Here is a 223,969-nt window from a genome sequence, read left to right as displayed (position 1 = left end):
TCCTGCCGCAGCCGATCTTTTCCGACGACCAGGTGGCGTCGATCCACGACACGGCGCTGCGCGTGCTGGAAGAATTGGGCATCAAGGTGCTGTTGCCCGAGGCGCGCGAGATGCTCGCCCGCGCCGGCGCCCTGGTCGACCCCGACACCGACATGGTGCGCATCGGCCGCGACATGGTGGCGGCAGCCTTAGCCTCGGCGCCGCGATCGATCCACGCTTATGCCGGAGCGCGCAATCGCGACCTGTCGCTTGAACTGGGCTCGATGACGTTCCTGGCGGGCTCCGGCGCGCCCAACGTCACTGATCTCGAGCGCGGCCGGCGGCCCGGAACGCTGGTCGCCTTCGAGGAGTTGATCAAGCTGGTGCAGCATTTCGACGTCTTGCACATGCTGGGGCCATGCATCGAACCGCAGGACATCGACAATCGTTTCCGCCACTATGCCGTCAACCGGGCGCAGCTGACCCTGTCGGACAAATTTCCGTTCGTGTTCGCGCGCGGCACGCCGCAGGTCGATGACAGTTTCGAGATGATCAGGCTGGCGCGCGGGCTGTCCGAGGACGAGTTCCGCTCGGGCGCGCATTGCTACACCGTCATCAACACCAACTCGCCGCGCCAGCTCGACATTCCGATGGCGCAAGGCATCATCGATTTCGCCAAGGCGGGCCAGGTCCTGATCATCACGCCGTTCTGCCTGGCCGGTGCGATGGCGCCGATCACCGTGGCCGGCGCGCTGACCTTGCAGCATGCCGAAGCGCTGGCCGGGCTGACGCTGGCGCAGATCGTGCGGCCGGGCGCGCCGGTGGTCTACGGTTCCTTCTCCTCCAATGTCGACATGAAATCGGGCGCACCGGCCTTCGGCACGCCGGAGCACGTCAAAGCCACGCTGGGCGCAGGCCAATTGGCGCGCTTCACCGGTCTGCCCTGGCGCTCGGGCGGCGGCAGCGCGGCCAACATTTCGGACGCGCAGGCCGCGCACGAGACGCAGTTCGCGCTATGGGGCTCGGTGCTGTCGGGCGCCACCGTCTGCATCCACGCGGCCGGCTGGCTGGAAGGGGGCTTGAGCGTTTCCCTGGAAAAGCTGGTCACCGACATCGAGGCGCTGCAGACGCTCGCGGAACTTTGTGCGGCGACCCCCGGCGACGACGACGCAATAGGCTTCGAGGCGATCGCCGAAGTGCAGCCGGGCGGCCACTTCTTCTCGGCCGGCCACACCATGGCGCGCTACCGCACCGCCTTCTACGAGCCGCTGGTGGCCGACTGGTCGAATTTCGGCAACTGGACGCAAAGCGGCTCGAAGACCGCCACCGAACGCGCCACCGGCATCTGGAAGCGCACCCTTGCCGATTTTGAGCCGCCGGCCGCGGCGGCCGCCACGTCAGGCGTGCTCGACGCGTTCATCGCGCGGCGCACGGAAGAGGGCGGCGCTGCGCCAGTGTCGTGAGATAGTTCGCGGATCCATCATCCCGAATTGTGGCCGTGATCCCGGAACCCGCGGCGCGTCCCGCGCATTCATGGATGCGGGCCAATGCCTGGCTCCATCCGTGAGCCGTTGAGGGAGGACGACATGGGTTTCGACCAGTACCACGAACCGCCGGAAGAATTGTCGCAGGAAGTGCGGACCTTTGCCCGCATGATCACCTCGCTGATCGAGGAGGCGGAAGCGATCAGCTGGTACGAACAGCGCATGTCGGTCGAGAAGAACCCGCAGGCCAAGGCGATCATGAAGAACGCGCAGAGCGAGGAGTTCAAGCATTTCGGCATGGACCTCGAATTCCTGCTGCGCCAGAAGACGGACTGGCGCGTGGAACTGAAGGAAATCCTGTTTACGACGGGCGATATCGTGAAGGCCGGGGAGCGGGGCGAGAAGAAGGTGGATTGAGGCGGGACGTCAGCCTTCGAGGCTGGCAGCCTCACACTGGCAGCACAAACCCGTCCAGCACGCGCTTCTGGCCGGCCTTGTCGAAGTCGATGGTCAGCTTGTTGCCCTCGATGGCTGAAATGTTGCCGTTGCCGAATTTCTGGTGGAAGACGCGGTCGCCGACGCTGAAGGCGGACGGCGTGTCGGAGACGGATTTGGCGACCAGCTCGCCATCGATGGTGCGGCCCTTGACGCTGGTACGGCCGGCGCCGTAGCCAGAGTCTGTTTCACCATAGCCGATGCGTTCGACCTGATGGCCCGAGCGCGTGCCCCAGTTGCGGTCGGTCGCCTCGGTGCGGTTGGCCTGCGCACGCTGCCAGCCCGGCGTCGAATAGGTGTTGGAGAAGGCGCCGGATTTTTCCCCGCCGCCCGAATTGCCGCCGATATTGTCGAAGCGCGAGGCGCCATAGGGGTTCTGTCTTCCCGCCCCCTGGCCGCCGCCACGGCCGGATGCGAACGAGCCGCCGCCATAGGGATTGCCGTAGCCGCCATAGGAGTTGCCGGCTTCGGCGACCTCGACATGGGCTTCCGGCAGTTCCTCGAGGAAGCGCGACGGGATGGTCGATTGCCAGAGCCCGTGGATGAGGCGGTTGGAGACGAACCAGATATGCAGGTTCTTCTTGGCCCGCGTCAGCCCGACATAGGCGAGACGCCGCTCTTCCTCGAGCCCCGAGCGGCCGCCTTCGTCGAGCGCGCGCTGATGGGGAAAGAGGCCTTCCTCCCAACCGGGCAGGAAGACGGTCTCGAATTCGAGGCCCTTGGCCGAATGCAGCGTCATGATGGAGACGGCATCGAGCCCGGCATTCTGCTCGGCATCCATGACCAGCGCGACATGTTCGAGGAAGGAGCGCAGTGATTCGTACTCCTCCATCGAACGGATCAGTTCCTTCAGGTTCTCAAGCCGCCCGGGGGCTTCCGCCGAGCGGTCGTTCTTCCACATGTCGGTGTAGCCGCTCTCCTCGAGAATGGTCTCGGCGAGTTCGGTGTGCGGCGTGGTTTCCAGCGCCTTTTGCCAGCGTTCGAAATTGGCCGCGACCTCGCGCAGCGCGGCGCGCGGTTTCGGCTTCAGCTCGTCGCTTTCCGCCAGTGTACCCGCCGCCTCCAGCATCGGGATGCGCAAGGCGCGCGCGGTGTCGTGGATCTGGCGGATGGTCGCTTCGCCCAAGCCGCGCTTGGGCACATTGACGATGCGCTCGAAGGCGAGGTCGTCGGTGCTGTTGGCGACGACGCGGAAGAAGGCCAGCGCGTCGCGGATTTCCATGCGCTCGTAAAAACGCGGACCGCCGATGACGCGATAGTTAAGGCCGAGCGTGATGAAGCGGTCCTCGAAGGCGCGCATCTGGAAGGACGCGCGGACCAGGATCGCCATGTCGTTCAAATTATGCTTCTGGCGCTGGTAGGCCTCGATGGTCTCGCCGATGGCGCGGGCCTCCTCCTCCGAATCCCAGGCGGCGTGGACGTTGACCTTGCCGTCCTCCGGATCGTTGCGGTCGGTGAACAGCGTTTTGCCGAAACGGCCCTCATTGTAGGCGATGAGATGGGAGGCGGCGCCCAGTATGTGCGCGGTCGAGCGGTAGTTGCGCTCCAGCCGGATGATGGTTGCGCCCGGAAAATCCTTGTCGAAGCGCAGGATGTTGTCGACCTCGGCGCCGCGCCAGCCATAGATCGACTGGTCGTCATCGCCGACGCAGCAGATATTGACTTTGTTTTCGCTCACGGGCTGTTCCGCGCCTGCCGGCGCGGGCCCTCCGCGGGGGCCTCGCAACGGCTCGGACGCCCGGTCGGGCTTGCGGCCTTCGGCCGAAACTGTTGATTCGTCCTCTGGAGTTGCGGGTCTATAGCTAGCCGCTTCCGTTCTATCCGAAACACCGGAAAAACTTGGAACGCGCCCACCCGGAGAACCACTTCGCGCTGGTTGTGGTCCGCTCGGCCTCTGCGCCAGAAGCCGCAGCCACATGTATTGGGCGGTGTTGGTGTCCTGGTACTCGTCGACGAGGATGTATTTGAACCGCCGGTGATAGTCCTTCAGCACATCGGGATTGGCGCGGAGGATGCGGATCGGGTGGCAGAGCAAATCGCCGAAATCGCAGGCGTTCAGCGTCTGCAGCCGCTCCTGATAGGCCTTGTAGAGCTCGCGGCCTTTGCCGTTGGCGAAGCTGCGCGCATCGCCCTCGGCGATATCGGCCGGACCCTGGCCCTTGTTCTTCCAGCCGTCGATCATCTGGGCGAACTGTTTCGCGGGCCAGCGTTTGTCGTCCAGGCCCTCGGCCTGGATCAGCTGCTTGATCAAGCGCACGACGTCGTCGGTGTCGAGGATGGTGAAGTCGGACCTCAGGCCGGCAAGCTCGGCGTGGCGGCGCAGCAGCTTCACGCCGATCGAGTGGAAGGTGCCGAGCCACGGCATGCCCTCGACATTGCCTTCGCCGATCAGGATGCCGATGCGCTGCTTCATCTCGCGCGCGGCCTTGTTGGTGAAAGTGACGGCCAGGATCTGCGAGGGGAAGGCCCTGCCGGTGGCAAGGATGTGGGCGATGCGGGTGGTCAGCACGCGGGTCTTGCCGGTGCCGGCGCCGGCCAGCACCAGAACAGGGCCTTCGGTGGTCTCCACCGCCAGCCGCTGCTCGGGATTCAAGCCCCTGAGATAGTCGGGCGCATTGTTTTGGCCGCCGCGGGCAGCCATGGCGCGCGCGGCAATGCCCGACGGGGCCGTGGGCCGCGCATCGGGTTCGTCGAAAAAGGGCATGTCTTCGGAAAAGCCGGACATCTCCCCCGAATGTAGTGATTCGGGAGGGAAAGACCAGAACTGTCTACGTTTTGTTCCGGCAAAGTGCCCGATACGGCGGCTTCACCGATATGGGAACCGCCGTTGTGGAACAATCCCCGGCGGAACGAGGTTGCTGCCCGCGGGTCCGCGACCTACGCTTGACAGGCGCCGCCGTCGGGAGAAAGTTGCACGGGCAACACGCAATGCCGGGTTGCCCTAGCCCGCCCCATGCGCGCAACAGTCGAAGGAGTATCATCTTGGCTGTCACCATCACCTCCCTCATTCTCTTCCTCATAGGCCTGGCGCTTGGCGCCGGCGGCATCTGGTTGGCTTCGCTGGGAGGCAGTTGGTACTACATCATCGTCGGTCTCGCCTTCCTGGTCGCCGCCTGGCTGCTCTACCGGCGCCGTTCCACGGCGCTCTGGCTCTACGCGGCGATCGTGCTCGGCACGCTGGCCTGGGCGGTCTGGGAAACCGGCTTCGACTGGTGGGAACTCGGTCCCCGCGGCGGCATCATCGTGCTGGTGGCGTTGTGGCTGCTGACGCCGTGGGCGCGGCGCGGCCTTGCCGGTCCGGACGGGCGAGCCCCTTTGATCCTTGCCGTGCTGGCATCGCTGGCGGTGGCCGGCTATTCGATGACCACGGACCCGAAGGACATCGGCGGCGCGCTGGACACCGACAAGGTGATCCCCAACGCCAATCTCGGCGGCGATGTGCCGGCGGGCGAATGGCACTATTACGGGCGCACGCAGTTCGGCCAGCGCTATTCGCCGCTCGACCAGATCACGCCGGAAAACGTCGCCAACCTGAAGCCGGCCTGGACCTATCGCACCGGCGACGTCAAGGGCCCCGACGATGTCGGCGAGACCACCTATCAGGTGACACCGCTCAAGGTGGGCGACACGCTCTATATCTGCACGCCGCACAACTTCGCCATCGCCGTCAATGCGGCGACCGGCAAGGAGAAGTGGCGCTACGATCCCAAGATTAAGCTCGACAAGGACCGCCAGCACCAGACCTGCCGGGGCGTTTCCTATTATGCCGATGCGGCGGGCGCCGCCGGCCAGCCCTGCGCGGCGCGCGTCTACCTGCCGACCTCGGATGCGCGGCTGATCGCGCTCGACGCCGCCAACGGGCAGGTTTGCCCGGCCTTCGCCGAGGGCGGCACGCTCAATCTGTTGACGGGCATGCCGTATCCGAAGTCGGGCTATTACTACTCGACCTCGGCGCCGCTGATTGCCGGCGGCAAGATCATCGTCGGCGGGGCGGTCAATGACAATTATTCGACGCAGGAGCCGTCCGGCGTCATCCGCGCCTATGATGCGAGCAGCGGCAAATTGCTGTGGAACTGGGATTCCGGCAATCCGGACCAGACGACGCCGCTGCCGGCCGGCCAGACCTACACCGCCAACTCGCCCAACATGTGGTCGACGCCGAGCGCCGACGAGAAGCTCGGCCTGCTCTACGTGCCGCTCGGCAACCAGACGCCGGACCAGCTCGGCATGGGCCGCAGTGCCAATGTGGAGAAATTCTCCTCCTCGATCACCGCGCTGGACCTCAACACCGGGCAGTTGAAATGGGTGCGCCAGACCGTGCACCATGACCTCTGGGACATGGACGTGCCGGCGCAGCCGAGCCTGATCGACATCACCAAGGCCGACGGCTCCGTGGTGCCCGCGCTGGTCGGGCCGACCAAGCAAGGGGACCTCTATGTGCTCGACCGGCGCACCGGCGAGCCGGTGATTGCGGTCAAGGAAGTGCCGGCGCCCGGCGGCGCCATCGAGGGCGACCACACATCGCCGACGCAGCCCGCGTCCGATCTTTCCTTCAACCCGCCGCCGCTGACCGAGCACGATATGTGGGGCATCACCATGTTCGACCAGCTGGCGTGCCGCATCGCGCTTCACAAATTGCGCTATGAAGGCCGCTACACGCCGCCTTCGCTGCAGGGATCGCTGGTTTATCCCGGCAATTTCGGCACGTTCAACTGGGGTGGCGTGGCGGTCGATCCGGTGCGGCAAGTGATGTTCGGGATGCCAACCTATCTTGCCTTCACGTCGCGGCTGGTGCCGCGCGCCGACGTGCCGCCCCCAGGCGACACCAAGGGCAGCGAGCAGGGGCTGAACCGCAATGACGGAGCGCCCTATGCGGTGGTGATGGGACCGTTCCTGTCGCCACTCGGCATTCCGTGCCAGGCGCCGCCCTGGGGCTATGTCGCGGGCGTCGATCTTCGCACCGGCACGATTGCCTACAAGCACCGCAACGGCACCGTCTACGACATGACGCCGCTGCCGTTGCCGTTCAAAGTCGGGGTGCCCGGCATTGGCGGGCCGATGATCACCGCCGGCGGTGTCGCCTTCCTGGGTGCCGCGGTCGACGACTATCTGCGCGCCTACGAGCTGACGTCAGGCAAGCAGCTCTGGCAGGCGCGGCTGCCGGCCGGAGGGCAATCGACGCCGATGACCTACACCGTCGCGGACGGACGCCAGTTCGTGGTCATCGTCGCCGGCGGCCACGGCTCGGTGGGCACCAAGCCGGGCGATTATGTGATGGCCTACGCGCTGCCGAAGTAGGCAGGCGGGGTTACCGGGTCGGGCGAGCCGACGATCAGCCGAGCCCCAGATGGCTCTTTAGGCTCGGCACCGAGCCAAGCACTTGGTTGGTCAGATCGGGGCCCGCGGCCGCCTCGGCCTGCTGGACAAGCGTCTCGCCAGCCTTCTGGATCTGCGCCAAGTCGAGGCCGGAGGCCTTGAGCGCCGCGAGGCCGTTGACCAGCGCGCCGGCCTTTTCGCCGAGAACGCCGCCAAGCGCGCCCTGCAGCGACGACAGGAAGCCGCCACCGCCGCCGGCCGGGGCGGCCATGACGTCATATTTCTGCGCCAGCGCATCGGCGCCCGGAATCTTGGCGAAGAAGGAGGAGGCGCTGGTGCCTTCGGCCTCGTGCTCGAGCACCGAGAAAATGGTGCCGACGACCTTTTCGGTCGTGGCCTGGTCGAGACCGGCCTTCTGCGAGACGGTGTTCACGATGTCCTGAACGTCCATGACTTCACCTCAACTTTGGGTTTTCAAGTTCGCGCGCTGGCGCTTGCGGCTGCGGACCCTGACCATGGACTTGCGGCTTGCCGCGACAACGGCCGCGCGCATCGCCAGAACGGCCGCCACTGCTGCCACGAAGGCGGTTGCCAGGATCGGCGAGGGCATGGTCATCGGCATTGTTCCTTTCAGATCGGGCCTATAGGACCGAGGGCGGCCGGCCAGCCAGTTTCCCCACTATTGTGGCAGCGCCATCAAGATTTGTCACCGATGACAAAAACGTGATGATCCTCGGCCGACCGACGGCCGCGAGGCAGCGAGATGTCACGCTCCGGTGACTGGACGATGAGAGGCTCGCCCCTATCTTGCGACCGGCAAGGACACCGCAGTCGCGGCGAGATCGGGGAAGCCCATGGCCGACGTCACCACCAAACCCGTCATCACCCAGGCGATGATCGATGCCTATGACGAATACACGCATCTGACGCTGGATCGCCGCCGCTTCATGGAGCAACTGACCAGGCTTGCCGGATCGGGCGCGGCGGCCGCCGCGATCGCGCCGATGCTGGCGGCGAACTCGGCCCAGGCGGCGATCGTCGCCGACAACGATGCCCGCGTGAAGGGCGAGGACATCACCTATCCCGGCAGCGGCGGCGAGATGAAGGGCTATCTGGTCAGGCCCGCGAACCAGGCCGGCAAGCTCGGCACAGTCATCGTCATCCATGAAAACAGGGGACTCAACCCGCATATCCGCGACGTCGCCCGGCGCGTGGCGCTGGAAGGGTTCGTGGCGCTCGCGCCGGATTTCCTGTCGCCGCTCGGCGGCACGCCCACTGACGAGGACAAGGCGCGCGACATGTTCGGGAAACTCGACCCGGCGCAGACCGTGGCCAATGGCGTGGCGACGGTCGCCTTCCTCAAGGGCGACAGGGACGGCAACGGCAAGGTCGGCGCCATCGGCTTCTGCTGGGGCGGCGGCGCGGCCAACATGCTGGCCGTCAATGCGCCCGACCTTGCCGCGAGCGTCGCCTATTACGGCATGCAGCCGAAGGCCGCCGACGTCTCGAAGATCAAGGCCGCGTTGCTGCTGCACTATGCCGGCCTCGACGAGCGCACCAATGCCGGCATCGATGCGTTCAAGAAGGAACTCGATGCCGCGCATGTCGAATACACGGTCTATGTCTATGAAGGCGCCAACCATGCCTTCAACAACGACACCTCGGCGGCGCGCTACGACAAGAAGGCGGCCGACCTCGCCTGGGGCAGGACGATCGCCTTCCTCAGGCAGAAGCTGGCATGACCATCGCCTTCAGGCCGCCGGCGCCCAGATCGTCTTGAAGGCCGGCGACAGGGTGAAGCCCGCCGGGCGCTCCGATTTCGGCGGCGGGCGCCGCACGCCTTCCTGCAAATAGCGCAGGGCAGAGGTCAGCCCGTTCATCGTGTAGGGCTTGGCGATGACGCCGATCGCACCGGCGAAGTGGTCGGGGATGCGCTTCGGGTTGGCGGTCATGAAAATGACCATCGAGTTCTTCCTGTCGCCAATATATTCGGCAACGTCGATGCCGGTCGGGCCGTCGGTGAGATGGATGTCGACAAAGGCGATATCGGCCTGCGTGGTATCGACCATGTCCTTTGCTTCGGCGAGCGATGTTGCCCAGCCGACGACGCTGTGCCCGGCGTCCTCGACCAGGCTCTCCAACTCCATGGCCAGCAGCGCCTCGTCCTCGACGATCAGGACCTTGAGCGGTTCAATCATGACAGGTTCCCTTTGTGCTGTGGTCCATTGGGCATCGAGATGACAACGCGAGTGCCGGGACCGGCATCGCGCCACTCGATGTCGGCACGCAATTGGCGGGCAAGCGACTTGATCAGCCGCATGCCGAAGGAGGCGTCGCCATTGGCGCCCGCCATGCCGACGCCGTCATCCGAGACCTCGATGTTCAAATGGCCGTCCGGCTGGCTCATCTTGATGCCGATGCTGCCCGATCTCGTGCCGTCGGGCCTTTCCTTGAAGGCATGCTTGAGCGCGTTGGTGACGAGTTCGTTGACCATCAGCGCCACCGGCGTCGCCTTCTCGGCCGGGACGACGACGGGCTCGAGATCGAGTGTCGGGTTGATTTCCGAACGTCCCGAAGCAGTCAGCAGGTCGGAGATGAGATCCTTGGCGAAGTCGGAAACATCGAACTTGCTGACATCCTTGGACTGGTAGAGCCGGCGGTGCACGGTGCTGAGCGCCTCTATGCGCTCCAACATCGTGCCAAGCGAGCGCTTGAGGTTCGCGTCGGAGACGGTGCGGCTCTGCATGAGGATAAGCGAGGAGATCATCTGCAGATTGTTCTTCACCCGATGATCGACCTCATGCAGCAGCGTGGTCTGCGCCTCAAGCGCCGCTTCGAGCTCAGCCGTGCGTTCCTTGACGGCCTTTTCGAAACGCTCCTTGTCCGCGGTGATGCGATTTTCCCAGAGCTTCCGGTCGGAAACATCGAGTTGCGAAGCGAAGAAGAACTGCATTTCGCCTTTGTCGTTGGAGACAGGGCTTATGTAGAGCGCGTTCCAGAAGGTCGACCCGTCCTTGCGGTAATTCAGGATATCGACACTGATGTCGGTTTCATCGGCGATCGCGGCGCGTATCTGAGCGATCGCTTCCTTGTCGCTCTCCGGCCCCTGCAGGAAGCGGCAGTTCCTGCCGAGAACCTCGTCGCGCTCATAACCCGTCAGGCGCAGGAAGGCGTCGTTTGCAAAGACGATCGGATTGTCCTGCCGGCGCGGATCGGTAATGATCATCGACATGCGCGTGGCGCGGATGGCCGCCGCGAAGGGGTCGCCCTTGCCGTGCTCGACATGAAGGTCGTCGGTCATGTGCCATGCGTCCGCCGGCTCCCTGGTCCGTTTCCGTTCCATAGCGTCGCTCCAAGCCATTTTTCGCGGGAGACAACGGCTCAAAGTAGAATTTGGTTTCAATCTCGGCTGGCCTGTCGCAGTTCGTCGCAGGCGGGAACCGATGGAGGCTTTCCGCAACCGACCGCGAGGAAGGGGCTTCCCGGCTAGCCAGCCGAGGCCGGCCTGTGAAGCGCGACGCCGGCCACGACCAGCGCGATGCCGAGGCAATCGGACGGACCGGGTACCTGGCGCAGCACGACGACGCCGATCAGCGTTGCGGTGACCGGCAGCAGCGACAGCATCAGCGCGAAACTCGCGCGCGGCAACCGCGCCATGGCGAGCTGGTCGCATACGTATGGAATGACCGACGAGCAGATGCCGACGCCGATGGCGGCGACGAGCAGCGGCGGCGACAAAAAGGCGGGCAGGGCGTCGGCGAAGCCAACGGGCAGCACGACGACGAAAGCGACCGCCATGGCCGCACCCAGGCCGGCGATGCCGTCGCCGGCGCCCGCGCGGGCGACACGGTGGCCAAGCACGATGTAGCCGACAAAGAGCGCGCCGTTGAGGAAAGCCCAGACCAGCCCGACCGGGTCGGTTGACCATTTGACGTGGATCAGCAGCAAGGTGCCGGTCACAGCGACGGCAAGAGCGGCCAGGTTGCGGGCCGTCCTGAGGCCGGCGAGCGCGACGCCGATGGTGCCGACGAATTCGATCGCCGCAACCAGCGAGATCGGCAGGCGGTCGAGCGCCAGGTAGAACGAACAGTTCATCACCGCCAGGCAAGCACCGAAGGCAACGAGCAGGAGCCGCGTCGGAGGATCGGCGCTGGCGAAGGTTCGCCATGGGCGGGTCAATGGCGCGAAGACCAGCGCCGCGGTGGCTATGCGCAGCCAGGCCATGCCGAGCACGCCGACTTGCGCAAAAAGCAGCACGGCGAAGGCCGGGCCGAGATAATGAAAGACAGCGCTGACAGCGAACCAGATATGAGGCGGCAATCTTGTCGCGAGCCCGGCGAGCGCGGGGCCGGCAAAGGCCGGGGTGGCAGCGGCAGGGCTGGTATGCGGGGCTTGCCTCTGGTCATCCATGGGATCAGTATCGTAGCCGATCCTCCCTATTCATATGGATGATGACCAGCTTGACCCATCATTCCTTTCCCGGAAGCAAGGAGTTTTCCATGAAACGCCTTCGAAACGAAAATGCCGACATCGACGCGGCCGACATGAAGATCCTGCGCCTGCTGGAAGAGGACGCGCGCATCAGCACCGCGGAGCTGGCCCGTTCCGTCGGCCTGTCTGCGCCGAGCGTGGCGGAGCGCATCAAGCGGCTGCAGGAGAACGGCGTGATCGAGGCCTATTGCGTCAGGATCAACCCGGCGGCGCTTGGCCTGAAACTGTCGGCGTGGCTGCGCATCCGGCCGGTGCCTGGGCAATTGTCAGTCGTGGCCGAGATCATCCGTGAGTTGCCGGAGATCGCACAATGCGACCGGGTGACCGGAGAGGACTGTTTCATCGCGCTGGCGCATGTCGGCTCGGTCGCCGAACTCGAACGGGTGATCGACCGCATCATCCCCTATGCGATGACCAACACGGCGATCATCCAGTCGTCGCCGGTGATCGCGCGCTCGCCGCTGGCGGCGATCAGGCAACGGCGCTAAGCGTGGCCGCGCTTCAGGCGGGCGCGCTTCAGGATGCTGCGCCAGCGGATCATGTCGAACGGGATCGGTTCGTTGTTGTTGGCGATGTGAAAGATCTCGTTGTCGACATTCTTGAGCGAACGCCAGAAATCGTAGTCCGATATGCGCGGATCGGCCGCCAGCCTGTCCACCTCGACCTTGATGTCGGTTTTCATGCACGTTCCTCGAACCGGCTTCGCCGCGCCGCCCGCTAAAACAACCCTGTGCGGACGTTTTCGACCGCTCCGCTGAGTCGTTCAACGGCTCAGATGGCTTGTTCCCGTTAAATCCTCAGTAAGGTTAATGCGGGTGCGAGGTGGCTTCAAGCACGCGTGCCAGCCGATTTGAGGAACCCGGCGATTTTGGATCGCGGGTGTGGCTTTGAGGCCAGACCCGGTCGCCTGGGCTTCGCCCTATTTGCGCTTGAGGCCGATCGAACGGCCGGCGCGCTCGGGCATCGGGAGCACGGAGTGGGCGGCGCGCATGGCTTCGATCCTGGCCAGTACATCGGCCGGAAAGGGCGCCACCTTCGGCCCCGACATGTCGACATGCAGCGACAGGGTCTCGGACGTGGCGGCGAGCCAGCCGTCGACATGGCGGATTTCCTGATAGGCCCGCAGCCGCTTCTCGTCATGGTCGATGAGCTGGAAGGAGACCGTGACCTTGTGGTCGAGATGCAGTTCCCTGACGTAGCAGACATGGACTTCGGCGGTGTAGATGGTGAGCCGCCGCTCTTTCACATAGTCCAGCCCCATGCCCATCGCCTCGAAGGCCTCGTCCGAGCAGCGGTCGAACAGCACGTTGTAATAGGCCATGTTGAGATGGCCGTTATAGTCGATCCAGTCCTTCTCGATGCCCATGGGCCTGGAGACGAAGGGGGCGGGAATGGACATCGAAACTTCCTTGTTCTGGTGCTGGACAGAGTAGCCGGTGAGTGTCTTTACATTCTGACGCAATTTCGGATGGAAACCGCTTCACACTTTTCCTGAAATTGCTTTAGGCATCCATACTCGCATAACAAGCGTGGGCGCTGGTCCATTCGCGGAGGAATTCATGGCTCTGAGCGACCTCAATCCGGTCGAACGCAACGAGGAAGGCATCGCAGCGGTGCTCGGCATCCTCAAGCAGCGGCTGGGCGAGCGCTTCCAGACCGGACAGGCCATCCGCTCGCAGCACGCGCATACGACCACCTATATTCCGACGCAGGCGCCCGACGGCGTCGCTTTCCCGGAGACGACGGCCGAGGTGCAGGAAATCGTGCGTGCCTGTGCCGCACACCGTGTGCCGGTGATCGCGTTCGGCGTCGGCTCGTCGCTCGAAGGCCACACCAATGCGCCGGGTGGAGGCATTTCGGTCGATACGTCGCGGATGAACCGCATTCTTTCGGTCAATCCGCAGGATCTCGACTGCACGGTGGAGCCCGGCGTCACGCGCGAGGATTTGAACCGGCATCTGCGCGACACCGGCCTGTTCTTTCCGATCGATCCGGGCGCCAATGCCTCGCTCGGCGGCATGGCGGCGACGCGGGCGTCCGGCACCAACGCGGTGCGCTACGGCACGATGCGCGAGAACGTGCTGTCGCTGACCGCCGTCATGGCCGACGGCGAGACGGTGACGACCGGCAAGCGGGCGAAGAAGAGTTCGGCCGGCTACGACCTGACCCGGCTGCTGGTCGGCTCCGAGGGCACGCTCGGCATCATCACCGCGCTGACCTTGAAGCTGCAAGGCATTCCGCAGGCGATCTCGGGCGGCGTCTGCCCGTTCCCGAGCGTCGAAGCTGCCTGCAACGCCGTCATCGCGACGATCCAGATGGGCATTCCGGTGGCGCGCATCGAACTGGTCAACGCGCTGCAGATGCGGGCGATGAAGACCTATTCCAAGCTCGATTATCCCGAGGGCCCGTGCCTGTTCGTCGAGTTTCATGGCAGCGACGCCGGCGTTGCCGAACAGGCCGAGACCTTCGGGGCGATCGCGGAAGACAATGGCGGCGGGCCGTTCCTGTGGACCAGCGTTGCCGAGGAACGCACCAAATTGTGGAAGGCCAGGCACGACGCCTACTGGGCGTCGCTGACCTTGCGCCCGGGCGCCAAGGGCCTGTCGACCGATGTCTGCGTACCGATCTCGCGCTTTGCCGAATGCGTCATGGAAACCGAGGCCGACATTGCCGAGATGGGACTTATCGCGCCCATCGTCGGCCATGCCGGAGACGGCAATTTCCACGTGCTGGTGCTGATGGATGTCAACGATCCCAAGGAAATCGCGCTGTCGGAAAAATTCGTGGCACGGCTCAACATGCGGGCGATCGCCATGGAGGGTACCTGCACCGGCGAGCACGGCATCGGGCAAGGCAAGATCGGGTTCCTGCGCCACGAACTCGGCCATGGCGTCGACATCATGCGCACGATCAAGCAGGCGCTCGATCCGCAAAACATCATGAATCCGGGCAAGATCCTGCCTGACGCGGGCTAAGGGCATCGCGAACAGCGCGTCTTGACCGCGCCGCCATTCGGGCGAGGCTCCTCAAGTGGCAAACCTGGAAAGACAGGCGTGCCGGCTGAGGAGAATTTTTATGGCCATTTCACGCAAGGAAGAAGCACGCGCGCTGAACGCCGATGAAAAGGAATTGGTGGAGAAATCGCACCATCCGGCGGTGCAGGAGCTTTCCGATTCCGACCTTTCCGGTCTGGTCAAGCTGTTGCGGGAACGGCGTGACAAGGCGCAGACCGAAGCACATCGCCGGCGGCGCGAAATACGCGGCAAGGGCGCGGCGAAAGGTACGGCACCCTCGAAGGCCGACGGAGGTTCACAAGTGAAGCTCGCGGTGCTGGCCATGGCGATGCGGCGGCTGAACGGCGAGGCCGAACGGCGGCGCCAACTGGCGGCCCGCACTTCGCTGGTCGACAATGCGCGCAAGGCGCTGGCCTTGAAGCAGAAAGCTCCGGAGGGTCCCACGCACAATTCGCGCACCGCCCACAAGGGCATGCGGGCCGTGGCCAACCAGAAGGTTCCAAATCTTGTTCGGCCGGCCGAATTCGGCCGCCAGCGCAAGGCGGCCAAGGTGGCGCAGGCGAAACGCGACGCACGCTAAGGGAGCGGTTAGGCCCGCCAACCGCCGCTCTATCCTACAGTGGGAAGCTGCTCCCGGGCGTCCTGCGCAAGCGTCTGCAGCATGGGGCGGGTCGGGGCGAAGAAGGTCGTGCCGGTGTGCGGCGTGGAGACATCGAGCAGCCGGTCGTATGCACCCGGCGGGTCGCCGACATACATGCGCTGCAGCATTTTCTCGGTGACCCAGAGATATCTGCTGTAGCCGATGAAGTAGGTGCCGAATTCGTTCTGCCCGGGCCTGCCGAACGGCATGTTGTCGCGCAATATGTCGTGTTCGTTGCCGTCGGCATCGACCACGGTGGCCAGCGACTTGTGCGATTTGCGCGGCGCGTCGTCATCATCGATTTCGATGTTGTCGATCTTGGTGCGCCCGATGATCGCCTCCTGCTCGGGCGTGGGAATGCGCGCCCAGGCCTGCATGTCGTGCAGATATTTCTGGACCACGACATAGCTGCCGCCGGCGAAATCGGCGTCCTCGTCACCGACCAGCGCCGAGGCGGGCAAATCGAGGCCGGCCGGGTTGGCGGTGCCGTCGACGAAGCCGAGCAGGTCGCGGGCGTCGAAATAGCGAAAGCCGATCACTTCGTCGACGACGGTCACGTCAGGACCAAGCCTGTCGAGCAGGATACGCTCGAATTCGAAGCACATGTCGGGCCGCTCGGCGCGGATGTGAAAGAGCAGGTCGCCCGGTGTCGTTGGCGCCGAATGGACCGCGCCCTTGATCGGCGCGAACGGCTTCAGTTCCAGCGGCCGCCGGCCGGGGCTGAGCCGGTCCCAGAGATCGCGGCCGATGCCGGCGATGCAGGACAGGCGCCCGCCGAGATCGCGGAATCCGACAGTCTTGACCAGATCGTCGAGTTCGCCGAGCACGGAACAAACCCTGGCCAGAGCCGGCTGATCGCCGGCGACGATGCCGACAAGGAAAATCGCCGACTGCGATAGCGGGGCATCGACACTCTGCGCATCGATCGGCACGCGATCCCAGTTCTTGCCCGACATCCGAGAATCTCCGCTTTTCCCGGATTTGTTTCAGATCGTCCGACATGACGCAACACGGGATGAATTGCCTCTTTATCGACACGCGGATGCGGGTAGAGTGCGGCGGAATTGCAATCAACCTGTTCGGAGCTGATGCTCGCACGCCTGTTCGTGATCTTCGGTGGCCTGTTCGTGCTGGTGCTGCTTGCGGCGCTGGTGGTGCCGCATTTTATCGACTGGACCGGCTACCGCGCCGAGTTCGAGCGCGAGGCAAGCGCCATCCTCGGCCGCAAGGTAACCGTGCAGGGCGACGCCACGGCAAGGCTGCTGCCGTTTCCCTCGGTGACCTTTTCCAAAGTCGCCGTCGCCGGTGGCCCCGACGGTCAGCCGGCCATGACCGTCGAGACGTTTTCGATGGACGCGGAACTGGCACCCTTCCTGCGCGGCGAGGTGCTGATCTTCGACATGCGGCTGGTGCGGCCGAAGGCGACCATCGACATCGCCGCCGACGGAACCGTCGATTGGGCCATGCGCCCGTCCTCGCCCTTCGACCCCGGCCAGGTCTCGATCGAGAAACTGACTGTGACGGAAGGGCAGATTGAACTGCGCCATGCCGCCGGCGGCCGCAGCCACATCTTTTCGGAGATCAACTCGACCATTTCGGCCAAGTCGCTGGCCGGTCCGTGGCGCATGGATGGCACGTTGCGGCTGGACGGGTTGCGGACCACGGTCGCGGCGTCGACCGGCAAGGCCGAACCCTCCGGGCAGATGCGGTTACGGGTGAAGGCGGATCCCGACGCGTATCCGCTGGTCATCGAGACCGACGGCAATGCCGGCATCGTCAACGGTGCCGCCGTCTATTCCGGCCAGTTCAAGATTTCGGGCGCGGACAAGGATAGCGCGGGCAAGAATTCAGCCGAGTTGCGCGGCACGGACGGCGAGACGGTGAAGGTCAGCACCGGCAAGTCCGATCCAGGCTTCCGGCTGAACGGCAAGTTCTCGCTCGACCACCAGAAGCTTGGCGTGGACGAATTCCGTTTCGAGACCGGTCCGCTCGACAATCCCTACACCGCCGATGGCAAGGCCTCGGTCGATCTCGGCCAGAAACCGAGTTTCGCCATCGAGGCGAATGGCGCGCAGGTTCAGTTCGACGAGGCGGTGGGTGCCCAGGCGGGTACGGGCCTGACGCTGGATCAGCGCATCGCCGGGTTGGAACAGGCGCTGCTCGATCTGCCGAAGCCGACCATTCCCGGCACGGTCGAGGTCAAGTTGCCGGCGGTGGTGGCCGGCGACACGACGGTGCGCGATGTTCATCTTTCGGCCGAGCCGGTCGGTGACGGTTGGTCGGTGAAATCGCTGGCCGCGACCTTGCCCGGCCGCACCAAGCTGGAAGCCGATGGCAATGTCATGCTCAACGTACAGGGCCATTTCGGCTTTACCGGCTCGTTGCTGCTGGCCGTGGCGCAGCCTTCGGGTTTTGCCGCCTGGCTGTCGAAGGATGTCGACGAGGCGATCCGCCGTCTGCCTGCCGCCGGTTTCAAGGCCAAGGTCGATCTCTCGGAAAATCATCAATCCTTCAGCGATCTCGAACTGATCCTCGGCAAGGCGAAGTTTTCCGGCCGCATCGATTCCAGCCAGCCCGAAGACGCAAAGCCATCTGTGCTGATGCGGCTCGAGGGCGGCGATCTCGATGTCGATGGGCTGGCGGCCTTCGCCTCGATCTTCGTCAGCGACAAGGGCGCCAACCGTTTTGCCGACAGCGACCTCGATTTCCAGATCAAGGCCGGCCCTGTCAGCGCCGGCGGCTTGACCGCCGACACGGTCGACACCGCGCTCAGGCTGCGCGACGGGCTGCTCGAAATCGACCGGCTGTCTGTCGGCGGACTGGCCGGTTCCTCGATCAGCGCCACCGGCCGCATCAAGGATTTTCCGGCGAGCCCGACCGGCAAGCTGGACGCCTCGGTGGTCGCGGTCGACCTCAAACCGCTGATCGATGTCGCAGCACGGCACTATCCGGACAATGCCGTGCTGAAGGGGCTCGCAGACCGCGCCGCAGCCTATCCCGACTTGTTCCAGGACGCGCGCGTCGACCTCGTGGCCAGTGCCGCCGACAATGGCGACGGCACCACGGGCCTGGCGGTGAGCGGGCAAGGCAAGGCCGGTGGCTCGTCCTTTTCGGCGTCGCTGTCGGGGAAGGGCGCGGTGGACAGGCTTGCCGACGCGCCGGTGACACTGACTTTCAATGCCAGGAACCCGGACGCAACCGCCTTGCTCGCGCTCTACGGCCTGCCGGCGCTGCCGCTCGGCATGTTGGGTGAAGCAAGCACCGACATCCAGGCCAAGGGCACGCTTTCCGGCGGCCTGGCGACGAGCTTCAGCCTTGCCGGCAATGACTTCAAAGCCGGCTTCGAGGGCATGGTCGCCGACACGCCGCAAGGCCCGACGGCCAAGGGCAAGATCAATCTCGATGCCTCCGACATCGAGCCGTGGCTGATGACGACGGGCATCGGCCTGCCCGGCATGGGCGCCGGCATGTCGACGTCGCTGGCCGCGCAGGCCGATTACGGCAATGGCCTGCTGGTGCTCTCCGGGCTCAGCGGCGCCATCAACGAGGCGGCTGTGTCCGGCGACATCAACCTCGATGTCAAGGAAGGAGCCGACGGCAAGGTCGGCGTGCCGCACCTGGCCGGGGCGCTGGCGCTCGACGAACTCGACCTCGATCCGATGGCGGTGGCGCTGTTTGGCGATTCCGCTTTTCTCGTGGACAAGAACGGGTCCGGCAAGAGCGACAATGCCGACAAGAACGACAGGGCCGACAAGAATGACAGTGCCGACAAGAATGACAAATCCGGCGCTTGGCCGTCGGCGCCGTTCAGCCAGAAGTCCAGCCTGCCGTTCACGGCCGATCTCGACCTGACCACGGCTTCGCTGACCGTCGGCCCGCTCGCCACCGCCTATGACGCGGCCCTCTCGCTCAAGCTCGACCCGGAAGGCATTCGGGTCACCGATCTCAAGGCCAAATTCCTCGGCGGGGCGCTCTCCGGCCTGTTCGAGCTGAAGAACAATGATGGTACCGGGCTTTTCACCGGTCAGATGAAACTGGCGGGTGCCGATCTGGCTGATGTCTTGCCGGATGCGGGCATCGGCGGCATCGGCGATTTCTCGACGACGCTGTCGACCAGCGGCAAATCCGTCGACGCGATGATTGCCGCTCTATCGGGATCCGGCACGGCGACGCTGAAGGGCTTGCGGATCGCCGGCGTCAATCCTGACGCGTTCGGGGCTTTCCTGGCCAAGGCGGATGCGATCGGACGCGATATCGACGCCGCCAAGACGGCTGGTTTCGCGCCTGACATCGCCGCCGACGGCAGCTTCGCCGCCGGGAATGCCGAGGTCGCCTTCACGATTGCCGGCGGCACGCTCAGGGCGCCGCCGATCAGTTTTGAAAACCCGGCGGCGACCTTGTCGGCCGACATCACGGCGGATCTCAACACCGGCACGGTTTCCGCCAAGGGCGCGGTCACCTATCGGCCCGGCGACGAAGCGCTGGTCGGCTCCGAGCCGGCCGTGAATTTCACCGCCGAGGGGCCGTTCGGTGCCGTGAAACGGCAGTTCGACAGCGAGCCGCTGGCGCAATTCCTGACCCAGCGTGCGCTGGAAAAAGAACAGCAGCGCGTCGAGGCGATGCAGGCCGCGCTGCTGGAGAAACAGCGGCTGCGACGCGAAGTGCGCTATTACGCGGCCCTTCAGGATGCCCGCGACAAGGCCGCCGAGGAGCTGCGCCAGCAAGAGGAAGCGGCGCGCCTGAAAGCCGAGGCCGACGCCAAGGCGAAAGCGGAGGCCGACGCTCAGGCCCAGGCCGAAGCGGATGCCAAGGCAAAGGCCGACGCGGAAGCAAAAGCCAAGGCGGATGCCGAGGCCAAGGCGGCGGCGGAACAGCAGGCAGCGGACGAGGCGGCCAAGGCGCAGGCCGAGCAGGAGCGCCAGAAGGCGGAGGAGGCGATGCGCATTGCCTCCCAGGAAAAAGCCAGGCTCGAAGCCGAGCGCAAGGCGGCGCAACAGGCACCCAAGGCCGAGCAGGTGCCCGCCAACGACAATCCGCCTCCAGCCAAGCCGAAAGCCAATCCGTTCACGGTCGACAATCTGCTCAAGTCACTGCAGTAGGCAGCAGGGCTAGGCTTTCCGGTTGCTCGCCCGCCAGGCAATCGTCTCAAGAACGAATGCTTCGGCGCCGTCGGCCACGTATCTGGCGTGGCGGAAATCGCGGATGGCGGCAAGCTTGCCGCCCTGCCAACCCAGCAGGATGAAGTATGCAGGTGCTGCCGCAGGGTCGTTGGGATCGCGCACGAGGATTGCCGGACGGTCCTCGACAAAACCGGACTGGAAATGCCAGTCCCGCACCCGGGAATAATTGCCGAAATAGGTGGCCACCTCCTTGCGGCCGTTGAGCCTTGCCCTGGCCACCAGTTCCAGCCGCACTTCGTCGGCCAGCATGTCTCGCACGGCATCGAAATCGCGGGCGTTGAAGCGATCGACATAGGCGTCGAGCAACAGGCGCTCCGATGCACTCAGCCTGGGAACAGGACGATCGTCCTGTTCGTCGGCGAGCTCACGCAACCGGCCACGGCCACGATGCAGCGCTGCCTTGATCGCGGGGACACTGACGTCGAGCATGTTGCTGATTTCCCGCAGCGAATAGCCCAGCACATCCATCATGATGACGCTGCTTCGCTGCGCGACGGGAAGGCGCATGAAACTGTGCAATCCGGCTGCCGCGGCCTGCCGGTCGGCGATGGAATTTGCCGGGTCGGCGATCATGTCCGGCTCCTCCTCGGAGAAAGTCTTCTCACGGGCGCGGCGGCGCAAAAAGTCGAGCGCCGCATTGTGGGCGATGCGAAACAGCCAGCCTTCGGGATTGGCGATCGGGACGGTGCCGGCCAAGGCCTCGAATGCCTTGGCCAGCGCCTCCTGCACGACGTCCTCGCCATCGACGACCGAGCCGGTCATCCGGGCGCAGTAGCGATGCAGTTTGGGGCGCAATTCGCCGAACAAGCGGTCGAAAGGCTCTGGGATCTCGCCTGGATTGTTCATGCACCGGCCGTTCTTGACATGGTTCTATTCAGGCTACTCGTCCAGCATCCGATAATGGCCCACCACTGTCATCACGTCACGATGCGGAGGGTCGACGCAGCGATCCCTGATGCCACTCTGAAAAGCCTGGAAGGCGGCAAGCCCTGTGATGAGGTCGGCATGCCCGTCGGTTTCGGTCTCGACGAGATGGACGAAAGTGCCATCGGCGGAGCGCCAGGTCATGTAGCGAACGCCTTCCGGCGATTTGCCGCGCAGTTCCTCGAACACTGCCTTGACCAGGCGCTCGTTCTCGTCGGCCCGGTCCGGCTTCGTCTTGTAGCGTATCAAATGGCGTTTCATCGCATCGGCTCCCTTGGCTGTCGCGTGTCCAAGACGCCGCGGCCAGCCCAGAGGATTCGGATTCCGGAAAAAATAGTTCGTTATCGGCCCGCACGGATGCTGGACGTCAGTCCTGGCTCCGGTCGAGCAGGCGCCGCAGCATGGGTTCGATGCGCGAGAGCTCGTCGAGATGCGCGGCCGACAGTTCGGCCAGGCAATCGTCGGCCCGCTCGGTCAGCCGCAGCAGGACGCGGCGGTGGTCATCCTTGTCCTGGTCGCGTGCGACCAGTCCTGCCTCGCCGAGGCGGTTGACCAGTTCGACGGCGCTGTGGTGGCGGATGCGCAAGCGTTCCGCCAGGTCGCCGACCGTCACCGGCCCGCCGCCGGGATATCCCTTGATCGCCAGCAGCGCCTGGTGCTGGCGCGGTGTCAGGCCGGCGTCCTCGGCCTGCACCTGGCTGAATTCGAGGAAGCGGCGGATGAGGTAGCGGAACTCGGACAGCCGCTGGTAGTCCGACTGCCTGATGGCGGGGCGTGGTGTCTTGGGCTGCGTCATATCGGAGATGTCTTCGTTTTCCGGTGAAAGCTCAAACGAAATTTCGAGCGAAAGCCGCTTGAACAGATATATCGTGTTACGATACATACCCGGCCGACAACCGGCTGGCCACTTCGACCGTGCCGCAGAACCCAGACACGGCCGCCGGCAGGAAGCAAAGCCACCATGAAGACCCATAACTCCAATCCCGATCATCTCCGGGATTTCACCACGGATGCCCGAGTGCTGCTCGTCGCCGCGATAGCGGTGGTGGTGGCGACCGCCGGGCTGTTTGCCGGCATCGCGCTTCTGAAGCTGATCCGGCTCGCCACCAACATCGCCTATTTCGGCCAGTTCTCGCTTGCCGAGCTGAAGCTGCAGGATACGCCGCTCGGGCTTGCCGCCGTCATCGTTCCGGTCATCGGCGCGCTGATCATCGGCCTGATGGCGCGCTACGGCAGCGAGAAGATCCGCGGCCACGGCATTCCCGAGGCCATCGAGGCGATCCTGCTTGGGCGCTCCAAGCTCGACGCCAAGGTGGCGATCCTGAAGCCGCTGTCGTCGGCGATCTCGATCGGCTCGGGCGGGCCGTTCGGCGCCGAGGGTCCGATCATCATGACCGGCGGCGCCATCGGCTCGTTGATCGCGCAGATGCTGCCGGTCTCGGACAACGAGCGCAAGACATTGCTGGTGGCGGGAGCGGCGGCCGGCATGACCACCGTGTTCGGCACGCCGATCGCAGCCATCATGCTGGCGGTCGAATTGTTGCTGTTCGAATGGACGCCACGCAGCTTCATCCCCGTCGCGGTGGCGGCCATCGTGGCCGAGGTGGAGCGCACCATGCTGCACATGCCAGGGCCGATCTTTCCGTTCGCGGGCAACATGGCGGTTTCCTTCGTCGGCCTTGGCGGCTGGGTGCTGGTCGGCATCTGCGCCGGCCTGTTATCCGGGCTGCTGACGCAGATGGTCTATGCCTGCGAGGACGGCTTCCAGAAGCTGCCGATCCACTGGATGTGGTGGCCGATGCTCGGCGGTCTGGTGGTCGGCATAGGCGGCTTGATCGACCCACGAGCGCTCGGCGTCGGCTATGACAACATTGCCGGCATGCTGGACGGCCGCACGATCGCCACCGCGGCGCTGCTGCTGCTGGTGGTCAAGGCCATCATTTGGTCGGTTGCGCTCGGCTCGGGAACTTCGGGCGGCGTGCTGGCGCCGCTGTTGATCATGGGTGGCGCGATGGGGGCGGTGCTTGCCGGCATCCTGCCGGCGGCGGACCCGGGCTTCTGGGCACTGCTGGCGATGGCCGCCACCATGGGCGGCACGATGCGCGCGCCGCTGACAGCCACTTTCTTCGCCGTCGAGCTGACCGGCAACACGCATGTGCTGGTGCCGCTGATCGCGGCTTGTGCCGCGGCGCACGCGGTCACCGTGCTGCTGATGAAGCGTTCGATCCTGACCGAGAAGATCGCCAGGCGGGGGCACCATCTGGTTCGCGAATATCGCGTCGACCCCTTCGCGCTGACCAGGGTGCGCGAGGTGATGACGGCGCAGGTCGAGAGCGTGCCGGCGACGATGACGCTGCATGGTGCGGCCGCCTTCCTGACCGCGCCGGAAACCCGGCATCCGAGTTTTCCCGTGGTCGATGAAAACAGGCAGGTGCTCGGCCTCATCGATCCGCCGGCGATCCTGCGCTGGCGCCGTGCCGGCAAGCACCGGACAACGACGCTCGGCGAGCTGCTGGCCGGAAGCAAGGTGACGCTGGCCCATCCCGACGAATATCTGGAAGGCTTGTCGGACAAGCTGCTGACCGCCAATGTCTCGCATCTGCCGGTCGTGGCGCGTGAGGATGGAAGGTTGGTCGGCTATGTCGGCTGGAAGGATCTGATGCGCGTGCGCTCGCGCAAGCAGGCCGAGGAACGTGAGCGCTCCACCTTGCTCGGCTTCGGACGCGGGAAAAAGGCGGACCCGGTTGAGGGTGCGTAAGTTCAGGCGCTCGTCGCGCGCTTCGCCCACTCCAGGACATGCAGCCTGAGCGCCGAGGACAGGTTGGTGTCACGGGGCCGGGTCTCGTCGATTTCGGCGACAAGGGCGGCGAGCGTCAGCTTCCTGGTCGCCGCGATGGCGACGAGATCGTCATAGAAGGGCTTTTCGAGGGAATAGCTGGTGCGATGGCCGCGAATGGTCACCGAGCGTTTTTCGACGGCGCTCATCGATCGTCAGGCTGGGCGGGCTTTTCGCGATGATGGCCCGCGACAAACCTTTCGCTCTTGTCGGCGATCAGGCGGTCGCGTTCCTTTTCGGCCTTGGTGCGACCGTGCAAGGCGCGATTCCGGCTAGCGGTTTGTGCCTTGTCGTCCCGCGCCTTCTGCTTGCGAGCCTGGCGGAGATTGACGATGTCGGCCACGGACCGCGAGCCTACTTCTTGCGGAAGGCGTCGAGCGAGACCACTTCGGCGCCCTTGGCGCCGGCATCCGCGGCGGTTGCCTTCTTCTCCGCTTCGGCGGCGGCCTTCTTCTCGGCCTTCGGCTTCTTCTCGGAGACGATGGTCAGCGGCTCGGGCACCGGTGCTGCCGGTTCCTCGTCGGGCTGCGCATCGGCCTTGACGTCGAATTCGAGCTCGAAATTGACCGAGGGGTCGTAGAAGCCGCGCACGGCCGAGAACGGGATTTCCAGTTTCTCCGGCACGTCGGAGAAGGAGAGACCGACCTCGAAACCGGTGTCGGTCACCTTCAGGTCCCAATACTGGAACTGGATGACGATGGTCATCTGCTCGGGATAGCGCTCGCGCAGCCGCGACGAGACGCGCACGCCCGGCGCGCCGGTCAGGAAGGTGATGAAGAAATGATGGTTGCCGGGGAGGCCGGTGCGCGCGACCTCTGCCAGGACCTTGCGCATGACGCCGCGCAACGCCTCCTGGGCCAGAATGTCGTAGCGGATATGGTCGTCGGCCATGAGGTGGTCGGGTTCCGTTGAATCGTCCGCATAGCTGTAATCAAGCTTGGGCGCGGCGTAAACCTGATATAGACCGCCGCCGCGCCGAAGCGAGGACTATTGCAAACGATTTGATCGGCAAGGCGGCTTGGCGGCAACGCCAAATGTTATGCGTTAGCCAGCGCAGCGTGTCTTTTGAGGCTGGTCGGGGAAGGGCGCTTGCCGAAAGCGCGCAGGAAGGTGCGCACGCCTGATGTCGCCGATTGCACCACCTCGTCCTCGCCTGGCGTGCCGCCAAGCATGAAGGTGGTCTGCAATTCGGCATTGACGAGGCCGAGGAACTGGCGCGCCGCGACGTCGGGATCGTCGATCGTGAGATAGCCGCCATAGGCGAGGCGGGCGAAGCGGGCGGCGATCGCCGGCCACGTCCTGCCGGGTCCCTGTTGGCGCCATTCGGCAAAGAGCTCGGGATAGCGCTCGCCCTCGGTCTGGATCAGCTTGCGCAGGAATTTTCCGTCCCGGTTGCAGATGCAGTTCTGGTTCAGGCGCACGGCAAAACCGATCAGGTCGGCCTCGAGATCCCCAGGCTGATCGGGGAAGGTGGCGATGGTGGCGAAAATGCCGGCGTTGCAGCGCTCGGTCAGGTCGCGCACCACCGCGATGAACAGTTTTTCCTTGTCGCCATGGTGGTTGTAGACCGTCTGGCGCGACACCCCGGCCTCAACCGCGATCAGGTCGATATTGGCGCCGGAGAAGCCTTCGCGGCAGAACACGCCGGCAGCGGCGTCGACGATCGACAGGCGCTTGGCCTCGTGGCCGCGTGGCGGGAAAGTGTCAGGAGAAACGCCCAGTCTCATGAAAATCTATATAGAGGTGATTGACGATTTAGACAAGACTGTCTAAATTTGTGGACACGATATAAGGGGATTTCGCTCCGGAGACGAATAAATTTGCTCCAGGAGTAGGAAACCCACGGGATGGAACGTCCTAGGGTCAGACGTCGCCGGCGGCGGCAACCAGATTCGAAAGAAGCCAATATCATGAGCCCCAAATTCCTCCGCATCGCGGTCGTGCTCGGCCTGTTGTCCGCCATCGGCCCGTTCGCCATCGACATGTATCTGCCCGCTTTGCCGTCGATCGGCACCGATCTGCATGCTGGCACCGCCGCCGTGCAGATGAGCCTTTTGATCTTCTTCCTGTCGATGGGCTTCGGCCAGATCGTCGTCGGGCCGATCTCCGACATGGTCGGCCGCAAGCTGCCGCTCTATGGCGGCTTGGCGCTGTTCATGGCCGGCGGCATCGGCTCGGCAATGGCGCCGACCATCGAGTGGCTGATCGCCTTCCGCTTCCTGCAGGGGCTTGGCGCCAGTGCCGGAATGGCCATTCCGCGCGCCATCGTGCGCGACCTGCACACCGGCAATGAGGCCGCCAAGCTGATGTCGCTGCTGATGCTGGTGTTTTCGGTGTCACCGATCCTGGCGCCGCTGACCGGCAGCCAGATCATCGAGAATTTCGGCTGGCGCGCCGTGTTCTGGACCGTGACCGGCGCGGCGGTGCTTGCCACCATCCTGCTCGCGACCTCGCTCAAGGAGACACGGCCGGCGGAAGAACGCGTCGGGTCCTCCTTCGGTACCGCCCTTGCCGGCTACCGCTTCCTGATGGGCGACCGTAATTTCCTCGGCCTGGTGGCGATCGCCGGCTTCGGCATTGCGAGCTTCTTCGTCTATCTGTCGAGTTCGTCCTTCATCCTGATCGACCATTACGGGCTGTCGCCTTCGGTCTACAGCGTCTTCTTCTCGATCAACGCGGTTGCCTTCATCGGCATGTCGCAGTTGACGGGCCTGCTTTCCGAACGGTTCGGACTGAAGCGCGTGGTGTGGGTGGCGGTGACCGGCTACGCGACGACGATGGTTGTGCTATTCGCGATCATGGCGACTGGCGTCGATCGGCTTGACGTGATGGCGGCCCTGCTGTTCGTCGGCTACGGCTTCCTCGGCTTGGTCATCCCGACCACATCGGTGCTGGCCATGGAAGAGCATGGCGAGATCGCCGGCACGGCGTCGGCGCTGATGGGCACGCTGCACTTCGCCATCGGCGCGCTCGCCATGGGCGTCGCCGGTGTGTTCTTCGACGGCACGCCGCTGCCGATGGTCGCTGGCATCACGCTCTGCGCGGTGATCTCGTTCGCACTGGCGAAGGTCACTCTTGGCCGTTCGCGCGAAGCGGTCGAAGCGCCGGCGGAATAGGAAATCCTCAATGAACCAGGAGAGGCCGGGTCGATCCCGGCCTCTTTGTGTCGAAGCCGGCGTTTGCCCCGGGTTGACGACCGCGCTCTGGCTGCTGACGCTCAGCTGAGTTCCTGGGCGAGGCCGATGAGAAGCCCTTCAGGCCCACGGATGTAGCAGAGCCGATACACGTCCTTGTACTCGACCACTTCGCCTACGAGTTGCGCTCCGCGCGTGCGGAGCCTTTCAAGCGTGTCGTCGATGTCGTCCACGGTGAACATGACGCGGAGGTAGCCCAGGGCGTTGACCGGGGCGGTCCGGTGATCCGCGACGACAGGCGGCGCGAGGAAGCGGGAGAGCTCCAGCCGGCTGTGGCCGTCCGGCGTGCGCATCATGGCAATCTCGACATGCTGGTCGCCCAGTCCGGTGACACGTCCGGCCCATTCTCCTTCGACCGTGGCCCGCCCTTCGAGCTCGAGGCCGAGTTCGCGAAAGAAATCGATCGTCACTCCGAGGTCTTCGACGACGATTCCTACATTGTCCATCCGCTTGAGCGCCATGTTTCCGATCTCCAGGGGGTGTGGTTTCAGTTTACAAGGTATCGCCTGGTCCAACAACGCACAGGAAAGGCCGGACCCGTCCGACCTCTTTATGTCCGCGATATCAGCGGCAATCCAGCAGCGTCGAGGAGGAAGCGTACACGCTCTTCGACTGGCGCAGGCGGCAAGGTCACCAATTCGTAGCCGAGTTCGGCATAGACGCCGGCCACGGACTGGCAAGTGCGCTCGGCCTCGTCCAGCGTTTGCTTGCGTTCTTCGTCCTGGGTGAAGATCTCCGGCCAAGGCGGGGCGATGAAGACGCGACGCGCATAGCGGAATTTCGTGGCGGCATTGGTGAGGTGATCCGGCACCGGGAGGCCGCAGAGCCTGAGATAGCCGATCGTGTCCGGCACGCCGCGATCGAAGAAGACCGGACCGGCCAGCTCGCGGACCGCACGGTACGAGCGCATTTCCCACGACAGCATCAGTTCGGCGAACAATGCGCGATCGCTCCAGGGCAGGGCGGTTCCACCAATGGCGGATTGGTCGCGGATGATGCCGCGCCCGGCCTCGGCGGATGTCGCAAAGCCCGCCTGCCGCAAGGCTTCGATCAAGGTGGTCTTGCCGGAGCCGGAGCCGCCGGTCAGCACGAAGAATCGATCGGAATTGTTTTGCATTTTGTCCATGGAGAAAGGGCACGCAACGCAGCGGCTTCGCAGCCGTGGACGTGCGAAGTCTTGACGGCAGGAACCGTTGTGCGTCACGCAAAATGAAAGGGGGAGAAGTGGAGGTTTCTGTTGCCAGGTACCTCCGAACCCCGCCTAGAAGTGCGAACCCCTAGGGCTTGATTTGAAGCTATCGCACTGCATTAAGCAGCGAGACGTGCTTCCGCATAGTTGTCGTTGGCAACTATAAGTTTAGCCCGATGACGGTGGTACAATGCCGGGCAAAAGTACGATCTTTACACCTTCGTCGATCCTATTTCGCCCCCAGCAAAAACCGCTCTGTCCTCAACAGCGGCTTTTGGTGGAGGCGCCGGGTACCGCCCCCGGGTCCGAACGGCTTATTTCATCGCCCATTTATCGCCATAGTCGGTCAAGCCGACAAAACGAATATAGGGGGGCTTGCGCGGAAATGAAAGGCCGCAATGGTGCTTTGTCCCTGTGTCAAATCGCGACGCCAAGGGTTGACTTGGGCGCGGTCTCAACCGAAGCTTTGCGGGCGGTGAGGAGTTACCGACCTAGCGCACAAGTTGCGAAGCGCGCCACAGCCCTCATCGATCGGATCCGTGGCGCCGACGAGGGGAATTCTGATGGCCGATTATCTTGCGGATGTGAAGAAATATGACGCCGCGGCAAGCGCCGATGCGGTCGAAAAAATCGTCAAGCACCTGGGCATTGCGCTGAGGAACCGCGATTCCTCGCTGGTGTCCTGCACGGATCCGAAGGAGTTGGCGCGGGTCAAGGAGAGCTGGGTGGCCAAGAAGCTCGGCGTCAGCGACGGGGCGAAAGCCGACGCCGCAATCGAGAAGACCTGCAAGGCGATGCACGCCGACAACACCAAGAACCGCGTGACCTTCTACTATCTGGTGGCCAAGGACCTGGGCAAGCTCGGCTCTCTTTGAGACCTTTGGTTACTCATTCTGGCGGCCGGCTGGCGATTTCCGCGCTTCCGGTTCGCCGGGGAGGATTCTGGGCAGGCTTCGTTCCCTGCTGAATGGGGATGATCTCAGACAAGCGTGGCGTCGGCGCCTATATGCGCTATGATCGACGAATTCCCGAATCGAGCCCGGAACCGATGCGCCAGTATCTCGACCTCCTGCAGCACGTGCTGGACAACGGCGCCGATCGCGGCGACCGCACCGGCACCGGCACGCGCTCCGTCTTCGGCTACCAGATGCGCTTCGATCTGGCTCGCGGCTTTCCGGTCACCACCACCAAGAAGCTGCATCTGAAGTCGATCATCCATGAACTCCTGTGGTTCCTGGCCGGCGACACCAACATCAAGTACCTGACCGACCACGGCGTTTCGATCTGGGATGAATGGGCCGACGAGAATGGCGATCTCGGCCCGGTCTACGGCAGGCAGTGGCGATCCTGGCCAGACGGCCATGGCGGCTCGATCGACCAGATCGCCAATCTTCTCAAGGAGATCCGCCGCAATCCTCAATCGCGGCGGCTGATCGTCTCGGCCTGGAATCCCGCCGAGGTGGAAGCCATGGCGCTGCCGCCTTGCCACTGCCTTTTCCAGTTCTACGTGTCCGAGGGCCGGCTTTCCTGCCAGCTCTACCAGCGCTCCGCCGACATCTTCCTCGGCGTGCCGTTCAACATCGCGTCCTACGCGCTGCTGACGTTGATGGTGGCGCAGGTGACAGGGCTGAAGCCGGGCGATTTCGTGCACACGCTTGGCGACGCGCATCTCTACTCGAACCATTTCGAGCAGGCGCGCGAACAGTTGCGGCGCACGCCAAGGACCCTGCCGACGATGTGGATCAATCCTGAGGTGAAGGACCTTTTCGCCTTCCGCTTCGAGGATTTCCGGCTGGAAAACTATGTCGCCGACGCGTCGATCAAGGCGCCCATCGCGGTCTGAGCCGCGGCTTTTCAGTCGATGCCGACCATCACGTCCGAGGCCTTGACCACGTCGTAGGCCTGCTTGCCCTTTTCGAGCTTGAGGTCGGCGACAGCTTCATTGGTGATCGAGGCGGTGACGATGATGCCGCCGCCAATGTCGATGCGGACATGCGAGGTGGTGGCTCCCTTGACGATTTCGGTGATCGTTCCCTCGAGCACGTTGCGGGCGCTGATCTTCATTGCAGTTCCTTTCGCGGCGGCGGTTTTATCAGAACAATCATGCAGCGCCGGATCGAGTTTCAGCCGGCCGGGCCTTCCCTTGTTATATCCATGCGGATATATCGGTCTACAGGCTTCGAGCCAACCGGAGTTTGAACCCAGGGAGAGTTTTCGATGACACGCAAAGGTTTCGGGTTGAGGATGATCGCCATTGGCGGCTTTGCGGCGACATTGATGGCGGCAATGCCGGCAGCGCACGCGGAAGACAAGGTCGTGGTGTTCGCGGCGGCCAGTCTCAAGGATGCGCTCGATGCGGTGAACAAGGCCTGCGAAGCCGATGTCGGCGAGGCCGCGACCGTTTCCTATGCCGCGAGTTCGGCATTGGCCAAGCAGATCGAGGGTGGGGCGCCGGCCGACGTCTTCATCTCCGCCGATCTCGACTGGATGAAATATCTCTCCGACAGGAAGCTGACCAAGCCCGACACGGAAGTGAAGCTGCTGGGCAACGAGATCGTGCTGGTGGCGCCGAAGGATTCGACGGTCGAAACCAAGATCGAGAAAGGCTTTGACCTCGCCAAGCTCGTCGGCGACGGCAAGCTTGCCATGGGCGATTTCAAGGCCGTGCCGGCCGGCAAATACGGCAAGGCGGCGCTTGAATCGCTCGGCGTCTGGTCCTCGGTCGAGGGCAAGGTGGCGCAGGCCGAGAATGTCCGTGCGGCGCTGAAGCTGGTTTCAACAGGTGAGGCCGCCCTCGGCATCGTCTATGCCACCGACGCGCACGCCGAAAAGGGCGTCAAGGTGGTCGGCACCTTCCCCGTGGATTCATATCCGCCGATCATCTATCCGGTTGCCCAGACCGCCGATTCGAAGGACAAGGATACGCCGGCCTTCCTGAAGTGCCTGCAGTCCGCCAAGGCCGGCGCGCTCTTTAGGGAACAGGGTTTTACCGCGCTCACGCCCAGCAACTGAGTCGGCGAGCAACTGAGTTCGAAAAGGCCCGATACCGCACTATGAGCTGGCTGCTGGACCTCACTCCCGACGAATGGAATGCGGTCCGGCTGTCCATCAAGGTGGCGACGGTGGCGATGCTCGCCAGCCTGCCGCCGGGCATAGCGATCGCGCTGCTGCTTGCCCGGGGGCAATTCTGGGGCAAGACGCTGCTCAACGGGGTGGTGCACCTGCCGCTGATCCTGCCGCCCGTGGTGACCGGCTATCTCTTGCTTTTGACGTTCGGCAAACGCGGCCCGGCCGGGGCCTTCCTCGCCGAACAATTCGGCATCGTCTTCTCGTTTCGCTGGACGGGTGCCGCCCTTGCCTGCGGTGTCATGGGCTTTCCCCTGATGGTGCGGGCGATCCGGCTGTCGATCGAGGCGGTGGATCGCAAGATGGAGGCGGCGGCGGGAACGCTCGGCGCCAACCCGCTGTGGGTGTTCGGCACCATCACGCTGCCGCTGATCCTGCCCGGGCTGATCGCCGGCGCCATCCTGTCCTTCGCCAAGGCGATGGGCGAGTTCGGCGCGACGATCACTTTCGTCTCCAACATTCCTGGCGAGACTCAGACGCTGCCGTCGGCGATCTACACTTTTACCCAGGTGCCGGGCGGCGACGAAGGGGCGCTGCGGCTGACGCTGATTTCGATCATCATCTCGATGGCGGCATTGGTCGCATCGGAAGTGCTGGCGCGGCGGGTCGGGCGGCGGATGGACATCGAATGAGCGTCCTTGTCGACATCGGCCACCGGCTTGGCGATTTCGCCATCGATGCCCGCTTCGAGAGCGCCGGACGGCTGACAGCGCTGTTCGGGCCGTCCGGTTCCGGCAAGACGACGCTGATCAACATGATTGCCGGGCTGATCCGGCCGGACAAGGGGCGCATCGAGATCGATGGCCGCGTGCTGGTCGACACTGGTGCCGGCATTTTCGTGCCAAGGCACAAACGCCGCATCGGCATGGTGTTCCAGGATGCGCGCCTGTTTCCGCATATGAGCGTGATGAGCAATCTGCGCTACGGCCGCTGGTTCACGCCGGCGGCGGAACGCTATGCGGACATGGACGCCGTTGTAGAATTGCTGGGCATCGGCCCGCTGCTTGGGCGACGACCGGCAAAACTCTCGGGCGGCGAGAAGCAGCGCGTGGCGATCGGCAGGGCGCTGCTGGCCAGCCCCAGACTGCTGCTCATGGACGAGCCGCTGGCTTCGCTCGACGAAGCGCGCAAGGCCGAGATCCTGCCCTATATCGAGCGGCTGCGCGACGAAACGAAGATCCCGATCGTCTATGTCAGTCATTCGGTCGCCGAGGTGGCGCGGCTGGCGAGCGACGTCGTGATGCTGGCGCGGGGCAAGGTCACGGCTAGCGGCCCGACCGACGCTGTCATGCAAAGGCTCGACCTGTTGCCGGTGGAAGAGCGCGGCGAGGGCGGCGCCGTGCTGGACACGAAGGTGCTGCGTCACGAGGAGGCTTTTGGGATGACCGTGCTCGGCTCGGCCGCCGGCGAGATCCGCGTGCCGCGTCTTGGGATGAAGGCCGGGGCTCCCGTGCGTATCCGCATTCGCGCTCGCGACGTGATGATCGCCGCGGAGGAACCGACGGGCCTCAGTGCCCTCAACATCCTGCCCGGCACGATCGTCGCGATCAGTCCCGGCGAGGGGCCGACGGTCGAAATCGGCATCGACTGCAATGGGGCAACGGTGCTCGCCCGCATCACGGAACAGTCGCGGCAGGCGCTGAAGCTGCGGCTCGGCGGCAAGGTTTTCGCGGTGGTCAAGACCGTGAGCTTCGATCGGGGAAATACCGGCGCCGGTCTGCCGCTCGACGTCGATGGCTGACAGCGGCGGCGATCGGCGCTATATTGTTTTGGAATAACGGTCGCGGAAGCTGAAGCGGTCGCGGAGGAGCAAAAATGCCGTCGCTGAGCTTGCGGATAAATCTCGATCCGGACGGACGGATCGGTCCTGGCAAGATCGAGCTTCTGGAGCACATCGCCACCTTCGGTTCGATCTCGGCCGCCGCGCGCGGCATGGCGATGTCCTACAAGCACGCCTGGGACCTGGTCGAGGACATGAACCGGGTGTTCGGCAAGCCGCTGGTGGCGGCGCAGACCGGCGGCCGCAAGGGCGGCGGCGCGCAACTGACGACCGTCGGCCTGGCCGTGGTCAGCCGTTTTCGCGCCATCGAGCGCGCGGCGAGTGCGGCCGCGGCAACGCATATGGACGCGTTGCAGTCGGAGATTGAGGCGGGATAGGGGAGTAGTGAGTAGTGAGTAGTGAGTAGTGAGTAGTGAGTAGTGAGTAGTGAGTAGTGAGTAGTGAGTAGTGAGTACAGCCTAGTCCCCACTGACTACTGACTACTGACTACTGGCTACTCACTATTCCACTACTCCGGCTTTCGCAGCAAATACGTATCCATGATCCAGCCTTTCTTCCGACGGGCTTCGTCGCGGCGCTTTTCGATCTCGGCGCCGACATCGCCAAGGCGGCCGGAGATGATGATCTCGTCGGGCGTGCCGAGATAGGCGCCCCATTGGATGAAAAGGTCCTGGTCGGCCAGCGTGTTGAAGGCGCATTTGCCGTCGAGCATGACGACGGCGCTGCCGGCATTGTCCGGCATGCCTTCCTCGGTCAGGCGGCGGCCGGTGGTGATCAGCACGGGATCGCCGATGCGGTTCAGCGCCGTTTTGTGGCTGGCTGCCAGCGCCTGGACGGCCGTTATGCCGGGAATGACTTCCAGGTCGAATGCAACATTGCCCCTCAGGCGCACGCGCTCGAGGATGCGCAGAGCGCTGTCGTAGAGCGAAGGATCGCCCCAGATCAGGAAGGCGCCGCAGCCACCCCCGGAGATCTCGTCGCGGATCAGTCCCTCGTAGATGGCGGCGATGGCTTCATGCCAGTCGTCGACGGTCGAGCGATAGGAAGAGGTTGGTTCGGCGCGCACCGGCACGTCGAACTCGACCCGGCGTGAGGCCGGGTTGGTGACGAAGCGGTCGCAGATGCCGCGCCGCAGGTTGGCAAGATCGGTCTTGTCGGTGCCCTTGTCGGGAATAAACAGGACGTCCGCCCTGTTCAGCCCTGCTATGGCCTGGACAGTCATGTGGTCGGGATTGCCGGCGCCGATGCCGATGACGAGAAGCTTGCGCATGGCGCGAACTCCTGCCCCATCGGAACCTGTTAGTCCAGACCGCGTGCGTGTCCAGACCGCCTGCGTGTCCAGACCGCCCGCGTGTCCAGACCGGTCACGCACGCCCAGCAAGCGGAAGGGCTTTGAAACGCCGCATCGAAACGGCTAGGGTCATCCAGGCATTCCAGCCGAGGGGGCTTCGATGTTGCGATCTGTTCTGGCTTTAGCGTTGGCGCTTTCGGTCGCGCCTGCAATGGCCAATGATTCGGTTGCCGAGCTTGGCACCGGCGGCCTGATCCTGTCGCGCAGCGATGCCGTGGCGATGCAAAGCGAGGATCTTTTCATCTCGCCCGAAAAGGTGACGGTGGACTACGTCTTCCACAACAACACCGACAAGGATGTCGAGGCGATAGTCGCCTTCCCGATGCCCGACATTTCGGGCGATCCCGAAGAGATGCCGGCGATCCCGGAAAACCAGAGCGATAATTTCCTCGGCTTCGAGGTGACGATCGACGGCGTCGCGGCCAAGCCCCAACTCGAGCAGAAGGTGCTCGCGCTCGGCATCGACATCGGCGCCGACCTCAAGGCGCAAAACGTGCCCTTCAACCCGTTCGGCGACGCGGCCAACGCGGCGCTGGCGAAGCTGCCGCAAGGGGTGGCTGACGACTGGGTCGACCGCGGCATCATCATCGGGGATTCCACAGCCGACAGTGGCCAAAAACCGGTCTATTCGCCGTTCTGGCAATTGCGCTCGACCTATTGGTGGCGCGCGGCCTTTCCGGCCAACAAGGACGTTCACGTCTCGCACCGCTACAAGCCCAGCGTGGGCGGCACATCCTCGGTCAGTTTCTTCAATGAAGGCCAGTTCCAGAACTCATACGCGGCCTACAAGAGCCGCTACTGCATGGACGACACATTCGAGAATGCGGTGCGCAAGGCGGCGAAGGACAATCCGGACGGCTATCCCAAATTCTACGAAAGCCGCATCGCCTATATCCTGACCACCGGCGGCAACTGGGCGGCGGGCACCATCGGCAAGTTCAAGCTGACCATCGACAAGGGCAACCCGAAAGCCCTGGTCTCGTTCTGCGGCGACAACGTCAAAAAGGTCGGGCCTACGCGTTTCGAGATGAAGGCGAACGATTTCTATCCCGAGCACGACATCGACATCCTCCTGCTCGTCCCGTCGGACAGCAATGGCGGGGACGCAAACTGATGCATGTCGCGATCTATGTCGCCATTGCCGAGAACGGCGTGATCGGGCGGGACGGCGGGTTGCCCTGGCGGCTCTCCACCGACCTCAAGCGGTTCAAGGCCGACACGATGGGCAAGCCCATCATCATGGGGCGCAAGACCTATGAAGGCATCGGCCGGCCGCTGCCGGGCAGGCTGAACATCGTCGTCACCCGCGACAAGGCCTGGCGTGCCGAGGGCGTCGAGGTGGCGCATACGCTCGAAGCCGCGATCCAGCTGGCGACCGTGCGCGGACGCCGCATGACAGGCGTCGACGAGGTCTGCATCATCGGCGGCGGCGAAATCTATGCCCAGGCGCTGCCGCTGGCCGAGCGCCTGCACGTGACCCATGTGCTGGCCGCCGTCGATGGCGACGCGCATTTCCCGCCGATCGACCCTGATGCATGGCAAGTGGTCAGTTCGCGGGAGATTGCGTCAGGAGAAAAGGACAGCCATGCGACGCGCTATACGGTTTATGAGCGCCGCCGCGAGACAGTTTGAAGATAAAGGACGACAAAGGGTCGCTACCGGCCCAAAACGGATGAAGTCGGCGGCGCATCGCGTTGAAAGCGCGCCGTGGCGTCCCTATAGAAGAACGACACTGGATTTGCGCCGTAACCGCGGCGCTTGAGGGAATTCCAAGCGAAAGGACATTCATGCCCTGGAACGACAAAGGTGGCGGAGGCGGCGGCCCGTGGGGTGGCGGCGGTAACAATCAGGGACCCTGGGGGCAGGGACCGAAGGGGCCAAGCGGCCCGCAGGGGTCGCCTCCCGACCTCGAGGACATCATTCGCCGTGGCCAGGATCGGCTGCGGCGCGCGCTGCCCGGCGGCGGTGGCGCCAGTCCGGCGGTGTTCGGCCTGATCGCCGCGGTGCTGGTTGTTCTGTGGGCCTTCCAGGCGGTCTACACCGTGCAGCCCGACGAGGTCGCGGTCGAACTGCGCTTCGGCAAGCCGAAGGCCGAGCTTTCCCAGCCAGGCCTGCATTTCCACTGGTGGCCCCTCGAGACCGTCGAGACGGCGAAGATTTCAGAGCAGCTTGTCGACATTGGCGGCGGCAATACCAGCGGCAACGGGCTGATGCTCTCGGGCGACCAGAATATCGTCAATGTGCAGTTTTCGGTGGCCTACCAGGTCTCCGATCCCCGCGCTTACCTGTTCGACGTCTCCGACCCGGACGGCATGCTGCGGCAGGTTGCCGAGAGCGCCATGCGCGAAGCCGTCGGCCGCCGGCCGGCGCAGGACATTTTCCGCGACGATCGCCAGGGCATCGCGGCCTCGGTGCGCGAGATCATCCAGACGACGCTGGACGGCTACAAGGCCGGTCTCAACGTCAACGCCGTCTCCATCGAGGATGCGGCACCGCCACGCGAGGTGGCAGATGCGTTCGACGAGGTGCAGCGCGCCGAGCAGGACGAGGACAAGTTCGTCGAGCAGGCCAATCAGTATTCCAACCAGAAGCTCGGCCAGGCACGCGGCGAGGCGGCCCAGGTCCGCGAAGACGCGGCCGCCTACAAAAACCGTGTGGTGCAGGAAGCCGAAGGTGAGGCGCAGCGCTTCATCTCGGTCTACGACGAATATGCCAAAGCCCCCGATGTCACGCGCAAACGCCTTTATCTGGAAACCATGGAGAGGGTTCTGAAGGACTCGAGCAAGGTCATCGTCGAGCAGAACAACGGACAGGGTGTCTTGCCTTATCTGCCGCTGCCCGCATTGCAGCCGAAACCGCCAGCACCGGCCGCGCCCGCCGCGAACACGGGAGGTACCAAGTGATGGCCAACCGTGTTCCCATCTTCGTCGCCGTGGCGGCGGTCGTCCTGTTCCTGATCTATTCCTCGGTCTTCGTGGTCAATGCGCGCCAGCAGGCGCTGGTGCTCCGCTTCGGTGAGATCGTCGACGTCAAGAGCGAGCCCGGTATCTACTTCAAGGCGCCGTTCTCGTTCTTCGACGCCGATACGGTGCAACTGATCGAAAACAGGGTGCTGCGCTTCGACCTCGACAACATCCGCGTCCAGGTCTCGGGCGGCAAATTCTATGAGGTCGATGCCTTCATCGCCTATCGCATCTCGGATCCGCGCGTCTTCCGGGCCGCCGTGTCCGGTCAGATTGAACTGGCCGAAGCGCGGCTCAGGACGCGTCTCGACGCTGCCCTGCGCCGCGTCTACGGTCTGCGCGATTTCGAGGCCGCGCTTTCCGAAGAGCGTGCCGTGATGATGCGCGAAGTGCGCGATCAGCTCAGGCCCGACGCCACGTCGCTCGGCTTGCAGATCGAGGATGTTCGCATCCGCCGCACCGACCTGACGGCCGAAGTTTCACAGCAGACCTACGACCGCATGAAGGCGGAACGCCTGGCGGAGGCCGCGCGGCTGCGGGCACGCGGCAACGAAGCGGCACAGCGCATCACGGCGCGCGCCGATCGTGAAGTGGTCGAGATCGTTGCCGAAGCGCAGAAGGAGTCCGAGATCCTGCGCGGTGAGGGCGAGGCGCAGCGCAGCGCCACCTTCGCCGATGCCTACAAGCGCGATCCCGCCTTCTTCGACTTCTACCGGTCGATGAATGCCTATGGCACCGCGCTGGACAACACCGGGACGACCATGGTGCTGTCGCCGAGTTCGGAGTTCTTCCGCTACTTCCGCGATCCCGACGGCAAGGAAGGACCGGCGAAACCGACGGCGCCGGCTGCGGCACCTGCCGCGCCGACGACACAACCCAGCACCGGCCAGTAACGGCCGGTGCAGGATTTCTTCGCGGCGATAGGCCTGGTCCTCGTCATAGAGGGCCTGGTCTATGGCGGCTTTCCCCGCCTTGCGAAGAAGCTCGCGGGCGAAGTGCTGTCGATGCCGGAGAATGCGTTGCGGATCGGCGGGCTGGCGGCGATCGCCATTGGTGTTGGCGTCGTCTGGCTGGTGCGGGGCGTGTAGAGGCGGCGGTTTGCGGAATAACGCTCGATTTACACTCCACCGATAGTCATAGCCGCAAACGTGCCGTATTTCTTGCCATCATGGCGCGACACGGCGTTTTCGTCGAAGCGCTTTTCTCTTTTAGAAATGCCGGGAGGCTTCTCGATGACATCCAACACCCTTTTGGACGCCGCTCGACGGACATTGGTCGCCGGCGCGGCAGCGCTGGTCCTGGGCGCCGTCGCCGTTCCGTCCTTCGTGGCCCCGACATTCGCCGCCGACGGACCGGCCTCGGTCGCCGACCTGGCGCAAGGCGTGCTTGGCGCGGTGGTCAATATCTCGACATCACAAACGGTGAAGGGCACGGAAGGGCCGGGCGCGGTGCCGATGCCGCAACTGCCCGAAGGCTCGCCGTTCCAGGATTTCTTCGACGATTTCTTCAAGAACCGCGGTGGCGAAAAGGATGGCGGCTCGCAGAAGGTGCAGTCGCTCGGTTCGGGTTTCGTCATCGACGCCGAACAAGGCATCGTCGTCACCAACAACCACGTGATCGCCGATGCCGACGACATCGAGGTCAATTTCTCCGATGGCGTGACCTTGAAAGCGACGCTGGTCGGCACCGACACCAAGACCGACGTCGCGGTGCTGAAGGTCGATCCGAAAGGTCACAAGCTGACAGCGGTGAAATTCGGCGATTCCACCAAGATGCGCGTCGGCGACTGGGTGATGGCGGTCGGCAATCCGTTCGGCCTCGGCGGCACGGTCACGGTCGGCATCGTCTCGGCGCGCAACCGCGACATCAATTCAGGCCCCTATGACGACTTCATCCAGACCGACGCCGCGATCAACCGCGGCAATTCGGGCGGACCGCTGTTCAACAGCGCCGGTGAGGTCATCGGCATGAACACGGCGATCATTTCGCCGTCCGGCGGTTCGATCGGCATCGGCTTCTCCATTCCCTCGCAGCTCGCCTCTGGCGTCGTCGAGCAGTTGCGCCAATATGGCGAGACGCGGCGCGGCTGGCTCGGCGTGCGCATCCAGCCGGTGACGGACGACATCGCGGAAAGCCTCGGCATGGCGACCGCCAAGGGCGCGCTGGTGGCCGGCGTCATCAAGGGCGGACCAGTCGACAACGGCACCATCCAGGCCGGCGACGTCATCATCAAGTTCGACGGCAAGGACATCCATGAAATGCGCGACCTGCCGCGCGTCGTCGCCGAAAGCCCGGTGGGCAAGGCCGTCGACGTGTTGATCGTGCGCAAGGGTGTCGAGCAGACGGTGAAGGTGACGCTCGGCCGGCTCGAGGATGGCGAGAAGCTGGCCAGCGGCGAGAATGGCAATACCGACCAGGACAAGGGCGCTGACAAGGCTCCGGCCGTCTCGACCGCCTCGGTGCTTGGCATGACGGTCGGTGAACTCAACGACGAGACGCGCAAGAAGTTCAGCATCGCCGGCGATGTCTCCGGCGTCGTCATCACCGACGTGGCCAAGGACTCCGCCGCCGCGGAACGCGGTATCCAGCCTGGCGAGGTGATCACCGAGATCGCGCAGGAGTCGGTCGCCACGCCCAAGGACGTCATGGACCGGATCGGCGCGCTGAAGGAGCAGGGCCGCAAGAACGCGCTCTTGATGCTGGCGTCGAAGACCGGTGAGTTGCGCTTCGTTACGATCCGGATGGATTGATCCAGTACGCCGGCAGAAATCTGATTTTGATGGAAGGGCGGTTAGAGAGCCGCCCTTTTTCTTGCCTGCCAGTCCTCGCGCGACAGCCGGTAGAGCACATGCCGCTTGAGCGCGGGATGGCTGTCCGGAATGCTGGGGTGGTCGAAATCGCTCGATGGGTCGGCGGTCATGCCGAGGCGTTTCATAACGGCGGTCGAGCGGTGGTTTTCCGCCACGGCGAAGGAAACGATCTCGTCGACGGCCAGTGTCTCGAAGCCGTAGGCCAGCCATGCCTCCGAGGCCTCGGTGACATAGCCCTTGCCCCAGAATTCGGGAGCCAACCGCCAGCCGATCTCGATTGTGTCGGCCGGCAGCGATGGCACATCATCGGTCGCGAGGAGGCCGACGAAACCGATGCATTCGCCGGTCGCGGCAATCTCGGCCGCGGCGAAGCCGTAGCCGTCCTCATCGACCCAGGCGCGGAACTCATCCATCTTGGCGTCAGCGGCGGCACGGTCGCGGCGAAACGGGAAGAACTCCATCACGCGATCATCGGAATTGATGCGATGGAACAATTCGCGGTCGCGATCCTCCCAATTGCGCAGGATCAGGCGTTCGGTGCGGATTGGCTTCATTGGACGAATTCTTCCTGCCGGTAGCCCTGCAGATAGAGCAATGCGGTGAGGTCGGCATGGTCGATCCGGACTTTTGCCTGCGCCGCGACGGTGGGCTTGGCATGCAGCGCGACACCGGTTCCGGCCAGGCGGATCATGTCGAGATCGTTGGCGCCGTCGCCGACGGCGATGGCATCGGCCGGCGTCAGGCCAAGACGTGCACAGATTTCGAGCAGCGCCTCGGCCTTGGCGGCGCGGCCGAGGATCGGCTCGCCGACCAGCCCGGTGAAGCGTCCGTCCTGGTCGAGAAGGCGGTTGGCGCGGTCTTCCTGAAAGCCAAGCATCGCAGCGATGCGCGTGGTGAAAACCTCGAAACCGCCCGAGACGAGCGCCGTCCAGGCGCCGTTGGCGCGCATGGTCTGGACCAGCGAGCGGCCGCCCGAGGCCAAGGTCAGCCGATTGGCGACGATATGGTCGACGACGGCGGCTTCGAGCCCCTTGAGCAGTGCCACACGCTCGCGCAGCGCCGGCTCGAAGGCGATCTCGCCGTTCATCGACCGTGCGGTGATCGCCGCGACATGATCCTTGACGCCGATCTCGTCGGCCAGCTCGTCGATGCACTCCTGGTCGATCATGGTCGAATCCATGTCGGCGAGAAGGATTTTCTTGCGGCGTGTTTCAGCCTGCTGGACGATCACGTCGACGGGCTCAGCGGCCAGTGCGGTACGAAGGCTCGCGGTCGTTTCATCAGCCTGCGCCGCTGGCGGCAGGGCAATGTCACAGGCAATGCCTTCGGCCAGCCATACGACAGCGCTTGCGCCCACCGACCGTGAGGCCATATTCGCAAGCGATGGCGACAGAGCGCGATCGGCGGGACGGGAAACAAGCGTGGCAATGAGCGGCATCGAGAATTCCGGCACGGATGCGGGCGAAGGCCGCGTGAAGAACGCGATCCTGATAGCCGGGCCGACCGCCAGCGGCAAGTCGGCGCTGGCGCTTGAACTGGCCGAACGCACAGGCGGCGTCATCGTCAACACTGATTCCATGCAGGGCTATGCGGTTCTCGACGTGCTGACGGCCCGGCCGCAGGCGGCCGAGCTCGCACGAGCGCCGCATTGTCTCTATGGGCATGTCCATCCCGGCACCGCCTACTCGACTGGCGCCTGGCTGCGCGACGTCATGAAAGTCATTGATGACGGGACGCTCTCGCGGCGGCCAATCTTTGTCGGTGGCACCGGCCTGTACTTTCGTGCGCTGGCGGAAGGCATTTCGGAAATGCCTGATATTCCGCAACGGATACGCGACCGCTGGCGCTACGAACTGAAGGAGCAAGGCGCGGTCAAGCTGCATGCGTTGCTGCTGCGCGAGGATTCGAGCGTCGCCATGCAGTTGAAGCCAACCGACAGCCAGCGCATCGTGCGGGCACTTGAGGTGCTCGACGCCTCCGGCCGGTCGATCCTGGACTGGCAGGCAGAGCGCGGCCTGCCGCTCATCGACAGGCCGAGCGCGCATTTCCTGGTCGTCGAGCCGGATCGGGCAGCATTGGTTGACCGCATCGAAAGGCGTTTCGACCAGATGCTGGACAAGGGCGCGCTGGAGGAAGTCAAGCAGCTTGCGGCCCTTCGTCTGGATCCAGACCTGCCGGCGATGAAGGCGATCGGGGTCCGCGAGCTCCAGGCCGCGATCTCAGGGCAGTCGAGCTTTCCCGAGGCGATCGAGCGCGCCAAGATCGCGACAAGGCAATATGCCAAGCGGCAGGCCACCTGGTTTCGCCATCAGCTGGGGCCGGAATGGCAGAGACTTCGCCCCGGTGACGCTCTCGAAACCACGATCCAAACACTTGTTGCTAATGCAACTTAAAAAGTTGCCCCTGAGGGAAGGGTTCTCGCCGAAGTTGTCGGAATTAACGCTCCGTAAGTCGGTCCCTGCGATAAGGTCATGGGGTATTTTTCCATCGGGGAGCAGATGCGTTTCCACAAAGCGGAATCCGCTTTTTTCGTCTTTATCTTCGTGATCCTGGCTGCTGGCCTGGTGACCCTGCACGCCTATGGGCAACTGCAATCCTTTGCCACGGAACTCCATACGGCCTCCGGCCTCGACAAGGTCATCTACCTCAACAAACTCCTGTTCGCGACCGGTGTACTGCTCGCCACCGCGCTGTTTTTCGGCATCTTCTTCATCTATCCGCTGATCCGCAAGCAGGCGACCGAAGAGGGCAAGTTGCGCGCCATGACGGTGTCGCTCAGCGCCCGCTCCGAAACGCTCGAGCATGCCGCCCTGACCGACGGCCTGACCGGCATGCAGAACCGGCGCTATTTCGACGACGCGCTGAAGGAATATCTCGAGGAGTTCCGGCGCATCGAAAAACCGGTCGGGCTGATGATCCTCGATCTCGACCATTTCAAGCAGGTCAACGACACGCACGGCCACGATGTCGGCGACGAGGTGCTCAAGGCTGTCGCCAGATGCCTCAAGGACATGACACGTTTCCACGATGTGGTGGCGCGCCTGGGTGGTGAGGAGTTCGCCGTGGTCACGCCCAACATGGAGGCGGCCCTTCTGGCCAAATTCGCTGAGCGCATCCGCAAGGCGATCGCCAACATGTCGATCCTCTCCGGCAACAATGTCCGGCTCAAGATCACCACCAGCGTCGGGCTTGCCGTCTGGGATCGCAAGGAAACGGCGGAGGAATTCTATCGCCGCGCCGACCGCCAGCTCTACGAAGCCAAAAGGCAAGGCCGCAACCGCGTCTGCGCCTAAGATCCCATCACTGAATTCGTGATGCTGGCCGCTTGATGCCGGCTTCTGCGCTTCCGGCCTTCGCCGGCCGAAGCACTTATGAGACGTTGCGCTTTAAGGCTGCGGCCGGCGAAGGCCGGTGCTCACGGACCAAAACACCAATCGGCTCAGCCTGACCAACTCCCTGACGGGCTTCGCCCAAGCTTTCCGACGAAGACGGGATAGGCCGCTTGCACGGATTCTCGGGACTATTCATGGAGGCGTGACGCTCAGCTCAATCGTTCTGCGGGCGCAGGCCGAAGGTGGCGGGTTTGAGGCCGTAGCGTGTGTCGAAATCTTCGTCCGACTGCACGCGCGCCGCCGCCGGCGCTTTGCGGTAGTCGGGGTCGCCCGCCTGCCGGCCGGAATCGACCACCTCGGCGAAAGCCATCGCCTGGCTCTGCGGTTTCGGCACGTTACGCAGCCGCTCCACGATCGCCACCAGGTCGACCTCGCCGGCCTTGGACGTCACGTCTTCCTCGCGCTTGGCCGTGCCTGGAAGCAGGTGAGCGGGCAGTCTTTCGAATTTCAGCCGCATGGTCGTCGCCACGCCTTCGCCGAAGGCGATCGCTTCGCGCTGGCCCATGGAGGACAGGAACGCGAGCGTGGAGGCCGAAGAGTCGGCGATCGCCGAGCGGATGATCGCCTGGTCCTGCTCGTTGGCGAGCCGCATGGCGAAGAAGGTCGAGCACTGCGAGAGAATGGTCGGGTCCAGCTCGCCGGGGCGCTGGGTGACGACGCCGAGATAGCAGCCATATTTGCGGCCTTCCTTGGCGATGCGCGACAGCGCGTGCCGGGTCGGCGCGAAGCCGAGACGCGCATCGGCGGGCATGTAGCGGTGTGCTTCCTCGCATAGGAACAACAGCTGCAGCTTGCCTTCGCTCCACAGAGCAAGGTCGAAGGCCAGACGCGCCAGCACCGAGCAGACGGAATTGACCACTTCCGACGGCATGCCGGCCATCTCGAAGCAGGTCACCGGACGGCCATGATGCGGCACGCGGAAGATGTTGCCGATCGTTTCGTGGATGGTGTCCTCGATCAGGCGCGAATTGAACATGAAGCGGTAGCGCGGATCGGCCGCCGCCGATTCGATGCGTGTCTTCAGCGATTTGAGGGTTGGACGATCGGTCTTGCTTTCGAGCATGCCCATGCGCTCGTCGATCTGCTTGAGCAGGTCGGCGATGCGGTAGGGCACCGGCGTATCGGCGGTCAGCGCATCGCTGCCGCGCCTGAGATAGGCGCCTGAACCGGGGTTGCGATAGAGATTCTTAGCGAGCGGAATGAGGTCACGAAGGGCATCGATCTCTTCCGGCACCGTTTCGCGTCCGCGAAACAGCACTTCGGCGAATTCCTCCAGCGTGAACATCCAGAACGGCAGGTCGAGCGTCTTGGAATCGACCCTGACGCAATATTCTGGCAGCGAAGCCGCGAACTCGTTGTGCGGATCGAGGATCAGGATGCGCAGGTCCGGTCGCGCCGCGATCGACTTGCGCAGCAGCAGCGACACCGCTGTCGACTTGCCGACGCCGGTCGTGCCGACAATGGCGAAGTGGCGCGCCAGCGTGTCATCGATGGCGATGTTGGCGGCGATCGCCTCGTCCTGCGCCAGCGAGCCGATGGTGATGGAATGGCGGCCGGCCAGGTCATAGACCGCCTGCAGGTCGCGGGTGCGGATGCGGTGCGCGACGGCGCCGATATGCGGATAGATGGTGATGCCGCGGTCGAAGATCGGCCTGGCCCCGGGTTCGGCGCCGTCACGGACTTCGCCGATCAGCTCGATGCTGACCTCGATGGCGTTCTTGCCGTCACTGTTCCAGGCCAGATCCGACTTGCCGATCGCGTAGACCAGGCCGACGGTTCGCGTCGTGCCAAGATTGATCGAGATCATCTTGCCGACCGTCCACAGGCCGGTGATCGCGCCGTCGGCGTCATCGGCATAGGCGCTGATGGTGGCGCGCGCACCGTCGCATTGCACGACATTGCCCAGGATGCGCTTGTCGTGCTGGTCGGCTGTGCGGCGCTCCTGCGATGTCGGTTCTCCGACCGAAGCTTCGCGTTCGACATACATGGACAGGCCAATCCCCATTTCCCTTGAGGCCGTACCCTACAGGAACGGGGTTAAGGTCGGATGAGGTCGGATGGTGTAGAGAGGATTAAGGTCCTGGTGAAAATTGCTTTGAAATGGCTCTTCACGCACTTGTCGGTTTCGTTATAATGGACGAATGGATAATATAGCGAACGACATTTCCTCGACCATCGGCAGGCGTATCCATACCGAAAGGACCATGCGGGACTGGTCGCTGGCCGAGCTCGCCGAACACTCCGGTGTTTCCAAGGCAATGCTGAGCACGATCGAGCGTGGCATGACCAGCCCGACGGCGGCACTTCTGGTGCGCATAGCGGCTGCCTTCGGCATGACGCTCTCGACCCTCATCGCACGGGCGGAATTGCAGGGTGGCGGGCTGCTGCGCGCGGCCGGCCAGCCAGTGTGGCGCGACCCCGACACAGGCTATGTCAGGCGGCATTTGTCGCCGGCCTGCGACATGCCGCTCGAACTGATCAAGGTCCATCTGCCGGCGGGCGCGAAGGTCAGCTTGCCGGCGGCTTCCTACGCCTTCATCAAGCAGCAGATCTGGCTGATCTCGGGAAAACTCGAATTCACCGAGGGTGACCAGGTGCACAGGCTCGAACCGGGCGACTGCCTGGCGCTCGGAGCGCCGTCGGATTGCACCTTTCATGCGCTGGAGCCGGGCGCCGATTATCTCGTCGCCCTGGTCAGGAGCTGACGTCATGGCACGACGGCCAAAGCGCTCCCACAATGGGGGGCCGCCTCTTGACGACTACAAGGGGCCGCCATGGGGCAAGGGCGATCCATACATCTTCCTGGCCTGGCAGGCCGCGCACGCCAATGCATGGAAGGCGCCGAGCCGCGAAGTCATGCTGATGCGGATGGACAAGGCCGAACGGCTGGGCCTGACCTATGAGGAGTACACGCTCGAGATCCTGGAGCGCGGTCGGCATCTCAAGGAAGAAGACACCGAACGCATCGGCGCCATCAAGGCCGCGCGCAAGCGGCGGCGTGTGCGCCATCTCGACTGAAGCGGCGCTGTCGACCCATCAATCGTTTCCAGAGGACCAGATATGAACGTCATAGAAATCGGGCCGTTGACCGCAAGCCGGGAAACACTCGCACAGCTGACCGATCTGCTGGTCGAAACGGCTGCCGCCGGCGGATCGGTCAGCTTCATGCATCCGCTGGCGTTGGATGTTGCCAGCGCGTTCTGGGAGACGTCGCTGGCCGCGGCGGCACGAGGGCAAAGAATGGTGCTTGGGGCATGGGACGGCGGCGCTCTGGTCGGCACCGTCACCCTGCTGCTCGACTGTCCGCCCAATCAGCCGCATCGGGCCGAGATCGCCAAGCTGATGACATCGGTCGGGCAGCGGGGCAGGGGTGTCGGGACGCGCCTGATGCGAGCCGCCGAACGCCTCGCGGCGGAGAAGGGGCGCACGCTGCTGGTTCTGGATACGGCGAGCGAAGAGGGTGCTTCGGGACTTTATGAGAAGCTCGGCTTCACCTTGGCCGGCGAAGTGCCGGACTATGCGCTGAAGCCGCATGGCGGGCTGACGGGCACGCTGATCTACTGGAAGCGCATCGGCACAGCGTCGCGGTAACGCCAGTCACTCATGCCTTCCCGGCGAGGCGCTTCAGCAGCCAATGGCGGAAATCCTGCTCGGCGCTGGTCAGGTGCGCGGTCGACGGCCTCGTCAGGAAATGCCCTGACGTGCTGGGCAGCTCAAAAACGGAAAGCCGGACCAGCGCTCCGCCGTCGAGCGCCGCGTCGATTAGGGGCCGCGACCCCAGCAGCACGCCGGCACCGGCGCTCGCCGCATGCATGGCGGCGACGAAACTGTCGAAGCGATGCGAGCGCCGGGGATGGCCGGCCAATCCGGCTGCCGCGAACCATTCGGCCCACATCTCGCGTGCGCCGGCCACCAGAAGCAGCGGCAGCGATGTCCAGTCGGCGGCACTGGCCAAGGCCGGGCTTGCCACTGGCACAAGCCGCTCGGCGGTCAGCCTCTCGGCCTCGCGTCCGGGAAAGGATCCGTTGCCGAAACGGATGTCGAGCGCCGAGCCTGGCAAATCGTAGTCGGTCGGGCGATGGATCGTCACCAGATCAAGCTGGATGCGCGGCAGCGCCTCGGCGAGGTCGGGCAGCGCCGGAACCAGCGCCAGCAGCGCAAACGAGATCGGCACCCGGAGCGAGACGGTCTGGACGGCGCGCGGTTCGAACAGTTCCGTGGTGCTGCTGCCAATGGTGGCGAAGGCCGACTGGATGTGGGGCAGGTAGGCGGCACCTTCCGGCGATAGCGCGACCCCACGCGGCAGCCGCGAGAACAGACGCGTCTTCAGCCTTTCCTCGAGCAGCCGGATGTGCTGGCTGACGGCCGCCTGGGTCAGGCCGAGTTCGGCTGCCGCCGCGGTGAAGTTCGACAGCCGTGCCGCAGCCTCGAAACTGCGCAGCCAGTCGAGTGGAGGGAGGGTAGGGACGGTTCGCCGAGCCATCATCAAATCGATGCCATTGACCAAAAAATGATAATTGGAATTATGCCTTTTGGGAGGTCAACATGCAATCCAAACCACGGCACGAACCGTGGGCAACAAGGCGGATAGGACGGATTCCATGCTCACCCACGTGCTGGTTGGCGATGAAGGCAGAACAATCGAACTTGGTTGGACAGACGGCAAGCGTACCCGCTTCCACGCCGTCTGGCTGCGCGACAACGCGCTTGACGACAAGACGCGCAGCGCCGGCAATGGCCAACGCCTGATCACCATCCTCGACATTCCGGCGAAGACGAGAATTGGCGCTGCCGCCATCAAGGCCGGAGCGCTGGAGATCAGCTTCGAGCCGGAGGGAAAAACGGTCAGCTTTCCCGCCCAATGGCTGCGTGCGAACGCCTATGATCGCGACGAGACACGCCAGCCTGGTTGGACAGGCGATGTCATCCAGCGCTGGACCAGGGCGACGATGCAGAACGCGGTGCCGCGCGCCAGCTATCCGGCGGCCTTGCATGGCCGCGGTGTCCTGCGCGAATGGCTTTCGGCGGTGAGGACTTATGGTTTTGCGGTGATGGACGGGCTGCCGGCCGAATCCGGGGCGCTGTGCAAGGTGTCCGACCTGTTCGGCTATATCAGGGAGTCCAATTACGGGCGCTGGTTCGAAGTACGCGCCGAGGTCAACCCGAACAATCTCGCCTACACCAATCTCGGCCTGCAGGCGCATACCGACAATCCCTATCGCGATCCGGTGCCGACGCTGCAGATCCTGTCCTGCATCGAGAACACGGTGGAGGGCGGTGAATCCAGCGTCGTTGACGGCTTTGCCGTCGCGGCCGCCCTTCAAGCGGAAAATCCCGAAGGTTTTCGGCTGTTGAGCTCCCATGCGGCGCGGTTCGAATATGCAGGGTCGTCCGGCGTGCGGCTGCAGGCGAAGCGCCCGATGATCGAGCTTGGACCCGACGGCGAACTGATCTGCATCCGCTTCAACAACCGTTCGCTGGCGCCGACCGTCGACGTGCCGTTCGCCGAGATGGGTGCCTATTATGCCGCCTACCGCCGCTTCGCCGAGCTGATCGAGGATCCATCCTTCGAAGTCACCTTCAAGCTCGAGCCCGGCCAGGCCTTCATCGTCGACAACACCCGCGTCATGCATGCCCGCAAGGCGTTTTCCGGCACCGGCAAGCGCTGGCTGCAGGGATGCTACGCCGACAAGGACGGCCTGTTGTCGACGCTCGCGGCGATCGAACACGGCTTCAAGGAGGCCGCGGAATGATCGGCCAGGATCTGAACGCGGACACCATCGTCGAATTCATCGCCGACATTTTTGAGCGCCGGGGCGCCGAATCCTATCTCGGCGAGCCGGTGACGATGTCCGAGCATATGCTGCAAGGGGCTTGGCTGGCGGAACAGGATGGAGCCCCCGACGTGCTGGTGGCCGCCGCGCTGCTGCATGACATCGGCCATTACACCAGCGAGTTCGGCACCTATTCGCCCGACGATGTCGAGGACAAGCACCATGACGAGGCCGGCGGCGAAGTGCTGGCACCGTTCTTCCCGCCTGTCATCGTCGAGTGCGTCCGGCTGCACGTTGCCGCCAAGCGCTATCTCTGCGCCACCGACCCGACCTATTTCTCCAGGCTGTCGCCGGCTTCGGTTCATACCTTGTCGCTGCAGGGCGGAGCGATGAGTGCCGACGAGGTGGCTGCGTTCCGCGAGAACCCGTTCCACGAGGAAGCGGTGCGGGTTCGCATCTGGGACGAGGGCGGCAAGGTCGCCAATATGCGGACGCGGGCGTTTCGCGACTATGTGCCGTTGCTGCAGCGCGTCGTGCACGACTTCGCCAATCGGCCCTGACGAGACCAATCATCAGGAGGAGACAGCCATGTGCTTCTGCTTCGACCGCGAAAGCGCGGTGGCGGCATACCGGCCCTGCCGCGAGCGTTTGGCTGACGAGGGCGTTTTCACGCCATCGCCGACCAGCCCCAGCGGCGAACTCGCCGTTGCCGCCTTGTTCGATGTCGCCGACGCGGGACAGGTTCACCGTGTCGATGCAGGAGAAGCTGACTATCCCTTGTGATGGACCTGCTGCAGCCCGTAGACTGGTGTCGGCAAGCCAACCTGCCGGGCTTTGAGCTGCAGCGCCAGATATTGCGAATAGTGGCGTGACTGATGGAGGTTGCCGCCATGGAACCACAGCGCCTCCTGCTGGGTCGGCTTCCACATGTTGCGCTGCTCGCCTTCCCAGGGGCCGGGATCCTTGGCGGTGTTGGAGCCAAGGCCCCAGACCCTGCCGACCTTGTCGGCCACCTCCTGCGAGATGAGGTCCGCCGCCCATCCGTTCATCGAGCCGTAGCCTGTGGCGTAGATCACGAGATCGGCCGGCAATTCGGTGCCATCGGCGAATTTGACGCCGGTTTGCGTCAATTCCCGCACCGCCGCACCTGGTCCGCTCTTGAGCTTGATCGAGCCGTCTATGACCAGGTCGCAGGCGCCGACATCGATGTAGTAACCCGAACCCCGGCGCAGATATTTCATGAACAGGCCTGAGCCGTCATCGCCCCAGTCGAGCAGGAAGCCGGCCTTTTCCAGGTCCGCGTAGAACTTCGCGTCGCGTTCCTTCATCTGCTGGTAAAGCGGGATCTGGAACTCGTGCAGGATGCGATAGGGCAGGGAGGCGAAGATCAGGTCGGCCTTGCGCGTCGTCATGCCGTTCTCCACCGCCTGCTCGGAATAGAGTGCGCTGAGCCCGATATCCATCAACGTGTCGGACTTGACGATATGGGTGGAGGAGCGCTGCACCATGGTGACGTCCGCGCCACCCTCCCAGAGAGCCGCGCAGATGTCGTGGGCGGAGTTGTTGGAGCCGATGACCACGACCTTCTTGCCGCGATATTTGTCGGGGCCGGGATGGGTCGAGGAATGCTGCTGCTCGCCCTTGAAGATGTCCTGGCCCTTGTATTTCGGCCAGTTCGCCTTGCCGGACATGCCGGTGGCCAGCACCAACTGCTTGGGCTTGAGGACGATCTCTTCGCCGTCGCGTTCGACCACGACGGTCCATTCCTTGGTCTTGTCGTCGTATTTCGCGGATTTAGCCGAGGTGGAGGACCAGTAGTTCAGCTCCATCACCTTCGTGTACATCTCCAGCCAGTCGCCGATCTTGTCCTTCGGGGCGAAGACCGGCCAGTTCTTGGGGAAGTCGATATAGGGCAGATGGTCGTACCAGACCGGATCGTGCAGGCAGAGCGACTTGTAGCGCTTGCGCCAGGAATCGCCGGGACGCTCGTTCTTCTCAATGATGATGGCCGATACGCCGAGCTGGCGCAGGCGCGCGCCGAGCGCAATGCCGCCCTGGCCACCGCCGATGATCACGACATAAGGCTGTTTGCCGCGGCCGAGTTCGGCGATCTCGTCATCACGCTCCTCGCGCCAGGATTTCCTGTCCTTGCCGTGACCGTGCTTGGCGCCGAGCGGCCGATTGAAACCGGCCTTCTCCTCATGGCCCCTGAGTTCGGCCATGGTGGTGAGCAAGGTCCAGATCAGGTCGCCCTTGAACCGCACCAGGCCGAAGCCGCGCGCCACCTCGGTCTCGAAGGTGATCCAGGCGGTGGTGACGCCGTCCGCCTCGGTCGCCTCCTCGCCTTCGGCCACCCTCCAGTCGCTCGGCCGGGTTCCAGCCAGGGTTGCTTTCAGCATGTCGCGGACCTGCTCCTGGCCCTCCATCGTCCTGAGATTCCAGGTGAAGGTGACGAGGTCGCGCCAGTAGCAATCCGCCTGGAAACAGTTGACCGCCGCGTCGATGTCGCCGGTCTCCAGCGCCTTGCCAAGCTTGTCGAGCAGGGCCTGCGCCTTCGTGGTGGGTGTTCTCTCGAGCATGGTTTCTCCTCCGGTTGTCGGTTTCCAAGAACGCCTGTTCAGGCTTCCACTGGAACAGCAAGCGGCCGGCCAGGACCTCCCTGCCTGGGGATGGGACTCCCATTCGCCGGCAACGCGTCTCCTCCCAGGCACGTCGTCAGCCCGGCATAGTGGTGCGTCGATGGGATGGGCTCAACTGTACTATGGTAGCGCGCGGCGGAGCCGATCTCACGGCTGAGTGAATTCGTGCGGTACCCCATTGACGACCCCGCGACTTCGCCTTTATGGTCCGCCACCATGAAAACGGCACTCATTCTCGTAGGAAGGCGCGTGGGCAAGGCGGTGTAACCGCCGGGCGAAAACCCCCCATGCGCAGACACAGGCTCCCTCGGGGGCCTTTTTTATTGCCTGAAACACGACTAAACGACCAGCAACGCCCAGTGGCGGACAGTACGGGACCAGACCGATGAGCAATGGACAGAACGAGCGGCGCGAGATGGCAGGTAGGGAAATGACCGGCGCCGAAATGGTGGTGCAGGCGCTGAAGGACAATGGCGTCAAGCATGTCTTCGGTTATCCCGGCGGCGCCGTTCTCCCGATCTATGACGAGATCTTCCAGCAGGACGAGGTCGAGCACATCCTCGTGCGGCACGAACAGGGCGCCGGCCATGCGGCAGAGGGGTATGCGCGGTCGACCGGCAAGGCCGGCGTCATGCTGGTGACATCGGGTCCCGGAGCCACCAATGCGGTGACGCCGCTGCAGGATGCGCTGATGGATTCGATCCCGCTGGTCTGCCTGACCGGTCAGGTGCCGACCTCGCTCATCGGCTCCGATGCGTTCCAGGAATGCGACACGGTCGGCATTACGCGGCCCTGCACCAAGCACAACTGGCTGGTGAAGGACGTCAACGAACTCGCCGCGACCATCCACGAGGCCTTCCATGTCGCGACGACCGGCCGTCCCGGTCCGGTCGTGGTCGACATCCCGAAGGACGTGCAGTTCGCCAAGGGCTTTTATGTGCCGCCGCAGATCGCGCCGCGCACCAGCTACCAGCCCAAGGTCCAGGGCGACCTGGAGAAGATCAAGGCGGCGGTCGAACTGATGGCCGGCGCCAGGAAACCGGTGATCTATTCTGGCGGCGGTGTCATCAATTCCGGCCCGGAAGCGAGCCATCTCTTGCGCGAACTGGTCGACCTCACCGGTTTCCCGATCACCTCGACGCTGATGGGGCTCGGCGCCTACCCGGCGTCGGGCAAGAACTGGCTCGGCATGCTCGGCATGCACGGCACCTACGAAGCCAACATGGCCATGCATGACTGCGACGTCATGCTCTGCATCGGCGCGCGCTTCGACGACCGTATCACCGGCAGGCTGAATGCGTTCTCGCCGAACTCGCGCAAGATCCACATCGATATCGATCCGTCCTCGATCAACAAGAACGTCCACACCGAAGTGCCCATCATCGGCGATGTCGGGCGGGTGCTGGAAGACATGGTGCGGCTGTGGCGGGCAACCGCCAGGGCCGACAAGAAGGCGCTCTACCCCTGGTGGGAGCAGATCGCCAAATGGCGCGGGCGCGATTCCCTCGCCTTCAAGATGAACAACGACGTGATCATGCCGCAATACGCCATCCAGCGGCTGTACGAGCTGACCAAGGACATGGACACCTACATCACCACCGAGGTCGGCCAGCACCAGATGTGGGCGGCGCAGCATTATCATTTCGAGAAGCCGAACCGCTGGATGACCTCGGGCGGGCTGGGCACGATGGGCTACGGCCTGCCTGCCGCGCTCGGCGTGCAGATCGCGCATCCCGACGCGCTGGTCGTCGACATTGCCGGCGATGCTTCGGTGCAGATGACCATGCAGGAGATGAGCGCCGCCGTGCAGCACGACGCGCCGATCAAGATCTTCATCCTCAACAACCAGTATATGGGCATGGTGCGCCAGTGGCAGCAGCTGCTGCACGGCAATCGGTTGTCGCACTCCTACACCGAAGCGATGCCCGATTTCGTCAAGCTGGCCGAGGCCTATGGCGGCCATGGCATTCGCTGCGACAAGCCAGACGAACTGGATGACGCGATCAAGGAGATGATCTCGGTCAGGAAACCGGTGCTGTTCGACTGCCGCGTGGCGACGCTCGCCAACTGCTTCCCGATGATCCCGTCTGGCAAGGCGCATAACGAGATGCTGTTGCCGGACGAGGCCACCGACGAGGTAGTGGCCAATGCAATCGACGCCAAGGGCAGGGAACTGGTGTAGACGACGGACCGGGGCAGGGCTTGTCAAGATAAGCCGTGCGGAAACAGATAGTTAGATCAAGAATTTGAGATTCATGTCATGAACGCACAGCACCTTCAACCCACCGGTTCCGCCTACTTCATCGCCAAGGAAACGGAACGGCCGGAAAACCACACGCTTTCCGTGCTGGTCGATAACGAACCGGGCGTGCTCGCCCGGGTCATCGGCCTGTTTTCCGGGCGTGGCTACAACATCGAGAGCCTGACCGTCTCGGAAACCGAGCATGAAAAACACCTGTCGCGCATCACCATCGTGACGCGCGGCACGCCGCATGTGCTGGAGCAGATCAAGCATCAGCTCGAGCGCATCGTGCCGGTGCATCGCGTGGTCGATCTCACCGTGCGTTCGCACGAGTTCGGACAGGAGCGGCCGCTGGAACGGGAACTGGCGCTGGTCAAGGTTGCCGGCACCGGCGAGGCCCGGGTCGAGGCGCTCAGGCTCGCCGACGCGTTCCGCGCCAGCGTCATCGACGCCAACACCGAGCATTTTATCTTCGAGATCACCGGCAAGGGCTCCAAGCTCGACCAGTTCATCGCCATCATGAAGCCGCTCGGCCTGGTCGAGATCTGCCGCACCGGCGTGGCAGCCATGAACCGCGGCCCGCAGGGCATGTAGGCCGACTTACCCATCTGAATTTCCAGGAGTGTAGGGACTGGCGTGACCAACGTTCGGCACTGGCCTTTGTGCACCGTCTGAAAATGACAATAGTGCTGACGTATCTGGGAGGATATCATGTCCCTCGACGCATTCCTCGCACTGCTCGTTTATGCCTTGGTGACCTCGATCACGCCGGGCCCGAACAACCTCATGCTGCTGGCCTCCGGCGTCAATTTCGGCATCGCCAGGACTGTGCCGCACATGCTGGGGATCAGCATCGGCTTTCTCGTCCTGTTGCTTGCCGTCGGCTTCGGGCTTGGGGCGGTGCTGACCGCCTTCCCCGCGCTGCACACCGGGCTTAAGATCGCCGGCGCCGTCTATCTGCTCTACCTCGCCTGGAAGATCGCCATGTCGCGCTCGCTCAGCGGCAAGGGCGAGACGGATGCGCGGCCGATGCGATTCATCGATGCCGCGGCCTTCCAGTGGGTCAACCCCAAGGCCTGGGTGATGGCGATCACCGCGATGGCCGTCTACACCAATCCCGAACGGCCATTCTTGTCCGTCATTCTGATCGGCGTGGCTTTCACCGTGGTCAATCTTCCCAGTGTCTCGGTCTGGGCCGGATTCGGAACGGCGCTACGCGGCTTCCTGTCCGACCCGGTGCGGCTGAAATGGTTCAACATTGCCATGGGCGTGCTGCTGGCGGCGACGCTTTGGCCGATGCTGCGCTAGGCATTGGCGATCATCTCAGGGCTAGAGCTATGTTTCATACTCGCGTGAAAATACGATACTGGCGCGCTTCACCACCATTAGGAGCGTGAGAAGAAAGTGTATGAACATTGCAAAGACAAATGCCGAAGCACCGCGTCCCAGGCAGCTCAGAACGAACAACGCAAGTAGTACACTAATCCAGATCACCGATAGCAAAATAAGATATGCGATGTTGTCGTTAAGCTCTCGGATCACCGTAGTTCGTGTCGCCGCGACCGCTTGGAAAGCCTTGGCTTTCTTCGGATCGTCGGGGGGAGAAAGAGGTCTAAGCGAGACGCTGTAAAGGGCAACCTGAACACTAAGCAGCAACGCGGCGAAAATCGAGAAAACTGTTACCGAAAGTTCGATAGCGTCCCTCGGCACCCTATAATTTAATACATAGAACCCAGCCCCAAGGAGTATAGGAGCGCCATAGAAGGTGGCCAAGTCGGCCCAGATTAGCCGCCCCTTGTCATCTCGAAGGGTGTTGAGATGCCATTTTATAACGGCTGTAATATTTATCTTTTGCATCTCAAGTCTTTAGGTTGCCATAGAGCTCTTCCATCAGGTCATCCACCTCTGACATTATGCTCTCGAATACTGGATGGCCGCTCTTGGCTCGCTTTACGTTCTCCGAGATGTCGATAAGACCCGCATCTATGCCCGAACCAAAGACACCAACAGTTCTCCGTTTTCGCCCCATTTTCACGTCTGCTTTTGCCCCTTCGAACTCGTGCCCATCAAATTCCACGAATCCGTCGCTGCTCTGCGACATCAGCTTCCGCAATTCGCTGTACGTGGCCAGAACGCCTCCCCTCTTCTTGGCCCTGACCGTAAGCTCGTAGTCGACCTCATCCATGGGCTTGCCCAGCATGCGGTCAGCACGATCGCTTGATTTGCGGGGTTTTATGAACGTTATTGTCTTAACTGGGGCAGTATCCAACAAAGAAGCTGCAGGTACTAGAACCTGAAAGCTCATTATGTAGCTGGGAAACCGTTCTTGAAAATCACGAACCATCGCAGCGCGAACAAAACTAACACACGATCGCCCTTGAAAAGACTGGAACGCGATGATCGCGAATTTACTGTCGCTAGGGGTCCAAATCTGGAAATATAAAGGAATCTCTTCAAGATCCGACGCTTGGCGATTGTATTTCTCTTGGCGAGTATTAACATCCTTGAGCTTACTCTCGAATCCATGAGTACCATAATTCAGATAGCCATGCGTGGCTCGGATCGAATTTGTGTCTTTTCGTTCAAAGAACCATGTCCGAGGCTCTGAGGTCTCCACTGTCGCATTAGTTCTTTTTGCGACAAAATCGTTCATGTAGTCGTTCAGATCGCATGGCTCCGAGCCAGGGCCAACAGGCAATATATCTTTCTCGCCCTTTTTTCTGACGGTGATACGGTAGAAGCGAAGCCCGATTGCAAACGGCATAAATTTCCCCCAAGGCTACTTAAGCCGATTCACTAAATTACATGAAATGGCTTCGTTAGCATGCGATTATATCCGCCCGCAAGCACGGGCATTTTGGTTCGTTGGCTGCAGAATTCGTAGTTGCTTGTTGATAACTCGCCCGGGATCAGGCGGGTGAGGTGTCAGATCGGGAGACTCCTTGGAAAAGGAAAGAAAATGCAGCAGATCAGAGAAGGTCAACTTGCGGGGCAACGTCCCGGCGCGCATTGTTCGGCCTGCGGAGAAACACGCTACGCGAGACCGCGAATCCGTTTGGATATCCCAAGGTGGAAATTTTCGGTGTTCAAGCTGTTCTAGAAATGAGGGTCTGTCTGACACTATCCAGATGAAAGCTACATCTGTAGGAGCCTCTGCTGATACTGCCAATGCGACCTAGTTGTGGTTGTGACGACACAGCTGTTGTTCAGTTCGGGCATTGCGACAGGCGCAGACAATCGCAGAACCACGCCAAGCGGGACAGGCTGCACAGCTATTGTGCAGTGCACATTAAATCTTCGTAATGCCGTGTTTTGGCCCTTTTCCGACAAACCCGCGTCCTATCTATTCGGCGAAATCGCGGCAGTGAGCCGGGAATTGCGCTAGAATACGACCACCTGGCTATGGCGTGTCGGACGGAGAGGTCTTTTGTCGATGCGTGGAAAAGTCATGCTTTCATTGCTGGCGGTCGCCTGTGTCGGCGCGGCCTGGCTCTATCTGTCGCCGGACGCGCTGAACAAGGCTCAGCAGTTCCTCGGCGCAAAGCAGGTCGCCGCGACAGACAAGCCAGCGACCGACAAGCCAGCCACCGAAAAGCCAGCGACGGGGGACAAGGCGGCGGGTGGCGGCAACGGTGCCCGTTCGGCGTCAATCGTTTCGGCGACGGCTACGACCGCGGATTTCCCGATCCGCCGCTATGCCATCGGCTTCGTCTCCTCTCCGGCCGTGGTCAACATCAATGCGCGCGTCTCCAGCCAGATCGTGTCGATCGACGTCAAGGACGGGCAGATGGTGAAGGCGGGCGACCTCCTGTTCTCGCTCGACGACCGGGCGCTGAAGGCGCAACTCGCCAAGGACCAGGCAGCGCTTGCCAAGGACCAGGCGCTGCTCGCCAGCTCGAACTCCGACCTTCAGCGCGCCAAGGACCTTGTCGCCAAGCAGGCCGGTACGCAGCAGACCTACGACCAGGCCGTTGCCGCGCAGAAGGCGGCGGCGGCGACCGTCGATGCCGACAAGGCGACGATCGACGCCGACAATGTCCAGCTTGGCTTTGCCACCATCACCGCCCCGATCGCCGGCAGGCTGGGTGCCGTGAATGTCGCCGTCGGCGACCTCGTCACCGTCAGCAACGGCAACAGCAGCACGGCGACGCCACTGGTGACCATCACCCAAATGGACCCGCTGCAGGTCAACTTCAATCTGCCGGAAAGCAACCTTGCGCTGCTTCACAAGGCGCTTGCCAATCCGCAGCAGAACGCGGTGACGTTGATCCAGAACGGCGACCCGACGCCGATCGGCAAGGGCACGCTCGATTTCGTCGATTCCAGCGTCGACACCGCATCGGGCACGATCGCGACGCGGGCAAGTATTCCGAATGCCGATCTTTCCCTTTGGCCGGGCCAGTATGTGAATGTCGTGCTCGACGCCGGCATCATGCCGCGGATGACCTCGGTTCCGACCGTGGCGGTGCAGCCCAGCCAGAAGGGGCCGTTCGTCTACGTGGTCAAGCCGGACAGCACTGTCGAGATGCGGCCGGTGCAGGTGGCGCTGACCGAAGGCGCAAACAGCGCCATCAGCCAGGGGCTGAAAAGCGGCGAGAAGGTCGTCACCGAGGGCCAGACAAGGCTGAAGAACGGCGCCGCGGTGCATGAAGGCAAGGCGGCCGCGCCGAAGGTTGCCGAGGCGACCAACGCCGGCGAGGCGGCCCAATGATCTCCGAATTCTGTATCCGCAGGCCGGTCGCCACCCTTCTGATGTCGTTCGCCCTCGTGCTGGGCGGACTGTTCGCCTACAAATTCCTGCCGGTGGCGGCACTGCCGAGCGCCGAATTCCCGGTCGTCAATGTCTCGGCCTCGCTGCCCGGCGCTTCGCCGGAAACCATGGCCACGTCGGTGGCGACGCCGCTGATCAAGCAGTTCGCGACCATCGCCGGCATCGATTCCATTTCGACCACCAACTCGCTCGGCCAGACCTCGATCGCCATCCAGTTCGTGCTCAACCGCAACATCGACGCGGCCGCCGCCGACGTCCAGGCGGCGATCGCGCGCACGCAGAAATCGCTACCGCCGCAAATGACGGCGCCGCCAAGCTACCGCAAGGTCAATCCGGCCGATGCGCCGATCCTCTTGATGTCGCTGGTCAGCGACACGGTGCCACTGACCGACCTCGATGCCTTCGCCGAAAACGTCATCTCGCCGTCGCTGTCGACCATCGACGGCGTCGCGCAGGTCTCGATCTTCGGCCAGCAGAAATACGCGGTGCGCATCCAGATCGATCCGACCGCGCTTGCCGCGCGCGGCATCTCGATCGATCAGCTGCAGGCGGCGGTCGCGTCCGCCAACAGCAACACGCCGCTCGGCGTGCTGCAGAACAACAAGCAGCAGCTCACCATCACCGCCAACACGCAGCTTACCGACGCGGCCGGTTTCTCAAACCTCATCATCGCTACCAAGAACGGCCACCCGGTGCGGCTGGGCGAGGTGACCCGTGTCGTCGATTCAGTGCAGACCACCACGACCGCAAGCTGGTATGACGGTACCCGCGCGATCATCATGGCGGTGCAGCGCCAGCCGGACGCCAACACGGTCGACGTCGTCGACAAGGTCAAGGCGATGCTGCCGTCCTTCCAGGACCAGATGCCGGCCGCAGCCCAGATCAAGCTGCTCAACGACCGCTCGAGCTCGATCCGCCAGGCGGTCGACGACGTGCAGTTCACGCTGCTTTTGACCATCGCGCTGGTGGTGATGGTGATCTTCGTGTTCCTGCGTCGCGTCACGGCGACCATCATCCCGGCCGTGGCGGTGCCGATCTCGCTGATCGCCACGCTCGGCGCGATGTTCCTGTTCGGCTTTTCCATCGACAACATATCGCTGATGGGCCTGACGCTCGCCGTCGGCCTTGTCGTCGACGATGCCATCGTGATGCTCGAAAACATCTTCCGCCATATGGAAGAGGATGGGCTGTCGGCCTTCGACGCGTCGCTGAAGGGCGCGCGCGAAATCGGTTTCACCATCATCTCGATCTCGATCTCGCTGGTGGCGGTGTTCATCCCGGTGCTTCTGATGGGTGGCGTGATCGGGCGCATCTTCAACGAGTTCGCCGTCGTGGTGACCGTCGCCATCCTGGCCTCCATGTTCGTGTCGCTGACGCTGACGCCGATGTTGTGCTCGCGGCTGCTGTCGGTGACCAAGGCCGACCGCGAGGCACATGGTGCTGGCCACAAGCGCGATTTCCTCACGCGCGGCTACGATCGGATTCTGAGCTTCTGCCTGCGGCACACCTTCCTGGTGTTCCTCGTCTTCGTCGGCACCGCGGCAGCCTCGGTGTGGCTGATCGAGGTTTCGCCGAAGGGTTTCTTCCCGCAAGAAGATATCGGCCAGATTTCGGTGACCACCATCGCGCGCCAGGACATTTCGTTCGACGCCATGGCCAAGCTGCAAGGGCAGGTGGCCAGCGTGTTCTCGAAGTCACCCTATGTCGACCATGTGGCGTGGTCGGCGGGCAGCGGTAACAATGCGCTGAACCAGGGACAGCTCTTCGTCCAGCTCAAGGGCAAGGACCAGCGTCCCGATATCGAGAAGGTGCTTGCGGATCTGCGCAAGCAACTGGCCGGCGTGGCGGGCATCGAGACCTACATGCAGCCGGTGCAGAATCTGCGGCTCGGCTCGCGCTCGTCGGCCAGTGCCTACCAGCTTGTGGTTCAGGGCCTCGATACCGGCCTGACGGATCAGTGGGCGCAGAAACTGAATGACGCGATGGCGGCCGACCACACGACCTTCACCGACGTCACCAGCGACCTGCAGAACAACGCCTTGCAGGCGACGCTGGTGGTGGACCGCGACAAGGCCGCCCAACTCGGTATCGACACCGACACGCTGCGCTCGGCGCTTTATGGCGGGTTCGGCACCGACCAGGTTTCAACGATCTTCGGCTCGGCCGACAGTTACGAAGTCATCGCCGAACTCGATCCCAAGATCGAATGGTCGCCGGAGCGGATGCTTGCCATCCAGATGCGGACGGCGAGCGGCAGCCTGGTGCCGCTCGGCGCCTTCGCCAGGGTCGACCGCACGGCCGGAGCCTTGACGGTTAACCAGCTCGGCCAGCTTCCGGCGGTGACGATCTCCTACAACCTGCCGCAGGGCGTGGCGCTGGGCGACAGTGTGAAACGCATCGACGCGCTGAAAGAGCAGATCGGCATGCCGACGGCGATCTCGACGACCTTCGCCGGCACCGCCAAGACCTTCCAGGATTCGCTTGCCAACCAGGGCCTGCTGGTCGGCGGCGCCATCCTGACCATCTATATCGTGCTCGGCATTCTGTATGAGAGCTTCATCCACCCGCTCACCATTCTGACCGGCCTGCCGTCGGCTGTGCTCGGGGCGGTTGTCGCCTTGCGCTTCGCCGGCATGGATCTGTCCGTCATCGCGGTGATCGGCATCCTGATGCTGATCGGCATCGTCAAGAAGAACGGCATCATGATGGTCGACGTCGCGCTTGAACTGCGACGAGAGGGCATGTCGGCCACCGATTCCATCCACAAAGCCTGCCTGATGCGGTTCAGGCCGATCATGATGACGACGCTGGCGGCACTGATGGGCACGTTCCCGATCGCGCTCGGCACCGGCGCCAGCGCGGAACTGCGCCAGCCGCTGGGCGTTGCCGTCGTCGGCGGCCTGCTCGCCTCGCAGGCGCTGACCCTGTTCGTGACACCGGTGATCTACGTCTACATGGAGAATTTCTCGGGCTGGCTGGTCGGACTCATGCCGAAGCGCAAGGCCGAGTTGCACCTGGTCGAAGAGGGCGACCAGCCCTCGCTGTTCGGCACCAATGACGACATCCCCGGTGAGCCGCAGAAGACCGCCGCCGAGTAGCAGGTCGCCACGCACCGAGTTCCGCTGGCCCAAGCCGTGATACTTGCGGCCGGCGGATCGGAACTTTAGTTTGCCGTCATGTCCCACGATCATGACCACGACAACGAACTCGATCCGTTTGCCGCGCGGGTGCGCGCGCTGGAAACCATCCTGACCCGCAAGGGGCTGATCGATCCGGCTGCGATCGACGTCATTGTCGATACCTACGAGACGAAGATCGGTCCGCGCAACGGCGCCCGGGTGGTGGCCAAGGCCTGGAGCGATCCCGCTTTTGCCGCGTGGCTGAAGCGCGACGCGACGGCGGCGATCGAATCGCTGAGCTATACCGGTCGGCAAGGCGAGCATATGCAGGCGGTGTTCAACACCGGCGATACCCACAATCTCGTCGTCTGCACATTGTGCTCCTGTTATCCGTGGTCGGTGCTTGGCCTGCCGCCGGTGTGGTACAAGGCGCCGCCCTACAGGTCGCGCGCCGTGATCGATCCGCGCGGCGTGCTCGAGGAGTTCGGGCTGGTGCTGCCGGCCGGGACGAAGATACGCGTCTGGGATTCGACAGCGGAACTGCGCTATCTCGTCGTGCCGATGCGACCGGAGGGAACCGAAGGCTGGAGCGAGGAGCGGCTGGCCGAGCTGGTGAGCCGCGATGCCATGATCGGCACCGCGCTGGCGAGTCAACGGGCATGAATGGGCCGCAAGATCTCGGCGGACAGATGGGGTTCGGGCCGGTCGCGCCCGAAAAGGATGAACCCTATTTCCATGCTCCGTGGGAGCGGCGGGCGCTCGGCGTGACGCTCTGCGCCGGCGGCATGGGGGCCTGGAACATCGACGAGAGCCGGCACGCGCGGGAATCGCTGCATCCGGCCGACTATTACAGCTCCAGCTACTATCAGATCTGGATCAAGGCACTGGAGATCCTGCTCAAGCGGCACGGCTTCGTCAGCGAGCGCGACCTCGGGGCGGGCGAGGCGATTGATCCGGCGGCGACACCCAAAAGAGTGCTGAAGGCGGAAAACGTTCCCGCTGTGCTGGCCAAGGGCGGTCCTTGCGATCGGCCGGTGGAGACAGCGCCACGCTTCAAGGCCGGGGATTCGGTGCGGACGAAAAACTTCAACCCGACCGGCCATACCAGGCTGCCGCGCTATGCGCGCGACAAGCAGGGCACCATCGAGGCGGTGCGCGACGGCTTCGTCTTTCCCGACAGCAACGCGCATGGGCAGGGCGAGAATCCGCAATGGGTCTATACCGTGGTTTTCGATGGCACGGAAATCTGGGGCGAGGGCGCCGACCCGACACTGACCGTCTCGATCGACGCCTGGGAGAGCTATCTTGAGCCGGCCTGAAGCGAAGGGATCCGCCGCCAGTTTGCCCGCCGGCTTCGACGCACCGGTGTTCGCCGAGCCATGGCAGGCCGAAGCCTTCGCCATGACTGTGGCGCTGCACGACAAGGGCCTGTTTTCGTGGAACGAATGGGCGGATGCCCTGTCAGCCGAGGTGAAGAAGCCGGATGCCGCGGCGGATGGCCACGACTATTACGAGCATTGGCTGGCGGCGCTGGAAGGGCTGCTCGCGTCCAAGGGGCTGGCTGCCAAGCCGGACGTCGATGCGATGGCGCGGGCTTGGGAGCGCGCCGCGCACGCCACGCCACACGGCAAGCCGATCCTGCTGGAGAACGATCCGCACGCTGCCAACTGAATTTTCGTTCCCTTTACGTTCTTGCTTGCGGCTGATAGCCTGAACAGCAGGGAAGTTCGCCACCGGCGTGTCGATGGTGGTGGCGGCGATCTTGTGTTTGCCTCGCGAATCCGGTCACACGATCAGATGGAATTTTCACCCCAACAAGATGAGGCGCTGCAAGCGGTCGCCCGCTGGCTGAAGACCGGCACGCCGCAGCTGTTCCGGCTGTTTGGCTATGCCGGCACCGGCAAGACGACGCTGGCGCGCTATTTCGCCGAACATGTCGACGGCCAGGTGCAGTTCGCAGCCTTCACCGGCAAGGCCGCCCAGGTGCTGCGCTCCAAGGGCGCGGTCAACGCCCGCACCATCCATTCGCTGATCTACCGGCCCAAGGGCGAGGAATCGGTGGCCGACGAGGTCACCGGCAAGACCTCGATGTCGCCAACCTTCTCACTCAACCGGCAGAGCCCGATCTCGCGCGCCAAACTGGTCGTCATCGACGAGTGCTCGATGGTCGACGAGCAGCTTGGCCGTGACCTGATGAGTTTCGGCACGCCGATCCTGGTGCTGGGCGACCCCGGCCAGTTGCCGCCGATCTCGGGTGGCGGCTTCTTCACCGACCATGAGCCGGACTTCCTGCTGACCGAAATCCACCGGCAGGCGCGCGACAATCCGATCCTGCGGCTGGCGCTCGACGTGCGCGAGGGCCGCGAATTCATGCGTGGCGACTATGGCACCGCGAAGGTGATCGGCAAGGAAGACGTCAATCAGGAACTGGTGCTGAGGGCGGACCAGGTGCTGGTCGGCATCAACCGCACGCGGCGGCGCTACAACCAGCGCCTGCGCGAGCTCAAGGGCTTCAATGCCGATTATCCGCAAGCCGGCGACAAGCTGGTGTGCCTGCGCAACGATCCCGCCAAGGGTCTGCTCAACGGCTCGCTGTGGAAGGTGATGACCTCGTCGCGCGAGACGGTCAAGCCCGGCATCAATCTTCTGGTTTCACCCGAGGAGGACGATCCGGATCGCGGCGTCGCGAAAATCAAGTTGCTGAAGGCGGCGTTCGAGGATCCGGACGCGGAAATCCCTTGGCAGCAGAAGAAGCGCTTCGACGATTTCGACTATGGCTATGCGCTGACGGTGCACAAGGCGCAGGGCTCGCAGTGGAACGAGATCGTGCTGTTCGACGAGAGCTGGGCCTTCAAGGAAACGCGCCAGCGCTGGCTTTACACAGCCATCACCCGGGCCGCCGAACGCCTGACCATCGTCAGGTAGAAAGCTCGGCGGGTAGCCGGGAGAACCGTTTCATCCTCTTTCTGGAGCGGCGGTCGCCTCCTCACTCGTCGGCCGCGCGCCGAGCCATTCCCAGGCAGCGGCTTCGTCCTCGATCTTGAAATGCCTGAATTCGACGGGCGAGGAAGCCGGCAAGGCGTGTCGTGCGTTCGGCGTCCAGTCAGGGGCGCCGATCGCCGCGCAACGGCCAATATGTTCCAATGCATGGACGGCACCCTTCTTGATGGTCTCGTCCGAGATGTCGGCCCAGTCGACGCCCTCGTGATCGACTATGCGCACGGCCACGTCGATTTTCTGATGGAGCAAATAGGCCGCCTCCAGCAGGCCGAACAGGTTTTCGGCATCGGCGGCCGAGACATGGCCGACCACATCGATGGCAAAGAGGTCGTCGCGGCTGGTCTCGATGCGGCGGATCGCCGGCACGGATTGGAGGAAATTCAAGGTGGTGCCTCCCTTTCGTGGAGTATGTTGGTCTTCTGGAACACCGGAAAGGCCCTATCTGTTCCCGTCAAAGACGCTATAGATGCGCCGTCTCAAATGCGCCGTGCCGGAACGAATGAGCGTGGCGCGCCTCGATCGCCTGTTTCACGGACGCCAAACCATGCCCGCCAAGCTTTCCGTCAACCTCAACGCCATCGCCATGCTGCGCAACCGGCGCGACCTGCCGTGGCCCGATGTGATCGGTGTCGGCCGCCTCGCCCTTGCCGCCGGAGCGCATGGGCTGACGGTGCATCCGCGGCCCGACGAACGTCACACACGGCATTCCGACCTGCCCGAGATCAGGGCGCTGATCGACGACGAGTTCCCGCGGGCGGAATTCAACATCGAGGGATACCCAAGCGAGGATTTCCTGGCGCTGGTGGAGAAGCATCAGCCCGAACAGGTGACGCTTGTGCCCGACGATCCCTCCCAGGCAACCTCCGACCATGGCTGGAACTTCATCGCCGATGCCGTGTTGCTGACGCCGATCGTCAGACGCCTGAAGAAGGGCGGTTTCAGGGTCTCGCTGTTTTCCGATGCCGATCCCGCCGGCATGGCGGCAGCGCGCGATACCGGCGCCGATCGTATCGAACTCTATACCGGTCCTTATGGCAGCTACCATTCCGATTCGGGTAAGGCGGCCAAAGAACTGGAAAGATTGGGCAAAACCGCTGACGCGGCATTTGCCGCCGGTCTCCAGGTCAATGCCGGGCACGATCTGACGGTGGCCAATCTGCCCGCGCTGGCCAGGCGCATTCCGGCATTGGCCGAAGTGTCGATCGGACATGGGTTGACAGCCGACGCGTTGGAGTATGGCATGGCCGGCACAGTGGGCCGGTTCCTCAGGGCCTGCGGTTGGTAGGGGGCAATGCTTCGTATTGGTATGGCAGCCATCGCGTGCATTTGATATCGTATCGCAGCATGCATAAAGCACCGCGCGCTTATCGGAGAGTGGTCGATGGCCCTTGCCAATAGCGGGAGCGAAGCTGAAACCGTCGAGCAATCGAGCCATGCCGGGGTCGAGCAGCACAGCACCAAGGTTCTCATGCTGGGCGCACTCGGCGTTGTCTATGGCGACATAGGCACAAGTCCGATCTACGCCTTTCGCGAGGCGCTTCACGCTTCGCCCGGCATCGATACGCGCGTTCACGTGCTTGGCGTGCTGTCGCTGATCGTCTGGGCGCTGACGATCATCGTGACCGTCAAATATGTTGCCTTCGTGCTTCGTGCCGACAACAAGGGCGAAGGCGGCACGCTGTCGCTGATGTCGTTGGCACGCAGCGCCTATCCCAAAGGCGCTCGACTGATTCTGGTGATCGGTCTTTGCGGCGCGGCGCTGTTTTTCGGCGATTCGATCATAACCCCGGCCATCTCGGTGCTGTCGGCGGTCGAAGGCCTCACCGTGGTGACCCCAACGCTCGACGCCTATGTCGTGCCGATCACGCTGGTCATCCTTGCCATCCTGTTCTCCGTGCAACGCTTCGGCACGGGAAAGGTGGCGGCGGTGTTCGGGCCGGTGACGGCGCTGTGGTTCCTGGCCATCGGCGTTGCCGGCATCTATCACTTGATGGACGATCCATCGATCCTGCTTGCCATCAATCCCTATTACGCGGTCATTTATCTGGCCAGCACACCGACCGCCGCCTTTGTCACCGTCGGCGCCGTGTTCCTGGCGGTAACCGGGGCCGAGGCGCTTTATGTCGATCTCGGCCATTTCGGACGCAAGCCGATCGTGCTGGCATGGTTTTCCGTGGTTTTCCCCTGCCTGCTGCTCAACTATTTCGGGCAGGGCGCCTTTGTGCTCGCCAATGACGGAAAACCGACCAATCCGTTCTTCCAGATGCTGCCTGACTGGGCACTGATGCCGATGGTGGGACTTGCAACGGCCGCGACGGTCATTGCCAGCCAGGCGGTCATTTCAGGGGCTTTTTCGCTGACCCGCCAGGCGGTGCAGCTCAATCTTCTGCCGCGCATCGAGGTGCAGCATACCTCGGAAATGCAGTCCGGGCAGATCTACATGCCGCGCGTCAACCTGCTCATAGCAATGGGTGTGATGCTGCTGGTGGTCGGTTTCGGCAGTTCGAGTTCGCTGGCGTCCGCCTACGGCATCTCGGTGACCGGCGAAATGCTGATGACGACGATCCTGCTGTTCGTGGTGATGCGCAAGATGTGGAAATGGAAGCTGGCGCTCGCCCTGGCGCTGACCTTGCTGTTCGGCGTCATCGACAGCGGCTTCTTCCTGGCCAATGTCGTGAAGATCGTGGAAGGCGGCTGGGTCTCGATCACCGTTGCCTGCCTGATGGGACTGATCATGTGGACGTGGATACGCGGCACCCGCTATCTCTTCGACAAGACCCGCCGCAACGAAATCCCGCTCGATTTCCTCGCCGGCAATCTGCTGAAGAAGAAGCCGCAGCTGGTGTCCGGCACCGCGGTGTTCCTGACCAGCGATCCCTTGAGCGCGCCGACCGCCCTGATGCACAGCCTCAAGCACTACAAGGTGCTGCACGAGCAGAACGTCATCCTTTCGGTGGTGACCGCGCCGCAGCCCGTCGTGCCCGACAGCGAACGCGTCAAGATGGAGACGGTCAACGAGTTGTTCATGCGGGTGACGCTGACCTTCGGCTACATGGAACAGCCCAACATCCCGCGCGCGCTGGCGATCTGCCGCAAGCAGGGCTGGAAATTCGACATCATGACGACGTCGTTCTTCCTGTCGCGGCGGTCGCTGAAAGCCTCGCCCAATTCAGGCATGCCGGTGTGGCAGGACCGGCTGTTCATCGGACTGGCGCGCTCGGCGGCCGACGCGACGGAGTATTTCCAGATCCCGACCGGCCGCGTCGTTGAAATCGGCACGCAGGTCGCCATTTAACAGACGTGCTCGCCGGCCCGCAGGTTTTGCCATGGGTCCGGACATGAGCCCGCGAATGCCGCATTGACCGGCATTCGCTCGAAGTCGCCCACAAGAAGCCGCGCGCTGCCAACATGAGTGCCATAACGTTACGGCACTTGATATTGCAGTGCAGCAAGCGTAGAGCACCGCGCGTTTATCGGAGTGTCGTACATGGCCCTTGCCAGTGCTGGTAATGAGGCAGAACCCGTCGACCAATCGAGCCATCCCGAAATCGAACAGCACAGCACCAAGGTGTTGATGCTGGGCGCGCTCGGCGTGGTCTATGGCGATATCGGCACCAGCCCGATCTATGCGTTTCGCGAGGCGCTGGTCGCGTCGTCGGGCGGGCAAGTTGCCGACCGTGGCGACATTCTTGGCGTTTTGTCGCTGATCATCTGGTCGCTGACGATCATCGTCACCATCAAATACATCATGTTCGTGCTGCGTGCCGACAATCGCGGCGAGGGCGGCGTGCTGTCGCTGATGGCGCTGGCGCGCGGCAGTTTTCCAAAGCGTTCGGCGCTGATGCTCGGCATCGGCATCGTCGGCGCCTCGCTGTTTTTCGGCGACGCCGTCATCACGCCGGCGATTTCGGTGCTGTCGGCGGTCGAGGGCATGAATGTCGTCACCCCCACCTTCCAACCTTACGTCGTGCCACTGACGCTGGTCATCCTCGCCATGGTGTTCGCGGTTCAGCGTTTCGGCACCGGTGGCGTTGGGCTGGTCTTCGGCCCGGTCACCGCGATCTGGTTCCTGGCCATCGGCCTTTCCGGTCTCAAGCACATCATCGCCGATCCGGAGATCCTGTGGGCGGTCAGCCCGCACTATATCGTCGCTTTCCTGATCCATTCGCCCGATGTGGCTTTCGTCACCATCGGCGCCATCTTCCTTGCCGTCACCGGCGCGGAAGCGCTTTACGCCGATCTCGGCCATTTCGGCCGCAAACCCATCGTGCTCGCCTGGCTCTCGATCGTGTTCCCCTGCCTGCTGTTGAATTATGCCGGGCAGGGCGCCTTCGTGCTGGCGAAGAACGGCGTGGTCGGCCATCCGTTCTTCGAAATGAACGAGGGTTGGGCACTGATCCCGATGGTGGTGCTGGCGACGGCGGCGACCGTCATCGCCAGCCAGGCGGTCATTTCAGGGGCTTTTTCGCTGACCCGCCAGGCGGTGCAGCTCAACATGCTGCCCAGGCTCCAAATCCTGCACACGTCGGAAAAGCAGTCCGGCCAGATCTACATGCCGCGCGTCAACCTGCTGCTGGCGCTGGTGGTGATGATGCTGGTGGTCGGCTTCGGCGAGTCCAGCAAGCTGGCCTCCGCCTACGGCATCTCGGTGACCGGCAACATGCTGGTGACGACGGTGCTGCTTTATGTGGTCATGACCCGTATCTGGAAGTGGAAGCTGTCGGTGGCGGTCCCGCTGACCGTGCTGTTCGCTTTCATCGATATCGGCTTCTTCGCCTCCAACATCGTCAAGGTGTTCGAAGGCGGCTGGGCGTCGCTGGTGGTGGCCTTCACCATCGTGCTGGGCATGTGGACCTGGGTGCGTGGCAGCCGCTATCTCTTCGACAAGACCCGCCGCAACGAAATCCCGCTCGATTTCCTGGCTGGCAATCTGTTGAAGAAGAAACCGCAGCTGGTGTCCGGCACCGCGGTGTTCCTGACCAGCGACCCGCTCAGCGCGCCAACCGCGCTGATGCACAGCCTCAAACACTACAAGGTGCTGCACGAGCAGAACGTCATCCTTTCGGTGGTGACCGCGCCGCAGCCCGTCGTGCCCGACAGCGAGCGTGTCAAGATGGAGACGGTCAACGAGTTGTTCATGCGGGTGACGCTGACCTTCGGCTACATGGAACAGCCCAACATTCCGCGCGCGCTGGCGATCTGCCGCAAGCAGGGCTGGAAGTTCGACATCATGACGACGTCGTTCTTCCTGTCGCGGCGGTCGCTGAAAGCCTCGCCCAATTCAGGCATGCCGGTGTGGCAGGACAGGCTGTTCATCGGCCTGGCGCGCACGGCGGCCGACGCGACCGAATATTTCCAGATCCCGACCGGGCGTGTGGTAGAAATCGGCACGCAGGTGGCGATCTGACGAGGTCGATCGCCTCGGCCTGACGGAGAGGTGGCCATGGGCGGCGAATTGGTGCTTGTCACCGGCGGATCGGGTTTCCTCGGCGCGCACTGTATTCTTGCCCTGTTGAAGGCGGGCTATCGCGTGCGCACGACGGTGCGCTCCGCCAGGCGTGAAGCCGACGTTATCGCCATGCTCGAGGCCGGCGGCGGCGAGCCGGGCGACAGGCTTTCCTTTGCCATCGCCGACCTCATGAGCGATGCCGGCTGGCCCGACGCTGTCGCCGGCTGCGACTATGTCCTGCATGTCGCGTCACCATTTCCGCCCGGCGCGCCGAAGCATGAGGACGACCTAATCATCCCGGCTCGCGAAGGCGCGTTGCGCGTGCTCAGGGCGGCGCGAGACGCTGGCGTCAAACGCGTCGTGCTGACCTCGTCCTTCGCCGCCATCGGCTATGGCAAGATGCCGCCCGGCGGCCGGCCCTTCACCGAGGAGAGTTGGACCGATCCGACGGCCAAGGTCAGCGCCTATGTGAAATCGAAGACGCTCGCCGAGCGCGCGGCCTGGGATTTCATCGCCGCCGAGGGTGGCAAGCTGGAGTTGGCCGTGGTCAATCCTGTCGGCATTTTCGGACCAGTGCTCGGGTCCGACCATTCGACCTCCACCGAATTTGTTCAGCGCATGATGAACGGTGCGATGCCTGGGTTGCCGCGCCTGTCGTTCGGCGTGGTCGACGCGCGCGACGTGGCGGACCTGCATGTGCGCGCAATGACCAATCCCGCCGCCAGTGGCGAGCGCTTCCTGGCCGTTGCCGGCGATTTCATGACCGTGCGGGAGATCGCCCAGACGGTGAAAACGCGGCTCGGCGCGGCCGCCTCGCGGGTCACGACCCGGGAGCTTCCCGATTGGTTGGTGCGGGTGGTGGGGCTGTTCAACGCGGAAGCCGCGCAACTCGTGACGGAACTCGGCAAGGTCAAGGATGCCACCAACGCCAAGGCGGTGCGCATGCTCGGCTGGGCGCCGCGCTCGCGCGAGGACGCGCTGGCCGCCACCGCCGAAAGCCTGGTCCGGCTCGGGCTGGTCAAGACCCCGAAATAGCGCGGCGGGAGAAAGAATTTCCCGCCGCGCTGACATCAACCCGCCAGTGCAGCCTTGTTGGCCTCAAGGAACTGCTTCAGCGGTACCGATTTCCGACCCGAAAGTGTCTCAACCGAATCCGTTACCATGCCAAGGTCGCCGGCGCGCGTGGCGGCGTCGAAGGACACCAGGAGCCTGGCGATCGGCTCGGGCAGCCCGGCTGCCTTCATGCCTTCGGTCAGCGCTTCATCGGAGAGCTGGACGACCTGGATCGGCTTGCCTGTGACTTCGGTGACGAGCACCGCGACTTCGGCTGATGTATAGGCCTTGGGGCCAGTCAGCGTGTAAGTCGTGCTTTCGGTGTTATCCGAAGCCAGCCCCGCGGCTATGGCCGCGGCGAGGTCGTCACGCGCGCCATAGGAAATCGCGCCGTCGGCCGCCGACGTATACCATTGGCCCGATGCGAGGATTTGCGGCATCGCCATGAACAGGTTCTCGTCGTACCAGCCGTTGCGGAAGATCGTGTAGGGAATGCCGCTGGCCTTGATCGCCTGCTCGGTGTCGTAATGATCGGGGGCAAAGAGCACGGCGGAACCGGGTTCGGTGTTGGGCAACGAGGTGTAAAGCAGGTGGCCGACGCCAGCCTGCCTGGCCGCCGCGACGGCGGCAAGCTGCTGCTCGCGCCGCTTTCCCTGGATCGCCAGCTCGTTGGTCGAAATGATGAGCGCCCGGTCGGCGCCCGCGAAGGCTTGGGCAAGCGAGGCCCGATCGTCGAAATCAGCCTCGCGAACGGTGACGCCGCGCGCCGACAGGTCGGCAAGATTGGCGGGCGTGCGGGTCGTGGCGATGATCCGGGCCGCCGGCACCTCGAACGTGTCCAGCAGATGGTTGATGACGCTGCGGCCGAGCTGGCCGGACGCGCCGGTGACGAGAAGAGTTGCGGTCATGGGGGATCCTGACATTGCGCCGGAAGGGCGGTTCGGGTGGTGGTCTCAAAAAGAGACCAACACTAAAATAGGAATTGACCCGGTGCCGTAAAGAAGGCAGTTTTTGGGGAGGTAGGCACGCGCAGGGAACCAGCCATGGACAGCCGGACCGTCAATCTGAAATCCAAACTCGAAGTCTACAAAGCGATGACCGACGGCGGAAACATTGCCGATTGCCCGGTCCGCGATGTCATCCAGGGACTCAATGGCAAATGGAGTTCGCTGCTGACGGCGGCGCTGGCCGAGCAGCCTTATCGCTTCGGCGAGCTGCGGCGGCTGGTTCCCGATATCTCGCAGCGCATGTTGACCCAGACGCTCTATGATCTGCAGCGCGACGGCTATGTGCGCCGCGAGGTGTTTCCGACCAAGCCGCCCAGTGTCGAATACAGCCTGACCGACCTTGGGCGATCGATGTTCGACGCTTTGCAGTATCTGCTGCAGTGGGCCGAAAACAACCATGACGCAGTGCGCGGCGCGCGGACTGCCTTCGATTCGACGCAAGCTTGACCAGCAGGCTAGCGCTCGGCGTCGCGACTTGATTTCGTCCGGCGGCTGAAGGATTGTCCCGGCCAGTTCGGCTTGGGGGCAGCGGCATTTCCTACGATATCGCAATCGCCGGCGCTGGTCCGGCCGGGCTCGCCGCGGCGCTTTATCTCAAGCGCGCCGGCCACCGCGTCACCATCTTCGAGCGCTTCGAGGAACCGAGGCCGGTCGGCTCCGGGCTGATCCTGCAGCCGACTGGGCTGACGGTGCTCGCCGATCTCGGCCTGCTCGACGATATAATGGCGCTAGGCAGCAGGATCGATCGACTGCATGGGGTCGATGCGTCGAGCGGCCGCACCGTGCTCGATGTCCGCTACGATGCCCAGCGCGGCAACCGTTTCGGCCTGGCGGTACACAGGGCCGCCCTGTTCGGCGTACTCTTTCGCGCTGCCCGGCGCGAGGCGATCCCCATCGAGACCGGCGTCGAAATCGAGGCCCTGGAGACCGGCGAGCGGGTCACGCTGATCCGAGGTCATGGCCGAAGGGAAGGGCCGTTCGATCTAATTGTCGACGCCAGCGGCGCGCGCTCGAAGCTGCGGCGGTGCGCCGGTAGTGCCGAAGCGCCACGGCCACTCACCTATGGCGCGTTCTGGGCATCGCTCGGCTGGCGCGGCGAGGGCTTTGACGAGCACGCGCTTCTGCAGCGCTACGACAAGGCCAGCGTGATGATCGGCGTGCTGCCGATCGGCCGGCCGGAACCGGGTGCCGAAAGGATGGCGGCCTTCTTCTGGAGCCTGAAACCGGCGGATGCCGATGTAGTCCGCAGCCTCGGCATCGATGCCTGGAAGGAGCGGGTGGTGCGGCTGTGGCCGCAGGCCGAGGCGTTCACCAGCCAGATCGACAGTTTCGACCAGCTCTCGCTGGCCCGCTACGGCCATCACACGATGAAGTTTCCGGTTTGCCGGCGGCTGGCCGTGATCGGCGACGCCGCCCATTCGACCAGCCCGCAGCTTGGCCAGGGCGCCAACATGGCGCTACTCGACGCCGCGGCACTTAGCTATGCGCTGGCGCGAGCGGACGGCGTGGAGACAGCGCTGGAAGTCTATGCGCGAGCGCGGCGCCGGCATGTCAGGGTCTTTCAGGCACTGTCGCTGGCGTTCACGCCCTTCTACCAGTCGGATTCGGTGGCGCTGCCCTTCATCCGCGACAGGCTGGTGGCGACGATCGCCAAGATCCCGCCGGCGCCGCGGTTCCTGGCCTCCATGGTCGCCGGCACGGTGATCGATCCGTTCAGGCGGGCTGGGCTTGCCGAAGCGCTATGGCCGGATCGCCTTGCCGAATGAGGCTCGATAGAAATGATCCCTTCGCCCGCAGGAAGGCATGCAGGCGCTGCGGATAGTCCGGCGCCACGGCCTGCCTGATCGACGGACGGTCACTCAACGCACTGCGCCAAGCCTGGACAAGCGGCTTGCCGTCAAGAATACCGAAATCGCCGATCCGATCGAAGGCGTCGAGGTAGCGGAAGACCGGACCGTAAACGGCATCGACCAGGGAAAAGCGGCTGCCAGCGAACCATGGCCCGCTCCGCCCGGCGCCGCCCGGCAGTTCAGCCTCAACACGGTCGAACATCGCCGATAGCGCGCTGGCTTCGGCGAGGAAGCCGGCCTCGCTCGGCGCTGAATAGAACCGGCCGATGGTGTTGAGGATGGCTGAGCCATACTCGATCCAGGCACGGTGCCGGGCGCGTGCATAGGGGTCGGCGGGATGGAGGGGATTGGCCTGCGTTTCCTCGAGGAATTCGAGGATGACCGCGGATTCGAAGATTATCGTCTCGTCGCCATTTTGCCGTACGCACAGCAATGGCACCTTGCCGAGCGGCGAGATCGCCTTGAACCAGTCCGGTTTGTCGGCAAGGTCGATGTCGATCCGCTCGAACGGCACGCCTTTCTCGGCCAGCGAAATCGCGGCGCGCTGGACATAGGGGCAGAGCGGATGGCTGACGAGAACAAGAGTGTCGGCGGGTTTCATAGGAATGTGCCTTTCGATATCGATGCAATTGCATTTATGTAGATGCATGTGCATTGAACGTCAAGCTTGATGCATCTGCATCTATCGCCTAGGGTGGGCCATGACCGAAAAAGCCAAGCCTTCGCCTGAAGCCATCAAGGCCTGGGCCCGCCTGATGCGGGTTTCGCGCCAACTGATGGAACGGGCCGAAGACGCGCTGAAGGAGGGCGGCCTGCCGCCGCTCGCCTGGTACGATGTGCTGCACGAGCTTGCCGAGGCGGGCGAGGGTGGGTTGCGGCCGTTTCAACTGATCGAACGCACCCTGTTCGCGCAGTACAACATCTCGCGTCTATTGGCTCGGCTCGAGGCCGACGGGCTGGTTGAGAAACTGCCGGTGGCCGATGATGGCCGCGGCCAGACCATCCGCGTCACGCCCAAGGGACGGGAGACGCGCCGCCGCATGTGGGCGATCTATGGCAGGTCGATTGAGGAGTTGGTTGGCGCGAAGCTGTCGTCGGATGAGCTGAGCACGGTCTCGGCGCTGCTGGGCCGCCTGCGTCATCCGCCTACCGCGGACTGAGCACACGGATTGCGCGGCTGCGCGGACATAAGCGGATTTTTTCTCCTTTGCCCTTGCGCCGCTCACCGAATTGCGCAATATGCCGAACCGTAACGTACGGTACGGCAGGTCGAATTCACGCCCTGCCTTGTCCTTCCGAGGGAAGAGCGTGTTGCACAGCGTGCCCGACATCGACAACAGCGAGGCGCTGACGGAGCGGCAGCAGGCCGTCCTGGACGCGGCTTTGCGGCTGCTGGTTGAGGAGGGCGATCATCTGACCATGACCGCCGTGGCGCGTCGCGCGAGCTGCTCGAAGGAAACACTCTACAAATGGTTCGGCGATCGCGACGGACTCTTGACGGCGACCGTGCAGTGGCAGGCCTCGAAAGTGCGGGTGGCTTCGGTCGACGGCAAGGGGCTTGATCTTGCCTCGCTCACGGCGAGCCTGGAGCGCTTTGCCTCCGACTGGTTGAAGGTGATCTCCAGCGATACGTCGATCGCCCTCAATAGGGTGGCGGTCGGCCATGCCGGTTCGGGGAAGGACAATCTCGGCGCCGTCGTGCTGGAGAATGGGCGCTTTGCGCTGGCCAAGCGGCTGAAGCCCGTGCTGGAAGCCGGCCGGCAGGCCGGGCTCCTTGAATTTGCGGATGCCGAGACGGCGTTCCGTACCTTTTTCGGGCTGGTCGGCCGGGACGTGCAGATCCGCCTGCTGCTCGGCGACCGGCTGGAATTGACTGAAGCGACGATCGGCGGCGATGCCGTCCGCGCGACGCAGCAGTTTCTCGCTCTTTTCGGAGCAAAAAACGGGCCTCAGGGCTTTTGATCTTCAAAACGGGAAGGAAGTAAAATGCGTGTCTATTACGATCGTGATGCCGATCTGAACCTGATCAAGGGCAAGAAGGTCGCCATCATTGGCTATGGCAGCCAGGGCAGGGCGCATGCGCTCAACCTCAAGGATTCCGGCGCCAAGGAGATCGCGATCGGTCTCAAGGCCGGCTCGGCGACCGCCAAGAAGGTCGAGGCCGACGGGCTCAAGGTGATGAGCGTCGCCGATGCCGCCAAATGGGCCGACCTGATGATGATGGCGACGCCCGACGAATTGCAGGCCGACATCTACAAGAACGAAATCGCGCCGAACATCCGCGACGGCGCCGCGATCGCTTTCGCGCACGGCCTCAACGTGCATTTCGGCCTCATCGAGCCGAAGTCGACCGTCGACGTCGTCATGATCGCGCCGAAGGGCCCGGGCCACACGGTGCGCGGCGAATACCAGAAGGGCGGCGGCGTGCCGTGCCTGGTCGCCGTCAACCAGGACGCCTCGGGCAACGCGCTCGATCTCGCGCTATCCTACGCCTGCGGCGTCGGCGGCGGCCGTTCGGGCATCATCGAGACCAATTTCCGCGAGGAATGCGAGACCGACCTGTTCGGCGAGCAGGTCGTGCTGTGCGGCGGTCTGGTCGAACTGATCCGCGCCGGCTTCGAGACGCTGGTGGAAGCCGGTTATGCACCGGAAATGGCCTATTTCGAGTGCCTTCACGAGGTCAAGCTGATCGTCGACCTGATCTATGAAGGCGGCATCGCCAACATGAACTACTCGATCTCGAACACCGCCGAGTGGGGCGAATATGTCTCGGGTCCGCGCATCATCACCGCCGAGACCAAGGCCGAGATGAAGCGCGTGCTGAAGGACATCCAGACGGGAAAGTTCACCTCGGAATGGATGCAGGAATACCGCGCCGGCATGTCGCGTTTCAAGGGCATCCGCCGCAACAACGATAGCCACCAGATCGAGGAAGTCGGCGCCAAGCTGCGCGCCATGATGCCATGGATTTCCAAGAACAAGCTGGTCGACAAGGCCAAGAACTGAGCGAACCACGCTCCGCTATCAATAACGAAAAACGGCGCCACGTGGCGCCGTTTTCATTTCTGGTATCAGCCGCAGGCAGCTCAGCTATAGGGCGACCAGCACTGCTGGCGCGGGCCATTATAGGGTTGGAACGTGTTGTCGTAGGCGCGATACGAGCGGTAGCGGTTGTAGCACCATTGCACATGCGCGTTCGACAGCCGGCCGGCGCGATAATAGCGGCGCGGCGCCGGCGCATAGTAATCGTAGTTGTTGTAGTTGTTGTACATGCTGCCGAGGCCGAGCCCCAAGCCGAGACCGAGGACCGCCGCCGCGCCATCATCGTAGTAGCGTCCGCCACGATAATGATGGCGGCCATGGCGCCACCGCCAGTTGTCGCCGCCGTTCCAGTTGCCACCACCATTCCAGTGGCGGCCGCTCCAGTTGCCTCCGCCATTCCAGTGGCGGCCGTTCCAATTGCCTGACCGGCGCCATCTCCAATCGCCGCCGTTGTTTCCGCCAGCCCAGCCCTCGCGGACCGGGATGACCGTCGGCGCGGCGGTGCTGGCCGGGATCGACACATCCGGCTGCAGAATCGGCGCGGCAGCGGATGGCGCCGTGATGCCGGAGACAATACCGAGCGCTATCAGCCCGGATTTGACAGTGGAAGAAAAGAGCGCGTTCATTGCACTTCTCCAAGAGAACAGGCCCCACGCCTACCCTGGAATGGGCTTACCGTGGACCTTTGCGTCTGAACGGCGGATGAACGGAAAGGTTCCGTCAACCATGGCGCGAACGCCACCAGGACCAAGGGATCCCTGCTTGTGGTCCTGCGATCTTGTTTTCCGCCGCTCTTGCAGGCAAAGGTCAGCGCATGTCGCTGCGCCTTGCCACCTTCAATGTCGAGAACCTGATGAACAGGTTCGATTTTTCCGGCTTTCGCAACCAGCTCAATGAGGATCGCACGCTGGCGCTCTTCGATATCCAGAGCGAGGCCGAATACAAGATGCTGGAACAGGCGCGCGCCATCGCGCAATCCGACGACACGCGCCAACTGACGGCGTTGGCGATTGCAGCCGCCCGTGCCGACATCATCTGCATGCAGGAGGTCGACAACATCGAGGCCTTGAAGGCCTTCGAGTACGGCTATCTGTTCAAGATGGTGGGGCAGGGCTACCGCCAGAAATACACCACGTCGGGCAATGATTCGCGCGGCATCGATGTCGCGGTGATGATGCGCAACGAGACCGCGCAGGGACAGCCGATCGAATTCGTGCGCATGACCAGCCACGCCTATGTCACCTACGAGCAGTTCGGGTTGCATACGCCCGAGCTGGCGGCCCTCGGCAACCAGCCCAATGAACGCATCTTCCGGCGCGACTGCCTGGAGGTCGACATCAAGGTGGGCGGCGCGCCGATGACGCTCTATCTCGTGCACTTCAAGTCCATGGGCTCTCCCCGCAACGGGCTCGACGGACGCGAGGCGACAATGCCGGTGCGCATCGCGGAGGCGCAGGCCGTGCGGCGCATCATCGAGGAGCGTTTCGGGGCGGAGCACGCGGCCGACAAGCGCTGGGCGATCTGCGGCGACATGAACGATTACCGCCAGCGGGTGAAGATCGCCGGCGATGAGGTCGACGGCTACCGTTTCGAGGTGGTCGACGAGAACCTGTCCTGCATCAATGTGCTGACGGCGGGCGGCTTCTGTGAAAATGTGGTCGAGCGGCGGCCGGAAATGAACCGCTGGACCTTCTATCACACACGCGGGCCGCAAGAGCGGCATCTGTGCCAGCTCGACTATATCCTGCTGTCGAAGGGGCTGGCGGCGAAGAACGCCACCGCAGTTCCCGACATCATCCGCAATGGCCAGCCCTGGCGCACGATCTTTCCCGCGGGCCAGGAAGTCGAGCGCTTCCCGCGCGCCGGCTGGGACCGGCCCAAGGCTTCGGACCACTGCCCGGTGGCGATCACGCTGGACATGGCCTGAGCCGACATGAGTTTTGATCTTCCGCGCAATGTCATCCTGCCGGTCGATGCCATCGATGTCCGTCTCGATCCCGGCCCGCATCCCTTCGCGGTGGAGAATGCCGCGGTGATTGCCGAGAACTGGCGGGGCGAGATCGAGGCCAATCCGGCGCTGTTCGACGGCATTGTGGTGCTGCTTTCCGAGCTTGCCTATCGCGACCGCAGCCTTATCGGCCGCTGCCATGCGGTCAATTACTCGACCTTCATGCTGTGGCGGAAGCGGCGCGAGAATTCCGGCGCCGAACACGCCTATGCCCATGCCGTGCTGGTGGCCGGGGACAACGCTCTGGTGGCGATCCGCATGGGACCGCGAACCGTCAGTGCCGGCCGGGTCTATTTCGCCGCCGGTTCGTTCGAGCCGATCGATTTCCGCGACGGTCTCGTCGATGTCGATTTCAACATGATGCGCGAGGTGCGCGAGGAGACCGGTATCGACCTGTCGGATGCCAGGCGTGGTGTGCGCTGGCACGCTCTGTCGACGGCAAGCGGCACCGTCATCTTCCGCCGCTATCACGTCGACGCGCCCGCCGATGAGATCGCGCGCCGAATCTCGGCCTTCGTCGCCACCGAAGCCGACCCGGAGATCGAGGGGCCGGTGATCATCCGCCATGCCGGCGACCTGCCGGACGGCCTGTCGCCGCACATGAAGCCGCTGATCGAGTGGCATTTCGCGCGCGCAGACTAATATCGATGCGTACTGGTTGCATCTGATAGCAGATTTGCTATGTTGATAGCAGTGACATCATTGCAGATTGGAATGATATCGATGAGCGCCGTCACGATCCGCAATTTGCCAGAGGAAACGCTCCGCGCCTTGAAGGTGCGGGCTGCGCATCACGGCCGCAGCACTGAAGCCGAGATGCGTGAAATCCTGGAAACGGCCGTGCGGCCGGCCAATCGGGTCAAGCTCGGCTCGCTGCTCGCCGCCATCGGCCGCGAGGCCGGATTGTCGCAAGAGGATGTCGATACCTTGCAGCAGCTCCGCGACAAAACACCGGGCGAGCCGGTGCGGTTCGAATGATCCTCATCGACACCTGCGTCATGTCTGAGCCATGGAGACCTGCACCCGATCCTCGCGTCATCGCGTGGATCGACGCCCAGGCCGTCGAAACCCTATATCTTTCGGCCGTCACCGTGGCTGAGTTGCGTTTCGGGATCGCGGCCATGCCTTCCGGCAAGCGCCGCACGACCCTGCATGATCGTCTTGAGCAGAACGCGTTGCCGTTGTTTGGAGGCCGCATTCTGCCGTTCGACCTCGACGCGTCGCGCGCCTATACCGACCTCATGGTACAGGCGCGTGCCGCAGGCAAGGCGATCGGCAACGCCGACGGTTATATCGCGGCGACGGCCGTAGCACACGGTCTCACTGTCGCCACACGTGACACCGGTCCATTCGCGGCCGCGGGTTTGAACACCGTCAATCCGTGGGAAAGCGCGTCGTAGCCCCGCCTGCCACTGAAACCGTACGTCGGTGCCGCGATCATGTCGTGGAGCGGCCAGGCCCTATGATGTCTTGCTTGTGAGTGCCTTGCGGTCGTTGCGCGCGGCGACGAAGAACAGGATGAAGCCGATACCCAGCAACCCACCCATGGCCATTCCCATCGTCTGGCCAACGACCGCCTGGAAATCGGCGGTGACGCGATCGGGATTGGTCATGCCGTAGCGGGCGAGATACCACCAGATGCCTGCAAGGGCGGCCTCGATGATGATCATCACCAGGATCACGCGCGCCTTCTTGCTCATCAGCCGCTCCTCGACCAGATATGCCTTGGCATAACATCGCCAACACAGTGACGATAGGTTGGGCAAGGCGGAAACGTCGAAGGTTGTGTAAAACCGGCCCGGAGTGCCGGACGCCCTCGCAGCTTGCCCTTTTACTCGTGACGCAAGGCGTCGATCGGATCGAGCCTGGCGCCGCGCAGCGCCGGGAAGAAGCCGAACACCATGCCGATCAGTGCGGAGAAGCCGACGGCAAGCAGAATGACGGCCGGGCTTGGCACGAAAGGTATGGTCAGCGTCACCGAGGCAAGGCCGGCCAGCGCCAGCCCAATCAGGATGCCGATGATGCCGCCAAGCAGCGACAGCACCGTCGCCTCGACCAGGAACTGGATGAGGATGTGCTTTTCATGCGCGCCGATGGCGAGCCTGATGCCGATCTCGCGCGTGCGTTCGGTGACCGACACCAGCATGATGTTCATGATGCCGATGCCGCCGACCAGCAGGCTGACACCGGCGACGGCGCCCAGCATGCCGGTCATCGTCGTGGTGGCGCTGGCCATGGCGTCGGCGATCTGGGTCATGTCGCGGATGCCGAAATCGCTCTCGCGATCGGGCGTGATGCGGCGCGCATCGCGCAAGATGTCCTCGACGCGCGGCTGCAATTCGGTGGTCGGCGTGCGGTCGTCGGCGGCGATGTAGATGTTGTCGATGTCGCGATTGCCGGCGATGCGGCGCTGATAGGCGGCGAGGGGCATCAGCACGACATTGTCCTGGTCCTGGCCGAAGCCGGTGTAGCCTTTCGGCTCGAGCAGCCCAACGATCCTGCAGGAGGTGCGGTTGACGCGGATGATCTCGCCCTCGGGATCGCCGGCGCCGAAGAATTGCTGGCGCACCGTCTCGCCGATCAGGCACACACCGGTGCCGGAGCGGGTTTCGGAATCGCTGAACGGTCGGCCGGACACCAGCTTCCAGTCGCGTGCGTCGAGATAGGCGCTGTCGGTGCCGGTGACGCCAGAGGTCAGGCTCTCGGTGCCGAAGATGACGCGCACCTGCTTCTGCGCCGCCGGCGAGATGGCGCGCGCACCGGTGAGATGCGCAACCAGCGCCGCCAGATCCTTTTCCGCCAGCGGCCGCACCGCCTGGTCGAGCCCGCCCGGACCGCCGGGGCCGGCCGGGCGCCCGGCTCGGACGACCAGCAGATTGCTGCCGAGCTTGGAAATGTCGGACTTGACCTTTTGCGTGGTGCCGGAGCCGATGGTCAGCATGGCAATGACGGCGGCAACGCCGATGACGATGCCGAGCAAGGTCAGGAACGAGCGCAGCACGTTGCGGCGGATCGAGCGCAGCGAGAGGCGGACGGTTTCCCAGATCATGCCACCTCCATATTCATGGTGTCGGAGGCGACATGGCCGTCGAGGAAGCGGATGGTACGCTCGGCATATTCGGCGACATCGGCTTCGTGGGTGACCATGGTGACGGTCAGGCCAAGCTCTTTGTTCAGACGCGTCAGCAGCTCCATGATCTCATGCGTGCGTGCGGTGTCGAGATTGCCGGTCGGCTCGTCGGCGACGAGCAGCGTCGGCCTGGTGACGATGGCGCGTGCGATCGCCACGCGCTGCTGCTGGCCGCCGGAGAGTTCGGCCGGCGTGTGATGCTCGCGGCCGACAAGGCCGACCTCGGCCAGCGCCTGCATGGCAAGGTCGCGGCGCTCGCGGGCGGCGACACCACGATAGATCAGCGGCAGTTCCACATTTTCGGCCGCGGTGGTGCGGGCCAAGAGATTGTAGCCCTGGAAGACGAAGCCGACATAGAGGTTGCGCAGCATGGCGCGGCGGTTGCGGTCGAGCCGGCCGGCATCGACGCCCATGAAGGAATAGGTTCCGGCCGTCGGCGTGTCGAGGCAACCGATGATGTTCATCGCCGTCGACTTGCCGGAGCCCGATGGGCCCATGATGGCGACGAATTCACCGCGCCGGATGGCAAGGTCGACTCCGGCCAGCGCATGCACCTTGGCTTCGCCCTGGCCGTAGCTCTTCCAGACCTTGTCGAAGGTGATGAGGGGGGCGCCCGCGGCCACTGCCTCAGCTCCGCGACTGCGAAGCGGTGATGATCTGCGCGCCTTCCTCCAGGCCGGAGGTGATCTCGGTCAGTTCGCCATCGGTCGAACCGATCTTGACGTTGACCGGATGCGGGCGGCCGTTCTCCAGCACATAGAGCGTGCGGGAACCATCGGTCGGGGCCTTCGCCACCGGGCGCTGGCGATTGCCGCGGCCCATGCGGCCGGTGAACAGGTCGCTCAGGCTCCAGCCGCGCGCCGCTTGCTGCGCCGGGCGATAGCGGAAAGCGGACGAGGGCACGGTGAGCACGCCCTTGGCTTCCCTCGTGACCACAGAAACGGTGGCGGTCATGCCGGGCCGCAGCAGCAACTCGTTGTTGTCGACTTCGAGCCGCGCATTGTAGGTGACGACGCCGTCCGTCGTGACCGAGGCATAGGAGATGTCGCGGATTTTGGCATCGAACGGCCGCTCAGGGAAAGCGTCGACGGTGAAACGGGCATGCTGGCCCGACTTGACCGCGCCGATATCGGCTTCGTCGACCGCCGCCACCAGTTCCATGTTCCTCAAATCGGCGGCGATGATGAACAGCACCGGCGCCTGCAGCGAGGAAGCGACCGTCTGGCCGGGGTCGACTGAACGCGTCAGCACGATGCCGTCGATCGGCGCGTAGATGGTGCTGTTGGCAAGGTCGGTCTGCTGCGACTTGAGATCGGCATTGGCGATGGCGAGATTGGCCTCGGCGCTATCGAGTGCCGCCTTGGAACGGTCGCGCGTCGCCGTCGCCGCCTCGAGCGACTGGTCGGTTGCCATGCCACGCTTGGTCAGGGCCGCGGCGCGGACAAGCGCACTCTCGTTCTCGGCGAGCGTCACCTTGGCGTCCTCCACATTGGCGGCCGCTCCCTTGGCGGACGCTTCGGCGCGTTCGATCTGGACCTGCAGCTTGGCGGTGTCGAGGGCCGCCAGCACGTCACCCTTCTTCACCTGCTGGTTCTCGTTGACCGCGACCGAGCGTATGATGCCTGAGAGCTGGCTTGATATGTCGACCTGGGTGAGCGGCTGCAGCGTGCCTGTCGCCGACACCTGGACGGTGAGGTCGGCCTTGGCGGCCGGCACCGTGGTGTAGTCAATCCTGGTCGGCGTGCCCGCATACCATTGATAGAGGCCAAGGCCGGCGGCAAGCACGATGAGGGTCAGCAACGCATAGAGCCAGCCACGCCGGCGCGTCCTGCGCCGACCGGTCTGGTCGAGCCCAAGCGCCGTCTCGATGGCGGAATCCGATTCCGTCTTTGGCAGATTGACAATCTGGTCCACGTCGGACCCCTATGATGCGTAATGTCCCTGTCTGTGCACAGATCAGGCTTACCGGTTCGAATATCAAATTAAATTTCGCCCATGTTGGGATTGAGGCAGGGATGCAAACCCGGAATTACTTGCTTTACGATGTGTTTACGACCGAGCGACTGGCCGGCAACCCGCTGGCCGTGGTGTTGGATTGCAAAGGTCTGGACACGGCAGCGATGCAGGCCATCGCGCGCGAGTTCAACCTGTCCGAATCGGTTTTCGTGTTGCCGCCGGACAATCCCAAGCACCGCAACCGCATCCGCATCTTCACGCCCGACTATGAAATGCCATTCGCCGGCCATCCGACGGTGGGCTCGGCCATCGCGTTGGCCGAACTGGCGGGCGAGGGCGGCGCCGGCATCTTCGTGCTTGAAGAGAACATCGGCCCGGTGCGTTGCGCGGTCAGCACGCATGATGGCGCCACCTTCGCCGAGTTCGACCTGGCGAAACTGCCGGAGCCGCTGAAGCTGGAGGCCGATCCGGAGGCGATCGGCGCTGCCCTTGGCCTGGCGCCGCACGAGATCGGCTTCGAGAATCACCGCATCGCCTTCTGGTCGGCCGGCGTGCCCTATGTGACCATTCCTGTCGCCAATCTCGAAGCGGCGGGCCGCATCCGGCTGGACAACCAGGCATGGTCGGAACTGGCGCCGCGCAAGAGCGAGTGGGCCTTCGCCAGCCCGTACGTCTATTGCCGCGAGACGGTGAATCACGAAAGCGCTTTCCATGTCCGCATGATCGTTCCCGGCACGCCTTCCTATGAGGACCCGGCGACCGGTTCGGCAGCGGCGGCCTTCGCCGGCGCCATCATGCATTTCGACGGCCCGACGGACGGGGTTTCGCAGCTATGGATCGAACAGGGACTGGAGATGGGCCGGCCGTCGCGCATCCGCCTCGAACTGACCGTGCAAGGCGGAAAACTGGCGTCCGCGCGCATTGGCGGGCATGCGATCAAGGTGGCGGAAGGCAAGCTTTTCGTCTGATTGGAGAGGGCCCCGGTCGATTTGTCGGGAAATGATTCCAGCAGGGCTGGACAGGACCGGTATCGGCGGCTATATGCCCGCCAACGCCGGTTTTTGCCGGCCGAGTGGGTGCGTAGCTCAGTTGGTAGAGCAGCTGACTCTTAATCAGCGGGTCCACAGTTCAATCCTGTGCGCACCCACCAAATTCCTAGAAGACTTGGTGGAAAGACCCTGAAGGCAAGAGGCGTTTGGCGCGTCTCGCACCGCAATGGCCGTTCACTGCGCCGCTTTGCCAATACTGGCCTTGAACTTGACCTTCATGGCGATCTGCCCGGTCACCGTCATCTGCGATCCCGCAGCGCCTCCCATGCTGCGATCCCTGGCGTTGACGTTCGTGGTCACGCTGGTTACTCGCACGTGTCGGCGACGGTATCGAGCACCATGGCGCAACTGGCGGCAGCGACCTTGTAGAACGAACGCAGCGCGGCTTGCTGCTGTGTGGCGACATCCTCTTCGTCCTTGACAGGAAGGGTCATGGTCAGGCTGGACTGGACCTTGGCCAGTCCATCGTCGCCCGCGTGCCGGAAGCGGCCGTTCTCATCGACATACTGCGAAAAAGCTGGCGCAGCAGTGCCGAAAAGCAGTGCAATGGCAGGTATCGCCTTCAAATACATCGCCTGATCCCCACATGGGATCTACTGATCTCATGTAACATCAGAACGACGTTATTATTTGGCTCAATCACGTTAAAAGTTTGACGGATTACTTCTCCGAAACCCCAGCCTCGGCAAAGCTTGCCATCCCTGCATGGCATTCCAGCGCCGAGCGCACGATGTTGACGGCGAGGCATGCGCCGGAGCCTTCGCCGAGCCGCATGCCGAGATCGAGCAGCGGCAGCATTGCGAGCGCTTCGAGCAGGCCGCGGTGACCCGATTCGGCTGAGACGTGGGCGGCGATCGTATGGGCAAGGCCGGTCGGGTGCAGCTTCGCCAGCGGCGCGGCGGCGGCGGTGCAGACGAAGCCGTCGAGCAGCACGGGTATGCCGAGATGACGGGCGGCTACCGTGGCGCCGAAGATGGCGGCGAGTTCGCGCCCCCCGAGCGTGGCTGCGACCCCCAACGGGTCTGCGAGGGCGGCGGCATGGCGCTTCAGGCCGGCTTCGATGGCGACCACCTTGCGCTTCAGGCCGGCATCGTCGATGCCGGTGCCGCGCCCGGTCCATTTTTCGGCGCCGCCGCCGAACAAGGCAGCCGAAATGGCGGCGGCGGGCGTCGTGTTGCCGATGCCCATTTCGCCAAAGCAGACCAAGTCGAGGTCTTTCGTCACGGCGTCATAGCCGGCCGAAACAGCGGCGAGAAAGGCCTTCTCATCCATTGCCGGCACTTGCGTGAAGTCACCGGTGGGATGGTCTAGATCAAGCGGGATGACGTCGAGTTCCGCGCCGGCGATGCGGGCGAGCTGGTTGATGGCGGCACCGCCGCCGGCAAAATTCGCCACCATCTGCACGGTGACTTCGGAAGGATAGGCCGACACGCCCTGCGCCGTGACGCCATGGTTGCCGGCGAAGACGAAGACTTTCACGCGGTCGAGCCTTGGCATGTCGCGGCCTTGCCAGCGCGCCAGCCAGGCGGCGATCGCTTCGAGTTTGCCGAGGCTGCCTTGCGGCTTGGTCAGCGTGTCCTGGCGGCGAGTGACGGCACTGGCGGCCACCTCGCTGCCGGCAGGCAGGTCGAGGCAGGCGGCGCGCAGTTCATCGAGGGATTTGAAGGGCATGGGGGCAATGTCTCCGGAAGGGAATCAGGTCAAGGGGGTCAGGAAAGGGCGACGGAAGCGACGAGAAGCACCGCGATTTCGCTCAACTGCTGCAAGGCGCCAACCGTGTCGCCGGTCTGGCCCTCGATCTGGTTGAGGCAAAGGGCGTGGAAGGCGGCAAAGAACAGGCCGAGCAGGATGAGCGCGGCAATGGCGCCGCCAAGCCCGAGCAGGAGCAGTGGTATCGCGCCGAGCACGGCTCCGGCTATTGCCGTTTCGAGCGAAACGGTGCCGGCGCCAGCCGACAGGCCGTCGGACCGCGCCGGTGGCAAGAGATGCATGAAGGCGCCGAGCACGCCACGCGAGGCTGCGTGCGCCGCCACGAGCGCAAACAGAGCCTGTGTGGGTTCCACCACTTGCGACAGCGCGCTCCAGCGGATCAGCAGCGCCAGCGCCAGCGCCATGGCGCCATAAGCGCCGATGCGGCTGTCGCGCATGATCTCGAGCTTGCGGCCGCGCGACTTGCCGCCACCGAAGCCGTCGGCAACGTCCGACAATCCATCCTCGTGCAGGCAGCCCGTGGTAGCCACGGTTGCAACAAGGGCAAGGGCAGCCGCCGGCCCAATGGCAAGGCCAAAGCGTTCCGCCGTGGCAAAAACGATGGCGCCGATCAGGCCGACGACAAGGCCGGCAATGGGGGCGGCCCAGATCGCGGCGGCGAGGTTGCGGCCGCGAAAATCAAACACGGGCAGCGGCAGGCGGGTGAAGAAGACCAGGCCAAGCGCGATGTCGTCGAGGACTTGCCGGGGCGACAGGGTGATTTTCGGGAGCTTCATGGCCCTAGCTCCTCGCAATCGCATGAAAGAAGGTGCCGCTGACATGGCCGCGCCGGTAGCCTGAGGCGCCGAGCGGATTGCCCTGGCCATCGGCAAGGTCAGCCAGCGGCTCGTCATTGCCGGTGGCCGTCATCTGCGCATAGTGGAATTCGTGACCCCGGATCAGCGCGCCCTGCGAACCCAGCGGGCAATCGGCACGCAGCCGAGCCTCGCGGTAGCCAAGATTCATCTTGCGCCTGGCGAAGCTGGTGGAATGGCCGAGCAGGCCGAGCATGCGATGCGTTTCGCCTGATGCATCCTCCATCGCTTCACCAAGCACCATGAAGCCACCGCATTCGCCATGGATCGGCTTTGTGGTGGCGAAACGTGCCATCCCCGCATGGAAATTCGCGGCGGCCGTGAGTTTGCCGGCATGAAGCTCGGGATAGCCGCCGGGCAGCCAGCAAACATCGCAATCCTCGTCCGGCGCTTCGTCGGCGAGCGGCGAGAACGGGACGATTTCCGCGCCGGCCTTGCGCCAATAAGCGGCGACATGCGGGTAGAGGAAGGTGAAGGCGGCATCCTCGGCAAGCGCGATGCGTTGACCGGGCGGCCGCAGCGCGTCGGCGAAGGAACCTGCTGCCGGGGCGAAGGGCGTTGCCAGGGCCATGACCGCGTCGAGGTCGAGCGACTTCTCCGCCATGTCGGCGAGCCGGTCGAGATGCGCCATCAGGTCGTCATATTCGCCGGCCTGGACGAGGCCGAGATGGCGCTCGGGCAAATTGAGCGAGGGGTCGCGCAAAATAGCGCCGACGACGGGCAGGCCGATCGCCTCGATGGCGTCGCCGGACAGCTTCCGATGGCGCTCGCTGCCCAGCCGGTTGAGCACGACGCCGGCCATGCGCACATCCGGGTCGTACGTGGCAAAACCCTTGGCGACGGCCGCCGCCGTCGTCGACTGGCCTGACACGTCGAGCACCAGCAGCACCGGCAGACCGTAGAGCCGGGCCAGATCGGCAGCCGAACCGGTGCGGCCAGGCGAGGCCGGGATGCCGTCGAACAGGCCCATGGCGCTTTCGAGGATGACGAAATCGGTGTCGTCGGCCGCTTGCGCGGCGAGCGCATTGAGCAGCGACGGTGACATCGCCCAGCTGTCGAGATTGACGCCGGACAGGCCGGTGGCGGCGGTGTGGAAGCCAGGATCGATATAATCGGGGCCGGACTTGGCGCCGCGCACTTTCAGGCCACGCCGGGTGAGTGCGCGCAGGATGCCGATGGTGACGCTGGTCTTGCCCGAACCAGAGCGCGGCGCGCCGATGATGATCGCCCGGGCCGTCATGCCCCGCCCGCCAGTGCCGCGCGCATGGCGACGATGCCGCCGACGACGATCAATGCCGGCGAGGCGAGCCCGGCCGCCGCCGCTGCCTCGGCAATGGTGGCGAGCGTGGCGACGATGGTCCTTTCCCGCGGCGTCGTCGCGGCGACGATCACGGCCGCCGGTGTCGATGGCGCCAGTCCGCCGTCGAGCAGGGCGGCTGCTATGAGAGGCAGATTGGCCATGCCCATGTAGACGACGACCGGCTGGCCGGTGCGGGCGATCGCCGCCCAGTCGAGATCGTCATCGGTGCCGGCGGCGTGGCCAGTCGCCAGAATGACAGCCTTGTTGATGCCGCGCATGGTGGCGGGAATGCCGGTGGCGGCGAGCGCGCTGAGACCCGAGGTGAGGCCTGGCAGGACGCGGAACGGGATGTTCTCACGCGCCAGCGCCAGCGCCTCTTCGCCGCCACGGCCGAAAATATAGGGATCGCCGCCCTTCAGCCTGATGACGCGGCGGCCTTCACGCGCCAGCCGCACCAGCAGAGCGGTGATTTCATCCTGCTTCATCGAGGGCTTGCCGCCGCGTTTTCCCGCAAAGAAAAGCTCGGCATTTCCGGCAACAGCAACCACATCGGGCGAAACCAGCGCGTCGTAGACCAGCGCATCCGCCTCGGCCAGTGCCGCCAGCACCTCCAGCGTCAGGCAGCCGGGATCGCCGGGACCGGCGCCGGCCAGCCAGACATGCCCCGGCTCAAGCGGACGCGGCTTGAAGTTCAGCCGTGCGAGCGCCTGTTCGAGTGTGGCGTTTTCGCCGTTATTTCCAGTGCTGGCGCTCACAATCCGTCCCGTCCGCGAAAACGCCGCTGGTAATGGGCGTCGTACAATGAACTCTCGCCGAAATCTTGTGCCGCCAGCGAGCGGCCGACGAAAATGAGCGCTGTACGCTCCATCGGATCGGCCGCCAGTTGTGCCTCGATGGATTCCAGCGTGCCGGTCAGCACGCGTTCGTCCGGCCACGAGGCGCGGAAGACGATCGCCACCGGGCAATCGCCGCCATAGTGCGGCGTCAGCTCGGCGACGACGCGGTCGATGGCGTGGATGGCAAGGTGGATGGCCAGCGTGGCGCCGGTGCGGCCGAAGCCGGCCAGCGTTTCGCCGGGCGGCATTTTCGACGCACGTCCGGAAACGCGGGTCAGCACCAGGCTTTGCCCGACTTCGGGGATGGTCAGCTCGCGGCGAAGTGCGGCGGCGGCGGCCGCGAAGGAAGGGACGCCCGGCGTCAGCGTGTAGGGGATGCCATGCTTTTCCAGCCGGCGGATCTGCTCGGCGACGGCACTCCACACCGACAGGTCGCCGGAATGCAGGCGGGCAACATCATGGCCGGCCATGTGGGCGGCCACATATTCAGCCTCGATCTCGTCGAGCGACATCGGCGCGGTGTCGACCAGCTTCGTTCCCGGCGCGCAATGCTGCAGCAGTTCCGGCGCGACGATGGAGCCGGCGTGGAGGCAGACCGGGCAACTCGCCAGGAGCCTTGCGCCACGCAGCGTGATGAGGTCGGCCGCACCTGGGCCGGCGCCGATGAAATGGACGGTCATGGCGCGTCTCCGCTGATGGCGATGGCGCAGGTGACCGGACCGAGCACGGTGCGGGGCCCAAGCAGCGTCGCGCCTCTGCCGGCGACGGCAAGGGCGGAGGCTTCCGAGACCGATGACGTGCCCGCCAGCTCCCGCGAGAGGCTGGAGCTGCTGAGCGTCCCCGGCGAGGCGGCCTGAAGGGCTGCGTCGTCGACGATAATGACGGGAAGGTTCAGCTTGCGACCGGCGGCGGCGATGGCGTCTTCATCCTTCTTGAGCGCCGCGGTCGCCAGTGCCGAAAGAGCTGTCATCGCTAGGCCATGCGTTTCGAGTGCGGTTTCTATGGCCGCGAGCACGTCCTCGACGGTGACGCCCCTTCGGCTGCCGATGCCCGCGACCATCATGGCTTCACCCAGCTCCATTGCGTGACGGGCATGGCCGGCCGCCATGCCTGCATGGAGCCGATCGGCGAAGCGCGGGAGATGCCGATGCGGGTGAGGTCGCCGCCGCGCTTTGTGTGCTGGGCGAGGAGCAGGGCTTCCATTTCCAACGTCACCGCGTTGGCGACAAGACGGCCGCCGGCGCGCAAGGCTCTGATGGCGGCATTCATGACGCCGGCGTCGCTGCCGCCGCCGCCGATGAAGATGGCATCAGGTGTCTCCAGTCTGGCCAGGGCCTTGGGCGCGCTGCCTTCCACAATGACGAGGCCGGGAACGCCGCAGGCGACGGCGTTGTGGGCGATGCGGGCGGCGCGGGACGGGTCGACCTCGATGGCGATGGCGCGCAGCGAAGGGTGGGCGAGCATCCATTCGATGCCGATCGAGCCCGAGCCGGCGCCGACATCCCACAGCAATTCGCCCCGCCTCGGCGCCAGCGCCGACAGGGTGATAGCGCGGATTTCGCGCTTGGTGATCTGGCCGTCATGCTCGAACAGATGGTCGGCGAGGCCTGCCGTGAGCGACAGCACGCGCGCCTGCGGGGCCGAATCAATTTCGATGGCCAGGACATTGAGCGGATTGATGTTTTCGAGGTCGAAGGCATCGGCGCGAACCGAGCGCAATGTCTCCTTCGGCCCGCCCAACGCTTCCAGCACCGTCAGCCGCGAAGTGCCGAAGTCGAGTTCGGCGAGCAGGCGGGCAACCGCCGCCGGAGCGAAGCCATCGGATGTCAGCGCCAGGATGCGGGCGTTGGGCTGCAGCAGTGGGCGGATCAGGTCGATCGGGTGGCCGTGCAGTGAGACGGTCTCGATATCCTGTAACGCCCAGCCAAGCCGCGCCGCGGCCAGCGACAACGCCGACGGCGCTGGTATGACGTGCATCTCGCGCGGCTTGACCTTGCGGGCGAGGGTGGCGCCGACCCCATGGAAGAACGGGTCGCCGGAGGCGAGCACGCAGACGTTCCTGCCGGCAAGCGCCAGGACGTCGGCCATCCCGGCATCGAAAGGAACCGGCCAGGGACGCGGCTTGCCCTTGGCGAAGGAAGCGACGAGCGCCAGGTGCCGCTTGCCGCCGAAGATGAACTCCGCCTCGGCGATCCGCCGCTTGGCCTCGTCGCCGAGACCCGCTAAACCGTCCTCACCGATGCCGATGATTGTGAGCCATCTCGGGTTGGGCTTGGCGGCGCGCGGACCCTCAGCAGGCATGATGACCCACCGCATTCTGATCCTTGGCGGCACCACCGAAGCCCGGCAACTGGCCGGAAGACTGGCGGCGCGCGCCCATTGCTCGGTCACGCTGTCGCTGGCCGGCCGTACGGAAAACCCCGTCGCGCAGGGCGTACCCGTGCGAAGTGGAGGGTTCGGCGGTGCCGACGGTTTGGCCGCTTATCTCAGGGAGACAGGCACTGGTCTGCTGATCGACGCCACGCATCCCTACGCGGCGCGTATCTCCGCCAATGCCGCGCAGGCGGCACGCGACGCCGGCGTACCGATCCTTGCCTTGCGGCGTCCGGGCTGGGATGCCGTCCAGGGCGACCGTTGGCTTGAGGTCGACAGCGTTGCCGGGGCGGCACGGGCGCTTGGACCGGCGCCACGCCGTGTATTTCTGGCGCTGGGCCGGCAGGAGGTCACCGCCTTCGAGGCCGCACCCCAACACCACTACCTCATCCGCAGTGTCGATCCGGTCGAGCCGAAGCTGGTTGTGCCCGATGCGGACTATCTGCTGGCGCGCGGGCCGTTTGGCGAGACCGACGAGCGCGTGCTGCTCGAAAAGCATCGTATCGATGTCGTGGTGTCGAAGAACAGCGGCGGCACGGCGACATACGGGAAGATTGCCGCGGCGCGAACGCTCGGCATCGAGGTGATCATGGTGCGCAGGCCCGTCCTGCCGGATGTGCCCTCGGCTGACACAGTCGAAGCGCTGGCCACGATGGTGCGTCATTTCGTCGAGCCCGACGCCGAGCGCGGCGTGTAGACCAGCGCCGGCTTTTCGCCGCGCTTGATGATCCGGGTCTCCGGCGAGCCGATGATGATGCAGGTCGCCATGTCGGCCTTTTCGGCGTCGACATCGGCCAGCAGATAGACCTCGATGCGCTCGTCGGGCCGGCCGGCGGCGCGGCCGAAGATCACCGGCGTCGTGCCGGGCAGGATGGCGGCCAGGCATTCGAAGGCGCGGCCAAGCTGCCAGGGACGCGCCTTGCTGATCGGATTGTAGAGCGCGATGACGAAGCCGGCGCCGGCCGCCGCCAGAAGACGCAGTTCGATCAGATCCCAAGGCTTCAGATTGTCGGACAGCGAGATAGCGCAGAAGTCGTGGCCAAGCGGCGCGCCGATGCGGGCGGCGACCGCGAGCATGGCGGTGACGCCGGGCACGACAGCGACATCGACCGCGCGCCATTCGGCCGGACCGGCCTCGATGGCCTCGCAGACCGCTGCGGCCATGGCGAAGACGCCGGGATCGCCGCCCGACACCACGGCGACGTCGTGACCCTCGGCGGCCTTGGTCAAGGCATCCTTGGAGCGGGCGAGTTCCTCGCGGTTGTCTGAAGCGACACGGGTCTGGTCCGGGCGCAGGTCGAGCCGGTCGAGATATGGCTTGTAGCCGTAGAAGAATTTTGCCTCGACGATAGCGCGGCTGGCTTGCGGCGTGACCTGGTCGGCATTGCCGGGCCCAAGGCCGATGACGGTGAGACGGCCGCTCATATCTGGGCTCCAGCCGCGCCCGGTCGACCGGACCAGCCGGCAACCAGCACGATGGCGAAGTAGGGCGCCTTGTCGTCCGGCTTGTCGGCAAGTTTCATCGAGACGCTCCCGGCCATCGTGCCGCGCTCGACATAGACGGCGCGCGTCAGCCTGCCGGTCGCCTCAAGCGCGCGCCTGATCTTGGGCAGGTTGCGGCCGACCTTCATGATGACGGCGGCGTCGGTGTCGGCGAGGCGGCGCGTCAGCTCGAACTCGCTCATCGTGCCGGGCAGCACGGTCAGCACGTCGTCGCCCTGGACGATCGGCACACCGGTCTGCGACCAGCAGCCGGACATTGCGGTGATGCCGGGAATGACCTCGGTGGGGAAACGATGGGCAAGGCGGACATGCAGATGCATGTAGGACCCGTAGAACAGGGGATCGCCTTCGGACAGCACGGCAACCACCCTGCCGGCGTCGAGGTGCTCGGCGACCTGTTCCGCCGACTCCTCGTAGAAACCCGTGATCTGCGACCGGTAATCGTCGTGGTCCTTGTCGATCTCGGTGGTCACGGGATAGAGCAGCGGCAGTTCCAGCATGTCGGGCCGGAAGCGCGCCTCGACGATGGCGCGCGCATTGCTGTTGTTGCCACGCTTGGCGAAATACGCCACGACATCCGCCTCGGCCAGCACCCGCGCGGCCTTCAGCGTCAACAATTCTGGGTCGCCGGGACCTGTGCCGACACCGACGAGACGGCCTTTGGGGAGCGCGTTCACAGGCCCGGCCTCGCCAGTGAATTGAGCGCGGCGGCGGTCATGGCGCTGCCGCCAAGCCTGCCGCGCACGATGGCATGGGGCACGCCATAGGAATTCTCGGCCAGTGCGTCCTTGGATTCGGCAGCGCCGACGAAGCCGACCGGCATGCCTATGATGGCTGCCGGCTTGGGCGCGCCATCGCGCAACTTCTCCAGGAGATAAAAGAGCGCGGTCGGCGCGTTGCCGATGGCGACCACCGAACCGGCGATGCGCTCGCCCCAGAGGTCGATGGCGGCCGCCGAGCGGGTATTGCCGATCTGCCTCGCGATGTCGTGCGTGCGCGGGTCGCGCAAGGTGCAGATCACCTCATTGCCGGCCGGCAGCCGGGCGCGGGTGACGCCATGCGAGACCATTTCGGCGTCGCAGAAGATCGGCGCGCCGGCGGCAAGGGCTTTGCGCGCGGCGCTGACGAAATCGGGGGAGAAAACGAAATGACTTGCTGCCTCGACCTGGCCGCAGGCATGGATCATGCGGATGGCGACATCGGCCTCGGCCTCGGAAAAGCGCGAGAGATCGGCCTCGGCGCGGATGATGGCGAAGGAGCGCTCGTAGATCGCCGTGCCGTCGTGGATATAGTCGTAGGCGGCCATGCTCATTCCTGTTGGTACATTTCGGCGATTGCTGCCGTGCCAAGCCTTGTCAGGCAAGCGGCGGCGGTTTCGCCCTGATGTCGTGCGCCGCGGATCATCGCCGCGACGCGGCTGAAGCCGCGCGGGGCGTCATAGCCCGGCCTGTAGCCGGCAGGAAGAGCCTTTGCCGTCGCGTTCACGACAAGTCCGGCTCCATTTTCGCCGCCGACTATTGTGAGCGCTGCCGGGCCGGGATTGGCGCAGCCCTTGGCGCAGCCCGACACGTGCAGCGTGAAATCGAGGATGTCGGCGTTTTTGGTGGCGATCGCCTCGGCGATGTCGCGGGTCGCGATCCGGCCGGAAGCGCAGGCCGGGGCGCCGGGGCAGGCCGCGATGCGCGTGCGCGGGTCGGTGGGAGAGGTGACGAAGCCGAGGGTGGCGGCGGTGTGGTGAAGGGATTGATTGGCTTCCGTCGGCTGGCCGAGGAAAAGCAAGGCGCGGCCAGGGGCGAGGCGGATCTCTGACGTGCCGAGGGCAAGAGCTTTTTGCGCGAGGCCGATGATCTTGTCCGCCGGCATGCTGCCGTAGGGAAGGCCGATGCCGAAGGTGAAAATGTCGCCGGCTAAGGAGAAAAGGCCGATAGGCTTGCGCGAGGCGCCCCCCTCAGAGGGGGGCGCCGTAGAGTGCCAACCTGCGAGAGAGGCCAACTGCCGCTCCGACAAATCCCGTGTGTGTGCGTCCCGACCTTTCTCAGCGACCATCCGAAGCGCTGCGACAGCAATGTCGCGCACCGCATCTTCGTCAGCCGTCGCAAGTCGCTTCTCACTTTGGCTGTCACCGGCAACTGATATGGCCCAAAGGGTGCCAGCGCTGACCCGAACCGCCTTCAGCCGCACATCGGCTGTCACCGCATCCAGCGTGAGTTGCCCGCCGCCGTCGACGATCACCGAAACCTTCGGCCCGAGCCTTATTGCCAGCCCGGCTTCTTCAACAGCCACCCGAATGCGCTCAGCCATCGGCCGGGGATCGGCAATCTCGTGTGGGTCGATACCCGCCAGCGGGCCGGTCTCGACCGGTACGCCGGTGCGCACGGCGATGCCCAGTTCATCGACCTCCGCCGCCAGCAACGCGGCACTTTCCGTTGTCAGGCCGCGGATCTGCAGGCTGCCGCGGGCCGTCACTTCCATGATGCCGTTGCCGTGCCGCGAGGCTGACTCAGCCAGGGCGATCAACAGCTTCGGGGACAACCCTCCGGAAGATGGGCCTCCGGCGACCGGGTTGAGCCGCACCAGCAGCCCATCGCCTGTCTGCATCGGCGCCGACAAAGCAGGGCAGGCGCCACGGCGCGAGAAGGCGTTCATGCCGCGACCCCGAGCGCGTTGGCCTCGGCGATCAGCGCGGCGAGATCGTCGTCGATGGAATTGCGCAAGGGATGCCAGAGGCCACGCCGGCGCGCCGACAGGAAGCGCTCGGCAATGACTTTGGCGGCTGCGGGATTTTCGCGCAGGATGAAGGCGCGGACGTCCGCGTCGCCAAGATAGGCATCGTGCACAGCCTCGATCAGCGAGCCTGAAATGGCATGGGTGGTCTCGGCGAAGCCGACCAGCCGGTCGACGGTTTCGGCGAATTCGGAGGCGCCGCGCGGACCGTGGCGCATCTGGCCCGATATGAAACGTGAATTCACGGCACGGGCGCGCACCACGCGTGACACCGCTTCGCCGACCGATCGCGGTTTCGGCTTTTGCGGATCGGTCGTATCGAGCACGATGACATCGGCGTTCCTGCCAAGTGTGGCCAAGGCGGCCGAGAAGCCGCCGACGAAAGCGACGTCGGCGGAGCCTTCGAGAATGTCGCGGCCGGGGTCGTCGCCGGTGTGGACGAGAAGATCGGCCTCGGCGATGCGGCCTTCAAACGCTCCAGGTGCCGAGACGCCTTCGCCGCCGGCACCGCCATAGGCATGCGAGGTCGCGTCGAGATAGGCGCGGCCGATCTCTTCGCGCGCCGTCCAGTCGCCGCTCGACAGCATGTCCTCGACGCCGGCGCCGTACGTGCCGGGCGAAGTGCCGAAGATACGTGGGCTGACCTTGCCGTCGGCGCGGGTTTTGGCGGCGAGCGGGTTTTCCGAATCGTCCTCGTCGCGCGCGGCAACGGCCTTGGCGGCGGCGTCGATCAGCGCGATCTGGGTCGGGAACATGTCGCGGAACAGACCTGATATACGCCAGGTGACGTCGACACGCGGGCGGCCGAGCGCCGCCGGGGGCAGCACCTCGATGCCGGTGACGCGGCCGGTGGCAGTGTCCCATTGCGGTCGGCAGCCCATCAAGGCCAGCCCCTGCGCGATCTCCTCGCCGCCGGTGCGCAGCGAAGCCGAGCCCCAGAGATCGATCACCAGCGAACGCGGCCAGTCGCCATGCGACTGCATGTAGCCGCGCACCACTTCTTCCGCTGCGGCTTTGCCAAGATCATAGGCGGTCGGCGTCGGCATGGTGCGCGGATCCGAGGTGAACAGGTTGCGGCCGGTGGGCAAAACATCGGAACGACCGCGCGCGGGTGCGCCGGCCGGGCCCGCCTTGACGTGACGGCCATCGAGCGCGGCGAGCAGGGAGGCCTTCTCGGTGTCCGCGCTTTGCCGGCGCCTGGAGTCTGGTTCGTCGTTTGGAACGCGGCCGTAGATGTGCAGCCCATCCTTGATGGCGAAATCCTTGAGGTCGCAGAGCCAGGCGTCGATGCGGCGCAGCGCTTCGTCGGGCGCGTCGGTCTTGGCGACGCCGGCTTCCGAGGCAAGGCCGGTCTTTTGCGCGGTTTCGACAATCAGCCTGGCGAGCCGGTCGCGGCGACGGCGGTCGAGCCCGTCGGCCTGGGCGTATTCGTCGACCAGCCGCTCGAGCTTGTGCTGGTCCTCGTCCAGCCCGGCGCCTGCCAGCGGCGGCGGCAAATGGCCAAGCGTGACGGCGGCAATACGCCGTTTGGCCTGCGCTGCTTCGCCGGGATTGGAGACGATGAACGGATAGATGACGGGTAATGCGCCGGTGACGATCTCGGGAAAGCAGGTTTGCGACAGCGCGACGGTTTTGCCGGGCAGCCATTCCAGCGTGCCGTGGGCGCCGACATGGACGAGAGCGTGGACGCCGAGCGATTTGCGCAGCCACAGGCCAAAGGCGATCAGGGCATGGCGCGGGGGGAGGGTCGGGTCGTGATAGTCGGCGCGGCGATCGGCCGAGCGGCCCCGGTCGGGGGCGAGGGCCACGGTGACATTGCCGAAGGTGGCGGCGCGGAAGGGGAAGTGGTGTTTGCCTGATAGCGAAGGTGTGTGCGAGCGCAAACCTGTCTCGCTTTCCGCTCTGCCCCAAGCAGCCTCTACAGCGGCAGTTGCAGACGTCGGTAACTCCGTCGAAAAGGAGTCATAGTCTTCCAGCCTCAGCCCACCGTCGCCCCGCTCCAGCAAATCCAGCAATTCACGCGGCGTTTGCGGAATCCCCTCCACGGCATAGCCCTGTTCGCTCAAGTCGCGCAGCATGGCCAGCACGCTGGACGGCACGTCCAGCCCGACCGCATAGCCTGTGCGGCCAGGGGCACTAGGATAATCGGGAATCAGGATCGCGAGCTTGCGCTCCTCCCGTTTTGTCTTCCGCAGTCGGATGAAAGCCGCGACTCGCCCCGCCACTTGCTCCACCCGATCCGGTTCCGGCCGGTTCGCCAACGCACGATGGCCAAGCGCCGGATCGATATCGCTCTCGGCCTTGAAGGAAATGGCGCCGGCGAGGATGCGGCCGTCGAGTTCGGGCAGCACGACATGCATGGCAAGGTCGGCGGGCGCCAGGCCGCGCTGGTTGTTTTCCCAGATGTCACGGCGCGTGGTGGCGACGATGACCTGGAAGACGGGCGCGCCGGCGCGGTCGAACAGGGTTTCGACGCCGGGCTCGGCGCCGGAAGCGAACGCGGTCGCGGTGACGATCGCGGCGGGTTTCAGCGATGCGATAGCATTTTCGACGAACGCCAGCGACACCGGATCCTTCAGACTGGAAACGAAGATCGGGACCGGTGCCAATCCCCTGGAGCGCAAAGCCTCGGCCAGCGCATCGATCGGGGCGACATCGGCGGCAAGCAGCATCGATCGGTAGAAGAGAATCGGGATAATGGGAGTGCCGCTATTGGAACCGGCCGGCTCCTCCGCGACCCCCAATCCAGCCTGATAGTAACCGGCCTTCGGCACGCTGACCGGGCTGGCGACGGGCGTATCCTGTCCGGCCAATCTCGCCAGCATCCGCACCAGCGCGCTCATATTGGCCGGGCCGCCCTCGCGGAAATAGCCGAGCAGGCCGTCCAGTTCGGCGCGGGGCAGCGTCGAGGCTTCGATCAGCCTGAGATCCTCGTCATGGCTTTCACCGGGAAGCAGCGCCAGTTTGATGCCGCGTTTGCGGGCAATCACCGCCAGTTGGTCGCAGCCATAGCGCCACCAGTCGTAGCCGCCGAGGATGCGCACCAGGATGACTTTGGCGTGGCGGGCGACGCTGTCTATCCAGAGGTCGACGGACATGGGATGGCGCAGGTCGCGCAGTGCGGCCAGCCGCATCGAGGGCAGGCGACCAGCGTCGGCCTTCCACGCCGCAGCCAGTCCGGCGAGATCGCTGTCGGTGAAGGACAGGGCCACGATATCCGCCGGCGCCTGCCTGAGATCGACAGGCTCGGCGAGGTCGTCGAGCGAGGCGGAGGTCGTGGTGAGGATGTGCATCGCGGCCCGGGCCTGAAAATCAGCCGGCGAGGATACGTTCGATCGCCGGGCGGTTCAGCCCCTTGAGGCCAATAACGACGAGCCGCGAGCGGCGGTCGTCCCCAGCGGTCCAGGCGCGGTCATAGTAATGATTGACGCGCGGGCCGACGGCTTGCAGCAGGAGCCGCATAGGTTTGCCGCCGACCTCGACGAAGCCTTTCACGCGCAGCACGTTTTCCTGTTCGGCGGCCGCGGCGACGCGCTTTGCCAGCTCGTCGGGATTGGCGATCGAGGGAATGTCGACGATGAACGTGTCGAAGTCGTCATGCTCGTGATCGAATGCGCCGTCATGGTGGGACTTGCGGTTCTCGATGTCGTCCTCGACGGCGAGACCGAGCCCGAGCAGCACCGAGGGATCGACCTTGCCATGAGACGTCGGCACGATCTTCACGGCGCGGGCGGAGTGTTCGTTGACGATGGCCTTGGCGCGGGCTGAACCGGCGGCGTCCATCTGGTCGCTCTTCGACAGGATGATCAGGTCGGCGCAGGCGATCTGATCCTCGAACACTTCCTCGACCGGATCGTCATGGTCGAGGCTCTCGTCCTGCGCGCGCTGCGCCTGCAGGGCGTCCATGTCATTGGCGACGCGGCCTTCCGCCAGTGCGGGACCGTCGACCACGGCGATGACGCCATCGACGGTCACGCGGCTCTTCACCGTCGGCCACTGGAAAGCCTGGACCAGCGGTTTGGGCAGAGCGAGGCCCGAGGTTTCGATCAGGATATGGTCGACCTTCGGCGTCAGCGACAGGATCTTGTCGAGCGCCGGCACAAAATCGTCGGCCACGGTGCAGCAGATACAGCCATTGGCCAGTTCGACGATGTTTTCCTCTGGGCAGGTGTCGATGCCGCATCCCTTGAGGATCTCGCCGTCGATGCCGATGTCGCCGAACTCGTTGACGATGATGGCAATCCGCTTGCCGCCGGCGTTTTCCAGGAGATGGCGGACCAGCGTCGTCTTGCCGGCGCCGAGGAAGCCGGTGACGACGGTGCAGGGAACGCGGGACAGAGATGTTGTCATGATCAATCTTTCAGCATGTCGAGGGGAGGGATGCGGGCAACGAGGCCGCGCTTGAGACTGTCGGGCCTGCCCCGCCAGGGAATGAGGCCGTCGCTCGAGGTGGCGAAGAGTTTCGCGCCGGTGACCAGATCGGCGCCGCTGCTCGCGGTCAGATCGCCGAACACATAGCTCCAGCAGCCGTCGCGCAGGATCGCGGCGCTCAGGCGGCGCTTGCAATTGCCGAGGCATTCGACCGTGCGGATGCGAATCTTCTCGCCCGAGGCGGCTTGGCGCGTATCTTCGGCCAAAAGTTCGCCGGCCCGGGGATGGGCGTCGGAGCCGGTCTCGTCGCGACAGGAAGCGCAGACGATGACCGTGATGCCGGCCAGGGGATGATCCCCGCCGGACGAAATGTCGGTTGTTTCAGCCGAAAAACTGCTGTCGCGATCCACATCAGGCTCCTTGCCCGGAAAACCCGCCAGGCGATCGGATTCTTGCATTCCAGACGGCAGGTCTCCTGGCTCGCGGGTCATCGCCTTGGGTAGCCGCCTTCCCGGGACAATCCCAGTGGCTTTCGGCCTTGGCTCTTCGCTCACAGTTGCGGGGACAGCCGCGGATTTGGGATCTTCAATCCCGCACCGCATTCCCTCTTGGCTCCTCCCTTTGCCGAGAGGAGACCGTCTGGATGGGATTTAGGCTCTTGCGGGCAGCGGTGTCAACGCGAGCTTACGACACCGCGATGTCGGACAGCGCCGGGCCGAGGTCGCCGGCAGGCGTTATTTCCATGCGCTCGAGGCCAAGCCAGCCCTGCATCTGCTTCAATTCCTCGAAGAGCTGGGCTGCGGTTTCGGGCGGTGTGCCGGGCTCGGCGTAGGCGGCATGGACGCGCAGGACACTGGCCGGCCGGTCAGCCTTGAGGTCGACGCGCGCCACGATCCTGTCGCCGAGCAGGAAAGGCAGGACATAGTAGCCGTATTGGCGCTTGTCGGCCGGCGTGTAGATTTCGATGCGGTAATGGAAGTCGAACAGCCGCTCCGAGCGCGAACGCTCGAAGACGACCGGATCGAACGGCGCCAGCAGAGCGCGGGCCTCGATCTTGCGCGGGATACGGGCGTCCTTGTGAAGGTAAGCCGGCTTGTCCCAGCCCTCGACACGGACCGGCAGCAAGTCGCCGAGCTCGACCAGTTCCTCCAGCCGGCCTTTCATGTCGGCCGGCGAGAGTCGAAAATAATCGCGCAGGTCGCCTGATGTCGCCACGCCATGGGCACGGGCGGAAATGCGCAGCAATTCGCGGTGCGCGTCCTCAGGCGTCGGTACCGGCAGATCGAGGATCGCCTGCGGCAGCACGCGCTCCGGCAGGTCGTAAAAGCGCTCGAAGCCGCGCCGGTGCGCGGTGGTGATGCGCCCGGCCCAGAACAGCCATTCGAAGGCGTGCTTGGCATGGCTCCAACCCCACCAGCCACCGGAGCCTTTCTGGCCTTCGAGCGCCGAAGCGGCGATCGGCCCGCGCGTGACGACCTCGCGGTAGATCTCTTCTATATAGGCGGCGTGCTCGCGGCCCCATTTGGCCAGCCCCAGATACATTTCATCGCCTTGCTCGGCGCGCTGCATGCGCCAGCGCATCAGTGGGTAGGTCTCGACCGGCAGGAACGAGGCTTCATGCGCCCAATATTCGAAGACGGTGCGCTTGCGCGTCACGGCGGCGTTGTCGAGCAAAGCGAGGGGATAGGGGCCGAGACGCGAATAGAGCGGCATGTAATGAGCGCGCACCACCGCACTGACGGAATCGATCTGCAACAGGCCGGTGCGGGACAGAACGCGGGCGAAATGGCGGCGGTCCGGCGTGCCGGCGGGGCGGGGATCGAGAAATCCCTGGGCGGCGAGCGCGATGCGCCGCGCGGCGGCAAGCGAGATCTTTTCCTTCATTCGGATGCGTCCCTGATGGACCTGTCTGGCGTCATTGCTCGGCGTGATTCCCGTCCATGCTAGCAGGGTTTTGGCGGCAACCCTGTCAGGAGAGAAAAGTGGAGTTAAAAGCGAAGGAAATCAAACAGGAGCGGATGGGACCAGTTTCTCCCGGAATGCCGTCCAGCTCGGTGTTTTGAACAAGGTTTGACTTGCTTCGCTGGAAGTGCTGCGCTAACCCTCGCCGCGTTGCAGCATAGGCCCCTTAAAACGGTTCAGCGGTTAATCTGTCACGCTTCCGCATTAAGGTTCGGTGCTGTAGTCAAAGTGGATTGGCGCCAACGGAAAGCCGCTGCATGAACGCACTTCTCAGTTCGTACCTGCCCATCGTCCTGTTTATCGGCGTGGCACTGGTCGTCGGCCTGGCGCTGCTGGCGGCTCCGTTCCTGGTGGCGTATCGCAACCCCGATCCCGAAAAGCTTTCCGCCTACGAGTGCGGTTTCAACTCGTTCGACGATGCCCGCATGAAATTCGACATCCGCTTCTACCTGGTGTCGATCCTGTTCATTATATTCGACCTGGAAGTTGCCTTCCTCTTCCCCTGGGCAGTGTCCTTCTCGAAGATCGGCATGCTCGGTTTCTGGTCAATGATGGTGTTTTTGGCAGTGCTGACCATCGGCTTTGCCTATGAATGGAAAAAAGGAGCGCTGGAATGGGATTGAACGACAGTTCAGGCACCCTCGTCGCGCCGAAGCCCAAAGGTATTATCGATCCCAACACCGGCAGGCCGGTGGGGGAGGACGATCCCTTCTTCCTCGAAATCAACAATGAGCTTGCCGACAAGGGTTTTCTGGTCACCTCGACCGAGGCGCTGATCACCTGGGCGCGCAGCGGCTCGCTGATGTTCATGACCTTCGGTCTGGCTTGCTGCGCGGTCGAGATGATCCACACCTCGATGCCGCGCTACGATTCGGAGCGGTTCGGTGTCGCGCCGCGCGCGTCTCCGCGCCAGTCCGACATCATGATCGTCGCCGGCACGCTGACCAACAAGATGGCGCCGGCGCTGCGCAAGGTCTACGACCAGATGCCGGAGCCGCGCTACGTCATCTCGATGGGTTCGTGCGCCAATGGCGGCGGCTACTATCACTATTCCTATTCGGTGGTGCGTGGCTGCGACCGCGTCGTGCCGGTCGACATCTATGTGCCCGGCTGCCCGCCGAGCGCCGAAGCCCTGCTCTACGGCATTCTTCTGCTGCAGAAGAAGATCCGCCGCACCGGCACGATCGAACGGTAAATCCATGGCCGCCTCCTTAAGCGAACTGTCGACCTATCTCGGCGAGAAGCTGCCTGGCCGCTTCGGCGATGCGGTATTCGCCTATGGCGAGCTCACCGTTCACGTCGAGCCTCAAAACCTGATCGAGGTGATGACCTTCCTGCGCGACGATGCGCGCTGCCAGTTCATCTCGATCATCGATGTCTGCGGTGCCGACTACCCGTCGCGGGCCAAGCGCTTCGACGTCGTCTATCACCTGCTTTCGCCGAAGCAGAATGTGCGCATTCGCATCAAGGTGCAGACCGACGAGGAGACGATGGTGCCTTCGATCACCGGCGTCTATCCCGGCGCCGACTGGTTCGAGCGCGAAACCTACGATCTCTATGGCGTGCTGTTTTCGGGCCATCCGGACCTGCGCCGCCTGCTGACCGACTACGGTTTCGAAGGCCATCCGCTGCGCAAGGATTTCCCGCTGACCGGTTTCGTCGAAGTGCGTTACGACGACGAAGCCAAGCGCGTCATCTACGAGCCGGTGGAACTGAAGCAGGAATTCCGCAATTTCGATTTTCTGTCCCCATGGGAAGGCACGGATTACGTGCTGCCAGGGGATGAGAAGGCAAAGCAGTAATGGCTGAAACCTCCGTCCGCAACTTTAACATCAACTTCGGACCTCAACACCCTGCCGCGCACGGCGTTTTGCGCCTCGTGCTGGAGTTGGACGGCGAAGTCGTCGACCGCGTCGATCCGCATATCGGGCTCTTGCATCGCGGTACGGAGAAGCTGATCGAGGCAAAAACCTATCTGCAGGCGCTGCCTTATCTCGACCGGCTCGATTATTGCGCGCCGATGAACCAGGAGCACGCCTTCGCGCTGGCCGCCGAGCGCCTGCTCGGCATCGAGGTGCCGAGGCGCGGCCAGCTGATCCGCGTGCTCTATTGCGAAATCGGCCGTATCATGTCGCACATCCTCAATGTGACGACGCAAGCCATGGACGTCGGCGCGCTGACGCCGCCGCTGTGGGGCTTCGTCGAGCGCGAAAAGCTGATGGTGTTCTATGAGCGCGCCTCGGGCTCGCGCATGCATGCGGCCTATTTCCGTCCGGGCGGCGTCCACCAGGACCTGCCGCGCCAGCTGGTCGAGGACATCGGCAAGTGGATCGACCCTTTCCTGAAATCGCTCGACGATCTCGACAGGCTGCTCACCGGCAACCGCATTTTCAAGCAGCGCAATGTCGACATCGGCATCGTCTCGCTGGCCGACGCCTGGGCCTGGGGCTTTTCGGGCGTCATGGTCCGTGGTTCGGGCTCGCCGTGGGACCTGCGCAAGTCGCAGCCCTATGAATGCTATTCGGAAATGGATTTCGACATTCCTGTCGGCAAGAATGGTGACTGTTTCGACCGCTACCTCGTGCGCATGGAAGAAATGCGCCAGTCGGCACGGATCATGCGCCAGTGCATCGATCTCCTGCTCGGCAAGGAAAGCACCGGGCCGGTGTCGAACCTCGACGGCAAGGTGGTGCCGCCCAAGCGCCAGGCGATGAAGCGTTCGATGGAAGCGCTCATCCATCACTTCAAGCTCTACACCGAGGGCTACCGCGTCCCGGCCGGCGAGGTCTATGCGGCGGTCGAGGCGCCCAAGGGAGAGTTCGGCGTCTACCTGGTCTCCGACGGCACCAACAAGCCCTACCGCTGCAAGCTGCGCGCACCCGGTTTCGCGCATCTGCAAGCCATGGATTTCCTCTGCCGCGGCCACATGCTGGCCGACGTCACCGCCGTCCTCGGCTCCCTCGACATCGTGTTTGGTGAGGTCGATCGCTAAATGTCAGTCCGCCGTCTCGCAGAAGCCAGCGTCCAGCCAGCCTCCTTCGCCTTCAACCGGGCGAATGCGGCAGCGGCGAAGCAATGGATCAAGAAGTATCCCAAGGGCCGCGAGCAGTCGGCGATCATTCCCCTGCTGATGATAGCGCAGGAGCAGGAAGGCTGGGTCACCAAGGCGGCGATCGAGACGATTTCCGACATGCTCGGCATGCCGCGTATCCGCGGCCTCGAGGTCGCGACCTTCTATACGCAGTACCAGTTGAACCCCGTCGGCACCCGTGCGCACATCCAGGTCTGCGGCACCACGCCCTGCATGCTGCGCGGCTCGGAAGCGCTGATGGATGTGTGCCGCTCGAAGATCCATCACGACCAATTCCACACCAACGACAAGGGCACCTTGTCGTGGGAAGAGGTCGAGTGCCTCGGCGCCTGCGTCAACGCGCCGATGGTCATGGTGTTCAAGGATACGTTCGAGGATCTGACACCGGAACGGCTGGCTGAGATCATCGATCTCTACGATGCGGGCAAGGGCGCCTCGGTGACGCCGGGACCGCAGAACGGCCGCACCGGCTCGGAGCCGGCCTCCGGCCTGACCACGTTGAAGAGCGAAAAGGCGATCCTCAAGTCGACCCGCGACCGTGAAGCCCGGGAAGCGGCCAGGGCCGCGAAGGCATCGCCCGACGCGATCATCGCTGCGCCTGTGCCGGCACCGGCCGCCCCAGCTGCGCCTGGTCCGGTTGCTCCGTCGAAATCCAGCAGGCCGAAGACCGCCGCGCCAGAGACCAACCCGACGTTGAAGACGCCGTCGCCGGCCAAGGTCGCGCCGGTCACCGAGAACGCGGCCAGCGTTGCGCCACCCCTCCACTCGGCCGCCAACGCCAACAAGGCCGCTCCTGAAGTCGAGGCGACTCCAAAACAACGCAATGGGCCGAAGAACCGGGCCGAACCGGGCAGCGCCTTCAAGGCGCCGGAGACCAAGCAGCCTGCCGCCAAGCCGACCAAGAAGCCGGTCTGAGGGACGAAAAATGCTTCAGGACAAAGACCGCATCTTCACCAACATATACGGCCTCTTCGACAAGTCGCTGGCCGGCGCCATGGCGCGCGGCGCCTGGGACAACACGCCCGGCATCGTCGCCAAGGGGCGTGAGTGGATCGTCAACGAGATGAAGGCGTCGGGACTGCGCGGACGCGGCGGCGCCGGCTTCCCGACCGGGCTGAAATGGTCGTTCATGCCCAAGCAGAGCGACGGCCGGCCAAGCTATCTCGTCATCAACGCCGATGAATCCGAGCCCGGCACCTGCAAGGACCGCGACATCCTGCGCAACGATCCGCACACGCTGGTCGAGGGCGCGTTCCTGGCCGGCTTCGCCATGGGCGCGATTGCCGCCTACATCTATGTGCGCGGCGAGTTCATCCGCGAGCGCGAGGCGCTGCAGCGGGCGATCGAGGAGGCCTACGAGGCCAAGCTGATCGGCAAGAACAACACGTCGGGCTACGATTTTGAAATCTACATGCATCACGGCGCCGGCGCTTATATTTGCGGCGAGGAAACGGCGCTGTTGGAAAGCCTCGAAGGCAAGAAGGGCCAGCCCCGGCTGAAGCCCCCATTCCCGGCCAATGTCGGCCTCTATGGCTGCCCGACCACTGTCAACAATGTCGAATCGATCGCGGTGGCGCCGACCATCCTGCGCCGGGGGGCTGCCTGGTTCTCGTCCTTCGGCCGGCCCAACAATGTCGGCACCAAGCTGTTCTGCGTTTCCGGCCACGTCAACAATCCGTGCACTGTCGAAGAGGCGATGTCGATCCCGTTCCGCGAGCTTATCGAAACCCATTGCGGCGGCATCCGCGGCGGCTGGGACAATCTGCTCGCCGTCATTCCGGGCGGCGCCTCGGTGCCACTGGTGCCGGCGGAGCAGATCATCGATACGCCGATGGATTTCGACGCGCTGCGCGATCTCAAGTCCGGCCTCGGCACGGCCGCCGTCATCGTCATGGACAAGTCGACCGATGTCGTGAAGGCGATCGCGCGGCTTTCCTACTTCTACAAGCATGAAAGCTGCGGCCAGTGCACGCCGTGCCGCGAGGGCACCGGCTGGATGTGGCGGGTGATGGAGCGGCTGGTGCGCGGCGAGGCTCAGAAGCGCGAGATCGACATGCTGCTCGACGTCACCAAGCAGGTCGAAGGCCACACGATCTGCGCGCTGGGCGATGCGGCGGCATGGCCGATCCAGGGCCTGATGCGGCATTTCCGCGGCGAGGTGGAGCGGCGCATCGACGAGTTTTCGCGCAACGCGCACCGGGCCGAACCGGTGATGGTGGCGGCGGAATAACAAGAAACTTTTGAACGCGGGAAGAAACGGGGCGGGGCGAACGAAGAAACGACCAGGAGAACTCTATGGCGCCGTATTCGACACCCTACCCATTGATGCCCAATTTGGACCAGATCGAGAAGATGAACCAGGACCTGACCAGGATGATGCCGAAGGAGATGGCCAGCGCCGTCAACCTTTTCGCGCACCCTGTCGCGGGTGCGGCGGCGATGTCGGCGCTTGGCATGGGGCTCGCCAATCATGCGTTCGGCGTCTGGATGGGCGCGCTTTCGGGGGCCGCCGAGGCATCACACCGCCTCATGCAGCCGCTGATCGAGGATTTCGAGGCACGCGTCGAGCAATTCGAGGATGCGAACTCGTCGTCCATCAGGGCGCGGGCGACCGCGAAGACGATGATTGCCGAGGCGCAGTCCTTCGCCCAGGAAGTCACCGATATCGCAGCCAGGGAAGCCGCCACCACCGCGCCGGCCGCCAATGCCGCTCCGGCAACAAGCGAGGCAGCGGATGTGCTGCTGCCGGAAGATTTCAGGCAGCCCAAGGCCATGGAGAAGCCGACGAGGCCGTCCGACCTCAAGGCGATATCGGGCATCGGCCCGAAGCTGGAAAAAGTGCTGAACGGCCTCGGTATCTGGACGTTTGCCCAGATCGCCGCATGGTCGCCGCAAGAGATTGCCTGGGTCGACGATTATCTGTCGTTCAAGGGCCGCATCGGCCGTGACGACTGGACTGCCCAGGCGGCGGCGCTGGCCGCGAAGAAGTGAATGAAATCTCGGGCGCTGCGTCTGTCGCGCCCGGAAAATGAGATTGCGGGAAATCCGCAGGGGTTTGAGGCGAATGGCAAAGCTCAAGGTCGACGGGAAAGAAATCACTGTACCCGACCATTACACGCTGCTGCAGGCGGCCGAGGACGCGGGCGCGGAAGTGCCGCGCTTCTGCTTCCATGAGCGGCTGTCGATCGCCGGCAATTGCCGCATGTGCCTGATCGAGGTGAAGGGCGGGCCGCCCAAGCCGCAGGCCTCCTGCGCCATGGGCGTGCGCGACCTGCGCCCCGGCCCGAACGGCGAGCCGCCGGAAATCTTCACCAACACGCCGATGGTCAAGAAGGCCCGGGAAGGCGTGATGGAATTCCTGCTGATCAACCATCCGCTGGACTGCCCGATCTGCGATCAGGGCGGCGAGTGCGACCTGCAGGACCAGGCGATGGCCTTCGGCGTCGATTCCTCGCGCTACCACGAGAACAAGCGCGCGGTGGAAGACAAGTATATCGGCCCGCTGGTCAAGACAGTGATGAACCGCTGCATCCACTGCACGCGCTGCGTCCGCTTCACCACCGAAGTTGCCGGCATTTCCGAACTCGGCCTGATCGGCCGCGGCGAGGATGCCGAGATCACCACTTATCTCGAACAGGCAATGACCTCGGAGTTGCAGGGCAACGTGATCGATCTCTGCCCGGTCGGCGCGCTGACCTCCAAGCCCTTCGCCTTCCAGGCGCGGCCGTGGGAGCTGACCAAGACCGAATCCATCGACGTGATGGATGCCGTCGGCTCGGCGATCCGCGTCGATAGCCGTGGGCGCGAAGTGATGCGCATCCTGCCGCGCGTCAACGAAGCCGTGAACGAGGAATGGATTTCCGACAAGACCCGCTTCATCTGGGACGGCCTGCGCACGCAGCGCCTCGATCGCCCCTATGTGCGCAAGGACGGCAGGCTGGTTCCGGCGAGCTGGGCCGAAGCGTTCGCGGCGATCAAGGGCGCGGTTTCGGCGGCGGCCCCCGACAAGATCGGCGCCATCGCGGGCGATCTCGCGGCGGTTGAGGAAATCTATGCGCTGAAGCTCCTGATGGCCTCGCTCGGTTCGAAGAACACCGATTGCCGCCAGGACGGCGCGGCGCTCGATCCGGCACTCGGACGTGCCAGCTATATCTTCAACCCGACCATCGAAGGCATCGAGCAGGCCGACGCGGTGCTGATCATCGGGGCCAATCCGCGCTTCGAGGCCTCGGTGCTCAACGCCCGCATCCGCAAGCGCTGGCGCCTCGGCAATCTGCCGGTCGGTGTCATCGGCGATGTCGGCGACACGCGCTATGACTACGAACAGCTGGGCGCCGGGCCGGATTCGCTGAAGGATCTGGCGGACGGCAACGGCAAGTTCTTCCAGACGCTGAAGAAGGCGACGCATCCCCTTATTATCGTCGGTCAGGGCGCTCTGGCGCGCGCCGATGGCGCGGCCGTGCTCGGCCAAGCGGCCAGGCTCGCCGCCGCCGTGAATGCCGCACGCGCCGACTGGAACGGCTTTGCCGTGCTGCACACCGCAGCGGCGCGCGTCGGCGGCCTGGACCTCGGCTTCGTGCCGGGCGAGGGCGGCAAGAACGTCGCCGGCATGCTGGGCGAGACGGATGTCCTGTTCCTGCTCGGCGCCGACGAGATCGACATGAGCAAGACCGGCGGCGCCTTCGTCGTCTATGTCGGCACGCACGGCGACGCCGGCGCGCATCGCGCCAATGTCATCCTGCCGGCGGCTGCCTATACCGAAAAGTCCGGCACCTACGTCAACACCGAAGGGCGCGTCCAGCAGACCAACCGCGCCGGCTTCGCGCCGGGCGACGCGCGCGAGGATTGGGCCATATTGCGGGCGCTGTCCGACGTACTGGGCAAGAAACTGCCGTTCGATTCTCTGCCGCAGCTGCGCGCAAAGCTCTATGGCGAATACCCGCATCTGGCCCGCATCGACCAGGTCGCGGCCGGCAACGCCGAGGATATCGCCGGCGTGGCGAAGCTCGGCGGGCGGTTGAACAAGGGAACCTTCACCTCGCCGGTCAAGGATTTCTACCTGACCAACCCGATCGCGCGCGCATCGGCCGTGATGGCTGAATGCTCGGCACTGGCCAAGAGCGGCTTCAAGCAGGCGGCGGAATAAGCATGGACACCTTCTTCTCCTTCTACGTGCTGCCGGCGCTGCTGATCCTCTTGAAGTCAGTCGTGCTGATCGTGGTGCTGCTGATCTTCGTCGCCTACATCCTTTATGCCGACCGCAAGATCTGGGCGGCGGTGCAGCTTCGCCGTGGCCCGAATGTCGTCGGCCCCTGGGGCACGCTGCAGGCCTTCGCCGACCTGCTGAAATTCGTCTTCAAGGAACCGGTCATCCCGTCGGGCGCCAACAAGGGCGTCTTCCTGCTGGCGCCACTTGTCTCCGCCGTGCTGGCGATCTCGGCCTGGGCCGTCATACCGGTCAGCCAGGGTTGGGCGATCGCCAACGTCAATGTCGGCATCCTCTATGTCTTCGCCATCTCCTCGCTCGAGGTCTATGGCGTGATCATGGGCGGCTGGGCGTCCAACTCGAAATATCCTTTCCTTGGCGCGTTGCGTTCGGCGGCGCAGATGGTGTCATACGAAGTTTCGATCGGCTTCGTCATCGTCACCGTGCTGCTCACCGCCGGCTCGCTCAACCTCAGCGATATCGTGCTGTCGCAGCAGGGTGGGCTTGGTACGCGACTCGGCCTGCCCAACACGTTCCTCGACTGGAACTGGCTGGCGCTGTTCCCGATGTTCGTCATCTTCTTCATCTCGGCGTTGGCGGAGACCAACCGTCCGCCCTTCGATCTGGTCGAAGCCGAATCGGAGCTGGTCGCCGGCCACATGGTCGAATATTCGTCGACGCCGTTCCTTTTGTTCTTCCTGGGCGAGTATGTCGCGATCGTGCTGATGTGCGCGCTGGCCACCATCCTGTTCCTCGGCGGCTGGCTGCCTCCCTTCGACTTCGCGCCCTTCACCTGGGTGCCCGGCGTGATCTGGTTCGTGCTGAAGGTCTGTTTCGTGTTCTTCGGCATCTCGATGGTGAAGGCCTTCGTGCCGCGCTACCGCTACGACCAGCTGATGCGGCTGGGCTGGAAAGTGTTCCTGCCGATCTCGCTGTTCATGGTGGTCGCCACCGCCGCCTTCCTCAAGATCACGGGGTTTGCGTGATGTCCGCTTTGTCCCAGGCCGCAAAATCGCTGCTGCTGCAGGATTTCGTCAGCGCCTTCTTCCTGTCGATGCGCCAGTTCTTCGCGCCGAAGGAGACGATCAACTATCCGCACGAGAAGGGCCCGATCAGCCCGCGCTTTCGCGGCGAGCATGCGTTGCGCCGCTATCCCAATGGCGAGGAACGCTGCATCGCCTGCAAATTGTGCGAGGCGATCTGCCCGGCGCAGGCGATCACCATCGAGGCCGGCCCTCGCCGCAATGACGGCACGCGCCGCACGGTGCGTTACGATATCGATATGGTGAAGTGCATCTATTGCGGCTTCTGCCAGGAAGCCTGCCCGGTCGACGCCATCGTCGAGGGGCCGAATTTCGAATTCGCGACGGAAACGCGCGAGGAACTCTACTACGACAAGGACAGGCTGCTGGCGAATGGCGACCGGTGGGAGCGCGAACTGGCGCGCAACATCTCACTGGACTCGCCCTATCGCTGACATCTGACGCATGGACGGGGCGAGGGGCCTCGTCCAGGGGATGATCCCGAAAGTTGCGGACTTTTCGGACAAGATCATCCTCCGGAAGACAAAAGTGTCGCATGTTTCTTTTGATCGGGTATTTCAACCCGATCGGAACATGCGATAGGACACAACGAAACTTACCGACCGGAGGCGGTCGCAAACATCAAACAGGACGAGCGTCCTGTTTGGACAGGAACCCGGGGGATCCCCAATGCTGAGTGGACTAGAGGCGGCCTTCTTCTACCTCTTCGCCTTTGTCGCCGTGGCGTCGGCGTTCATGGTCATTTCGTCGCGCAACCCCGTGCATTCGGTGCTGTTCCTGATCCTGACCTTCTTCAACGCCGCCGGCCTGTTCATGCTGACCGGCGCCGAGTTCCTGGCGATGATCCTGCTCGTCGTCTATGTCGGCGCGGTCCTGGTGCTGTTCCTGTTCGTCGTCATGATGCTCGACGTCGATTTCGCCGAATTGAAGAGCGGCGCCCTGCAATACGCGCCGATCGGCGCGCTGGTCGGGCTGATCCTGGCGGCGGAGCTGATCGTGGTGCTGGGCGGCTACACCTTCGCGCCGAAGCTCGCCTCGACGGTCGCAAAGCCCATCCCGGATCTCGCCGCGCGATCGAACACGGCGGCGCTCGGCGACATCCTCTATACCGACTACCTCTACTACTTCCAGATTTCGGGCCTCATCCTGCTGGTCGCCATGATCGGCGCCATCGTTTTGACGCTGCGCCACAAGGAAGGGGTCAAGCGGCAGTCGATCGCAGCCCAGGTCGGCCGCACCGCGGTGACCGGCATGGAAGTCCGCAAGGTCAAGTCGGGCGAAGGAGTCTGAGATGGTCGTCGGCATCGCACATTATCTGACCGTATCGGCGATCCTGTTCACGCTCGGCGTGTTCGGCATCTTCCTCAACCGCCGCAACATCATCGTCATCCTGATGTCGATCGAGTTGATCCTGCTGGCGGTCAACATCAATTTCGTCGCCTTTTCGGCGGCGCTCGGCGATCTGGTCGGCCAGGTGTTCGCGCTGTTCGTGCTGACGGTCGCGGCGGCTGAAGCCGCCATCGGGCTTGCCATTCTCGTCGTCTTCTTCCGCAACCGCGGCTCGATCGCGGTCGAAGACGTGAACATGATGAAGGGTTGACGGGGCGACTATGTATCAAGCGATCGTCTTCCTTCCGCTGCTCGGCTTCCTGATCGTAGGCCTGTTCGGCAATGCGCTCGGTGCCAAGGCATCCGAATACATCACCTCCGGCTTCCTGGTGATCGCGGCCGTGCTGTCATGGGTCGCCTTCTTTTCCGTCGGCTTCGGCCACGGCGAGGTGTTCACCGTGCCGGTGCTGCACTGGATCCAGTCCGGCGGGCTGGACGTCTCCTGGGCGCTCAGGATCGACACGCTGACGGTGGTGATGCTGGTAGTGGTCAACACAGTGTCGGCGCTGGTTCACATCTATTCGATCGGCTACATGCACCACGATCCGAACCGGCCGCGCTTCTTCGCCTATCTGTCGCTGTTCACCTTCGCCATGCTGATGCTGGTCACGGCCGACAACCTCGTGCAGATGTTCTTCGGCTGGGAAGGGGTGGGCCTCGCGTCCTACCTGCTGATCGGCTTCTGGTACAAGAAGCCGTCGGCCAATGCCGCGGCAATAAAGGCCTTCGTCGTCAACCGCGTCGGCGATTTCGGCTTCGCGCTCGGCATTTTCGGCGTCTTCGTGCTGTTCGGCTCGGTCAATCTCGGCACGATCTTTGCCAATGCGGCGACGTTCATCCCGGCCGAAGGCGCGCCGCAGGGTGCCGCCGTACTCACCTTCCTCGGCCATGCGCTCGACAAGCAGGCGGCAATGACCGTCGTCTGCCTGCTGCTGTTCATGGGTGCCATGGGCAAGTCGGCGCAGGTGCCGCTGCACACCTGGCTGCCGGACGCCATGGAGGGCCCGACCCCGGTGTCGGCGCTGATCCATGCCGCCACCATGGTGACGGCCGGCGTGTTCATGCTGGCGCGGCTTTCGCCGCTGTTCGAATTGTCGCACTCGGCGCTGACGGTGGTCACCTTCATCGGCGCCTTCACCGCCTTTTTCGCGGCGACCGTCGGCCTGGTCCAGAACGACATCAAGCGCGTCATCGCCTATTCGACCTGCTCGCAGCTCGGCTACATGTTCGTGGCGCTCGGCGTCGGCGCCTATGGCGCGGCGATCTTCCATTTGTTCACGCACGCCTTCTTCAAGGCGCTTCTGTTCCTCGGCTCCGGATCGGTCATCCACGCGGTTTCCGACGAGCAGGACATGCGCAAGATGGGCGGCCTGAGGAAGCTGATCCCGACCACCTACTGGATGATGGTGATCGGCACGCTGGCGCTGACCGGCGTCGGCATTCCGGTGACCGTCATCGGCACCGCCGGCTTCTTCTCCAAGGACGCCATCATCGAGGCCTCCTTCGCAGGCCACAATTCGGTCGCCGGCCTGGCCTTCATCCTGCTGGTCATCGCCGCCTGCTTCACCGCCTTCTATTCCTGGCGGCTGATCTTCATGACCTTCCATGGCAAGCCGCGGGCGAGCCACGAGGTGATGCACCACGTCCATGAATCGCCGCCGGTGATGCTGGTGCCGCTGTTCGTGCTGGCGGCTGGGGCGCTGTTTGCCGGTGTCATCTTCCACAATTCCTTTATCGGCGAAGGCTATGCCGAGTTCTGGAAGGCGTCGCTGTTCACGCTGCCGGACAACCATATCCTGCACGAGATCCACGAATTGCCGCTGTGGGTGGAGCTCTCGCCCTTCATCGCCATGCTGATCGGTTTCGCTCTGGCCTGGAAGTTCTACATCCGCTCGCCGGAGATGCCGGTCAATCTGGCCGCCCAGCATCGCGGGCTGTACGCCTTCCTGCTCAACAAGTGGTATTTCGACGAGCTTTACGACTTCCTGTTCGTTCGCCCGGCCAAGCGTCTCGGTCACTTCCTGTGGAAGACCGGTGATGGGACCATCATCGATGGGCTCGGGCCTGACGGCATTTCGGCGCGCGTCGTCGACGTCACCAACCGCGTCGTCAAGCTGCAGACCGGCTATCTCTACCACTACGCCTTCGCCATGCTGATCGGCGTTGCCGCACTCGTCACCTGGATAATGCTCTGATGACCGCCTGGCCAATCCTCTCGCTGGTCACCTTCCTGCCTCTGGTTGGTGTGCTGCTGATCCTGTTCATCAACGATGACAGCGAAAACGCGCGGCGCAACATCCGCGCCATCGCGTTCATAACCACGGCATTCACCTTCCTGGTGTCGCTGTTGATCTGGACCGGCTTTGACAATTCGCAGGCCGGGTTCCAGTTTGTCGAAAAGGTCGCCTGGCTCGATTCCGGCATTTCCTACCATATGGGCGTCGACGGCATTTCCATGCTGTTCGTCATCCTGACGACCTTCCTGATGCCGCTTTGCATCCTGGCGTCGTGGGAAGCGATCGAGAAGCGCGTCAAGGCCTACATGATCGCCTTCCTGCTTCTGGAAACGCTGATGATCGGCGTGTTCTGCGCGCTGGACATCGTGCTGTTCTACGTCTTCTTCGAAGCCGGCCTGATCCCGATGTTCATCATCATCGGCGTATGGGGCGGCAAGCGGCGCGTCTACGCCTCGTTCAAGTTCTTCCTCTATACGCTGGCCGGCTCGGTGCTGATGCTGCTCGCCATCATGGCGATGTTCTTCCAGTCCGGCACCACCGACATCCCGACGCTTCTGACGCACAGCTTCCCGGCCAACATGCAGACCTGGCTGTGGCTTGCCTTCTTCGCCTCCTTCGCGGTGAAGATGCCGATGTGGCCGGTGCACACCTGGCTGCCCGACGCGCACGTCGAGGCGCCGACGGCGGGCTCGGTCATCCTGGCCGGCATCCTGCTGAAAATGGGCGGATACGGCTTCCTGCGCTTCTCCTTGCCGATGTTCCCGCTGGCCTCCGAAATGTTCGCACCGCTGGTGTTCACGCTGTCGGTCGTCGCCATCATCTACACCTCGCTGGTGGCGCTGATGCAGGAGGACATGAAGAAGCTGATCGCCTATTCGTCGGTCGCCCATATGGGCTTCGTCACCATGGGCATCTTTGCCATGAACCAGGAAGGCGTGCAGGGCGCCATCTTCCAGATGCTCAGCCACGGCCTGGTGTCGGGCGCGCTGTTCCTGTGCGTCGGCGTCATCTATGACCGCATGCACACGCGCGAGATCGCCGCCTATGGCGGTCTCGTCAACAACATGCCGAAATACGCGACCGTGTTCCTGATCTTCACCATGGCCAATGTCGGCCTGCCGGGCACGTCAGGTTTCGTCGGCGAGTTCCTGACCATGCTTGGTGTGTTCCGGGTCAACACCTGGGTAGCGTTCTTCGCCGCCACCGGCGTCATCCTGTCGGCGGCCTATGCGCTTTGGCTCTACCGCCGGGTGATCTTCGGCGCGCTGACCAAGGACAGCCTGAAGGGGCTGCTCGACCTGTCGACCCGTGAGAAGGCGATCATCTATCCGCTGGTCGTACTGGTCATCTTCTTCGGCGTCTATCCCGCACCCGTCTTCGACGCGACGGCCCAGTCGGTCAAGTCGCTCGTCACCAATGTCACCGCATCCATCGGCGCCGCGCAGACCGCGGCGGCGAACTGACCCAGGGGTTTTGCGAACCATGACGCCGGACCTTCTCTCCAGCCTGTCGCTCTCGACGCCCGAGCTGATCCTTGCCATCGGCGCGCTCGCGCTGCTTATGGTCGGGGCCTATTCGCGTTCCAACACCGCCAATACGGTGACCGGCCTTGCCGTCGCCGTGCTGGTGATCGCAGGCGCCTGGCTGATCTTCCACGCAGGGCAGGGCAGCGCCTATGGCAATGCCTTCATCCAGGATTCCTTCGCCCGCTTCATGAAGGTGCTGGCGCTGATCGGCTCGGCGGTGACGCTGATCATGTCGATGCGCTTTGCCAAGGCGGAGCGTTTCGACAAGTTCGAATATCCGGTGCTGATCCTGCTTTGCACGCTCGGCATGATGCTGATGATCTCGGCCAACGGCATGATCGGGCTCTATCTCGGCCTCGAACTGCAGTCGCTTGCGATCTATGTGCTGGCGGCGATCAATCGCGACAATCTGCGTTCGACAGAAGCCGGCCTGAAATATTTCGTCCTCGGCGCGCTGTCCTCGGGCATGCTGCTCTACGGCATCAGCCTGGTCTACGGCTATACCGGCAACACCGGCTTCCAGGAGATCGCCACGGCACTGGGCGGCGGCGAGCGCCAGCTTGGCCTTGTCGTCGGCCTCGTCTTCGTGCTGGCCGGGCTTGCCTTCAAGATCTCGGCGGTGCCGTTCCACATGTGGACGCCAGACGTCTATGAGGGCGCACCGACACCGGTGACGGCCTTCCTGGCGGCAGCGCCGAAAATGGCGGCGATGGCGCTGATCGTGCGCGTCACCATGGGTGCGTTCAAGCCGATCGCCTCCGACTGGCAGCAGATCATCGTCTTCATCTCGATCGCCTCGATGGCGCTTGGCTCCTTCGCCGCGATCGGCCAGACCAACATCAAGCGGCTGATGGCCTATTCCTCGATCGGCCATATGGGCTACGCGCTGGTCGGCCTTGCCGCGAACAGCCAGGCCGGCGTGCGCGGCGTCGCCATCTACATGCTGATCTACCTGGTGATGACGCTCGGCACCTTCGCCTTCATCCTTGCCATGCGGCGCAAGGAAGGCAATGTCGAGCAGATCAGCGATCTCGCCGGCCTCTCGTCGACCAACCCCATCATGGCGACGATCCTGACCATCCTGATGTTCTCGCTGGCCGGCATTCCGCCGCTCGCCGGCTTCTGGGGGAAGTGGTACGTCTTCCTCGCCGCCATCAACGCCAACCTCTATGCGCTGGCAATCATCGGCGTGCTCGCTTCCGTGGTGGGCGCTTACTACTACCTGCGCATCATCAAGATCATGTGGTTCGATGAGCCGGTCGGCGGCTTTGTGCCGATGGCCAGCGAGTTGCGTGTCGTGCTCGGCGTCAGTGGCGCCTTCGTGCTGTTCTACGTGCTGATCGGCGGGCCGATCGGGACCTATGCCGAAGCCGCCGCCAAGACATTTTTCTGACGGGATGGCATTTCGGCTGGCTCCAACCTCGGCGTCGGAAGGGTTCCGGCTCGAGGCGCATGACAGTGTCGGCTCCACCAACGCGCTGGCGCTGGACCATGCCCGGGCGGGCGACCCGGGCAAGCTCTGGGTCGTTTCCAAGAAGCAGGAAAGCGGGCGCGGCCGGCGTGGCCGTGCCTGGGCAACGCCGGAAGGCAATCTGGCGGCGACGCTGCTCCTCATCACCGGCGGCGAATTGCGCCTTGCCGCGACGCTCGGCTTCGTCGCGGGGCTGGCGCTGGCCGACGCGCTCGACGCGGTGGTGCCGAAGGGCCGCATCGCGATAGGCCTCGACGGAGCGAGCCAGGGACAGAACCGTTTCGAGCTGAAATGGCCAAACGATGTGCTCGCCTCCGGCGCCAAGCTGGCCGGCATCCTGCTGGAGTCGGCGATGCTTGACGGTAGCCGCTTCGCGGTGGCGGTGGGCATCGGCGTCAATGTGGTGGCGCATCCGCGGGATTTGCCTTATCCCGCGACATCGCTTCACGCGTTGGGCGCGGCTTGCGATGCCGAAACGCTGTTTCTGGCGCTGTCGGATGCCTGGAGCGAGAATGCCCGCCTGTGGGACGAAGGACGTGGCCTTGCCGCCATCAGGAAGCGTTGGCTGGCCCGCGCGGCGGGCCTTGGCGGCGAGGTTGCTGTCAGAATTGACGGTAATGTGGTGCGTGGCGTGTTCGAGACCATTGACGAGGACTGCCGTTTCGTGATCCGCGACGATGACGGGTCTGTTCTGACGGTCGCCGCCGGCGATGTGCATTTCGGCGCGGTGGCGTCCGCGCGGATATAATTTGTTTTTGAGCAATTCCGGACGGAAAACCGGTAGGCACTTGCTGGAATTGCTTTAACGGCTTGGCCCGAGGGTCAGGAAGGAAAAAATCATGGCGAAAGCGGACAACGCCGAACTCGTCTTCGTGCCGCTCGGCGGCGTCGGCGAGATCGGCATGAACTTCGCCCTCTACGGCTATGGCCCGCCGAGCGCGCGCGAATGGATCGTCATCGATGTCGGCGTCACCTTTCCCGACGCGGCGCATCCAGGCGTCGACCTGATCCTGCCCGACACGCGCTTCATCGAGGAGAACCTCGCCAATCTGCGCGGCATCATCATCACCCACGCGCATGAGGACCACTACGGCGCGCTGCTCGACATCTGGCCGAAGCTGAAGGCGCCGGTCTGGATGACGCCGTTCAGCGCCGGGCTGCTGGAAGCCAAGCGTCAGGGCGAGCAGGGCGCGCCGAAGATCCCGCTGACAATCTACCGGGCGGGCGAAAAGTTCACGGTGGGCCCCTTCGAGATCGAAGCCATTCCGGTGGCTCACTCCATTCCCGAACCCATGTCGCTGGCGATCACCTCGCCGGCCGGCACCGTCATCCACACCGGCGACTGGAAGATCGATCCGGAGCCGACGATCGGTCCCAAGACCGACGAGGCGCGGTTCCGCGCCTGTGGCGACAAGGGCGTGCTGGCGCTGATCTGCGATTCGACCAATGCGCTGCGCGAAGGCGAGTCGCCTTCGGAAGTGGCCGTGGGCGAGGGCCTGAAAGGCGTCATCCAGGCGGCCAAGGGCCGCGTCGCCGTCACCACCTTCTCCTCCAATGTCGGACGCATCGTTTCCATCGCCAGGGCAGCGCGCGATGCCGGCCGCCAGTGCCTTGTGCTCGGCCGCTCGTTGAAGCGCGTCATCGATGTGGCCGGCGAGCTTGGCTACATGGACGGCCTGCCGGAGTTCATCGCCGAGGAGGATTTCGGCTTCATCCCGCGCGAGAACCTGGTCATCATCTGCACCGGCAGCCAGGGCGAGCCGTTGGCGGCACTTGCCAAGCTGTCGCGCGACGAGATGAAATCGGTGTCGCTGACAGCGGGCGACACGGTGGTGTTTTCCTCGCGCACCATTCCCGGCAACGAGAAGGCGATCCTCGAGATCAAGAACCGCCTCATCGATCTCGGCATCAAGATCATCGAAGACGGCGATGCGCTGGTGCATGTCTCCGGCCACCCCCGCCGCAGCGAACTGCGCAAGATGTATGAATGGGTGCGTCCGCAAGTCGGCGTTCCCGTGCATGGCGAGGCGGCGCATCTGGTGGCGCAGGGCTCGCTGATGTCCACCTCCGGCATTGGCCAGGTGGCGCAGGTGCGCGACGGCGACATGCTGCGGCTCGCTCCTGGTCCCGCCACGATCATCGACCAGGTGCCGTTCGGGCGCGTCTACAAGGACGGCAATCTGATCGGCACCGATCAGGCGATGGGTATTCGCGACAGGCGCAAGCTGTCCTTTGCCGGTCATGTCGCGGTCAATGTCGTGCTTGATGACAAGTACGAGCTGGCCGGCGATCCCGACCTGGTCGCCATTGGCGTCGCCGAAACCGATGCCCGTGGCGAGACGCTAGAGGACCTGATGATCGATGCGGCCGTCGGTGCGGTCGATTCGATCCCCCGCCAACGCCGCAAGGACCTCGACCTGGTGCAGGAGGCGGTGCGGCGCGCGGTGCGCGGCGCGGCCAACGAAGCCTGGGGCAAGAAACCGCTGGTGACGGTTTTCGTCACCCGGTGACGGAGGCGTCGGGTGCTCGGATGTTCAGCTGATAGCTGACCGGAATCCAGCGAAAGGAATGGTCTATCCGCCCGACATAGCCCAAGCCCGGAAACGGCATGTGGTGGCCGGCGACGAGCAGGCGCCGCTCGGCGGCCATGCCGAGCAGCCGCTTGCGGGTCTCGATTGCCTTTTCCTTGTCGTCGTCGAAATCGGCATGCCACTGCGGACGCTGGATCGACACGACATAATGCAGGAAAGCGTCCGACCAGATCAGCAATTGCTGTCCGTCGCTTTCGACAAGGAAGGCCAAAAGCCCGGCGGAGTGACCGGCCGCGTCGATGGCAGTGATGCCCGGCACCACTTCGTCTCCAGGCGCTATGAACGTCGCGCGGTCGGCCAGGCCGGTGCAAATGCGCCTAAAGAGATCACGATTGGCCAACCTGGCCGGACGCACCGCATTTCCTTCGGTCCAGAAGGCGAATTCCGCTGCGCCGAATACCAGGCGTGCGCGGCTGAAAACGGATGCGCCATTCCGGACAAGCCCGCCAATGTGGTCCGGGTGCCCGTGCGTGATGACCACCACATCGATGTCATCAGGGCCGAGCCCAAGGGCTTGCAAGCACTCCAGGAGTGAACTGTCTTCATCTCCGCAGCCGGTGTCGAACAGGATCTTTTCGGAACCGGTATCGACCAGCGTCGGGATGAAGCAATGCTCGTAGCGATCCTGGTCGATGAAGTTCGAAACCGCGAGTTCGAGCACGGCCGCCGGCGGCTGTCCGGCCGCGAAGGCCGATGCAAGCCCGTCTCTGACATCGACGGCATCGAGCAGAGCGGCAATTTTGAACGACCCGAGATCGAAGGTGAAAACGCGGGGGCGGGCAGGGCTGATTCCGGACATTGGCCTTTGTACTTTGTGGCTGCCGGTTGCAACAGGTGCGACAGTGCGCTCCTCGCGAAAGGCTGTTGATCTCGGCTGATTTGACGTATGACGCCAGTCGTTGGACCTGGGAGAAAAGCTCGGACATGCTCGGACGGCTGAACCACGTCGCGCTTGCGGTGCCGGATTTGACCGCCGCCGTTGCAGCTTACCGCAACACGCTCGGCGCCGAAGTGACCGAGCCGCAGGCGTTGCCGGAGCATGGCGTCACCGTGGTGTTCGTCGATGTCGGCAACACCAAGGTCGAGTTGCTGGAGCCGCTTGGCGAGGGCTCCCCAATCGCGGCATTCCTCGAGAAGAACCCGTCGGGCGGCATGCATCATCTCTGCTACGAGGTCGACGACATCCTGGCCGCGCGCGACCAGCTCAAGGCCGCCGGTGCCAGGGTGCTTGGCGACGGCAATCCCAAACCAGGCGCGCACGGCAAGCCGGTGCTGTTCCTGCATCCGAAGGATTTCTTCGGCACGCTGATCGAACTGGAGCAATCATGAGCTGGGTCTCGTTCACCGCGCTGTTTTTCGCGACCTGGTGGGTGGTGCTGTTTGCCGTCCTGCCGTTCAGCGTCAGAACGCAGGACGACGATCACGACGTGACGCTGGGCACGGTACCGAGCGCGCCGCGCGGGCCGCATATGCTGCGTGCCGTGATCCGCACCACCATCGCAACGGCGGTCCTGATGGGCATTTTCTACGGCCTGACGCACGGGCTGGGATACAGCCTCAACGACATCCCGCACATCGTGCCGGATTTCAGTCCGACCCCAGGGAAATAGACGTGGCGGCAGGGTGCTCCGATAAGGTCGGAGCGCTGCGGATGGGATTGAGATGCCGCCCTGTACGGCGGCTACTGGCTGCTGACGCAAGGTCATGTAGCCTGCCAATTCGCGGCGCTAACCAGATGATTGCACAAAAAAAATGCAAGGCACAAGGCCTTGCAATTAAACGCGTCCGATCTGTTTCCGGTATCCGGCGGCAGCGAGTAACCGCGCCTAGATCGCATCCTCCCAAGACTTTGACCGCGTAGGAGAGCAGATTTTTTTCTGCCCTCTCGGTTATCGGGGCACATTAGCCCAACGGAAATGAAAATGTCACGAAGAATTTTGCCTTGAAACGGGCATTCTCGTGCTGCACTGCACAATAGTGCGGCAGGGTTTGCTTTTGAAACGTCCAGTCAGGGTCGACAGAGCCTTTGCGGCATGTTCGCAATTGACGCGCGCAAAGAATTGACGGCCAAACCCGAAGAGGTTCGGTGCGTTCCATTGTCGGCGCGGGTCGATCCGGAAGCGAGGGATTCGGGCTCGGAAGGGGCTGACGTGGTGGGATGGCCGGGTTTCCATTCGGTCATGAAATCGCTATGAAGCCGGGGCAAGCAAGCCTGCGCCGCGCCGATTCTGGCGTGGCCATTCTCATTCACGGACCTGTCCATGCGTTTGTCGCGCTATTTCCTGCCTATCCTCAAAGAAAACCCGCGCGAGGCCGAAATCGTCTCGCATCGGCTGATGCTGCGCGCCGGCATGATCCGCCAGCAGGGGCAAGGCAGTTTTTCCTGGCTGCCGCTGGGCAAACGGGTGCTGGACAAGGTCTGCAAGATCATCCGCGAGGAGCAGAACCGCGCCGGTGCGCTGGAGATCCTGATGCCGACCATCCAGTCGGCCGATCTGTGGCGCGAGAGCGGCCGTTACAACGACTACGGCAAGGAGATGCTGCGCATCAAGGACCGGCAGGACCGCGACATGCTCTACGGTCCGACCAACGAGGAAATGGTCACCGAGATTTTTCGCGCTTACGTCAAATCCTACAAGGACCTGCCGCTCAACCTCTACCACATACAGTGGAAGTTCCGTGACGAGGTGCGGCCGCGCTTCGGCGTGATGCGTTCGCGCGAATTCCTGATGAAGGACGCCTATTCCTTCGATCTCGACTTCGAAGGCGCGAGAGCGGCCTATAACCGGATGTTCGTGTCCTATCTCAGAACCTTCACGCGCATGGGCTTGCAGGCCATTCCGATGCGGGCCGACACCGGTCCGATCGGCGGCGATCTCAGCCACGAGTTCATCATCCTGGCCGACACTGGTGAAAGCCAGGTCTTCTGCCATCGCGATTACCTGTCGCTTGCCGTGCCCGGCGCGAACACCGACTTCGCCAATGACGGCGAGATAGCAGATATCGTCAAGACGTGGACGACGCCTTACGCCGCCACCGACGAGATGCATGACGAGGCGGCCTGGGAGAAGGTTCCGACTGGCGACCGGGTCTCGGCGCGCGGCATCGAGGTCGGCCATATCTTCCACTTCGGCGAGAAATATTCCAAGCCGATGGGGGCCAAGGTGACGGGGCCCGACGGCAAGGATCATTTCGCCTCGGGCGGCTCCTACGGTATCGGCCCGTCGCGGCTGGTCGCGGCGATCATCGAGGCCAGCCATGACGAGAACGGCATCATCTGGCCGGAAGCGGTGGCGCCGTTCGATATCGGCCTGATCAACATGAAGGCGGGCGATGCCGACTGCGATCGCGTCTGCGACGAACTCAACGCCGCCTTCACCGCCGCCGGCAAGGACGTCCTCTACGACGATACCGACCAGCGGCCGGGCGGCAAATTCGCCACCGCCGACCTGATCGGCCTGCCCTGGCAAGTGATCGTCGGGCCGCGCGGCGTCGCCGCCGGCGAGGTCGAGATCAAGAATCGCAAGACCGGCGAGCGCGTGACGCTGCCGATCGCCGACGCGGCCAAACACTTCGGTGCCGCCGCATGAGCGAGGCGGCGGCAGCGAGATCGGCGGGCGCCGGCCCTTTTTCCATCTTCGAGCGCACGGTCGCCTGGCGCTATTTGCGTTCGCGGCGCAAGGAGACGGTGATCTCGGTGATCGCCTCGATCTCTTTTCTCGGCATCATGCTGGGCGTCGCCACGCTGATCGTGGTCATGGCGGTGATGAACGGCTTCCGCGCCGAGCTTTTGACGCGCATCCTTGGCGTCAACGGCCATCTGATCGTGCAGCCGCTCGATTCACCGCTTGAGGACTATGCCCAGGTCGCCAGCCGCATCAACGGCGTACCCGGGGTCAAATACGCCATCCCGCTGATCGACGGCCAGGTGCTGGCGCAAGGCAATGTCGGCGGCGGCACCGGCGCGCTGGTGCGCGGCATCCGGGGTGAAGATCTCGGCAAGATCGCCATAGTGGCCAGCAACATCAAGCAAGGCACGCTCGCCGATTTCGATACCGGCGAGGGTGTCGCCATCGGCAAGCGCATGGCCGAGAATCTCGGCCTGACGCTCGGCGATACCATTACCTTGATCTCGCCGGACGGGGATGTGACGCCGCTCGGCACCACGCCGCGCATGAAGGGCTACAAGATCGCGGCGATCTTCGAGGTCGGCATGTCCGAATATGACACGTCGATCGTCTACATGCCGTTCTCCGAAGCGCAGCTCTACTTCAACATGGACGGCCGGGCGCAGACGATCGAGATCTATGTCGACAATCCCGACGATGTCGACGCGCTGAAACCCAAGGTGGAAGCGGCGGCGCAGCGGCCGATCGACATGGTCGACTGGCGCCAGCGCAACGAGACTTTCTTTTCGGCTCTGCAGGTCGAACGCAACGTCATGTTCATGATCCTGACGCTGATCGTGCTGGTGGCGGCGCTCAACATCATTTCAGGACTGATCATGCTGGTGAAGGACAAGGGGCATGACATCGCCATCCTGCGTACCATGGGCGCCTCGCGCGGCGCCATCCTGCGCATCTTCCTGATGACTGGGGCGGCGATCGGCGTGACGGGCACGCTCGCCGGCGTGCTGCTCGGCGTCGTGATCTGCACCAACATCGAATCGATCCGCCAGTTCTTCTCCTGGATGACCGGCAAGGTGCTGTTCAACCCGGAGCTCTATTTCCTCAGCCAGTTGCCGGCCAAGATGGATCCGCGCGAGACGACCTATGTCATCATCATGGCGCTTGCGCTGTCCTTCCTGGCAACGGTGTTTCCGGCATGGCGGGCGGCCCGCCTCGATCCGGTCGAAGCCTTGAGGTACGAGTAGTGGCCGAGGTCCTGATCGAGCTGAAGAGCGTCGAACGGCACTACGTCCAGGGGCCGCGCAAGCTCACCATCCTGAACGGCGCCGATTTCGCGCTGCGGCGCGGTGAAATGGTGGCGCTGGTGGCCCCGTCGGGCACCGGCAAATCGACGCTGCTGCATACGGCCGGGCTGCTGGAGCGGCCAGATGCCGGCGACGTGATCCTGTCCGGACGCGCCTGTGGCCGGTTGTCCGACGACGAGCGCACCTCGATCCGCCGCAACGATGTCGGCTTCGTCTATCAGTTCCATCATTTGCTGCCGGAGTTTTCCGCGCTGGAAAACATCATGATGCCGCAGCTCATCAAGGGTCTGCCGCGCAAGGAGGCATCCGAGCGCGCGGCGCAACTGCTCGACTACATGCAGATCGGCAAACGGGCGTCGCACCGGCCATCCGAGCTGTCCGGCGGCGAGCAGCAGCGCGTCGCCATCGCGCGTGCGGTCGCCAATGCGCCGCTGGTGCTTTTGGCCGACGAGCCGACCGGCAACCTCGACCCGGTCACAGCCTCCTACGTGTTCGAGGCGCTGGAGGCACTGGTGCGGCAATCGGGCCTCGCGGCGCTGATCGCCACCCACAATCACGAGCTTGCATCGCGCATGGACCGGCGCGTCACGTTGGCCGACGGCAAGGTGGTGCCGCTCTAAGGACGATTCTCACCCGACGTGTACCGCGCGGGGGTAGCTTAGAACCGCCAGTGAGCGCTCATTGCGATCAGAGTGGACGATATCGCGCTCGTCGCCAGGATGGCCAACCAAATTACGAGATTGCGAGAGAGGCGCCGCCGGCGACCTTGTCGCATACGCTTTCGCCAGCGTTCACCTTGATTTGCGCCTCCGTATTTCCCCATGTCGATCGCTCAGCAATGCCTCAGGCCCAGGCATTTTCGGCTCAGCCAAAATTTAATACAAGCGCTCGCTAATTTGTTCTTCCCGGGCTGAAGCCTACCCTGGCAAGCTTCCAACTCCCTCTCTTAGCGACCAATTAACGTTTCGCTAACCGTGCACAGTTCCCCGCCCATGGCCATACCTCCCAGCGGTTGACAATGGAACAAAATTAGAACAAATTAGAAACATATCAACAACAGGAGAGAGTTATGACCGATCTGGTTCAGGATGTCATCTCGCTGGTTTGCATGAGCGCGTTTCTTGTCTCCATGGCGATCTGGATCGGAGCCATGTGATTTGGCAGCGTCGGCCGTCGCTGTTTCTCGATGGCCATGCCGCCCCGCCGTTAAGCTTTTCTTGCCGCCGCGACGTTAGGGTGCGGCTCCAAGGCAGGGAGCAACGTCCAGGTGTCGCCCATCGTCACGGCCATTCTCGTGGCCAGCAATCTCGGGCTGATCTTTCTCCTGATGACCGTGCCGCTTGGTTTGCGCACGGTCAGGTCGAGCCGCATCGTGGCGATGGACCGGCAGCGCCTGTGGCAGGCGCTGTGGCCGCTCGGCAGCGATGCCGGCTGGTCCGGCGAGATCCTGTCGGCGCAGCCGCTGGACGAAGAGGGCGTCGCCCGCATCACGCTCTCTTGGGAAGGCCGCGATGGCAAGCCGATAGAGCGCAGGGCGCGGTTTGAAGATGTCGTCGAGGGCAACCGCTTCTCGATGCGGGTGATCGAGGACACCGCGCTCGATAGCTCGTTCTGGAAGGACTATGGCGAGACCGCCGAACTGGTTTCGGAGGGAAGCGGCACGCGCGTGACGCTCAGCCGGACCGACCGGTACCGCGGCGTGGCTTTCCTGGTGTTTCGCTATTTCGCCATGCGCCGCGAGCTCTCCAAGCTGCAGCGTTGGGCAAGGACCGGGCAGTATCGCAAGGGTGGCTGGTTCGAGCATCCGCTGAGCCAGGTCGGCTTTGCCGTGTTGTCGGCATTGATGCTGTGGCCGTTCTTCGGCCTTCACCTCGGCGGGCTGGCGCTGGCCGCGATCCTGACGTCGGTGGTGGCGCTGCACGAACTCGGCCACATGGCGGCGTTCCGGCTGACGGGCCATCGCAGGGCGCGGATGATCTTCATCCCGCTGCTTGGCGGCATCGCCATTGGCGGCCGGCCCTATAACAGCCGTTTCGAAGTGGCCTTCGTGGCGTTGATGGGGGCGGGGTTTTCCGCCTTCCTGGTGCCGATCGTCATCGCCGCCAGCGTTCTTGCCGGCGGCGAGGGTCACAAGGCGGCTGCCGCGCTACTCGCCGCACTCGCAGGCTGCGCTGCCCTGTTCAACATCGCCAATCTGGTGCCGGTGTGGAAGTTCGACGGCGGCCAGGTGCTGCGCCAGATCTGCCCGGGGCCGGTCGTCCTGGCGCTGGCGTCCTTCTCGCTGCTCTCGGCCTTTCTGGCGCTTGGCTGGCGGGCCGGTTTTTCCCTGGGCTTCCTGCTCGCGGCCGGTGCGGTATTTTCGATTCTCAGCCTGCTCACCGTCGGCAGCGGGGTGAAGCCACGCCACGAACTGGAGCCGATCGGCACTGTCGATCGTTTGGTCATCGCCGGGGCCTTGCTGGCGGTGTTCGCCATCCACGGCTGCGGCGTGTTGTGGGCGTCAGGGCAGTTGCTCTGAGCTGGTTGGGTCCGAAAGGATCAACCCGTCTTGCGGGCAGCCTCGACCGGCAAAGCCGCCACGGGACCAAAAACATCCTCGAAGGCTGATTTCAGCGCCAGATCCAGATCGGCCATGCCGACGGGCAGGCCGAGGTCGACGAGGCTAGTGACGCCGTGGTCCTGGACCCCGCACGGCACGATGCCGCCGAAATGCTCGAGCTCCGGTTCGACATTGATGGCGATGCCATGGAAGCTCACCCACCGCCGCAGCCTTATGCCGATTGCCGCGATCTTGTCCTCGGCAGGTGAGCCGTCGGGCAAAGCAGGGCGATCTGGCCGTACCACCCAGACACCAACCCGGTCCTCGCGGCGTTCGCCGCGCACGTTGAAGGCGGCGAGCGTGCCGATGATCCACTGTTCGAGCGCCGCGACGAAGGCGCGCACGTCCTCGCGCCGGCGCTTCAGGTCGAGCATGACATAGGCCACCCGCTGGCCTGGCCCATGATAAGTGTATTCGCCGCCGCGTCCGGCCGCAAAGACCGGAAAGCGATCGGGTTCGATCAGGTCCTCGATGCGGGCGCTGGTGCCGGCGGTGTAGAGCGGCGGATGTTCGACCAGCCAGACCATTTCGCCGGCAGCCCCGCCGCGGATCGCCTCGGCGCGCGCCTCCATGAACGCAAGCGCATCGGGATAGGCGACAAGGCCGGGCTCGACCAGCCATTCCACCGGGGCCGAACCGGGCAAGGGCAGGAACGACGTGGCAATCTGGCTGCGTTCTGGCATGGCGTCTCTCTTGTCGCCTTCCATATGGCGATATCAGGCGGAAACGTCCAGTTCGCCGTGCGCTTGGGCGCCGAGCATCCGACGCGCCGGCAAGACAATGAGTGCTTGCTGGTTCAATTCGCAGCTGTGTCGTCAGGATGATTTGGTGCGGTCGAGAAGACTCGAACTTCCACGGGTTGCCCCACAGCGACCTCAACGCTGCGCGTCTACCAATTCCGCCACGACCGCACGTGGTAGAGCCGGAACCGACCGGCTCGCGGCGTGTAGCAAATCGTTTCCAGCGAAACAAGTGCGCCACGAGTATTTAATCGCTGGGAATGGCTATAACGGATCAATCGCTTTGCGCGCCCGGAAACGAAGGCGGCGGCGCGTCTTGGAGACTGCGTCGCCGCGTCCGTCTTTCGCCCGAACCTGCGGCTACGCCGCCTGCTTCCTCCGCGCCAGCGTATCTGCCACAACCTCGCCAAACGATGACGGCGTCGGCACGATGATGACGCCGGCCTCTTTCAGGATCTCGACCTTTTCCTGCGCGGACTCGCCGAAGGCCGAGATGATGGCGCCGGCATGACCCATGCGGCGGCCTTTGGGGGCGGACAGGCCGGCGATGTAGGCGATCAGCGGCTTCCTCATATTGTCGCGCGCCCAGATCGCGGCTTCGGCTTCCTGCGGTCCGCCGATCTCGCCGATCATGACCACGGCGTCGGTCTCGTCGTCCTGCTCGAACAGCTTCAGAACGTCCTTGAAGGAGGAGCCGTTGATCGGATCGCCGCCAATGCCGACGCTGGTCGACACGCCGATGCCGAGCGCCTTCATCTGCGAGGCGGCTTCATAGCCCAGCGTTCCCGAGCGGCCGACGATGCCGATGCGGCCGGGCAGGTAGATCGAGCCGGGCATGATGCCCATCAGCGCCTGTCCCGGCGTGATGATGCCGGCGCAATTCGGCCCGACCAGCCGCATGCGGTCCTCGAAGCGGTAGCGGCGCATGTAGCGCTTGACCTGCATCATGTCCTGCGAGGGGATGCCGTCGGTGATGCAGACGCAGAGCTTTATCCCCGCATCCGCCGCTTCCATGATCGAATCGGCTGCAAAGGGCGGCGGCACGAAGACGATGCTGGCTTCGGCACGGGTCTCGCGCACCGCGCCCTTGACCGTGTTGAAGACGGGCAGGCCGAGATGCGTCTGGCCGCCCTTGCCGGGCGTGACGCCGCCGACGAGCTTGGTGCCGTAGCGCTTCATGTCCTCGGCATGGAAGCTGCCGATCTTGCCGGTGAAACCTTGCACGATGACGCGTGTGCTGCGGTTGAGCAGGATTGCCATTTTTCCGTCCTCCCTCAGGCTGCTTTTTTGTTGGTGGCCACGCGCCAGGCGGCGACGGCTTTTTCGGCGGCTTCGGCGAGCGTGTCGGCGACGATCACCGCCTCGCCGGAATCGGCCAGGATCTTGCGCCCTTCCTCGGCCCTGGTGCCGGACAGCCGCACCACCAGCGGCACGTTGACGCCGACCTCGCGGATCGCCTTGATGACGCCCTCGGCGACCCAGTCGCAACGGTTGATGCCGGCAAAGATGTTGACCAGGATGGTCTCGACATTCTTGTCGCCGAGCACGGCGCGGAAGGATTTCGCGACCCGCTCGGGCGAAGCGCCGCCGCCGATGTCGAGGAAGTTCGCCGGCTCGCCTCCGGCGATCTTGATCATGTCCATCGTCGCCATGGCGAGCCCGGCGCCATTGATGATGCAGCCGATATTGCCGTCGAGGCCGACATAGGAGAGGCCGCGGTCGCTGGCGAAGGTCTCGCGCGGATCTTCCTGGCTCTTGTCGCGCAATTCGGAGATTTCGGGCCGCCGGAACAGCGCGTTCTCATCGAACGACATCTTGGCGTCGAGCGCTACCAGGCTGCCGTCGCGGGTCACCACCAGCGGATTGATCTCCAGCATCGAGGCGTCGTAGTCGCGGAACACCTGGTAACAGCTGAAGATGGTCTCGGTCGCCTTGCCGATCAGGCTGTCCTCCAGGCCGAGCCCGAAGGCGATCTCGCGCGCCTGGAAGCGCTGCATGCCGACACCGGGATCGACGGTGGCGCGGATGATCGAATCGGGTGCCTTCTCGGCGATCTCCTCGATTTCCATGCCGCCGGCGGCCGAGGCCACGATCATGACGCGCTCTTCCTTGCGGTCGAGCACGAAGCCGAGATAGAGCTCCTGCGCGATGTCGACGGCTTCCTCCAGATAGAGGCGCGAGATCAGCTTGCCACGCGGGCCGGTCTGGTGCGTCACCAGCTTGCGTCCGAGCATGGCTTCGGCGGCGCTGGAAATTTCCTCATCATTGGCGCAGAGCTTGATGCCGCCGGCCTTGCCGCGCGCGCCGGAATGAACCTGCGCCTTCAGCACCCATTTGCCGCCGCCGATCTCGCGCGCCCGGTAGGTCGCCTGTTCGGGGCTGTAGGCCAGGCCGCCACGCGGCACATGGATCCCATGCCGGGCGAGCAGTTCCTTGGCTTGGTATTCGTGGATGTCCATTCTTTTCTCCTCCCCAAATCGTCAAAGTGCCGCGACGTGCTGTTGGCCGGCGCGTTCGATGGCGTCGTTGACCACCAGAACGTTGCGCGCCATGCGTTCCGACGCGGCGTCGATCATCTTGCCGTCGAGCGCGGCGGCACCCTTGCCCTGCGCCTCCGCCTCCTTCAGCACTTCGAGGATGCGGCGGGCGCGCGTGACTTCCTTCTCCGGCGGCGAGAAGACGTCGTTGGCCAAGGCAATCTGCGACGGATGGATCGCCCATTTGCCTTCGATGCCGAGCGCGGCGGCGCGCCTGGCGGCCGCCTTGTAGCCTTCAGGATCTGAGAAATCGCCGAACGGTCCGTCGATGGCGCGCAGGCCGTAGGCGCGGCAGGCGACGGTCATCCGCGACAGGGCGAAATGCCACTGGTCGCCGGGATAGTCGGGGTTGAGGCCGCCGATATTGACGGTGCGCGCCTTGCAGCTTGCAGCATAGTCGGCAACGCCGAAATGCATGGCTTCCAGCCGTCCAGGGGTGGCGGCGATAGCCTCGACATTGGCCATGCCGAGCGCGGTCTCGATCAGGGCTTCCAGGCCGACACGGGTCTTGAAGCCCTTGGCCATCTCGATCTGGTTGACCATGGCCTCGACCATGTAGAGGTCGGCCGGAACGCCGACCTTGGGCACCAGTATGGTGTCCAGCCGGTCGCCGGCCTGCTCCATGACGTCGACAACGTCGCGGTACATGTAGTGCGTGTCCAGCCCGTTGATGCGCACCGAGACGGTCTTGCCCTTGGCGCGCCAGTCGATGTCGTTGAGCGCCTGGATGATGTTCTTGCGTGCGCGTTCCTTGTCGGGCGGCGCGACGGCGTCCTCAATGTCGAGGAAAACGAAGTCGGCGGCGCTGTTGGCCGCCTTGTCGATCATCTCCGGGCTGGAGCCTGGAACCGCCAGTTCGCTGCGCTGCAGCCTGAGTTTCTTGAGGTGGTTAATGGTGTGGCTCATCGTCGACTCCCTCAGGCGGCTTCGGCGACCGGCAGCGCGGCCGAGGCGCGGAAATGCTGGATGGCGGCGCCGACGCCGGAGCCCGGCGCCAGCCGGACGCCACAATCGAGCAGCGCCATTTCCGCCGCCGAAAGCGAGGCCAGAACCATCACCTCGTTCAGCCAGCCGAGATGGCCAATGCGGAAAACCTTGCCGAACACCTTGTTGAGGCCGCCGCCCAGCGACGTCTGGTAGGCCTGGTAGGCGCGCTTGACGACGTCGCCGCTGTCGATGCCATCCGGCACGAGAATGGCGCTGACCGTGTCCGAATGCCATTTTGGCGCCTTGGCGCAGAGCTTCAGCCCCCACGCGTCGACCGCCTTGCGCACACCTTCGGCGAGGCGATGGTGGCGGGAGAAGATGGTCTCCAGCCCTTCCTCGGCGATCAGGTCGAGCGAGGCGCGCAGGCCGCGCAGCAATTGTGTCGCCGGGGTGTAAGGGAAATAGCCGGCATCGTTGGCGCGGATCATGTCCTCGAAGGAGAAGAAACAGCGCCGGTGGGTGGCGGTTCTCGAAGCGACGAGCGCCTTCCTGCTCACCGACAGGAAGCCGAGGCCGGCCGGCAGCATGAAGCCTTTCTGCGAGCCGCTGACGGCGCAGTCGACGCCCCATTCTTCCTGGCGAAAGTCGATCGAGCCGATCGACGAGACGCCGTCGACGAAAAGAAGGGCAGGGTGGTTCGCATCGTCGAGCGCGGCGCGGCAGCCGGCGACGTCGCTGGTGACGCCTGTCGCCGTCTCGTTCTGTGTGCAGAAAATCGCCTTGATGCGGTGCGTCTTGTCCGCCTTCAGCCGCTCCGCATAGAGTTCCAGCGGAACGCCGGTTCCCCATTCGCAGTCGATGACGTCGACCTCGAAACCGAGCCGTTCGGCCATGTCGACCCACAGATGCGAGAACTGGCCGAAACGCGACATCAAAACGCGGTCGCCTGGGCTGAGCACATTGGTCATCGCCGCTTCCCAGGCTCCGGTGCCCGAGGACGGGTAGATGAAGACGCGGCCGGTCTCGTTCTTGAAGACCCGTTTGATGTCCTCGAACAGCGGCAGGGTGAGGTCGGGGAAGGTGGCCGCGCGCATGTCCTCCATCGGCAGGTTCATCGCTTGGCGTACCTGCTCGGGGATATTGGTCGGCCCGGGAATGAAAAGATGGGTGAAACCGGCCATGATGCGAACTCCTCCTGATCCAGCAAAGCGGTGGTGGGAGTTTCGTTTCGACGGCCGATGCCGACAACACCTTGGCGGGTAAGATCTCACCGCATGCGGGTGGGTATGGCCTACCCGGTCGCCCTACCCGAAAGGCTGCCTTTGGCTACGCCTCTCTCGTGAATAGAGCGCGACCGCCATGGCGCGGTTGCGGACGTCCAGCTTGTCGTACAGATTCTTGAGATGGTACTTGACGGTGTTTTCGGAGATGCCGGTCCGGGTGGCGATCTGCAAATTGGTCCAGCCGTCGGACAATACCGCCAGCAGTTCACGCTCGCGCACGGTAAGCCGGGATAGAGGCGTATCGTTGACCTTGTTGATGTCAATATAGGGGATGCAGATGCGGCCGTGCGCGACAGCCAGGATCGTGTCGAAGATGATGGCGGGATCGTCGAACTGGAAGCAGTAGCCCTGGGCCCCCAGGCGCACGCACTGTTTCAGGATGCCGATATCATGGTCGTTTGAAAAGACCGCGATGCGAACGTCGAGCTTGCGGGTCTGGACCTCGGCCAGGACATCAGCGCCATCCATGTCGGAGAGCTTCCAGCCGATCACGGCGACATCGAACTCCTGGACCGCTGCCAGCTCCAGGAAATGCCTGCCGCTTTGTACGGAAGCCAAAAGCTCGAAGCGCCCGTCGCAGTCCAGCATTTCGCGCAGAGCCGATATGACGAGCGGATTGCGTTCGGCCACGACCACGCGAACGCGCCGCTCGTCGATTGCCTTGTTTTCTGTCCGCGACCTGATCTTCAAGGGCTTCCGGCTTTTTTGTTGCGGCTTGGAGGTCCAGCCGATGCCTGGACCTGCATCATGACAATTCTGCCCCAATCGCGCACGGGTGCTCTTTCCCCAGCGACATGCGCTGTCGCGTGGCCGGGCCACAAGCACACCCGCTTTGACGGAATCGACCAGGTTGCGCACGCCGGACAATGTCGCGTCGGTGGAAAACGACGCCTTTGCGCAAGCGGGATTTTTCGGCTGGAATTCCCGTGCGTTGGAGCGACGGGCTGCGAAATCGAATCATGCCGCCGCTCCAAATTTCTTGTTTGTGGTCGGACCCAAAACCGATTTCCACTTTTCGGAATCATGGTCTAGACCTGATTGGCAACCTTTCCGGGATTCTGATGGCTGGAGACGCTGGTGGAAGGCCAGGACAAGCAGACGACCTCCGCCAAGGCGGCTGACGACGCCCACGCCGACATCTATGGCGAGGACGGCGCGGTTCTTTCGTCCTTCCTTGCCCAGATCGGTGCGGCGATCGCCGACCGCGATACGCTGACCCTCAAGCGCGAAGTCGACGACCTGCATCAGTCGGAACTTGGCGACCTCATCGAGGCGCTGCATCCCGAGCAGCGGCGCGCGTTGGTCGAACTGCTGGGCGCCGACTTCGATTTTTCCGCGCTGACCGAAGTCGACGAGGCGATCCGCATGGATATCGTCGACAATCTGCCCAATGCGCAGATCGCGCAGGCCGTGCAGGCACTCGATTCCGACGACGCGGTCTACATTCTCGAAGACCTCGAGCCGGAAGACCAGGACGAGATCCTGTCGCAGCTGCCGTTCACCGAGCGGATCAGGCTGCGGCGCTCGCTCGACTACCCGGAAGAGACCGCCGGGCGGCGCATGCAGACCGAGTTCGTCGCTGTGCCGCCTTTCTGGACCATCGGCCAGACCATCGACTACATGCGCGAGGACAAGAACCTTCCGGACCGCTTCAGCCAGATCTTCGTCATCGATCCGACCTTCAAGTTGTTGGGGGCCATCGATCTCGACCAGATCCTGCGCGCCAAGCGCGCGGTCAAGGTGGGGGAGGTCATGCATGAGACGCGGCACGCCATTCCCGCCACCATGGACCAGGAAGAGGCGGCGCGGGAATTCGAACAATACGACCTTCTGTCGGCCGCGGTCGTCGACGAGAACGAGCGGCTGGTCGGCGTGCTGACCATCGACGACGTCGTCGACGTCATCCAGCAGGAGGCGGAGGAAGACCTGCTGCGCATGGGCGGCGTCGGTGACGAAGAGCTCTCCGACAGCATTCTGGCGACCTCGCGCTCGCGCGTTCCCTGGCTGCTCGTCAATCTGCTGACGGCATTCCTGGCGGCATCGGTGATCGGCCTGTTCGACCACACGATCGAGCGGATCGTGGCACTCGCCGTGCTGATGCCGATCGTGGCCGGCATGGGCGGCAATGCCGGTTCGCAGACCATGACCGTCACCGTGCGGGCGCTGGCGACCAGGGATCTCGACATCTACAACGCCGGCCGCATCATCCGCCGCGAGATGGGCGTCGGGTTCATCAACGGCATCGTCTTCGCCGTGCTGATCGGCATCGTCGCCGCAAGTTGGTTCCACGACCCTAATCTCGGCGGCATCATCGCGGCGGCTATGATCATCAACATGTTCGTGGCGGCCCTTGCCGGCATTCTGATCCCGCTGCTGCTCGACAGGTTCAAGGTGGATCCCGCGGTCGCTTCGGCGGTTTTCGTCACCACGGTCACCGACGTCGTTGGATTCTTTGCCTTCCTCGGCCTCGCGAGCTGGTGGTTCGGCGTCCGGTAACGGTCTCAATTGACTTTTACGTAAATGCCGTGCGAGGCTTGTGCGGGGTGTCGCGTCGATTCCGGCGGACAAGGGTTTGGTTCGGGACAGAAGGGAGACGCCGCATGGCGATCGCCTGGAATCCCGGCAGGGAGTGACAATGCGGGAATATTATTCGATCACCGAGCTGACCCGCGAATTCGACGTGTCGACGCGGACGCTGCGTTTCTATGAAGACGAGGGATTGGTGCAGCCGGTGCGGCGCGGCCGCACCCGCCTGTTTCGCCCTTCCGACCGCCACCTCATCCGGCAGATCATGCGCGGAAAACGCCTCGGCTTCTCGATCAACGAGATCCGCGAAATCATCCAGATGTACAAGGAGCCGCCGGGCGAGGTCGGGCAGCTCAAGCTGATGATCAAGCGCATCGAGGAAAAGCGCGAAGACCTCAGGCAGAAACGTCGCGACCTGGAGGAGACACTGGCCGAACTCGACCAGGCCGAGGAGTCTTGCGTCGAGCGGCTGGTCGAGCTCGGCGTCAACACGTAGCCCTGCTCAAATCCAGCGCCGGACTCTTTTTGCATAGTCGCGGTATTTCTTGCCGAATTTCGCCGCCAATATCTTTTCCTCGCCCTCGATCGCGACCTTCTGGGTGACGAAGGCGGCCACGAAGGCAAGCAGGAAGAACCAGGCGATGCCCGAGACGAAGGCGACGCCGATCAACAGCAGCGTGTTGGCCAGGTACATCGGATTGCGGCTGACGCCGAAGGGGCCGGTCGTGACGAGATGATCGGGCACGGCGTTGGGATTGAGCGTGGTCCTGGCCCGTATCATGGTGCGGATCGCTGTGAACCAGAGTACGGCCACGGCGAACAATGCCACCCAGCCGGCGGCGAACAGGATGTCGCCAAGGAGATCGCCGATCCAGGGCAGCGGGATGTAGAGGCCGAGCACGACACTGATGAGGATGGCGGCGGCGTAGATCACCGGCGGCCACGGTACCAGCCCAGGCTTCGGCCCGGTCCCAGGCTTCGGTTCGATCCCAGGTTTTGGCCCGATCATTGTGTCTCTCCCTCCGTCATCTTGTCCTCGGTCTTGGCGGTGCACGTTGCGGCAAGATCGGACAGATGCGCCCTGAAGTCCGCAGTCTGGTCGTTGTTGAAGAGCCGATCAAGAGAGGCTTCGCCTTCGAGCGTTTCGAGCATGCAGCCGCAATAGCTCGAACAGAAGGTTGCGTTGCGCATCTGCTCGCACGATCGCTGGCAGGTTTTCAGGAAATTGACCTGCGGGGTTTCGACTTGCGCCGGCATCACTTGCGAGAACAGCCAGACGCAGCCGATCAGCAGCGGCTGGTGGATCAGGTAGAAAGTCAGGCTGTGGCGGCCGATGAAGACCAGCGGGTTGGACCAGCGTCCGGGCGCCAGGTTCGCCAGGCGTGCCCTTATGCCGGAAGTGGAAGCGAATTTGGCCACCGCAATGCCCGTAAGCACGGCGCCGAACCAGGGGAACAGCGGAACGTAGTCGTTGGAGCGCGGGTTGATCGCCGACAGGCCGATCCACCAGAGCCAGGGATGATCGAGGGCCTCGAAGCGCAGGTAGACTGGTGCCGCGATGACGAGCGCGGCGACGGCAAGCGTCAGCAGCGCCGGCAGGCGCAGGAACGCGAGGCCGAGCAGGCTGGCGAGCGCGATCTCGTGCAGGATGCCGAAAAAGATGAATCCGTCGGGCGTGGCGATGCGGGTGACGACCGAAATGGCGACCGCCGCGCCGGCGATCATGGCGAACCGTCTCCAGAAGCCGTTCCAGCGGATCTGTCGGCCATGGGCGAGATAGAGGCTGACGCCAACCAGGAACAGGAAGGTCGATGCAATGCAGCGGGCGTAGAACTTCCACCAGCCGAAGGCGGTGAGGCCGGGATCGGTGTAACCGAAGAATTCCAGGTCCCAGGTGAAGTGGTAGCTCGCCATCGCGATCAGCGCGATGCCACGCAAGATATCGATGGCGACGATGCGCTTCGATGGCTGCGGGACGGGTACGGTCGGCGTGTGGATGCTCATGGTCTCGCGATCTGATTCAGCCCCTCCACGACGACTATCACGGTTGCACCGGATAGAAGAAGACCGGGCGCCTTGGCCTGGACCGCGCGGCGGGGTCCGCGCCAGCCGCCGGGTTGGGCCAGCGCGGAAAAGCCTTTGACCGGCTTCGCTTTTGCCGGATATGCGTCGGTTTCCTCTTAATGGGCCTGAAATGTCCACGGCAGATTCGACGCCGCGATTCTGCTTTGGGGAAGCAATGTCCACCCATGTTCGCCATCCGATCTGGCTTCCGGCCCTCAAGGCCGCGGATGCGCGCACCTTCGCCTCGCTTTACGCGGTCGAATCCTTCGCCCGCGCCATGGTGTCGAGCGTCATACCGATCCAGGCCTACGAGATTCTCCACAACGAGCAGATCGTCTCCATACTTTACACCGCCGTGTCCCTGCTCGGCCTGTCGGTGACCTTATTCATGCCGATGCTGATCCGCCGCTTCGCGCGGCGCTGGGTCTACACGGCGGGCGCCTGCCTGCTCGCTATCGGCTCGCTGTTCTTCGTCACCCATACGCTCGCCGGGCAACTGGCCGGGATGCTGTGCCGGGTGATGGGCGCCAGCGCGCTGTCGATCACGCTCAACCTCTACATCATGGATCACATCCGCAAGACCGATTTCATGCAGGCCGAATCGCTGCGCATGGCGTGGTCGATGGTTGCCTGGACCTGCGGGCCGACGCTCGGCATTTTTCTCTATACGCGCTTCGGCATTTGTGCCGCGCATGGCGCGGTGGCGGTGTTCGCCATGGCCTTGCTGGCGCTGTTCTGGACCTATCGGCTGAGCGACAACCAGTCGATCCGCCCGGGCAAGACACGACCGGCCAATCCGCTCGCCAATATCGGCCGCTTCGTCGCCCAGCCGAGGCTGAGATTGGCCTGGCTGATAGCCTTCGGCCGTTCCTGCTTCTGGACGACCTTCTTCGTCTATGGACCGCTGTTCATGGTCATCACCGGCGAGGGTGAATTGGCCGGCGGCCTGCTGGTCTCGGCCGGCAACGCGCTGCTGTTCATGGCGATCTTCTGGGGCAAGGCGGGGAAACGCTTCGGCGGCCGCAGGACCATGACATTTGCCTATTTCGCCATGTCGGCGACGCTGCTGGCGGCTGGTGCCGTGGGCGAAACCGTGCCGTTGCTCACCGGCGCCTTCCTGCTGTGCGGCGCCTTCTTCACCATCGCGCTCGACGCGCTCGGTTCGACCGCCTTCATGCGCTCGGTGCGCTCTTATGAGCGCGCGCAGATGGCGGCGGTCTACCGCACCTATCTCGATTTTTCCGAACTGACGCCGCCGCTGGTCTATTCGGTGGTGCTGGCCTTCTTCGGCCTGGGCTCGGTGTTCGTCACGCTTGGGCTACTGGCAGCCTTTTGCGGCTTCATGACCTGGCGATATCTGCCGAAGTCGCTGTGATCTTCAGGCCTCGGGTGAGCGCGCAGCGTGCCGTTCGCGCACCCAGTTGTGGAAACGGTGCAGGTCGTACTCCTCGGGCATCAGCACGCCAGCTGTATGACGCGTCGAGCGCAGGCCCTTCTGGTTGACCTCGCAGATTGCTGCGTCCTCCTCCAGCACCTGTGTGCCGAAGGCAACGATGTTGTCGATGTCGGTCTCGGCGAGCGCCTCGGGCGCGAACAGCCATTCCGCGGTCAATTCGGTCTGTTCGGGACCGAGCGGCGTAAGCCGCACGGTCCTGACATAGTCGACATGGCCGACGATGAACATCGACGGCAGGCTGGTGGCATAGGTCTGACCGGCGCTGCGTTCCGCCGGCGTCAAGCTCGGGAAGATCGGCCCGTGCGTCTGCCCATCACGCGACCATGTCTCAGCCCCGGCGCGCAGGCCGCCGAAAAATTCCGGCGCGTCATTGTCGGCGTGGCGGAGCCATTCGGGATCGTCATGCCGGCTCATCAGGCCGCGGCCATAGATCGGCACCAGCCGCGACAGGTCCTTGTGGACGCCCGGGCAGTGCAGGCACTCGTTGAAGTTTTCCCAAAAAATCTTCCAGTTGCAGTTCATCACCTTGCGCAGCACGTGCCCTGATACCAGCGTTTCCAGCGGCCAGTTGTCGAAGTCGCCGGAGGCCGGGTCGAAGGAGGATTGCGCCGAGCTGGCGGCATCTTCCGCAAGATTGACGAAGACGAAACCCCGCCACACCGAGAGCGCGACGCGATAAAGCGGGTGATCGGCCTTGTCGAAGCCGTCAGGCAGCGATTTCGACGGCACGCGCACCAGATCGCCACGCAGCGAATAGGACCAGGCATGATACGGGCAGGTGATCAGCCGCGCCTTCAGCCGGCCCTGGCTTTCCTGGCAAAGCTGCGAGCCACGATGCCGGCAGGTGTTGTGGAAGGCATGCAACTCGCCGGTGTCGTCGCGCAGCAGGAGGATTTCCTGCGTACCGACGCGGAAGGTGCGGAACGCCAAAGGCTGGGCAAGGTCGGCCTCGCGGCAGACGAGCAGCCAGTTCCTGTACCAGATGGCGTCGAGATCGCGCTGATAGTTGTCCTGGTCCCAATAGGCCGACGAGGGCAGCGTCGGCTCGGTTCGAGTCAGGCCGTTATAGGGCACGCACTCGCTGGCATTGGGCTGCATGGCTGGTTTCCCGTGAGGGGTGCCAGCCGACACCCGGCCATGAAGTTTGTCAATCGGGACGGGATGAGGGCAGCTTCGCCGATACGGCGCTCCTGCGCTGGCGGCTGTCGGAATTTGGTTTGCCGGGCGCGGCGAATTTCCCTATAGTCCCCGATGTCGTCGGTTCCTTTTTGGAGCCAAGAGGGAATGCGGTGCGGGCAGGAATTCCTGCCCAATGCCGTGGCTGCCCCCGCAACTGTGTGCGGTAGTCCTCTCCATATGCCACTGAAGATTTTTCTTCGGGAAGGTGGGGAAGGGCGCTTATCCGCGAGCCAGGAGACCTGCCGGCGACAGGAAACTGACTTCGATGCCCTCGGGTGGAGGGCGAAAGGACAAGACATGACTACCGCTTCCGTCTCCCTCGGCGCCTCCGTCTCCTCGCAGTCGCGCTTCATGCAGCTCGCGCTTGCGGCGCTGCTCGGCATCTTCGTCGTCGGCTTTGTTGGCTTCTCGCATATCGATGCGGTCCACAATGCTGCCCACGACTATCGCCACTCGATGGCGTTTCCCTGCCACTAACGAGGATCCGACATCATGAATCTGTTTCGCAACGTCGTGTTCGTCGCGGCGATCGCGGGGCTCGTGGCCGGTGTCGTTCTCGCCTGCATGCAGGCCTATGCCACCGTGCCGCTGATCCTCAAGGCGGAAGTCTACGAAAAGGCCGGCGGCGGCCACTACCATGATCACGCGGCCGCACCAGCGGCGACCAATGATGCCATGAGCACGGTGGCGCCCGCTGGGAATGCCATGAGCTCTGCCGCGCCCGCGGGCACCGATGCCGTGACACCGGCGGAGGAAGACGAAGGCTGGGCGCCGGCCGACGGTTTCGAGCGTTTCGCCTTTAGCGTGGTTGCCAATATCGTCACCGGCATCGGCTTCGCACTGGTCCTGGTCGCGGTTTCCGAGTTCTTCGGCGGCGTCGGCAACTGGCGCCAGGGTGTGTTCTGGGGTTTGGCCGGCTTTGCCGTGTTCACACTGGCACCGGGTCTCGGACTGCAGCCGGAACTGCCGGCAATGCCGGCGGCCGATCTTCTGCCGCGCCAGATCTGGTGGACGGCGACGGCGGCCGCGACCGCGATCGGCCTAGGCCTGATCGTGTTTCGCAGATCGCTGCCATTGACCATCCTCGCCGTCTTGCTGATCGTCGCGCCGCATGTCGTCGGCGCGCCGCAGCCCGACAGTTTCGAAACACCGATCCCGGAAGGCCTGCACCATCAGTTCGTGGTGGCGGTGACGGTGACCAATCTGGTGTTCTGGCTGGTGCTCGGCGCGATCGTGGGCGTGGTGCGCAGGCGCTTCACCGGCATGGCGACCAGCCTGCGCGACAGCTTTGCCTGATCGCGGCAGGCTGACCTTCATCATCGGTGGTGCGCGCTCCGGCAAGAGCGCGCACGCCGAAACCCTGATGACGGCATTGCCCTCGCCATGGGCCTATATCGCCACGGCGCAAGCCCATGACGACGAGATGCGCGAGCGCATCGCGCTGCACCGCTCGCGGCGCGGTGAGGGCTGGTCGACCACCGATGCGCCACTCGACCTCGCCGAAGCGCTGGAGGCGTTGCCAGACGGGCAGCCGGTGCTTGTCGACTGCCTGACGCTGTGGCTGACCAATCACATGCTGGCCGATCACGACGTCGAGGCCGCGTGCCGGCGGCTGGCGGACGTGCTGTCTCGGCCGCGCGGACCGTGGTTCGTGGTGACGAACGAGGTCGGGCAAGGCATCGTGCCCGACAACGCGCTGGCGCGTCGGTTTCGTGACGATGCCGGCCGGCTCAACCAGCGGGTCGCGGCAGTAGCCGACACGGTGTTGCTCATGGTGGCGGGGCTACCGCTCAAGGTGAAGTGAAATGACCGATATCGACGACAAGGATGAAGAACGCCATCGCGCCAAGATGGCCAAGCGCAAGGCAGTGCAGGACGCCGAGGTTGCGGGCAAGACGATCGAGAAAGGGTTGCTGATCGTTAACACCGGTCCCGGCAAGGGCAAGACCACGGCCGCCTTCGGTCTCGCGCTGCGCGTGCTCGGCTACGGCAAGCGCGTCGGCGTCGTCCAGTTCATCAAGGGCAAGTGGCACACCGGCGAGAAGGACGCCTTTGCCGTCTTTGGCGACCGTGTCGTCTGGCACGCAATGGGCGAGGGTTTCACCTGGGAGACGCAGGACCTGAAGCGCGACATCGCTGCCGCCGAGGCCGCCTGGGCCAAGGCTCTGGAATTGATCGGCGATCCTTCGATCAGCCTTGTCGTGCTCGACGAGCTCAACATTGCCTTGCGCTACGACTATCTCGCTCTCGACAAGGTGGTTGCGGCGCTTAAGGCCCGCCGCGAAGGCCTGCATGTCGTCGTCACCGGCCGCAACGCCAAGCCGGGGCTGGTCGAGGCGGCGGACCTGGTCACCGAGATGGGGGTGACAAAGCACCATTTCTCGACGGGCGTGAAAGCGCAGCAAGGCATCGAGTTCTAGAAAACCAGAACGGCGATCAGCGCGACCAGGCCGAACAAGCCGATCAGCAGGTAGTCCGCGACCCGGTAAAGCTTGAGCGCCCGCCTGATATCGCCGCTGTCGACATCTCGGCGCCCGCCTTCGCCCATGAAGATGTCGTCGACCATGACACCGCCATAGCTGCGTGGTCCGGCGAGCGCCAGCCCGAGCGCGCCGGCCATGGCCGCTTCCGGCCAGCCGGCATTGGGCGAGCGGTGTTTTTTCGCGTCGCGCCTCACCGCCTGCCAGGCGTCGCGGGGGTCGGCGCCCTCGACCAGGAGGGAAGCGAGCACGATCAGCAGCGCCGTCAGCCGCGATGCAGGCAGGTTGATCCAGTCGTCGAAGCGCGCCGCCGCCCAGCCGAAGGCCTCATGGCGCGGAGTCCGGTGGCCGACCATCGAATCGGCGGTGTTGGCCGCCTTGTAGGCCGCGCCGCCGGCGAGCCCTCCGACCCCGGTCCAGAAGGCGGGGGCGACGATGCCGTCGGAAAAATTTTCCGCCAGGCTCTCGATCGCCGCGCGGCAGACGCCGGCGCGGTCGAGCGTCTCGGGATCACGGCCGACGATCCGCGAAACGGCGGCTCGGCCCATGTCGAGGCCTCCGCTGTCGAGCGCGTCGGCGACGGCTTCGACATGCTCGTAAAGGCTTTTCTGCGACAGAAGCGATGTCGCCAGAAAGACGGCAATGATCCATCCCAGGGGGACGAACCAGAGCAGAACAAGCTGCACGCAAAGGCCTGCTATCGCAGGTACCAGCACAATGACCAGAAGCGCCTGGACACCACGTTGGCGACGCAGCGCGTCGGGATCAGTGGCGCGGTTGAGCCGCAAGTCGAGAAAGGATATCAGCCTGCCGAACCATGTCACCGGATGGCCGATGGCGCGAAACAGCCAGTCGGGATAACCAAGGGCGAATTCGACAATTAATGACAGGAAAGCGATCAGGACTGACATGAAGCTTCTTGAAGGAGCGGTGGACCATGGTGGAAGTCTTGGCCGGGCAAGGGCGCTTTTCCCCAATGCCGTGCTGCCTTTCGTCGACCTCTCGACCGGTATCAATCCGCACTCCTACCCGCTTTTCGACCTGCCCGCCACCTCGCTGTGGCGATTGCCAGAGGCCGCGCGTGGGCGCGAACTGGTAGAGATCGCGGCCAACACCTATGGCGCGCCTTCCCCAGCAAGCGTGGTGGCGGCCCCTGGCACACAGATCCTGTTGCCGCGCGTCGCCTCGCTGGTGAGGCCCGGCAAGGCAATGGTGCTGGGGCCGACCTATGCCGAACACGCCCGGGCGGCGGCGATTGCCGGGCACGACGTGGTCGAGGTCAGCGATTTCGCGGCGCTGGCGGAAGCCGACCTCGCCATCATAGTCAATCCGAACAATCCCGATGGGCGCGTCGTCGAGCGCGACCGGTTGCTGGTGCTGGCCGCTGGACTTCGCGCCAAGGGCGGGCTGCTGGTCATCGACGAGGCGTTCATGGATGTCGGTCCACGCAAGCACAGCCTCGCCGGCGATGTCGGCCAGGGGGGCATCGTCGTGCTGCGTTCCTTCGGCAAGTTCTTTGGTTTGGCCGGCCTGCGGCTCGGGTTCGCGCTTGCCGACGCGCCGACGGCTGAACGGCTGGACATGCAGTTCGGGCCGTGGGCTGTCGCAGGACCGGCCCTGGAATATGGCATCCGCGCGCTCGCCGATCTCGATTGGCAGGATGCGATGCGGGCCTCGCTGGCGGAAGCGACGGTGCGGCTCGATGCGCTGTTTAGCCGTTTCGGCGTTCCCGTCGCGGGGGGCACCACGCTGTTCCGCTATCTCAGCCTGCCCGATGCCGGCGGCCTGTTTTCCGGGCTTGGCCAGGGCGGCATCCTGCTGCGGCATTTCTCCGAACGGCCGCATACCCTGCGCGCCGGCCTGCCGGGGAGCGAGGAGGAATGGCGCAGGCTCGAATCCGCCCTTGCCGATTGGGCGTCGCGGCGCGAGGATCGGTCGAAAGGTTTCAAACAATGATCCATGTCTGCTCGCTGGCGAAAATCGAGGAAGTGGTGGCCAGGACCGGCGCCGACCGCATGCTGTCGCTGCTCGCCGCCGGAACGGACGTAGTCCGACCGGCCTCGATCCCAAGGGAAAACCATCTGCACCTGGTCATGCACGACATCGCCGTGGCGCAGGACGGCATGACCATGCCGGGCGAGGAGCATGTCCGTAACCTGCTCGATTTCGCACGCCGCTGGGACCGGGCGAAACCAATGCTGGTGCACTGCTATGCCGGCATCAGCCGTTCGACCGCCTCGGCCTATATCATCGCCGCGGCTTTGGCGCCGAAACGCAACGAGGTGGAACTGGCGCGGACGCTGCGAGCGCTGTCACCTTCGGCGACGCCCAATCCGCGGCTGATCGCGGTGGCCGACGCGCTGCTCGAGCGCAACGGCCGCATGATCGAGGCGATCGAGTCGATCGGGCGCGGCGCCGACGCCTTTGAAGGCACGCCGTTCGCCCTCCAGATCGACGGTTAGCTATTTCAGCCACTCCGCGAGCTTGGCCTTGCGCACGTCGCGCACCAGGTTGATGAACCCGTCAGCCTGATATTCCGCGGTCAGCCGGCCTTTCTCGGCTGTCGCGATGCTGGCGTCGCCGACCACGCCGTTCGGGTTGAGATCCCCGGCAATCCAGGCGAAGGCGTGGGTGCCTGTGTGGCGCAACAGCGAGAATTCCTGCTCGGCCTTGGCGACGTTGGAAACGAAATTGTCGGCCTTGCCCATGTCGACGAGATCGGGCCGGAAATGCAGCATCAGCGACGTCTCGACATCGCCGCCATGAATGCCGTGACGATCCTCGAGTTCGGTGTACATGCCGGCCGGGCGGCCAAAGCGCTGCCAACTGGTCTTCACCGCCAGCATCTTTTCGCGCACGCGCAATTCGCGCGTGACGATGCCCATGATCTCCTCATTGCCGCCATGCGAATTGACGACGATGAGCTTGCGCACGCCGGCGCGCGCGATCGACAGGCCGAGCTCGGTCCAGGCGTCGACCAGCGTCGTTGCCGGCAAGGTGAGAGTGCCCGGCGCGTGCAGATGCTCGTTCGACTTGCCCACCGCCTGGACCGGCAGGATGCGGATGTCGAGATCGTCGGGCAAGCGTGAAATCACCGTGTCGAGCATGCCGTTCATGATCGAAGTGTCGGTCGACACAGGCAGATGCGGTCCATGCTGCTCGATAGCCGCCAGCGGCAGCACCGCGATCGTGGCTTCGGGATCGATCGAGGCGTATTCGGTGGTCCGGTAGTCGCCCCACCATACGCGTTTCTTGCCAGCAGTCATGTCACGCCTCTTCAAATGATCAGCTCAGACCTAGCGCGGTGCGGCCGGCCTGTCGATCACCCGGCCGCGATGGCCTCGACCTCGACCTTGAATTCGGGCCGGGCAAAGCCGGAAACGATCATCAGCGTCGAGGCTGGCGCCGGGCTCGAAAACAGCCGGTCGCGAACCTCCATATAGGGCCGCAGATGCGCGCGGTCGGTGACATAGGCGTTGATGCGAACGATGTCGCCAAGTCCCAGCCCGGCTTCGCCCAGAACCGCCGCGATGTTCCTGAAGCAGAGTTCGGCCTGTGCGCCGGCATCTTCCGGTATCTGGTCGTCCGCCGTGATGGCGACCTGGCCCGAGCACAGCACCAGCCGCTTGCCGGCCGGCACCTCGACGCCGTGGCTGTAGCGGGCAAAGGGTGGCTTGATCGACTTCGGGGTAAGGAACTTGAACATGGCAATCTCCTGGATATCGCCAGCCTAAGGCCGGATGCATTGCACCATCAAGATGGTGGTGCATGTCGCCGGTGCGATTGTGGACAGGCGTTCAAAAAATAGGCACGATGCCCTTCGGTGCAGCACGACCTTTCCGGCTTTCGCAGATGGCTGTGGTGCAGGCGGGCGGGTCCCGGCGCGCGACGCCGGTGGCATGTGTCTTGCTTCTTGAATCTTTGGTGTCAAGCACGGCGCGCAACGCGCCGGTGCAAATAAAGGGCGGTGTCAATGTACGTGAAACAGAAGATTTCGGCCGCGGTGGTGGCCCTGCTTGCGGCCAGCACGCTGGGCGCGGCGGCGAATGAAAAAGTCACTTTCGGCACCAACTGGCTCGCCGAGCCGGAACATGGCGGCTACTACCAGGCCGTGGCCGATGGCACCTATGCCGCCTGCGGTCTCGACGTCACCATCATGCAGGGCGGCCCGCAGGTCAGCGGCCGGCCGATGTTGCTCGCCGGCAAGATCGATTTCTACATGGGCGGCAATCTGCTGTCGGCCTTCGACGCCGTCCAGCAAGGCATTCCGATGCGTGTGGTGGCAGCCGACTTCCAGAAGGACCCGCAGGTCATCATGTCCCACCCCGGCGAGGGGCTCGACAAATGGGAAGACCTGAAGAACGCCGAGCAGTACATTCTGGGTGACGAAGGCGTGCAGACCTTCTTCCAGTGGATGGTCATCGAGCTCGGTTTCGACGCTTCAAAGCGCGTCCCCTACACCTACAACACCGCCCCTTTCCTCGCCAACAAGAAGTCTATCCAGCAGGGCTACGTCACCTCGGAGCCGTTCGCGGTCAAGAAGGAAGGCGGCTTCGTGCCGAACCAGTTCCTGCTCGCCGACTACGGCTGGGACACCTATTCGACCACGATCGAGGTGATGCAGGAGACGATCGACAAGAAACCTGAGGTTGTCCAGTGCTTCGTCGATGGCTCGGCCAAGGGATGGTACAAGTACCTCTACGGCGACAACAAGGCCGCCAACGACATGATCAAGAAAGACAATCCTGACATGAGCGACGAGCAGATCGCTTTCTCGATCGAGCAGATGAAGAAGTTCGGCCTGGCCGATTCCGGCGACACCGAGAAGCTCGGCATCGGCGCCATGAAGGAAGAACGGATCAAGAGCTTCTACGACAAGATGGTCAAGGCCAAGGTCACGCCTGAAGGCATCGACATCACGAAAGCCTACACGCTGGCCTTCATCAACAAGGGGGTCGGGCTCGAGCTGAAGAAATAGGCCGGCCCGGCATGATGCGGGAACAGGTGGCGCAAACGCCCGCCTCGGACATGGCTCCGACCTTGCTGGCGCTGCGTGGCGTCGGCAAGGTCTTTTCCAACGGCGTGACGGCGCTCAGCGATGTCGACCTGACGATCCGGGAAGGCGATTTCCTCAGCCTGCTCGGACCGTCGGGCTGCGGCAAGTCGACGGCGCTGCGGCTGATTGCCGGCCTGTCCACGCCGACATCCGGCGTGCTCGACTGGCGCGGCGGCGGCTCGCTCGACCGTGCCAATATCGGCTTCGTCTTCCAGGAGCCGACGCTGCTGCCCTGGGCCAGCGTCTTCGACAATGTCTGGCTGCCGCTCAGGCTGAAAGGCATTTCCCGCGCCAAGGCCGCCCCGGCGATATCGGAGATGCTGGCGCGGGTGCACCTCACCGGCTTCGAGGACGCCGTGCCGCGCGAACTCTCCGGCGGCATGAAGATGCGCGTCTCGATCGCGCGCGCCATGGTGACCAAGCCACGCGTGCTGTTGATGGACGAGCCGTTCGCGGCACTCGACGAGATCACCCGCTTCAAGCTCAACAACGACCTGCTGGAACTGTGGCAAGACGAGCGCTTCACCGTCGTCTTCGTTACCCACAGTGTGTTCGAAAGCGTGTTTCTCTCCAACCGCGTCGTCGTCATGGCGGCTCGGCCGGGGCGGGTGTTCGACGAACTCGCGATCGAGGCGTCCTATCCGCGCGATGAGGCGTTTCGCACCTCGCCTGACTATGCGGCCCTTTGCCGGCAAGCCTCGGATGTGCTGGTCAATGCCATCAATTCAACAGCGGGCTCGCATCATGACAGCCATTGACGGCACGTTGAAACTCGACCCCGAGGAAGCGCGCCGCGTGCGCCAGGAGCGGTTTGAGCGGATCGGCCGCTGGGTTCTGCCGCTGGCGATCATGATCCTGGCGATCTGGCTGTGGGACCGCATCTGCGTGTGGAACGAGATCCCGCAATACATCCTGCCGCGCCCCGGCGTCGTGCTGACAACGCTCTACAACGATGCCGGCCTGCTGTTTTCCGCACTGCTGGTCACCTTGCGCATCACCTTCCTCAGCCTGCTGCTGGCGGTTGTCGGCGGCGTCGGCCTGGCGGTCTTGTTCGCGCAGTCGAAATGGGTGGAGATGTCGTTCTTCCCCTTCGCCATCGTGCTGCAGGTGACACCGATCGTGGCGATCTTTCCGCTGATCAACATCTATGTCGACAATCAGACGACCAAGCTCCTGCTCTGCGCCTGGATCGTCGCCTTCTTCCCGATCCTGTCGAACACCACGCTCGGCCTCAACTCGGTCGACCGCAACCTGCGCGACCTGTTCAAGCTCAACGGCGCGACGCGCTGGCAGCAACTGCGCTATCTCAGGCTGCCGGCGGCTATGCCGTATTTCCTCGGCGGGCTGAAGATCGCCGGCGGCCTGTCGCTGATCGGCGCCGTGGTGGCCGAGTTCGTCGCCGGCGCCACCGGCCAGTCGTCCGGGCTTGCCTCGCGCATCATCGAAGCGGGTTACCGGCTCAACGCGCCAAGGCTGTTCGCGGCGCTGTTCCTGATATCGCTGACAGGCATCCTGATCTTTCTCGTGCTGTCGCTGATTTCGCATCTCATTTTGCGGCGCTGGCACGAAAGCGCGCTGAAGCAGGAGCGGTAGACCTTGATACCAGCCTCTGGCTCCTACCGCCTTGCCAACGCGCGTGTTCATCAATCTGTCACGCTTGGTCTGGCTGCGACCTTCGACAGCGACGGTTTCGCCCCTGCCGACATTACCGTCGCGGACGGCAAGATTTCCAGCATCGCCGTGCAGGCCGCATCGAAGGTCCCGGCGGGCGCCATCGACCTTGCCGGCCGTATCGTGCTGCCGTGTTTCGTCGACTGCCACACGCATATCGACAAGGGCCATATCTGGCCACGAAAGCCCAATCCCGACGGTACCTTCACGGGCGCTCTGAACGCCACAGGCGCCGACCGCGTGGCGCGCTGGAGCGCCGAGGATGTGGCGCGCCGCATGGATTTCTCGCTGCGCTCGGCCTACGCGCATGGCACCAGGGCGCTCAGAACTCATATCGACAGCGTCGCGCCGCAGGAGGAAATCTCCTGGCCCGTGTTCGAGACGATGCGCGAGGCATGGCGTGGCCGCGTCGAATTGCAAGGTGCCTGCCTGCTCGGCATCGAGGGCGTGCGCGACAAGAAATGGTTCGACAGGCTGGCCAAACGCGTGGCCGCCGCCAAGGGCGTGCTGGGCGTCGTCACCTATATGGTGCCGGACCTGGAAGAGCTGCTCGACCACGTTTTCGCGCAGGCAATCAAGCACGGGCTCGACCTTGATTTCCATGCCGACGAGACCGACGACATCGCCGCGATCTCGCTGAAGAAGATCGCCGAGGCGGCGCTGTGGAACGGCTTCGAGGGCAACATCCTCGTCGGCCATTGCTGCTCGCTGGCGCGCCAGCCCGATCTCGAGGTGCTGGACACGCTGGACAAGGTGGCGAAGGCCGGGCTGGCAATCGTGTCGCTGCCGATGTGCAATCTCTATTTGCAGGACCGTCGCACTGACCAAACCACACCGCGCTGGCGTGGCGTGACGCTGCTGCATGAGATGAAGGCGAGGGGCATTGCGGTGGCCGTCGCTTCGGACAACACGCGCGATCCCTTCTATGCCTATGGCGATCTCGATATGCTGGAGGTCTACCGCATGGCGACGCGCGTCCTGCATTTCGATCATCCGGTCGGCGACTGGCCGCAGGCGGTCACCGCGACGCCGGCCCATGTGATGCGGCTCGATGGCTTCGGCACGCTCACCGCCGGAGGCGATGCCGACTTCGTGCTGTTCAAAGGTCGAAGCTGGACGGAATTGCTGTCGCGCCCCGAATCGGATCGCATCGTCGTGCGTGCGGGGCGAGCGATAGACCGGCAATTGCCCGACTATGCCGAACTCGACGAGCTGATGGTGGAATGATGGATGTTTCGGCGCTCAAACGCGATCTCGATGGGATAAAACTCGACGACAATCCGGCCATCGTCCAGCAGAAGAGCCGGGACTTCTACTGGTACAGTCCGGTCCTGAAACAACAGCTCGACCATGTCACCGGCGACCTCATCGTGACGCCCAGGAACGAAGCCGAACTGATCCGCGTGCTTGCCGCCTGTCATCGCCATGGCGTGCCGGTGACGCCGCGCGGCAGCGGCACCGGCAATTATGGCCAGGCAATGCCGCTTTCGGGCGGCGTGGTGCTCAATCTCGCCGAGATGAACGAGATCAAGTCGATCGCGCCGGGGCGCGTGGTGACCGGACCGGGCGCGGTCCTGGCCGACATCGACAAGGCGACGCGCGCGCATTCCGGGCAGGAGCTGCGGCTGTCGCCCTCCACCTACAACACCGCCTCGATCGGCGGTTTCATCGCCGGCGGCTCCGGCGGTGTCGGCTCGATCAATTTCGGCGGATTGCGTGATTTCGGCAATGTGCTGCGCCTGCGCGTGGTGACGATGGAGGCCGAGCCGAGGGTGCTCGAACTCACCGGCGAAGACCTGCACAAGGTGACCCACGCCTATGGCACCAATGGCATCATCTCGGAAGTCGAGATGCCGCTGACGGCGGCCTATGACTGGATCGACGTCATCGTCGGCTTCGACCAATTCATGGATGCGGCGCGCTATGGCAATGCGCTGGCCTGCCAGGACGGCATCCTGACCAAGCTGATCACGCCGATCGCGGCACCCGTGCCGCAGCTTTATTTCAAGCGGCACCAGAAATTCTTCAGGGAAGGTCAAAGCATCTGCGTCGTCATGGTGGCGCAACATGGGCTGGATGCTTTTCTGGCCTTTACGCGCCGCGCCGGGGGTGAGGTGATCTACAACGCCACCACGGCGACGCCGGAGGAGAAAAAGGGCCTGCCGCCGGCCTATGAGCTGGCCTGGAACCACACGACGCTCCGGGCGCTGCGCGTCGACCCCGCCGTCACCTACCTGCAGTCGCTCTATCCCTTTCCCAACCAGCTGGCGCTGGTAGAGAAAATGGATGCGATGTTTCCCGGCGAAGTGTTCTCGCATCTCGAATTCGTGCGGCTGGATGGCAACATCACCTGCTTCGGCCTGCCGCTGGTCAAGTTCACCACCGAGGCGCGGCTTAACGAGATCATCCGCCTGCATGAGGAAAATGGCTGCCCGATCTTCAACCCGCACCGCTACACGCTGGAAGAGGGCGGCATGAAGCAGACCGACGCGGTGCAACTCGCCTTCAAGCGCGAGACCGACCCGCAAGGCCTGCTCAATCCCGGCAAGATGATCGCCTGGGAAAACCCGGACTATGACTACCGTTCGGGCCGGACGTTCCTGTTCAAGGGGTTGCAAAAGGCTGGGTAATGAACATCCTCGTCCTCTATGCCCATCCGGTCGAGACCAGCTTCAATGCCGGCCTGCACCGGATGATCGTCGAGCGGCTCACGATGGCTGGCCATTCGATCGATGACTGCGATCTCTACGGCGAGGATTTCGATCCGCGTCTGACGCGCAGGGAGAGGCTGGATTATCACAATTTCCGCGGTCCCGGGGATCCTGCGGCGCCATACGTCGAGCGCCTGTTGCGGGCCGATGCGCTGGTGCTTTCCTATCCGGTCTGGAATTACGGTTTCCCGGCGATCCTGAAAGGGTTTTTCGATCGCGTCTTCCTGCCGGGCGTGTCGTTCAAGCTGGTCGACGGCAAGGTGGAGCCGTCGCTGCACAACATAAGAAAGGTCGCGGCGGTCACCTCCTATGGCGGCAGCCGGTTCCGCGCCTTTCTGATGGGCGACCCGCCGCGAAAACTGATCAAGCGCATGCTGCGCGCCACGGTAAAGCCGGGTGCTCCGGTGACCTACCTCGCGCATTATTCGATGAACCTGTCGACCGATGAAACCCGGAAGTCCTTCACGGCGAAGGTCGCGGCCAGCATGGATGCATTCTGATGCGTGCGCTTGTCGTCTATTGCCATCCGGTGCCGGAGAGCTTCTGCGCCGCCATTCGCGACATCGCCGTGGATGTGCTGACGCGTCGAGGCTGGGACGTGCGGCTGCTCGACCTCTACGCCGAAAAGTTCGATCCGGTGATGAGCTGCGAGGAGCGGCGTACCTACAATAGTCAGGCGCCGCAGGATCCGGCGCTGAAACTGCATTTCGAACTGCTCAACTGGGCCGAGGCGATCCTGTTCGTCTACCCGACCTGGTGGTACGGGCTGCCGGCGATGCTGAAGGGCTGGCTCGACCGGGTGTGGGCGACCGATGTCGCCTTCAAGCTGCCGGCGGGCAGGGGAGGGATCAAGTCGCTGATGACGCATGTCACCAGGGTCGGCGTCATCACCACTTGCGGCGCGCCGACCTGGTGGAGCGTCGTCGTCGGCCAGCCCGGGCGCAAGACCTTGCTGCGCGGCATGCGGGCGCTGTGCGCCAGGCGCTGCAAGACGTTCTTCCTGGCGCATTATTTGATGGACGCCTCGACGCCGAAGACGCGAGCGGCGTTTCTGGTCAAGGTGCGGGCGAAGTTGGAGCGGTTTTGAAAGATTAGCACCTTCTCCCCGTGAACGAGGGAGAAGGAAAAAGCGCCGCTACATCTTCGTCCGTTCCGATTTCGGATCGTACATCGGTTTCAGCGATGCCTCAGCCGCAAACCGTTCGCCGGCGATCTCGATTTCATAAGTCGAGGCGAGCACATCCGCCTCGCTCTGCCCTTGGCACGGCACATAGCCCAGCCCGATCGCTCCGCCGAGATGGTGGCCGTAATTGCCCGAAGTGATCGGACCGATGATCTTGCCATCGCGCAGGATCGCTTCGTTGTGGAAGAGCAGAGGCTGCGGGTCCTTGAGGCGGAACTGGACCAGGCGGCGGTCCAATCCGGCCTCCTTCTTCTTCAGCACGGCATCGCGGCCGATGAAATCGCCCTTGGCCGTCTTCACCGCGAAGCCGAGGCCCGCCTCCAGCACATTGTCCTCATCGGTGATGTCGTGTCCGAAATGGCGGAAAGCCTTTTCTATGCGGCAGGAATCGAGCGTGTGCAGTCCACAGAGCTTTAGCCCGACATCGGCACCGGCCTCATCGATGGCCTCGAAGACATGGGCGGCCTGTTCGGTCGAGATGTAAAGCTCCCAGCCGAGCTCTCCGACATAGGTGACGCGGTGCGCCCGGGCGAGGCCCATGCCGATTTCGATCTCCTGGAACGTGCCGAACGGATTGTTCTCGTTGGAGAAGTCGTTGGGGCTGACCTTCTGGATCAGTTTTCGCGCATCCGGGCCCATCACGCAGAGCACGCTTTCAGCGGCGGTTACGTCCGTGATGATGACGAACTGGTCGCCGACATGCCGGTGCAGCCAGGCGAGGTCGCGCTGCAGCGTGGCGCCCGGCACGACGAGGAAATAGGCCGTATCCGAAAGCCGCGACACGGTGAGGTCGCTCTCTATGCCGCCGCGCTGGTTGAGCATTTGCGTGTAGACGATCTTGCCCGGCGCCACATCCATGTCGTTGGCGCAGAGTCTTTGCAGGAAGGCGCAGGCGTCGCGGCCCTCGACGCGGATCTTGCCGAACGACGTCATGTCGAACAGACTGACCTTGTTGCGGACCGCCAGATGCTCCTCGCGCTGGTTGTCGAACCAGTTCTGCCGCTTCCAGGAATAGCGATATTCGCGCTCTTGGCCCTCACGCGCGAACCAGTTGGCGCGCTCCCAGCCGGCGACTTCGCCGAACACGGCGCCGCGCGCCTTCAGGTGCTCGTGCAGGGGAGAGCGGCGCACACCACGCGAGGTTGCCATCTGGCGATAGGGGAAATGGTCGGCATAAAGCAGGCCGAGCGTTTCGGAGACGCGTTCCTTGAGATAGCGGCGGTTCTTCTGGAAGGGTTGAGTGCGGCGGATGTCGACTTCCCACAGGTCGAACGGGGCTTCGCCATCGTTGATCCACTGCGCCAGCGCCATGCCGGCGCCGCCCGACGAGACGATGCCGATCGAATTGTAGCCGGTCGCCATCCAGTAGCCGCGCAACTCCGGCGCCTCGCCGAGATAATAGCGGTCGTCAGGGGTGAAACTTTCAGGGCCGTTGAAGAAAGTGTGGATGCCGGCGGTCGCCAGCATCGGCATGCGGCTAACGCCCATTTCGAGGATCGGTTCGAAATGGTCCATGTCCTCCGGCAACTGGTCGAAGCAGAAATCCTCGCGGATGCCGTCCATGCCCCATGGCTTGGCCACCGGCTCGAAGGCACCGAGCATCATCTTGCCGGCGTCTTCCTTGTAGTAGGCGCACTCGTCCGGCACGCGCAGCACCGGCAGGCGGCCAAGGCCGGGGATCGGCTCGGTGACCAGATAAAAGTGCTCGCAGGCGTGCAGTGGGATGTTCACGCCGTTCTGGGCGCCGAGGTCGCGCGCCCACATGCCGGCGCAGTTGATGACGATATCGGTCTCGATCGTGCCCTGGCCTTCGCCTTGCGCCCAGGACACGCCGGAGACGCGGCCATTTTTCGTATGGACCTTGGTGACCTTCACATTCTCCGCGATTGTGGCGCCGCGTTGGCGCGCACCCTTGGCCAGCGCCATGGCGATGTTGGCCGGGTCGCACTGGCCGTCGAGCGGCAGATGCACGGCGCCGACCACGTCCGAGACATTGAGATGCGGGTACATCTCCTTGACCTCATTGGGAGAAATCTCGCGCACGTCGACGTCGAAGGCGCGGGCGAGCGACGCCTGCCGGTAGATCTCGTGCTTGCGCTCTTCGGTCAGCGCCACGGTGATCGAGCCGACCTGGCGCATGCCGGTGCCGACCTCGGTCTCTGCTTCCAGCTTGACGTAGAGATCGGCCGAATATTTCGCCAGCCGGGTCATGTTCTGCGAGCCGCGCAACTGTCCGATCAGCCCGGCGGCGTGCCATGTCGTGCCCGAGGTCAGTTGCTTGCGCTCCAGAAGCACGATGTCGGTCCAGCCAAGCTTGGCCAGGTGGTAGGCGACCGAGCAGCCGGAGACGCCGCCGCCGATGATGACGGCCCTTGCCTTGGTGGGGATGGCTTTCGTGGGAAGGCTCCTGGCGGTCATGCGGCCTCACGACGGTAGCTGGAAACGAAACGGCGCAGCCGGGCGGCTGCTTCCCTGAGCACGGGTTCGGGCTGGCACAGGCTAATTCTGATATGGCCGGCCGCGGCTTCGCCGAAACTCGAGCCCGGCATGACGCCGACCTTCTCCTTGTCGAGGAAGGCGAAGGCGAATTTCTCGTCGTCGGGTTCGACATCGGATATGTCGAGCATGACATACATGCCGCCTTCGGAACCGCGCACCGTGACATCGTTCATGCCGCGCACGGCATCGAGCAGAACGGTGCGGCGCGCCGCGTAGCGTTCGGCGATGTCCTTGACGCCATGGTGCTGCTCCAGCGCCTCGGTGCAAGCGATGGAGATGAAGGCCGGCAGGCCGTAGGTCGTCACCAAATTGAGATTGATCAGCAGCGTGATCATTTTTTCCGGACCGGTCAGCCAGCCCATGCGCCAACCAGTCATGCCGTGGCTCTTGGACATCGAATTGATCACCAGCGTGCGCTCGGCCATGCCGGGCAGCGAGCGCGGCGAGACATGCTCGCCGCCGCCCAGCGTCCAGTAGACCTCATCGGACAGCAGCCAGAGATCGTGCTCGCGGCAGATTTCGGCCAGCTGTTCCAGCCGCTCGCGCGAATAGACCGCACCGGTCGGGTTGTTCGGCGTGTTGATCAGTATGGCGCGCGTGTTGGGCTTGAGTGCCGCACGGATCATGTCCGCGCGCGGTTGGAACCCATCCTCGGCCGGTGTCTCGACGACGGTGAAGCTGGCACCGGCGGCACTGAAGGTGTTGGGATAGGTGGCATAGTAGGGGGCAACCACGATGGCGTGGTCGCCCGGGTCGAGAACGGCCTGCACGGCCGCGTAAAGTGCGGCCTGGCCGCCCGGCGTGGCGATGACCTCTTCCGGCGTCGTCTCGACACCGGTGCAGGCGCTGGAGGCCGCCGCCATCGCCTTGCGCAGGCGCGGCAGGCCGGGCAGCGGCGTGTAGTGATGGTTGCTGCCGCGAACCGCCGCAACGCAGGCTTCAATCGTCTCCGACGGCGTGTCGAAATCGTGGTCGCCGACCGACAGCATGATAATGTCCTCGCCGGCTTCCTTGCGGGCCCAGGCGGCGAAATGAACTTCCCAGCCGTCCTTGCCCGATGGAACAATGCCGGTGATGCGCGATGATGGTTTAGGCATGTGAGACTCCCGTGATCGCGTAGCCGTCCTGTTGCAGCCGGTCGCGCAAGGCGGCGATATGGGCAGGACCGACCTCGCAGCAACCGCCGACGATGTCCGCACCCGCTTCCACCCAGCCGATGGCCTGGTCGGCGTAGGCATCCGGACCGAGGTCGTGGCGGGCATGCAGTACATCCACCGTGCCGCCATGCTTGAGCGCTTCGGTGGACGTGAAGCCATTGGCATAGGCACCGACCGGGCCGCCGAGCTCGATCAGTTCAGGCAAGGCCGCCGCGATCGCCTCGGGGCGGCAGCAGTTGAGCAGTCGCGCCGCCACCGGCAGATTTCCGAGCGCATCGGCCGACGACGCAATCGTCTCGCCGCTGCGCAAGCGCGGCGTGCCGTGATCGGCCAGCGTCCATGACACCCAGACAGGCTTGCCGCTTTCCGATGCGGCGGTGACCGCCGCGCGCGCTTCCTCCGACGACGCCATGGTCTCGCAAAGGAACAGGTCGACACCGTCCGCCTGCTCGGCGACGATGCGGCGGTAGATGTCGAGCGTCTCCTGGTAGGAGATCGTCAGCGCCGGCGCGTAGCTGCCGAAGAGCGGCGACAGGCAGCCGGCGATCGCCGCGTCGCCGGCCTCGTCGCGCGCTTGCCTGGCGAGCTCGATGCCACGCTTCTGCAATGGCTTGAACAGGTCTTCCGCACCTTCGCGCGCCAGGCGTTCGGGCGTCGCCGAATAGGTGTTGATGGTGATGACGCGGGCGCCGGCGTTGATGAATTCGGCATGCAGGCCGCGCACAAGGTTCGGTTCGTCGATCAGCACCCTGGCCGACCACAGCGGTGTCGGCTCGGACTGGCTGCGCCGCACCAGCTCCTGGCCCATGCCGCCATCGGTGAGGACAACGTTCTTCATGCGCGCAGTCTTTCGTTCCTGGGATCCCACAATGGCTCGTCCTGTTGCACGACCGCCGTGAAGCGATCGCCGAAGATCTCGACCTCCACCGATGTGCCGGGTTCGGTCAGGTCGGCGCGCAGCATGCCGAGCGCGATCGACTTGTCGACGCGATGGCCCCAGCCCCCCGACGTCGTCTCGCCGACGATCTGGCCGTCGTGCCAGAGCGTCGACATGTAAGGCGCGTCGCAATCGCCGGGATCTTCGACCACCAACGTGACAAAGCGTTTCTTCACGCCTTGCTGTTTTTCGTTCTGGAGGGCCGCCTTGCCGCGGAAATCGGGCTTTTCCCATTTGACGAAGCGCTCCAGACCGCCCTGCAGGATCGAATAGTCGGTCGACAGGTCGCCCTTCCAGGTGCGGTAGCCTTTTTCGAGCCGCAGCGAATCCAGCGCGTACATGCCAAACGGCTTCAGCCCATAATTCTGCCCGGCAGCGCAGATCGCATCGAAGATCGCGGCAGTGTCGTCGACCCTGGTGTGGATCTCCCAGCCGAGCTCGCCGGCGAAGGAGACGCGGACCAGCCTGGCCCAGCGCCCGGCAATCCTGGTTTCCTGATGCGTCAGCCAAGGCAAGGTCAGGTCGGCGTCACAGACGTCGGCAAGGATTTTTCGCGAGTTGGGACCGGCCAGGATCTGCGTGGAGAATTCTTCCGTCCGGTCGATCAGCTTGAACGCCGCATCCCCGGGCATGTGCGATTTCAGCCATTCGAAGTCATGCCACTGTGCCACCGCCGCGGTGATCAGCGTCATGGACTCCTCGCCATGGCGCACCACCGACATTTCGGTGACGATGCGGCCCTTGTCATCGGAGAAATAGACCAGGCCGATGCGGCCGGGCTTCGGCACCAGGCCGGTCACCTGTCGGCTCAGCCATTCGGCGGCACCAGGGCCTTCGAGATTGAAGCGCGAGAAGCCGGGCAGATCGAGGATGCCGGCGGCGTCGCGGACAGCCAGACACTCTTCGCGCACGCGCTGCTGCCAAGGCCCGTCGCGGCGGAAGGTCAGCGTTGCTTCCTCGGAGACGTCGTCGCCGTCTTGCGCGTACCAGGTGGCGCGTTCCCAGCCATTATAGGCGTCGAAACGGGCACCCAGCGCCTTGATTCGATCGTGGATCGGCGACAGTTTCCTGTCACGTCCTTCCGGCCAGGCATGGCGCGGGAACTGGATGGCGTATTCGTTGCCGTAGATCTCCATGCCCTTGGCCACGCAATAGTCCGGCGCGGAAGCAAAGGAGGTGAAGCGGCGCGGATCGCACGACCACATGTCCCATTCGGTCTGGCCTTGCGTCACCCATTCGGCCAGCACCTTGCCGGCACCTCCGCCCTGGGCGATGCCGAAAGTGAAGACGCAAGCCTCGAAGGCGTTGGGAACGCCGGGCATCGGCCCGATCAGCGGATTGCCGTCCGGCGCATAAGGGATTGGGCCGTTGATGACCTTGGAGAGGCCGGCGGTGCCAAGGATCGGCACACGGGCGACGGCGTCGGCCAGGTAATGTTCCAGCCGGTCGAGGTCGTCGGGGAAGAGCTGGAAGGAAAAATCGTCCGGCATGGGATCGTTGTGGGTGGCCCAGTGCGCGCGGCAATTTCGCTCATAGGGGCCGAGATTCATGCCCGCCTTTTCCTGGCGCAGATAATAGGAGGTATCGACGTCGCGCAGCAGCGGCAGCTTCTTGCCCTGTTCCTTCGACCAGGCGGCGAGTTCGGGGATTTCCTCGAACAAAATGTACTGGTGGCTCATCACCATCATCGGCACTTCGCGGCCGAACATCCTGCCGACTTCGGCGGCACGGTAGCCGGCTGCATTGACGACGGTCTCGCAGCGGATATCGCCTTGGGGCGTCTCGACCACCCACTCGTCCTTTTCGCGGCGCACGCCTGTCACGGGGCAGAACCGGATGATTTTCGCACCCATGTCGCGCGCGCCCTTGGCCAGCGCCTGCGTCAGCTGTGCCGGGTCGATGTCGCCGTCGCTCGGATCGTACAGCGCGCCCTTCAATTCATGCGTTTCGAGGAAGGGGTAGCGGTGCTTGATCTCGTCGAGTCCGATCACGTCTATGTCCATGCCTTGGTAACGGCCCATGCCCTTGGCGCGCTGGAATTCCTGGATGCGCTCCTTTGTGTGGGCGAGCCTGAGCGAGCCGGTGACATGGTAGTTCATGGGATAGTCGACGGCGTCGGCCAGGCCACGATAGAGCTCGGTCGAATAGCGCTGCATGTTCATCAGCGACCAGGAGGAGGAGAAGGTCGGCACATTGCCGGCCGCATGCCAGGTCGAGCCGGAGGTCAGCTCGTTCTTTTCCAGGAGCACGCAGTCGGTCCAGCCGGCCTTGGCCAGGTGATAGAGCGACGAGGTGCCGACAACGCCACCTCCGATGATCACCACGCGCGCCGTGCTCGGCAAACCCGCCATGTTCTTCTCCCAATCTTCAAGCGCGCCGCGCTTCTTTTGCTTTATGGATGCATGTCGTCGGCGACATGCATCAATAGACCGGTGGCGAAACCACCCAGATGACAACCGCCGGTTCGCTGCCTGGATTGCGCCAGCGGTAAGGCTTGCCTTCGAAGCGGAAGGAGTCGCCTTCGCCAAGCCGGTGCCAGACGCCCGCAATCTCGATGTCGAACTGCCCGGACGCGATGTATCCGGCCTCCTCGGTCGGCCGGCGGGCCTCGTTCTTCAACTCCGCGCCCGGCGCGAAGACAGACCGCACCATTTCGAAGGTACCACCGAGGTCTGGTGACAGAAGCTCCTCCACGAGGCCGGATTCGCTGGTGCCAAGCGTGCGGCGCTTGCCGGCGCGTACCACCACGCCGCGCTCGCTTTCCACGGGCACGTCATGGCTGAAGAAGAGGCTGATCGGCACGCCGAACAACTCGGCGAAGGCCCTGAGGTCGCTGAGCGACGGCGTCGACAGGCCGCGCTCGACTTGGCTTACCCAGCCGACCGAACGGCCGAGTTTCAGCGCGATCTCGGCCAGCGTAAGCCCGCGCACCCGGCGCAACGCCCTGATGTCGCCGGCCAGCACTCGTTCGTCAGGTCCCTGCAATGTTCGTGCGGTAGGGGAGGCCAAATCGCTCAATTCATGAAAATGTTCAGTCGAATTTCATGAGAAATGAAGCTCATGAAAAAATCAAGTAGATTTTCACCAATGCTCAAGATTTGCTTGCAGGATTTTGACGGTTCATGCAAAGCCTCCGCCGCGAGCGGCGAGTGGGGACGTCCGATCGAGAACATGGCTAAGGGACGGCCCATGCTGGAAAAGAAGGCTCGAATCGCGGTTGACGCCGAAATCGTCGACGATGCGATCATGTCGCGCCGTTCGGTGCGCGCATTTCTGCCCGACATGATCGACGACGAGACGATCCGTGACATACTGACTGTTGCGGCGCGCGCTCCTTCCGGCACCAACATGCAGCCGTGGCGCGTCTACGTTACCAAGGGCGGGAGCAAGCAGCGGATCACGGATGCCATCATGAATTCCGGCATCCGCGCGGAAAAAGCCGACTGGGACGAATATCGCTATTATCCCACCCAGTTCTTCGAGCCTTATCTCACCCGCCGCCGTGCCAACGGTTTCGGCCTGTACGGCGCGCTCGGCATAGGCCGTAGGGAAGTCGACAAGATGCGCGCTCAGCACGACCGCAACTTCGTTTTTTTCGACGCTCCGGTCGGCATGATCTTCACCATCGACCGCCGGCTCAACCAGGGTTCGTGGATCGATTACGGCATGTTCCTGCAAAACATCATGGTCGCGGCGCGGGGCAGGGGTCTGCATACCTGTCCGCAAGCGGCCTTCGCGCCCTATCACCGGCAGATCCGGCCGGTGCTCGGCATTCCCGACGAGGAGATCGTCGTCTGCGGCATGGCGCTCGGCTATGAAGACACTTCCAAGCCCGAGAACGCCTTCCGCACCGAGCGTGAGCCGCTCGAGGAATGGGTGACGTTCAGCGAATAGGCTCCCGTCCGGCGCAAGCCGCTATTCCGTATTCATGTGCGCGCCGTGGCCACTGACATGAGCGCCGTCCTGCGGCGTCAGCTTGAGATAGGCGGATAGTGCGCAGAGCGTGATGACGCCTTCGATCACGAACAGGATCCGGAAGTCGCTGGCGACGGCCGGCCCGCCGCCGGCGAGAAACGACAGCATCGCAGCCGCCAGGCCGACGCTGATGGCGACCGCCAGTTGCCACAGGATATAGTAGAGCGCGCTGAAACGGGCGAGCTGTTCGGGCGCGATGTCGGAATAGGCGAGGTTGCCGGTTGAGGCCCATTGCACCGAGCGGAAGACTCCGAAGACGAAGATGTAGGTGAGCGTGATCCACACCGGGGTCGTTGCCTGCACCAAGGCGAAGCCCGCGACCATGGCGGCAACCACGGGCGTGTTCAAGACCAGCACGCGGCGAAAACCGAAACGGTTGAGGAGGCGTGGCATGAAGATACGCATACCCACCGAACCGACCGCCGCCACGAAGGTCAGCGATCCCGCCTGCACCGCGCTCATGCCGAAGCCGAGCTGGAACATCAGCGGCAGCAGGAAGACGACGGAGCTGAGACCGATCGTGTCAAGGCCGCCGCCAGTAAGAAACGAGATGCGGAAGGTGCGGATGCGCAGGAGCTTGAGATCGAGCAGCGGATTGCGCACGCGCAGGCAGTAGAGGGAGGCGGCCGTCAGGATGATGAGCGCCAGCGCAAGCTCGGCCGCGATGATGCCGCCGGCGGCGTCTTTCGCCGCCAGCGAGTCCATGCCGAAGACCAGCAGCACCATGCCGCTGCCGACCAGCAAAAAGCCTGGAAAATCGAACCGCGTGCGCACCGGCTTGGTCATTGTCGGGAACAGCGAGGCGGCAAGAATTGCGGCCGCGAGCGCGAACGGCACGTTGATGAAGAAGATCCAGCGCCAGGAGATGTAGGTGGTCAGCGCGCCGCCGACGAGCGGACCGACCAGCGGTCCGGACTGGCCGGCCAGCGAGATGTACATGTTGATCTTCAAGGTCCGGCTGCGCGGGAAGGTCGACAGGATGACGACCTGGCCGAGCGTTCCCATCAGCGCGCCGCCGAAGCCCTGCAGCGCGCGGGCGCTAACCAGCATCCAGAGGTCGTTCGAGAGCCCGCACATGGCCGAAGAAGCGGCAAACACCAGCAAGGCAAAGCAATAGACGTTGCGCAGGCCGAAACGGTCGGCCGCCCAGCCGCCGAGTGGCATCGAGATGATCAGGCTGGCGACGTAGACGGTGATCAGCAGGCCGAGCTGGCTTGGCGGACGGCCAAGGCTTTCGCTGATGCCCGGCAGCGCCGTCACCACGACATTCTGGTCGAGGCTGGTCATGAACACGCCGCAGGCGACCGTCAGCGGCAGCAGGAGCACGGCTCTGGCCGGCACATCGGCGCGATCGGTAGCGCCGGTGGATAGTTCAGCGGTCATGGGGATGTTCGAACCAAATATGCCGACTCTAAACCGGGATTTTCACCCCTCGGGCCGGTTGGACGACCACGTTTTCCACCTTGGGCGCCTTCGGCAGGATTCTCTAGCGGCAGAACCAGCCGGCATTGAGGCCAGAGGCCGCGGCTCTAAGACCGCATGCCTACTGCACCTCGTAACCGACTTCCTCGCTGGCGTGGCAGAGCGCCTTCCAGAACGAGCGCGCGAAGGAGCGAAAGACATAGATGTCGAACTGGTCGGTGCCGGTGCGCTGGATCTGGGCGAAGACATCGTGATGCGTTGTCGAGCGGCCGGCGCCGACCGGAAAGGCAGGCAGGGCGAAGTCGATGGCGAAGAATTTCGACAGCACCCATTCGGCTTTCGGCCCGGCAATGCGGATCGCGGTGCGGCCATGCGACAGGTCCGTCACCGTGCCGATCGCCGGCGTTACCGCCTTGGTCAATGCTAGGGCCAGTCCTTCGGCTTCATCGGTCACCGTGAATTTTCCCGGCGCGAAGCCGAATACCGCTTTCACGCCGTCGCTCGAGCCGCCGCCGGCGCCATCGGGCAGAGCAAGCCCGGTGACGGTGCGGATGGCCTCCATCAGTTTCTTCTCCTCGCCTGGCCATGCCGCGAGTTGCACGATCGAGCCCGGCCTGGTTTCGGTGAGCAGGATCTCGACGCCATGTTCGAAATTGCCGTGCGAGCCGACATGGAACTCCGGCTCGAGGGGCGATTGACGCTCAGCCATGCATGCGGGTCCCTTCCGGATCGTAGAAGTGGTTGGAGACGATCTCCACGGGCCCGAAGCGGTTGCGCAAGGGATCGGAGACATGCGCACGCGTGCCGTTCCTGGCCTTGCCGCCCTTGACCAGCGCCAGCGCGATATGCTTGCCGAGCGCCGGCGAATAGCAGCAGGCGGTGATGTGCCCGATCGAGCCGTGCGGATTGGCTTCGTCGACGTCCTCGACAATGTGCGCGCCGCCATTGAGCGGCCGGTTGTCGAGCGCGATCAGGCCGACCAGTTCCAGCCGCTCGGACGCGACGAGACCTTCCCGATCCATCATCGCGGAGCCGATGAATGGCTTCTTCTTCGACAGCATCCAGTCGAGATGCAGGTCTCGCGCGGTGGTGCGGCCATCAATCTCGGCGCCGGTGACATGGCCTTTCTCGATGCGCATCGTGCCCAGCGCCTCGAGGCCGTAGGTAACCAGCCCGAACGGCTTACCGGCCTCGACCAGTGCTTCCCAGACATGGGTGCCATGGCCGGCGCCGGAATAGACTTCGAAGGCCATTTCGCCGGAGAAGGAAAGCCGGCAAATCATCACCGGAACGCCTGCGATCTCGCCGTGCACGATGCCCATGAAGGGCAAGGTGGCGTTGTCCACGGCAGTGCCGGTGACGCAGGCTGCCAAAATCTGCCGCGCTTTCGGGCCGCCGATGGCGGCTCCCGCCCATTCGTCGGTCACCGAGGTGACGTGGACCTTGAGTTCCGGCCAGATCACGTCGAGAAAATATTCCAGATGCTGCATCACCTTGCCGGCATTGGCCGTGGTGGTGGTCATCAGGAAATCCTGTTCGCCCAGGCGCCATGTGGTGCCGTCGTCGAAGGCAAAGCCGTCCTCGCGCAGCATCAGCCCGTAGCGCGCCTTGCCGACGGCGAGCGTCGAAAACATGTTGGTGTAGACACGGTCGAGGAATGCGGCGGCGTCGGGACCCTGCACGGCGATCTTGCCCAGCGTCGAGACATCGACGATGCCCGCGGTTTCGCGCGTCGCCTTGGCTTCGCGCACATAGGCCTGTTCGACGGTTTCGCCCGAAAGCCCGTAGATCATCGGCCGGTACCAGAGGCCGGCGGAGTACATGGTCGCGCCATTGTCGACATGCCAGTCATGCATCGGGGTCAGCCGCTCGGGCTTGAGATCGCCGAAGCGCTCCGCTGCCAGCGAGCCGATCGACACCGGCGCGAAAGGTGGCCGGAAACGGGTGGTGCCGACTTCCGGGATCGGTTTGCTCAGCGCTTCCGCCATGATGGCGAGGCCGGGGACGTTGGAGCTCTTGCCCTGGTCGGTGGCCATGCCGAGTGTGGTGTAGCGCTTCAGGTGCTCGACAGAGACGAAGCCTTCGCGATGCGCCAGGCGGACATCCTCCGCCGTGACGTCGTGCTGGAAGTCGACGAAGCTCTTGCCGCTGCCCTTGACTTCGAACACAGGCGCGGGATCTGGATCTCCGGGAGCTGCCTCGACAGTGGGCAGTGCCGTCGGCGTGGCGGTGCCGCCACTCGCGGCAAGGCCTGCGGCGCGCCCTTCGGCGATTGCCTCTCCCGTCGAAAAGCTGCCGGTGAACGCGCCGGCGCCGATCCAGCTTTGCGTCGGCTTGGGCGGCAGGAAGGCCTGCCGGGCCGCGTTCCATTCAGCCTTGGCGCCGGCCTGGCTGGCCAGATGGATGGTCGGCGACCAGCCGCCGGACATCAACAGGCAATCGGCATGGATGCTGCGCGCGTCGCCGCTCAGCGCGCCCGCGACCATGTCGAAGCGCTGAACCTTGAGGCCGGACAAGGCCTTGCCGCCTTCCGTGGCGACCACCGCATGGCCGGAAAGCAGTTCCGCCTCGGCTTCGCCGGCCAGGACGCCCATCTCGGCGGATGGTTGCGGGCGCACGTCGACGATGGCAACGATCGCCGCACCCGCCTGCTTCAGCGCCAGCGCCGAGCGGTAGGCGCTGTCATTGTTGGTGAACAGCACGACCCGTTGGCCCGGCAGCACGCCGAATTCGTTGGCGTAGCGCTCCGCCGCATGCGCCAACATCACGCCGGGCCGGTCATTGCCGGGAAACACCAGCGGCCTTTCGAAGGCGCCGGTGGCCAGCACGACGGATCCGGCGCGGATCGCCCAGTAGCGATGGCGCGGCTCCCCCTTGGCGGGCTGCGCCTTGTGGTCGCTGACCCGCTCGAGCGCGGCAAGCGTATTGTTGTCGTAGTAGCCCCAGACAGTGGTGCGCGGCAGAAGCCGGACATTGTCTCGCGCCTCAAGCTGGGCCACGGTGCGCCGCACCCAATCAGCGGCGGGTGCGCCATCGATGGTTTCACCGGACCAGTTGGCCGATCCGCCGAAACGCGGCTCGAGATCGGCCAGGATGACGCGGGCGCCCTGGTCGGCGGCTGCCTTGGCGGCCATCAGGCCGGCCGGTCCGGAGCCGACCACAAGCACGTCGCAAAAAGCGTTCATGCGCTCGTAGCGGGCCGGGTCCTTTGCCGATCCGGCGCTGCCGAGGCCGGCGGCGCGGCGGATGAAATGCTCGCAGAACATCCAGAAGCGCGTGCCTTTCAGCGGGCCGACAACCGGTCCCATGAAGGTCTTGTAGTAAAACCCGGCCGACAGCAGTTTTCCGCCGAGCTGGTTGACGGCATGGATGTCGAAGGCAAGCGAGGGCAAACGGTTCTGGCTGACGGCGACCAGCCCGTCATGGATCTCGACCATGGTTGCCGGAATGTTGGGTTCGCGCACTTCGCCCTTCAGCACCGTGACCAGCGCGTTGGGCTCCTCGACGCCCGCGCTCAGCAGGCCGCGCGGCCGATGGTATTTGAAAGAACGCCCGAACAAGGTGACGCCATTGGCCAGCAGCGCGGACGCCAGCGTGTCGCCGCCATGCCCGGTATAGGCAACGCCGTCGAAGGTGAAGCGGATCGTCTTCAGCCGGTCTATGCGGCCGCCCGTGTCGGTGCGTCGCGGGCTCATGGCTTGTCCTCCGCCTTGCGGTGCGCGGCCGAGCTGTGATCGCCACGCGCGAAGGCGACACTGGAAATCTCATGCGTCAGCGTGTTGCGCACCACCCTCAGGTGAGCCCGGCAGCCGCCGGAATGCTGCCAGATCTCGTTGTGGTCGCCGGCCGGGTTCAGCCGGTCGTAGACATAGGCATTCCAGGCCTCGAAATTCTGCGAGGCGGGGTCGGGACGTTCGCGGTTGCCGTCACCCTGATAGGTGAACTCGATGACATCGCGCGGGCCGCAATAGGGGCAAGTGATCAGCACGGAATGTTCCTAATGAAGCCTTGTCTAGTGGAGCCTCGGGTTTGCACCCTGGCCCTTGTCGTCGATCACCAGCCCGCGATGAAAGCGGTCCAGCGTGAACGGGGCGTTGAAATCGTGAGGCTGATCCTTGGCGATGGTCCAGGCAAAGCACCAGCCGGAAGCGGGCGTCGCCTTGAAGCCGCCATAGCACCAGCCGCAATTGAGATACATGCCAGGTAGGGGCCCCATGGTGATGATCGGCGAGCCGTCCATCGACATGTCGCAGACGCCGCCCCAGGAGCGCAGCATGCGCACACGCGCAAGGCCCGGGAAAAGCGCCAGCATCTCGCTCATCACCTCATCGACGATGGGCAGGTTTCCGCGCTGGGCGTAGCTGTTGTAACCGTCGATGTCGCCGCCATAGACAAGGCCGCCCTTGTCGGACTGCGACATGTAGAAATGGCCCATGCCGAAGGTCACGACCGTGTCGATGAAGGGTTTCAGTGATTCGGTGACGAAGGCCTGCAGCACATGGCTTTCGATCGGCATCGTCTCGACGCCGGCCAGTTGCATGACCCGTCCGGTGCTGCCAGCCACCGCGACCGCGACCTTCTTGGCCCTGATATCGCCGCGCGAGGTGGCAACGCCGGTAACCCGGTCGCCGTCGCGCAGGAAGCCGGTGACCTCGCAATTCTCGATGATGTCGACGCCGCGCCGGTCGGCGCCGCGCGCATAGCCCCACGCGACGGCGTCGTGCCGGGCGGTGCCGGCCCGCCGCTGCATCAGGCCGCCGACCACGGGAAAGCGTGCACCGTTGGAGATGTCGAGCGCCGGGATCAAGCGCTTGATCTCGGCTGGTGTCATCAATTCCGCATCGACGCCGAGATGGCGCATCGCGTTGCCGCGTCTTGCGTAGTCGTCGAACTGAGCCGGCGTGTGCGCCAGGTTCAGGCAGCCGCGCTGCGAGAACATGACGTTGTAATTGAGCTCGTGCGACAGGTTTTCCCACAGCTTCATCGAATGTTCGTAGAAGCGGGTGTTGGCGGGCAGCAGGTAATTTGAGCGAACGGCCGTGGTGTTGCGGCCGACATTGCCGGAGCCCAGCCAGCCTTTCTCCAGCACCGCGACATTGGTGATGCCGTGTTCCTTGGCTAGATAGTAGGCGGTCGCCAGCCCATGCCCGCCGCCGCCGATGATGATGACGTCGTAGGATGCCTTCGGATCCGGCTTGCGCCAGGCCGGCTTCCAGTCCTTGTTTCCCTTGAGCGCGTTCGCAAGCAGCGAAAAGGCCGAGTACTCTGCCATCATTGTCATCCGGTTCGGGCGATGCGGCAGACTATAGAGCAGGGGGCTGATACAAAGCCAATATTGCGCCATCGCCTTTCGACTGGCCGACGCTCGATGAGCGCGATCGTCGCGGTGACTTGCCCCATGATATGGCCGTCTTTATCAAGGACAGGCTTTTTGAATGCCTTTGCCGTCCGCGAGTCGCCAATCCATCATGTTTTTTCGATTGCTTCGCCTTATCCTGGTCCTGGCGCTTGTCGTTTCGGCGCCGCTGTCGTTCGAGGCGGCGGCGCAAGGCGTTGGCCAGGCGCCCGCCGGATTGGTCGCCGATCAGCAAAAGATCATTCAAGGCCTGACGACCAAGGCCGACAATTTCGAGAAGCAGATACAGCAGGATGGCGAGGACGACAGCAACCTCGTCGACATCCGCCTGCAACTCGAGGAATTGTCACGGCAATCGCTGACCAGCGCGCTGGCGTTCCGCACACGCCTGGGCGAAATCAACAGCAGGCTCGAACAGCTCGGGCCGCCGCCCGCCGCCGGCCAACCGGCTGAGCCCGACATCGTCAGCGCCGAACGCGAGGGGCTGACGTCCGAAAAGGCCGAGATCAACGCGGTCATCGCGCAAGCTCAATCCTTGTCGATCCGCATCAGCGGGCTGATCGACAAGATCGGCAACATGCGCAGCGCGCTGTTCCGCAATCTTTTGACGAAGCGCTACGTGCTCTCGGACGCGCTGAGCCCGCAGGTGTTTTCCGATGCGCGCGACGAGTTCGGCAATTTCTACAAGGCGGTGTCGTCCTGGCTGAGCTTCGCCATCAAGTTCAAGTTTCAGGCTATCCTGGCCGCCACCTTCATGGCGCTCGGCCTGGCGCTGGTGCTGCTGGTCGGCGGGAGGCGCCTGTTCGGGCGGGTGTTCGAGGCCGATCCGACCAATGAGGACCCATCCTATCTCAGCCGCCTGTCCGTGGCCTTCTGGTCGACCTTGCTGCCGACGCTGGCTGTCGCCGCCTTTCTCGGCTCGACGATCTTCTTTTTCAATTATTACAACGTGCTGCGCGGCGATATTGGCCTCTTCCTCAATGCGTTGGCCACGGTCATCGGCGTGGTGTTCTGTGTCAATCGGCTGACCAACGCTGCACTCGAGCCGCGTTTGCCCAACTGGCGGCTCATCCCCGTCGAAACCGGGCCGGCGCGCTGGCTGGTCCGCCTGACCACCGCCATGGCCGTGGTCATCAGCTTCAACACCTTCCTGTCGGTCGTCAACGACAAGATGGGGTCGCCGCTGTCGCTGACCATCGCGCGCAGTTTCGTGGCCACCATCATCGTCGGCGTCATCCTGATCCTCATGGCGATGCTGAGGCCGTTCAGGGCGCGTGACGGAAGCTGGCGCCCGTGGCCGGCCTGGCTGCGCTACACCTCGCTCGGGCTGGGGCTTTTCACCATCATAGCGGCGCTGCTCGGTTATATCGGCCTTGCCCTGTTCGTCTCGCTGCAGGTCGTGGTCACCGGCACCGCGCTGATAACGGCCTATATCGGCTTCCTGTCGGCGCAGGCGATCGGCGAGGAGGGCGCTTTCGCCAACACCTCGGTCGGGCGTTGGCTGTCGGCCAATTCCAGCTATGAAGATACCGCACTCGACCAGCTCGGCCTTGTCGTCAGCATCGCCATCAACGTGATGATCATGCTGGTGTTTCTGCCGTTGATCCTTTTGATGTGGGGCTTCCAGCTCGGCGACATCGAGGCGTGGGCGTACAAGCTCGCAACCGGAATCAATATCGGTTCGGTGACCATTTCGGTCACTGGCATCCTGTCGGGCATCGTCGTCTTCGTTATCGGCTATTTCCTGACGCGCTGGTTCCAGGGCTGGCTCGACGGCTCGGTCATGGCGCGCGGCAAGGTCGACACCGGAGTGCGCAACTCGATCCGGCTGGCGGTCGGCTATGCCGGCGTTGCGCTCGCCGCACTGGTCGGCATCTCTGCGGCCGGCATCGACCTCTCCAGCCTGGCGCTGGTCGCGGGTGCGCTTTCCCTCGGTATCGGCTTTGGCCTGCAGAATGTGGTGTCGAATTTCGTCTCCGGCCTGATCCTTCTGGCCGAGCGGCCGTTCAAGGTCGGCGACTGGATTGTGGCCGGCGACGTCAGCGGCACGGTCAAGAAGATCAGCGTGCGTGCCACGGAGATCGAGACTTTTCAGCGGCAGTCGGTGATCCTGCCCAATTCGAACCTGATCAACAACGCCGTCGGCAACTGGACGCACCGCAACAAGCTCGGCCGCATCGACATCAAGGTGGGCGTCGCCTATGGCAGCGACGTCAAGCAGGTCCACGCGGTGCTGCTGGATATCGCGCGCAGCCATCCGCTGGTGCTGAAGAACCCCGAGCCTTTCGTCTTGTTTTCCAATTTTGGACCCGCCGCGCTCGAATTCGAGATCCGCGTGTTCCTGGCCGATGTGATGAACGGCAACATCGTGCAGAACGACGTCCGCTTCACCGTGCTGGAAAGATTCGACGACCAGCATATCGAAATCCCGTCCACGCCGCGCGCGGTCGTCGAGGCCAAGAAGCACGTGGCATGGCCGACCGACGACGACAAGATCGAGGTCGATTTCGCCGAACGGGAAGAGGCCAAGGCGCAAGCCGAGGCCGAAGCGAAAAAGCTGCCGAAGCAGCGCAAGTCGAAGAAACCCGATCCGGACTAGGCTCTGGATCCTCCTACCGGGCTGCCATTGCCGAGACGCATTGCCGCGCGGCCAGATTGACAGGGTGGGTATGTGCGAAAGCCAAAGCCAATTGCGGCATGAATGCGGCATTCAGTTGCGGTTCAGCTTCCATCTCATATAAGCTCCCATGCAAAGGCGAGAATGCCTTGTGGAAATGCAACAGAGGCGGTGGGAACACCGATATTGCAAATGTGGAAGTCTCTCGTCGCTGCCGTGGCCTTGCTAGCCGTGAGCGGCTCGGCCCATGCCGCCAGCGCGGTCAACAAGGACGCCGAGACGCGCACGCTGGTCGTGACCGAGGGCGGCAGCAAGACCGAGCTTGCGCTGGCTGGCGGTGAAACCGTCGAGTTCTGCCAGAATGGCTGTTTTGTCACCTTGCCCAATGGCGACCTTGAAGCCCTGACCGGTTCGGAAACCGTCGAGATTTCAGGCGGCGTCGCCCGCATCAAGTAATCTCGGTGTGATGATTGGAAAGGCCGGGCGTTTGCTCGGCCTTTTATTGTTTCCGGTAGCTGTTGTTTAACAATGACGATGGAAATACCGCGGCGGCAGCCCTTTGCAACCGTACGTTTTAATGTTCGCTAGGCGATCCCCCGCTATCAGCATCAAGACGCCGAAACACGGCGCCCAACGGGTTCCGGTTTCCGGATCAGACGCTGGCAGGGCAGGACGGGCATGGACGCGCGGTCGGACAGGAACGCAATACCGCTTGCGGTCGATCTCGACGGCACGCTGATCGCGACGGACCTTTTGTGGGAAGGATTGTTCATCCTCCTCAAGAAGAACCCGCTCTATTTCTTCCTGGTGCCTTTCTGGGCGGCCGGCGGACCGGCGCGGCTGAAGCAGGCGATCGCCCAACGCATCGACATCGACCCCGCCACGCTGCCCTATCGGGCGCCCCTGCTCGACCGGCTCCGCACCGAGCACGCCGAAGGCCGCAAACTCGTGCTGGCCACCGGCACGCCGCGCAAGTTCGCCGACGCCATTGCTGTCCATCTCGGCATTTTCGACCGGGTACTGGCCACCGAGGGTCTCGACAATCTCACTTCGGGAAAGAAGCGAGCCTCCCTCCTTGCGGCCTATGGCGATGCCGGTTTCGACTATGCCGGCAACAGCCGCCATGACCTCCAGGTGTTCGACGCGGCACGCAGCGCGATCGTGGTGGCGCCGGACCGTCATGCCGCGCGCTGGCAGGCGGCGCATGGCGCCGAAACGATGCCGGCGCCCAAGCCGACGTTGCGGACCATCGTCAAGATGCTGCGCGTCCACCAGTGGCTGAAGAATTCGCTGATCGCCGTGCCGATGATGCTGTCGCACGAATATTTCAATTCCAACATGATCTGGGAATGCCTGCTGGCGTTCATCTCGTTCAGTGCGGTGGCGTCGGTGATCTATATCCTCAATGATTTCTTCGACCTTGCGCTCGACCGCAAGCATCTGACCAAGCGCAACAGGCCGTTCGCCAGCGGTGCGCTGTCTATTCCGTTCGGCCTTGGCGCAATCGCGGTGCTGCTGGCGATCGGCGTCGGCACCGGGTTGTTCCTGTCGCTTGAATTCCTGGCTGTGCTCGGCGGCTACATGGTCGTTACCACGGCCTATTCGCTGTCGTTCAAGCGCATGCTTCTGGTCGACGTGCTGACGCTTGCCGGCCTCTACACCATTCGTGTGCTCGCCGGCGCGGCCGCCACGGGCGTCGACGTCTCGTTCTGGCTGCTCGCCTTCTCGATCTTCTTCTTCCTGTCGCTGGCACTGGTGAAGCGCTTTGTCGAATTGCGCACCACAGCCATTCCGCCCGGCGAACGCATTGCCGGCCGCGGCTATCGCACCGAAGACCAGGAGATTGTCGCCCAGGCCGGCATGGCTTCGGCGTTCTCCTCGGCGCTGGTGCTGGCGCTCTACATGGACAGCGTCGCGGTGCGCGAACTCTATCCGCATCCCTGGCTGATCTGGCCGCTGGCGCCGATCGTGCTTTATCTCACCATGCGTGTCTGGATCCTGGCGCGCCGCGACGAAATGCACGATGACCCGGTCGTCTTCATCATTCGCGACTGGCGCAGCCAGATCGTGGTGGCGATCGGCGCGGTGCTGCTGGTCATCGGAGGCTGGTAGGCATGGCGGAACGCTTCCAGAGCTTTGGCCTTGCCACGCCGCCAGCGGCAAGGGCGATCCACGCCGATGACGCCATTGCGCTGCTGAAGGGCGGCCAGGCCAGGCAAGCGTCGCTGCTTGCCTATGGCAACGGCCGATCCTACGGCGATTCCTGCCAGAACCAGCTCGGCACCGTCATCGACATGCGGCCCCTGAACCGCATTCGCGGCTTCAACGCCGAGAGCGGTCTGCTCGAAGCGGATGCCGGGGTGCTGCTCGCGGATGTCATTGCACATGCCGCGCCTCATGGCTTCTTCCCGGCGGTGGTGCCCGGCACACAATTCGTCACGCTCGGCGGCGCCATTGCCAACGATGTCCATGGCAAGAACCATCACCGGCGCGGTACGTTCGGTTGCCATGTGGAGAGTTTCACGCTGCTTCGGTCGGATGGACACAGCTATCGCTGCTCTGCGGCCAACAATCCGCGCCTGTTTCGGGCGACCATCGGTGGCATGGGGCTCACCGGCCTGATCCTGTCGGCTTCGATCCGGCTGATGCGGGTTCCGTCGCTCGATATCGTGGAAAAGACGACGCGGTTTCGCGACCTCCGCGAATATTTCGACCTTGCCGAAGCGGCGGACCAGGCCAATGAATATGCCGTCGCCTGGATCGACCAGCTCGCCGGTGGCCGCAACAGCGGACGGGGGCTGCTGTTTACGGGCAACCACGCCGAGCACGGCTCGCACGCGGCCGCGCGTGCGAGCGCGAAATTCTCCGTTCCGCTCCAGCCGCCTTTCAACGTGCTCAGCCGGCCGTTCCTGACCGCTTTCAACGCCGCCTACAGGTGGAAAAAGGGGCAGGCCAAGGTGCCGCGCCAGGTCGAATACCAGGGCTTCTTCTTCCCTCTCGACGGTGCGCGCGACTGGAACAGGCTCTATGGACCGAAGGGGCTGTTCCAGCATCAGAGCGTGGTCCCGGAAGAGGCCGCGCGCGCAATCGTGCCGGCACTGCTCACGGCGGCCAGGCAGGCCGGGCAGGGGTCGTTCCTCACCGTCTTGAAGCGCTTCGGTTCGATCCGCTCGCCGGCGCTGCTGTCGTTCCCTCGTCCGGGTTACACGCTGACGCTGGACTTCCCCAACAGGGGAGCGGCGACACTTGCCCTGCTCGGCGAACTCGACCGCATGACGATCGCGGCTGGTGGGGCGGTCAACCCTTACAAGGATGCGCGCATGAGTGCTGCAACCTTCGTTGCTTCGTTCCCGGAGTGGCCGAGGCTGGAAGCGCTGCGCGATCCCGCCTTCATGTCCGACTTCTGGGCGCGCACGGCCGGGATTGTCGACCTGCGGCGGCGCGATGCAGAGGCAGCCGAATAGGTAAACTTAGAATGAATCGTGGTTTACGAATGTTTAATGTCCAGATTTACCTAGAAATGTCTTGTGGGTTCACGAAATCTTTTCAGATTTGTATTAGCTGATATCACAGGGTGGCGGGCTGCATGAAATATATCGTCTTCATTTTGTTTACGGTCATGACAAATGCTGCTGCGCAGCTGATGCTGAAGCAAGGCATGATGTCGCTCGGACCGATTTCATTCGAGGGCACCAATCCGCTGATCAAGCTGTTGCAGATCGTCTTCAGCCCCTGGGTCTTCCTTGGCCTGTGCACCTTCGTCATTTCGATGGCCTCGCACCTCTACGTGCTTTCCAAGGTCGAGCTTTCCTTCGCCTATCCGTTTCTGAGCCTGGCTTATGTCGCGGTCGCGATCTTCGCCTATTTCGTCTTCCGAGAAGACCTGAATGGCTGGCGCATCGCCGGCATTGCCTGCATCTGCGTCGGTACGGTGCTGATCGCGCAAAGTGGGCGAGGGCATGAAGACCAGAGCGCTTCCATCACGCCCGACAAGATACAAGCAAACGAGATCGTTCGATGAGACATGTGATTTTCGGGGGTGACGGCTTTGTTGGCCGTCACCTGGCGCCGAAGCTTGTGGCCGACGGTGAAGAGGTTGTCGTCGCCGACATCGTCAGGAGCGACCTTGCGCATTACCGCACTGTCCGCTTCATCAAGTGCGACGTCACCGACCAAGGCTCGGTTGCCGCGGTCGGGCTGAAGGCCGACGACATGGTCTACAATTTGTCGGCCAAGATGCTGTCACCGATCCAGGTGCGGGCGAAGCGGCACGATTTCTTCTTTCCGGTCAATTTCCACGGCACCGAGCACATCCTGCAGGCCATGGACAAGGCTGGTGCCCGCAGGCTCGTCCATTATACGACGGACATGATCTATGGTCACACCGTCACCCAGCCGATGACCGAGGAGCACCCGGTCGCGCCGCTCGGCGAATATGGCTGGTCGAAGCAGAAGACCGAGGAACTGGCCGCCGAATGGCGCAAGCGCGGCATGTCGGTCTCGCTGTTTCGCCCACGCCTGATCATCGGCCCCGGCCGCCTCGGCATCCTCGAAAAGCTGTTCAAGCTGATCGACTGGAACTTTCCCGTGCCGATGATCGGTTCGGGCCGCAACCCTTATCAGTTCATCTCGGTGTTCGACTGCGCGGAGGCGGCGCGCGCCGCGTGGAAGGCCGGTGTGCCCAACGAGGCCTATAATCTCGGGTCGCTCAATCCGCCGCCGGTGAAGAAATTGCTTGGGGACCTGATCCGGCATGCCGGCTCGAAGTCGATCCTGATGCCTACCCCGGGCTGGGCGGTCAAGCGCACGCTCGACCTGCTCGACCTCTTCAACATGCCGATCATGGATCCGGAGCAATATCTGATCGCCGACGAGGACTGTGTGCTCGACGTGTCCAAGGCCGAACGGCAGCTCGGCTGGGTGCCGCAATACCGCGACGAGGACATGCTGATCGCCGCCTACAGCGAATACCGCGCCAAGAAGGCCGGGCCCGCCGTCGCCACCAAACATGTCCCCGCCGAATAGGGGCGCGCCGAACAGTTTATTGCGCACGACGCCAGTCGCGGGCGCGAACAGGAGATTGAAATGACCGTCATGGCCAAGCCGGAACAGACGAATACGCGCACCCTGGTCAGCGCGCCGACACTGTCGCCCGCCACCACCGCCAAGCCCGACCTGATCAGCGTCGAGCAGGCCAAGGCGATGGATGTCGCAGGGATGACCGACCTGTTCAAGGCGCATCTCAACCCCGGCCAGCTGCATTTCATGAAGCTGCTCGGCTTCCACAAGATCAAGATCGAACGTGCAGAGGGCATGTTCTACATCGACCAGAACGGCCGCAAGATCCTCGATTTCTTCGGCGGCTTCGGGTCGCTGGCCTTCGGCCACAACCATCCGCGCATTCTGGAAGTGCGCAAGAAATTCCAGGAGGAAAAGCGGCAGGAAATCGCCATCGCCTTCATGTCGCAATATGCCGCCGCGTTGGCGCACAACATCGCCAAATGTTCGCCTGGCGATCTCGACATGGTGTTTTTGGGCTCGTCGGGCTCGGAAGCGATGGAAGCGGCGGTGAAGCTTGCCGAGCGTGCCGCCGGCCCGAAGCGGCCGAAAATCGTCTATGCCGAGAATTCATTCCACGGCAAGACCAAGGGTGTGCTGGGCATCACCGACGGCCAGCTCTACCGCGCCGAGTTCAGGATGGCCGACAATACCGTCCGCATTCCCTTTGCCGATATCGAGGCCGTCGAGCGCCTGTTCCGCTCCGATCCGGAGATCGGCGTCATCGTGCTGGAAACCATACAGGGCGGCGGTGGCATCATCCAGGCGCCGACTGAATACTGGCGGAAGCTGCGGGCGCTGTGCGACCAGTATGGCGTGCTGTGGGTCGCCGACGAGGTGCAGTGCGGCTATGGCCGCTCGGGGCGCTTCTATGCCTTCGAGCATCATGGCGTCGTGCCCGATGTGACGGCACTGGCCAAATCGCTGGGTGCCGGCAAGGCCGCTGTCGGCGCGATGATTGCGCGCCGCGAAATCTACATGAAGGCCTACGGCACGCCGAAGACGGCGATGATCCATGCAATGGCCACTTTCGGCGGCATGGGCGAGGCGTGTGCCACGGCGATGGAAGGCATTAACGTGCTTTACGACGAGGGGCTGATCGACAACGCCGCCGTCACCGGCGAGTACCTGCTGCAGCGGCTGCAGGCACTCAGGGAAAAATACCCGAAGATCATCAAGGACGTGCGCGGCAAGGGTTTCATGGTCGGGCTGGAGTTTCACGACTTCTCGCAGACCTTGCCGATGGTGCTGCGCCCCATCGTCAGCGTGCTCGACGAGAAGCTGAAGGGTTCGCTGTCCGGTTTCGTCGGCGCGCTGCTGCTGCGCGACTACGACGTGCTCGTCGCCTTCACCGAATACAACCGCAACGTCATCCGGCTCGAGCCGCCGCTGATCTGCCAACGCGAGCATGTTGACCGCTTCGTCGATGCCTTCGACAGTCTCTTGTCGCGTGGCATCGTGGCGATCGTGAAGGATTTCGTCAAAAGCCAAGTCCGTTGAAACGAACGTTCGCCGAGAAGACATGCTGACCAAGTCGCCCGCTCCGCAAAGTCCACTCGACCGGCTCGCCGAGGCCGGTCTGGCGTGGGGCGAGGGGACCTATGCGCGGCTGGCGGCTCCGATCGGTGCGGCTGCCTTCACCCTCTATATGCTTTTGACGGCGTTCACGGCCTGGGTGATGCCCGACGCCAACTGGGACATGCTGCCCTATCTCGCCATATCGGAGGAGGGCACCTACCCCGATGCGCAGGCACTGCATGACTATGCCTACAACACCGTCAAATCGGGTGTCTCGGCGGGCGACTACAAGGCGCTGACCGACGATGGCGGTGGCTTCCGCAGCCACATGACGCAGAACGCCGCCGACTTCCATTCGTTGCTCGGCATGTACCGGATCAAGTTCCTCTATGCCGAAATCCTGTCGACGCTGAGTTCCGTCATGTCGCCGGTCGAGGCGATGCGGCTGGTGCAGGTGTTTTCGGTCCTGCTGTTCGGCGCGATCACGCTGCTCTGGCTGCGTGCGGAAAAGGCACTGGCGTTGGCACCGGTGGTCGGCGCGGTGCTGATCATGGCCGATTTCGGCGACGCCGCGCGCGCTTCGACACCGGACCTGCTTACCTCGGCACTGCTGCTAGGCGGTCTCTTCGCTTATGTCCGAGGCCGCGAGGTGGCGACGGCGATCCTCCTCTTCCTCGCCTTCATGGTGCGGCCGGACAACATAGTTTTCCTTGCCGTTTTCGCTGTGCTGCTGGTCCTGTTCCGGCAGAAGGGCTGGGGCGTGCTGGTCGGTTTTGCTGCTTCGCTCGCCGCGTATTTCGCCATTTCGCACTGGGCCCATCATCCCGGGTGGTGGCCGCATCTGTGGTTTTCCAGCATCGGGCAGCACTACAATATGGACGGGTTTGAGCCGGCTTTTTCCGTCATCGCCTATCTCCGGGCGTTTGCCGCCTCGCTGCTGCGCGCTGTCAACCTGAACAGCTGGGTCGGGGTCTCGGTTCTGGCGCTGGCCGGGTGGTTTGCGGCCAACCGCGCCGGCTTCAGGCTCGGCCGCCGCGCGGGCATTCTGTTTGCTGCGCTGGTGCTCGGTGCGCTCGCCAAATTCAGCGTCTTCCCGATCCACGACACGCGCATTTATTTCCCGCATCTGATCCCGCCATTCCTGCTGCTGGCACCGCCCTTCATGGCGTTGTGGGCGGCGGTCACCGGCCAGCACCGCGCCGCCCTGCACGTCATACCAGGAGACAAATCATGAGTTCAGTTTCCAACCTGGCGCGCATTGCCCTGTCGCTCGGGCTTCCCGCCGGCCTGCTCGATCGCGGGCCGTCGCTGCGCGGCACCAAGTTCCTCGCCAAGGCGGCGCTGAAGGCACGCTTCAGTGATAGCGGCCGGCCATTCCAGATGGTCAATGTCGGCGCCTGCGATGGCGCGCTGTTCGATGACGTGACGCCTTGGCTGCACCGCATTCCGAAGGCCCGCGCCATGCTGGTCGAGCCGATCCCGTACAACCAGAAACGGCTGCGCGCCAATTACCCTGACACGGACCGCTTCGTCATCGAACCCGTCGCGGTAACGAGAACTAAAGGCACGATCACGGTCCACACCTTTGACGCTGCCGCACTCGAAGCCGGCACGCTGCCGATCGAGTTTATCGGCTGCTCGTCGGTGACCGACACCAACCTGATGTCGGGCAAGAATGCCTGGGGCGAGGCTGACGCCAATTTCAACAAGTTCGCGCCGCATCTGAAAGACATCGAGGTGCCGTCGGAGACCTTGCAGACATTGCTCGACCGCAACGGCATCACCCATATCGACGCCTTCCTCGTCGATTGTGAAGGCGCCGACTGGATCGTGTTCGAGCAGCTCGACCTCAAGCGCTATCGTCCCGGCATGATCAAGGTCGAGGTTGGTGCGCTGCCCGCGCCGGAGATCGGACAGGTCGTGGTCAAGCTGAAGACGGCGGGCTATCAGGTCGGCTTCCAGGCCGAGGACGTCTGGGCTTTCGCCTGACGGGTAGATGTTTTTCCTGATTTGGGGAGGGGTCGCGCGGCATCCGAGGCGTGTCGCAAACAGGCGGTAGCGCCGTCCCCGTCGCCTGCATATTGTGCGCCGATCAGACGGGCGCCGACGCCGCCCGCAACAGCATTCTGGAGTCGCGGGCAATGGCAGAGTTTCCGAAAAAGGCGAAGGTCGTCATCATTGGCCTCGGCGGCATTGTCGGCGCATCGATCGCCCATCATCTGATCGAGCGCGGCTGGGACGACATTGTCGGCATCGACAAGTCGGGCATCCCGACCGATATCGGCTCGACCGCGCACGCTTCCGACTTTTGCTACACCACCAGCCACGATTTCCTGTCGTGCTGGACGACGCTCTATTCCATCGATTTCTACGAGAAGATGGGCCATTACGCGCGCGTCGGCGGCCTCGAAGTCGCCCGTGTCGGCGACGACGGCCGCATGGACGAGATCAAACGCAAGATCGCCTCGGCCAAGGCGTTCGGCACGCGCGCTCGCCTGATCGACCCCGTCGAGATCAAGGAAAAATTCCCGCTCATCGAACAGGATCTGGTGCAGGGTGGCCTGTGGGATCCCGATGCCGGCCTCGTTATTCCGCGCTCGCAAACCGTTGCCGGCAAGCTGGTCGACCAGGCGGAAGCGTCCGGCAAGCTCAAATCCTTCGCCAACACGCCGGCGAAGTCGCTCGTGGTCAAGGACGGCCGCATCAGTGCCGTGGTGACCGACCGCGGCACGATCGAGGCCGACTATGTCATCGTCTGCGCCGGCATCTGGGGCCGGCTGATCGCCGAGATGGTCGGCGAGGACCTGCCGGTCATGCCGATCGACCATCCGCTGACCTTCTTCGGCCCCTATACCGAGTTCGCCGGCACCGGCAAGGAGATCGGTTGGCCTCTGCTGCGCGATCAGGGCAACTCGGCCTATATGCGCGACACCGGCGACCCCAAGACCGCCGAGGGCGGCCAGATCGAATGGGGTTACTACGAAGAGACCAATCCGCGCCTCTGCCATCCGCGCGACCTGCTGGAGAAGGACCAGGCACGGCTGTCGCCGTCGCAGCGCGATCTCGACATGGAGCAGATCCTGGCGCCGCTCGAACGCGCCATGGAACTGACGCCGATCCTGGGCGAACTCGGCTATAACGAAAGCCATTCCTTCAACGGCCTGCTGCAGGTGACGGCGGATGGCGGCCCTTCCATGGGCGAGAGCCAGAAGGTGAGAGGCCTGTGGTACGCCGTCGCCATCTGGGTCAAGGACGGCCCCGGCATGGGCAAGCTGATCGCCGACTGGATGACGGATGGCCGCACCGCGATCGACCACCACGCCATCGACTATGCGCGCTTCTATCCGCACCAGACCAAGGAACAATTCATCTGGGATCGCTGCACCGAGACGGCGATGAAGGTTTACAACCCGGCGGTGCATCCGCGCGAACCCTTCTCCAAGGCCCGCAACATCAGGCGCTCGCCGTTCTGGGAGCGTGAAAAGGAACTCGGCGGTTATTTCATGGAGCTGGGCGGCTGGGAGCGTGCGCACGGCTATGCCGCCAACGAGCATCTGCTTGAGCAGTATGGAAACCGCGTGCCGGTGCGCGAGAACGAATGGGACAACCGCCATTTCTGGCGCGTCTCCAACGCCGAGCATCTGGCGATGAGCGAGGATTGCGGTATCGTCAACCTCTCGCATTTCTCGATGTATGACATCGAAGGACCCGACCATGTCGCGCTGCTGGAATGGCTGTGCGCGGCCAAGATCGGCGGCGACAACAACATCGGCAAGGGCATCTACACCCACTTCCTCGATGAGCAAGGCATGGTGCGCGCCGACTTCACGGTGATCCGCATGGCCGACCGCTGTCGGCTGATCGACGGCGCCGACGCCGGGCCGCGCGACTACCAGTACATGCGCCGCACGGCTCAGGACAAAGGGTTCGACGTCACCATCACCGACGTGACCGAGAAGTACGTCACCATCGGCATCTGGGGGCCGAATGCCCGCACGACGTTGCAAAAGGTGGTCGAGAACCCGGATGGGCTTTCGCCGGAGAATTTTCCGTTCGCGGCGATCAAGCCGGTCCGGATCGGCGGCAAGGGCGTTACGGCGTTCCGTATTTCCTATGTCGGCGAGCAGGGCTGGGAACTGCATATGCGCTACGAGGATGGTCTCGCCGTCTGGGACGCGCTGCGCTCGGCCGGTGTCATGCCATTCGGCGTCGAGACCTACGCCAATACGCGCCGCATGGAGAAGAGCCTGCGGCTGCAGAACGCCGACCTCTTGACCGAGTACAATCTGCTGGAAGCCGATCTCGCCCGCCCGAAGGTCAAGGAGAACGATTTCTGCGGCAAGGCCAAGCACTTGGAGTATCGTGAGCGCGCGCACCAGCCGGCGATGCTATGCACGCTGGTGATGACCGAGAACAAGGATTCCAGAGGTGTCGCCCGTTATCCGGTCGGCACCATGCCGGTCATGGACCCGGCAACCGGCGAGACGCTGGTCGACGAACTCGGCCGCCGGTCGTTCACCACCTCGGTGGCCTATGGTCCGACCATCGGCAAGAACATCGCGCTCGCCTATCTGCCCTGGGCCTATGCCCAGGAGGGCCGCAGGCTCAAGGTCGAGTATTTCGGCGAGACCTATCCGGTCGAGGTCGCCAGTGTCGGCTACAAGCCGCTTTACGACCCGGAGAATCTCAAGCCGCGGAGCTGAGCCTTCGCCAAGAATTTCGCGCGTGTTCGGATGAGCCCGGCCCAGGTCGGGCTTTTCTCTTTTTCAGCTGTCGATTCTGGCTTACCCTCGCGGCATGTCTGGTTTTGGCACTGCAAGACATCTGCTTTCGAGCGTCGTCGCGCTGGCGCTGACGCTCTGGCCGACGACAATGTCTCGCGCAGACGAGCCGGTCGATGTCGAACTGGTGCTGGCGGTGGACGTGTCGCTGTCGATGTCGGCCGACGAGCTCGAGATCCAGCGTCATGGCTACGCGGCGGCGCTGACGCACGACAATGTGCTGCAGGCGATTACCGATGGCGCCTATGGCAAGATCGCCGTCACCTATGTCGAATGGGCCGGCACCAACTGGCAACGCGTCATCGTGCCGTGGACAGCGATCGCGACCCGGGCCGATGCGGAGCGGGTGGTGGCGCAATTGTCGGCTCAGCCGCCCAACAGCGCGCGGCGCACCTCGATCTCCGGCGCGCTGGAGTTCGGCAGCGACCTTTTCGCCGAAAGCGGCTACCAGGGAACCAAGCGCGTCATCGACATTTCGGGCGACGGGCCAAACAACCAGGGCGCGCCGGTCAATCTCGCCCGCGACGGGGTGGTCAGGCAAGGCATAGTTATCAACGGCCTGCCGCTGATGACCCGAGGCGGCTTTTCCGGCGTCTATGACGTCAACGATCTCGATCGCTACTACAGCGACTGCGTCATCGGCGGTCCCGGCGCCTTCATGATCCCGGTCAACGACTGGACGCAATTTCCCGAAGCCATCCGCCGCAAGCTGGTGCTGGAGCTTGCCGGCCCGGCGTCACGGCAATGGGCGGCGGAGGAGGCGGATCATCCGCCAGTGGTGCTGGCGCAGGACAAGCCCATCGCCGACTGCCAGGTCGGCGAGAAAATGTGGCGCAACCGCAACTGGATGCCCGACGCCAGATAGCGCTATCCCAAATCGGATTGCCGGCTGCTTTGCGCGCAAACACGGTCCTGTTGATTGACAAGCCCATCGGCCTCTGTGAACAATTTCCCGCAGAAAAACAAAAGGGGAACCGATATGAACAGAATAACCGTCCTTGCCGCGACATTGACACTTGCCGCGGGCTTGTCCGCGCCGGCGATGGCCGCCACATCGCTCACCATCGGCATCAGCGGATGGACCGGATTCGCGCCGCTGACACTCGCCAAGCAGGCAGGGCTGTTCGAGAAGCATGGGCTCGACGTGACCTTGAAGAAGGTGCCGCAGGCCAGCCGTCCGCTCGCCATCGCCAGCGGCGACCTGCAATGCGCCGCCACCACGGTCGAGACCTGGCTGGTCTGGAACGCCAGCGGGGTGACCACCAAGCAGATTTTCCAGCTCGACAAATCCTATGGCGCCGACGGCATCGTGGTACGCAACGACATCAAGACGGTCGCCGATCTCAAGGGCAAGACCGTCGCTTCCTCGGCGCCTGGAACGTCGCCCTACTTCCTGCTGGCCTGGGTGCTGAACAAGAACGGCATGTCGACCAAGGATGTCACGGTCGTCAATCTCGAACCCGACGCGGCGGCGCAAGCCTTCCTCGCCGGCCAGAACGATGCGGCCGTCACCTACGAGCCCTTCATCTCGGCCGTGCGCGACAAGGCCGACCAGGGGCATATCCTGGCGACCACGCTCGACTATCCGATGGTTCTCGACACGGTCGGCTGCACGCCCGAATTCCTCAAGGCCAATCCCGACGCCGCCAAGGCGCTTGCCGACAGCTATTTCGACGCCCTCGACATGATCAAGAAGGAGCCGCAGAAATCCTATGAGATCATGGGCGCCGACGTGAAACAGTCGGCCAATGAATTCGAGGATTCGGCAAAGTACCTGAAATGGGCCGACAAGGCCGAGAACAAGCAGTTCTTCACCAAGGAATTCCAGGACTTTTCCAAGACCGCCGGCGATCTGCTGCTGCAAATGGGGCTGATCAAGGAGGCACCCGACGTCGCCACTCTGGCCGACACCAGCGCCGTGGCGAATTGACGGTTCAACCCTTGGGCACCGTGCGGTGGCGCAGAGCGCCGCCGCCTTGCCGCTGACAAAGGACGAAGATGCGCCCCTTGCATCCTGTCTCTCCGAGCCTGCGAACAGTGCTCGGTATCTCCTTCTTCGTGCTGTTCGTGGCCTTCTGGGCCTGGATCACGCTTGGCGGCCACGTCAACCGCATCTTCCTCGCCGATCCGCTGTCGATGCTGCGGGATGGCTGGCGGCTGCTGGTCGAGGATCGTTTCTGGCTCGACATACTGATCACCATCTGGCGGGTCTTCGGCGGCTTTGTACTGGCCTCGGTCGTCGCGGTGCCGCTCGGCATCGCCATGGGCGCCTGGAAGCCGGTGGAAGCGTTTCTGGAGCCCTTCGTCTCCTTCGCCCGCTACCTGCCGGCGTCGGCCTTCATTCCGCTGCTCATCCTTTGGGCCGGCATTGGCGAGCTGGAAAAACTGCTCGTCATCTTTGTCGGCTCGGTGTTCCAGATCATCCTGATCATTGCCGTCAAGGTTGGGGCCACGCGGCGCGATCTGGTCGAGGCCGCTTATACGCTGGGCTCGACCAACAATGGCATCGTCAGGCGGGTCATCATGCCGGCCAATGCGCCCGAGATCGCCGAGACGCTACGGCTGGTGCTCGGCTGGGCATGGACCTATGTCATCGTGGCCGAATTGATCGGCTCATCGTCGGGCATCGGTTACATGATCATCAACAGCCAGTCGCGGCTGGCGACCGGGCAGATCATCTTCGGCATCATCGTCATCGGCCTGATCGGGCTGTTGTCCGATTTTGCGTTCAAGGCGTTCAACCGCTGGCTCTTTCCATGGAGCCTGGCGTGAGCAAGCTTCTTATCGAGGGTGTCTCGCGAACCTTTGCCGGCGTGCGGGGTGGAGAACCCGTCAAGGCGCTGATGCCAATCGACCTGGCGGTGGCGGCCAACGACTTCATCACCGTTTTGGGACCGTCAGGTTGCGGAAAGTCGACACTGTTGAGGATCGTCGCCGGCTTGGAGGCGCCAAGCGAAGGCCGAGTTCTGCTAGACGGCAAGACGGTGACGCGGCCCGGGCCGGACCGCGGCATGGTCTTCCAGTCCTACACGCTGTTTCCATGGCTGACGGTCACCGAAAACATCGGCTTCGGCCTGCGCGAACGGGGGATGGCCGAAAAGGAGCTGGACGACATCGTCGCTTCCTATGTCGACCTCGTCGGGCTGAAGGGGTTCGAGAACCATTGGCCGAAACAGCTTTCAGGGGGCATGCAGCAGCGCACGGCGATTGCCCGGGCGCTGGCCAACGATCCCGAAATCCTGTTGCTGGACGAGCCGTTCGGGGCGCTGGACAACCAGACACGCGGGCTGATGCAGGAATTGCTGCTCGGCATATGGGAACGGCGCAAGAAAACGGTGCTGTTCGTCACCCACGACATTGAGGAGGCGATCTTCATGGCCTCGCGCGTGATCGTGATGACGGCGCGGCCCGGCCGCATCAAGTCGGATGTCGCCATCGACCTGCCGCATCCCAGGCACTACACGCTGAAGACCAGTCCCGAATTCTCGGCGTTGAAGGCGCGGCTGACCGAGGACATCCGCGTCGAGGCGATGCGGACGGTGCAAGTGCGGTCGGCCGAGACCTGATCGGGATCAGGCTGCCAGCAATTGCTTGCGGTCGACGCGTTCCTGCTGCGGCGAGCGGGCGTAGAGCTCGCGGTAACATTTCGAGAAATGCGAGGCCGAGACGAAGCCGCAGGCGACCGCCACCTCGACCACCGGCAGCGACGATTGGATCAAGAGATGCCGGGCGCGGTCGAGGCGGATTTCGAGGTAGTAACGGGCAGGCGACCGTCCCATCTCGGTGCGGAACAGGCGCTCGATCTGGCGGCGCGACAGGTCGACATGGTCGGCGATCTCGATCAGCGACAGCGGCTCGGACAGATTGGCCTCCATCAGCTCGATGATGGTCAGTACTTTCGAGTTCTGCACGCCGAGGCGGGCGCGCAGCGGCAGGCGCTGGCGGTCGGTCGGACTGCGCACACGATCGGTCAGCACCTGCTCGCACACGCGGTTGACGAGGTTCTCGTCGAAATCGTCGCCGATCAGCTTCAGCATCATGTCGAGCGCGGCGGTGCCGCCGGCGCAGGTGTAGATGTTCTGGTCGATCTCGAACAGGTCGGCAAAGACATTGGCCTTCGGGAACGCTTCGGAAAAACCGGGCAGGTTTTCCCAATGGATGGCACAGCGCTTGTTGGACAGGAGCCCGGCGGCGGCGAGGATATGTGCACCGGTGCACAGGCCGCCGACGGCAACGCCGCGATTGTATTCCTCGCGCAACCAGGCAAAGGCCGACTTGTTCTGGTAGCGCTCGACATTGGTGCCACTGCAGACGATGGCCATGTTGGGGCGATCCGGCCCCGCCATCTTCTTGCGTTCCTCCTCGAGCGAGGTGTTGACCGCACACTCGACGCCGTTCGAGGCGCGCACCGGCTTGCCGTCGATGCTGGCGAGGCGCCAGCGATAGGCCTCGTAGCCGAGCATCCGATTGGCGGAGCGTAGCGGGTCGAGTGCTGTCGCAAAAGCGATCATGGTGAAATCGGGAACAAGGAAGAATACAAACGATCGCTTGACCGGATGCTTTACGGCGTTCACGGGAACCTCACGCAGCCATGACGCGAACAGGATGTCGCGAATAGCATAGCGTCATCAGGAAAAACCATTCCTGTCAATCGTCTAGATGGCTTTGGCAAGATTAAATTTGCGACATGGGTCGCAAATGGGCAATCGCCGCGCGGTGCTGCTCGAACCAGGCCACCGTCAGGTTGTGAAAGGCGATGGAAGCGCAACAAAATAAACGCCGCCTCGGCGGACCGAGGCGGCGGCAGTCAACCCTGAAGCCGCGGCAGGGGCGCGGCTCTGGAGGTGTCTTATATTTTCGATTTCTACGCAGTTCCGGCCGGGAAAATACGGTTTTCCTGGAACCGCGCTCGTTCAGGCGACGAAGCCGAGACGTGCCGCGGCCATGGCGCCGGTCTGGCCGGGCATGGTGTTGGCAAGACGCTGACGCTCGAGAGCGGTGGTCAGGTTCATTTCGCGGCGGGCGAAGAGGCGGGCAAAAAGCTTCATGATCATCTCCAATCGGTTGCTCGCGCATTGGCCCGAAAATCGAATTGATTTTCGGAAAGCACGATGCGCAGACTCAAAGTGTTAGAGCGTACTTTGTGCGTCCAATAGGACGCACGTCGCTCTAAACGGGTCGCCTTCGCTTGATGGAGTGGGGCAGCTCGTTTGCTGACGGTGATATAGGCTTGTGTGAGCAGGAACTAAATCGCAAAAGCGAAGCGCTTGATATGAAAAGCGACACCGGATGCGACATATTTTGGCAAGCTACGAGCAATATGCCTAGGATTTATGAATATTTACAAAGAGTTAATCAAAAAATCGAGCTGCTATGCGGCTTGCTCATATGCGCCATGCAGCGGCGGCATGGCTCATGAATTCGTTTGAATACAAATAAAATAGAGAAGGCCTGCCGGGCGGGCTGCGCGGCAGGCCTTCAGCACGGGGTACACACGATTTACTTTGCTCCAGCCCAGGATCCGACGCCGCTGCGAATGCCGGTCTTGGCGTCGGAAGCTTCCGGCCAGCCGATATCCTTCTGCAGCTCGATCGGCAGTGAACGGATGGCGCGTTCGGTCTGGTAGCGGGTGCGGGCCGCGTTGAATTCGGTCGCGATGCGGCCGAGGGACGATAGGATAGACATTTCGATCTCCTTTGCTACGGCACGGCAAGCGCCGGCAATGCGTTACGTCAGGTCTGTTTCAGCTTCATTTCACGTCGATGCAGGTCTGCGCCGTGGTCGTTTCGTGGCCGCTTTTGGCAGCATGCTGCTTCGATGGAGTTGACTATGCTCCCGGTCTGATGTTCAATCAAACGAAATGGAATGATGTTTTGTATCAGAAAAATTGAAGGTCGATCGTCATGAACGCCCCACTCAATCACCCGCTGCCGCTGCTCGACCTCGACGTTTTGCGCACCTTCGTGGCGATTGCCGAGACCGGCAGCTTCACCACCGCGGCCAATGCGGTGTTCCGGACGCCATCGGCCGTCTCCATGCAGATCAAGAAGCTGGAGGATATTCTCGGCCGCTCGGTGTTCGCGCGCGACGCGCGTTCGGTGACGCTGACCACGGACGGCGAAATGCTGCTCGGCTATGCCCGGCGGCTTTTGTCGATCAACCGCGAGGTGGTGTCGAAGTTCATCATCCCCGATATTGTCGGCGTGGTGCGGCTCGGCTCACCTGACGACTATGGCGAGCGCGTGCTGCCGCATGTGTTGAAGCGTTTCGCGCAGTCGCATCCCTCGATCGCCGTCGACGTCACCATCGACCAGAGCAGCAATCTGCGCCGGCGCATGGATGATCGGGCGCTCGACATCACGCTGTTGACCAATTCGTACAAGACCAGCGCGCTCGGCGCCGAGGTGCTGTTGACCGAGCCAATCGTGTGGGCCGGCGCCAAGGGCGGCTGCGCGCATCTGCGCGAACCGCTGCCGGTTTCGCTTTGGGAAGAGGGCTGTGCCTGGCGGGCCGGCGCGCTCGAGGCATTGGGCCGCGAGGGCCGCAACTATCGCGTCGCTTATATGAGTGCCCATACCGCAGGCCAGCGCGCCGCGATCATGGCCGACCTCGCGGTCGCGCCGCTGCCGAGATCGTTCCTGGGCAACGACATGGTCGAACTCTGCCCTAAGGACGGAATGCCCGATATCGGCACTTACAATCTTGCCATGGTGGTGGCGCCGGACGCCAGCGCGCCGGTCAAGGCCGTCGCCGACCACATCCGCGCGACCTTCGAAGTGTTCAGGGAAACCGGCAAGTTCTAATCGATGTCGTGGGGCCGAGTTTCAGTGCTCGGCGATCTCGTCACGTTCGCCGAGCCGATTGATCGTCTGGCCGAAATGGTTAGTGTGCTGGGATGAAGCTTTGGTCGACGACTTGACCGTTTCCCTTTCAGCCCGGGTGTAGGCGTCGTCGGTGAGAAACGCGACGATGTGCTGACGCGCGCGCCGCGCTTCCGGCATGTCAATCAGCGGCCAGACGTGGAACATGCCTTCCTCGTAGATCAGCTCCACCTCGACACCGGCGGCGCTGGCTTTTTGTGCAAAGATGAGATTGTCGGGCGTGAGAAGATCGCGGGAGCCCGTCAGGAGCAGTGTCTTCGGCAATACCGACAGATCGCCATAGACCGGGCTGATACGCCAGTCTGTCGGATCCAATCCGGCACTATAGAGCCGGATTGCCTCACGCCCGCCGGCGATGCCCAACCATGGATCATTCCGCTCCGCCTCAAACACTTCGGGGTTCGCGAGCGAGACGTCGAGGCCGGGTGAAATCAGCACATGGCGCGACGGCACCGGCAAACCCTCGTCCGCCGCCATCATGGTCAGCACCACGGCCATGTTGCCGCCGGCGGAATCGCCCATGAAGACGATATCTTCCGCCTCTGTCTCATCGAGCATCTGGCGGTAGACAGCGCCGACCATGCCGAACATGGCGTGGAAATCGTGTTCCGGGGCGATAGGGTAGATCGGCACGGTGATGCCGTAGCCCAGCCGGTCGGCCATGTCGGCGATCAGATACCAGTGATAGGGCGTGATCTCAAAGACATAAGCGCCGCCATGCAGGTAGAGTATCCGCTTGTGCTCTCCGGCCTTGGGGGCGATTTCGTAGACCGGAAAACCGTCCACGCTGCGCGTCTGGATTTCGAAACGCTGATGCAGCGCGGCCGGCGGATGATGATCCTCCGTCTTGCGCGCGGCGGCGATCCAGCGCTGCAGGTTTTCCGGGCTGGAAAAGGCTTGCTTGCGGCTGTGCCTGAGCACGAAGGACACAACGTGGCTTTTCAAACTTGGCATGCGAATACACGAACTTCGGCTGCAGCCGACTAAGAGAACTCCCCCTTGTAACGAAGATCGTGCCTTGGCCGAGAATGTCAAGATTTACGGCGTGCCCACACGCTGGTGTGATCCGCGCGTCGTCGGCGCCGCGGCAAAAGTGCCGTGCGCAATCGGTTGCTGGTGGCCATCGGGGATGTGTGGGATCCCCGGTGGACGCCGAGCAATTTGTATTTGTCGGCGAACGTCGTCACCGCGTGGAGCCTAGCAGCAGCGAGGCGAGTGTGGCCTGCGGATCGTTCGGCGGCGATGCCGGCCAGCCGATGTCCTTCTGGACATGCGCCGGCAAGCTGTTCAGCGCGCGGATCGATTTGTTCCTGGCGTGGGCTTGCCTGATGGCCACACCCAAGCGGCCGAAATTTTCGAACATCGTCATTGTCATCTCCCTTGAAGAACGGCGATGGCCAAGGACTGTCCTCAGCCGCCGTTCGATGTGCGGGTAAATGCGCTGTGCATGTATCTGCTGGATTTCGCGAAAACAGTGTTTCGGTTTCCGGATCGGACGATCCGGAAACGTTTGCATACAAATAAATCGAGGGAGTGGCCGGCGCGTCTATTCGCGGCTGCGCCGAGCAGCATGGCCTTCGCGGGAGCGCCGGCGCGGTGCTGCATCTCCGGCGATGCCATCCTCGCTCACCGTCTTGCGCGGCGGCAGCTTCACCGCCGCCGCCAGTTTCGGGAATGGGTCGACCTTGTTGGGCAGCGCCATGGCGTAGACGAAGTGCTCCTGGAATTTCGGCTCGAGCGCCGTCTCGATCTTTTCGATCTGGCTCACCGTCTCCTCGATTTCGCGGCGATAGCCGCGATTGAGCAGCGCCATGCGAGCACCCGCGCCGGCGGCATTGCCCACGGCCGAGACCTTGTCGAGGTCGCAATCGGGGATGAGACCTAGCACCATGGCGTATTTCGGATCGATGAAGGAGCCGAAGGCACCGGCGAAGTGGATGCGGTCGACATGCTCGGTGTTCTGTTTTTCCATCAGCAGCTTGGTGCCGGCATAGAGCGCCGCCTTGGCCAACTGAATGGCACGCACGTCTGTCTGGGTGATGGTGATCTTGGGTTCGCCTTCCTTCAGCACGTAGGAGAAGGTGCGGCCGTTGGCGACGACGCGCGGCGAGCGCGCGGCAAGCGATCCGTCGACGACACCATCCTCGGAGATGATGCCGGCGAGATACATTTCGGCGACGATCTCGATGATGCCAGAGCCGCAAATGCCGGTGACGCCGGTCGCCTGCACGCTGTCGAGGAAGCCGGGCTCGTCGGACCACAGTTCCGAGCCGATGACGCGGTATTTCGGCTCCAGCGTGTCTGGATCGATGCGCACGCGCTCGATGGCGCCGGGCGCAGCCCGCTGGCCACCGGAGATTTCGGCGCCTTCGAAAGCCGGACCGGTAGGCGAGGAAGCAGCGACTACCCGTGTACGGTTTCCGAGTACGATCTCGGCATTGGTGCCGACGTCCACGATCAGCATCATCTCGTCCTGGCGGTGCGGGCCTTCGGACAGGGTCACGGCCGCCGCGTCGGCGCCGACATGACCGGCGATGCAAGGCAACATATAGAGCCGTGCGCCCTGGTTGAGCTTCAGCCCGATGTCGGAGGCCTTGATGCGAACGGCGCCCGAGACGGCAAGCGCGAAGGGCGCGCCACCGAGTTCGGTCGGATCGATGCCGAGGAACAGGTGATGCATGATCGGATTGCCGACGAAGACGGAATCCAGGATGTCGTTGCGCTGGACATTGCCTTCCGCGCAAACCTTATCGACGAGGCCGGAGATTGCCTCGCGGACAGCAACCGTCATGCCTTCGCGGCCATCCGGGTTCATCATCACATAGGAGACGCGGCTCATCAGATCCTCGCCGAAGCGGATCTGCGGGTTCGACGTTCCGGACGAGGCGGCGACGCGGCCCGACAGCAGCGACACCAGATGCATGGCGATGGTGGTCGAGCCGATGTCGCAGGCCAGGCCATAGGCCTCGTTCTTGAGGCCCGGCCACAGCGCGATGACGCGCGCTGTCCCGGTGTCCGTATCCTTGTAGATGGCGGCGGTCGCCGTCCAGTTGCCCTTGCGCAAAATACCTTGCACTTGCGGCAGCAGATAAAAATCGAAGTCCAGGCTTTTGAGGTTCCAGTCCTTCATCAGGGCGATCTTCAGGCGGTCGAGATCGCCAAGCGGCTTGTGCATGTCTGGTTCTTCGATCTCGACGTAGCACATGCGGATCGCGGAATCGCGGGCGATGACCCTGGTGTCGGCATCCTTGCGGATGGTCTGGGCGTTGATGACAGTGTCCTGCGGCACGTCGATGACGAGATCGCCGAGTATCTGGGCGGAGCAGGAGAGGCGGCGCCGTTCGGGCAGGCCGCGCACACGTTCATAGCGCTCTTCCTTGGGGCCTTTGGGCGATATGTGGTCGTTTGAGGAGGTGATCTTGTGCTTGGCGAAATTGCCTTCCTGCACCTCGATCTGGCAGCGCCCGCAAGTGGCGCGTCCGCCGCACACGCTCTCGACATAGACGCCGAGCTGGCGCGCGGCGTCGAGCACGGGCGTGCCGACAGGGAACCGCCCGCGCTTGCCTGACGGCATGAACAGCACGAGCGGATCGGTTATGTTTGCAGGCGAATTCACGATTGCGCGCTTATCCCCGGCCCATGCGGGCTTCACGGCCACCGCGTCGGCGGCCGCCATTGCCGCCGCCTTCGCCCGGCGCATTGACCGCTGTCGGCGCCGCCACCGCCTGGCCGCCTTCGGCCGGCTTGTAATCCTTGTAGGTCTTGATCCATTTGGTGCAGTTCTCGTCGGTGCCGTTCAGCACGTTGGCGCCGCGCACCGCTTCCATTTCCTGCGGGCGCACCGGGTTCATGATCGCCGAGGTCATGCCAGCGCCGATCACCATCGGGATGAAGGCGGCGTTGATGCCGTGGCGGTGCGGCAGGCCGAAGGAGATGTTGGACAGGCCGCAGGTGGTGTTGACCTTGAGCTCTTCGCGGAGCCGACGCAGCAGGGCGAACACCTGGCGGCCGGCATCGCCCAGCGCGCCGATCGGCATCACCAGCGGATCGACGACGACGTCATGCGCCGGGATGCCGAAATCGGCGCAGCGCTGCACGATCTTCTTGGCGACGGCAAAGCGCACGTCCGGATCCATCGAAATGCCGGTCTCGTCGTTGGAGATGGCGACGACCGGCACATTGTATTTCTTGATCAGCGGCAGGATGGCCTCGAGCTTTTCCTCCTCGCCGGTGACGGAATTGACCAACGGGCGGCCCTTGGCGACTTTCAGCGCGGCTTCGATCGCGGCGGTGACGGAACTGTCGATCGACAGCGGCAGATCGACCAGGCCCTGGACGATCTCCAGCGTCTGCACCAGAAGGCCAGGTTCGGTTTCGTTCGGGTTGACCGAGGTGACGCCGGCATTGACGTCGAGCATGGTGGCGCCGCAGGCGGCCTGCTCCAGCGCGTCCTTGATGACGGTCTCGAAATTGCCAACCACCATTTCGGCGGCGAGCTTCTTGCGGCCGGTCGGGTTGATGCGTTCGCCAATCACGCAGAAAGGCTGGTCGAAGCCGATGATGATTTCTCGTGTCGCCGAGGCGACGATGGTCCGGGTCATGAAATCTCTCCGTCGTGATATAAAGAGTTCTTTATATCGTTATCTCTTGTCGATCAAGCGAATGGTCGCTCTCCGCGCAAGTCAATGCGCGGTCTTCACCATGTCCACCTGGGTTTCGGTAATGTCGTCGTGCAGGATGCGGTCCAGCCGGTCGGCGACCATCTGGTCGTCGCGGCGGATCTCGCGCTTCCACGGCTGGCGGCCCTTCAGCACGCCCGATTCATCGACGATCTCGGCGACATATTCCTCCTGGCGATAGGCCATCACATGGATGCCGGAGACACCCGGAATTTCCTTCACCTCGTTGATGATGTCGGTGCAGAGCTGCTTGCCTTCCTTCTTCTGGTCCTGGGCACCCTCCAGCCGCTTGATGATAGCGTCAGGGATATGAATGCCCGGCACGTTGGAGCGGATCCATTTTGCCGTCTTGGCGGAAGCGAGAGGGCCGACGCCACACAGGATGAACACTTTCTCGGTGTGGCCGAGATCACGTGCCTTCTGCATGAAGGTCTTGAACATCGGCACGTCGAAGCAATACTGCGTCTGCACGAACTGCGCGCCGGCGGCGATCTTCTTGCCGAGATGGATCGGGCGAAAGTCGAAAGGCGGCGCGAACGGATTGACGGCAGCGCCCAGGAACAGCTGCGGCGGCGTCGTCAGCTTGCGGCCGGACAGAAACTTGCCGTTGTCTCGCATGATGCGGCAAGTTTCCAACAGCGACATGGAATCGAGGTCGAACACCGGCTTGGCGCCCGGCTGGTCCCCGGCCTGCACGCCGTCGCCGGTCAGGCACAGCATGTTGGCGACGCCCATCGCGGCGCCGCCCAGCACGTCGCCCTGGATGGCGATGCGGTTCTTGTCGCGGCAGGCGATCTGCATGATCGGGGCGTAGCCCATGCGGGTCAGAAGTGCACAGATGCCGACCGACGACATATGGCAATTGGCGCCGGACGCATCGACGGCGTTGATGGCGTCGACCCAGCCGTCGAAGATCTTCGCACGGTTGTAGACATCCTCCGGATCGGCGCTGTCGGGCGGGTTCAGTTCGGTCGTCACCGCGAACTCGCCGCGCCTGAGCACGCGCTCCAGCCGGCCGCGCGAGGTGTGGCCGGGCAGGGGATCGAGCGGCAAATGGATGCCGGCCGGATTTTCGTCGGGCTGGCGGCCGGTCACGCGGAGGCTCCGGTCTTCGCGGCAGCGGCGGCTTCACGGGCTGCCGCAGCCTGCGCGGTCACCCGCAGCCAGGCAGAGGTTTCGCGCAACGACTGATCGACCGGCTTCTGCACGGTGAGGATCCTGTCGGAGTTGACCATGTTCTGCGAACCTTCCCAGGCCTTGACCCAGACGCAGGGCATATCGGGTTCGACCTCGCAATTGCCGTTGGCGCGCACGCCGCCGCAAGGGCCGTTGCGCAACTGCTTGGGGCAGTTCATCGGGCAAGACATGCCGGTCGAGGACAGGATGCACTGACCGCACATGCGGCAGTCGAACATGAAGCCTTTTACGCGCTTTTCGACGAACTTGATTGGAGCCTCGACGCGGCCATAGCCGATACCCTTCCACAACGGGTGCAGCAGCAAGAAGGTGTCGGCGAAGCGGGCGTAAAACCATTCGAGCAAGCGCGAATGCCTGATCGACCACAGCCGTATCGCGAAGGAGCGCTGTACGCGCCGCTGCGGCGAGACATCGGCCGGCTTGTAGTCGGACTTCGGCGCCGCCTTCTTGACCTGAGTGGCCTGCGTTATGGCCACGCCTTCCTTGCTGACGGGAGTGGTTTCAGACATTTTCTTTGCCGCCGGCCTTGACCAGAGCGACCAGCCGCTCGCGGTCGTATTTCGCGTCGATCTCGTTGAAAGCCTTTTCGACCTCGGCTTCGAGATCGTCACCGACCGGAACTGGATCAGCCTTGCGCCATTCGGCCAGATAGTCGTCCGTGCCGCCGGCGCCGGTGCGCATGGCGCACATGTCGATCGCCTCGGTGAAGCGCAACGGCAGTTCGCGCTTGGCGTTCTGCCGGCCCTTCTTGACGATGACCTGGGCAGGAATGTCGCGCCAGTAGACGACGATAAGATCGGCCATGAATTCTCGCTCCTCGATCCCCGAGCATTGCCGCAAGCGCAGTTGGCCCGCTTGTTATGGGACGACGCGCGCGCATTCAAAAGCGACGCATTTGGATGTCGTAAAATGAAAGGTGCGTTTATTCGTTTGCGACCCATGCCACGACGGGGTCACTGCAGCAGTAATGGCGACGGAATTTGCGCTGTTCCGGACACTGGATGCGTTACCAAATGCCGGTTCTCAGCCCTGTCCAGACGTAGAACCAGATCGTCGGGTGGTACCACTGCTTCGATGGCAGCCCTGGATCGAACGTTGCAAGTTTTCCGGCCAGCGCGTCGCTGACCGCCTCGACGCAGATGTCGCGCGAAAACGCCGCCTGGCGCAGCGCATAGCTTGAGATGGTGTCACCTTGTTTCGGCTTGCCGCGCACCTGCTTCAGCACGCCACCAGTGTCGACGCCCGCATCGACCAGATGGACGGTGGTGCCGAAATTCTGCGGATCGCCTGAGGTCAACGCCCAATAGCCGCCATTCATGCCGCGATATTTCGGGGTGATGCCGGCATGATAGTTGAGCACCGGACACGGCATTTTGGCCAGCATCTCCCCGGAAATCAGCCGGCAGCCGTTCAGCAGCACGACGCCGGGCTTGATCGTCTCGATTGCCTGCAGACATTCCGGCCCGTTGGCGGATGCCACATGGATGATGACCTGGCCTTGCCGCGGTTCCGTTTCAAGCTTCTCCTCGGCAATCAACCGGGCGGCGTGTTTGACATTAAGCCGTTTGCCGAGCCTGCTCAGCACCATAGTGCCGAGCTGGCCGATGGCAGAGATCCAGCCCTGGCGTCGGGCGCGGCCGCGCAGCAATTGCTTTTTAGATTCGGGGATTTCGAGGACGACGCTGACAGGGCCGACGCGGTCGGCGAGGTCGTTGATCATGGCCCAGACATGCGCGCCGCCACCGGTGACGACCACAATAGGTCGCGGATTTGGTTGCGACGCTGCCATTGATCTTTCCGTGCTCCAAGGACCGGCTGATGTGGCCGGACCTTAGGGCGGGCGGGTTAATCCTTGGTATGCCGGAAGCCTTACCAACCCATGAAGACCCCCGGTCAGCGCATCAAGACTTGGTCAGCGCTTGAACTCCATGATGTCGAGCTTCGATTCATAATAGGGCGCGGGGAACTCGATTCGCCATTCCTTGGCGCTGTTTCGGAAGGCGTAACCAACCTGGTCGGTCTGCGGGCCGCTGCCATAGGGCTTTGCCCGATCGTCGTTGCCGGAGCCAAGATAGATCGAGCGCTTGTCGCCGTCGTCGAAGAAGCGGCCCTGGGTGCGCTGAGAACCGCTGATCTTTTCCAGCCGCCAGCCGGAGCCATCATCGGTGACCCTGCATTTGAACCAGCCATAGACAACGAGCGGGCTCAGTCCGCCGGCCTTGATCGTGCGGCACCGCCAGTTGCCCGTGAGATCCTTATCGGAGAAGGCGACCAGCGGCTTGGCCAACAGCGTGTCGAGCTGCTTGAGCTCGGCGGGGTTGCCCGCCTTTGCCTCGGCGAGCGCCGCCTTGCGGGTGTCGCCATATTTGTCGAGCCGCGCCTTATCGGCAGGCGTGATCAGTTTTTGCACTTGTCCGTCGGCAAGGGCGGGCAAAATACAGCAGAGGAGACCAAGGGCGGCGATCAATGAGCGAAGGATCATCAAAGAATTCCCTGTTTTGTCTGGAACGGCGCTGCCGCCGCCTGGCGCATAACTTACCGGGTCGCTGGCGCCTGTCATCCGTGCTTAACAGCGTCTCGGTCAAAACTCATGGTGTGACGCATGCGAATCTTGTTTACGGGATCGTCGGGTTGGCTGGGCAGCGCGCTGGCGCCGCTCCTGCGTGAGCTTGGACATGACGTGACCGGCCTCGATCCCGTTCCATCGGCCGAAACGCGGATCGTCGGTTCGATTGCCGACCGTGACCTCGTCATGCGTGCCGTCGGAGAAAACCGGATAGAGGCCATTATTCACAGCGGCGCGCTGCACAAGCCCAACATAGACAGCCACGCCAACAGCGATTTCATCGCGGCCAACGTGCAAGGCACGCTAAACCTGCTCGACGCGGCGGTGGCGGCCAATGTGCAACGCTTCGTCTTCACGTCAACGACCTCGCTGATGATCTCGCAGGCGATACGCGACGGCTTCAAGGGCGGTGCGCGCAAGGCGGCGTGGCTGACGGAAGCGATGTCGCCCGAGCCGCGCAACATCTATGGCGTCACCAAGCTATCCGCCGAGCATCTCTGCCGTCTCTACCACCTCCAGCACGGCCTGCCGGTGGTGGTGCTGCGCACGGCACGTTTCTTCCCCGAGGCCGACGACATGGCGCATGCCATCGAGCAGTCGGACGCCAACACCAAGGCGAACGAACTGCTGTTTCGGCGGCTGATGGTGGAGGACGCGGCGCAGGCGCATGTCGCCGCCTTGGAGAAGGCACCGGAGCTCGGCTTCGACACCTTCATCATCTGTGCGCCGACGCCGTTCCAACCCGAAGATTGCGAGGCGTTGATCAGGGACGCGCCGTCCGTGGTGGCGCGGTATTTTCCTGAATTTCCCGCTCTCTACGCGAGGAAGGGCTGGACGATGTTTTCCTCGATCGACCGGATCTATGACGCGTCGCGGGCGAGGGACAGGCTGGGTTTTGCCTGCAGGACGAGCTTTGCCGACGTGCTGGCGGCGCTGGCAGCCGAAGACCCGGCCTGAAGCCGTCAGGCGTTCGCGGCCGCCCGCGCCAGGCCTGGCGTCAGGTCGCCAAAACCGGTGGACCGGCGCTCATAGGCGAGGCCGAGCAGGGCGGCGGCCTTTTCCGCGACCTTGTCGAGCTCCGGATCATCGGTCTGCGCCAGATAGATCAGCTTCTCGTAATTGCCGAAATAGTCCTTGATCAGCTCCGGGTGCTTATCCAGCCCGAGCGGCTTCATGAAGAAGGCATCGAACTGGCGGCACAGGAAGTCCGTCATGTAGAAGGACATCATGTCGTCGTCGGCGACCTTCGCATAGGCGTCCATGCCTTGATAGAACGCGAAGCAATGCGGGCCGGCCATGCGTTCGACGCCATGCTTCTCCAACACGCGGTCAAGCAGGCCGCCAGTGCCGCAATCGGCATAGCCGACGAAGATATGTTCATAGCCTTCCGCCCTGGCCTTTTCGATCGCCTTGTCCATGGCCGGCGCGATGCGGTCGGGATGGAAATGAAACTCCGCCGGCAAACACGTCAATTCGAGGTGATCCAGCCCGAGCTGTTCCTTGACGGCCAACACCTCGCGCGCAATCATCCCGCAGGCGATGACGAGCAGCCTGTCTGTCTGATTCGGTTTTGTTTTTTTCGTCTTGACCAAGTCGAGCCGGCTTTTCGCTGCGGGGCTAATTTATCTGTCGAGGGAGACACCGTCCATGAAACTGCTACGCATAGCGCCGATGGCTATCCTTGCCTGCGCTCTTGCACTTACGGCCTGCGCCAACACCGTTCGGGGTGTCGGCAAGGATGTCAAATCGACGGCGAGGGCGGTCAAAGACACCGTCGCCAATTGATCGGCGGCCGTCTCTCATCTGGGGACAAAAAAGCCGCGCTGCAAGGCGCGGCTTCTTTTTCGTCGCCCTGATGCCTTGGGTCAGGCCGAAGCACGCACGTTGTGCTTGCGCTTCATGAAATCCTTGGCGGTCTCGACCGCTACCGCCGCGTCGCGGCAATAAGCGTCGGCGCCGACGGCCTTGCCGAATTCCTCGTTGAGCGGCGCGCCGCCAACCAGCACGACATAGTCGTCGCGAATGCCCTTTTCCTTCATCGTGTCGATGACGACCTTCATGTAGGGCATGGTGGTGGTGAGCAGTGCCGACATGCCGATGATGTCGGGCTGGTGCTTTTCAATCGCGTCGAGATACTTCTCGACCGCGTTGTTGATGCCGAGATCGATGACGTCGAAGCCAGCACCCTCCATCATCATGCCGACGAGGTTCTTGCCGATGTCGTGGATGTCGCCCTTGACGGTGCCGATCACCATCTTGCCCTGTTTCGGCGCGCCGGTGGCGGCGAGCAGCGGACGCAGGATGAACATGCCGGCCTTCATGGCGTTGGCGGACAAAAGCACTTCCGGCACGAACAGGATGCCGTCGCGAAAATCCTCGCCGACGATACGCATGCCTTCGACCAGCGCCTCGGTAAGCACCTTGTAGGGCGCCCAGCCGCGCTCAAGGAGGATGTTGGTGCCTTCCTCGATCTCTTCCTTCAGCCCGTCATAGAGATCGTCGTGCATCTGCTGCACCAGCTCGTCGTCGGAAAGCTCGGAAAGGATGATCTCGTCGTCGGACATTTTTATCCAGCTCCTCACGGCATCGCGACTGTGTCGCAAGGCACAAAATAATGGTGTTCATACCTAACCCGCAACGGGCGGGTATCCATAGCTGATTTGCGACTTCCCGCAAAAGGAAAGCGACTGGAAAATCTATCGGTTTTCTTGTCGATTTTGCGACAGGCGTTGGCGCGGACGGGCCGTTTCGAATAGGGTGCATGGCTACGATCCGGGCAAAGCCGCGTCATGCGGCCGCAACGGTTACGGACCAGCCATAGTCAGGCGGGCCATATTCAGGGAAGAGCGATCATGAGTGAACACGCGGCAGTCGACCAGGAAGCGTCAAACGCGCGGCGTGGGCGCGGCGCCAGTGGCGGAGCGGCGGCCAGGCGTGCGGCGCGCTCAGGCGGCGGCCCCGGCACCCAGCTCACCTATATCAAGCGCAAGATCAACGTCTACGAGGTGCTGAACGAGGAAGGCCTGGCGCTGATCGAGAAGAACACCGACACGGTGCTGGAAGAGATCGGCATCATTTTTCGCGATGACGCGGAAGCGCTGCAGCTCTGGAAAGAGGCCGGCGCCGACGTCAAGGGCGAGCGCGTGCATTTTCCCAAGGGGCTCTGCCGTTCGCTCTTGAAGACCGCGCCGCCCATCTACACCCAGCATGCCCGCAATTCGGAGCGCTCGGTGCAGATCGGTGGCAATGCGACCGTGTTCGCGCCGGTCTATGGTCCGCCCTTCGTGCGCGATCTCGACGGCGTCAGGCGCTACGCGACGATCGAGGATTTCCAGAATTTCGTGAAGCTCGCCTATATGGCGCCGTCGATCCACCATTCGGGCGGCACGGTTTGCGAGCCGGTCGACGTGCCGGTCAACAAGCGCCATCTCGACATGGTCTACGCGCACATCAAATATTCCGACAAGCCGTTCATGGGTTCGGTGACCGCGCCGGAGCGCGCCGAGGACACGGTGGCGATGGCCAAGCTCGTCTTCGGCGACGACTTCGTCGAGAACAACACGGTGCTGACCAGCCTGATCAACGCCAACTCGCCGATGGTGTTCGACGAGACCATGCTTGGCGCCCTGAAGGTCTATTCGCGTCACAACCAGGCCTGCATCGTCACGCCGTTCATCCTGGCCGGCGCGATGAGCCCGGTGACGGTCGCCGGCACGCTGACGCAGGTCCTGGCCGAAGTGCTGGCCGGCGCCTCGTTCACGCAGCTGATCCGTCCGGGCGCGCCGGTGCTGTTCGGCACCTTCGCCTCGTCGATCTCGATGCAGTCGGGCGCGCCGACCTTCGGCACGCCGGAGCCGTCGCTGGTCTCCTATGGCGCTGCACAACTGGCCCGCCGGCTCGGCCTGCCGTTCCGTACCGGCGGCTCGCTTTGCGCTTCGAAAGTTCCGGACGCACAGGCAGCCTATGAGAGCGCCAACACGCTGAACTCGACCATTCTCGCCGGCACCAATTTCGTCCTGCATTCGGCAGGCTGGCTCGAAGGCGGGCTGGCCTCCTGCTATGAAAAATTCATGATGGATATCGACCAGCTCGGCATGACCCAGAAATTCTCCGAGGGCGTCGACCTGTCGGAGAACGGCCAGGCGATGGACGCCATCCGCCAGGTCGGCCCGGGCAGCCACTATCTCGGCTGCGACCACACCCAGGCCAATTTCCAGACCGCCTTCTACCGCTCATCGATCGCCGACAACAACTCCTACGAGCAGTGGCTGGCCGAGGGCCAGAAGACCGCACCGCAGCGCGCCAACGATCTGGCGCGGCGCTGGCTGGAGGCTTACGAAGCGCCGCACCTTGATGAAGGCATCGATGAAGCCTTGAAGGATTTCATCGCCAAGAAGAAGGGGTCGATGCCCGACGCCTTCACCTGAAAGGAGCCCGAGTCAGGCGGGGCTAAAGTCGCCAACATCATCCACAAGGAAGTCTGGCGGAGCGCCTTCTCCGATCCGGACAAGAAGGGATGATTGCGTGCGCGGTATGATCGAGGAGATCACGGCCGCGCTTGGCGCCAACGGCCTCATCCTGCGTGGAGGTCTTCTTTTTCCCGATGACGAGGGTGCTCCTGATGGCGCCTCGGGCGCGCCGGCAAAGTCTGTCCTGCTGGTAGGGCAGGCGGGCGCCGCGCCTTGGCCGCATTTCCTGCGCTGGCGGGACCAGCAGCCACAGGCGATCGCCGATCCGCTCGACACCTGGTCGCGGGAGGTCATCGGCGAGGTGGCGCAAGAGTTTGGTGCCCGCGTCGTTTCGCCGTCGGACAAACCTTACCTGCCGTTTCAGCAATGGGCTGTTCGGGCGGAAGGGCTGAGGCCGTCGCCGCTCGGCATCCTCATGCATCCGCAATACGGGCTTTGGCATGCTTATCGCGGCGCGCTGCTGTTCGAGGACGAGATAACGCTTCCGGAATTTCGGGAGACGATCCATCTTTGCGACACCTGCGTCGACAAACCTTGTCTGAAATCCTGTCCGGTCGCCGCTTATTCGACGGATGGTTTCGCCTACCAGGCCTGCCTCGCGCATGTGCGGGGGGCGAATGGCGAGCCGTGCCGGGCCGGTGGTTGTCTTGACCGCAATGCCTGCCCCTATGGCGCGCAGTATCGCTATCCGCCGGAGGTCCAGGCCTTCCACATGGCTGCGTTCGCTGGTCCTTAGCGCATCACGCGATCCCGCACGAAATGTTGACCGCCGGGCTCAGGGAGCGCCTTGCCGTGGCGGCTTGCGCGGATATGTATCGCGCATCTGGCAAACGGAGCACGCAATGATGAAGCAGGACCTTCACATCAAGACCCGTGACGGTGTGGCGAAGGCAGGCCTGTTCCGCTCGGCCAAGGTTTCTTCAGCCAAGGCTGGCGTCATTCTCTACCAGGACGCCTTCGGTCCGCGCCCGGCGCTTGACCTGATGGCGGAACGGCTGGCGGGCGAGGGCTATGCGGTGCTGGTGCCCGATCTCTTCTATCGCAATGCTCCTTATGGGCCGTTCGACCCCAAGACCGCTTTTGTCGAAGAAAGGACCAGGGCGCCGCTGATGGCGCTGGTCACCGGCACGACGCAGGAAATGACCATCAGCGACAGCGCCGCCTTTGTCGACGCGCTCGCCGGCGAAGGCGTCACGGGACCGATCGGCACTGTCGGCTATTGCATGGGCGGGGCGCGGGCGCTCAACGCCGCTGCAACCTACCCCGACAGGGTCAAGGCCGCCGCCAGTTTCCATGGCGGCAACCTCGCCAGCGATGCCGCCGACAGCCCGCACCGCAAGGCGGCCTCCATCAAGGCGCGTGTGTATGTCGGCATGGCGGGCGTCGACCGGAGTTTCCCACCGGAGCAGTCGACCAAGCTGGCCGAGGCGCTGAGAACGGCGGAAGTCGACCATCTGCTGGAGAACTATGTCGGCATGGCGCATGGCTGGTGCGTGCCCGACCACAGTGTCTACGACGAAGCTGGAGCCGAGCGTCACTGGAAACGGCTGACGGCGCTGTTTGCCGAGACACTGACCTGAGTCTCGCGGCTATTCCCGCCTGTTGGCTGCCCGATCCGTTCGCGGTATCAGGGCGGTCTCGCTGAATGAGCGGGAGCCGCGCGGGAACGATCAACCTGATGCAATCCTATGATGTCGTGATCATCGGCGCCGGCGCCGCCGGAATGATGTGCGCCGTGGAGACCGCCAAGCGCGGCCGTTCGGTGCTGATCCTCGATCACGCGGCGGCACCTGGCGAAAAGATCCGCATCTCCGGCGGCGGCCGGTGCAATTTCACCAACATCCATGCGAGCCCGAAGAATTTCATATCGAGGAATCCGCATTTCTGCATCTCGGCGCTCAGCCGCTATACACAGCGCGACTTCACTGCGCTGGTCGAACGCCACGGCATTGCCTACCACGAGAAGACATTGGGGCAGCTGTTTTGCGACGGCTCGGCGCGCCAGATCATCGATATGCTGGTCTCGGAGATGCGGGGCAGGGGCGCCGAGCTGGTATTGTCGACCCGCGTCGAGGCTATCGGCAAAACCGAGGAAGGGTTTGAACTCGCTCTCTCCACGGGCTCGGTTTCCTGCCAGTCCCTGGTCGTGGCCTGTGGCGGCAAGTCGATCCCCAAGATGGGCGCGACGGGCTTCGGCTACGAGCTTGCCGAACGGTATGGCCTTGCCGTCGTCGAAACACGGCCTGCCCTGGTGCCGTTGACCTTCGACGCAAAAACGCTTGAGCGGCTTTCGCCCCTGGCTGGGAACGCGGTCGACGCCGAGATTGCCTGCGGCAAGACGCGGTTTTCCGAGGCGATGCTGTTCACGCATCGCGGCGTCAGCGGGCCATCCATCCTGCAGATCTCCTCATATTGGCGCGAGGGTGATGAAATCCGCATCGCCATGCTGCCGGGCACGGATGTGGCTGAGCTCGTCCGCACCGCCAGGCGTGGCAATGGCCGGCAAGCGGTGCAGACCGTGCTGGCAAATCATTTGCCGAAACGACTGGCTCAGGCGATAGTCGAGCAAACCGGGCTGGACGGCAACCTCGCCGATCTTTCCGAGGCCCAGATCAAAACCGTCGAGGCCGCGGTCAACGACTGGCGCATCAAGCCAGCCGGTTCGGAGGGCTACCGGACGGCCGAAGTGACGCTCGGCGGGGTAGACACCAACGGCCTCGACCAGAAGACGATGCAGGCGAAGCTGATGCCGGGCCTGTTCTTCATCGGCGAGGTCGTCGACGTCACCGGCTGGCTCGGCGGCTATAATTTCCAATGGGCGTGGTCGTCGGGCTGGGCGGCGGGCCAGGCGTGTTGACATTCAGGTGAGGCCGGCCTGACCTCACTCGGTACGCCCTGGACGCAAACGCCCAAATTCGAGAAAAATCTTTCCATCACCCCAAGGATTAGCCATTAGCCTTCGTCCAACAGGCAAATGATGGCGATGATGCTGGATGAGAGCGAAGCCTCCGACGCCGAACTGATCGGGCGGGCGAAGGGCGGAGACAGGGGGGCCTTTGGCAAATTGCTGGAGCGTCACTACGACTTCGTCTATCGCGCCGCCTATCGCTGGTGCGGCAGGAAGGCGGATGCCGAAGACATCGCCCAGGAAGTCTGTGTCAGGCTGGGCAAGGCGATCCGCGATTATCGCGGCGGCGGCGCGTTCACGACATGGCTCTACACCATGACGATGAACGCCGCGCGCGACACGATGCGCAAGACCCAGCGCGAGACGGTCAAGATCGAGGCCTATGGCGTCCATGCGCTGATTTCGGGCGAAGGCCCGGCCGAGGGTGAAGACCCGACCGAGGCGTTGTGGGCGGCGGTGCGGCAATTGCCGGACAAGCAGCGCGATGCCGTGATGCTTGTCCATGGCGAAGGCTTGAGCCACGCGGCCGCCGCCGAAGCGATGGCGATCTCGGAGACGACGGTTTCCTGGCACATCCATGAAGCGAAGAAACGGCTGAAGACGTTGATGCGTTCAGCCGGGGAAGTGTGACCATGGTCGACGACAACGAACTCAGAAAGCTGCGCAATGCAGCGGTACCGGCGCCGGGCGAGAGCGCGAAGGCGCGCGCCTTCGAAGCCGCCCTGCGCGCCTATGATCAGGAAAATATTTCCGCCGTCACCCAAGGATCGGTTGGCGGCCTTCGTCTCATGGAGCGAGCACAAAAGCTCTGGAGCGAGATCATGCAAAAGAAACTCATTGCCACGCCGGCCCTTGCCGGGCTCGTCGCCCTGCCGATCGCCGGATACGCCACCTTCCATATGCTGAGGGAACAGCCGTCGCCGTTCGGCGGCGGCGAGAAGATCACCGAGACGCTGGCCGACAAGCCGGCGACGCAGAAGCCAACCGTCGCCGAGCCGAAACAGGCTCCGACGGCGCTGGAGAAGGACAAGAAAGCAGACTTGGACGTGGAAAGCCGTGATGCCAGCGATGCGCTTGCGCCGGCCGCGCCGCCGAACTCCGAATCGGATGCCGCCGGTGGCGCAGCACAATCGAGCGCGCCGGTGAGCCCCACTGTATCGTCGAGGTTTGACCTAAAGACCTACAGCGGCAAGGAGGTGGAGTATGGGACTTTGCCAACCTCCAGGCCGGCCCCCGCACCCAGCGGTGAGGTTTCACGGGAGAGTGCCGGCCTCATGCCAAACGCGCCTAATGCCGCGCGGGCCAATCGCGTCCAAGCTGCCGAGCCCAAGCTTATGGCCCCGCAGCAGCCGGCGGCCATCCCGGCCGACCAGATCGCGCCGCAGGAGGAAAACCGCGATCGCGTCCAGGATTTCAAGACCAATCCCGTGCATGCGGCACTGCAAGACCCGGTCTCGACCTTCTCGATCGATGTCGACACCGCGTCCTATTCCTTCGTGCGCGGCTCGCTGAAGCAGGGCTACCTGCCGCAAGCCGACGCGGTCCGCGTCGAGGAGATGATCAATTACTTCCCTTATGACTGGAAGGGGCCGGAATCGGCCTCAACGCCGTTCAACTCGACCGTCAGCGTCATGCCGACGCCGTGGAACGCGCACACCAAGCTGATGCACGTCGCCATCAAGGGTTTCGACATCAAGCCGACCGAGCAGCCGAAGGCCAATCTGGTCTTCCTGATCGACGTGTCGGGCTCGATGGACGAACCGGACAAGCTGCCGCTGCTCAAGTCGGCGTTCCGGCTGCTGGTCAGCAAGCTGAAGGCCGACGACACCATCTCGATCGTCACCTATGCGGGCGATGCCGGCACCGTGCTGATGCCGACAAAGGTTGCCGAGAAGGACAAGATCCTCAATGCCATCGACAATCTGCAGCCCGGTGGCTCGACGGCAGGCGAGGCCGGCATCAAGGAAGCCTACAAGCTTGCCCAGCAGTCCTTCATCAAGGATGGCGTCAACCGAGTGATGCTTGCCACTGACGGCGACTTCAATGTCGGCCAGACCGATGATGATGACCTGAAGCGGCTGATCGAGAGCGAACGCAAGACCGGCGTGTTTCTGTCGGTGTTCGGCTTCGGCCGCGGCAATCTGAACGATGAAATGATGCAGACCATTGCCCAGAACGGCAACGGCACCGCCGCCTATATCGACACGCTGGCCGAGGCCGAGAAGGTGCTGGTCGAAGATGCCTCCTCGACGCTGTTCACCATCGCCAAGGACGTCAAGATCCAGGTCGAGTTCAACCCGGACAAGGTGTCGGAATACCGGCTGATCGGCTACGAGACCCGGGCGCTCAACCGCGAGGATTTCAACAATGACCGCGTCGATGCCGGCGATATCGGCTCGGGCCATTCGGTCACCGCGATCTACGAGATCACGCCCAAAGGCGGTGGCGGCGAGCAGATCGATCCGCTGCGCTACGGCCAGGCGACAGTCAACAATGGCGGTGTCGTCAATGCGGACGAATATGCCTTCGTCAAGATCCGCTACAAGCTGCCCAACGAGGACGTCTCAAAGCTGATCACCACGCCGGTGACCTCGGCCAACGAGGTCGCGTCCTTCGATCAGGCCAGTACCGACCAGCGTTTCTCCGTAGCCGTCGCGGCCTTCGGCCAGAAGCTGCGCGACGAGGATGCGACCGCGAAGTTCGGCTACGACAAGATCATGGAGATTGCCACTGCCGCCCGAGGAGCCGACCCGTTTGGGTACAGGTCCGAGTTCCTTTCGCTTGTGCGCCTTGCCTCGGCGCTGGGCGGCAACCGGTAGTGGCGATGACGGCCGGTTTCTTTCAGATGATGGGATCGTTCTGATAACCGGCCCACGGGCGGTGAGGCAGGCCGGCGAGGGATCTTTGCCCTTGCCGGCCTTTTTTTCGTTGCGCCATGGTCGTCCACCACCCATTCTGGCGGGAGGAAGGCAGAGAGCAATGAAGAGACGTATTATCCTGGTGCGGCACGGCGACGAACCTGCCGACGACCGTGTGTTCGCCTACCTCCAGCAAAGCGGCTACCAGCCCGTCTTGCGTCGAGCCTATGCCGGAGAGGCGCTGGAGGCGGATGAGGATGTCGCGGGCGGCGTGGTCTACGGCGGAATGTACAATGTCTACGACACGTCACTGCATCCATTCTTGGTGAACGAGTACCGATTTATCGACTTCTGCATGAGTTCCGATATCCCCTTGCTCGGCATCTGCCAAGGCGCGCAGCAGATCGCCTGGCATCGCGGTGCTCATGTCGGTCCGCCGGTGAGCGGCGTGCATGAATTTGGCTGCTATCCACTCTACCCGACAGCGGGAGCGGAGGATTTTCTGTCCGAGCCGATCCATGTCACGCAATCACACTGGCACGGCTTTGATTTGCCTGAAGGCGCCCAGCACCTTGCTTCGAGCGCCTCGTTTCCCAACCAGGCTTTTCGCATCGGTGATAAGATCTACGGATTGCAGTTCCACGCGGAAGTCACGCGTACAGGTTTTCGACGTGTACAGGACCGCCCGACCGCGAACTATGACAAGCCGGGCGCGCAGACGCGTGAAGAACAGGATCGTCTTATGAGCCTGCATGATGCAGCGCAGGCCGCCTGGTTCAACGGGTTCCTGCGTAAACTTTTTCCGCCTTTGATCTAGCTGGTCGACGACGATACTGCCGCAAGATTGGAGCGACCCGCACGGGATCGTTAAATTGCTCGGCATTTCCGGTACCGGATCGCAATTTCCTCTCGCTACACCGGTCATGTCTAAGGCTTGAGGGAGCCGGAATTGAAAATCACAACCATCGCCAACCCGACTCCGCCGGCACGTGATGCTTCGGCGGGTTTATCAGCCCCGTCAGCCGAATCCAGACGCATCAGCGACGATGTCGCGCAGGCGCGCCACACCGCCATGTCGGCGCTGACCAATGACCGGTTCCGCGCCATGCTGGAGCAGATTTCTGATCCGATCGCTTCCGGTGCGCTGGCAACAATGCGCGGCGACAACGTGGTCGATTTCCAGTCGGCGCAGTCAAGCTACGCCGACAACAGCGAATAACCGCAAAAAGAAATCGCCTCAGGCGCGGCTGCGCCGCCGCTCGCGGCGGGCTTCGCTGGTCTCGGCGGTGTTTGCCGTCGCCACCTTGTTGCGCATCGGGCCAATGCGCTCGACGATTTTTTCGACGGTCGGGCGATCCGCCCTGGTGTGGGCGTCGAGCGCCTTGCGCATCGCGGCCAGATGCTGGAACGAGGTGCCGCAGCAGCCACCGATGATCTTGGCTCCGCCATCCACGGCGAGCCGGACATAATCGGCCATCAGTTCCGGCGTACCGGAATAGTGGATCTCGGTGCCACGGAATTCGGGAATGCCGCAATTGCCCTTGACGATGACAGTCGCCTCCGGCTTGGCCTCGGTCATGTCGAGCAGCGAGGCCAGGATGTCGGAAGCGCCGACGCCGCAATTGGCGCCAACCCCGAGCGGCGCTTGCGACAGGCCGTCGGCGACGCCGTGGATGTCTTTCGGCAGCAGGCCCATCATGGTGCGGCCGGCGGTGTCGAACGAGCCGGTATAGGTGTAGGGCAGGCCGACGCGGATAGCGGCTTCGGCCGCCGCGCGGATCTCGTCGGGCGCCGACATCGTCTCGATCCAGGCGACTTCGGCGCCACCTTCCTTGAGACCTTCGATCTGCTCGGCAAAGGCGTCGACCGCTTCGTCATAGGTCATGGCACCAAGCGGCACCAGCAGTTCCCCTGTCGGACCGACCGAGCCGGCGACGATCACCTTGCGGCCGGCCTTGTCGGCGACAGCGCGGGCGATCTCGGCCGCGCGCTTGTTCAGCGCATGCACGCGGTCCTGCGCATGGTGCAGTTTCAGCCGGTGGCGGGTGCCGCCGAACGAGTTGGTCAGGATGATGTCGGCGCCGGCGTCGACGAAATTCTGGTGCAGGCTGGTGATGGTGTCGGGCGCGGTTTCGTTCAGCAGTTCCGGCGCCTCGCCGGCCTCCAGACCCATGGCGAACAAATTGGTGCCCGTGGCGCCATCGGCCAGCAGCACACCCTTTTCAGCCAGCAGCGCATCGATCGGATTGCTCGTCGTCATCGGATTGGCTTTCGTGTCCTGGAATTCGAACCGTGCCTTGGAATTCGAACATGTCTGGGAATTCGAATAAGGATATAAAGAAGTGTTTATGTCCAGTCAATGAAAATGCGGTGCTGAGCGCTCAGGCAGAGCCTGATGCGAACGACATGTCGGCCAGGTTGCGCGCGAAGGCGGCCGCTTCGTGCGGATTGATGTCGGCGGCGCGGATCAGATTGTCGAAATGTTGGGTCAGGGCCTGGACCGGCTGGGTGGCGTTCAGCACCACATACATGTCGCCGACATAGATCGCCGCGCGATAGGGGCCGAATATGGTCAGCGGGATCGAATAGCGCATGCGGCCATCATAAAGGAACAGGCGGAAGGTCGGGTAGAGGTCGTCGAGCAGCGTCGCCATATGGGCAAGCTGCTGCTGGCGGTCGGCCGCCGGGAAACGGTCCCACACACCGAGGCCGCGGGCGAAGATCTCCAGCGTGTGGCGCGGCATGCAGACTTCCATGTCGGTTTCCGGCCGCCGGTTGTACTCGATGCGGTATTGCGTTTCGCTGGCCTGCGCCAGTCGGCTCCTGTTGGTGATGTTGGCTTCGTAGTCGACGAGCGCGTGGGTGCGCAGGAGATCGGGAATGCCAGCCGGCACATAGCGGATCTTGGTGCCCGCCGCTTCCGCGAACCATTTGGCGAGCAGCGTGCGGTCGAAACCGTCGGGCGCTTCCTCGATCTCCAGGCTCTCGCGGATTTCGCCGGTCACGCCCTCGTCCTGGCTAAGACCAAGCAGCCAGTCTAGCGACACTTTGAATTCGGCGGCGATGTTGAGCAAGGTTTCGGCGCGCGGCAGGCGGGTCGAGGCACCTGACATCAGTTGCGACAGCGCCGACCTGTCGATGCCGACTGCTGACGCGAAAGCCGATTGGTTGAGGTCGGAGCGTGTCAGGAGGAGCTTCAGACGCTCCCGGAAGATTGCCGACAGGTCGCGCTTGTCCATCATCTCACTCCTTGGATCGGGAGGAAAATTTTTCGCCGAAGCGGCCGAAGAAGCGCTTCAGGCGTAAACGAATCCCTAAGACTGTTTACAATGTATAACATATGCAGCCAAGAATGCGCAGACGCAACACTTTGTGCACTTTGTCGCGTTGAGTGGAATCATATCTCCTGACACAATGCTGTCAGGAACCGGTTGGGGTTCCGGCGACTGAGGACAGTGGTCGATAGCATGACTGGCAAGAGCATCCGTCGAAGCAGCAGATCGGCCATCGAATGGCCGACCGTGGTTCTCGCTTTCTTCTGCTACGGCACATGGTTGGCCGCCGGCTTCTTCCTCTGGCCGTCATATCCCATAGCTGCACTGATCGTCATGGCCGTCACGCTGGCTTTGCAATCCTCTATCATGCACGAGGTGCTGCATGGTCACCCGACCCGCAACGGCCTCGTCAATGAAGCTTTCGTCTTCCTGCCGATCGGCCTTGCCTGGCCGTTCCGCCGTTTCAAGACCATTCACCTGCGCCACCACGCGGACGAGCGGCTGACCGATCCGCTCGACGATCCCGAGAGCTATTACCAGGCGCTCTGGATGCACGAAGAAATGCCGCCGCTGATGAAATTCGTGCTGAAGGTCAACAACACCATGGCCGGTCGCCTCGTTCTGGGGCCATGGCTGTCCTGCATCGGCTTCTTCATCGATGACGCCAAGCACGTGATTGCCGGAGACAAGGCGATCCGCAAGGCCTGGCTGCTGCATGCGATAGGCCTTGCCGTGGTGCTGCCGGTCGTGCAGTTCGGCTTCGGCATGCCGGTTTGGCTCTATGTGCTGGTGCCGGTCTGGCTCGGCCAGTCGCTGATCTCGATCCGCACCTATGCCGAGCACCAGTGGTCGGAGCATCCGGAAGGCCGCACGGTGATTGTCGAGCGCTCGCCGCTGTCGTTCCTGTTCCTCAACAACAATCTGCACTTCGTCCATCACAAGAGCCCGACCATCGCCTGGTACCGGCTGCCGAAGCTGTTTCGTGACCGGCGTGAGGAATGGCTGCGGATGAACAATGGCTATGCCTATCCGAACTATTTCGCGCTGCTCAGATCCTATGCCTTCAAGGCCAAGGAGCCGATCGTGCATCCGGTTCTGCGGCGCGCGCCCGAGCCGGGCAGGGCGTTCAAGCCGCGCGTCAGGGCGCGCAGCATCAGTGGGCTTGGCAGCGCGCCGGTTCCCGCCGAACCGCCCAAGGAATAGTATCCGCGTGTAGAGTGGATAACGTGTCGGCCAATTCTGATTGGGCGCCGCGTTTTTGCGATCCTTTGTCCCGGCATGGTGGTTTGATATCGGCATGAGCGAATTGATTGCGGCGTTGCCGATGTATGACTGGCCGGAGGCGCGCGACGAGGTCGACGCCCAATGGGCGTGGTTGCGCGATTCATTCCGGCGAAGGGGTATCGATGCGCCGCAATCCATCGTGCGCCGCAATGGCGACCTGCCGCCGGTGCCGGGCGGCATTCGGGACGGCGAAGGTAAACTCGTCGCGCCCGATCCGGCGACGCTGCCGCCGGACGACCTCGATTTCCACAAGCTCTGGATGCATCCGGCGCTGCTGTTCGCGCAGACCTGCTGGGGGCCGATGGAACTCGGTCTGTCCCGGCATGTGCAGGTGGTCGGTCAGCCAAGCTATGACGCCTATGAAGGCGGGCAGGGCGAACTTTATTCGAGCGCGCTGGTGATGCGGTCGGGCGAGGGGCCGGAGGTTCGGTCGCCCACCGATGGCAAGGCCTTGCTGCCGCTCGATCTCATCCGGGGCAGGCGCTTCACCTTCAACAGCCTCGATTCCATGTCGGGCATCATCGCGCTGACGCGCGACCTGAAAGCGGCCGGCGAAAACCTGGACATATTTTCATCGCACAGCGAAAGCGGCGGCCATCGCGACTCGATCGTGACGGTCGCCGAAGGCAAAGCGGACGTCGCCGCGATCGATTGCGAAAGCTGGGCGCTGGCACGGCGTTTCGAGCCGGCGGCGCGCAAGATCGTGATCGTCGGCTGGACGGCGCGACGCAAAGGCTTGCCCTACATCACCGCCAGGACGACGCCGGAAAAGACCGTGCGCGCGATGCGCGAAGCGCTTGCCGGGCTAGCCGAGCAGCCTCGAATCCAACGGGTAGGTTGAAAGCTTTTCGTTGCCGGTGTCGGTGATCAGGATCTGTTCCTCGATCTTGACACCCTCACGCCCGCCAAGCCTGCCGATATAGCTTTCGACGCACAGCACCATGCCCGGTTCGAGCATGCCGTCGGGCGTGTCCGGCGTCCAGTCGCTGGCATGCGGCAAGGTCGGATATTCGTCGGCCAGTCCGACGCCGTGGTAGAGCACGCCGTAGCGGGTTGGGAAGCAGTCTCCGGGCGGTACAGCCGAGCGTTCGACCAGATCTCGAAACGAGACGCCGGGCTGCATCAAAGCGGTGTTGTACTCGATCTGGTCGGCGGCGATGCGGAACAGGTCGCGCTGTTCGTTGGTCGGCTTTGTATCGCCACAGAGCCAGGTGCGCGAGAGATCGGCGCAGAAGCCGTAGGGGCCGATCAAATCGGTATCGAAGGCGACGAGATCGCCGGCCTCCATGATCCGCGACGAGCATTCCTGGAACCACGGATTGGTGCGCGGTCCCGACGTCAGCAGCCGCGTCTCGATCCATTCGCCGCCGCGCGCGATGTTGCCGCGATGGAGTTGCGCCCACAATTCGTTTTCGGAGATACCGGGCTTGAGCGCCTGTTCCATCTCGCCCATCGCCGCCTCGCAAGCGACGATGGCGCGGCGCATGGCAAGGATTTCATCAGGCGATTTGATCAGCCGCGCGTTTTCCATCACCGCCTCGCCATTGCCGATGGAAATGCCGAGGCGGTGGAGTTCTTCAACGCCTTCCGGGTTGATGTGATCGACGGCGATGCGGTTGTTGCCGCCGCCATGCTCCCTGATCAAATCGGCGATACCGGCGGCCCAACGGCGGACTTTCTGCTCGGTCAGCTCGCCGCCATAAAGATACATCCACGACACGGCCGGCCGAACTTCGTCGACGATGCCGGAATGATCGGACAGGTGCTCGCAGGAAAAGTAGTCGAACAGCACCACCGGACCCTCGGTGGCGACGAAGCAATGCCGCGTCGGATTGTGCGCGACCCAGAGCTGCATGTTGGTCGAGTCGGTCGCATAGCGGATGTTGACAGGATCATAGAGCAAGGCGCCGGCGTAGCCGCGGCGCTTCAGCTCGGCGCGGATGCGCTCGAGCCGGTATTTTCGCATTGTCGGCAGGTCGGGCGCGCTAACACCCGCCGCCGCCCATTCCGCTTCGGCTTGCGCGCCATAGCCCAGCACATGCTGGTTGAGCGAAGCCGCCTTCTCGCGGGAGGCGTCGCGCAGCGCCTCGATCGAGCCTGATACAAACGGCATGATCTTGCGGTGTCGGCCGAAGCTTCCCTTTGGCGCCCCGCTGTCCATCCCGTCCTCAGGTCCGCATCTTCTCGCCGCTTGGGTCGAAGGGTGCCTCGACATTGATGCGGGCCGGACGCCGAGACCCAAGAATCTCGATCTCGAACAGCCCCGCGCTTTCATCCTCGGCAAGGGCGGCCGGCACATAGCCTTGCGCCATCGACTTTTGCACGTAGTGCGCATAGCCGCCCGACGTCACCCAGCCGACCACGCGCCAGTCGCCGTCGACGATGCCGCGCACGGCCGACGCACCTTCGGCGGCCCTCGAGCCACGTATTTCCTTGCCTGACGTGTCGAAGCGCGGCGCGCCGTAGCCATGCGGCTTTTCAACCGTGCCGTAATCCTTGTCGACCTTGGCCCAGATCGGCTCGTCGCCCATCACGTCGGCATCGGCGGCGTCGACGATGAAGGAGACGCGACGCAGCTTCGGCCCTTGCGCCTGTTCCTTGGCGGCGGCTTCACGGCCGATGAAGTCGTTCTTCTCGAGCTTGATGAAGCGGTCCATGGAGCCTTCGAACGGCCCGTAGATCGGCCGCAACTCACGGAACCAGGTCGGGAAATTCTTTTCCAGGCGCATCGACAGCAAGGCGCGCATGCCGAAATCGACGATGCCGAATTCCTCGCCGGCGTCCTTGATCGCCTTGTAGACTAGGCGCTCATAGGCTGGCGCCATCCAGATCTCGTAGCCGAGGTCACCGGTATAGGTGATGCGGTTGACCATACAGGGCGCGCCGCCGACCGCCATCTCGCGGAAATCCATGAAGCGGAAAGCCTTGGTCGAGATGTCGACATCGACCAGCTTCTGCAGGAGGTCGCGCGATTTCGGGCCGGCGATCGATAGGCCGACCAGTGTCTGGTCGAAACGGTGGATGCGGACCGATCCATCCTTGGGCAGGTGCTTTTCGAACCAGCGCATGTGGTATTTCTGCGCTGCCGACGAGCCCCAGATCATGAAGCGGTCTTCACCGGCCTTGGCGATGGTGAAGTCGCCGATCAGCTTGCCGAACTCATTGATCATCGGTGTCAGCACGATGCGGCCGGTCTTCGGCATGCGGTTGGTCATCAGCCGGTTGAGGAACTCTTCCGCGCCCGCCCCCGACACTTCGTACTTGGCGAAGTTGGCGATCTCGGTGACGCCGACACGCTCGCGCGTGGCGCGCACTTCCTCACCGATCGGTCCAAAGTCGTTGGAGCGGTGGAAGGAGACGACGTCTTTCGGCTCGCTGCCCTTAGGCGCGAACCAGAGCGGGGTTTCGAGACCCCAAGAGTCGCCCATCACGGCATTGTTGGCGAGCATGGTGTCGTAGAGCGGCGTCGTCTGCGCCGGCCGGGCAGCCGGCAGTTCCTCGTTGGGGAAGCGGATCGAGAAACGGCGCGAATAGTTTTCGCGCACCTTGGCGTTGGTGTAGCGCAGCCCAGCCCATTCGCCGAAGCGGGCGACATCCATGCCCCAGACGTCGAAGCCCGGATCGCCATGCACCATCCAGTTGGACAACGCCAGGCCGACGCCGCCGCCCTGGCTGAAGCCGGCCATGACGGCGCAGGCGCACCAGAAATTGGTCAGGCCCTGCACCGGGCCGACCAGCGGATTGCCGTCGAGCGCGAAGGTGAATGGGCCGTTGATGATCTGCTTGATGCCGGCCTTTTCGATGCCGGGGAAATGCTTGAAGCCGATTTCCAGCGACGGCGCGATGCGGTCGAGATCGGGCGGCAGCAGTTCATGGCCGAAGTCCCACGGCGTGTTGACCGGCGACCACGGCTTGCAGGCCTTTTCATAGGTGCCGAGCAGGATGCCGTTGCGCTCCTGGCGGGTGTAGATCTCGCCCTTGAAGTCGAGCACACCGATCATTTCGCGGCCGGTCGACTTGTTGAACTCCTCGACCTCCGGCATCGGCTCGGTCAAGAGATACATGTGCTCCATGGCCAGCACCGGCAGCTCGACGCCGACCATGCGGCCAATCTCGCGCGCCCACAGGCCGCCGCAGTTGACGACATGTTCGGCGTGAACCGTGCCTTGTTCGGTGACGACGTTCCAGGTGCCGTCCGGCTGCTGTGTCAGGTCGACGACGCGGTTGCGCAGCACGATTTCGGCGCCGAGTTTTTTGGCCGCCTTGGAATAGGCAATGGTGGTCCCGGAGGGGTCGAGATGGCCTTCGACCGGATCCCACATGGCGCCGACGAAATTGGTCTCGTCCATCAGCGGGAACATCGCCTTGGCCTCGGACGGCGTGATCAGTTCGGTGTCCATGCCGAGATAGCGGCCTTTGGCGTGGGCAAGGCGCAGGAAGTCCATGCGCTCGGGCGTATCGGCCAACATCACGCCGCCGGTCAGGTGCAGCGAGCAGGACTGGCCCGAAATCTCCTCGATCTCCTTGTAAAGCTGGACCGTATAGGCCTGCAGCTTGGCGACGTTCGGATCGCCGTTCAGCGTATGGAAGCCGCCGGCCGCATGCCAGGACGAGCCGGAGGTGAGCTCCGAGCGCTCGATCAGCATGATGTCGGTCCAGCCGGCCTTGGCCAGGTGGTAGAGCACCGAGCAGCCGACGACACCGCCGCCAATGACAACCGCTTTTGCATGGGATTTCATGAGGATACGTCCGTTTTTGAAGAGATTGAATCGGAGGAATGGGACACGAAGACAAAGCGGAGGTCGGATACAGCGATGTTTTCGATCAGCTTGCCGTCAAGCGCGGCAAGGATGGTTTCACAGACGGAAGTGCGATGTTTCACGACTTCATGGCTCCAAAGGCGCAGGATCGAATAGCCCTGAGCGCGCATGAAGTCGTCGCGGCGGCGGTCATAGGGACTGTCCGCATGCTGGTGTCCGTCGACTTCGACAACAAGCCATTTTTCGCGGCAGGCGAAGTCAGCGTAGTAGGGTTCGATAGAGAACTGTCGCGTGAACTTGTAGCCGCCAAGCTTGCGGGCTTTTAGTTCGAGCCAAAGCAGTGCTTCCGCTTGATTGTCGCCTTGCCTGAGTTTTCTGGCTCTTTGGGTTGTGCCTGTTTTTCGGCGACTGCGCGTTTGAGGAGCGCCTTCCCCCACTCCGTCGCTGCTTCGCAGCGCCACCTCTCCCCCCTCCGGAGGGAGAGGAAGGGAGCCAACTGGGCTAGGCTCGCGCTTTTCCTCTCCCCCGTCGATCGGGGGAGAGGTGTCGAGCGAAGCTCGACGGAGTGGGGGTCGACTATTCATCGAATCCATACGAATGATCGGCTCATCAAAACGAACACTGCCGCTCAAAAATCGGTCGGCGCGCCGCCTTCAGCTGTGCGCTTCGCAACAAAGGCGTTGAGCTCCTCGCGGATGGCGGGATCCATGTAGGGCTCATCATAGGAGGCCAGCCGCTCCTTCCACACCTTGTTGGCCTTTTCCATTGCCGTTGGCGAGCCGGCTTCCGCCCAGGTCTCGAAATTGCGCCAGTCCGAAAGGATGGGCGAATAAAACGCGGTCTTGTAGCGGTCCTGCGTGTGCTGGGTGCCGAAGAAGTGGCCGCCGGGGCCGACCGACTGGATGGCGTCGAAGCCGAGCGCTTCATCGGAAAGGTCAAGCGGGGTCAGGAATTCGGCCACCATCTGCAACAGGTCGATATCCAGAATGGTCTTCTCGTAGGAGCAGCGCAGGCCGCCTTCCAGCCAGCCGGCCGCATGCATCATCAGGTTGCCGCCGCCCTGCACCGCGCCCCACAGAGAGAACACGCTTTCATAGGCTGCCTGCGCATCGACGGTGTTGGCGGCGCAGGTGTTGGAGGTGCGGTAGGGGATGTTGTAGCGGCGGGCGAGCTGGCCCCCGACGAGCTGTGCCTTCATGTATTCGGGCGTGCCGAAGGCCGGCGAACCGGACTTCATGTCGACGTTAGAGGTGAAGCCGCCATAGCCGACCGGCGCGCCCTTCCTGACCATCTGGGCGAAGGCAATGCCGGACAGCGCCTCGGCATTCTGCTGCACCAGCGCGCCGGCGACGGTGACGGGCGCCATGGCGCCCGAGAGGGTGAAGGGCGTGACGATGACGACCTGGCCCTTGCTCGACATCTGGAGGATGCCTTCCATCATCGGCACGTCGAGCTTGAGCGGCGAATTGGTGTTGATGATGGTGAAGACGGACGGTTCCGCGAGCAATTGCTCATGGCTGATGCCGCGCGCGATGCGGGTGATCTCGATGCCGTCGACATTGCGCTCCTTGCCGAGCGAATAGATGTGGAACACCTTGTCGGTCAGCGTGGCGAGGTCGCGGATGCATTCGAGATGGCGCACCGACGGGTGGATGTCAGTCGGCTCGACCGGATAGCCGCCCGTGCAATTCAGGATGTTGTGCATCTGCGCCAGCCGCAGGAAATTGCGATAATCCTGCTGGTTGCCGGGCCGGCGGCCACGATCGATGTCGGAGCAATTGGGCGCCGAGGCCATCATCGAGATGATCAGATTGTCACCGCCAAAGCGCACATTGTGCGCGGGGTTGCGGGCATGGATGGTGAATTCGGACGGGCAGTTCGACACCAGCTCCAGGATCATGTCGCTGTCGAAGCGCACGCGCTCCGAGCCCTGGCGTACGTCGGCGCCATGCGCCTTCATGATGCTGCGTGCTTCGTCGTGCAGGACGTCCACGCCAATCTCGCGCAACACCCGCAAGGAGGCGAGGTGGATCGATTCCAGCTCGTCCTCGGACACCAGCTTGGTCGGCGTCAGCGGATTTTTCAGTTGGCGGAAAGCCGGCTGCTCGAACGCGGCCGAGCCACCGGCGCGCTTGCCGGCGCGACCGCCGCGGCGGGCACGGTCGGGCGCCAATGCCGGTTCTGAGGGTTGTAGGGCGGCGGTCATGATGGTCCTCGTAGGATGCGATAACGGGCGGCATAATGGACCGGCGCCCCTCCGGCCATTGCGGAGGCGGCGACCACTAGAGCGAGGGAAGCGACATGCCGGAACGGCAGCCAGGTGGGCGCGACATCCGCCCTGGCCACGTCGGCGCGCCGGCAGACGTCTGAGTAAGGCCGTCCGATGGTGCAGATTTAAAGAGGCGTTACAGTACCGTCTTTTACTTCTGACATACTTGCGCGTTGAACTGCTTTTGGAGGGACGCCATGCCTGACGTCGTCAAAGTGCGTGCCGCGACAAACAACGAAGTCGCGTTCCTTTCCTGGGATCTTCACGGGATGATCCCAGGCTGCCTCGGTTTCGAGATCGTGCGCCTCTATCCCGATACAGGCGAGGAGCGTTGCCTTGCGTCCTGGGTGCCCTTCAAGGGTCAGCGCAATCCCCGATGGATTCCTCAGGATACCGGTGTCTGGCCGGTGCAGAAGACATTCTGGCGCGATCTGACCGTCAGGCGCCGCCGCGACAGCATAGACGTCAGGCCGGACGGCGAGATGATCGCCTACCGCGTGCGTCCCGTTGGCGACATGAAGCCGGGTCTCGATCCCGTGCCGGTGCGCCCCGATCAGGTCGTCGACGGCAAACCCGCCTATACCGGACCGGCGCGACCCCTTGGCTATCTTGGGCAGGGCGCGGTCAGTCCGCCAATCTTCCTGGGCCAAATGTTCGGCAAGGCACGCGTTGCCTTCACCAACGGCGTGCTTTCGACGCAATGGATGTCGCATGCGCTGGCGGAAGCCGGCATCAAGGTCGGCCAGCGCGACAAGATCAGGGCGGTGCTGCAAGACCCGACCAGCAAGATCCGCGCCTATCTGCATGGCGACGTGCCTGACGTACTGACCAGCCTGTTGAAACGGGCCAAGGCCGAAGGCGGCACCGTCAGGCTTGCGCTCTATGAGCTCGGCGACGACGAATTGTGCGATGCCATCATCGCAGCCAGGGATGTAGTCGAAGTTATCCTCTCCAATTCGGGCAGGGATGACCAGACCAAGGCCTGGGATGCCGGCAACGCACCCTACAGGAAACGTTTGCACGATGCCGGCGTCGTGGTGACGGACCGCCTGTTCAACAACAACCATATTGGCCACAACAAGTTCGCCGTCTACCGCGACACCCAGGGCAATCCGCAAGCGGTTATGACCGGCAGTACCAACTGGACGTCGACCGGCATATGCGGCCAGTCCAACAACGCTTTTGTCCGCGACGATCCGGCGATGGCGAAGGTGTTCGACGCCTATTGGGAACGCATGAAAGCCGATGTGTTTCCGCCACCGGCTTCGGAAAGTGCTGCCGGCCACGTCGCGCAGACGCAGGGCGTGCCGTTCCGCAAGGAGAACCACATGCCAAACCCGCTCAACGGCGCCTCGGCGGTGTTGGACGGCATGACGGTGTGGTTTTCGCCCAACGACCCGAACCGCAACAAGAAGGACATTTCGGTACGTCCGGTCGACCTCCAGGACGTCTTTGCCCGCATCAAAGCGGCGAAGCGGGCCGTACTGTTCCTGGTGTTCAACCCTTCGCTGCTCGGCGAAAATTCGATCGTAGACCAAGCGGTTGCGGCGGCGAAAGCCGATCCGAACCTCATCGTGCAGGGCGCGATCAGCGACGAAACGGCCATGCCCAACTATGTCGCTCCCACCAAGGATCCGGTCACCCACAAGTCGAACAAGGACGGCAAGTCGCCCTTTGTTTATCCGGAGAAGGTCTGGGAGGCCCCGAATGTCTCCATT

The 223,969-nt window shown here is 63.7% G+C and carries 217 protein-coding genes, 2 tRNA genes, 1 other RNA gene and 2 riboswitches (2 of these 222 running past the window's edge); of the genes, 123 read left to right on the top strand and 97 right to left on the bottom strand.

All coding sequences use genetic code 11. The annotated features are described in order from the left end of the window. Positions 1-1,442: the 3' portion of a trimethylamine methyltransferase family protein gene (locus tag FJ527_RS06275; protein ID WP_140822232.1), read on the top strand. Its footprint begins 112 nt before the window's first position; 1,442 of the gene's 1,554 nt are visible here — the last part of the coding sequence; its start codon lies beyond the left edge, outside the window; it ends in the stop codon at positions 1,440-1,442. Between the two features lie 123 nt (positions 1,443-1,565). Then, complete coding sequence (locus tag FJ527_RS06270) at positions 1,566-1,880, top strand: hypothetical protein (protein WP_015317239.1); 315 nt, start codon at positions 1,566-1,568, stop codon at positions 1,878-1,880. Positions 1,881-1,911: 31 nt separating this feature from the next. On the opposite strand, the gene FJ527_RS06265 is transcribed toward FJ527_RS06270, so the two are convergent. Then, positions 1,912-4,683: a UvrD-helicase domain-containing protein gene (locus tag FJ527_RS06265; protein ID WP_140822230.1), complete on the bottom strand. Its 2,772-nt coding sequence runs from the start codon at positions 4,681-4,683 to the stop codon at positions 1,912-1,914. 257 nt (positions 4,684-4,940) lie between these two features. On the opposite strand from FJ527_RS06265, the gene FJ527_RS06260 reads away from it, so the two are divergent. After that, on the top strand, positions 4,941-7,256 hold the full coding sequence (locus tag FJ527_RS06260) for a glucose/quinate/shikimate family membrane-bound PQQ-dependent dehydrogenase (protein WP_140822228.1): 2,316 nt from the start codon (positions 4,941-4,943) through the stop codon (positions 7,254-7,256). Positions 7,257-7,290: 34 nt separating this feature from the next. Here the strand turns inward: FJ527_RS06260 and FJ527_RS06255 are convergent, their stop codons facing one another. Then, positions 7,291-7,725, bottom strand: coding sequence for a hypothetical protein (locus FJ527_RS06255; protein WP_015317242.1), 435 nt, complete (start codon positions 7,723-7,725; stop codon positions 7,291-7,293). A gap of 9 nt (positions 7,726-7,734) precedes the next feature. Then, complete coding sequence (locus FJ527_RS29255) at positions 7,735-7,896, bottom strand: hypothetical protein (RefSeq protein WP_181166297.1); 162 nt, start codon at positions 7,894-7,896, stop codon at positions 7,735-7,737. A 232-nt stretch (positions 7,897-8,128) separates the two neighbouring features. On the opposite strand from FJ527_RS29255, the gene FJ527_RS06250 reads away from it, so the two are divergent. Continuing rightward, positions 8,129-9,016: a dienelactone hydrolase family protein gene (locus FJ527_RS06250; protein WP_140822226.1), complete on the top strand. Its 888-nt coding sequence runs from the start codon at positions 8,129-8,131 to the stop codon at positions 9,014-9,016. Positions 9,017-9,025: 9 nt separating this feature from the next. Here the strand turns inward: FJ527_RS06250 and FJ527_RS06245 are convergent, their stop codons facing one another. The 3 genes from FJ527_RS06245 to FJ527_RS06235 form a co-directional block, all read right to left on the bottom strand. Continuing rightward, positions 9,026-9,472, bottom strand: coding sequence for a response regulator (locus FJ527_RS06245; protein WP_015317245.1), 447 nt, complete (start codon positions 9,470-9,472; stop codon positions 9,026-9,028). Continuing rightward, complete coding sequence (locus FJ527_RS06240) at positions 9,469-10,575, bottom strand: histidine kinase dimerization/phosphoacceptor domain -containing protein (protein ID WP_167331122.1); 1,107 nt, start codon at positions 10,573-10,575, stop codon at positions 9,469-9,471. The genes FJ527_RS06245 and FJ527_RS06240 overlap by 4 nt, the downstream gene beginning before the upstream one ends. 185 nt (positions 10,576-10,760) lie before the next feature. Further along, the gene (locus FJ527_RS06235) at positions 10,761-11,684 is read right to left on the bottom strand and encodes an EamA family transporter (RefSeq protein WP_140822224.1); all 924 of its coding nucleotides are present in this window, start codon (positions 11,682-11,684) and stop codon (positions 10,761-10,763) included. Between the two features lie 89 nt (positions 11,685-11,773). On the opposite strand from FJ527_RS06235, the gene FJ527_RS06230 reads away from it, so the two are divergent. Next, entirely contained in the window at positions 11,774-12,253 is a 480-nt protein-coding gene (locus FJ527_RS06230) for an Lrp/AsnC family transcriptional regulator (protein WP_140615683.1), read from the top strand. On the opposite strand, the gene FJ527_RS06225 is transcribed toward FJ527_RS06230, so the two are convergent. Together FJ527_RS06225 and FJ527_RS06220 are read right to left on the bottom strand one after the other, a co-directional pair. Beyond that, a complete protein-coding gene (locus FJ527_RS06225) occupies positions 12,250-12,447 on the bottom strand; it encodes a hypothetical protein (protein WP_015317249.1) in 198 nt (65 codons plus the stop codon). The genes FJ527_RS06230 and FJ527_RS06225 overlap by 4 nt on opposite strands. A 237-nt stretch (positions 12,448-12,684) precedes the next feature. Then, positions 12,685-13,164, bottom strand: coding sequence for a thioesterase family protein (locus tag FJ527_RS06220; protein ID WP_140822222.1), 480 nt, complete (start codon positions 13,162-13,164; stop codon positions 12,685-12,687). 160 nt (positions 13,165-13,324) lie between these two features. Between FJ527_RS06220 and FJ527_RS06215 the strand changes: the two genes are divergently transcribed. Beyond that, a complete protein-coding gene (locus FJ527_RS06215; RefSeq protein ID WP_140822220.1) occupies positions 13,325-14,740 on the top strand; it encodes an FAD-linked oxidase C-terminal domain-containing protein in 1,416 nt (471 codons plus the stop codon). A 100-nt stretch (positions 14,741-14,840) separates the two neighbouring features. Then, a complete protein-coding gene (locus FJ527_RS06210; RefSeq protein ID WP_140822218.1) occupies positions 14,841-15,359 on the top strand; it encodes a hypothetical protein in 519 nt (172 codons plus the stop codon). Positions 15,360-15,388: 29 nt separating this feature from the next. Here FJ527_RS06210 and FJ527_RS06205 read toward each other — a convergent pair whose 3' ends face one another. Continuing rightward, on the bottom strand, positions 15,389-16,375 hold the full coding sequence (locus tag FJ527_RS06205; RefSeq protein WP_140822216.1) for a Dyp-type peroxidase: 987 nt from the start codon (positions 16,373-16,375) through the stop codon (positions 15,389-15,391). A 132-nt stretch (positions 16,376-16,507) separates the two neighbouring features. On the opposite strand from FJ527_RS06205, the gene FJ527_RS06200 reads away from it, so the two are divergent. Then, positions 16,508-20,518 (top strand): AsmA family protein, encoded by a 4,011-nt coding sequence (locus FJ527_RS06200; RefSeq protein WP_140822214.1) that lies wholly within the window; start codon positions 16,508-16,510, stop codon positions 20,516-20,518. 9 nt (positions 20,519-20,527) lie between these two features. Here the strand turns inward: FJ527_RS06200 and FJ527_RS06195 are convergent, their stop codons facing one another. From FJ527_RS06195 to FJ527_RS06185, 3 genes are all read right to left on the bottom strand, one after another. Beyond that, the gene (locus FJ527_RS06195) at positions 20,528-21,445 is read right to left on the bottom strand and encodes a sigma-70 family RNA polymerase sigma factor (RefSeq protein WP_140822212.1); all 918 of its coding nucleotides are present in this window, start codon (positions 21,443-21,445) and stop codon (positions 20,528-20,530) included. Between the two features lie 33 nt (positions 21,446-21,478). Beyond that, complete coding sequence (locus tag FJ527_RS06190; protein WP_140714638.1) at positions 21,479-21,784, bottom strand: hypothetical protein; 306 nt, start codon at positions 21,782-21,784, stop codon at positions 21,479-21,481. A gap of 106 nt (positions 21,785-21,890) precedes the next feature. Beyond that, positions 21,891-22,319 (bottom strand): helix-turn-helix domain-containing protein, encoded by a 429-nt coding sequence (locus FJ527_RS06185; RefSeq protein ID WP_181166287.1) that lies wholly within the window; start codon positions 22,317-22,319, stop codon positions 21,891-21,893. 165 nt (positions 22,320-22,484) lie between these two features. On the opposite strand from FJ527_RS06185, the gene FJ527_RS06180 reads away from it, so the two are divergent. Next, entirely contained in the window at positions 22,485-24,281 is a 1,797-nt protein-coding gene (locus tag FJ527_RS06180; RefSeq protein WP_140822210.1) for a chloride channel protein, read from the top strand. Between the two features lie 2 nt (positions 24,282-24,283). Here the strand turns inward: FJ527_RS06180 and FJ527_RS06175 are convergent, their stop codons facing one another. From FJ527_RS06175 to FJ527_RS06160, 4 genes are all read right to left on the bottom strand, one after another. Continuing rightward, on the bottom strand, positions 24,284-24,508 hold the full coding sequence (locus FJ527_RS06175) for a ribbon-helix-helix domain-containing protein (RefSeq protein ID WP_015317259.1): 225 nt from the start codon (positions 24,506-24,508) through the stop codon (positions 24,284-24,286). Continuing rightward, on the bottom strand, positions 24,505-24,702 hold the full coding sequence (locus tag FJ527_RS06170; RefSeq protein ID WP_140822208.1) for a DUF4169 family protein: 198 nt from the start codon (positions 24,700-24,702) through the stop codon (positions 24,505-24,507). The genes FJ527_RS06175 and FJ527_RS06170 overlap by 4 nt, the downstream gene beginning before the upstream one ends. 11 nt (positions 24,703-24,713) lie before the next feature. Then, positions 24,714-25,250: an SspB family protein gene (locus FJ527_RS06165; protein ID WP_140822206.1), complete on the bottom strand. Its 537-nt coding sequence runs from the start codon at positions 25,248-25,250 to the stop codon at positions 24,714-24,716. A gap of 146 nt (positions 25,251-25,396) precedes the next feature. Next, on the bottom strand, positions 25,397-26,086 hold the full coding sequence (locus FJ527_RS06160) for a TetR/AcrR family transcriptional regulator (protein WP_140822204.1): 690 nt from the start codon (positions 26,084-26,086) through the stop codon (positions 25,397-25,399). Between the two features lie 183 nt (positions 26,087-26,269). On the opposite strand from FJ527_RS06160, the gene FJ527_RS06155 reads away from it, so the two are divergent. Continuing rightward, positions 26,270-27,475 (top strand): multidrug effflux MFS transporter, encoded by a 1,206-nt coding sequence (locus FJ527_RS06155; protein ID WP_015317263.1) that lies wholly within the window; start codon positions 26,270-26,272, stop codon positions 27,473-27,475. A gap of 101 nt (positions 27,476-27,576) precedes the next feature. On the opposite strand, the gene FJ527_RS06150 is transcribed toward FJ527_RS06155, so the two are convergent. The 3 genes from FJ527_RS06150 to ssrA form a co-directional block, all read right to left on the bottom strand. Continuing rightward, entirely contained in the window at positions 27,577-28,014 is a 438-nt protein-coding gene (locus FJ527_RS06150; protein WP_140822202.1) for a VOC family protein, read from the bottom strand. 89 nt (positions 28,015-28,103) lie between these two features. Beyond that, positions 28,104-28,670, bottom strand: coding sequence for an AAA family ATPase (locus FJ527_RS06145; RefSeq protein ID WP_140822200.1), 567 nt, complete (start codon positions 28,668-28,670; stop codon positions 28,104-28,106). A gap of 106 nt (positions 28,671-28,776) precedes the next feature. Next, positions 28,777-29,137: a transfer-messenger RNA gene (gene ssrA / locus FJ527_RS06140) on the bottom strand. A 168-nt stretch (positions 29,138-29,305) separates the two neighbouring features. On the opposite strand from ssrA, the gene FJ527_RS06135 reads away from it, so the two are divergent. Together FJ527_RS06135 and FJ527_RS06130 are read left to right on the top strand one after the other, a co-directional pair. Then, positions 29,306-29,617 (top strand): DUF2853 family protein, encoded by a 312-nt coding sequence (locus FJ527_RS06135; RefSeq protein WP_015317265.1) that lies wholly within the window; start codon positions 29,306-29,308, stop codon positions 29,615-29,617. A 173-nt stretch (positions 29,618-29,790) separates the two neighbouring features. Beyond that, positions 29,791-30,585 carry a thymidylate synthase gene (locus FJ527_RS06130; RefSeq protein ID WP_023782671.1) on the top strand — a complete coding sequence of 265 codons (795 nt, stop codon included), beginning with the start codon at positions 29,791-29,793 and terminating at the stop codon, positions 30,583-30,585. A gap of 11 nt (positions 30,586-30,596) precedes the next feature. Here FJ527_RS06130 and FJ527_RS06125 read toward each other — a convergent pair whose 3' ends face one another. Further along, complete coding sequence (locus FJ527_RS06125) at positions 30,597-30,806, bottom strand: molybdopterin-binding protein (RefSeq protein WP_140615707.1); 210 nt, start codon at positions 30,804-30,806, stop codon at positions 30,597-30,599. Positions 30,807-30,959: 153 nt separating this feature from the next. Between FJ527_RS06125 and modA the strand changes: the two genes are divergently transcribed. From modA to FJ527_RS06105, 4 genes are all read left to right on the top strand, one after another. Continuing rightward, entirely contained in the window at positions 30,960-31,754 is a 795-nt protein-coding gene (modA, locus tag FJ527_RS06120) for a molybdate ABC transporter substrate-binding protein (RefSeq protein WP_140822198.1), read from the top strand. A gap of 41 nt (positions 31,755-31,795) precedes the next feature. Next, the gene (gene modB, locus FJ527_RS06115) at positions 31,796-32,500 is read left to right on the top strand and encodes a molybdate ABC transporter permease subunit (RefSeq protein WP_140714654.1); all 705 of its coding nucleotides are present in this window, start codon (positions 31,796-31,798) and stop codon (positions 32,498-32,500) included. Then, on the top strand, positions 32,497-33,609 hold the full coding sequence (gene modC, locus FJ527_RS06110) for a molybdenum ABC transporter ATP-binding protein (RefSeq protein WP_140822196.1): 1,113 nt from the start codon (positions 32,497-32,499) through the stop codon (positions 33,607-33,609). The genes modB and modC overlap by 4 nt, the downstream gene beginning before the upstream one ends. 74 nt (positions 33,610-33,683) lie before the next feature. Further along, positions 33,684-34,025, top strand: coding sequence for a winged helix-turn-helix domain-containing protein (locus FJ527_RS06105; protein WP_140615713.1), 342 nt, complete (start codon positions 33,684-33,686; stop codon positions 34,023-34,025). Positions 34,026-34,156: 131 nt separating this feature from the next. On the opposite strand, the gene cobF is transcribed toward FJ527_RS06105, so the two are convergent. Then, positions 34,157-34,918 carry a precorrin-6A synthase (deacetylating) gene (cobF, locus tag FJ527_RS06100; RefSeq protein ID WP_140660950.1) on the bottom strand — a complete coding sequence of 254 codons (762 nt, stop codon included), beginning with the start codon at positions 34,916-34,918 and terminating at the stop codon, positions 34,157-34,159. A gap of 181 nt (positions 34,919-35,099) precedes the next feature. Here cobF and FJ527_RS06095 point away from each other — a divergent pair, with 181 nt between their 5' ends. The 6 genes from FJ527_RS06095 (at position 35,100) to FJ527_RS06070 (ending at position 40,712) form a co-directional block, all read left to right on the top strand. After that, on the top strand, positions 35,100-36,113 hold the full coding sequence (locus tag FJ527_RS06095; RefSeq protein WP_140822194.1) for a DUF4424 domain-containing protein: 1,014 nt from the start codon (positions 35,100-35,102) through the stop codon (positions 36,111-36,113). Then, entirely contained in the window at positions 36,113-36,631 is a 519-nt protein-coding gene (locus tag FJ527_RS06090) for a dihydrofolate reductase (protein WP_140822193.1), read from the top strand. Before FJ527_RS06095 ends, FJ527_RS06090 begins: the two co-directional genes overlap by 1 nt. Before the next feature lie 155 nt (positions 36,632-36,786). Next, the gene (gene hflK, locus FJ527_RS06085; protein WP_015317275.1) at positions 36,787-37,902 is read left to right on the top strand and encodes an FtsH protease activity modulator HflK; all 1,116 of its coding nucleotides are present in this window, start codon (positions 36,787-36,789) and stop codon (positions 37,900-37,902) included. Next, on the top strand, positions 37,902-38,855 hold the full coding sequence (locus tag FJ527_RS06080; protein WP_140822191.1) for a protease modulator HflC: 954 nt from the start codon (positions 37,902-37,904) through the stop codon (positions 38,853-38,855). The genes hflK and FJ527_RS06080 overlap by 1 nt, the downstream gene beginning before the upstream one ends. Positions 38,856-38,861: 6 nt before the next feature. After that, positions 38,862-39,050: a DUF2065 domain-containing protein gene (locus FJ527_RS06075; RefSeq protein ID WP_015317277.1), complete on the top strand. Its 189-nt coding sequence runs from the start codon at positions 38,862-38,864 to the stop codon at positions 39,048-39,050. 144 nt (positions 39,051-39,194) lie between these two features. Continuing rightward, positions 39,195-40,712 carry a DegQ family serine endoprotease gene (locus FJ527_RS06070; RefSeq protein ID WP_140615723.1) on the top strand — a complete coding sequence of 506 codons (1,518 nt, stop codon included), beginning with the start codon at positions 39,195-39,197 and terminating at the stop codon, positions 40,710-40,712. A 41-nt stretch (positions 40,713-40,753) separates the two neighbouring features. On the opposite strand, the gene FJ527_RS06065 is transcribed toward FJ527_RS06070, so the two are convergent. Both FJ527_RS06065 and serB read right to left on the bottom strand, forming a co-directional pair. Beyond that, entirely contained in the window at positions 40,754-41,326 is a 573-nt protein-coding gene (locus FJ527_RS06065) for a GNAT family N-acetyltransferase (RefSeq protein WP_140714668.1), read from the bottom strand. Then, positions 41,323-42,210, bottom strand: a complete 888-nt coding sequence (serB, locus tag FJ527_RS06060; protein WP_140822189.1) for a phosphoserine phosphatase SerB — start codon at positions 42,208-42,210, stop codon at positions 41,323-41,325. Before serB ends, FJ527_RS06065 begins: the two co-directional genes overlap by 4 nt. Here serB and miaA point away from each other — a divergent pair. Then, positions 42,200-43,165 (top strand): tRNA (adenosine(37)-N6)-dimethylallyltransferase MiaA, encoded by a 966-nt coding sequence (gene miaA / locus FJ527_RS06055; protein ID WP_140822187.1) that lies wholly within the window; start codon positions 42,200-42,202, stop codon positions 43,163-43,165. The genes serB and miaA overlap by 11 nt on opposite strands. 105 nt (positions 43,166-43,270) lie before the next feature. Next, positions 43,271-44,065, top strand: coding sequence for a GGDEF domain-containing protein (locus tag FJ527_RS06050; RefSeq protein ID WP_041163809.1), 795 nt, complete (start codon positions 43,271-43,273; stop codon positions 44,063-44,065). A 253-nt stretch (positions 44,066-44,318) separates the two neighbouring features. Here the strand turns inward: FJ527_RS06050 and FJ527_RS06045 are convergent, their stop codons facing one another. Further along, positions 44,319-46,151: an ATP-binding protein gene (locus FJ527_RS06045; protein ID WP_140822185.1), complete on the bottom strand. Its 1,833-nt coding sequence runs from the start codon at positions 46,149-46,151 to the stop codon at positions 44,319-44,321. A 154-nt stretch (positions 46,152-46,305) separates the two neighbouring features. On the opposite strand from FJ527_RS06045, the gene FJ527_RS06040 reads away from it, so the two are divergent. From FJ527_RS06040 to FJ527_RS06030, 3 genes are read left to right on the top strand one after another with little or no spacing between them, the layout of a single operon-like run. After that, positions 46,306-46,869 (top strand): XRE family transcriptional regulator, encoded by a 564-nt coding sequence (locus tag FJ527_RS06040; RefSeq protein WP_140822183.1) that lies wholly within the window; start codon positions 46,306-46,308, stop codon positions 46,867-46,869. A 4-nt stretch (positions 46,870-46,873) separates the two neighbouring features. Beyond that, positions 46,874-47,182: a hypothetical protein gene (locus FJ527_RS06035; protein ID WP_015317285.1), complete on the top strand. Its 309-nt coding sequence runs from the start codon at positions 46,874-46,876 to the stop codon at positions 47,180-47,182. Positions 47,183-47,224: 42 nt separating this feature from the next. Further along, a complete protein-coding gene (locus FJ527_RS06030; RefSeq protein WP_140822181.1) occupies positions 47,225-47,755 on the top strand; it encodes a GNAT family N-acetyltransferase in 531 nt (176 codons plus the stop codon). 10 nt (positions 47,756-47,765) lie between these two features. On the opposite strand, the gene FJ527_RS06025 is transcribed toward FJ527_RS06030, so the two are convergent. Further along, positions 47,766-48,647 (bottom strand): LysR family transcriptional regulator, encoded by an 882-nt coding sequence (locus tag FJ527_RS06025; protein ID WP_140822411.1) that lies wholly within the window; start codon positions 48,645-48,647, stop codon positions 47,766-47,768. Positions 48,648-48,765: 118 nt separating this feature from the next. Between FJ527_RS06025 and FJ527_RS06020 the strand changes: the two genes are divergently transcribed. From FJ527_RS06020 to FJ527_RS06010, 3 genes are read left to right on the top strand one after another with little or no spacing between them, the layout of a single operon-like run. Next, positions 48,766-49,917 carry a gamma-butyrobetaine dioxygenase gene (locus FJ527_RS06020; protein WP_140822179.1) on the top strand — a complete coding sequence of 384 codons (1,152 nt, stop codon included), beginning with the start codon at positions 48,766-48,768 and terminating at the stop codon, positions 49,915-49,917. Beyond that, positions 49,914-50,498, top strand: a complete 585-nt coding sequence (locus FJ527_RS06015) for an HD domain-containing protein (protein WP_140822177.1) — start codon at positions 49,914-49,916, stop codon at positions 50,496-50,498. Before FJ527_RS06020 ends, FJ527_RS06015 begins: the two co-directional genes overlap by 4 nt. A 28-nt stretch (positions 50,499-50,526) precedes the next feature. Beyond that, complete coding sequence (locus FJ527_RS06010) at positions 50,527-50,721, top strand: hypothetical protein (RefSeq protein WP_140660965.1); 195 nt, start codon at positions 50,527-50,529, stop codon at positions 50,719-50,721. Here the strand turns inward: FJ527_RS06010 and FJ527_RS06005 are convergent. Continuing rightward, on the bottom strand, positions 50,709-52,517 hold the full coding sequence (locus tag FJ527_RS06005) for an NAD(P)/FAD-dependent oxidoreductase (RefSeq protein ID WP_140822175.1): 1,809 nt from the start codon (positions 52,515-52,517) through the stop codon (positions 50,709-50,711). The genes FJ527_RS06010 and FJ527_RS06005 overlap by 13 nt on opposite strands. Before the next feature lie 445 nt (positions 52,518-52,962). Between FJ527_RS06005 and FJ527_RS05995 the strand changes: the two genes are divergently transcribed. The 3 genes from FJ527_RS05995 to FJ527_RS05985 all read left to right on the top strand — a co-directional run bounded on the left by FJ527_RS05995 (position 52,963) and on the right by FJ527_RS05985 (position 56,127). After that, positions 52,963-54,759: an acetolactate synthase 3 large subunit gene (locus FJ527_RS05995; protein WP_140822173.1), complete on the top strand. Its 1,797-nt coding sequence runs from the start codon at positions 52,963-52,965 to the stop codon at positions 54,757-54,759. 78 nt (positions 54,760-54,837) lie between these two features. Then, a complete protein-coding gene (gene ilvN, locus FJ527_RS05990) occupies positions 54,838-55,413 on the top strand; it encodes an acetolactate synthase small subunit (RefSeq protein WP_013894763.1) in 576 nt (191 codons plus the stop codon). A 117-nt stretch (positions 55,414-55,530) separates the two neighbouring features. Continuing rightward, positions 55,531-56,127, top strand: a complete 597-nt coding sequence (locus tag FJ527_RS05985) for a LysE family translocator (RefSeq protein ID WP_140822171.1) — start codon at positions 55,531-55,533, stop codon at positions 56,125-56,127. Between the two features lie 27 nt (positions 56,128-56,154). Here the strand turns inward: FJ527_RS05985 and FJ527_RS05980 are convergent, their stop codons facing one another. Beyond that, positions 56,155-56,676, bottom strand: a complete 522-nt coding sequence (locus FJ527_RS05980) for a hypothetical protein (protein WP_140822169.1) — start codon at positions 56,674-56,676, stop codon at positions 56,155-56,157. 1 nt (position 56,677) lies between these two features. Next, the gene (locus tag FJ527_RS05975) at positions 56,678-57,583 is read right to left on the bottom strand and encodes a hypothetical protein (RefSeq protein WP_140822168.1); all 906 of its coding nucleotides are present in this window, start codon (positions 57,581-57,583) and stop codon (positions 56,678-56,680) included. 669 nt (positions 57,584-58,252) lie between these two features. Here FJ527_RS05975 and FJ527_RS05970 point away from each other — a divergent pair. From FJ527_RS05970 to FJ527_RS05945, 6 genes are all read left to right on the top strand, one after another. Next, positions 58,253-59,530 (top strand): efflux RND transporter periplasmic adaptor subunit, encoded by a 1,278-nt coding sequence (locus FJ527_RS05970; protein WP_140822166.1) that lies wholly within the window; start codon positions 58,253-58,255, stop codon positions 59,528-59,530. Next, the gene (locus FJ527_RS05965) at positions 59,527-62,688 is read left to right on the top strand and encodes an efflux RND transporter permease subunit (protein WP_140660968.1); all 3,162 of its coding nucleotides are present in this window, start codon (positions 59,527-59,529) and stop codon (positions 62,686-62,688) included. The genes FJ527_RS05970 and FJ527_RS05965 overlap by 4 nt, the downstream gene beginning before the upstream one ends. Before the next feature lie 78 nt (positions 62,689-62,766). Then, positions 62,767-63,372 (top strand): nitrile hydratase subunit alpha, encoded by a 606-nt coding sequence (gene nthA, locus FJ527_RS05960; protein ID WP_140822164.1) that lies wholly within the window; start codon positions 62,767-62,769, stop codon positions 63,370-63,372. Further along, on the top strand, positions 63,369-64,028 hold the full coding sequence (gene nthB, locus FJ527_RS05955; RefSeq protein ID WP_140822162.1) for a nitrile hydratase subunit beta: 660 nt from the start codon (positions 63,369-63,371) through the stop codon (positions 64,026-64,028). Before nthA ends, nthB begins: the two co-directional genes overlap by 4 nt. Next, a complete protein-coding gene (locus FJ527_RS05950; protein ID WP_015317299.1) occupies positions 64,015-64,380 on the top strand; it encodes a nitrile hydratase accessory protein in 366 nt (121 codons plus the stop codon). Before nthB ends, FJ527_RS05950 begins: the two co-directional genes overlap by 14 nt. Before the next feature lie 126 nt (positions 64,381-64,506). Beyond that, positions 64,507-65,634, top strand: a complete 1,128-nt coding sequence (locus FJ527_RS05945; protein WP_140822160.1) for an ATP-dependent RecD-like DNA helicase — start codon at positions 64,507-64,509, stop codon at positions 65,632-65,634. A 30-nt stretch (positions 65,635-65,664) separates the two neighbouring features. Here FJ527_RS05945 and FJ527_RS05940 read toward each other — a convergent pair whose 3' ends face one another. After that, a complete protein-coding gene (locus FJ527_RS05940) occupies positions 65,665-66,093 on the bottom strand; it encodes an STAS/SEC14 domain-containing protein (protein ID WP_015317301.1) in 429 nt (142 codons plus the stop codon). 160 nt (positions 66,094-66,253) lie between these two features. Between FJ527_RS05940 and FJ527_RS05935 the strand changes: the two genes are divergently transcribed. The 4 genes from FJ527_RS05935 to FJ527_RS05920 all read left to right on the top strand — a co-directional run bounded on the left by FJ527_RS05935 (position 66,254) and on the right by FJ527_RS05920 (position 72,193). Then, positions 66,254-66,994, top strand: a complete 741-nt coding sequence (locus tag FJ527_RS05935; protein ID WP_140822409.1) for a pyridoxine 5'-phosphate synthase — start codon at positions 66,254-66,256, stop codon at positions 66,992-66,994. A gap of 96 nt (positions 66,995-67,090) precedes the next feature. Beyond that, a complete protein-coding gene (locus tag FJ527_RS05930; protein ID WP_015317303.1) occupies positions 67,091-69,004 on the top strand; it encodes a potassium transporter Kup in 1,914 nt (637 codons plus the stop codon). Between the two features lie 192 nt (positions 69,005-69,196). Further along, on the top strand, positions 69,197-71,116 hold the full coding sequence (locus tag FJ527_RS05925) for a potassium transporter Kup (protein ID WP_015317304.1): 1,920 nt from the start codon (positions 69,197-69,199) through the stop codon (positions 71,114-71,116). 36 nt (positions 71,117-71,152) lie between these two features. After that, the gene (locus FJ527_RS05920) at positions 71,153-72,193 is read left to right on the top strand and encodes an aldehyde reductase (protein ID WP_140822158.1); all 1,041 of its coding nucleotides are present in this window, start codon (positions 71,153-71,155) and stop codon (positions 72,191-72,193) included. 35 nt (positions 72,194-72,228) lie between these two features. Here FJ527_RS05920 and FJ527_RS05915 read toward each other — a convergent pair whose 3' ends face one another. Next, positions 72,229-73,119, bottom strand: coding sequence for an SDR family oxidoreductase (locus FJ527_RS05915; RefSeq protein ID WP_140724097.1), 891 nt, complete (start codon positions 73,117-73,119; stop codon positions 72,229-72,231). Positions 73,120-73,254: 135 nt separating this feature from the next. On the opposite strand from FJ527_RS05915, the gene FJ527_RS05910 reads away from it, so the two are divergent. Both FJ527_RS05910 and FJ527_RS05905 read left to right on the top strand, forming a co-directional pair. After that, the gene (locus tag FJ527_RS05910; protein WP_015317307.1) at positions 73,255-73,665 is read left to right on the top strand and encodes a helix-turn-helix domain-containing protein; all 411 of its coding nucleotides are present in this window, start codon (positions 73,255-73,257) and stop codon (positions 73,663-73,665) included. 53 nt (positions 73,666-73,718) lie between these two features. Then, a complete protein-coding gene (locus tag FJ527_RS05905; protein ID WP_140822156.1) occupies positions 73,719-74,984 on the top strand; it encodes an NAD(P)/FAD-dependent oxidoreductase in 1,266 nt (421 codons plus the stop codon). Here the strand turns inward: FJ527_RS05905 and FJ527_RS05900 are convergent. Continuing rightward, positions 74,932-75,669, bottom strand: a complete 738-nt coding sequence (locus FJ527_RS05900) for a glutathione S-transferase family protein (protein WP_140615768.1) — start codon at positions 75,667-75,669, stop codon at positions 74,932-74,934. The two genes, FJ527_RS05905 and FJ527_RS05900, sit on opposite strands and share 53 nt — an antisense overlap. Before the next feature lie 100 nt (positions 75,670-75,769). On the opposite strand from FJ527_RS05900, the gene FJ527_RS05895 reads away from it, so the two are divergent. From FJ527_RS05895 to ilvC, 3 genes are all read left to right on the top strand, one after another. Then, complete coding sequence (locus tag FJ527_RS05895) at positions 75,770-76,228, top strand: MarR family winged helix-turn-helix transcriptional regulator (RefSeq protein ID WP_140822154.1); 459 nt, start codon at positions 75,770-75,772, stop codon at positions 76,226-76,228. Between the two features lie 148 nt (positions 76,229-76,376). Beyond that, the gene (locus FJ527_RS05890) at positions 76,377-77,030 is read left to right on the top strand and encodes a TetR/AcrR family transcriptional regulator (RefSeq protein WP_181166286.1); all 654 of its coding nucleotides are present in this window, start codon (positions 76,377-76,379) and stop codon (positions 77,028-77,030) included. Positions 77,031-77,054: 24 nt separating this feature from the next. Continuing rightward, positions 77,055-78,074: a ketol-acid reductoisomerase gene (ilvC, locus tag FJ527_RS05885; protein WP_013531065.1), complete on the top strand. Its 1,020-nt coding sequence runs from the start codon at positions 77,055-77,057 to the stop codon at positions 78,072-78,074. A gap of 80 nt (positions 78,075-78,154) precedes the next feature. On the opposite strand, the gene FJ527_RS05880 is transcribed toward ilvC, so the two are convergent. Continuing rightward, positions 78,155-78,736 (bottom strand): BA14K family protein, encoded by a 582-nt coding sequence (locus FJ527_RS05880; RefSeq protein WP_140822151.1) that lies wholly within the window; start codon positions 78,734-78,736, stop codon positions 78,155-78,157. 188 nt (positions 78,737-78,924) lie between these two features. Between FJ527_RS05880 and FJ527_RS05875 the strand changes: the two genes are divergently transcribed. From FJ527_RS05875 to FJ527_RS05860, 4 genes are all read left to right on the top strand, one after another. After that, positions 78,925-80,037 (top strand): endonuclease/exonuclease/phosphatase family protein, encoded by a 1,113-nt coding sequence (locus tag FJ527_RS05875; protein ID WP_015317313.1) that lies wholly within the window; start codon positions 78,925-78,927, stop codon positions 80,035-80,037. Positions 80,038-80,043: 6 nt separating this feature from the next. Beyond that, positions 80,044-80,760 (top strand): hypothetical protein, encoded by a 717-nt coding sequence (locus tag FJ527_RS05870; protein ID WP_140822149.1) that lies wholly within the window; start codon positions 80,044-80,046, stop codon positions 80,758-80,760. Positions 80,761-80,841: 81 nt separating this feature from the next. Next, on the top strand, positions 80,842-81,096 hold the full coding sequence (locus tag FJ527_RS05865; protein WP_140615778.1) for a plasmid stabilization protein: 255 nt from the start codon (positions 80,842-80,844) through the stop codon (positions 81,094-81,096). Beyond that, positions 81,093-81,518 (top strand): type II toxin-antitoxin system VapC family toxin, encoded by a 426-nt coding sequence (locus tag FJ527_RS05860; protein WP_140822147.1) that lies wholly within the window; start codon positions 81,093-81,095, stop codon positions 81,516-81,518. The genes FJ527_RS05865 and FJ527_RS05860 overlap by 4 nt, the downstream gene beginning before the upstream one ends. 60 nt (positions 81,519-81,578) lie before the next feature. Here the strand turns inward: FJ527_RS05860 and FJ527_RS05855 are convergent, their stop codons facing one another. The 4 genes from FJ527_RS05855 to FJ527_RS05840 form a co-directional block, all read right to left on the bottom strand. After that, positions 81,579-81,818 (bottom strand): hypothetical protein, encoded by a 240-nt coding sequence (locus FJ527_RS05855; protein WP_140615780.1) that lies wholly within the window; start codon positions 81,816-81,818, stop codon positions 81,579-81,581. A gap of 131 nt (positions 81,819-81,949) precedes the next feature. Continuing rightward, a complete protein-coding gene (locus FJ527_RS05850; protein ID WP_140822145.1) occupies positions 81,950-83,167 on the bottom strand; it encodes an ABC transporter permease in 1,218 nt (405 codons plus the stop codon). Beyond that, the gene (locus FJ527_RS05845) at positions 83,164-83,871 is read right to left on the bottom strand and encodes an ABC transporter ATP-binding protein (protein ID WP_140714721.1); all 708 of its coding nucleotides are present in this window, start codon (positions 83,869-83,871) and stop codon (positions 83,164-83,166) included. The genes FJ527_RS05850 and FJ527_RS05845 overlap by 4 nt, the downstream gene beginning before the upstream one ends. Positions 83,872-83,875: 4 nt before the next feature. Then, positions 83,876-85,162, bottom strand: coding sequence for an efflux RND transporter periplasmic adaptor subunit (locus tag FJ527_RS05840; protein WP_140822143.1), 1,287 nt, complete (start codon positions 85,160-85,162; stop codon positions 83,876-83,878). A 101-nt stretch (positions 85,163-85,263) separates the two neighbouring features. Here FJ527_RS05840 and FJ527_RS05835 point away from each other — a divergent pair, with 101 nt between their 5' ends. Next, positions 85,264-86,172 (top strand): PhzF family phenazine biosynthesis protein, encoded by a 909-nt coding sequence (locus FJ527_RS05835; RefSeq protein WP_140822141.1) that lies wholly within the window; start codon positions 85,264-85,266, stop codon positions 86,170-86,172. Positions 86,173-86,278: 106 nt separating this feature from the next. Then, positions 86,279-86,354 (top strand) — tRNA-Lys (locus FJ527_RS05830). 73 nt (positions 86,355-86,427) lie between these two features. Here the strand turns inward: FJ527_RS05830 and FJ527_RS29795 are convergent. The 9 genes from FJ527_RS29795 to cbiE all read right to left on the bottom strand — a co-directional run bounded on the left by FJ527_RS29795 (position 86,428) and on the right by cbiE (position 93,254). Then, positions 86,428-86,553: a hypothetical protein gene (locus tag FJ527_RS29795; RefSeq protein WP_263486421.1), complete on the bottom strand. Its 126-nt coding sequence runs from the start codon at positions 86,551-86,553 to the stop codon at positions 86,428-86,430. 5 nt (positions 86,554-86,558) lie between these two features. Beyond that, a complete protein-coding gene (locus FJ527_RS05825; protein WP_140822139.1) occupies positions 86,559-86,825 on the bottom strand; it encodes a hypothetical protein in 267 nt (88 codons plus the stop codon). Positions 86,826-86,913: 88 nt separating this feature from the next. Beyond that, complete coding sequence (gene cobT, locus FJ527_RS05820) at positions 86,914-87,924, bottom strand: nicotinate-nucleotide--dimethylbenzimidazole phosphoribosyltransferase (RefSeq protein WP_140822137.1); 1,011 nt, start codon at positions 87,922-87,924, stop codon at positions 86,914-86,916. 38 nt (positions 87,925-87,962) lie between these two features. Then, a complete protein-coding gene (gene cobS, locus FJ527_RS05815) occupies positions 87,963-88,739 on the bottom strand; it encodes an adenosylcobinamide-GDP ribazoletransferase (protein ID WP_140822135.1) in 777 nt (258 codons plus the stop codon). Positions 88,740-88,743: 4 nt separating this feature from the next. Next, positions 88,744-90,057, bottom strand: a complete 1,314-nt coding sequence (locus FJ527_RS05810) for a cobyrinate a,c-diamide synthase (protein WP_140822133.1) — start codon at positions 90,055-90,057, stop codon at positions 88,744-88,746. Further along, a complete protein-coding gene (gene cobA / locus FJ527_RS05805; protein WP_140822131.1) occupies positions 90,054-90,872 on the bottom strand; it encodes a uroporphyrinogen-III C-methyltransferase in 819 nt (272 codons plus the stop codon). The genes FJ527_RS05810 and cobA overlap by 4 nt, the downstream gene beginning before the upstream one ends. Further along, positions 90,869-91,633 (bottom strand): precorrin-4 C(11)-methyltransferase, encoded by a 765-nt coding sequence (cobM, locus tag FJ527_RS05800; RefSeq protein WP_140822129.1) that lies wholly within the window; start codon positions 91,631-91,633, stop codon positions 90,869-90,871. Before cobM ends, cobA begins: the two co-directional genes overlap by 4 nt. Continuing rightward, positions 91,630-92,016, bottom strand: a complete 387-nt coding sequence (locus FJ527_RS05795; RefSeq protein WP_140822127.1) for a cobalamin biosynthesis protein — start codon at positions 92,014-92,016, stop codon at positions 91,630-91,632. Before FJ527_RS05795 ends, cobM begins: the two co-directional genes overlap by 4 nt. Further along, complete coding sequence (cbiE, locus tag FJ527_RS05790) at positions 92,013-93,254, bottom strand: precorrin-6y C5,15-methyltransferase (decarboxylating) subunit CbiE (protein WP_140822125.1); 1,242 nt, start codon at positions 93,252-93,254, stop codon at positions 92,013-92,015. Before cbiE ends, FJ527_RS05795 begins: the two co-directional genes overlap by 4 nt. 1 nt (position 93,255) lies before the next feature. Here cbiE and FJ527_RS05785 point away from each other — a divergent pair, with 1 nt between their 5' ends. Continuing rightward, entirely contained in the window at positions 93,256-94,023 is a 768-nt protein-coding gene (locus FJ527_RS05785; RefSeq protein WP_140822123.1) for a cobalt-precorrin-6A reductase, read from the top strand. Here FJ527_RS05785 and FJ527_RS05780 read toward each other — a convergent pair. The 8 genes from FJ527_RS05780 to FJ527_RS05745 form a co-directional block, all read right to left on the bottom strand. Continuing rightward, positions 93,987-94,751, bottom strand: a complete 765-nt coding sequence (locus tag FJ527_RS05780; protein ID WP_140822121.1) for a precorrin-3B C(17)-methyltransferase — start codon at positions 94,749-94,751, stop codon at positions 93,987-93,989. The two genes, FJ527_RS05785 and FJ527_RS05780, sit on opposite strands and share 37 nt — an antisense overlap. Then, on the bottom strand, positions 94,748-95,506 hold the full coding sequence (locus FJ527_RS05775; RefSeq protein WP_140822119.1) for a precorrin-2 C(20)-methyltransferase: 759 nt from the start codon (positions 95,504-95,506) through the stop codon (positions 94,748-94,750). Before FJ527_RS05775 ends, FJ527_RS05780 begins: the two co-directional genes overlap by 4 nt. After that, positions 95,503-96,135 carry a precorrin-8X methylmutase gene (locus tag FJ527_RS05770; protein ID WP_140822117.1) on the bottom strand — a complete coding sequence of 211 codons (633 nt, stop codon included), beginning with the start codon at positions 96,133-96,135 and terminating at the stop codon, positions 95,503-95,505. The genes FJ527_RS05775 and FJ527_RS05770 overlap by 4 nt, the downstream gene beginning before the upstream one ends. Before the next feature lie 2 nt (positions 96,136-96,137). Beyond that, positions 96,138-97,475: a precorrin-3B synthase gene (gene cobG / locus FJ527_RS05765; RefSeq protein WP_140822115.1), complete on the bottom strand. Its 1,338-nt coding sequence runs from the start codon at positions 97,473-97,475 to the stop codon at positions 96,138-96,140. After that, a complete protein-coding gene (gene cobN, locus FJ527_RS05760) occupies positions 97,472-100,846 on the bottom strand; it encodes a cobaltochelatase subunit CobN (protein WP_140822113.1) in 3,375 nt (1,124 codons plus the stop codon). The genes cobG and cobN overlap by 4 nt, the downstream gene beginning before the upstream one ends. Before the next feature lie 19 nt (positions 100,847-100,865). After that, entirely contained in the window at positions 100,866-101,903 is a 1,038-nt protein-coding gene (gene cobW, locus FJ527_RS05755; protein WP_140822111.1) for a cobalamin biosynthesis protein CobW, read from the bottom strand. Between the two features lie 2 nt (positions 101,904-101,905). After that, entirely contained in the window at positions 101,906-102,334 is a 429-nt protein-coding gene (locus FJ527_RS05750; protein ID WP_140822406.1) for a DUF1636 family protein, read from the bottom strand. Between the two features lie 37 nt (positions 102,335-102,371). Then, positions 102,372-102,579, bottom strand: a riboswitch (cobalamin riboswitch). Between the two features lie 29 nt (positions 102,580-102,608). Further along, positions 102,609-103,808, bottom strand: coding sequence for a winged helix-turn-helix domain-containing protein (locus FJ527_RS05745; protein ID WP_140822109.1), 1,200 nt, complete (start codon positions 103,806-103,808; stop codon positions 102,609-102,611). A 335-nt stretch (positions 103,809-104,143) separates the two neighbouring features. Between FJ527_RS05745 and FJ527_RS05740 the strand changes: the two genes are divergently transcribed. The 17 genes from FJ527_RS05740 (at position 104,144) to FJ527_RS05660 (ending at position 122,359) form a co-directional block, all read left to right on the top strand. Continuing rightward, complete coding sequence (locus FJ527_RS05740; RefSeq protein ID WP_010910112.1) at positions 104,144-104,509, top strand: NADH-quinone oxidoreductase subunit A; 366 nt, start codon at positions 104,144-104,146, stop codon at positions 104,507-104,509. After that, entirely contained in the window at positions 104,500-105,081 is a 582-nt protein-coding gene (locus FJ527_RS05735) for an NADH-quinone oxidoreductase subunit B (protein WP_015317338.1), read from the top strand. Before FJ527_RS05740 ends, FJ527_RS05735 begins: the two co-directional genes overlap by 10 nt. 4 nt (positions 105,082-105,085) lie before the next feature. Beyond that, positions 105,086-105,688 carry an NADH-quinone oxidoreductase subunit C gene (locus FJ527_RS05730; protein ID WP_140661000.1) on the top strand — a complete coding sequence of 201 codons (603 nt, stop codon included), beginning with the start codon at positions 105,086-105,088 and terminating at the stop codon, positions 105,686-105,688. Then, the gene (locus FJ527_RS05725) at positions 105,688-106,878 is read left to right on the top strand and encodes an NADH-quinone oxidoreductase subunit D (RefSeq protein WP_015317340.1); all 1,191 of its coding nucleotides are present in this window, start codon (positions 105,688-105,690) and stop codon (positions 106,876-106,878) included. Before FJ527_RS05730 ends, FJ527_RS05725 begins: the two co-directional genes overlap by 1 nt. After that, positions 106,879-107,892, top strand: coding sequence for an NADH-quinone oxidoreductase subunit NuoE (gene nuoE, locus FJ527_RS05720; protein ID WP_140822107.1), 1,014 nt, complete (start codon positions 106,879-106,881; stop codon positions 107,890-107,892). A gap of 10 nt (positions 107,893-107,902) precedes the next feature. Continuing rightward, positions 107,903-109,207, top strand: a complete 1,305-nt coding sequence (nuoF, locus tag FJ527_RS05715; protein ID WP_015317342.1) for an NADH-quinone oxidoreductase subunit NuoF — start codon at positions 107,903-107,905, stop codon at positions 109,205-109,207. 65 nt (positions 109,208-109,272) lie between these two features. After that, positions 109,273-109,968, top strand: coding sequence for an NADH-ubiquinone dehydrogenase (locus tag FJ527_RS05710; protein ID WP_140714751.1), 696 nt, complete (start codon positions 109,273-109,275; stop codon positions 109,966-109,968). Positions 109,969-110,041: 73 nt separating this feature from the next. Beyond that, positions 110,042-112,123, top strand: a complete 2,082-nt coding sequence (nuoG, locus tag FJ527_RS05705; protein WP_140615823.1) for an NADH-quinone oxidoreductase subunit NuoG — start codon at positions 110,042-110,044, stop codon at positions 112,121-112,123. 2 nt (positions 112,124-112,125) lie between these two features. Then, a complete protein-coding gene (gene nuoH, locus FJ527_RS05700) occupies positions 112,126-113,169 on the top strand; it encodes an NADH-quinone oxidoreductase subunit NuoH (RefSeq protein ID WP_015317345.1) in 1,044 nt (347 codons plus the stop codon). Further along, a complete protein-coding gene (gene nuoI / locus FJ527_RS05695) occupies positions 113,169-113,660 on the top strand; it encodes an NADH-quinone oxidoreductase subunit NuoI (RefSeq protein WP_015317346.1) in 492 nt (163 codons plus the stop codon). The genes nuoH and nuoI overlap by 1 nt, the downstream gene beginning before the upstream one ends. A gap of 235 nt (positions 113,661-113,895) precedes the next feature. Further along, the gene (locus FJ527_RS05690; protein WP_140822105.1) at positions 113,896-114,516 is read left to right on the top strand and encodes an NADH-quinone oxidoreductase subunit J; all 621 of its coding nucleotides are present in this window, start codon (positions 113,896-113,898) and stop codon (positions 114,514-114,516) included. A gap of 1 nt (position 114,517) precedes the next feature. Continuing rightward, complete coding sequence (gene nuoK / locus FJ527_RS05685; RefSeq protein WP_023798863.1) at positions 114,518-114,826, top strand: NADH-quinone oxidoreductase subunit NuoK; 309 nt, start codon at positions 114,518-114,520, stop codon at positions 114,824-114,826. A 10-nt stretch (positions 114,827-114,836) separates the two neighbouring features. Next, positions 114,837-116,810: an NADH-quinone oxidoreductase subunit L gene (nuoL, locus tag FJ527_RS05680; RefSeq protein WP_140822103.1), complete on the top strand. Its 1,974-nt coding sequence runs from the start codon at positions 114,837-114,839 to the stop codon at positions 116,808-116,810. Beyond that, positions 116,810-118,315: an NADH-quinone oxidoreductase subunit M gene (locus FJ527_RS05675; RefSeq protein ID WP_140615827.1), complete on the top strand. Its 1,506-nt coding sequence runs from the start codon at positions 116,810-116,812 to the stop codon at positions 118,313-118,315. Before nuoL ends, FJ527_RS05675 begins: the two co-directional genes overlap by 1 nt. Positions 118,316-118,334: 19 nt before the next feature. Further along, positions 118,335-119,771, top strand: coding sequence for an NADH-quinone oxidoreductase subunit NuoN (gene nuoN, locus FJ527_RS05670; RefSeq protein ID WP_015317351.1), 1,437 nt, complete (start codon positions 118,335-118,337; stop codon positions 119,769-119,771). A 4-nt stretch (positions 119,772-119,775) separates the two neighbouring features. Continuing rightward, positions 119,776-120,597, top strand: a complete 822-nt coding sequence (locus tag FJ527_RS05665) for a biotin--[acetyl-CoA-carboxylase] ligase (RefSeq protein WP_140615830.1) — start codon at positions 119,776-119,778, stop codon at positions 120,595-120,597. 91 nt (positions 120,598-120,688) lie between these two features. Further along, positions 120,689-122,359, top strand: coding sequence for a ribonuclease J (locus tag FJ527_RS05660; RefSeq protein ID WP_140822102.1), 1,671 nt, complete (start codon positions 120,689-120,691; stop codon positions 122,357-122,359). Here FJ527_RS05660 and FJ527_RS05655 read toward each other — a convergent pair. Beyond that, positions 122,349-123,239, bottom strand: a complete 891-nt coding sequence (locus FJ527_RS05655; protein ID WP_140822100.1) for an MBL fold metallo-hydrolase — start codon at positions 123,237-123,239, stop codon at positions 122,349-122,351. The genes FJ527_RS05660 and FJ527_RS05655 overlap by 11 nt on opposite strands. A gap of 125 nt (positions 123,240-123,364) precedes the next feature. Here FJ527_RS05655 and mce point away from each other — a divergent pair, with 125 nt between their 5' ends. From mce to FJ527_RS05625, 6 genes are all read left to right on the top strand, one after another. Continuing rightward, entirely contained in the window at positions 123,365-123,769 is a 405-nt protein-coding gene (mce, locus tag FJ527_RS05650; RefSeq protein ID WP_015317355.1) for a methylmalonyl-CoA epimerase, read from the top strand. Beyond that, positions 123,766-124,050, top strand: a complete 285-nt coding sequence (locus FJ527_RS05645; protein WP_023769792.1) for a DUF1467 family protein — start codon at positions 123,766-123,768, stop codon at positions 124,048-124,050. The genes mce and FJ527_RS05645 overlap by 4 nt, the downstream gene beginning before the upstream one ends. 651 nt (positions 124,051-124,701) lie before the next feature. Beyond that, a complete protein-coding gene (gene proS, locus FJ527_RS05640; protein WP_015317358.1) occupies positions 124,702-126,030 on the top strand; it encodes a proline--tRNA ligase in 1,329 nt (442 codons plus the stop codon). Next, the gene (locus FJ527_RS05635; RefSeq protein ID WP_015317359.1) at positions 126,027-127,313 is read left to right on the top strand and encodes a lipoprotein-releasing ABC transporter permease subunit; all 1,287 of its coding nucleotides are present in this window, start codon (positions 126,027-126,029) and stop codon (positions 127,311-127,313) included. Before proS ends, FJ527_RS05635 begins: the two co-directional genes overlap by 4 nt. Beyond that, the gene (locus FJ527_RS05630) at positions 127,265-127,993 is read left to right on the top strand and encodes an ABC transporter ATP-binding protein (RefSeq protein WP_181166285.1); all 729 of its coding nucleotides are present in this window, start codon (positions 127,265-127,267) and stop codon (positions 127,991-127,993) included. Before FJ527_RS05635 ends, FJ527_RS05630 begins: the two co-directional genes overlap by 49 nt. Before the next feature lie 647 nt (positions 127,994-128,640). Continuing rightward, positions 128,641-129,891 carry a site-2 protease family protein gene (locus FJ527_RS05625; protein ID WP_140615838.1) on the top strand — a complete coding sequence of 417 codons (1,251 nt, stop codon included), beginning with the start codon at positions 128,641-128,643 and terminating at the stop codon, positions 129,889-129,891. A 20-nt stretch (positions 129,892-129,911) separates the two neighbouring features. Here FJ527_RS05625 and lipB read toward each other — a convergent pair whose 3' ends face one another. The 7 genes from lipB to FJ527_RS05590 form a co-directional block, all read right to left on the bottom strand. Then, positions 129,912-130,655: a lipoyl(octanoyl) transferase LipB gene (lipB, locus tag FJ527_RS05620; RefSeq protein ID WP_140822098.1), complete on the bottom strand. Its 744-nt coding sequence runs from the start codon at positions 130,653-130,655 to the stop codon at positions 129,912-129,914. Positions 130,656-130,798: 143 nt separating this feature from the next. After that, positions 130,799-130,883 (bottom strand) — tRNA-Leu (locus tag FJ527_RS05615). Between the two features lie 189 nt (positions 130,884-131,072). Then, entirely contained in the window at positions 131,073-131,972 is a 900-nt protein-coding gene (gene sucD, locus FJ527_RS05610) for a succinate--CoA ligase subunit alpha (RefSeq protein WP_015317363.1), read from the bottom strand. 14 nt (positions 131,973-131,986) lie between these two features. Next, positions 131,987-133,171, bottom strand: a complete 1,185-nt coding sequence (locus FJ527_RS05605) for a malate--CoA ligase subunit beta (protein ID WP_015317364.1) — start codon at positions 133,169-133,171, stop codon at positions 131,987-131,989. A gap of 21 nt (positions 133,172-133,192) precedes the next feature. Next, a complete protein-coding gene (locus FJ527_RS05600; RefSeq protein WP_015317365.1) occupies positions 133,193-134,155 on the bottom strand; it encodes a CoA ester lyase in 963 nt (320 codons plus the stop codon). A gap of 11 nt (positions 134,156-134,166) precedes the next feature. Then, positions 134,167-135,357 (bottom strand): aminotransferase class V-fold PLP-dependent enzyme, encoded by a 1,191-nt coding sequence (locus FJ527_RS05595; RefSeq protein WP_140723999.1) that lies wholly within the window; start codon positions 135,355-135,357, stop codon positions 134,167-134,169. A gap of 123 nt (positions 135,358-135,480) precedes the next feature. Then, positions 135,481-136,149, bottom strand: a complete 669-nt coding sequence (locus FJ527_RS05590; RefSeq protein WP_140661014.1) for a response regulator transcription factor — start codon at positions 136,147-136,149, stop codon at positions 135,481-135,483. 387 nt (positions 136,150-136,536) lie between these two features. Between FJ527_RS05590 and mgtE the strand changes: the two genes are divergently transcribed. After that, positions 136,537-137,955: a magnesium transporter gene (gene mgtE / locus FJ527_RS05585; protein WP_015317368.1), complete on the top strand. Its 1,419-nt coding sequence runs from the start codon at positions 136,537-136,539 to the stop codon at positions 137,953-137,955. A gap of 139 nt (positions 137,956-138,094) precedes the next feature. After that, entirely contained in the window at positions 138,095-138,481 is a 387-nt protein-coding gene (locus FJ527_RS05580) for a MerR family DNA-binding transcriptional regulator (protein ID WP_006203215.1), read from the top strand. Between the two features lie 6 nt (positions 138,482-138,487). Here FJ527_RS05580 and FJ527_RS05575 read toward each other — a convergent pair whose 3' ends face one another. Further along, a complete protein-coding gene (locus tag FJ527_RS05575; protein WP_140723996.1) occupies positions 138,488-138,994 on the bottom strand; it encodes an isoprenylcysteine carboxylmethyltransferase family protein in 507 nt (168 codons plus the stop codon). Continuing rightward, positions 138,991-139,989: a DUF1624 domain-containing protein gene (locus tag FJ527_RS05570; RefSeq protein WP_140822096.1), complete on the bottom strand. Its 999-nt coding sequence runs from the start codon at positions 139,987-139,989 to the stop codon at positions 138,991-138,993. The genes FJ527_RS05575 and FJ527_RS05570 overlap by 4 nt, the downstream gene beginning before the upstream one ends. A gap of 235 nt (positions 139,990-140,224) precedes the next feature. On the opposite strand from FJ527_RS05570, the gene FJ527_RS05565 reads away from it, so the two are divergent. Continuing rightward, positions 140,225-141,424, top strand: a complete 1,200-nt coding sequence (locus FJ527_RS05565; protein ID WP_140714770.1) for an MFS transporter — start codon at positions 140,225-140,227, stop codon at positions 141,422-141,424. A gap of 3 nt (positions 141,425-141,427) precedes the next feature. Here FJ527_RS05565 and FJ527_RS05560 read toward each other — a convergent pair whose 3' ends face one another. Beyond that, complete coding sequence (locus FJ527_RS05560; protein WP_140822094.1) at positions 141,428-142,603, bottom strand: aromatic ring-hydroxylating dioxygenase subunit alpha; 1,176 nt, start codon at positions 142,601-142,603, stop codon at positions 141,428-141,430. A 143-nt stretch (positions 142,604-142,746) separates the two neighbouring features. Beyond that, a riboswitch (cobalamin riboswitch) is annotated at positions 142,747-142,946 on the top strand. Between the two features lie 35 nt (positions 142,947-142,981). On the opposite strand from FJ527_RS05560, the gene FJ527_RS05555 reads away from it, so the two are divergent. Genes FJ527_RS05555 through cobO form a run of 4 tightly spaced genes read left to right on the top strand, consistent with a single transcriptional unit; the run spans position 142,982 to position 145,104 of the window. Next, positions 142,982-143,161 (top strand): CbtB domain-containing protein, encoded by a 180-nt coding sequence (locus tag FJ527_RS05555; protein WP_015317373.1) that lies wholly within the window; start codon positions 142,982-142,984, stop codon positions 143,159-143,161. A gap of 15 nt (positions 143,162-143,176) precedes the next feature. Next, positions 143,177-143,980, top strand: coding sequence for a CbtA family protein (locus FJ527_RS05550; RefSeq protein ID WP_140822092.1), 804 nt, complete (start codon positions 143,177-143,179; stop codon positions 143,978-143,980). Next, a complete protein-coding gene (gene cobU, locus FJ527_RS05545; RefSeq protein ID WP_140822090.1) occupies positions 143,973-144,488 on the top strand; it encodes a bifunctional adenosylcobinamide kinase/adenosylcobinamide-phosphate guanylyltransferase in 516 nt (171 codons plus the stop codon). The genes FJ527_RS05550 and cobU overlap by 8 nt, the downstream gene beginning before the upstream one ends. Position 144,489: 1 nt before the next feature. Then, positions 144,490-145,104 carry a cob(I)yrinic acid a,c-diamide adenosyltransferase gene (gene cobO, locus FJ527_RS05540; RefSeq protein WP_140822088.1) on the top strand — a complete coding sequence of 205 codons (615 nt, stop codon included), beginning with the start codon at positions 144,490-144,492 and terminating at the stop codon, positions 145,102-145,104. Here the strand turns inward: cobO and cbiB are convergent. After that, the gene (gene cbiB / locus FJ527_RS05535; protein WP_140822086.1) at positions 145,101-146,075 is read right to left on the bottom strand and encodes an adenosylcobinamide-phosphate synthase CbiB; all 975 of its coding nucleotides are present in this window, start codon (positions 146,073-146,075) and stop codon (positions 145,101-145,103) included. The genes cobO and cbiB overlap by 4 nt on opposite strands. Between cbiB and cobD the strand changes: the two genes are divergently transcribed. Continuing rightward, on the top strand, positions 146,074-147,120 hold the full coding sequence (gene cobD / locus FJ527_RS05530) for a threonine-phosphate decarboxylase CobD (RefSeq protein ID WP_140822084.1): 1,047 nt from the start codon (positions 146,074-146,076) through the stop codon (positions 147,118-147,120). The two genes, cbiB and cobD, sit on opposite strands and share 2 nt — an antisense overlap. Further along, on the top strand, positions 147,117-147,626 hold the full coding sequence (locus FJ527_RS05525) for a tyrosine phosphatase family protein (protein WP_140822082.1): 510 nt from the start codon (positions 147,117-147,119) through the stop codon (positions 147,624-147,626). The genes cobD and FJ527_RS05525 overlap by 4 nt, the downstream gene beginning before the upstream one ends. On the opposite strand, the gene FJ527_RS05520 is transcribed toward FJ527_RS05525, so the two are convergent. Both FJ527_RS05520 and FJ527_RS05515 read right to left on the bottom strand, forming a co-directional pair. Beyond that, positions 147,627-148,430: a creatininase family protein gene (locus tag FJ527_RS05520; protein ID WP_140615863.1), complete on the bottom strand. Its 804-nt coding sequence runs from the start codon at positions 148,428-148,430 to the stop codon at positions 147,627-147,629. Between the two features lie 56 nt (positions 148,431-148,486). Further along, positions 148,487-148,870, bottom strand: coding sequence for a RidA family protein (locus FJ527_RS05515; RefSeq protein ID WP_140615865.1), 384 nt, complete (start codon positions 148,868-148,870; stop codon positions 148,487-148,489). Between the two features lie 267 nt (positions 148,871-149,137). Between FJ527_RS05515 and FJ527_RS05510 the strand changes: the two genes are divergently transcribed. The 7 genes from FJ527_RS05510 to FJ527_RS05480 are packed head-to-tail and all read left to right on the top strand — an operon-like array spanning position 149,138 to position 155,689. Then, on the top strand, positions 149,138-150,142 hold the full coding sequence (locus FJ527_RS05510) for an ABC transporter substrate-binding protein (RefSeq protein WP_015317382.1): 1,005 nt from the start codon (positions 149,138-149,140) through the stop codon (positions 150,140-150,142). An 11-nt stretch (positions 150,143-150,153) separates the two neighbouring features. Further along, on the top strand, positions 150,154-150,978 hold the full coding sequence (locus FJ527_RS05505; protein ID WP_140822080.1) for an ABC transporter ATP-binding protein: 825 nt from the start codon (positions 150,154-150,156) through the stop codon (positions 150,976-150,978). Next, positions 150,965-151,813: an ABC transporter permease gene (locus FJ527_RS05500; RefSeq protein WP_015317384.1), complete on the top strand. Its 849-nt coding sequence runs from the start codon at positions 150,965-150,967 to the stop codon at positions 151,811-151,813. Before FJ527_RS05505 ends, FJ527_RS05500 begins: the two co-directional genes overlap by 14 nt. A gap of 3 nt (positions 151,814-151,816) precedes the next feature. After that, positions 151,817-153,118 carry a cytosine deaminase gene (locus FJ527_RS05495; protein ID WP_140822078.1) on the top strand — a complete coding sequence of 434 codons (1,302 nt, stop codon included), beginning with the start codon at positions 151,817-151,819 and terminating at the stop codon, positions 153,116-153,118. Then, complete coding sequence (locus FJ527_RS05490) at positions 153,118-154,521, top strand: FAD-binding oxidoreductase (RefSeq protein WP_140822404.1); 1,404 nt, start codon at positions 153,118-153,120, stop codon at positions 154,519-154,521. The genes FJ527_RS05495 and FJ527_RS05490 overlap by 1 nt, the downstream gene beginning before the upstream one ends. Continuing rightward, complete coding sequence (locus tag FJ527_RS05485) at positions 154,521-155,102, top strand: NAD(P)H-dependent oxidoreductase (RefSeq protein ID WP_140822076.1); 582 nt, start codon at positions 154,521-154,523, stop codon at positions 155,100-155,102. Before FJ527_RS05490 ends, FJ527_RS05485 begins: the two co-directional genes overlap by 1 nt. Next, the gene (locus FJ527_RS05480; protein ID WP_140822073.1) at positions 155,102-155,689 is read left to right on the top strand and encodes an NAD(P)H-dependent oxidoreductase; all 588 of its coding nucleotides are present in this window, start codon (positions 155,102-155,104) and stop codon (positions 155,687-155,689) included. Before FJ527_RS05485 ends, FJ527_RS05480 begins: the two co-directional genes overlap by 1 nt. Positions 155,690-155,737: 48 nt before the next feature. On the opposite strand, the gene FJ527_RS05475 is transcribed toward FJ527_RS05480, so the two are convergent. From FJ527_RS05475 to FJ527_RS05455, 5 genes are all read right to left on the bottom strand, one after another. Continuing rightward, on the bottom strand, positions 155,738-158,203 hold the full coding sequence (locus FJ527_RS05475) for an FAD-dependent oxidoreductase (protein ID WP_140714796.1): 2,466 nt from the start codon (positions 158,201-158,203) through the stop codon (positions 155,738-155,740). Then, on the bottom strand, positions 158,200-159,381 hold the full coding sequence (locus FJ527_RS05470; RefSeq protein WP_140714798.1) for a pyridoxal phosphate-dependent aminotransferase: 1,182 nt from the start codon (positions 159,379-159,381) through the stop codon (positions 158,200-158,202). Before FJ527_RS05470 ends, FJ527_RS05475 begins: the two co-directional genes overlap by 4 nt. After that, complete coding sequence (locus FJ527_RS05465; RefSeq protein ID WP_140822072.1) at positions 159,374-160,279, bottom strand: homocysteine S-methyltransferase family protein; 906 nt, start codon at positions 160,277-160,279, stop codon at positions 159,374-159,376. Before FJ527_RS05465 ends, FJ527_RS05470 begins: the two co-directional genes overlap by 8 nt. Then, the gene (locus FJ527_RS05460) at positions 160,276-162,729 is read right to left on the bottom strand and encodes an FAD-dependent oxidoreductase (protein WP_140822070.1); all 2,454 of its coding nucleotides are present in this window, start codon (positions 162,727-162,729) and stop codon (positions 160,276-160,278) included. Before FJ527_RS05460 ends, FJ527_RS05465 begins: the two co-directional genes overlap by 4 nt. A gap of 70 nt (positions 162,730-162,799) precedes the next feature. Next, on the bottom strand, positions 162,800-163,396 hold the full coding sequence (locus tag FJ527_RS05455) for an XRE family transcriptional regulator (protein ID WP_224682457.1): 597 nt from the start codon (positions 163,394-163,396) through the stop codon (positions 162,800-162,802). Between the two features lie 171 nt (positions 163,397-163,567). Here FJ527_RS05455 and FJ527_RS05450 point away from each other — a divergent pair, with 171 nt between their 5' ends. Further along, positions 163,568-164,272, top strand: coding sequence for a nitroreductase (locus FJ527_RS05450; protein WP_041163815.1), 705 nt, complete (start codon positions 163,568-163,570; stop codon positions 164,270-164,272). Positions 164,273-164,293: 21 nt separating this feature from the next. Here FJ527_RS05450 and FJ527_RS05445 read toward each other — a convergent pair whose 3' ends face one another. The 5 genes from FJ527_RS05445 to FJ527_RS05425 form a co-directional block, all read right to left on the bottom strand. After that, positions 164,294-165,736 carry an MFS transporter gene (locus FJ527_RS05445; RefSeq protein WP_140714806.1) on the bottom strand — a complete coding sequence of 481 codons (1,443 nt, stop codon included), beginning with the start codon at positions 165,734-165,736 and terminating at the stop codon, positions 164,294-164,296. Positions 165,737-165,896: 160 nt separating this feature from the next. After that, positions 165,897-166,484 carry a sarcosine oxidase subunit gamma gene (locus tag FJ527_RS05440; protein ID WP_140714808.1) on the bottom strand — a complete coding sequence of 196 codons (588 nt, stop codon included), beginning with the start codon at positions 166,482-166,484 and terminating at the stop codon, positions 165,897-165,899. Continuing rightward, complete coding sequence (locus FJ527_RS05435; protein ID WP_140714810.1) at positions 166,477-169,470, bottom strand: sarcosine oxidase subunit alpha; 2,994 nt, start codon at positions 169,468-169,470, stop codon at positions 166,477-166,479. Before FJ527_RS05435 ends, FJ527_RS05440 begins: the two co-directional genes overlap by 8 nt. Further along, on the bottom strand, positions 169,467-169,763 hold the full coding sequence (locus tag FJ527_RS05430; protein ID WP_140615891.1) for a sarcosine oxidase subunit delta: 297 nt from the start codon (positions 169,761-169,763) through the stop codon (positions 169,467-169,469). Before FJ527_RS05430 ends, FJ527_RS05435 begins: the two co-directional genes overlap by 4 nt. A 24-nt stretch (positions 169,764-169,787) precedes the next feature. Next, positions 169,788-171,047, bottom strand: a complete 1,260-nt coding sequence (locus FJ527_RS05425; protein WP_140723944.1) for a sarcosine oxidase subunit beta — start codon at positions 171,045-171,047, stop codon at positions 169,788-169,790. Between the two features lie 196 nt (positions 171,048-171,243). On the opposite strand from FJ527_RS05425, the gene FJ527_RS05420 reads away from it, so the two are divergent. The 14 genes from FJ527_RS05420 to FJ527_RS05355 all read left to right on the top strand — a co-directional run bounded on the left by FJ527_RS05420 (position 171,244) and on the right by FJ527_RS05355 (position 188,671). Further along, positions 171,244-173,730, top strand: a complete 2,487-nt coding sequence (locus FJ527_RS05420; RefSeq protein ID WP_140714814.1) for a mechanosensitive ion channel family protein — start codon at positions 171,244-171,246, stop codon at positions 173,728-173,730. A gap of 210 nt (positions 173,731-173,940) precedes the next feature. Next, on the top strand, positions 173,941-174,204 hold the full coding sequence (locus FJ527_RS05415; protein ID WP_027145877.1) for a hypothetical protein: 264 nt from the start codon (positions 173,941-173,943) through the stop codon (positions 174,202-174,204). A 222-nt stretch (positions 174,205-174,426) separates the two neighbouring features. Continuing rightward, on the top strand, positions 174,427-175,860 hold the full coding sequence (locus FJ527_RS05410; protein ID WP_140822068.1) for a UbiA family prenyltransferase: 1,434 nt from the start codon (positions 174,427-174,429) through the stop codon (positions 175,858-175,860). Between the two features lie 2 nt (positions 175,861-175,862). Continuing rightward, positions 175,863-177,212, top strand: coding sequence for an FAD-binding oxidoreductase (locus FJ527_RS05405; RefSeq protein WP_140822066.1), 1,350 nt, complete (start codon positions 175,863-175,865; stop codon positions 177,210-177,212). Between the two features lie 122 nt (positions 177,213-177,334). Then, entirely contained in the window at positions 177,335-177,769 is a 435-nt protein-coding gene (locus tag FJ527_RS05400) for an EamA family transporter (RefSeq protein WP_015317404.1), read from the top strand. Then, on the top strand, positions 177,766-178,773 hold the full coding sequence (locus tag FJ527_RS05395; protein WP_140822064.1) for an NAD(P)-dependent oxidoreductase: 1,008 nt from the start codon (positions 177,766-177,768) through the stop codon (positions 178,771-178,773). Before FJ527_RS05400 ends, FJ527_RS05395 begins: the two co-directional genes overlap by 4 nt. A gap of 60 nt (positions 178,774-178,833) precedes the next feature. Next, positions 178,834-180,306, top strand: a complete 1,473-nt coding sequence (locus tag FJ527_RS05390; RefSeq protein ID WP_140822062.1) for an aspartate aminotransferase family protein — start codon at positions 178,834-178,836, stop codon at positions 180,304-180,306. 22 nt (positions 180,307-180,328) lie between these two features. Beyond that, on the top strand, positions 180,329-181,558 hold the full coding sequence (locus FJ527_RS05385; RefSeq protein ID WP_140822060.1) for a hypothetical protein: 1,230 nt from the start codon (positions 180,329-180,331) through the stop codon (positions 181,556-181,558). Beyond that, positions 181,555-182,313, top strand: a complete 759-nt coding sequence (locus FJ527_RS05380) for an FkbM family methyltransferase (RefSeq protein ID WP_015317408.1) — start codon at positions 181,555-181,557, stop codon at positions 182,311-182,313. Before FJ527_RS05385 ends, FJ527_RS05380 begins: the two co-directional genes overlap by 4 nt. Positions 182,314-182,465: 152 nt before the next feature. Continuing rightward, positions 182,466-185,027, top strand: a complete 2,562-nt coding sequence (locus FJ527_RS05375) for an FAD-dependent oxidoreductase (protein ID WP_140822058.1) — start codon at positions 182,466-182,468, stop codon at positions 185,025-185,027. A 94-nt stretch (positions 185,028-185,121) separates the two neighbouring features. Further along, complete coding sequence (locus tag FJ527_RS05370) at positions 185,122-185,970, top strand: DUF1194 domain-containing protein (protein WP_140661045.1); 849 nt, start codon at positions 185,122-185,124, stop codon at positions 185,968-185,970. Between the two features lie 114 nt (positions 185,971-186,084). Next, on the top strand, positions 186,085-187,035 hold the full coding sequence (locus tag FJ527_RS05365) for an ABC transporter substrate-binding protein (RefSeq protein WP_140822056.1): 951 nt from the start codon (positions 186,085-186,087) through the stop codon (positions 187,033-187,035). A 68-nt stretch (positions 187,036-187,103) separates the two neighbouring features. Then, positions 187,104-187,877, top strand: coding sequence for an ABC transporter permease (locus FJ527_RS05360; protein ID WP_015317412.1), 774 nt, complete (start codon positions 187,104-187,106; stop codon positions 187,875-187,877). After that, the gene (locus tag FJ527_RS05355; RefSeq protein ID WP_140822054.1) at positions 187,874-188,671 is read left to right on the top strand and encodes an ABC transporter ATP-binding protein; all 798 of its coding nucleotides are present in this window, start codon (positions 187,874-187,876) and stop codon (positions 188,669-188,671) included. The genes FJ527_RS05360 and FJ527_RS05355 overlap by 4 nt, the downstream gene beginning before the upstream one ends. A 6-nt stretch (positions 188,672-188,677) precedes the next feature. Here the strand turns inward: FJ527_RS05355 and FJ527_RS05350 are convergent, their stop codons facing one another. The 3 genes from FJ527_RS05350 to FJ527_RS05335 all read right to left on the bottom strand — a co-directional run bounded on the left by FJ527_RS05350 (position 188,678) and on the right by FJ527_RS05335 (position 190,790). Next, on the bottom strand, positions 188,678-189,679 hold the full coding sequence (locus tag FJ527_RS05350; RefSeq protein ID WP_140822052.1) for a GlxA family transcriptional regulator: 1,002 nt from the start codon (positions 189,677-189,679) through the stop codon (positions 188,678-188,680). A gap of 339 nt (positions 189,680-190,018) precedes the next feature. Next, positions 190,019-190,153, bottom strand: a complete 135-nt coding sequence (locus FJ527_RS29790; protein ID WP_013894968.1) for a hypothetical protein — start codon at positions 190,151-190,153, stop codon at positions 190,019-190,021. A gap of 451 nt (positions 190,154-190,604) precedes the next feature. Then, entirely contained in the window at positions 190,605-190,790 is a 186-nt protein-coding gene (locus FJ527_RS05335; protein WP_140615918.1) for a hypothetical protein, read from the bottom strand. A 218-nt stretch (positions 190,791-191,008) separates the two neighbouring features. Here FJ527_RS05335 and FJ527_RS05330 point away from each other — a divergent pair, with 218 nt between their 5' ends. Beyond that, positions 191,009-191,908 (top strand): LysR substrate-binding domain-containing protein, encoded by a 900-nt coding sequence (locus FJ527_RS05330; protein ID WP_015317416.1) that lies wholly within the window; start codon positions 191,009-191,011, stop codon positions 191,906-191,908. Positions 191,909-191,929: 21 nt separating this feature from the next. Here the strand turns inward: FJ527_RS05330 and FJ527_RS05325 are convergent, their stop codons facing one another. From FJ527_RS05325 to FJ527_RS05285, 9 genes are all read right to left on the bottom strand, one after another. Continuing rightward, positions 191,930-192,940: an alpha/beta hydrolase gene (locus FJ527_RS05325; RefSeq protein ID WP_015317417.1), complete on the bottom strand. Its 1,011-nt coding sequence runs from the start codon at positions 192,938-192,940 to the stop codon at positions 191,930-191,932. A 229-nt stretch (positions 192,941-193,169) separates the two neighbouring features. Beyond that, positions 193,170-193,355, bottom strand: a complete 186-nt coding sequence (locus FJ527_RS29250; RefSeq protein WP_015317418.1) for a hypothetical protein — start codon at positions 193,353-193,355, stop codon at positions 193,170-193,172. A 177-nt stretch (positions 193,356-193,532) separates the two neighbouring features. Beyond that, the gene (locus FJ527_RS05315) at positions 193,533-195,662 is read right to left on the bottom strand and encodes an ASKHA domain-containing protein (protein WP_140822050.1); all 2,130 of its coding nucleotides are present in this window, start codon (positions 195,660-195,662) and stop codon (positions 193,533-193,535) included. Then, entirely contained in the window at positions 195,613-196,587 is a 975-nt protein-coding gene (locus tag FJ527_RS05310) for a methyltetrahydrofolate cobalamin methyltransferase (protein WP_140723911.1), read from the bottom strand. The genes FJ527_RS05315 and FJ527_RS05310 overlap by 50 nt, the downstream gene beginning before the upstream one ends. Positions 196,588-196,668: 81 nt before the next feature. Then, positions 196,669-197,760: a methylenetetrahydrofolate reductase gene (locus FJ527_RS05305; protein WP_140615924.1), complete on the bottom strand. Its 1,092-nt coding sequence runs from the start codon at positions 197,758-197,760 to the stop codon at positions 196,669-196,671. After that, entirely contained in the window at positions 197,757-198,371 is a 615-nt protein-coding gene (locus tag FJ527_RS05300) for a methylenetetrahydrofolate reductase C-terminal domain-containing protein (RefSeq protein ID WP_015317422.1), read from the bottom strand. Before FJ527_RS05300 ends, FJ527_RS05305 begins: the two co-directional genes overlap by 4 nt. Then, positions 198,364-198,666, bottom strand: coding sequence for a virulence factor (locus tag FJ527_RS05295; RefSeq protein ID WP_015317423.1), 303 nt, complete (start codon positions 198,664-198,666; stop codon positions 198,364-198,366). Before FJ527_RS05295 ends, FJ527_RS05300 begins: the two co-directional genes overlap by 8 nt. A gap of 202 nt (positions 198,667-198,868) precedes the next feature. Next, positions 198,869-199,651 carry a formyl transferase gene (locus FJ527_RS05290; protein WP_140822048.1) on the bottom strand — a complete coding sequence of 261 codons (783 nt, stop codon included), beginning with the start codon at positions 199,649-199,651 and terminating at the stop codon, positions 198,869-198,871. Positions 199,652-199,774: 123 nt separating this feature from the next. Next, a complete protein-coding gene (locus FJ527_RS05285; protein WP_140822046.1) occupies positions 199,775-200,344 on the bottom strand; it encodes a DUF4893 domain-containing protein in 570 nt (189 codons plus the stop codon). A 120-nt stretch (positions 200,345-200,464) separates the two neighbouring features. Between FJ527_RS05285 and FJ527_RS05280 the strand changes: the two genes are divergently transcribed. Then, on the top strand, positions 200,465-201,385 hold the full coding sequence (locus FJ527_RS05280; protein ID WP_140822044.1) for an NAD(P)-dependent oxidoreductase: 921 nt from the start codon (positions 200,465-200,467) through the stop codon (positions 201,383-201,385). Between the two features lie 5 nt (positions 201,386-201,390). Here FJ527_RS05280 and FJ527_RS05275 read toward each other — a convergent pair whose 3' ends face one another. After that, on the bottom strand, positions 201,391-202,020 hold the full coding sequence (locus FJ527_RS05275; RefSeq protein WP_140714843.1) for a DUF1638 domain-containing protein: 630 nt from the start codon (positions 202,018-202,020) through the stop codon (positions 201,391-201,393). Positions 202,021-202,075: 55 nt separating this feature from the next. Here FJ527_RS05275 and FJ527_RS05270 point away from each other — a divergent pair, with 55 nt between their 5' ends. Beyond that, positions 202,076-202,213, top strand: coding sequence for an entericidin A/B family lipoprotein (locus FJ527_RS05270; RefSeq protein ID WP_015317428.1), 138 nt, complete (start codon positions 202,076-202,078; stop codon positions 202,211-202,213). 80 nt (positions 202,214-202,293) lie between these two features. On the opposite strand, the gene FJ527_RS05265 is transcribed toward FJ527_RS05270, so the two are convergent. Next, positions 202,294-202,992, bottom strand: a complete 699-nt coding sequence (locus FJ527_RS05265) for a B12-binding domain-containing protein (protein WP_015317429.1) — start codon at positions 202,990-202,992, stop codon at positions 202,294-202,296. A gap of 288 nt (positions 202,993-203,280) precedes the next feature. On the opposite strand from FJ527_RS05265, the gene FJ527_RS05260 reads away from it, so the two are divergent. The 8 genes from FJ527_RS05260 to FJ527_RS29245 all read left to right on the top strand — a co-directional run bounded on the left by FJ527_RS05260 (position 203,281) and on the right by FJ527_RS29245 (position 211,882). Next, the gene (locus tag FJ527_RS05260) at positions 203,281-204,855 is read left to right on the top strand and encodes a trimethylamine methyltransferase family protein (RefSeq protein WP_140615930.1); all 1,575 of its coding nucleotides are present in this window, start codon (positions 203,281-203,283) and stop codon (positions 204,853-204,855) included. A gap of 97 nt (positions 204,856-204,952) precedes the next feature. Beyond that, positions 204,953-205,633, top strand: a complete 681-nt coding sequence (locus FJ527_RS05255) for a 4Fe-4S dicluster domain-containing protein (protein WP_181166284.1) — start codon at positions 204,953-204,955, stop codon at positions 205,631-205,633. A gap of 106 nt (positions 205,634-205,739) precedes the next feature. Continuing rightward, entirely contained in the window at positions 205,740-206,477 is a 738-nt protein-coding gene (locus FJ527_RS05250) for a dienelactone hydrolase family protein (RefSeq protein ID WP_083883026.1), read from the top strand. A gap of 98 nt (positions 206,478-206,575) precedes the next feature. Next, a complete protein-coding gene (locus FJ527_RS05245; RefSeq protein ID WP_140822400.1) occupies positions 206,576-207,754 on the top strand; it encodes an NAD(P)/FAD-dependent oxidoreductase in 1,179 nt (392 codons plus the stop codon). A gap of 120 nt (positions 207,755-207,874) precedes the next feature. Then, a complete protein-coding gene (locus FJ527_RS05240) occupies positions 207,875-208,435 on the top strand; it encodes an RNA polymerase sigma factor (protein ID WP_140822042.1) in 561 nt (186 codons plus the stop codon). Positions 208,436-208,437: 2 nt separating this feature from the next. Next, positions 208,438-210,624, top strand: a complete 2,187-nt coding sequence (locus tag FJ527_RS05235; protein ID WP_140822040.1) for a VWA domain-containing protein — start codon at positions 208,438-208,440, stop codon at positions 210,622-210,624. Positions 210,625-210,784: 160 nt separating this feature from the next. After that, positions 210,785-211,480, top strand: coding sequence for a glutamine amidotransferase (locus tag FJ527_RS05230; protein WP_140615938.1), 696 nt, complete (start codon positions 210,785-210,787; stop codon positions 211,478-211,480). Between the two features lie 132 nt (positions 211,481-211,612). After that, on the top strand, positions 211,613-211,882 hold the full coding sequence (locus FJ527_RS29245; protein ID WP_015317436.1) for a hypothetical protein: 270 nt from the start codon (positions 211,613-211,615) through the stop codon (positions 211,880-211,882). A gap of 18 nt (positions 211,883-211,900) precedes the next feature. Here FJ527_RS29245 and bmt read toward each other — a convergent pair whose 3' ends face one another. Together bmt and FJ527_RS05215 are read right to left on the bottom strand one after the other, a co-directional pair. After that, complete coding sequence (gene bmt, locus FJ527_RS05220; RefSeq protein ID WP_015317437.1) at positions 211,901-212,923, bottom strand: betaine--homocysteine S-methyltransferase; 1,023 nt, start codon at positions 212,921-212,923, stop codon at positions 211,901-211,903. A gap of 121 nt (positions 212,924-213,044) precedes the next feature. After that, positions 213,045-213,902 carry a helix-turn-helix transcriptional regulator gene (locus tag FJ527_RS05215; protein WP_140615940.1) on the bottom strand — a complete coding sequence of 286 codons (858 nt, stop codon included), beginning with the start codon at positions 213,900-213,902 and terminating at the stop codon, positions 213,045-213,047. Between the two features lie 228 nt (positions 213,903-214,130). On the opposite strand from FJ527_RS05215, the gene FJ527_RS05210 reads away from it, so the two are divergent. Both FJ527_RS05210 and FJ527_RS05205 read left to right on the top strand, forming a co-directional pair. Then, positions 214,131-215,141 carry a fatty acid desaturase gene (locus FJ527_RS05210; RefSeq protein ID WP_181166283.1) on the top strand — a complete coding sequence of 337 codons (1,011 nt, stop codon included), beginning with the start codon at positions 214,131-214,133 and terminating at the stop codon, positions 215,139-215,141. Between the two features lie 94 nt (positions 215,142-215,235). Then, positions 215,236-216,063, top strand: coding sequence for a PhnD/SsuA/transferrin family substrate-binding protein (locus FJ527_RS05205; RefSeq protein WP_140822038.1), 828 nt, complete (start codon positions 215,236-215,238; stop codon positions 216,061-216,063). On the opposite strand, the gene FJ527_RS05200 is transcribed toward FJ527_RS05205, so the two are convergent. From FJ527_RS05200 to FJ527_RS05185, 4 genes are all read right to left on the bottom strand, one after another. After that, positions 216,028-217,383, bottom strand: coding sequence for a Xaa-Pro peptidase family protein (locus FJ527_RS05200; protein ID WP_140822036.1), 1,356 nt, complete (start codon positions 217,381-217,383; stop codon positions 216,028-216,030). The two genes, FJ527_RS05205 and FJ527_RS05200, sit on opposite strands and share 36 nt — an antisense overlap. Positions 217,384-217,390: 7 nt before the next feature. After that, positions 217,391-219,961, bottom strand: a complete 2,571-nt coding sequence (locus FJ527_RS05195) for an FAD-dependent oxidoreductase (RefSeq protein ID WP_140822034.1) — start codon at positions 219,959-219,961, stop codon at positions 217,391-217,393. Then, on the bottom strand, positions 219,958-220,443 hold the full coding sequence (locus FJ527_RS05190; protein WP_140822032.1) for a DUF559 domain-containing protein: 486 nt from the start codon (positions 220,441-220,443) through the stop codon (positions 219,958-219,960). Before FJ527_RS05190 ends, FJ527_RS05195 begins: the two co-directional genes overlap by 4 nt. Positions 220,444-220,610: 167 nt before the next feature. Further along, positions 220,611-222,188 carry a trimethylamine methyltransferase family protein gene (locus FJ527_RS05185; RefSeq protein ID WP_140822030.1) on the bottom strand — a complete coding sequence of 526 codons (1,578 nt, stop codon included), beginning with the start codon at positions 222,186-222,188 and terminating at the stop codon, positions 220,611-220,613. Between the two features lie 260 nt (positions 222,189-222,448). On the opposite strand from FJ527_RS05185, the gene FJ527_RS05180 reads away from it, so the two are divergent. After that, on the top strand, positions 222,449-223,969 hold the 5' portion of the coding sequence (locus tag FJ527_RS05180; RefSeq protein WP_140822028.1) for a phospholipase D-like domain-containing protein. The gene runs 387 nt beyond the window's last position; 1,521 of the gene's 1,908 nt are visible here — the first part of the coding sequence; its start codon is at positions 222,449-222,451; the stop codon falls past the right edge of the window.

Source organism: Mesorhizobium sp. B2-4-18 (assembly GCF_006441385.1).
GTDB lineage: Bacteria > Pseudomonadota > Alphaproteobacteria > Rhizobiales > Rhizobiaceae > Mesorhizobium > Mesorhizobium australicum.
The sequence above is the reverse complement of the archived record's forward strand: the minus strand, read 5'-3'. Positions and strand labels throughout refer to the sequence as shown.

What these genes read in the sequence shown, in the direction of transcription:
- FJ527_RS06270 (WP_015317239.1), top strand. Translation starts at nt 1,566, where the DNA reads ATGGGTTTCGACCAGTACCACGAACCGCCGGAAGAATTGTCGCAGGAA.
- FJ527_RS06265 (WP_140822230.1), bottom strand. Translation starts at nt 4,683, where the DNA reads ATGTCCGGCTTTTCCGAAGACATGCCCTTTTTCGACGAACCCGATGCG.
- FJ527_RS06255 (WP_015317242.1), bottom strand. Translation starts at nt 7,725, where the DNA reads ATGGACGTTCAGGACATCGTGAACACCGTCTCGCAGAAGGCCGGTCTC.
- FJ527_RS29255 (WP_181166297.1), bottom strand. Translation starts at nt 7,896, where the DNA reads ATGCCGATGACCATGCCCTCGCCGATCCTGGCAACCGCCTTCGTGGCA.
- FJ527_RS06250 (WP_140822226.1), top strand. Translation starts at nt 8,129, where the DNA reads ATGGCCGACGTCACCACCAAACCCGTCATCACCCAGGCGATGATCGAT.
- FJ527_RS06245 (WP_015317245.1), bottom strand. Translation starts at nt 9,472, where the DNA reads ATGATTGAACCGCTCAAGGTCCTGATCGTCGAGGACGAGGCGCTGCTG.
- FJ527_RS06240 (WP_167331122.1), bottom strand. Translation starts at nt 10,575, where the DNA reads ATGACCGACGACCTTCATGTCGAGCACGGCAAGGGCGACCCCTTCGCG.
- FJ527_RS06235 (WP_140822224.1), bottom strand. Translation starts at nt 11,684, where the DNA reads ATGGATGACCAGAGGCAAGCCCCGCATACCAGCCCTGCCGCTGCCACC.
- FJ527_RS06230 (WP_140615683.1), top strand. Translation starts at nt 11,774, where the DNA reads ATGAAACGCCTTCGAAACGAAAATGCCGACATCGACGCGGCCGACATG.
- FJ527_RS06225 (WP_015317249.1), bottom strand. Translation starts at nt 12,447, where the DNA reads ATGAAAACCGACATCAAGGTCGAGGTGGACAGGCTGGCGGCCGATCCG.
- FJ527_RS06220 (WP_140822222.1), bottom strand. Translation starts at nt 13,164, where the DNA reads ATGTCCATTCCCGCCCCCTTCGTCTCCAGGCCCATGGGCATCGAGAAG.
- FJ527_RS06215 (WP_140822220.1), top strand. Translation starts at nt 13,325, where the DNA reads ATGGCTCTGAGCGACCTCAATCCGGTCGAACGCAACGAGGAAGGCATC.
- FJ527_RS06210 (WP_140822218.1), top strand. Translation starts at nt 14,841, where the DNA reads ATGGCCATTTCACGCAAGGAAGAAGCACGCGCGCTGAACGCCGATGAA.
- FJ527_RS06205 (WP_140822216.1), bottom strand. Translation starts at nt 16,375, where the DNA reads ATGTCGGGCAAGAACTGGGATCGCGTGCCGATCGATGCGCAGAGTGTC.
- FJ527_RS06200 (WP_140822214.1), top strand. Translation starts at nt 16,508, where the DNA reads ATGCTCGCACGCCTGTTCGTGATCTTCGGTGGCCTGTTCGTGCTGGTG.
- FJ527_RS06195 (WP_140822212.1), bottom strand. Translation starts at nt 21,445, where the DNA reads ATGAACAATCCAGGCGAGATCCCAGAGCCTTTCGACCGCTTGTTCGGC.
- FJ527_RS06190 (WP_140714638.1), bottom strand. Translation starts at nt 21,784, where the DNA reads ATGAAACGCCATTTGATACGCTACAAGACGAAGCCGGACCGGGCCGAC.
- FJ527_RS06185 (WP_181166287.1), bottom strand. Translation starts at nt 22,319, where the DNA reads ATGACGCAGCCCAAGACACCACGCCCCGCCATCAGGCAGTCGGACTAC.
- FJ527_RS06180 (WP_140822210.1), top strand. Translation starts at nt 22,485, where the DNA reads ATGAAGACCCATAACTCCAATCCCGATCATCTCCGGGATTTCACCACG.
- FJ527_RS06175 (WP_015317259.1), bottom strand. Translation starts at nt 24,508, where the DNA reads ATGAGCGCCGTCGAAAAACGCTCGGTGACCATTCGCGGCCATCGCACC.
- FJ527_RS06165 (WP_140822206.1), bottom strand. Translation starts at nt 25,250, where the DNA reads ATGGCCGACGACCATATCCGCTACGACATTCTGGCCCAGGAGGCGTTG.
- FJ527_RS06160 (WP_140822204.1), bottom strand. Translation starts at nt 26,086, where the DNA reads ATGAGACTGGGCGTTTCTCCTGACACTTTCCCGCCACGCGGCCACGAG.
- FJ527_RS06155 (WP_015317263.1), top strand. Translation starts at nt 26,270, where the DNA reads ATGAGCCCCAAATTCCTCCGCATCGCGGTCGTGCTCGGCCTGTTGTCC.
- FJ527_RS06150 (WP_140822202.1), bottom strand. Translation starts at nt 28,014, where the DNA reads ATGGCGCTCAAGCGGATGGACAATGTAGGAATCGTCGTCGAAGACCTC.
- FJ527_RS06145 (WP_140822200.1), bottom strand. Translation starts at nt 28,670, where the DNA reads ATGCAAAACAATTCCGATCGATTCTTCGTGCTGACCGGCGGCTCCGGC.
- FJ527_RS06135 (WP_015317265.1), top strand. Translation starts at nt 29,306, where the DNA reads ATGGCCGATTATCTTGCGGATGTGAAGAAATATGACGCCGCGGCAAGC.
- FJ527_RS06130 (WP_023782671.1), top strand. Translation starts at nt 29,791, where the DNA reads ATGCGCCAGTATCTCGACCTCCTGCAGCACGTGCTGGACAACGGCGCC.
- FJ527_RS06125 (WP_140615707.1), bottom strand. Translation starts at nt 30,806, where the DNA reads ATGAAGATCAGCGCCCGCAACGTGCTCGAGGGAACGATCACCGAAATC.
- modA (WP_140822198.1), top strand. Translation starts at nt 30,960, where the DNA reads ATGACACGCAAAGGTTTCGGGTTGAGGATGATCGCCATTGGCGGCTTT.
- modB (WP_140714654.1), top strand. Translation starts at nt 31,796, where the DNA reads ATGAGCTGGCTGCTGGACCTCACTCCCGACGAATGGAATGCGGTCCGG.
- modC (WP_140822196.1), top strand. Translation starts at nt 32,497, where the DNA reads ATGAGCGTCCTTGTCGACATCGGCCACCGGCTTGGCGATTTCGCCATC.
- FJ527_RS06105 (WP_140615713.1), top strand. Translation starts at nt 33,684, where the DNA reads ATGCCGTCGCTGAGCTTGCGGATAAATCTCGATCCGGACGGACGGATC.
- cobF (WP_140660950.1), bottom strand. Translation starts at nt 34,918, where the DNA reads ATGCGCAAGCTTCTCGTCATCGGCATCGGCGCCGGCAATCCCGACCAC.
- FJ527_RS06095 (WP_140822194.1), top strand. Translation starts at nt 35,100, where the DNA reads ATGTTGCGATCTGTTCTGGCTTTAGCGTTGGCGCTTTCGGTCGCGCCT.
- FJ527_RS06090 (WP_140822193.1), top strand. Translation starts at nt 36,113, where the DNA reads ATGCATGTCGCGATCTATGTCGCCATTGCCGAGAACGGCGTGATCGGG.
- hflK (WP_015317275.1), top strand. Translation starts at nt 36,787, where the DNA reads ATGCCCTGGAACGACAAAGGTGGCGGAGGCGGCGGCCCGTGGGGTGGC.
- FJ527_RS06080 (WP_140822191.1), top strand. Translation starts at nt 37,902, where the DNA reads ATGGCCAACCGTGTTCCCATCTTCGTCGCCGTGGCGGCGGTCGTCCTG.
- FJ527_RS06070 (WP_140615723.1), top strand. Translation starts at nt 39,195, where the DNA reads ATGACATCCAACACCCTTTTGGACGCCGCTCGACGGACATTGGTCGCC.
- FJ527_RS06065 (WP_140714668.1), bottom strand. Translation starts at nt 41,326, where the DNA reads ATGAAGCCAATCCGCACCGAACGCCTGATCCTGCGCAATTGGGAGGAT.
- miaA (WP_140822187.1), top strand. Translation starts at nt 42,200, where the DNA reads ATGAGCGGCATCGAGAATTCCGGCACGGATGCGGGCGAAGGCCGCGTG.
- serB (WP_140822189.1), bottom strand. Translation starts at nt 42,210, where the DNA reads ATGCCGCTCATTGCCACGCTTGTTTCCCGTCCCGCCGATCGCGCTCTG.
- FJ527_RS06050 (WP_041163809.1), top strand. Translation starts at nt 43,271, where the DNA reads ATGCGTTTCCACAAAGCGGAATCCGCTTTTTTCGTCTTTATCTTCGTG.
- FJ527_RS06045 (WP_140822185.1), bottom strand. Translation starts at nt 46,151, where the DNA reads ATGTATGTCGAACGCGAAGCTTCGGTCGGAGAACCGACATCGCAGGAG.
- FJ527_RS06040 (WP_140822183.1), top strand. Translation starts at nt 46,306, where the DNA reads ATGGATAATATAGCGAACGACATTTCCTCGACCATCGGCAGGCGTATC.
- FJ527_RS06035 (WP_015317285.1), top strand. Translation starts at nt 46,874, where the DNA reads ATGGCACGACGGCCAAAGCGCTCCCACAATGGGGGGCCGCCTCTTGAC.
- FJ527_RS06030 (WP_140822181.1), top strand. Translation starts at nt 47,225, where the DNA reads ATGAACGTCATAGAAATCGGGCCGTTGACCGCAAGCCGGGAAACACTC.
- FJ527_RS06025 (WP_140822411.1), bottom strand. Translation starts at nt 48,647, where the DNA reads ATGGCTCGGCGAACCGTCCCTACCCTCCCTCCACTCGACTGGCTGCGC.
- FJ527_RS06020 (WP_140822179.1), top strand. Translation starts at nt 48,766, where the DNA reads ATGCTCACCCACGTGCTGGTTGGCGATGAAGGCAGAACAATCGAACTT.
- FJ527_RS06015 (WP_140822177.1), top strand. Translation starts at nt 49,914, where the DNA reads ATGATCGGCCAGGATCTGAACGCGGACACCATCGTCGAATTCATCGCC.
- FJ527_RS06010 (WP_140660965.1), top strand. Translation starts at nt 50,527, where the DNA reads ATGTGCTTCTGCTTCGACCGCGAAAGCGCGGTGGCGGCATACCGGCCC.
- FJ527_RS06005 (WP_140822175.1), bottom strand. Translation starts at nt 52,517, where the DNA reads ATGCTCGAGAGAACACCCACCACGAAGGCGCAGGCCCTGCTCGACAAG.
- FJ527_RS05995 (WP_140822173.1), top strand. Translation starts at nt 52,963, where the DNA reads ATGAGCAATGGACAGAACGAGCGGCGCGAGATGGCAGGTAGGGAAATG.
- ilvN (WP_013894763.1), top strand. Translation starts at nt 54,838, where the DNA reads ATGAACGCACAGCACCTTCAACCCACCGGTTCCGCCTACTTCATCGCC.
- FJ527_RS05985 (WP_140822171.1), top strand. Translation starts at nt 55,531, where the DNA reads ATGTCCCTCGACGCATTCCTCGCACTGCTCGTTTATGCCTTGGTGACC.
- FJ527_RS05980 (WP_140822169.1), bottom strand. Translation starts at nt 56,676, where the DNA reads ATGCAAAAGATAAATATTACAGCCGTTATAAAATGGCATCTCAACACC.
- FJ527_RS05975 (WP_140822168.1), bottom strand. Translation starts at nt 57,583, where the DNA reads ATGCCGTTTGCAATCGGGCTTCGCTTCTACCGTATCACCGTCAGAAAA.
- FJ527_RS05970 (WP_140822166.1), top strand. Translation starts at nt 58,253, where the DNA reads ATGCGTGGAAAAGTCATGCTTTCATTGCTGGCGGTCGCCTGTGTCGGC.
- FJ527_RS05965 (WP_140660968.1), top strand. Translation starts at nt 59,527, where the DNA reads ATGATCTCCGAATTCTGTATCCGCAGGCCGGTCGCCACCCTTCTGATG.
- nthA (WP_140822164.1), top strand. Translation starts at nt 62,767, where the DNA reads ATGTCCCACGATCATGACCACGACAACGAACTCGATCCGTTTGCCGCG.
- nthB (WP_140822162.1), top strand. Translation starts at nt 63,369, where the DNA reads ATGAATGGGCCGCAAGATCTCGGCGGACAGATGGGGTTCGGGCCGGTC.
- FJ527_RS05945 (WP_140822160.1), top strand. Translation starts at nt 64,507, where the DNA reads ATGGAATTTTCACCCCAACAAGATGAGGCGCTGCAAGCGGTCGCCCGC.
- FJ527_RS05935 (WP_140822409.1), top strand. Translation starts at nt 66,254, where the DNA reads ATGCCCGCCAAGCTTTCCGTCAACCTCAACGCCATCGCCATGCTGCGC.
- FJ527_RS05930 (WP_015317303.1), top strand. Translation starts at nt 67,091, where the DNA reads ATGGCCCTTGCCAATAGCGGGAGCGAAGCTGAAACCGTCGAGCAATCG.
- FJ527_RS05925 (WP_015317304.1), top strand. Translation starts at nt 69,197, where the DNA reads ATGGCCCTTGCCAGTGCTGGTAATGAGGCAGAACCCGTCGACCAATCG.
- FJ527_RS05920 (WP_140822158.1), top strand. Translation starts at nt 71,153, where the DNA reads ATGGGCGGCGAATTGGTGCTTGTCACCGGCGGATCGGGTTTCCTCGGC.
- FJ527_RS05915 (WP_140724097.1), bottom strand. Translation starts at nt 73,119, where the DNA reads ATGACCGCAACTCTTCTCGTCACCGGCGCGTCCGGCCAGCTCGGCCGC.
- FJ527_RS05910 (WP_015317307.1), top strand. Translation starts at nt 73,255, where the DNA reads ATGGACAGCCGGACCGTCAATCTGAAATCCAAACTCGAAGTCTACAAA.
- FJ527_RS05900 (WP_140615768.1), bottom strand. Translation starts at nt 75,669, where the DNA reads ATGAAACCCGCCGACACTCTTGTTCTCGTCAGCCATCCGCTCTGCCCC.
- FJ527_RS05895 (WP_140822154.1), top strand. Translation starts at nt 75,770, where the DNA reads ATGACCGAAAAAGCCAAGCCTTCGCCTGAAGCCATCAAGGCCTGGGCC.
- ilvC (WP_013531065.1), top strand. Translation starts at nt 77,055, where the DNA reads ATGCGTGTCTATTACGATCGTGATGCCGATCTGAACCTGATCAAGGGC.
- FJ527_RS05880 (WP_140822151.1), bottom strand. Translation starts at nt 78,736, where the DNA reads ATGAACGCGCTCTTTTCTTCCACTGTCAAATCCGGGCTGATAGCGCTC.
- FJ527_RS05875 (WP_015317313.1), top strand. Translation starts at nt 78,925, where the DNA reads ATGTCGCTGCGCCTTGCCACCTTCAATGTCGAGAACCTGATGAACAGG.
- FJ527_RS05870 (WP_140822149.1), top strand. Translation starts at nt 80,044, where the DNA reads ATGAGTTTTGATCTTCCGCGCAATGTCATCCTGCCGGTCGATGCCATC.
- FJ527_RS05865 (WP_140615778.1), top strand. Translation starts at nt 80,842, where the DNA reads ATGAGCGCCGTCACGATCCGCAATTTGCCAGAGGAAACGCTCCGCGCC.
- FJ527_RS05860 (WP_140822147.1), top strand. Translation starts at nt 81,093, where the DNA reads ATGATCCTCATCGACACCTGCGTCATGTCTGAGCCATGGAGACCTGCA.
- FJ527_RS05855 (WP_140615780.1), bottom strand. Translation starts at nt 81,818, where the DNA reads ATGAGCAAGAAGGCGCGCGTGATCCTGGTGATGATCATCATCGAGGCC.
- FJ527_RS05850 (WP_140822145.1), bottom strand. Translation starts at nt 83,167, where the DNA reads ATGATCTGGGAAACCGTCCGCCTCTCGCTGCGCTCGATCCGCCGCAAC.
- FJ527_RS05835 (WP_140822141.1), top strand. Translation starts at nt 85,264, where the DNA reads ATGCAAACCCGGAATTACTTGCTTTACGATGTGTTTACGACCGAGCGA.
- FJ527_RS05825 (WP_140822139.1), bottom strand. Translation starts at nt 86,825, where the DNA reads ATGTATTTGAAGGCGATACCTGCCATTGCACTGCTTTTCGGCACTGCT.
- cobT (WP_140822137.1), bottom strand. Translation starts at nt 87,924, where the DNA reads ATGCCCTTCAAATCCCTCGATGAACTGCGCGCCGCCTGCCTCGACCTG.
- cobS (WP_140822135.1), bottom strand. Translation starts at nt 88,739, where the DNA reads ATGAAGCTCCCGAAAATCACCCTGTCGCCCCGGCAAGTCCTCGACGAC.
- FJ527_RS05810 (WP_140822133.1), bottom strand. Translation starts at nt 90,057, where the DNA reads ATGACGGCCCGGGCGATCATCATCGGCGCGCCGCGCTCTGGTTCGGGC.
- cobM (WP_140822129.1), bottom strand. Translation starts at nt 91,633, where the DNA reads ATGACCGTCCATTTCATCGGCGCCGGCCCAGGTGCGGCCGACCTCATC.
- FJ527_RS05795 (WP_140822127.1), bottom strand. Translation starts at nt 92,016, where the DNA reads ATGATGGTCGCGGGCATCGGCAGCCGAAGGGGCGTCACCGTCGAGGAC.
- cbiE (WP_140822125.1), bottom strand. Translation starts at nt 93,254, where the DNA reads ATGCCTGCTGAGGGTCCGCGCGCCGCCAAGCCCAACCCGAGATGGCTC.
- FJ527_RS05785 (WP_140822123.1), top strand. Translation starts at nt 93,256, where the DNA reads ATGACCCACCGCATTCTGATCCTTGGCGGCACCACCGAAGCCCGGCAA.
- FJ527_RS05780 (WP_140822121.1), bottom strand. Translation starts at nt 94,751, where the DNA reads ATGAGCGGCCGTCTCACCGTCATCGGCCTTGGGCCCGGCAATGCCGAC.
- FJ527_RS05770 (WP_140822117.1), bottom strand. Translation starts at nt 96,135, where the DNA reads ATGGCCGCCTACGACTATATCCACGACGGCACGGCGATCTACGAGCGC.
- cobG (WP_140822115.1), bottom strand. Translation starts at nt 97,475, where the DNA reads ATGAACGCCTTCTCGCGCCGTGGCGCCTGCCCTGCTTTGTCGGCGCCG.
- cobN (WP_140822113.1), bottom strand. Translation starts at nt 100,846, where the DNA reads ATGCACATCCTCACCACGACCTCCGCCTCGCTCGACGACCTCGCCGAG.
- cobW (WP_140822111.1), bottom strand. Translation starts at nt 101,903, where the DNA reads ATGACAACATCTCTGTCCCGCGTTCCCTGCACCGTCGTCACCGGCTTC.
- FJ527_RS05745 (WP_140822109.1), bottom strand. Translation starts at nt 103,808, where the DNA reads ATGAAGGAAAAGATCTCGCTTGCCGCCGCGCGGCGCATCGCGCTCGCC.
- FJ527_RS05740 (WP_010910112.1), top strand. Translation starts at nt 104,144, where the DNA reads ATGAACGCACTTCTCAGTTCGTACCTGCCCATCGTCCTGTTTATCGGC.
- FJ527_RS05735 (WP_015317338.1), top strand. Translation starts at nt 104,500, where the DNA reads ATGGGATTGAACGACAGTTCAGGCACCCTCGTCGCGCCGAAGCCCAAA.
- FJ527_RS05730 (WP_140661000.1), top strand. Translation starts at nt 105,086, where the DNA reads ATGGCCGCCTCCTTAAGCGAACTGTCGACCTATCTCGGCGAGAAGCTG.
- FJ527_RS05725 (WP_015317340.1), top strand. Translation starts at nt 105,688, where the DNA reads ATGGCTGAAACCTCCGTCCGCAACTTTAACATCAACTTCGGACCTCAA.
- nuoE (WP_140822107.1), top strand. Translation starts at nt 106,879, where the DNA reads ATGTCAGTCCGCCGTCTCGCAGAAGCCAGCGTCCAGCCAGCCTCCTTC.
- nuoF (WP_015317342.1), top strand. Translation starts at nt 107,903, where the DNA reads ATGCTTCAGGACAAAGACCGCATCTTCACCAACATATACGGCCTCTTC.
- FJ527_RS05710 (WP_140714751.1), top strand. Translation starts at nt 109,273, where the DNA reads ATGGCGCCGTATTCGACACCCTACCCATTGATGCCCAATTTGGACCAG.
- nuoG (WP_140615823.1), top strand. Translation starts at nt 110,042, where the DNA reads ATGGCAAAGCTCAAGGTCGACGGGAAAGAAATCACTGTACCCGACCAT.
- nuoH (WP_015317345.1), top strand. Translation starts at nt 112,126, where the DNA reads ATGGACACCTTCTTCTCCTTCTACGTGCTGCCGGCGCTGCTGATCCTC.
- nuoI (WP_015317346.1), top strand. Translation starts at nt 113,169, where the DNA reads ATGTCCGCTTTGTCCCAGGCCGCAAAATCGCTGCTGCTGCAGGATTTC.
- FJ527_RS05690 (WP_140822105.1), top strand. Translation starts at nt 113,896, where the DNA reads ATGCTGAGTGGACTAGAGGCGGCCTTCTTCTACCTCTTCGCCTTTGTC.
- nuoK (WP_023798863.1), top strand. Translation starts at nt 114,518, where the DNA reads ATGGTCGTCGGCATCGCACATTATCTGACCGTATCGGCGATCCTGTTC.
- nuoL (WP_140822103.1), top strand. Translation starts at nt 114,837, where the DNA reads ATGTATCAAGCGATCGTCTTCCTTCCGCTGCTCGGCTTCCTGATCGTA.
- FJ527_RS05675 (WP_140615827.1), top strand. Translation starts at nt 116,810, where the DNA reads ATGACCGCCTGGCCAATCCTCTCGCTGGTCACCTTCCTGCCTCTGGTT.
- nuoN (WP_015317351.1), top strand. Translation starts at nt 118,335, where the DNA reads ATGACGCCGGACCTTCTCTCCAGCCTGTCGCTCTCGACGCCCGAGCTG.
- FJ527_RS05665 (WP_140615830.1), top strand. Translation starts at nt 119,776, where the DNA reads ATGGCATTTCGGCTGGCTCCAACCTCGGCGTCGGAAGGGTTCCGGCTC.
- FJ527_RS05660 (WP_140822102.1), top strand. Translation starts at nt 120,689, where the DNA reads ATGGCGAAAGCGGACAACGCCGAACTCGTCTTCGTGCCGCTCGGCGGC.
- FJ527_RS05655 (WP_140822100.1), bottom strand. Translation starts at nt 123,239, where the DNA reads ATGTCCGGAATCAGCCCTGCCCGCCCCCGCGTTTTCACCTTCGATCTC.
- mce (WP_015317355.1), top strand. Translation starts at nt 123,365, where the DNA reads ATGCTCGGACGGCTGAACCACGTCGCGCTTGCGGTGCCGGATTTGACC.
- FJ527_RS05645 (WP_023769792.1), top strand. Translation starts at nt 123,766, where the DNA reads ATGAGCTGGGTCTCGTTCACCGCGCTGTTTTTCGCGACCTGGTGGGTG.
- proS (WP_015317358.1), top strand. Translation starts at nt 124,702, where the DNA reads ATGCGTTTGTCGCGCTATTTCCTGCCTATCCTCAAAGAAAACCCGCGC.
- FJ527_RS05635 (WP_015317359.1), top strand. Translation starts at nt 126,027, where the DNA reads ATGAGCGAGGCGGCGGCAGCGAGATCGGCGGGCGCCGGCCCTTTTTCC.
- FJ527_RS05630 (WP_181166285.1), top strand. Translation starts at nt 127,265, where the DNA reads ATGGCGGGCGGCCCGCCTCGATCCGGTCGAAGCCTTGAGGTACGAGTA.
- lipB (WP_140822098.1), bottom strand. Translation starts at nt 130,655, where the DNA reads ATGCCAGAACGCAGCCAGATTGCCACGTCGTTCCTGCCCTTGCCCGGT.
- sucD (WP_015317363.1), bottom strand. Translation starts at nt 131,972, where the DNA reads ATGGCAATCCTGCTCAACCGCAGCACACGCGTCATCGTGCAAGGTTTC.
- FJ527_RS05605 (WP_015317364.1), bottom strand. Translation starts at nt 133,171, where the DNA reads ATGGACATCCACGAATACCAAGCCAAGGAACTGCTCGCCCGGCATGGG.
- FJ527_RS05600 (WP_015317365.1), bottom strand. Translation starts at nt 134,155, where the DNA reads ATGAGCCACACCATTAACCACCTCAAGAAACTCAGGCTGCAGCGCAGC.
- FJ527_RS05595 (WP_140723999.1), bottom strand. Translation starts at nt 135,357, where the DNA reads ATGGCCGGTTTCACCCATCTTTTCATTCCCGGGCCGACCAATATCCCC.
- FJ527_RS05580 (WP_006203215.1), top strand. Translation starts at nt 138,095, where the DNA reads ATGCGGGAATATTATTCGATCACCGAGCTGACCCGCGAATTCGACGTG.
- FJ527_RS05575 (WP_140723996.1), bottom strand. Translation starts at nt 138,994, where the DNA reads ATGATCGGGCCAAAACCTGGGATCGAACCGAAGCCTGGGACCGGGCCG.
- FJ527_RS05570 (WP_140822096.1), bottom strand. Translation starts at nt 139,989, where the DNA reads ATGAGCATCCACACGCCGACCGTACCCGTCCCGCAGCCATCGAAGCGC.
- FJ527_RS05565 (WP_140714770.1), top strand. Translation starts at nt 140,225, where the DNA reads ATGTCCACCCATGTTCGCCATCCGATCTGGCTTCCGGCCCTCAAGGCC.
- FJ527_RS05560 (WP_140822094.1), bottom strand. Translation starts at nt 142,603, where the DNA reads ATGCAGCCCAATGCCAGCGAGTGCGTGCCCTATAACGGCCTGACTCGA.
- FJ527_RS05555 (WP_015317373.1), top strand. Translation starts at nt 142,982, where the DNA reads ATGACTACCGCTTCCGTCTCCCTCGGCGCCTCCGTCTCCTCGCAGTCG.
- FJ527_RS05550 (WP_140822092.1), top strand. Translation starts at nt 143,177, where the DNA reads ATGAATCTGTTTCGCAACGTCGTGTTCGTCGCGGCGATCGCGGGGCTC.
- cobO (WP_140822088.1), top strand. Translation starts at nt 144,490, where the DNA reads ATGACCGATATCGACGACAAGGATGAAGAACGCCATCGCGCCAAGATG.
- cobD (WP_140822084.1), top strand. Translation starts at nt 146,074, where the DNA reads ATGAAGCTTCTTGAAGGAGCGGTGGACCATGGTGGAAGTCTTGGCCGG.
- cbiB (WP_140822086.1), bottom strand. Translation starts at nt 146,075, where the DNA reads ATGTCAGTCCTGATCGCTTTCCTGTCATTAATTGTCGAATTCGCCCTT.
- FJ527_RS05525 (WP_140822082.1), top strand. Translation starts at nt 147,117, where the DNA reads ATGATCCATGTCTGCTCGCTGGCGAAAATCGAGGAAGTGGTGGCCAGG.
- FJ527_RS05520 (WP_140615863.1), bottom strand. Translation starts at nt 148,430, where the DNA reads ATGACTGCTGGCAAGAAACGCGTATGGTGGGGCGACTACCGGACCACC.
- FJ527_RS05515 (WP_140615865.1), bottom strand. Translation starts at nt 148,870, where the DNA reads ATGTTCAAGTTCCTTACCCCGAAGTCGATCAAGCCACCCTTTGCCCGC.
- FJ527_RS05510 (WP_015317382.1), top strand. Translation starts at nt 149,138, where the DNA reads ATGTACGTGAAACAGAAGATTTCGGCCGCGGTGGTGGCCCTGCTTGCG.
- FJ527_RS05505 (WP_140822080.1), top strand. Translation starts at nt 150,154, where the DNA reads ATGATGCGGGAACAGGTGGCGCAAACGCCCGCCTCGGACATGGCTCCG.
- FJ527_RS05500 (WP_015317384.1), top strand. Translation starts at nt 150,965, where the DNA reads ATGACAGCCATTGACGGCACGTTGAAACTCGACCCCGAGGAAGCGCGC.
- FJ527_RS05490 (WP_140822404.1), top strand. Translation starts at nt 153,118, where the DNA reads ATGGATGTTTCGGCGCTCAAACGCGATCTCGATGGGATAAAACTCGAC.
- FJ527_RS05485 (WP_140822076.1), top strand. Translation starts at nt 154,521, where the DNA reads ATGAACATCCTCGTCCTCTATGCCCATCCGGTCGAGACCAGCTTCAAT.
- FJ527_RS05480 (WP_140822073.1), top strand. Translation starts at nt 155,102, where the DNA reads ATGCGTGCGCTTGTCGTCTATTGCCATCCGGTGCCGGAGAGCTTCTGC.
- FJ527_RS05475 (WP_140714796.1), bottom strand. Translation starts at nt 158,203, where the DNA reads ATGACCGCCAGGAGCCTTCCCACGAAAGCCATCCCCACCAAGGCAAGG.
- FJ527_RS05470 (WP_140714798.1), bottom strand. Translation starts at nt 159,381, where the DNA reads ATGCCTAAACCATCATCGCGCATCACCGGCATTGTTCCATCGGGCAAG.
- FJ527_RS05465 (WP_140822072.1), bottom strand. Translation starts at nt 160,279, where the DNA reads ATGAAGAACGTTGTCCTCACCGATGGCGGCATGGGCCAGGAGCTGGTG.
- FJ527_RS05460 (WP_140822070.1), bottom strand. Translation starts at nt 162,729, where the DNA reads ATGGCGGGTTTGCCGAGCACGGCGCGCGTGGTGATCATCGGAGGTGGC.
- FJ527_RS05450 (WP_041163815.1), top strand. Translation starts at nt 163,568, where the DNA reads ATGCTGGAAAAGAAGGCTCGAATCGCGGTTGACGCCGAAATCGTCGAC.
- FJ527_RS05445 (WP_140714806.1), bottom strand. Translation starts at nt 165,736, where the DNA reads ATGACCGCTGAACTATCCACCGGCGCTACCGATCGCGCCGATGTGCCG.
- FJ527_RS05440 (WP_140714808.1), bottom strand. Translation starts at nt 166,484, where the DNA reads ATGGCTGAGCGTCAATCGCCCCTCGAGCCGGAGTTCCATGTCGGCTCG.
- FJ527_RS05435 (WP_140714810.1), bottom strand. Translation starts at nt 169,470, where the DNA reads ATGAGCCCGCGACGCACCGACACGGGCGGCCGCATAGACCGGCTGAAG.
- FJ527_RS05425 (WP_140723944.1), bottom strand. Translation starts at nt 171,047, where the DNA reads ATGGCAGAGTACTCGGCCTTTTCGCTGCTTGCGAACGCGCTCAAGGGA.
- FJ527_RS05420 (WP_140714814.1), top strand. Translation starts at nt 171,244, where the DNA reads ATGTTTTTTCGATTGCTTCGCCTTATCCTGGTCCTGGCGCTTGTCGTT.
- FJ527_RS05415 (WP_027145877.1), top strand. Translation starts at nt 173,941, where the DNA reads ATGTGGAAGTCTCTCGTCGCTGCCGTGGCCTTGCTAGCCGTGAGCGGC.
- FJ527_RS05410 (WP_140822068.1), top strand. Translation starts at nt 174,427, where the DNA reads ATGGACGCGCGGTCGGACAGGAACGCAATACCGCTTGCGGTCGATCTC.
- FJ527_RS05405 (WP_140822066.1), top strand. Translation starts at nt 175,863, where the DNA reads ATGGCGGAACGCTTCCAGAGCTTTGGCCTTGCCACGCCGCCAGCGGCA.
- FJ527_RS05400 (WP_015317404.1), top strand. Translation starts at nt 177,335, where the DNA reads ATGAAATATATCGTCTTCATTTTGTTTACGGTCATGACAAATGCTGCT.
- FJ527_RS05395 (WP_140822064.1), top strand. Translation starts at nt 177,766, where the DNA reads ATGAGACATGTGATTTTCGGGGGTGACGGCTTTGTTGGCCGTCACCTG.
- FJ527_RS05390 (WP_140822062.1), top strand. Translation starts at nt 178,834, where the DNA reads ATGACCGTCATGGCCAAGCCGGAACAGACGAATACGCGCACCCTGGTC.
- FJ527_RS05385 (WP_140822060.1), top strand. Translation starts at nt 180,329, where the DNA reads ATGCTGACCAAGTCGCCCGCTCCGCAAAGTCCACTCGACCGGCTCGCC.
- FJ527_RS05380 (WP_015317408.1), top strand. Translation starts at nt 181,555, where the DNA reads ATGAGTTCAGTTTCCAACCTGGCGCGCATTGCCCTGTCGCTCGGGCTT.
- FJ527_RS05375 (WP_140822058.1), top strand. Translation starts at nt 182,466, where the DNA reads ATGGCAGAGTTTCCGAAAAAGGCGAAGGTCGTCATCATTGGCCTCGGC.
- FJ527_RS05370 (WP_140661045.1), top strand. Translation starts at nt 185,122, where the DNA reads ATGTCTGGTTTTGGCACTGCAAGACATCTGCTTTCGAGCGTCGTCGCG.
- FJ527_RS05365 (WP_140822056.1), top strand. Translation starts at nt 186,085, where the DNA reads ATGAACAGAATAACCGTCCTTGCCGCGACATTGACACTTGCCGCGGGC.
- FJ527_RS05360 (WP_015317412.1), top strand. Translation starts at nt 187,104, where the DNA reads ATGCGCCCCTTGCATCCTGTCTCTCCGAGCCTGCGAACAGTGCTCGGT.
- FJ527_RS29790 (WP_013894968.1), bottom strand. Translation starts at nt 190,153, where the DNA reads ATGAAGCTTTTTGCCCGCCTCTTCGCCCGCCGCGAAATGAACCTGACC.
- FJ527_RS05335 (WP_140615918.1), bottom strand. Translation starts at nt 190,790, where the DNA reads ATGTCTATCCTATCGTCCCTCGGCCGCATCGCGACCGAATTCAACGCG.
- FJ527_RS05330 (WP_015317416.1), top strand. Translation starts at nt 191,009, where the DNA reads ATGAACGCCCCACTCAATCACCCGCTGCCGCTGCTCGACCTCGACGTT.
- FJ527_RS05325 (WP_015317417.1), bottom strand. Translation starts at nt 192,940, where the DNA reads ATGCCAAGTTTGAAAAGCCACGTTGTGTCCTTCGTGCTCAGGCACAGC.
- FJ527_RS29250 (WP_015317418.1), bottom strand. Translation starts at nt 193,355, where the DNA reads ATGACGATGTTCGAAAATTTCGGCCGCTTGGGTGTGGCCATCAGGCAA.
- FJ527_RS05315 (WP_140822050.1), bottom strand. Translation starts at nt 195,662, where the DNA reads ATGGCGGCCGCCGACGCGGTGGCCGTGAAGCCCGCATGGGCCGGGGAT.
- FJ527_RS05310 (WP_140723911.1), bottom strand. Translation starts at nt 196,587, where the DNA reads ATGACCCGGACCATCGTCGCCTCGGCGACACGAGAAATCATCATCGGC.
- FJ527_RS05300 (WP_015317422.1), bottom strand. Translation starts at nt 198,371, where the DNA reads ATGTCTGAAACCACTCCCGTCAGCAAGGAAGGCGTGGCCATAACGCAG.
- FJ527_RS05295 (WP_015317423.1), bottom strand. Translation starts at nt 198,666, where the DNA reads ATGGCCGATCTTATCGTCGTCTACTGGCGCGACATTCCTGCCCAGGTC.
- FJ527_RS05290 (WP_140822048.1), bottom strand. Translation starts at nt 199,651, where the DNA reads ATGGCAGCGTCGCAACCAAATCCGCGACCTATTGTGGTCGTCACCGGT.
- FJ527_RS05285 (WP_140822046.1), bottom strand. Translation starts at nt 200,344, where the DNA reads ATGATCCTTCGCTCATTGATCGCCGCCCTTGGTCTCCTCTGCTGTATT.
- FJ527_RS05280 (WP_140822044.1), top strand. Translation starts at nt 200,465, where the DNA reads ATGCGAATCTTGTTTACGGGATCGTCGGGTTGGCTGGGCAGCGCGCTG.
- FJ527_RS05270 (WP_015317428.1), top strand. Translation starts at nt 202,076, where the DNA reads ATGAAACTGCTACGCATAGCGCCGATGGCTATCCTTGCCTGCGCTCTT.
- FJ527_RS05265 (WP_015317429.1), bottom strand. Translation starts at nt 202,992, where the DNA reads ATGTCCGACGACGAGATCATCCTTTCCGAGCTTTCCGACGACGAGCTG.
- FJ527_RS05260 (WP_140615930.1), top strand. Translation starts at nt 203,281, where the DNA reads ATGAGTGAACACGCGGCAGTCGACCAGGAAGCGTCAAACGCGCGGCGT.
- FJ527_RS05250 (WP_083883026.1), top strand. Translation starts at nt 205,740, where the DNA reads ATGATGAAGCAGGACCTTCACATCAAGACCCGTGACGGTGTGGCGAAG.
- FJ527_RS05245 (WP_140822400.1), top strand. Translation starts at nt 206,576, where the DNA reads ATGCAATCCTATGATGTCGTGATCATCGGCGCCGGCGCCGCCGGAATG.
- FJ527_RS05240 (WP_140822042.1), top strand. Translation starts at nt 207,875, where the DNA reads ATGGCGATGATGCTGGATGAGAGCGAAGCCTCCGACGCCGAACTGATC.
- FJ527_RS05235 (WP_140822040.1), top strand. Translation starts at nt 208,438, where the DNA reads ATGGTCGACGACAACGAACTCAGAAAGCTGCGCAATGCAGCGGTACCG.
- FJ527_RS05230 (WP_140615938.1), top strand. Translation starts at nt 210,785, where the DNA reads ATGAAGAGACGTATTATCCTGGTGCGGCACGGCGACGAACCTGCCGAC.
- bmt (WP_015317437.1), bottom strand. Translation starts at nt 212,923, where the DNA reads ATGACGACGAGCAATCCGATCGATGCGCTGCTGGCTGAAAAGGGTGTG.
- FJ527_RS05215 (WP_140615940.1), bottom strand. Translation starts at nt 213,902, where the DNA reads ATGGACAAGCGCGACCTGTCGGCAATCTTCCGGGAGCGTCTGAAGCTC.
- FJ527_RS05210 (WP_181166283.1), top strand. Translation starts at nt 214,131, where the DNA reads ATGACTGGCAAGAGCATCCGTCGAAGCAGCAGATCGGCCATCGAATGG.
- FJ527_RS05205 (WP_140822038.1), top strand. Translation starts at nt 215,236, where the DNA reads ATGAGCGAATTGATTGCGGCGTTGCCGATGTATGACTGGCCGGAGGCG.
- FJ527_RS05200 (WP_140822036.1), bottom strand. Translation starts at nt 217,383, where the DNA reads ATGGACAGCGGGGCGCCAAAGGGAAGCTTCGGCCGACACCGCAAGATC.
- FJ527_RS05195 (WP_140822034.1), bottom strand. Translation starts at nt 219,961, where the DNA reads ATGAAATCCCATGCAAAAGCGGTTGTCATTGGCGGCGGTGTCGTCGGC.
- FJ527_RS05185 (WP_140822030.1), bottom strand. Translation starts at nt 222,188, where the DNA reads ATGACCGCCGCCCTACAACCCTCAGAACCGGCATTGGCGCCCGACCGT.